The 201,714-nt window shown below is 51.6% G+C and carries 182 protein-coding genes and 2 pseudogenes; 94 read left to right on the top strand and 90 right to left on the bottom strand.

Annotated elements, in window-relative coordinates; all coding sequences use genetic code 11:
- Window positions 1-15: 15 nt before the first annotated feature.
- A protein-coding gene (locus tag OGX91_RS01240) for an IS1-like element IS1A family transposase (protein WP_103215986.1) occupies window positions 16-713 on the bottom strand; the annotation gives its coding sequence in 2 pieces (ribosomal slippage) (window positions 16-464 and window positions 464-713; 699 coding nt in all).
- Window positions 714-1,193: 480 nt separating this feature from the next.
- Here OGX91_RS01240 and OGX91_RS01235 point away from each other — a divergent pair.
- The 4 genes from OGX91_RS01235 (at window position 1,194) to OGX91_RS01220 (ending at window position 4,675) form a co-directional block, all read left to right on the top strand.
- Entirely contained in the window at window positions 1,194-3,833 is a 2,640-nt protein-coding gene (locus tag OGX91_RS01235; RefSeq protein WP_286625215.1) for a YdbH family protein, read from the top strand.
- Window positions 3,830-4,021, top strand: coding sequence for a YnbE family lipoprotein (locus tag OGX91_RS01230; protein WP_003020350.1), 192 nt, complete (start codon window positions 3,830-3,832; stop codon window positions 4,019-4,021). The genes OGX91_RS01235 and OGX91_RS01230 overlap by 4 nt, the downstream gene beginning before the upstream one ends.
- Window positions 4,022-4,028: 7 nt before the next feature.
- Window positions 4,029-4,355, top strand: a complete 327-nt coding sequence (locus tag OGX91_RS01225) for a YdbL family probable chaperone protein (RefSeq protein WP_286625213.1) — start codon at window positions 4,029-4,031, stop codon at window positions 4,353-4,355.
- Between the two features lie 128 nt (window positions 4,356-4,483).
- The gene (locus OGX91_RS01220; RefSeq protein ID WP_005126701.1) at window positions 4,484-4,675 is read left to right on the top strand and encodes a hypothetical protein; all 192 of its coding nucleotides are present in this window, start codon (window positions 4,484-4,486) and stop codon (window positions 4,673-4,675) included.
- A 34-nt stretch (window positions 4,676-4,709) separates the two neighbouring features.
- On the opposite strand, the gene azoR is transcribed toward OGX91_RS01220, so the two are convergent.
- On the bottom strand, window positions 4,710-5,315 hold the full coding sequence (azoR, locus tag OGX91_RS01215; RefSeq protein ID WP_005126702.1) for an FMN-dependent NADH-azoreductase: 606 nt from the start codon (window positions 5,313-5,315) through the stop codon (window positions 4,710-4,712).
- 201 nt (window positions 5,316-5,516) lie between these two features.
- Here azoR and hrpA point away from each other — a divergent pair, with 201 nt between their 5' ends.
- The 3 genes from hrpA (at window position 5,517) to aldA (ending at window position 11,936) form a co-directional block, all read left to right on the top strand.
- Complete coding sequence (gene hrpA, locus OGX91_RS01210; RefSeq protein ID WP_286625211.1) at window positions 5,517-9,419, top strand: ATP-dependent RNA helicase HrpA; 3,903 nt, start codon at window positions 5,517-5,519, stop codon at window positions 9,417-9,419.
- Window positions 9,420-9,499: 80 nt separating this feature from the next.
- Entirely contained in the window at window positions 9,500-10,297 is a 798-nt protein-coding gene (locus tag OGX91_RS01205) for a YdcF family protein (protein WP_040230948.1), read from the top strand.
- Between the two features lie 199 nt (window positions 10,298-10,496).
- The gene (gene aldA / locus OGX91_RS01200) at window positions 10,497-11,936 is read left to right on the top strand and encodes an aldehyde dehydrogenase (RefSeq protein WP_149692267.1); all 1,440 of its coding nucleotides are present in this window, start codon (window positions 10,497-10,499) and stop codon (window positions 11,934-11,936) included.
- Between the two features lie 46 nt (window positions 11,937-11,982).
- On the opposite strand, the gene gap is transcribed toward aldA, so the two are convergent.
- On the bottom strand, window positions 11,983-12,984 hold the full coding sequence (gene gap, locus OGX91_RS01195; protein WP_005126706.1) for a type I glyceraldehyde-3-phosphate dehydrogenase: 1,002 nt from the start codon (window positions 12,982-12,984) through the stop codon (window positions 11,983-11,985).
- A 189-nt stretch (window positions 12,985-13,173) separates the two neighbouring features.
- On the opposite strand from gap, the gene cybB reads away from it, so the two are divergent.
- From cybB to OGX91_RS01180, 3 genes are all read left to right on the top strand, one after another.
- On the top strand, window positions 13,174-13,704 hold the full coding sequence (cybB, locus tag OGX91_RS01190; protein ID WP_005126707.1) for a cytochrome b561: 531 nt from the start codon (window positions 13,174-13,176) through the stop codon (window positions 13,702-13,704).
- Window positions 13,705-13,875: 171 nt separating this feature from the next.
- Window positions 13,876-14,295, top strand: a complete 420-nt coding sequence (locus OGX91_RS01185; protein WP_005126708.1) for a translesion error-prone DNA polymerase V autoproteolytic subunit — start codon at window positions 13,876-13,878, stop codon at window positions 14,293-14,295.
- A 2-nt stretch (window positions 14,296-14,297) separates the two neighbouring features.
- Window positions 14,298-15,566, top strand: coding sequence for a Y-family DNA polymerase (locus tag OGX91_RS01180; RefSeq protein ID WP_040230951.1), 1,269 nt, complete (start codon window positions 14,298-14,300; stop codon window positions 15,564-15,566).
- A gap of 106 nt (window positions 15,567-15,672) precedes the next feature.
- Here OGX91_RS01180 and fdnI (OGX91_RS01175) read toward each other — a convergent pair whose 3' ends face one another.
- From fdnI (OGX91_RS01175) to fdnG (OGX91_RS01165), 3 genes are read right to left on the bottom strand one after another with little or no spacing between them, the layout of a single operon-like run.
- Entirely contained in the window at window positions 15,673-16,326 is a 654-nt protein-coding gene (gene fdnI, locus OGX91_RS01175; RefSeq protein ID WP_005126711.1) for a formate dehydrogenase-N subunit gamma, read from the bottom strand.
- Entirely contained in the window at window positions 16,319-17,206 is an 888-nt protein-coding gene (gene fdxH, locus OGX91_RS01170) for a formate dehydrogenase subunit beta (protein ID WP_005126712.1), read from the bottom strand. The genes fdnI (OGX91_RS01175) and fdxH overlap by 8 nt, the downstream gene beginning before the upstream one ends.
- A 12-nt stretch (window positions 17,207-17,218) precedes the next feature.
- Window positions 17,219-20,269: a formate dehydrogenase-N subunit alpha gene (gene fdnG / locus OGX91_RS01165; protein WP_286625207.1), complete on the bottom strand. Its 3,051-nt coding sequence runs from the start codon at window positions 20,267-20,269 to the stop codon at window positions 17,219-17,221.
- Window positions 20,270-20,596: 327 nt separating this feature from the next.
- Between fdnG (OGX91_RS01165) and OGX91_RS01160 the strand changes: the two genes are divergently transcribed.
- From OGX91_RS01160 to OGX91_RS01150, 3 genes are all read left to right on the top strand, one after another.
- A complete protein-coding gene (locus tag OGX91_RS01160) occupies window positions 20,597-20,872 on the top strand; it encodes a metal/formaldehyde-sensitive transcriptional repressor (protein WP_003833178.1) in 276 nt (91 codons plus the stop codon).
- Between the two features lie 32 nt (window positions 20,873-20,904).
- Complete coding sequence (locus tag OGX91_RS01155; protein WP_003020293.1) at window positions 20,905-22,023, top strand: S-(hydroxymethyl)glutathione dehydrogenase/class III alcohol dehydrogenase; 1,119 nt, start codon at window positions 20,905-20,907, stop codon at window positions 22,021-22,023.
- 169 nt (window positions 22,024-22,192) lie between these two features.
- Window positions 22,193-23,881: a methyl-accepting chemotaxis protein gene (locus OGX91_RS01150; RefSeq protein WP_040230955.1), complete on the top strand. Its 1,689-nt coding sequence runs from the start codon at window positions 22,193-22,195 to the stop codon at window positions 23,879-23,881.
- A gap of 49 nt (window positions 23,882-23,930) precedes the next feature.
- Here OGX91_RS01150 and OGX91_RS01145 read toward each other — a convergent pair whose 3' ends face one another.
- From OGX91_RS01145 to OGX91_RS01115, 7 genes are all read right to left on the bottom strand, one after another.
- On the bottom strand, window positions 23,931-25,028 hold the full coding sequence (locus tag OGX91_RS01145; RefSeq protein ID WP_286625206.1) for a fimbrial protein: 1,098 nt from the start codon (window positions 25,026-25,028) through the stop codon (window positions 23,931-23,933).
- Entirely contained in the window at window positions 25,028-25,609 is a 582-nt protein-coding gene (locus tag OGX91_RS01140; protein ID WP_005126717.1) for a fimbrial protein, read from the bottom strand. Before OGX91_RS01140 ends, OGX91_RS01145 begins: the two co-directional genes overlap by 1 nt.
- Before the next feature lie 8 nt (window positions 25,610-25,617).
- Entirely contained in the window at window positions 25,618-26,097 is a 480-nt protein-coding gene (locus tag OGX91_RS01135) for a fimbrial protein (protein ID WP_005126718.1), read from the bottom strand.
- A 66-nt stretch (window positions 26,098-26,163) separates the two neighbouring features.
- Complete coding sequence (locus tag OGX91_RS01130; RefSeq protein ID WP_286625204.1) at window positions 26,164-28,749, bottom strand: outer membrane usher protein; 2,586 nt, start codon at window positions 28,747-28,749, stop codon at window positions 26,164-26,166.
- Between the two features lie 23 nt (window positions 28,750-28,772).
- Window positions 28,773-29,495: a fimbria/pilus periplasmic chaperone gene (locus tag OGX91_RS01125; RefSeq protein WP_040230966.1), complete on the bottom strand. Its 723-nt coding sequence runs from the start codon at window positions 29,493-29,495 to the stop codon at window positions 28,773-28,775.
- Window positions 29,496-29,580: 85 nt separating this feature from the next.
- The gene (locus tag OGX91_RS01120; protein ID WP_005126723.1) at window positions 29,581-30,138 is read right to left on the bottom strand and encodes a fimbrial protein; all 558 of its coding nucleotides are present in this window, start codon (window positions 30,136-30,138) and stop codon (window positions 29,581-29,583) included.
- A gap of 388 nt (window positions 30,139-30,526) precedes the next feature.
- Window positions 30,527-31,450 carry a LysR substrate-binding domain-containing protein gene (locus OGX91_RS01115; protein WP_005126724.1) on the bottom strand — a complete coding sequence of 308 codons (924 nt, stop codon included), beginning with the start codon at window positions 31,448-31,450 and terminating at the stop codon, window positions 30,527-30,529.
- A 233-nt stretch (window positions 31,451-31,683) separates the two neighbouring features.
- Here OGX91_RS01115 and OGX91_RS01110 point away from each other — a divergent pair, with 233 nt between their 5' ends.
- The 4 genes from OGX91_RS01110 (at window position 31,684) to OGX91_RS01095 (ending at window position 36,292) form a co-directional block, all read left to right on the top strand.
- Window positions 31,684-32,586 (top strand): manganese-dependent inorganic pyrophosphatase, encoded by a 903-nt coding sequence (locus OGX91_RS01110; protein WP_005126725.1) that lies wholly within the window; start codon window positions 31,684-31,686, stop codon window positions 32,584-32,586.
- Between the two features lie 122 nt (window positions 32,587-32,708).
- Window positions 32,709-34,052 carry a 2-oxoadipate dioxygenase/decarboxylase HglS gene (gene hglS / locus OGX91_RS01105; protein WP_005126726.1) on the top strand — a complete coding sequence of 448 codons (1,344 nt, stop codon included), beginning with the start codon at window positions 32,709-32,711 and terminating at the stop codon, window positions 34,050-34,052.
- A 193-nt stretch (window positions 34,053-34,245) separates the two neighbouring features.
- On the top strand, window positions 34,246-35,901 hold the full coding sequence (locus OGX91_RS01100; protein ID WP_005126727.1) for a glucan biosynthesis protein D: 1,656 nt from the start codon (window positions 34,246-34,248) through the stop codon (window positions 35,899-35,901).
- 166 nt (window positions 35,902-36,067) lie between these two features.
- On the top strand, window positions 36,068-36,292 hold the full coding sequence (locus OGX91_RS01095) for an HP1242/YdcH family protein (protein WP_003020276.1): 225 nt from the start codon (window positions 36,068-36,070) through the stop codon (window positions 36,290-36,292).
- 66 nt (window positions 36,293-36,358) lie between these two features.
- Here OGX91_RS01095 and alr read toward each other — a convergent pair whose 3' ends face one another.
- Window positions 36,359-37,585 carry an alanine racemase gene (gene alr, locus OGX91_RS01090; RefSeq protein WP_005126728.1) on the bottom strand — a complete coding sequence of 409 codons (1,227 nt, stop codon included), beginning with the start codon at window positions 37,583-37,585 and terminating at the stop codon, window positions 36,359-36,361.
- Window positions 37,586-37,804: 219 nt separating this feature from the next.
- Between alr and rimL the strand changes: the two genes are divergently transcribed.
- On the top strand, window positions 37,805-38,350 hold the full coding sequence (gene rimL / locus OGX91_RS01085; protein ID WP_199947013.1) for a 50S ribosomal protein L7/L12-serine acetyltransferase: 546 nt from the start codon (window positions 37,805-37,807) through the stop codon (window positions 38,348-38,350).
- Here rimL and ydcK read toward each other — a convergent pair.
- On the bottom strand, window positions 38,342-39,322 hold the full coding sequence (ydcK, locus tag OGX91_RS01080) for a YdcK family protein (RefSeq protein ID WP_149692272.1): 981 nt from the start codon (window positions 39,320-39,322) through the stop codon (window positions 38,342-38,344). The genes rimL and ydcK overlap by 9 nt on opposite strands.
- A 113-nt stretch (window positions 39,323-39,435) precedes the next feature.
- On the opposite strand from ydcK, the gene tehA reads away from it, so the two are divergent.
- The 3 genes from tehA (at window position 39,436) to OGX91_RS01065 (ending at window position 41,847) form a co-directional block, all read left to right on the top strand.
- Window positions 39,436-40,437, top strand: coding sequence for a dicarboxylate transporter/tellurite-resistance protein TehA (gene tehA, locus OGX91_RS01075; protein ID WP_005126731.1), 1,002 nt, complete (start codon window positions 39,436-39,438; stop codon window positions 40,435-40,437).
- Window positions 40,437-41,033 carry a tellurite resistance methyltransferase TehB gene (tehB, locus tag OGX91_RS01070; protein ID WP_005126732.1) on the top strand — a complete coding sequence of 199 codons (597 nt, stop codon included), beginning with the start codon at window positions 40,437-40,439 and terminating at the stop codon, window positions 41,031-41,033. Before tehA ends, tehB begins: the two co-directional genes overlap by 1 nt.
- A 142-nt stretch (window positions 41,034-41,175) precedes the next feature.
- Window positions 41,176-41,847 carry a DUF3313 domain-containing protein gene (locus OGX91_RS01065; protein ID WP_149692273.1) on the top strand — a complete coding sequence of 224 codons (672 nt, stop codon included), beginning with the start codon at window positions 41,176-41,178 and terminating at the stop codon, window positions 41,845-41,847.
- A 36-nt stretch (window positions 41,848-41,883) separates the two neighbouring features.
- Here OGX91_RS01065 and OGX91_RS01060 read toward each other — a convergent pair whose 3' ends face one another.
- Window positions 41,884-42,792, bottom strand: a complete 909-nt coding sequence (locus OGX91_RS01060) for a DMT family transporter (RefSeq protein ID WP_040230977.1) — start codon at window positions 42,790-42,792, stop codon at window positions 41,884-41,886.
- Window positions 42,793-42,976: 184 nt separating this feature from the next.
- On the opposite strand from OGX91_RS01060, the gene OGX91_RS01055 reads away from it, so the two are divergent.
- Window positions 42,977-43,846, top strand: coding sequence for a helix-turn-helix domain-containing protein (locus tag OGX91_RS01055; protein WP_040230980.1), 870 nt, complete (start codon window positions 42,977-42,979; stop codon window positions 43,844-43,846).
- Here the strand turns inward: OGX91_RS01055 and OGX91_RS01050 are convergent.
- Window positions 43,829-44,995 carry a benzoate/H(+) symporter BenE family transporter gene (locus OGX91_RS01050; protein WP_005126738.1) on the bottom strand — a complete coding sequence of 389 codons (1,167 nt, stop codon included), beginning with the start codon at window positions 44,993-44,995 and terminating at the stop codon, window positions 43,829-43,831. The two genes, OGX91_RS01055 and OGX91_RS01050, sit on opposite strands and share 18 nt — an antisense overlap.
- A gap of 104 nt (window positions 44,996-45,099) precedes the next feature.
- On the opposite strand from OGX91_RS01050, the gene OGX91_RS01045 reads away from it, so the two are divergent.
- Both OGX91_RS01045 and OGX91_RS01040 read left to right on the top strand, forming a co-directional pair.
- Window positions 45,100-45,636: a helix-turn-helix domain-containing protein gene (locus OGX91_RS01045; protein ID WP_005126739.1), complete on the top strand. Its 537-nt coding sequence runs from the start codon at window positions 45,100-45,102 to the stop codon at window positions 45,634-45,636.
- 79 nt (window positions 45,637-45,715) lie between these two features.
- Entirely contained in the window at window positions 45,716-47,677 is a 1,962-nt protein-coding gene (locus OGX91_RS01040; RefSeq protein WP_155021076.1) for a peptidase U32 family protein, read from the top strand.
- On the opposite strand, the gene OGX91_RS01035 is transcribed toward OGX91_RS01040, so the two are convergent.
- From OGX91_RS01035 to OGX91_RS01020, 4 genes are all read right to left on the bottom strand, one after another.
- On the bottom strand, window positions 47,674-47,904 hold the full coding sequence (locus OGX91_RS01035) for a DUF2554 family protein (RefSeq protein WP_005126741.1): 231 nt from the start codon (window positions 47,902-47,904) through the stop codon (window positions 47,674-47,676). The genes OGX91_RS01040 and OGX91_RS01035 overlap by 4 nt on opposite strands.
- Window positions 47,905-48,093: 189 nt before the next feature.
- Window positions 48,094-48,219, bottom strand: coding sequence for a DUF2474 domain-containing protein (locus tag OGX91_RS01030; RefSeq protein ID WP_005126742.1), 126 nt, complete (start codon window positions 48,217-48,219; stop codon window positions 48,094-48,096).
- Window positions 48,219-49,229, bottom strand: a complete 1,011-nt coding sequence (cydB, locus tag OGX91_RS01025) for a cytochrome d ubiquinol oxidase subunit II (RefSeq protein ID WP_040230985.1) — start codon at window positions 49,227-49,229, stop codon at window positions 48,219-48,221. Before cydB ends, OGX91_RS01030 begins: the two co-directional genes overlap by 1 nt.
- Window positions 49,229-50,632 carry a cytochrome ubiquinol oxidase subunit I gene (locus OGX91_RS01020; protein ID WP_040230988.1) on the bottom strand — a complete coding sequence of 468 codons (1,404 nt, stop codon included), beginning with the start codon at window positions 50,630-50,632 and terminating at the stop codon, window positions 49,229-49,231. The genes cydB and OGX91_RS01020 overlap by 1 nt, the downstream gene beginning before the upstream one ends.
- Before the next feature lie 263 nt (window positions 50,633-50,895).
- Between OGX91_RS01020 and OGX91_RS01015 the strand changes: the two genes are divergently transcribed.
- The 9 genes from OGX91_RS01015 (at window position 50,896) to OGX91_RS00975 (ending at window position 59,357) form a co-directional block, all read left to right on the top strand.
- Entirely contained in the window at window positions 50,896-51,072 is a 177-nt protein-coding gene (locus OGX91_RS01015) for a type II toxin-antitoxin system HicA family toxin (protein WP_005126745.1), read from the top strand.
- A gap of 46 nt (window positions 51,073-51,118) precedes the next feature.
- Window positions 51,119-51,535, top strand: coding sequence for a type II toxin-antitoxin system HicB family antitoxin (locus OGX91_RS01010; RefSeq protein ID WP_005126746.1), 417 nt, complete (start codon window positions 51,119-51,121; stop codon window positions 51,533-51,535).
- A gap of 92 nt (window positions 51,536-51,627) precedes the next feature.
- Window positions 51,628-53,037 (top strand): aminotransferase-like domain-containing protein, encoded by a 1,410-nt coding sequence (locus OGX91_RS01005; protein WP_286625190.1) that lies wholly within the window; start codon window positions 51,628-51,630, stop codon window positions 53,035-53,037.
- 329 nt (window positions 53,038-53,366) lie between these two features.
- On the top strand, window positions 53,367-54,512 hold the full coding sequence (ydcS, locus tag OGX91_RS01000) for a putative ABC transporter substrate-binding protein YdcS (RefSeq protein WP_005126748.1): 1,146 nt from the start codon (window positions 53,367-53,369) through the stop codon (window positions 54,510-54,512).
- A 16-nt stretch (window positions 54,513-54,528) separates the two neighbouring features.
- Complete coding sequence (locus OGX91_RS00995) at window positions 54,529-55,545, top strand: ABC transporter ATP-binding protein (RefSeq protein ID WP_149692276.1); 1,017 nt, start codon at window positions 54,529-54,531, stop codon at window positions 55,543-55,545.
- On the top strand, window positions 55,546-56,490 hold the full coding sequence (locus OGX91_RS00990) for an ABC transporter permease (protein WP_005126750.1): 945 nt from the start codon (window positions 55,546-55,548) through the stop codon (window positions 56,488-56,490).
- On the top strand, window positions 56,480-57,286 hold the full coding sequence (locus OGX91_RS00985) for an ABC transporter permease (RefSeq protein WP_005126751.1): 807 nt from the start codon (window positions 56,480-56,482) through the stop codon (window positions 57,284-57,286). The genes OGX91_RS00990 and OGX91_RS00985 overlap by 11 nt, the downstream gene beginning before the upstream one ends.
- Before the next feature lie 21 nt (window positions 57,287-57,307).
- Entirely contained in the window at window positions 57,308-58,735 is a 1,428-nt protein-coding gene (patD, locus tag OGX91_RS00980; protein ID WP_286625189.1) for an aminobutyraldehyde dehydrogenase, read from the top strand.
- Window positions 58,736-59,054: 319 nt separating this feature from the next.
- Complete coding sequence (locus OGX91_RS00975; RefSeq protein WP_371414863.1) at window positions 59,055-59,357, top strand: helix-turn-helix domain-containing protein; 303 nt, start codon at window positions 59,055-59,057, stop codon at window positions 59,355-59,357.
- 121 nt (window positions 59,358-59,478) lie between these two features.
- Here OGX91_RS00975 and yncL read toward each other — a convergent pair whose 3' ends face one another.
- On the bottom strand, window positions 59,479-59,574 hold the full coding sequence (gene yncL, locus OGX91_RS00970; RefSeq protein ID WP_071828932.1) for a stress response membrane protein YncL: 96 nt from the start codon (window positions 59,572-59,574) through the stop codon (window positions 59,479-59,481).
- Between the two features lie 192 nt (window positions 59,575-59,766).
- Here yncL and OGX91_RS00965 point away from each other — a divergent pair, with 192 nt between their 5' ends.
- Window positions 59,767-59,940, top strand: coding sequence for a GhoT/OrtT family toxin (locus OGX91_RS00965; protein ID WP_072041437.1), 174 nt, complete (start codon window positions 59,767-59,769; stop codon window positions 59,938-59,940).
- 19 nt (window positions 59,941-59,959) lie between these two features.
- On the opposite strand, the gene OGX91_RS00960 is transcribed toward OGX91_RS00965, so the two are convergent.
- From OGX91_RS00960 to OGX91_RS00950, 3 genes are read right to left on the bottom strand one after another with little or no spacing between them, the layout of a single operon-like run.
- The gene (locus tag OGX91_RS00960) at window positions 59,960-62,119 is read right to left on the bottom strand and encodes a virulence factor SrfC family protein (protein WP_040230998.1); all 2,160 of its coding nucleotides are present in this window, start codon (window positions 62,117-62,119) and stop codon (window positions 59,960-59,962) included.
- Complete coding sequence (locus OGX91_RS00955) at window positions 62,116-65,094, bottom strand: virulence factor SrfB (RefSeq protein WP_005126757.1); 2,979 nt, start codon at window positions 65,092-65,094, stop codon at window positions 62,116-62,118. The genes OGX91_RS00960 and OGX91_RS00955 overlap by 4 nt, the downstream gene beginning before the upstream one ends.
- A gap of 4 nt (window positions 65,095-65,098) precedes the next feature.
- Window positions 65,099-66,409, bottom strand: coding sequence for an SrfA family protein (locus OGX91_RS00950; RefSeq protein WP_286625184.1), 1,311 nt, complete (start codon window positions 66,407-66,409; stop codon window positions 65,099-65,101).
- 282 nt (window positions 66,410-66,691) lie between these two features.
- On the opposite strand from OGX91_RS00950, the gene OGX91_RS00945 reads away from it, so the two are divergent.
- Both OGX91_RS00945 and OGX91_RS00940 read left to right on the top strand, forming a co-directional pair.
- Entirely contained in the window at window positions 66,692-68,290 is a 1,599-nt protein-coding gene (locus tag OGX91_RS00945; protein ID WP_005126759.1) for an ABC transporter substrate-binding protein, read from the top strand.
- 17 nt (window positions 68,291-68,307) lie between these two features.
- The gene (locus OGX91_RS00940; protein ID WP_005126760.1) at window positions 68,308-68,541 is read left to right on the top strand and encodes a YdcY family protein; all 234 of its coding nucleotides are present in this window, start codon (window positions 68,308-68,310) and stop codon (window positions 68,539-68,541) included.
- 77 nt (window positions 68,542-68,618) lie between these two features.
- Here OGX91_RS00940 and OGX91_RS00935 read toward each other — a convergent pair whose 3' ends face one another.
- Together OGX91_RS00935 and OGX91_RS00930 are read right to left on the bottom strand one after the other, a co-directional pair.
- Window positions 68,619-69,068 carry a DMT family transporter gene (locus OGX91_RS00935; RefSeq protein WP_005126761.1) on the bottom strand — a complete coding sequence of 150 codons (450 nt, stop codon included), beginning with the start codon at window positions 69,066-69,068 and terminating at the stop codon, window positions 68,619-68,621.
- Complete coding sequence (locus OGX91_RS00930; protein ID WP_005126762.1) at window positions 69,065-69,583, bottom strand: GNAT family N-acetyltransferase; 519 nt, start codon at window positions 69,581-69,583, stop codon at window positions 69,065-69,067. Before OGX91_RS00930 ends, OGX91_RS00935 begins: the two co-directional genes overlap by 4 nt.
- A gap of 37 nt (window positions 69,584-69,620) precedes the next feature.
- On the opposite strand from OGX91_RS00930, the gene OGX91_RS00925 reads away from it, so the two are divergent.
- From OGX91_RS00925 to OGX91_RS00910, 4 genes are all read left to right on the top strand, one after another.
- Complete coding sequence (locus OGX91_RS00925; RefSeq protein WP_005126763.1) at window positions 69,621-70,196, top strand: helix-turn-helix domain-containing protein; 576 nt, start codon at window positions 69,621-69,623, stop codon at window positions 70,194-70,196.
- A 69-nt stretch (window positions 70,197-70,265) separates the two neighbouring features.
- Window positions 70,266-71,300: an NADPH-dependent curcumin/dihydrocurcumin reductase gene (curA, locus tag OGX91_RS00920; protein ID WP_199947017.1), complete on the top strand. Its 1,035-nt coding sequence runs from the start codon at window positions 70,266-70,268 to the stop codon at window positions 71,298-71,300.
- A 324-nt stretch (window positions 71,301-71,624) separates the two neighbouring features.
- Window positions 71,625-72,686: a 7-bladed beta-propeller protein YncE gene (yncE, locus tag OGX91_RS00915; protein WP_005126765.1), complete on the top strand. Its 1,062-nt coding sequence runs from the start codon at window positions 71,625-71,627 to the stop codon at window positions 72,684-72,686.
- 136 nt (window positions 72,687-72,822) lie between these two features.
- Window positions 72,823-73,044: a YgdI/YgdR family lipoprotein gene (locus OGX91_RS00910; protein ID WP_005126766.1), complete on the top strand. Its 222-nt coding sequence runs from the start codon at window positions 72,823-72,825 to the stop codon at window positions 73,042-73,044.
- Window positions 73,045-73,088: 44 nt separating this feature from the next.
- On the opposite strand, the gene ansP is transcribed toward OGX91_RS00910, so the two are convergent.
- Together ansP and OGX91_RS00900 are read right to left on the bottom strand one after the other, a co-directional pair.
- Window positions 73,089-74,531, bottom strand: a complete 1,443-nt coding sequence (ansP, locus tag OGX91_RS00905; protein WP_040231004.1) for an L-asparagine permease — start codon at window positions 74,529-74,531, stop codon at window positions 73,089-73,091.
- A 278-nt stretch (window positions 74,532-74,809) separates the two neighbouring features.
- Window positions 74,810-76,351, bottom strand: coding sequence for a methyl-accepting chemotaxis protein (locus OGX91_RS00900; protein WP_005126769.1), 1,542 nt, complete (start codon window positions 76,349-76,351; stop codon window positions 74,810-74,812).
- A 530-nt stretch (window positions 76,352-76,881) separates the two neighbouring features.
- On the opposite strand from OGX91_RS00900, the gene OGX91_RS00895 reads away from it, so the two are divergent.
- From OGX91_RS00895 to OGX91_RS00870, 7 genes are read left to right on the top strand one after another with little or no spacing between them, the layout of a single operon-like run.
- Window positions 76,882-77,880, top strand: coding sequence for an MsnO8 family LLM class oxidoreductase (locus OGX91_RS00895; RefSeq protein WP_286625177.1), 999 nt, complete (start codon window positions 76,882-76,884; stop codon window positions 77,878-77,880).
- Window positions 77,880-79,001 (top strand): amidohydrolase, encoded by a 1,122-nt coding sequence (locus OGX91_RS00890; RefSeq protein ID WP_286625176.1) that lies wholly within the window; start codon window positions 77,880-77,882, stop codon window positions 78,999-79,001. The genes OGX91_RS00895 and OGX91_RS00890 overlap by 1 nt, the downstream gene beginning before the upstream one ends.
- A gap of 24 nt (window positions 79,002-79,025) precedes the next feature.
- Window positions 79,026-80,339 carry an LLM class flavin-dependent oxidoreductase gene (locus OGX91_RS24140; protein ID WP_199947020.1) on the top strand — a complete coding sequence of 438 codons (1,314 nt, stop codon included), beginning with the start codon at window positions 79,026-79,028 and terminating at the stop codon, window positions 80,337-80,339.
- A gap of 12 nt (window positions 80,340-80,351) precedes the next feature.
- Window positions 80,352-81,284, top strand: coding sequence for an ABC transporter substrate-binding protein (locus tag OGX91_RS24135; RefSeq protein WP_005126773.1), 933 nt, complete (start codon window positions 80,352-80,354; stop codon window positions 81,282-81,284).
- Window positions 81,285-81,293: 9 nt separating this feature from the next.
- Window positions 81,294-81,803, top strand: coding sequence for a GNAT family N-acetyltransferase (locus OGX91_RS00880; protein ID WP_005126774.1), 510 nt, complete (start codon window positions 81,294-81,296; stop codon window positions 81,801-81,803).
- 9 nt (window positions 81,804-81,812) lie between these two features.
- Complete coding sequence (locus OGX91_RS00875) at window positions 81,813-82,739, top strand: amino acid ABC transporter permease (protein WP_199947021.1); 927 nt, start codon at window positions 81,813-81,815, stop codon at window positions 82,737-82,739.
- Window positions 82,723-83,496, top strand: a complete 774-nt coding sequence (locus OGX91_RS00870; protein ID WP_005126776.1) for an amino acid ABC transporter ATP-binding protein — start codon at window positions 82,723-82,725, stop codon at window positions 83,494-83,496. Before OGX91_RS00875 ends, OGX91_RS00870 begins: the two co-directional genes overlap by 17 nt.
- A 36-nt stretch (window positions 83,497-83,532) precedes the next feature.
- On the opposite strand, the gene OGX91_RS00865 is transcribed toward OGX91_RS00870, so the two are convergent.
- Both OGX91_RS00865 and OGX91_RS00860 read right to left on the bottom strand, forming a co-directional pair.
- Window positions 83,533-84,522, bottom strand: coding sequence for a zinc-dependent alcohol dehydrogenase family protein (locus tag OGX91_RS00865; RefSeq protein ID WP_005126779.1), 990 nt, complete (start codon window positions 84,520-84,522; stop codon window positions 83,533-83,535).
- Window positions 84,523-84,611: 89 nt separating this feature from the next.
- On the bottom strand, window positions 84,612-85,541 hold the full coding sequence (locus OGX91_RS00860) for a LysR family transcriptional regulator (protein ID WP_286625172.1): 930 nt from the start codon (window positions 85,539-85,541) through the stop codon (window positions 84,612-84,614).
- 120 nt (window positions 85,542-85,661) lie between these two features.
- Between OGX91_RS00860 and OGX91_RS00855 the strand changes: the two genes are divergently transcribed.
- Complete coding sequence (locus tag OGX91_RS00855) at window positions 85,662-86,279, top strand: glutathione S-transferase family protein (RefSeq protein ID WP_286625171.1); 618 nt, start codon at window positions 85,662-85,664, stop codon at window positions 86,277-86,279.
- Window positions 86,280-86,348: 69 nt separating this feature from the next.
- Here OGX91_RS00855 and OGX91_RS00850 read toward each other — a convergent pair whose 3' ends face one another.
- Together OGX91_RS00850 and OGX91_RS00845 are read right to left on the bottom strand one after the other, a co-directional pair.
- Window positions 86,349-87,659 (bottom strand): MFS transporter, encoded by a 1,311-nt coding sequence (locus OGX91_RS00850; RefSeq protein WP_040231023.1) that lies wholly within the window; start codon window positions 87,657-87,659, stop codon window positions 86,349-86,351.
- Window positions 87,660-87,734: 75 nt separating this feature from the next.
- Window positions 87,735-88,931 carry an L-talarate/galactarate dehydratase gene (locus OGX91_RS00845; RefSeq protein ID WP_286625170.1) on the bottom strand — a complete coding sequence of 399 codons (1,197 nt, stop codon included), beginning with the start codon at window positions 88,929-88,931 and terminating at the stop codon, window positions 87,735-87,737.
- 271 nt (window positions 88,932-89,202) lie between these two features.
- Here OGX91_RS00845 and OGX91_RS00840 point away from each other — a divergent pair, with 271 nt between their 5' ends.
- Window positions 89,203-90,255 carry a LacI family DNA-binding transcriptional regulator gene (locus OGX91_RS00840; RefSeq protein WP_502873325.1) on the top strand — a complete coding sequence of 351 codons (1,053 nt, stop codon included), beginning with the start codon at window positions 89,203-89,205 and terminating at the stop codon, window positions 90,253-90,255.
- A gap of 34 nt (window positions 90,256-90,289) precedes the next feature.
- Window positions 90,290-90,517: a tautomerase PptA gene (gene pptA / locus OGX91_RS00835; protein WP_005126786.1), complete on the top strand. Its 228-nt coding sequence runs from the start codon at window positions 90,290-90,292 to the stop codon at window positions 90,515-90,517.
- A gap of 28 nt (window positions 90,518-90,545) precedes the next feature.
- Here pptA and OGX91_RS00830 read toward each other — a convergent pair whose 3' ends face one another.
- On the bottom strand, window positions 90,546-91,118 hold the full coding sequence (locus tag OGX91_RS00830; protein ID WP_005126787.1) for a flavin reductase family protein: 573 nt from the start codon (window positions 91,116-91,118) through the stop codon (window positions 90,546-90,548).
- Between the two features lie 158 nt (window positions 91,119-91,276).
- Between OGX91_RS00830 and nhoA the strand changes: the two genes are divergently transcribed.
- The gene (gene nhoA / locus OGX91_RS00825) at window positions 91,277-92,122 is read left to right on the top strand and encodes an N-hydroxyarylamine O-acetyltransferase (RefSeq protein ID WP_005126788.1); all 846 of its coding nucleotides are present in this window, start codon (window positions 91,277-91,279) and stop codon (window positions 92,120-92,122) included.
- 58 nt (window positions 92,123-92,180) lie between these two features.
- On the opposite strand, the gene OGX91_RS00820 is transcribed toward nhoA, so the two are convergent.
- The 7 genes from OGX91_RS00820 to OGX91_RS00790 form a co-directional block, all read right to left on the bottom strand.
- Window positions 92,181-93,074, bottom strand: coding sequence for a PhzF family isomerase (locus OGX91_RS00820; RefSeq protein ID WP_005126789.1), 894 nt, complete (start codon window positions 93,072-93,074; stop codon window positions 92,181-92,183).
- 98 nt (window positions 93,075-93,172) lie between these two features.
- Window positions 93,173-93,853 (bottom strand): respiratory nitrate reductase subunit gamma, encoded by a 681-nt coding sequence (gene narI, locus OGX91_RS00815; protein WP_003020109.1) that lies wholly within the window; start codon window positions 93,851-93,853, stop codon window positions 93,173-93,175.
- Window positions 93,850-94,545, bottom strand: coding sequence for a nitrate reductase molybdenum cofactor assembly chaperone (gene narW / locus OGX91_RS00810; RefSeq protein ID WP_040231033.1), 696 nt, complete (start codon window positions 94,543-94,545; stop codon window positions 93,850-93,852). The genes narI and narW overlap by 4 nt, the downstream gene beginning before the upstream one ends.
- The gene (narH, locus tag OGX91_RS00805) at window positions 94,545-96,089 is read right to left on the bottom strand and encodes a nitrate reductase subunit beta (RefSeq protein WP_151219257.1); all 1,545 of its coding nucleotides are present in this window, start codon (window positions 96,087-96,089) and stop codon (window positions 94,545-94,547) included. Before narH ends, narW begins: the two co-directional genes overlap by 1 nt.
- Complete coding sequence (locus tag OGX91_RS00800; protein WP_286625166.1) at window positions 96,086-99,826, bottom strand: nitrate reductase subunit alpha; 3,741 nt, start codon at window positions 99,824-99,826, stop codon at window positions 96,086-96,088. The genes narH and OGX91_RS00800 overlap by 4 nt, the downstream gene beginning before the upstream one ends.
- 49 nt (window positions 99,827-99,875) lie before the next feature.
- Window positions 99,876-101,261 (bottom strand): NarK family nitrate/nitrite MFS transporter, encoded by a 1,386-nt coding sequence (locus tag OGX91_RS00795; protein ID WP_149692287.1) that lies wholly within the window; start codon window positions 101,259-101,261, stop codon window positions 99,876-99,878.
- Window positions 101,262-101,473: 212 nt separating this feature from the next.
- Window positions 101,474-102,052, bottom strand: coding sequence for a TetR family transcriptional regulator (locus tag OGX91_RS00790; RefSeq protein WP_005126793.1), 579 nt, complete (start codon window positions 102,050-102,052; stop codon window positions 101,474-101,476).
- Window positions 102,053-102,168: 116 nt separating this feature from the next.
- Between OGX91_RS00790 and OGX91_RS00785 the strand changes: the two genes are divergently transcribed.
- Entirely contained in the window at window positions 102,169-103,656 is a 1,488-nt protein-coding gene (locus OGX91_RS00785) for an MFS transporter (RefSeq protein WP_005126794.1), read from the top strand.
- On the opposite strand, the gene OGX91_RS00780 is transcribed toward OGX91_RS00785, so the two are convergent.
- From OGX91_RS00780 to yddG, 3 genes are all read right to left on the bottom strand, one after another.
- Window positions 103,657-104,037, bottom strand: coding sequence for a GFA family protein (locus tag OGX91_RS00780; protein WP_086523677.1), 381 nt, complete (start codon window positions 104,035-104,037; stop codon window positions 103,657-103,659).
- Window positions 104,038-104,180: 143 nt separating this feature from the next.
- Entirely contained in the window at window positions 104,181-105,260 is a 1,080-nt protein-coding gene (gene ompD, locus OGX91_RS00775; protein WP_005126796.1) for a porin OmpD, read from the bottom strand.
- 458 nt (window positions 105,261-105,718) lie between these two features.
- A complete protein-coding gene (gene yddG, locus OGX91_RS00770) occupies window positions 105,719-106,600 on the bottom strand; it encodes an aromatic amino acid efflux DMT transporter YddG (RefSeq protein WP_149692288.1) in 882 nt (293 codons plus the stop codon).
- A 286-nt stretch (window positions 106,601-106,886) separates the two neighbouring features.
- On the opposite strand from yddG, the gene fdnG (OGX91_RS00765) reads away from it, so the two are divergent.
- From fdnG (OGX91_RS00765) to OGX91_RS00750, 4 genes are all read left to right on the top strand, one after another.
- Window positions 106,887-109,934, top strand: coding sequence for a formate dehydrogenase-N subunit alpha (fdnG, locus tag OGX91_RS00765; RefSeq protein WP_149692289.1), 3,048 nt, complete (start codon window positions 106,887-106,889; stop codon window positions 109,932-109,934).
- A gap of 12 nt (window positions 109,935-109,946) precedes the next feature.
- Window positions 109,947-110,831: a formate dehydrogenase N subunit beta gene (fdnH, locus tag OGX91_RS00760; protein ID WP_005126801.1), complete on the top strand. Its 885-nt coding sequence runs from the start codon at window positions 109,947-109,949 to the stop codon at window positions 110,829-110,831.
- A complete protein-coding gene (fdnI, locus tag OGX91_RS00755) occupies window positions 110,824-111,480 on the top strand; it encodes a formate dehydrogenase-N subunit gamma (RefSeq protein WP_048211647.1) in 657 nt (218 codons plus the stop codon). The genes fdnH and fdnI (OGX91_RS00755) overlap by 8 nt, the downstream gene beginning before the upstream one ends.
- A 129-nt stretch (window positions 111,481-111,609) precedes the next feature.
- Window positions 111,610-112,212, top strand: coding sequence for an inorganic diphosphatase (locus OGX91_RS00750; protein ID WP_286625160.1), 603 nt, complete (start codon window positions 111,610-111,612; stop codon window positions 112,210-112,212).
- Between the two features lie 79 nt (window positions 112,213-112,291).
- Here OGX91_RS00750 and OGX91_RS00745 read toward each other — a convergent pair whose 3' ends face one another.
- From OGX91_RS00745 to sra, 3 genes are all read right to left on the bottom strand, one after another.
- A complete protein-coding gene (locus OGX91_RS00745) occupies window positions 112,292-114,007 on the bottom strand; it encodes an ABC-F family ATP-binding cassette domain-containing protein (RefSeq protein ID WP_286625158.1) in 1,716 nt (571 codons plus the stop codon).
- 310 nt (window positions 114,008-114,317) lie between these two features.
- On the bottom strand, window positions 114,318-116,015 hold the full coding sequence (gene maeA, locus OGX91_RS00740; RefSeq protein WP_005126805.1) for a malate dehydrogenase: 1,698 nt from the start codon (window positions 116,013-116,015) through the stop codon (window positions 114,318-114,320).
- 178 nt (window positions 116,016-116,193) lie between these two features.
- A complete protein-coding gene (gene sra, locus OGX91_RS00735) occupies window positions 116,194-116,334 on the bottom strand; it encodes a stationary-phase-induced ribosome-associated protein (RefSeq protein WP_005126806.1) in 141 nt (46 codons plus the stop codon).
- Window positions 116,335-116,562: 228 nt separating this feature from the next.
- Between sra and OGX91_RS00730 the strand changes: the two genes are divergently transcribed.
- The gene (locus tag OGX91_RS00730) at window positions 116,563-116,994 is read left to right on the top strand and encodes an OsmC family protein (protein ID WP_005126807.1); all 432 of its coding nucleotides are present in this window, start codon (window positions 116,563-116,565) and stop codon (window positions 116,992-116,994) included.
- Between the two features lie 44 nt (window positions 116,995-117,038).
- Here OGX91_RS00730 and OGX91_RS00725 read toward each other — a convergent pair whose 3' ends face one another.
- From OGX91_RS00725 to OGX91_RS00700, 6 genes are read right to left on the bottom strand one after another with little or no spacing between them, the layout of a single operon-like run.
- Entirely contained in the window at window positions 117,039-117,809 is a 771-nt protein-coding gene (locus tag OGX91_RS00725) for a 3-hydroxybutyrate dehydrogenase (protein ID WP_040231045.1), read from the bottom strand.
- 11 nt (window positions 117,810-117,820) lie between these two features.
- Window positions 117,821-119,215, bottom strand: a complete 1,395-nt coding sequence (locus OGX91_RS00720; protein ID WP_223196021.1) for a GntP family permease — start codon at window positions 119,213-119,215, stop codon at window positions 117,821-117,823.
- A gap of 37 nt (window positions 119,216-119,252) precedes the next feature.
- The gene (locus OGX91_RS00715) at window positions 119,253-120,176 is read right to left on the bottom strand and encodes a 3-hydroxyacyl-CoA dehydrogenase family protein (RefSeq protein ID WP_286625154.1); all 924 of its coding nucleotides are present in this window, start codon (window positions 120,174-120,176) and stop codon (window positions 119,253-119,255) included.
- Window positions 120,166-121,371 carry an acetyl-CoA C-acetyltransferase gene (locus OGX91_RS00710; RefSeq protein ID WP_286625153.1) on the bottom strand — a complete coding sequence of 402 codons (1,206 nt, stop codon included), beginning with the start codon at window positions 121,369-121,371 and terminating at the stop codon, window positions 120,166-120,168. The genes OGX91_RS00715 and OGX91_RS00710 overlap by 11 nt, the downstream gene beginning before the upstream one ends.
- A gap of 10 nt (window positions 121,372-121,381) precedes the next feature.
- Window positions 121,382-122,038 carry a CoA transferase subunit B gene (locus OGX91_RS00705; protein WP_005122642.1) on the bottom strand — a complete coding sequence of 219 codons (657 nt, stop codon included), beginning with the start codon at window positions 122,036-122,038 and terminating at the stop codon, window positions 121,382-121,384.
- A gap of 2 nt (window positions 122,039-122,040) precedes the next feature.
- On the bottom strand, window positions 122,041-122,748 hold the full coding sequence (locus OGX91_RS00700; protein WP_005122644.1) for a CoA transferase subunit A: 708 nt from the start codon (window positions 122,746-122,748) through the stop codon (window positions 122,041-122,043).
- 142 nt (window positions 122,749-122,890) lie between these two features.
- On the opposite strand from OGX91_RS00700, the gene OGX91_RS00695 reads away from it, so the two are divergent.
- On the top strand, window positions 122,891-123,781 hold the full coding sequence (locus tag OGX91_RS00695) for a LysR family transcriptional regulator (RefSeq protein ID WP_149692292.1): 891 nt from the start codon (window positions 122,891-122,893) through the stop codon (window positions 123,779-123,781).
- A 10-nt stretch (window positions 123,782-123,791) separates the two neighbouring features.
- On the opposite strand, the gene OGX91_RS00690 is transcribed toward OGX91_RS00695, so the two are convergent.
- Genes OGX91_RS00690 through OGX91_RS00660 form a run of 7 tightly spaced genes read right to left on the bottom strand, consistent with a single transcriptional unit; the run spans window position 123,792 to window position 130,715 of the window.
- Window positions 123,792-124,733, bottom strand: a complete 942-nt coding sequence (locus OGX91_RS00690) for an ABC transporter ATP-binding protein (protein WP_286625148.1) — start codon at window positions 124,731-124,733, stop codon at window positions 123,792-123,794.
- Complete coding sequence (locus OGX91_RS00685) at window positions 124,726-125,712, bottom strand: ABC transporter ATP-binding protein (RefSeq protein WP_286625146.1); 987 nt, start codon at window positions 125,710-125,712, stop codon at window positions 124,726-124,728. Before OGX91_RS00685 ends, OGX91_RS00690 begins: the two co-directional genes overlap by 8 nt.
- Window positions 125,709-126,605: a D,D-dipeptide ABC transporter permease gene (gene ddpC / locus OGX91_RS00680; protein ID WP_040231054.1), complete on the bottom strand. Its 897-nt coding sequence runs from the start codon at window positions 126,603-126,605 to the stop codon at window positions 125,709-125,711. Before ddpC ends, OGX91_RS00685 begins: the two co-directional genes overlap by 4 nt.
- Window positions 126,602-127,624: an ABC transporter permease gene (locus tag OGX91_RS00675; protein ID WP_005122653.1), complete on the bottom strand. Its 1,023-nt coding sequence runs from the start codon at window positions 127,622-127,624 to the stop codon at window positions 126,602-126,604. Before OGX91_RS00675 ends, ddpC begins: the two co-directional genes overlap by 4 nt.
- A 44-nt stretch (window positions 127,625-127,668) precedes the next feature.
- Window positions 127,669-129,231, bottom strand: a complete 1,563-nt coding sequence (locus OGX91_RS00670) for an ABC transporter substrate-binding protein (protein WP_188231625.1) — start codon at window positions 129,229-129,231, stop codon at window positions 127,669-127,671.
- Between the two features lie 15 nt (window positions 129,232-129,246).
- Window positions 129,247-129,834 (bottom strand): D-alanyl-D-alanine dipeptidase, encoded by a 588-nt coding sequence (gene ddpX, locus OGX91_RS00665; RefSeq protein WP_005122656.1) that lies wholly within the window; start codon window positions 129,832-129,834, stop codon window positions 129,247-129,249.
- Between the two features lie 14 nt (window positions 129,835-129,848).
- Entirely contained in the window at window positions 129,849-130,715 is an 867-nt protein-coding gene (locus tag OGX91_RS00660) for a MurR/RpiR family transcriptional regulator (protein ID WP_005122658.1), read from the bottom strand.
- A gap of 399 nt (window positions 130,716-131,114) precedes the next feature.
- Between OGX91_RS00660 and hdeB the strand changes: the two genes are divergently transcribed.
- The 5 genes and pseudogenes from hdeB (at window position 131,115) to OGX91_RS00635 (ending at window position 135,414) form a co-directional block, all read left to right on the top strand.
- A complete protein-coding gene (gene hdeB / locus OGX91_RS00655; protein WP_005122660.1) occupies window positions 131,115-131,444 on the top strand; it encodes an acid-activated periplasmic chaperone HdeB in 330 nt (109 codons plus the stop codon).
- 155 nt (window positions 131,445-131,599) lie between these two features.
- Complete coding sequence (locus OGX91_RS00650) at window positions 131,600-133,543, top strand: methyl-accepting chemotaxis protein (protein WP_040231059.1); 1,944 nt, start codon at window positions 131,600-131,602, stop codon at window positions 133,541-133,543.
- A 179-nt stretch (window positions 133,544-133,722) separates the two neighbouring features.
- Window positions 133,723-134,037, top strand: a complete 315-nt coding sequence (locus tag OGX91_RS00645; protein WP_005122664.1) for a helix-turn-helix domain-containing protein — start codon at window positions 133,723-133,725, stop codon at window positions 134,035-134,037.
- Between the two features lie 19 nt (window positions 134,038-134,056).
- Window positions 134,057-134,841, top strand: a pseudogene (locus OGX91_RS00640) (type II toxin-antitoxin system HipA family toxin); the annotation flags it as partial.
- A 54-nt stretch (window positions 134,842-134,895) separates the two neighbouring features.
- Window positions 134,896-135,414, top strand: coding sequence for a hypothetical protein (locus OGX91_RS00635; RefSeq protein WP_040231060.1), 519 nt, complete (start codon window positions 134,896-134,898; stop codon window positions 135,412-135,414).
- Here OGX91_RS00635 and OGX91_RS00630 read toward each other — a convergent pair.
- The 5 genes from OGX91_RS00630 to OGX91_RS00610 form a co-directional block, all read right to left on the bottom strand.
- On the bottom strand, window positions 135,411-136,778 hold the full coding sequence (locus tag OGX91_RS00630) for a glycoside hydrolase family 10-like protein (RefSeq protein WP_199947033.1): 1,368 nt from the start codon (window positions 136,776-136,778) through the stop codon (window positions 135,411-135,413). The genes OGX91_RS00635 and OGX91_RS00630 overlap by 4 nt on opposite strands.
- 12 nt (window positions 136,779-136,790) lie before the next feature.
- On the bottom strand, window positions 136,791-137,078 hold the full coding sequence (locus tag OGX91_RS00625) for a VF530 family protein (protein ID WP_286625140.1): 288 nt from the start codon (window positions 137,076-137,078) through the stop codon (window positions 136,791-136,793).
- A 133-nt stretch (window positions 137,079-137,211) separates the two neighbouring features.
- Window positions 137,212-138,540 carry an HlyD family type I secretion periplasmic adaptor subunit gene (locus OGX91_RS00620; protein WP_149692296.1) on the bottom strand — a complete coding sequence of 443 codons (1,329 nt, stop codon included), beginning with the start codon at window positions 138,538-138,540 and terminating at the stop codon, window positions 137,212-137,214.
- Window positions 138,540-140,279, bottom strand: coding sequence for a type I secretion system permease/ATPase (locus OGX91_RS00615; RefSeq protein WP_286625139.1), 1,740 nt, complete (start codon window positions 140,277-140,279; stop codon window positions 138,540-138,542). The genes OGX91_RS00620 and OGX91_RS00615 overlap by 1 nt, the downstream gene beginning before the upstream one ends.
- A gap of 10 nt (window positions 140,280-140,289) precedes the next feature.
- On the bottom strand, window positions 140,290-145,620 hold the full coding sequence (locus OGX91_RS00610; protein WP_286625137.1) for a peroxidase family protein: 5,331 nt from the start codon (window positions 145,618-145,620) through the stop codon (window positions 140,290-140,292).
- 1,003 nt (window positions 145,621-146,623) lie between these two features.
- Between OGX91_RS00610 and OGX91_RS00605 the strand changes: the two genes are divergently transcribed.
- The 11 genes from OGX91_RS00605 to OGX91_RS00555 all read left to right on the top strand — a co-directional run bounded on the left by OGX91_RS00605 (window position 146,624) and on the right by OGX91_RS00555 (window position 157,111).
- Window positions 146,624-147,178 carry a fimbrial protein gene (locus OGX91_RS00605; protein ID WP_005122687.1) on the top strand — a complete coding sequence of 185 codons (555 nt, stop codon included), beginning with the start codon at window positions 146,624-146,626 and terminating at the stop codon, window positions 147,176-147,178.
- Window positions 147,179-147,192: 14 nt separating this feature from the next.
- Window positions 147,193-147,906 carry a fimbrial biogenesis chaperone gene (locus OGX91_RS00600; protein WP_223236807.1) on the top strand — a complete coding sequence of 238 codons (714 nt, stop codon included), beginning with the start codon at window positions 147,193-147,195 and terminating at the stop codon, window positions 147,904-147,906.
- Window positions 147,893-150,370 carry a fimbria/pilus outer membrane usher protein gene (locus OGX91_RS00595; RefSeq protein ID WP_286625135.1) on the top strand — a complete coding sequence of 826 codons (2,478 nt, stop codon included), beginning with the start codon at window positions 147,893-147,895 and terminating at the stop codon, window positions 150,368-150,370. Before OGX91_RS00600 ends, OGX91_RS00595 begins: the two co-directional genes overlap by 14 nt.
- The gene (locus OGX91_RS00590) at window positions 150,367-151,710 is read left to right on the top strand and encodes a fimbrial protein (RefSeq protein ID WP_286625134.1); all 1,344 of its coding nucleotides are present in this window, start codon (window positions 150,367-150,369) and stop codon (window positions 151,708-151,710) included. The genes OGX91_RS00595 and OGX91_RS00590 overlap by 4 nt, the downstream gene beginning before the upstream one ends.
- On the top strand, window positions 151,682-152,374 hold the full coding sequence (locus tag OGX91_RS00585) for a fimbrial biogenesis chaperone (protein WP_223236797.1): 693 nt from the start codon (window positions 151,682-151,684) through the stop codon (window positions 152,372-152,374). Before OGX91_RS00590 ends, OGX91_RS00585 begins: the two co-directional genes overlap by 29 nt.
- Before the next feature lie 55 nt (window positions 152,375-152,429).
- On the top strand, window positions 152,430-153,194 hold the full coding sequence (locus OGX91_RS00580; protein WP_286625133.1) for a winged helix-turn-helix domain-containing protein: 765 nt from the start codon (window positions 152,430-152,432) through the stop codon (window positions 153,192-153,194).
- Window positions 153,181-153,651, top strand: coding sequence for a YqeJ family protein (locus tag OGX91_RS00575; RefSeq protein ID WP_040231088.1), 471 nt, complete (start codon window positions 153,181-153,183; stop codon window positions 153,649-153,651). Before OGX91_RS00580 ends, OGX91_RS00575 begins: the two co-directional genes overlap by 14 nt.
- Before the next feature lie 352 nt (window positions 153,652-154,003).
- Window positions 154,004-154,396, top strand: coding sequence for a hypothetical protein (locus tag OGX91_RS00570; RefSeq protein WP_005122705.1), 393 nt, complete (start codon window positions 154,004-154,006; stop codon window positions 154,394-154,396).
- Between the two features lie 184 nt (window positions 154,397-154,580).
- Entirely contained in the window at window positions 154,581-155,756 is a 1,176-nt protein-coding gene (locus OGX91_RS00565; RefSeq protein ID WP_082031722.1) for a capsular polysaccharide export protein, LipB/KpsS family, read from the top strand.
- A gap of 68 nt (window positions 155,757-155,824) precedes the next feature.
- Entirely contained in the window at window positions 155,825-156,583 is a 759-nt protein-coding gene (gene tam, locus OGX91_RS00560) for a trans-aconitate 2-methyltransferase (RefSeq protein ID WP_040231091.1), read from the top strand.
- Between the two features lie 150 nt (window positions 156,584-156,733).
- Window positions 156,734-157,111, top strand: a complete 378-nt coding sequence (locus OGX91_RS00555) for a GFA family protein (RefSeq protein ID WP_005122708.1) — start codon at window positions 156,734-156,736, stop codon at window positions 157,109-157,111.
- An 84-nt stretch (window positions 157,112-157,195) separates the two neighbouring features.
- Here OGX91_RS00555 and OGX91_RS00550 read toward each other — a convergent pair whose 3' ends face one another.
- From OGX91_RS00550 to sad, 7 genes are all read right to left on the bottom strand, one after another.
- Window positions 157,196-158,110, bottom strand: coding sequence for a bestrophin family protein (locus OGX91_RS00550; protein ID WP_286625131.1), 915 nt, complete (start codon window positions 158,108-158,110; stop codon window positions 157,196-157,198).
- 208 nt (window positions 158,111-158,318) lie between these two features.
- Window positions 158,319-159,770, bottom strand: coding sequence for a tagaturonate reductase (locus OGX91_RS00545; RefSeq protein WP_005122710.1), 1,452 nt, complete (start codon window positions 159,768-159,770; stop codon window positions 158,319-158,321).
- Between the two features lie 106 nt (window positions 159,771-159,876).
- Window positions 159,877-160,404 (bottom strand): GNAT family N-acetyltransferase, encoded by a 528-nt coding sequence (locus OGX91_RS00540; protein WP_005122711.1) that lies wholly within the window; start codon window positions 160,402-160,404, stop codon window positions 159,877-159,879.
- An 80-nt stretch (window positions 160,405-160,484) separates the two neighbouring features.
- The gene (locus OGX91_RS00535; protein ID WP_286625130.1) at window positions 160,485-160,844 is read right to left on the bottom strand and encodes a DUF4186 domain-containing protein; all 360 of its coding nucleotides are present in this window, start codon (window positions 160,842-160,844) and stop codon (window positions 160,485-160,487) included.
- Complete coding sequence (glsB, locus tag OGX91_RS00530; protein WP_199947040.1) at window positions 160,844-161,770, bottom strand: glutaminase B; 927 nt, start codon at window positions 161,768-161,770, stop codon at window positions 160,844-160,846. The genes OGX91_RS00535 and glsB overlap by 1 nt, the downstream gene beginning before the upstream one ends.
- Before the next feature lie 62 nt (window positions 161,771-161,832).
- The gene (locus tag OGX91_RS00525; RefSeq protein ID WP_040231093.1) at window positions 161,833-163,410 is read right to left on the bottom strand and encodes a methyl-accepting chemotaxis protein; all 1,578 of its coding nucleotides are present in this window, start codon (window positions 163,408-163,410) and stop codon (window positions 161,833-161,835) included.
- 102 nt (window positions 163,411-163,512) lie between these two features.
- Complete coding sequence (gene sad / locus OGX91_RS00520) at window positions 163,513-164,901, bottom strand: succinate-semialdehyde dehydrogenase (protein WP_286625129.1); 1,389 nt, start codon at window positions 164,899-164,901, stop codon at window positions 163,513-163,515.
- Between the two features lie 102 nt (window positions 164,902-165,003).
- On the opposite strand from sad, the gene ptrR reads away from it, so the two are divergent.
- Window positions 165,004-165,879 carry a putrescine utilization regulator PtrR gene (ptrR, locus tag OGX91_RS00515; protein WP_005122720.1) on the top strand — a complete coding sequence of 292 codons (876 nt, stop codon included), beginning with the start codon at window positions 165,004-165,006 and terminating at the stop codon, window positions 165,877-165,879.
- Here the strand turns inward: ptrR and OGX91_RS00510 are convergent.
- Genes OGX91_RS00510 through dtnK form a run of 3 tightly spaced genes read right to left on the bottom strand, consistent with a single transcriptional unit; the run spans window position 165,876 to window position 168,862 of the window.
- Window positions 165,876-166,637, bottom strand: coding sequence for a DeoR/GlpR family DNA-binding transcription regulator (locus OGX91_RS00510; RefSeq protein ID WP_199947043.1), 762 nt, complete (start codon window positions 166,635-166,637; stop codon window positions 165,876-165,878). The two genes, ptrR and OGX91_RS00510, sit on opposite strands and share 4 nt — an antisense overlap.
- A 1-nt stretch (window position 166,638) precedes the next feature.
- Complete coding sequence (locus OGX91_RS00505) at window positions 166,639-167,625, bottom strand: D-threonate 4-phosphate dehydrogenase (protein WP_040231098.1); 987 nt, start codon at window positions 167,623-167,625, stop codon at window positions 166,639-166,641.
- The gene (dtnK, locus tag OGX91_RS00500) at window positions 167,618-168,862 is read right to left on the bottom strand and encodes a D-threonate kinase (RefSeq protein WP_286625127.1); all 1,245 of its coding nucleotides are present in this window, start codon (window positions 168,860-168,862) and stop codon (window positions 167,618-167,620) included. Before dtnK ends, OGX91_RS00505 begins: the two co-directional genes overlap by 8 nt.
- 171 nt (window positions 168,863-169,033) lie before the next feature.
- On the opposite strand from dtnK, the gene OGX91_RS00495 reads away from it, so the two are divergent.
- The 5 genes and pseudogenes from OGX91_RS00495 (at window position 169,034) to OGX91_RS00475 (ending at window position 174,844) form a co-directional block, all read left to right on the top strand.
- A complete protein-coding gene (locus OGX91_RS00495) occupies window positions 169,034-170,203 on the top strand; it encodes an iron-containing alcohol dehydrogenase (RefSeq protein WP_155021045.1) in 1,170 nt (389 codons plus the stop codon).
- Window positions 170,196-171,080, top strand: a pseudogene (locus OGX91_RS00490) (dihydrodipicolinate synthase family protein). Before OGX91_RS00495 ends, OGX91_RS00490 begins: the two are co-directional and overlap by 8 nt.
- A gap of 47 nt (window positions 171,081-171,127) precedes the next feature.
- Window positions 171,128-172,078 carry a phosphoglycerate dehydrogenase gene (locus OGX91_RS00485; RefSeq protein WP_005122736.1) on the top strand — a complete coding sequence of 317 codons (951 nt, stop codon included), beginning with the start codon at window positions 171,128-171,130 and terminating at the stop codon, window positions 172,076-172,078.
- Between the two features lie 65 nt (window positions 172,079-172,143).
- Window positions 172,144-173,463 carry an MFS transporter gene (locus tag OGX91_RS00480; RefSeq protein ID WP_005122737.1) on the top strand — a complete coding sequence of 440 codons (1,320 nt, stop codon included), beginning with the start codon at window positions 172,144-172,146 and terminating at the stop codon, window positions 173,461-173,463.
- A gap of 184 nt (window positions 173,464-173,647) precedes the next feature.
- A complete protein-coding gene (locus tag OGX91_RS00475; protein ID WP_040231104.1) occupies window positions 173,648-174,844 on the top strand; it encodes a sugar transporter in 1,197 nt (398 codons plus the stop codon).
- Window positions 174,845-174,878: 34 nt separating this feature from the next.
- Here the strand turns inward: OGX91_RS00475 and OGX91_RS00470 are convergent, their stop codons facing one another.
- A complete protein-coding gene (locus OGX91_RS00470; protein ID WP_040231106.1) occupies window positions 174,879-175,544 on the bottom strand; it encodes a MarC family NAAT transporter in 666 nt (221 codons plus the stop codon).
- Between the two features lie 257 nt (window positions 175,545-175,801).
- On the opposite strand from OGX91_RS00470, the gene marR reads away from it, so the two are divergent.
- The 3 genes from marR to marB are packed head-to-tail and all read left to right on the top strand — an operon-like array spanning window position 175,802 to window position 176,887.
- A complete protein-coding gene (marR, locus tag OGX91_RS00465) occupies window positions 175,802-176,236 on the top strand; it encodes a multiple antibiotic resistance transcriptional regulator MarR (protein ID WP_040231108.1) in 435 nt (144 codons plus the stop codon).
- An 18-nt stretch (window positions 176,237-176,254) separates the two neighbouring features.
- Window positions 176,255-176,638, top strand: coding sequence for an MDR efflux pump AcrAB transcriptional activator MarA (gene marA, locus OGX91_RS00460; RefSeq protein ID WP_286625217.1), 384 nt, complete (start codon window positions 176,255-176,257; stop codon window positions 176,636-176,638).
- Window positions 176,639-176,668: 30 nt separating this feature from the next.
- Window positions 176,669-176,887 (top strand): multiple antibiotic resistance protein MarB, encoded by a 219-nt coding sequence (marB, locus tag OGX91_RS00455; protein ID WP_005122747.1) that lies wholly within the window; start codon window positions 176,669-176,671, stop codon window positions 176,885-176,887.
- Between the two features lie 31 nt (window positions 176,888-176,918).
- Here marB and eamA read toward each other — a convergent pair whose 3' ends face one another.
- Window positions 176,919-177,818, bottom strand: a complete 900-nt coding sequence (eamA, locus tag OGX91_RS00450) for an O-acetylserine/cysteine exporter (protein WP_149692309.1) — start codon at window positions 177,816-177,818, stop codon at window positions 176,919-176,921.
- A 198-nt stretch (window positions 177,819-178,016) separates the two neighbouring features.
- On the opposite strand from eamA, the gene ydeE reads away from it, so the two are divergent.
- Window positions 178,017-179,204 (top strand): efflux MFS transporter YdeE, encoded by a 1,188-nt coding sequence (gene ydeE, locus OGX91_RS00445; RefSeq protein WP_040231112.1) that lies wholly within the window; start codon window positions 178,017-178,019, stop codon window positions 179,202-179,204.
- A gap of 40 nt (window positions 179,205-179,244) precedes the next feature.
- Here the strand turns inward: ydeE and urtE are convergent, their stop codons facing one another.
- From urtE to urtA, 5 genes are read right to left on the bottom strand one after another with little or no spacing between them, the layout of a single operon-like run.
- Window positions 179,245-179,943 (bottom strand): urea ABC transporter ATP-binding subunit UrtE, encoded by a 699-nt coding sequence (gene urtE / locus OGX91_RS00440; RefSeq protein ID WP_005122752.1) that lies wholly within the window; start codon window positions 179,941-179,943, stop codon window positions 179,245-179,247.
- Window positions 179,944-179,952: 9 nt separating this feature from the next.
- On the bottom strand, window positions 179,953-180,750 hold the full coding sequence (gene urtD, locus OGX91_RS00435; protein WP_040231114.1) for an urea ABC transporter ATP-binding protein UrtD: 798 nt from the start codon (window positions 180,748-180,750) through the stop codon (window positions 179,953-179,955).
- The gene (gene urtC / locus OGX91_RS00430) at window positions 180,750-181,823 is read right to left on the bottom strand and encodes an urea ABC transporter permease subunit UrtC (RefSeq protein WP_005122757.1); all 1,074 of its coding nucleotides are present in this window, start codon (window positions 181,821-181,823) and stop codon (window positions 180,750-180,752) included. The genes urtD and urtC overlap by 1 nt, the downstream gene beginning before the upstream one ends.
- Window positions 181,823-183,397: an urea ABC transporter permease subunit UrtB gene (urtB, locus tag OGX91_RS00425; protein ID WP_149692321.1), complete on the bottom strand. Its 1,575-nt coding sequence runs from the start codon at window positions 183,395-183,397 to the stop codon at window positions 181,823-181,825. Before urtB ends, urtC begins: the two co-directional genes overlap by 1 nt.
- Window positions 183,398-183,442: 45 nt before the next feature.
- Window positions 183,443-184,714: an urea ABC transporter substrate-binding protein gene (urtA, locus tag OGX91_RS00420; protein WP_149692311.1), complete on the bottom strand. Its 1,272-nt coding sequence runs from the start codon at window positions 184,712-184,714 to the stop codon at window positions 183,443-183,445.
- Window positions 184,715-185,199: 485 nt separating this feature from the next.
- Between urtA and mgtS the strand changes: the two genes are divergently transcribed.
- Both mgtS and OGX91_RS24130 read left to right on the top strand, forming a co-directional pair.
- Window positions 185,200-185,295, top strand: coding sequence for a protein MgtS (gene mgtS / locus OGX91_RS00415; RefSeq protein WP_003032406.1), 96 nt, complete (start codon window positions 185,200-185,202; stop codon window positions 185,293-185,295).
- Complete coding sequence (locus tag OGX91_RS24130) at window positions 185,295-185,339, top strand: hypothetical protein (RefSeq protein WP_420889184.1); 45 nt, start codon at window positions 185,295-185,297, stop codon at window positions 185,337-185,339. The genes mgtS and OGX91_RS24130 overlap by 1 nt, the downstream gene beginning before the upstream one ends.
- Window positions 185,340-185,578: 239 nt before the next feature.
- Here OGX91_RS24130 and OGX91_RS00410 read toward each other — a convergent pair whose 3' ends face one another.
- The 3 genes from OGX91_RS00410 to dcp form a co-directional block, all read right to left on the bottom strand.
- Entirely contained in the window at window positions 185,579-186,505 is a 927-nt protein-coding gene (locus OGX91_RS00410; RefSeq protein WP_286625124.1) for a diguanylate cyclase, read from the bottom strand.
- 286 nt (window positions 186,506-186,791) lie between these two features.
- Window positions 186,792-187,331: a hypothetical protein gene (locus OGX91_RS00405; RefSeq protein ID WP_137378524.1), complete on the bottom strand. Its 540-nt coding sequence runs from the start codon at window positions 187,329-187,331 to the stop codon at window positions 186,792-186,794.
- A gap of 84 nt (window positions 187,332-187,415) precedes the next feature.
- Window positions 187,416-189,461: a peptidyl-dipeptidase Dcp gene (gene dcp / locus OGX91_RS00400; protein WP_286625123.1), complete on the bottom strand. Its 2,046-nt coding sequence runs from the start codon at window positions 189,459-189,461 to the stop codon at window positions 187,416-187,418.
- Window positions 189,462-189,598: 137 nt separating this feature from the next.
- Between dcp and ydfG the strand changes: the two genes are divergently transcribed.
- The 3 genes from ydfG (at window position 189,599) to ydfZ (ending at window position 191,512) form a co-directional block, all read left to right on the top strand.
- Window positions 189,599-190,345 (top strand): bifunctional NADP-dependent 3-hydroxy acid dehydrogenase/3-hydroxypropionate dehydrogenase YdfG, encoded by a 747-nt coding sequence (gene ydfG / locus OGX91_RS00395; protein ID WP_005121142.1) that lies wholly within the window; start codon window positions 189,599-189,601, stop codon window positions 190,343-190,345.
- 86 nt (window positions 190,346-190,431) lie between these two features.
- Complete coding sequence (locus OGX91_RS00390) at window positions 190,432-191,118, top strand: GntR family transcriptional regulator (RefSeq protein ID WP_005121143.1); 687 nt, start codon at window positions 190,432-190,434, stop codon at window positions 191,116-191,118.
- Window positions 191,119-191,308: 190 nt separating this feature from the next.
- Window positions 191,309-191,512: a putative selenium delivery protein YdfZ gene (gene ydfZ, locus OGX91_RS00385; RefSeq protein ID WP_005121144.1), complete on the top strand. Its 204-nt coding sequence runs from the start codon at window positions 191,309-191,311 to the stop codon at window positions 191,510-191,512.
- Between the two features lie 66 nt (window positions 191,513-191,578).
- Here the strand turns inward: ydfZ and OGX91_RS00380 are convergent, their stop codons facing one another.
- From OGX91_RS00380 to OGX91_RS00365, 4 genes are all read right to left on the bottom strand, one after another.
- Window positions 191,579-193,054: a mannitol dehydrogenase family protein gene (locus OGX91_RS00380; RefSeq protein ID WP_005121145.1), complete on the bottom strand. Its 1,476-nt coding sequence runs from the start codon at window positions 193,052-193,054 to the stop codon at window positions 191,579-191,581.
- Between the two features lie 161 nt (window positions 193,055-193,215).
- Window positions 193,216-194,550, bottom strand: coding sequence for an MFS transporter (locus OGX91_RS00375; RefSeq protein WP_286625118.1), 1,335 nt, complete (start codon window positions 194,548-194,550; stop codon window positions 193,216-193,218).
- 60 nt (window positions 194,551-194,610) lie between these two features.
- Window positions 194,611-195,825, bottom strand: coding sequence for a starvation-sensing protein RspA (gene rspA, locus OGX91_RS00370; RefSeq protein WP_286625116.1), 1,215 nt, complete (start codon window positions 195,823-195,825; stop codon window positions 194,611-194,613).
- A 107-nt stretch (window positions 195,826-195,932) separates the two neighbouring features.
- Window positions 195,933-196,259, bottom strand: a complete 327-nt coding sequence (locus tag OGX91_RS00365; RefSeq protein WP_005121149.1) for a YnfA family protein — start codon at window positions 196,257-196,259, stop codon at window positions 195,933-195,935.
- Window positions 196,260-196,413: 154 nt separating this feature from the next.
- Here OGX91_RS00365 and OGX91_RS00360 point away from each other — a divergent pair, with 154 nt between their 5' ends.
- Both OGX91_RS00360 and speG read left to right on the top strand, forming a co-directional pair.
- Window positions 196,414-196,755: a DUF1283 family protein gene (locus OGX91_RS00360; protein WP_005121150.1), complete on the top strand. Its 342-nt coding sequence runs from the start codon at window positions 196,414-196,416 to the stop codon at window positions 196,753-196,755.
- Window positions 196,756-196,792: 37 nt separating this feature from the next.
- Window positions 196,793-197,353: a spermidine N1-acetyltransferase gene (gene speG, locus OGX91_RS00355; RefSeq protein ID WP_005121151.1), complete on the top strand. Its 561-nt coding sequence runs from the start codon at window positions 196,793-196,795 to the stop codon at window positions 197,351-197,353.
- A gap of 6 nt (window positions 197,354-197,359) precedes the next feature.
- On the opposite strand, the gene OGX91_RS00350 is transcribed toward speG, so the two are convergent.
- Window positions 197,360-198,070, bottom strand: a complete 711-nt coding sequence (locus tag OGX91_RS00350) for a YnfC family lipoprotein (protein ID WP_005121152.1) — start codon at window positions 198,068-198,070, stop codon at window positions 197,360-197,362.
- Window positions 198,071-198,173: 103 nt separating this feature from the next.
- Here OGX91_RS00350 and OGX91_RS00345 point away from each other — a divergent pair, with 103 nt between their 5' ends.
- The 3 genes from OGX91_RS00345 to OGX91_RS00335 all read left to right on the top strand — a co-directional run bounded on the left by OGX91_RS00345 (window position 198,174) and on the right by OGX91_RS00335 (window position 201,686).
- Window positions 198,174-198,482 (top strand): DUF1161 domain-containing protein, encoded by a 309-nt coding sequence (locus OGX91_RS00345; RefSeq protein WP_137378523.1) that lies wholly within the window; start codon window positions 198,174-198,176, stop codon window positions 198,480-198,482.
- Between the two features lie 149 nt (window positions 198,483-198,631).
- Window positions 198,632-201,058, top strand: coding sequence for a selenate/tellurate reductase subunit YnfF (ynfF, locus tag OGX91_RS00340; RefSeq protein WP_005121154.1), 2,427 nt, complete (start codon window positions 198,632-198,634; stop codon window positions 201,056-201,058).
- Window positions 201,059-201,068: 10 nt separating this feature from the next.
- Entirely contained in the window at window positions 201,069-201,686 is a 618-nt protein-coding gene (locus OGX91_RS00335) for a DMSO/selenate family reductase complex B subunit (protein WP_155021037.1), read from the top strand.
- The last annotated feature ends 28 nt before the right edge of the window (window positions 201,687-201,714 follow it).

The following is a 201,714-nucleotide window of genomic DNA, read 5'->3' as shown; positions in this document are numbered from 1 at the left end:
GGTAATGACTCCAACTTATTGATAGTGTTTTATGTTCAGATAATGCCCGATGACTTTGTCATGCAGCTCCACCGATTTTGAGAACGACAGCGACTTCCGTCCCAGCCGTGCCAGGTGCTGCCTCAGATTCAGGTTATGCCGCTCAATTCGCTGCGTATATCGCTTGCTGATTACGTGCAGCTTTCCCTTCAGGCGGGATTCATACAGCGGCCAGCCATCCGTCATCCATATCACCACGTCAAAGGGTGACAGCAGGCTCATAAGACGCCCCAGCGTCGCCATAGTGCGTTCACCGAATACGTGCGCAACAACCGTCTTCCGGAGCCTGTCATACGCGTAAAACAGCCAGCGCTGGCGCGATTTAGCCCCGACATAGCCCCACTGTTCGTCCATTTCCGCGCAGACGATGACGTCACTGCCCGGCTGTATGCGCGAGGTTACCGACTGCGGCCTGAGTTTTTTAAGTGACGTAAAATCGTGTTGAGGCCAACGCCCATAATGCGGGCGGTTGCCCGGCATCCAACACCATTCATGGCCATATCAATGATTTTCTGGTGCGTACCGGGTTGAGAAGCGGTGTAAGTGAACTGCAGTTGCCATGTTTTACGGCAGTGAGAGCAGAGATAGCGCTGATGTCCGGCAGTGCTTTTGCCGTTACGCACCACCCCGTCAGTAGCTGAACAGGAGGGACAGCTGATAGAAACAGAAGCCACTGGAGCACCTCAAAAACACCATCATACACTAAATCAGTAAGTTGGCAGCATCACCGGCTGCGTCTTCGTGGGCAGGGAAAACTGAGTGACAGTGAACTGGAGGCGTTGCTCTACGCCAGAGATCAACTGCTGCGACAATATAAAAACACGGCGGAAATTGCAGCAAGAGCTCAGGTTGAGAAGATTGCTATTTCGCTGGTTAATATTGTGCTCGACAAATTATTGGGCATTGCCTTTCACCAGAAATGAGGCACGGCATAGGGCTAATAGGGCGAAAAAATGGTCGGTTTTCTGCGCTACTGACGGATGTGGTACAGGGGTATCTCACTGAGAGACCACTATTTTTTATTACTCACAACCTATAAATATTACATATATTTCAATGGGATCTATTCTTAAGGTGGGCATGTTTAGCTAAACATGCCACAATACTGGCCTAAACCGGCTTAAATTTTCGCTAAATCAGGATATTAACTACCCATGAAGGGTAAATATAAAGCCGTTCTGGCACTTCTCTTATTATTGATTCTCGTGCCGCTGACGTTGGTCATGACGCTTGGCCTGTGGGTTCCCACGCTGGTGGGCGTCTGGTTGCCTGTCGGCACGCGCATCGCGCTGGATGAGAGCCCACGGCTGACACGGCATGGGCTGCATATCCCGGAACTTCGCTATCTGGTCGATGATTGCCCGCTAGCGCGCATTACTCAGGCAGACCTCTCTCACCCCAGCCGCTGGTTGCTTAATGTTGGGACAATTGAGCTCGACTCGGCTTGCCTGGCCAAATTGCCGCAGGCAGAACCCTCGCCGGTAGCGCCAAAAACGCTGGCTGAATGGCAATCGATGCTACCCAATACCTGGATTAACATCGACAACGTTATTCTCTCTCCATGGCAGGAGTGGCAGGGGAAACTATCGCTCTCGCTAACGCCCTCTACCCAGCAGCTGCGCTACCAGGGTGAAAAAGTTAAATTTCAGGGGCGTCTGCACGGGCAAAATCTGACGGTAAATGAGCTGGATGTTGCAGCATTTGAAGGGCAGCCGCCGGTAAAACTGGTTGGTGAATTTACTATGCCGCTGGTTCCTGATGGACTACCGGTGAGCGGGCATGCGGTTGCTACTCTGAGCTTGCCGCAGGAGCCAACGCTGGTTGACGCCGAACTTGAGTGGCAAGAAAACAGCGGACAACTGATCGTCATGGCGCGGGATAATGTCGATCCGCTACTCGATCTCCCGTGGGAAATAACCCGTCAGCAACTCACCATTAGCGACGGTCGCTGGAACTGGCCTTATCAAGGATTCCCGCTCAGCGGGCGGTTGGGTGTGAAAGTTGAGAACTGGCAGGCCGGGCTGGAAAATGCGGTGGTGAGCGGGCGTCTGAACATTCTGACGCAAGGCGATGCCGGTAAAGGAAACGCCGTATTAACGTTAGGGCCAGGTAGGCTCGGTGTGGATAGTAGCGATATGCCGTTACAGTTGATCGGCGAGGCGAAACAGGATGACCTGATCTTCTACGCGAAGTTACCCGCCAGACTTACCGGAAGCCTGACCGATCCGCAACTCGCTTTCGAGCCAGGGGCGCTGCTGCGCTCGCGTGGACGGGTGATTGACTCACTGGATATAGACGAAATTCGCTGGCCATTGGCTGGCGTTAAAGTGACACAGCGCGGTGTGGATGGGCGTCTACAGGCCATTTTACGGGCGCATGAGAATCAGATGGGTGGCTTTGAGTTGCACCTTGATGGTCTGGCAAATGATTTTCTTCCTGATGCCGGTCGTTGGCAGTGGCGGTATTGGGGCAAAGGCAGTTTTACACCGATGCATGCGCTTTGGGATGTCGCGGGCAAAGGGGAGTGGCACGACAACACCCTGAGACTTTTCGACCTCTCGACCGGATTTGACCAACTGCAATACGGCACCATGAAGGTGGAAAATCCGCGTCTGATGATGGATGAGCCGATCGTGTGGGTACGGGATGCCAGCAAACCGACATTCAGTGGTGCGCTGTCGCTGGACGCCGGGAACACCATCTTCACTGGGGGAAGCGTGTTACCGCCATCAACCCTGAAATTTAGCGTGGAAGGTACCGACCCGACGGTTTTCCAGTTCAAAGGCCAGCTTCACGCGGGGGCGATTGGGCCCGTACAGCTTAATGGCCGGTGGGACGGGATCCGTCTGCGCGGTCAGGCCTGGTGGCCAAAACAATCGCTCACCGTTTTCCAACCGCTCATCCCACCTGACTGGAAAATGAAGCTACGCGAAGGTGAACTGTATGCGCAGGTTGCGTTCTCGGCCGCCTCGGATCAGGGGTTTGAAGCGGGCGGTCATGGGGTATTAAAAGGCGGTAGCGCCTGGATGCCTGATAACCAAATCAATGGCGTCGATTTTGTGTTGCCGTTTCGATTTAGTGAAGGTGCGTGGCAACTGGGTACGCGTGGGCCTATTTCGCTGCGTATCGCGGAAGTGGTGAATCAGGTGACGGTGAAAAATATCGCCGCCGATCTGCAGGGGGCGTATCCCTGGAGTGAAGACAATCCGTTACTGTTAAGCGATGTCAGCGCCGAACTGCTGGGGGGCAAAGTCATCATGCAGCAACTGCGGATGCCGCAGCACGATCCAGCATTATTGCGGGTGCAGAATATTTCTTCCAGCGAGCTTATCAGCGCGGTTAATCCCAAACAATTCGCCATGTCTGGCCCGGTTAGCGGTGCGTTGCCGTTATGGCTGGATAACGAAAAGTGGATCATTAAAGACGGCTGGCTGACCAACCCCGGCCCCATGACGCTGCGTATTGATAAGGACACGGCGGATGCCGTCGTCAAAGATAATATGGCGGCGGGTGCGGCCATTAACTGGCTGCGTTATATGGAAATAAGTCATTCCTGGACGAAAATAAATCTGGATAACCTCGGTGTTTTAACCATGCAGGCAACGGTGACTGGCAACAGTCGGGTGGATGGTAAAGTGGGAACGGTTAATTTGAATTACACCCACGAGGAAAACGTCTTTACGCTATGGCGCAGTTTGCGTTTTGGCGACAATTTACAGGCATGGCTTGAACAAAATGCAGCGTTGCCGGAAAACCATTGCCCGGAAGGCAAGGAATGTGAGGAACAACAATGAAAACGATAGCTGCGATGCTGGGTCTATTGGCGTCATCTCTGCTGGTCGGGTGCACACCCAGAATCGAAGTGGCTGCGCCAAAAGAACCGATCACGATTAATATGAACGTCAAAATCGAACACGAGATCCATATCAAAGTCGATAAAGACGTTGAGAGCTTGTTGAAATCGCGCAGCGATCTGTTCTGAGGTTACGATGAAAAAACAGCTTGCAGTGATCCTGGTCGCTCTGAGTTTATTCAGCGGCAATGTGTGGGCGTTAACCTTGAGTGAAGCCAGAACCCAGGGGCGGGTTGGAGAAACGCTTAATGGTTATCTGGTGGCATTGAAAACCGATGCCGAAACGCAGACACTGGTGAGTGAAATTAATAAAGCGCGCAACGCCAGCTATCAGCAACTGGCTGAGAGCAATAATATTCCGGCTGATGAAGTGGCGAAAATGGCCGGACAAAAACTGGTTGCTCGCGCCAAACCCGGCGAGTATGTACAGGGCATAAATGGGAAATGGTTAAGGAAAGAATAATTCATTTCTGAGCAGGCGCTGACAAGTAGTGCATCACATGAATTATTCATCGACATCGCAATAGTTGCCACACTGCATGATATCGATGTTGATATAGTTCCCCTCCGGTAGCGTCCTGGGGTGAAATCATGTGGCTTCTCAAGTGGTATGTCTGGAATCGTTGGGTATTCAAGCTATTAAGTCGGGATGTCGCCGAGCGGGAACAATTTTTACAGCATTGCTGGGAAGAAAATCTGGCGAAGTGCAGGGATTACGCAACCATCTGGCGTGATATTAACCGCATTCACGGCAAACAGGTTCGAGTGCAGGCAAAGAAGTAAGTACCCTCCCACCGGATAGTGAGAGGGTCTATCATCAGGCAGCGACGACGCTGTCGATAGCGGCTTTCGCATCGGACTGTGCTTTTGATGCCACTTCCGGACCGTAAGCAATACCTTCCGCGAACACGACGTTCACGTCGGTGATACCGATAAAGCCCAGGAACACATTCAGATACGGGGTGATCAGATCGGTCGGCGTATCTTTATGGATACCACCACGGCTGGTCAGCACGATAGCACGTTTTCCGGTTACCAGACCTTCCGGGCCTTTCTCGGTGTAACGGAAGGTGACGCCTGCACGGGCAATCAGGTCGAAGTAGTTTTTCAGTTGCGTTGGGATGTTGAAGTTATACATCGGCGCGGCGATAACAATCACATCATGCGCTTTCAGCTCAGCGATCAGTTCATCGGACAGCGCGAGCGCTTCTTGCTGGCGTGGCGTCAGCGGCGTATCGCTCGGGCGCATCGCACCCACCAGCTCGCCATCCAGCACCGGAACAGGATTTGCAGCCAGGTCACGGACGGTGATTTCATCAGCGGAGTGCTTTTCACGCCACTGTTCAACAAAATAATCAGACAACTGACCAGACTGAGAGTACCCTGCCAGAATACTGGATTTAAGAACTAATACCTTGCTCATGGGTGTTTCCTTTTATGTGTTTGAAGGGGATGTGCCCCGTTGCTTGTTGACACTTTATTCACAATCCTGCCGCAGTGATAGCGCAATATATCGAATCCTATGTTCGAAATTATTGAACAACACATGAAAAGCGCCGATGTGGTACTCTATACCTATCATCTACAAGAGATTTAACCCGGCAGAGCACTGCCCTCTAACGCTATGACAGAACAACAAAAATTAACCTTCAACATGCTGCAGCAACAGCTGGACTCACTGATGCTGCGCGACAGACAGCGCTTTGCCCGCCGTCTGCACGGCGTGAAGAAGGTTAAAAATCCTGATGCACAACAGGCCATTTACCAGGAGATGGCAAAAGAGATTGACCAGGCAGCCGGTAAGGTTGTGCTGCGTGAAGCCGCTCGACCGACAATTACCTATCCGGAAAACCTGCCTGTTAGTCAGAAAAAGCAGGATATTCTGGACGCCATTCGCGACCATCAGGTGGTGATTGTTGCCGGGGAAACCGGTTCAGGTAAAACCACCCAGTTACCGAAGATCTGTATGGAGCTGGGGCGCGGGTTGAAAGGGCTGATCGGTCATACCCAGCCGCGTCGTCTGGCTGCGCGCACCGTGGCGAACCGTATTGCGGAAGAGTTGCAAACCGAGCCGGGCGGCTGTATCGGTTATAAAGTGCGTTTCAGCGATCATGTCAGCGATAACACCATGGTTAAGCTGATGACGGACGGTATTTTGCTGGCGGAAATCCAGCAGGATCGACTGCTGATGCAGTACGACACTATCATCATCGATGAAGCGCATGAACGCAGTCTGAATATCGATTTTCTGCTCGGCTATTTGAAAGAACTCCTGCCGCGCCGTCCGGATCTAAAAATTATTATCACTTCGGCGACCATCGACCCGGAGCGTTTTTCAAAGCATTTCAATAATGCGCCGATTATCGAAGTCTCCGGCCGAACGTACCCGGTAGAAGTACGCTATCGCCCGATTGTTGAAGATGCAGATGACACCGAGCGTGACCAACTGCAGGCGATTTTTGATGCCGTAGATGAGTTAGGCCGTGAAAGTCAGGGCGACATTCTGATCTTCATGAGCGGCGAACGTGAAATCCGTGATACCGCCGATGCACTGAATAAGCTGGATTTACGCCACACCGAAGTGTTGCCGCTGTATGCGCGTCTTTCAAACAGTGAGCAGAACCGTGTATTCCAGTCGCACAGTGGTCGCCGTATCGTGCTGGCGACCAACGTGGCGGAAACCTCGCTGACCGTGCCGGGAATCAAATACGTAATTGATCCGGGCACCGCGCGTATCAGTCGCTACAGTTACCGCACCAAAGTTCAGCGCTTGCCGATTGAACCGGTGTCGCAGGCTTCTGCCAACCAGCGTAAAGGCCGCTGCGGTCGTGTTTCGGAAGGGATCTGTATTCGTCTGTATTCCGAAGACGATTTCTTGTCGCGGCCGGAGTTTACCGACCCGGAGATCCTGCGTACCAACCTGGCATCCGTTATTTTGCAGATGACGGCGCTGGGACTGGGTGATATCGCGGCATTCCCGTTCGTTGAAGCACCGGATAAACGCAATATTCAGGACGGGGTACGCCTGCTCGAAGAGCTGGGGGCGATAACCACCGATGAACAGGCAACCGCGTATAAGTTAACGCCGTTGGGTCGTCAGCTGTCGCAACTGCCAGTGGACCCGCGTCTGGCGCGCATGGTGCTGGAAGCGCAAAAACATGGCTGCGTACGTGAGGCGATGATCATTACCTCGGCGCTGTCCATTCAGGATCCGCGCGAGCGTCCAATGGACAAGCAGCAGGCTTCCGACGAGAAGCACCGCCGTTTCCACGACAAAGAGTCTGATTTCCTCGCGTTTGTGAACCTGTGGAACTATCTCGGCGAGCAGCAAAAAGCGCTGTCGTCGAACCAGTTCCGCCGTCAGTGTAAGGTTGATTTCCTTAACTATCTGCGCGTGCGCGAATGGCAGGATATCTACACGCAACTGCGTCAGGTGGTGAAAGAGTTAGGTATTCCGGTCAACAGTGAACCTGCTGAGTATCGGGAAATCCACGTTGCGCTGCTGACCGGATTACTGTCGCATATCGGGATGAAAGATGCCGATAAACAGGAATTTACCGGCGCGCGTAACGCCCGTTTCTCGATCTTCCCCGGTTCTGGTCTGTTTAAAAAACCGCCGAAATGGACAATGGTGGCGGAGCTGGTGGAAACCAGCCGCCTGTGGGGACGTATTGCCGCGCGCATCGATCCCGAGTGGGTGGAGCCGGTTGCCCAGCATCTGATCAAACGTTCATACAGTGAACCGCACTGGGAGCGTGCCCAGGGGGCAGTGATGGCGACAGAAAAAGTCACTGTTTACGGCTTACCGATTGTAGCCGCCCGTAAGGTGAACTACAGCCAGATCGATCCTGCACTATCGCGTGAACTGTTTATTCGCCATGCGCTGGTGGAAGGTGACTGGCAGACGCGACATGCGTTTTTCCATGACAACCTCAAGCTGCGCGCGGAAGTGGAAGAGTTAGAGCACAAATCACGTCGTCGCGACATTCTGGTCGATGATGAGACGCTGTTTGAATTTTACGACCAGCGCATCAGCCATGATGTGGTTTCCGCCCGCCACTTTGATAGCTGGTGGAAGAGAGTCAGCCGCGAGACACCGGATCTGCTCAACTTTGAAAAAAGTATGCTTATCAAAGAGGGCGCGGAGAAAATCAGCAAGCTGGATTACCCAAACTTCTGGCATCAGGGCAATCTCAAACTGCGGTTAAGCTACCAGTTTGAACCCGGCGCTGATGCGGATGGCGTGACCGTGCATATTCCGCTGCCGTTACTAAACCAGGTTGAAGAGAGCGGTTTTGAATGGCAAATCCCGGGGCTGCGTCGTGAACTGGTGATCGCGCTGATTAAGTCGCTACCGAAACCGGTCCGACGCAACTTTGTGCCGGCACCGAACTATGCGGAAGCGTTTTTAGGCCGGGTGACGCCGCTGGAACTGCCGCTGCTGGATTCGCTGGAGCGTGAACTGCGCCGGATGACCGGCGTCACCGTTGACCGTGAAGACTGGCATTGGGATCAGGTGCCCGATCATCTGAAGATAACGTTCCGGGTGGTGGATGATAAGAACAAGAAGCTGCAGGAAGGACGCTCACTGCAGGATCTGAAAGATGCGCTGAAGGGCAAAGTTCAGGAAACATTGTCTGCAGTGGCGGATGACGGTATTGAACAGAGCGGTCTGCACATCTGGAGCTTTGGTCAACTGCCGGAAAGTTACGAGCAAAAACGCGGTAACTATAAAGTGAAAGCGTGGCCAGCGCTGGTGGATGAGCGTGACAGCGTTGCCATCAAACTGTTTGATAATCCGCTGGAGCAACAGCAGGCGATGTGGTGCGGTTTACGCCGTCTGTTGCTGCTGAATATTCCATCACCTATCAAATACTTACACGAGAAACTGCCCAACAAAGCCAAGCTGGGGCTGTATTTTAATCCGTATGGCAAAGTGCTGGATTTGATTGACGACTGTATTTCCTGCGGTGTGGATAGGCTTATCGACGCTAACGGCGGCCCGGTGTGGACGGAAGAGGGCTTTGCGGCGTTGCACGAAAAAGTGCGGGCTGAGCTGAATGACACGGTGGTCGATATTGCGAAGCAGGTCGAACAGATCCTGACGGCGGTATTTAACATCAACAAACGTCTGAAAGGGCGTGTGGATATGACCATGGCGCTGGGGCTTTCGGATATCAAAGCGCAAATGGGTGGGCTGGTGTACCGTGGTTTTGTCACCGGCAACGGTTTCAAACGTCTGGGCGATACGTTGCGTTATTTGCAGGCCATTGAAAAACGGCTGGAGAAACTGGCGATTGATCCGCACCGCGATCGGGCGCAGATGCTGAAAGTAGATAGCGTGCAGCAGGCCTGGCAGCAGTGGTTCAATAAACTGCCGCCCGCGCGGCGTGAAGATGATGATGTCAAAGAGATCCGCTGGATGATAGAAGAGCTGCGAGTCAGCTACTTTGCCCAGCAGCTCGGCACGCCATATCCGATCTCCGATAAACGTATTCTGCAGGCGATGGAGCAGATTTCAGGCTAACGCGTGGTGGTGCCGTAGACCGGATAAGGCATAGCCGTCATCCGGCATCTGTACCCGGTAAAGAATAAACACCAGGAGTTATGAGTATGAGTCAGTTCCCGATACTTTCCGCAGCCACCCTTGCAGCGATAAATACCGTAGGGCGATGGTTGGCGCAGAATGATTTTATGGAGAACATCACCGTTCAGTCAGACTGCGTGATTCTGGCGGGCAACGCGGTTATTCCGACCATCGACGCCGCTTGTCGGATCGCGAAAGAACAACAGGTTCCCTTATTGATTAGCGGTGGCATCGGTCATTCTACGCGCTTTCTGTATGACGCGATTGCAGAGCATCCTCGCTATAACATCATCCGCACCAGCGGACGAGCAGAAGCTGCGATCCTGGCTGATATTGCGCACCAGTTCTGGCAAATTCCGGGTGAGACGATTTGGGTGGAAGACCAGTCAACAAACTGTGGTGAGAATGCACGCTTTAGCTGTGCCTTACTGAACCAGGCGATAGAAAATATTCACACGGTCATTGTGGTGCAGGACCCTACAATGCAACGCCGCACGATGGCGACATTCCAGCGTGTAACCCGTGATGATCTGCAGGCACCGCGCTGGTTGAGTTTTCCCGGTTTTATCCCTGAGTTGACTCTACAGAACGGTGGTGTGGATTTCGCGCCGGCTGCGGAGGGGCTGTGGTCTGTGGATCGCTATCTTTCATTGATTACCGGCGAATTGCCGAGGCTGCGCGATGATGCAACCGGCTATGGCCCTCGTGGTCGTGGTTTTATCGCCCATGTTGATATTCCGCAGAATGTTGAGGATGCATGGCTGCATCTGCAAAACGATACGGCGCTGACTGACTTGCTGGCGAGCCGATCGCTGTAATCTCTGCCGCCCGTTTGTGAATGTTTTGTCGCAAACGGGCATAAATCCTGCCTGTTTTTTCTCTTCGCCATGATGTTGCCAGATGCTTTTATGAAGTGGCTCACAGAACGACTATTCCAGCAGTAATGCGTCATGCATGATTGGTATTAATTAACAATAGTTTTACTTGTTAAAAACAAATCAATCACAGGAGAGCCGCATGTCAGTACCCGTACAACATCCTATGTATATCGATGGGCAGTTTGTGACCTGGCACGATGACGCCTGGATTGATGTCGTCAATCCGGCCACGGAAGAGCTGATCTCACGTATTCCCGATGGCCGTGCCGAAGATGCGCGTAAAGCGATCGATGCCGCACAGCGAGCTCAGCCGCAATGGGAAGCCCTGCCTGCTATTGAACGCGCAAACTGGCTACGCAAAATTTCTGCGGGCATCCGTCAACGCGCCAGCGAAATTAGTACGCTGATTGTGGCGGAAGGTGGAAAAATACAGCAGCTGGCTGAGGTTGAAGTCTCATTTACCGCCGACTACATCGATTATATGGCGGAATGGGCGCGTCGCTATGAAGGCGAGATCCTGCAAAGCGATCGTCCGGGTGAGAATATCCTGCTGTTTAAGCGTGCGTTAGGTGTAACAACCGGCATTCTGCCGTGGAACTTTCCGTTTTTCCTGATTGCCCGCAAGCTGGCTCCCGCATTGCTGACGGGTAATACCATTGTCATTAAACCCAGCGAATTCACGCCGAATAATGCCATCGCTTTTGCCAAAATTGTTGATGATATCGGTTTGCCGCGCGGCGTATTTAATCTGGTGCTCGGACGCGGTGAAACCGTCGGTCAGGAGCTGGCTGGAAACCCGAAAGTGGCGATGGTGAGTATGACCGGCAGCGTCGGCGCGGGCGAGAAAATTATGGCCGCAGCGGCTAAAAATATCACTAAAGTTTGTCTGGAGTTGGGCGGAAAAGCGCCGGCAATCGTCATGGATGATGCCGATCTTGAGCTGGCCGTGAAGGCAATTGTTGACTCGCGGGTGATTAACACCGGTCAGGTGTGCAACTGTGCCGAACGCGTGTATGTCCAGAAAGGCATCTATGACCAGTTTGTGAATCGTCTGGGAGAGGCAATGAAAGCCGTCCAGTTTGGCAACCCGGCCGAGCGTAATGACATCGCGATGGGGCCGCTCATTAATGCGGCTGCGCTGGCACGTGTGGAACAGAAAGTGGCGCGCGCAGTGCAGGAGGGCGCCAGGGTGGTACTAGGCGGTAAAGCCATAGAGGGGAAAGGCTATTATTACCCACCGACGTTACTGTTAGACGTGCGCCAGGAGATGGCAATAATGCACGAAGAGACATTTGGCCCGGTGCTACCGGTAGTGTCATTTGACTCGCTGGAAGAGGCGCTGACGATGGCCAATGACAGCGACTACGGTCTGACCTCATCAATTTACACGCAGAATCTGAATACGGCGATGAAGGCGATTAAAGGGCTGAAGTTTGGCGAAACCTACATTAATCGTGAAAACTTCGAGGCGATGCAGGGCTTCCATGCGGGCTGGCGTAAGTCCGGGATTGGCGGGGCGGACGGTAAGCACGGTCTGAATGAATATCTGCAAACGCAAGTGGTTTATCTGCAGTCCTGAGTTTTTACTCTACACCTGGCGGAGGTTTCCCTCCGCCAGTACTGCGTCAGAGTTTGATAAATTTATCCAGCGTACGAATAAGCTGGGTGACAAAACCGTATTCGTTATCGTACCAGGCAACGGTTTTTACCAGTTGCAGATCGCCCACTTCGGTAATTTCGGTTTGTGTTGCATCAAATACGGAACCAAAATGCGAGCCAATGACATCTGACGAGACAATCTCCTCGTCGGTATAACCAAAGGATTCATTATCCTGTGTGGCTTTTTTCAGCGCATTGTTGACCTCTTCAGCGGTGACTTTTTTCCCCAATATCGAAACCAGTTCCGTAACGGAGCCGGTTTTCACCGGTACACGCTGAGCGTGGCCTTTTAATTTTCCGCTCAATGCCGGAATGACCAGACCAATGGCTTTGGCGGCCCCGGTGGTATGGGGAATGATATTCTCCGCCGCCGCCCGTGAGGCGCGCAGATCTTTCCCGCGAGGGCCATCAACCAGTGACTGCGTTCCGGTATAGGCATGGATGGTGGTCATGGTGCCAAGCTGAATACCAAAGCTGTCGTGCAGCGCTTTTGCCATCGGCGCCAGGCAGTTGGTGGTGCACGATGCGACAGAGATAATCCGATCGCTGGCATCCATCGTGTCGTCGTTGACGTTAAAGACAATGGTTTTCATATCGCCAGCCGGGGCGGATATCAGGACTTTTTGGGCGCCGGCATCCAGGTGAGCCTGCGATTTTTCTGTTGAGGTATAAAAACCGGTGCATTCGATGATAATTTCCGCACCTGTAGTTTTCCACGGAATATTTTTGGCCTCTTTTTCGGCGTAAACGGCAATTTTTTTACCATCGACAATCAGTGCGTCCTCGGTAAAGTCGACGCTCCAGGGAAACGGGCCGTAGTTTGAATCGTGTTTTAACAGATAGGCGAGGATTTTCGGTGAGGTAAGGTCATTGATAGCGACGACCTCCGCGCTGCTTTTGACTTCCAGTAGCCGACGCAATACCAGACGACCGATACGACCAAAACCGTTAATGCCAATTTTACTCATGGTTTTCTCCTGTCAGGATGAGGCGGTACGACATATTTTCCCTACCAGGCTTAGTCCAGACAGGCATCCTCGGCAATAGCGGTTCTTGCGGTTAAACGTAACTGACTGAAAATGGGTGAACAAAACTTAATGAATTTTTAACAAAAGCCCGTTATGTTGACGCATTATTGTTTTTATTCGGGAAGTGTTATGGGGAATAAGTATTCTGGCCTGCAAATTGGCATTCACTGGCTGGTCTTTTTGTTGGTCATTGTGGCCTACAGCGCCATGGAGTTTCGCGGATTTTTCCCGCGCAGCTATCGTCCCGGGTTCAACATGGTGCACGTCTCCTGCGGCATTGCCATTTTAACACTGATGGTGGTGCGCTTGCTGGTCAGGCTCAAATATCCAGCACCGCCGATTGTGCCAAAACCGAAACCGATGATGACCGGAATGGCGCATCTGGGGCATCTGGTTATCTATCTGTTGTTTATTGTGCTGCCGATTATTGGGCTGGTGATGATGTACAACCGGGGTAACCCGTGGATTGCATTTGGCATCGTTATGCCGCATGCGGCAGAGGCCAACTTTGATTTAGTGGATATGCTGAAGTCCTGGCACGTGACGCTGGCCAACCTGGGCTATTTTGTCATTGCTCTGCATGCTGCTGCTGCCCTGATGCATCACTATTTCTGGAAGGACAATACGTTGTTGCGCATGATGCCGCGAAAACGCTCCTGAGGTAATGCCCCGCAAATGTGGGGCATTTTTTTAGCCGCTTATTTTTCCAGACATCATAAAAGCTTATCGACAAGATGGTTAAACAACACTCAATTCGCCACATTTGATACTTGATCGCTGTCCTTATTAAAACTACTGTATATAAATACAGTTAATGAGAGGCAGATTATCATGTTGTTTTTCCAGCCTGCGGAACGCCGCGAAATTAAACACTTTCCGCTATTTAGCGATCTTGTGCCTTGCGGTTTTCCATCTCCGGCACAGGACTACGTTGAGAAACGTATTGACCTCAATGACCTGCTGGTACGGCATCCCAGCGCAACCTATTTTGTTAAATCATCTGGCGACTCCATGAGGGGCGCGGGGATCGGCGAGGGCGATTTGCTGATTGTCGACAGCGCCAGAAAGCCTGCCCATGGAGACATCGTTATTGCCGCTATTGAGGGCGAATTCACTGTTAAACGTCTGCAATTACACCCAGTTATCATGCTGAAGCCAGAGAACAGCGCCTACGCGCCGATCATGATTAGCAGCGAGGACACGCTGGATATATTTGGTGTTGTGACATTTATCGTTAAAGCCGCGGGCTGATTATGTTTGCCCTGGTGGATGTTAATTCATTTTATGCCAGCTGTGAGTCGGCATTCCGGCCCGATCTGAAGGGCAAACCCGTTGTCGTTCTTTCAAATAACGATGGCTGTGTCATTGCCTGTAGCACGGAGGCAAAAGCGCTTGGTGTTAATATGGGCGCACCGTATTTCAAACAGAAAGATCTGTTCAGGCACTATGGCGTGTTCTGTTTCAGTTCGAACTACGAATTGTATGCGGATATGAGCAGCAGGGTGATGTCGATTCTGGAGGAGTTGTCGCCGCGCGTGGAGATGTACAGTATTGATGAAGCCTTTTGCGATTTAACGGGCGTGCGAAACTGCCGGGATCTTACGGATTTTGGTCGGGAAATCAGAGCAACTATTTTACAGAAAACACGTCTCACGGTTGGGGTTGGCATTGCCCAGACCAAAACGCTGGCTAAACTGGCGAATCATGCTGCCAAAAAGTGGCAGGAGCAAACCGGTGGAGTCGTGGATCTTTCAAATATGGAACGTCAGCGTAAGCTGATGGCCGCACTTCCGGTTGATGAAGTCTGGGGTGTCGGACGCCGTATCAGCAAGAGACTGGATTCTATGGGCATTAAAACGGTTCTCGAGCTGGCGGATACCGACATTCGCTTCATTCGTAAACATTTCAACGTCGTGCTTGAGCGAACCGTCCGGGAATTGCGTGGTGAACCTTGTCTGGCGCTGGAGGAGTTTGCGCCAGATAAGCAGGAAATTATCTGCTCAAGATCGTTTGGTGAAAAACTCACGGATTACAACGCGATGAGAGAGGCAATTTGCACTTATGCTTCATGTGCCGCGGAGAAGCTGCGCAGAGAGCACCAGTACTGCCGGTTTATCTCTACGTTTATCAAAACCAGTCCGTTTGTTCTGAATGAACCTTATTACGGTAACAGCGCGTCGATAAAACTGCTGACGCCAACTCAGGATAGTCGGGAAATCATTGCAGCAGCAACGCGCAGCCTGGATGCCATCTGGCGAGCGGGACTGCGTTATCAGAAAGCGGGCGTTATGCTGGGGGATTTTTTTAGCTCTGGCGTTGCTCAACTGAATCTTTTTGATGACAACCGCCCACGGTGTAACAGCGATAAACTGATGAACGTGCTGGATACGCTTAATGCTGAAAAGGGGAAAGGAACGATCTACTTTGCCGGACAAGGGATACAGCAACCGTGGGCGATGAAGCGAGACATGCTTTCGCCGCGTTATACCACGAGATACAGTGATTTGCTGCGCGTGGGGTAGGGTTGGTTCATTATTGAATTCGCCTGATTCAGCTCTCGCAGCGCCGCTGCATATCGCTGGACAATTGAGAGAATAAGACCGCTGAATAACAGCGGTCTTATTGATTTTATTTAGACTCTAATTCCGGTGCTTTTTCTTCAGTAAGTTCAACCTCACGATACCAGCGAGGATGGTGTTTCTTCGCCCAGCGTCGACTCACTTTCCCTTCGATCATACCTTTAATTGAACCTTTTACCCAAAACGCCATGTACATATGGATCAGAATGGCGTGGATCAGCACAATGGCTGCTGTCGCGTGGATTAACAAACTCCAACGAACTATGTCAATTGAGAAATAATGGGCAAAGTAGGGTCTCCAGATAATAACGCCGGTAACCAGTAATACCAGAATCAGGCTCATGATGCTCCAGAACATCATTTTCTGCCCTGCGTTGTATTTCCCCACATCAGCAACTTTATGCTCATTGCCTTTAAGTACTTCAACGATCCCTTTAATCCAGGGGAGGTCCTGTTTATCGGGAATGTTGTGGTGTACAAAACGGACGAACATAAACATCAGCACGATGAAAATCATCACCCCGAAAAACGGATGTAGAATTCGCCCCATTTGCGGTGTACCGAAGGTTTCGGTGAGCCATTGCAACGTCGGAAAGAACAGCGCAATACCGGAAAGCGACACCAGGAAGAAGCTTATTACCACCGTCCAGTGACAAGCACGGTCGATGAATTTGGTGCGCAGAATCATTTTGCTTTTACTCATGACCGTTCTCCTCTTCATCATCATCCGTCTCTTTGTTTGGGCCGACTCCCACGTAGTGGTAAATCAGCCCGGCAAAGGTGGCGATAAATCCGGCGGCGGAGAGTGGTTTTAAAATCCCCTTCCAGAGGTTCACTGGTGCGGCGATTTTTGGCTCATCCGGCAGATTGTGGTACAGCGATGGTTGATCCGCGTGATGAAGTACATACATCACGTGGGTGCCGCCGACCCCTTGCGGGTTGTAGATGCCCGCGTTGGCATAGCCGCGTTTTTTCAACTGCGCCACGCGAGTTTCCGCGACATTGAGCATCTCCTTTTTGGTGCCAAACTGGATAGCACCGGTCGGACAAGTTTTCACGCAGGCCGGTTCCTGGCCCACGCTGACCCGGTCAACGCACAGCGTACATTTGTAGACCCGGTTATCTTCGGGATTAAGTCGCGGAATATTGAACGGGCAGCCAGCAATGCAGTAGCCACAGCCAATGCAGTGCTCGGACTGAAAGTCGACAATCCCGTTGGCATACTGAATGATTGCTCCAGCGGATGGACAGGCTTTCAAACAGCCGGGATCGGCGCAGTGCATGCAGCCGTCTTTGCGGATCAGCCATTCCAGCTTGTCGTTCTGGGTGGTTTCACTAAAGCGCATCACCGTCCAGGACTTAGCGCTGAGATCGGTCGGGTTGTCGTAGACACCGTTGCAGTAACCCACTTCATCGCGAATATCGTTCCACTCTGAGCAGGCGACCTGACAGCCTTTACAGCCAATACAGGTAGTGACATCAATTAGTTTCGCCACTTCAGCACGGAAATCCCGCGCCTGGGGCGGCGGCGTGATGCTGTTCGTCGCCGAGCGTTTAATAATATCTTGTGATTGCATAGCCATGAGTTCCCTTCCTTACGCTCGCTCGATGTTGACCAGAAACGCTTTATACTCCGGTGTTTGCGAGTTCGCGTCACCCACCGATGGCGTTAACGTATTGGCGAGGAACCCTTTGCGTGTAGCGCCTTCAAAGCCCCAGTGACAAGGGATACCGATAGTATCGATCTGCTTACCATCGATCGTCAGCGTTTGCAGACGCTTGGTGACCACCGCCTTCGCTTTGATAAAGCCGCGTTTCGACATCACTTTCACCGTATCACCTGCCGCAATGCCTTTTTTGCTCGCCAGCGCCTCACCGATTTCGATGAATTGATCGGGTTGAGCGATGGCGTTGATCAGCGCATGTTTGGTCCAGTGGCGGAACAGTTCGGTAATGGAGTAAGTTGTGGCGACGTACGGGAAGGCATCCGCTTTACCCATATTGGCGATATCGTCATGGTAGATACGCGCAACCGGGCTGGATACAACATCCGGGTGCAGCGGGTTGGTACCAATAGGCGACTCAATGGGTTCGTAATGTTCCGGGAATGGTCCGTCGTTCATTTTGTCGATGGAGAACAGACGCGCTACACCTTCCGGGTTCATGATAAACGGACCAACGTTGCTGCCCGGCGCGGCCTGGCCGTAGTCGGCTACGTCCATACCGGCCCATTTTTTGCCATCCCAATGCAGCAGGGCTCGTTTGGGATCCCACGGTTTTCCTGATGGATCGGCCGAAGCACGATTGTAGAGAATACGGCGGTTGGCAGGCCATGACCACGCCCAGCCCGGTGTGCAGCCCAGACCATACGGATCGCTGTTGTCGCGATTGGCCATCTGGTTGCCTTGTTCTGTCCAGCTTCCGCAGTAGACCCAGCAGAAACTGCTGGTCGAGCCGTCATCGCGCAACTGTGCAAAACTGCTGAGCTGCTGGCCTTTTTTGGCTATAAGCTGGCCTTTGTCATCATAAAGGTCTTCAAGCGCCTGGCCATTAGCTTCACGCGCAATCTCTTCTGGGTGTGGGTCGTATGGATCTTTATAATTCCAGGCAATATTCAACAAGGGTTGCGGATTCGCTCCCCCTTCCTGTTGATACAGCTCGCGTAGGCGCATAAACAGACGCCCAAGGATCTTCCCGTCATGTAAGGCTTCACCTGGTGGTTCTGCCGCAGCCCAGTGCCACTGCAACCAACGCCCGGAGTTAGCGATTGAACCATTTTCTTCAGCAAAGCAGGAAGAGGGCAGGCGGAAAACTTCGGTCTGAATATCTGCCGGGTTTACATCGTTCATCTCGCCATGATTCTGCCAAAAATTGGACGACTCAGTGACCAGCGGATCGATAACCACCATATATTTCAGTTTTGAAAGCGCGCGCGTTGATTTGTTTTTATCCGGAAACGCCGCCAGCGGATTGAAGCCCTGAACGATGTAACCATTAATCTTACCTTCGAGCATCAATTCGGCCTGGGTCATGACGTCATACAGGCGATCCCATTTAGGTAGCCAGTCGTAGCCCCAGTTATTTTCTACTGTTGCATTGTCGCCCCAGAAACTTTTCATCATGCTAACAAAGAACTTCGGCGTATTTTGCCAGTAATTGACCTCATTCACGCCTAGCGCAGGTGGCGTGATTTGCGAAATATAGGTCTGGTAGTCTGGCTGTTTTTCCGACGGCAGCGGCATATAGCCCGGCAGGTTCGTTGACAACAAGCCAAGATCGGTATAGCCCTGAATATTGGAGTGGCCACGTAGGGCGTTAACACCACCGCCCGCCATGCCTATATTGCCCAATAGCAACTGGAGCATAGCGGCGGCGCGAATAATCTGTGCCCCGGCGGAGTGGTGAGTCCAACCCAGCGCATACAGGATAGTGGCGGTGCGGTCCGGCACGCTGGTGCTGGCGAGAATTTCGCAGATACGATTGAAATCCGCCACGGATGTCCCACACAACCGGTTAACCATTTCCGGGGTATAGCGCTCGACGTGGTTTTTGAGCAAATTCCACACGCAGCGTGGGTGAGCCAATGTTTCATCACGCAGGGCATTACCCTGTTCGTCAAGCTGATAGAACCAGCTCGATTTATCGTACTGGCGTTTTTTGTCGTCATAGCCACTGAACAAGCCGTCGTCGAACTGATAGTCATCACGTATTATAAGGCTGGCGTTAGTGTAGTGGCGCACATAGTCGTGCTGCACCTGGTTGTTTTCCAGCAGATAACGGATTACACCGAGCAGGAATGCGGTGTCGGAACCAGCGCGTATTGGCGCATACAGATCGGCGACGGCGGCGCTACGGTTAAAGCGCGGGTCGACCACCACCACGGTGGCGTCGTTTTTAGTTTGCGCTTCGACCACCCATTTAAAGCCTACCGGATGTGCCTCAGCGGCATTGCCGCCCATAATAAGCACTACGTTGGCATTTTTAATATCGACCCAGTTGTTGGTCATCGCACCGCGCCCAAAGGTCGGAGCCAGCGCTGACACGGTTGGCCCGTGACACAGGCGTGCCTGGCAGTCGATGGCCACCATCCCGAGGCTACGGGTGAATTTACCGTCCAGAATCCCGGTTTCATTGCTTGCCGCTGAGGAACATAGCATGCCCGTAGTGGACCACCGGTTGACGGTAACGCCCTGGGCATTTTTCTCAATAAAGTTGGCATCACGATCATCTTTCATGAGTCGGGCAATACGATTGATCGCATCATCCCAGCTAATGCGCTGCCATTTATCCGAACCCGGTGCACGATATTCGGGATACTGCAGACGGGTTTCACTATGAATGTAATCCAGCACGCCAGCGCCTTTAGGGCACAACGATCCACGGCTCACCGGATGATCCGGATCGCCTTCAATATGGTAGATACTTTCTTTGACGTTTTTGGCTGTATCGCCAAGGCTGTACATCAGCATGCCGCAGCCTACTGAGCAGTACGTACAGTTATTACGTGTCTCTTTTGCTTTTAAGAGTTTGTATTGACGGGTTTCCGCGTGAACGGAAAAAGATGATAAGAATCCGAGAGATGCAACAGTTGTTCCTGCCATACCGCCCGCGCAGATTCGAAAGAACTGCCTCCGGCTGAGCTCCATTTTTTTCTCCAGCTTAAACTTAAGACATGAAAAAGTATGGTTATTGTAAGGTTAAATTGTTTTATAAACCATTAACTTTTAGTGGTTATTGACGTGAGAGAGTATTAGTGCTGTAAGCCTGGGGGTATGGATTGGTAAAAATTGATCATGTCAGGTTGGTTGCCAATACGTACGGTGAACTGAATCTTTTTGACGACAACCTCCCGCGGCGTAACAGCGATAAACTGATGGAGGTATCTGGATACGCTTAATGCTGAACAGATGTCAATTTTTTACAATTACATAAAAATTCTGATAGTATACCCCCCTATAGTATTTGGAGGGCGTATGCCGCATTCACCTGAAGATAAAAAACGCATTCTCACCCGTGTACGCCGTATCCGCGGTCAGGTTGATGCGCTTGAGCGCGCGCTGGAATCCGGCGAACCGTGTCTGGCGATCCTGCAACAAATTGCCGCCGTGCGCGGCGCATCCAATGGCCTGATGGGCGAAATGGTTGAGATCCATCTGAAAGATGAACTGGTCAGCGGGGAGACTACCCCAGACCAGCGTGCTGTGCGCATGGCTGAAATCGGCCATCTTCTGCGTGCTTATCTAAAATAACACCATCACCTCGCAATAATGGGAAGAGACAAATGAAATCACGTGCAGCAGTTGCATTTGGCCCCGGCCAACCGTTAAAAATTGTCGAAATCGACGTCGCACCGCCAAAGAAAGGTGAAGTGCTGGTTAAAATTACCCACACCGGCGTGTGCCATACTGACGCTTTTACGCTCTCTGGCGACGATCCGGAAGGGGTGTTCCCGGCGGTACTCGGTCATGAAGGCGGGGGTATTGTGGTTGAAGTGGGTGAGGGCGTCACCAGTCTGAAACCGGGCGACCATGTGATCCCGTTGTACACCGCAGAATGTGGTGAGTGTAAGTTCTGTAAGTCTGGCAAAACTAACTTGTGTCAGGCCGTACGTGCTACCCAGGGCAAAGGCCTGATGCCGGATGGCACAACACGCTTCTCGTATAACGGCGAACCCATCTATCACTATATGGGTACCAGTACCTTCAGTGAATACACCGTTTGCGCAGAGATCTCGCTGGCGAAGGTTAACCCGCAGGCTCCACTGGATAAAGTGTGTCTGCTGGGGTGTGGCGTGACCACCGGTATCGGAGCGGTCCATAACACCGCGAAAGTGAAGGAAGGCGATACCGTAGCCGTATTTGGCCTGGGCGGTATTGGCCTGGCAGTGATCCAGGGCGCGGTACAGGCGAAAGCCGGGCGTATTCTGGCCGTTGATACTAACCCGGAAAAATTCAAGCTGGCGGGTGAAATGGGTGCGACCGATTTCATCAACCCGAACGATTACGATAAACCGGTGCAGGATGTGATTGTCGAACTTACCGACGGTGGCGTGGACTTTAGCTTTGAGTGCATCGGCAACGTTAACGTGATGCGCGCGGCGCTGGAGTGCTGCCATAAAGGGTGGGGCGAAAGCATCATTATTGGCGTGGCGGGTGCCGGTCAGGAGATCAAAACACGTCCGTTCCAGTTAGTGACCGGTCGCGTGTGGCGCGGTTCCGCGTTTGGCGGCGTAAAAGGGCGTACCCAGTTGCCGGGTATGGTCGAAGAAGCAATGAGCGGAAAAATTCAGCTAGATCCGTTTATTACGCATCGCCTGCCGCTGGAGCAGATTAACGAAGCGTTCGATTTAATGCATCAGGGTAAATCCATCCGTACCGTTATCCATTTTGGTGATAACTGATTCATTGGCCAGCGGATTTCTCCGCTGGCACTTTCCTGAATTTTTTAGAATTATGTTGTGAAAGTGTGACGAATCCGGCGCTTTTCACGGTAAGTAAACTTCCCGGATTGCCGATGACTATCTAACGGGCGTGTTTTCACGCATAAACCCTACAAGAGAGTCGACGGTCATGGACAACACTACATCGATGCAAGCCCAGCATAAACTGGGCTTTCTGCATCAAATCCGGCTGGTTCCGCTGTTTTCCTCCATTCTCGGTGGCATCCTTCTGCTGTTCGCCTTAAGTTCCGGGCTGGCAGGTTATTTTCTTATGCAGGCCGATCGCGATCAGCGCGATGTAACCGATGAGATTCAGGTTCGGATGGGGTTATCTAACAGCTCTAACCACTTACGCACCGCGCGTATCAACATGATCCATGCTGGTGCGGCGAGCCGTATTGCTGAAATGGATGACATGAAAGCCAATATTGCCGAGGCAGAAAAACGTATTAAGCAATCGCAGGACGGTTTTAATACCTATATGGCGCGTGCGGTGAAAACCACTGCCGGTGAGGCGTTAGACGCTGAACTGAGTGCCAATTTCAAAGCCTATATCGACGGCTTACAGCCTATGCTGAAGTACGCTAAAAACGGCATGTTCGAGGCGATCATCAACCATGAAAATGAACAGGCCAGACCGCTGGACTCTGCTTACAACAAGGTGTTGTTAAAGGCGATCGACATTCGTACCGCCAGGGCGAACCATCTTAGTGAGCAGGCTCACCAGCGTACGCAACTCGGCATGGCCTTTATGCTGGGTGCATTTATTCTGGCGCTGGCCTTGACGCTGATGACGTTCATTGTTCTGCGCCGTACCGTTATTCATCCTCTGTTACGCGCGGCCCAGCGCATTGAGCAAATATCAGTAGGGGATCTGACGATGCCGGAGGAACCAACCGGGCGCAGCGAAATTGGTCGCCTGAGCCGTCATCTGCAAACAATGCAGCGTTCGCTGGGGAAAACGGTGGGCACGGTTCGTCAGGGGGCGGAAGAAATCTACCGCGGTACCAGTGAGATTTCTGCGGGCAATACCGATCTCTCTTCACGTACTGAACAACAGGCCGCGGCGATTGAACAAACGGCGGCCAGCATGGAAGAACTGACGGCTACGGTGAAGCAAAACGCCGACAACGCGCATCATGCGAGCACGCTGGCGGAAGATGCTTCCGGCAAGGCCAGTCGGGGCGGTCAGATGGTCTCTGGCGTGGTTAAAACCATGGGGAATATCTCAACAAGTTCGAAGAAAATCTCCGAAATTACCGCCGTTATAAACAGCATTGCCTTCCAGACCAATATCCTGGCGCTGAACGCAGCGGTCGAAGCGGCGCGGGCTGGAGAACAGGGGCGAGGGTTTGCCGTCGTAGCCAGTGAGGTGCGTACGTTGGCAAGCCGCAGCGCCCAGGCGGCAAAAGAGATAGAAGGATTGATCAGCGAATCAGTCCGACTGATTGACCAGGGATCCGGAGAAGTGGTCGCGGCAGGCAATACGATGACGGATATTGTCGATGCGGTAAAACGCGTCACCGACATTATGCTGGAAATTGCGGCGGCCTCTGATGAACAAAGCCGGGGTATCGTCCAGGTGAGCCAGGCGATTTCAGAGATGGATAAGGTCACGCAGCAAAACGCTTCGCTGGTTGAAGAAGCATCGGCCGCTGCGGCCTCTCTTGAAGAGCAGGCCGCACGCTTAACGGAAGCCGTCGGCACATTCCGTTTAACCGGGACAAGCGCAATTAAACGCGTTACACCTGCCGTTAATCCATCGGTTTCACTGCCAAAATCAAACACGGTAAATACGGATAACTGGGAAACATTCTGACAGGCCAGCCATCCGGTAATACGATCCTTTGTATTACCGGATTTACTATCTATTTGTACGTGGCACTAATCGTTCCCGCTGCGGTGAACGCACCAGGGGTGTAGTCATCGCAGGTACTGTTATTGCTGGCGGAGGTGCAGGTGAGTAATCCGGCCATAGTGATATCTTTCGCCGTTACGATGGAACCAAAGCCGATGGTCACTGAAGAATTTGTGTCATTCGCCGACAGATATTGTCGGGACGAACCTTCGTAAGAAACCGCCACTCCCCGTCCGCCCGCTGCTGAGGTGCCAGTCGTGGTATTGGCGAGAATAGACAATCCGCTATTATCATAAGCCGCTTTGGCCGACGTCAGTTTAAGGGTAACCCCTGAAGCATTAACGCAGTTGCTATTTTTCAAGGTGAAGGTTTTTCGTGGTTTGTCATTACCCACATCGCCAAAATCGATGGTGGCAGGAGAGACGGACAAATTGCAGGTTGGCGCTGCGAATTTTACGGTGAATGAAGATGCGTTTACTGTGGCGATAATCTGTTGACTACTTACATTTTCACCCCCTGCTTTAAACCTGCCTATTTCACCATTTATGACCGGATGCGCTTCACCATTACCTATTGAGGAAATCCCCCCACGTTGCCAAACTTCGATGTATAATCCAACAGGAAAATCTCCATTTGCAGCATTATCGATCTCACGTGTCCAACTCGTATTAGATGGAAGATAAGCTGTATAATTAGCATTAATAGAATTAGCTATGTAAATGTTATAATATATCCCGGGTATGCTTGTTGGAAAAAAAACTCTATTGTAGCTATATTTTGTACTACCGCTGGTACTGGTATAACTATCGGATTGCGTACCACTTGTTGTTGTGGACTTTCCATAAAAATCAGAACCATCATTACCTGTACTACAGTTTAAGTAAGCATAGTTGCCCGCACTGAGCGTCCCCAATAGCACGGGTGTTGTACGGGATGGGTTATAACTATTCACGACTAACGTTCCCGCGCTTATCGTGCTGGTATTAATGTCTTCAAAAATACACTCCACAGCCTGCACCTGATATGAATAAATTCCGCTCAACAGCAATGCCGCTAAAGAAATTGATCGTGAAATCATCGTACTCATATTAACCTGCTGTTTATCCATTATTTGTAGCTCACGCTGATTTGCACCTGACTTAATACGCCACCTGGAGTGACCGTTTTTGCTGAGTCCACTTTTTGAAAACGAGCCTGAAAGGTGATATCAGAATAGGTGGTGGTTGAGCCTTTATAGTTAACAATATTGACGGCGGAAGTATTATCTTTATTAAGCACATTAATATAAGCAGGGCTTGTCCTCCCCTCAAAGACTACTACGCCCACGTTTCCAGCCGCAGTCATCGGACCGGTATATTCATTCGGGAATATCTGGTTGCCAGTGAGTTGCGCTTTTTGCGGCTTAAAGCTCAGTACTAACGTTTTGGCGACGGAACCGGAGTCACAGCGTACGCTGACCTTCAGCGGTTGCGTCGGTACGTTGCCCACTGCGGTGGCCGATAAGTTCGCCCATGCGCCGCCAGCGGCGAATTCACTCGCCTCCACATCACCTAAATTAACGTCGGAGGCGGTGATGTCACAGCTACCGGTAACCAGCTCCGCCTTAACCGTTAATACATTGGTATTGGTACTGATTGCGGCCCAAAGCGGCGTGGATATCAGCAATAAGACTGCTGGGATAAATTTCATGGCGGCTCCTACTGATAAGTGGTAGTGAACGTCAACGAACCGTTGAAGGTGCCACTTGTCGCGGTGGTTGAGTAAGACGTCGGACGCAGAGATAAGACCAGATTCAGGGTTTTATTGGTGCGCTCAGTCGAGGTCCAGTCAAGCGGCGTACTGCTATTGAGGATCAACAGAGAATTTGGGGAGCCAGAACGATACAAAACCGCTGCGGCTCCGTTATCTCCCCCCTTGAGTTCGGTTGGATAACCGCTGTACAACGAAGAGGCCTTAATTCCCGTTTTTATCCAGGTAACCGTCTGGTTTGTACTGGAGCCAATCGTGCAGTTGCTGTACTGCAACGAAAAATTTTTCAGCGTATTAGCGCCCTGAGCCTCCAGCTCTGCGCGGGTTAATACACCAAAATCGATGGTTTGGTTCACCGCTTTGCCTGAGCCGACAACAATATTGACGGTGCAGGTCATCGCAAGCAAATTGGCCTTAAAGTTAACCACGACATCCGCTGCAAAGAGGTGCGGGCAGCATAATAGAAAAGAAAAAAACATTACCTGGCGCATAAGCTACTTCCCGGCTCCTGGCATCTGGCAAACTAACGTCTCCAGACGAATTGATTTTCCGATCATCGCGGGTGCGTCAGGGATCTGGTAGGTTACATCGCAGTAGCTTGCCGCGTCGCTCCCCCAAATAACCTTCAGGTTGCCACGTTGTTCGATACCGCGTAAAAAGGCGCGGCCCGCCTGACCCATTGCGCCAACGGATTCTCCCTGTTCATTGAGAATGTTCGCGCCCAATGGAATGAAACTGTTATCACTACGTCTGAGCGTGACGAACACTGATTGACCTTGCTGAGTAGCGAAGGTGACTTTCACCACGGCGCCATCGCGCGGAACCACGGCGGCGGAGGTGTTTTTCACTTCGACGTCCGCCTTGATGGTGCTGAGATCCAGCCCGACGGTATTCTCGGCATAAGGCGAAAGACTGGTGGCAACTGCATATCCGGCACTGTCAATCTCGCCATATCCATTGGTGGTGGTCGCGCCATCGGCACCTTGCGCTTCAATAAGGGCGATGGCGCTTTGTGCGTTGACATTACCCGGTAAGAGCGTCAATCCACCGCTGTGCAACAGCACACCGCCGTTATTGTTTAGGGAATACTGCTGGTTATGATTTTTATCGACCGTAGCGGAAACGCTGGTTGCTCCATTCGCACCGTTATAGGTGGAATATCCGCTGACGGAATAGGTGTCTTCTCCCTGACTGGCCTGGTTAGCGGTGGTGCTGAGGCTGTAGTTCCATTTATTGTTGCTACTGTTGCCGCTGGCCGTACTGGTGAAACCGTTGTTGCCGCTAAAGTCGCTATTGGCGCTGAGGTTCAGACTGGAGAAGGCTGGTTGATCGTTTTGAGCGTTGCTACCAAAAGGAATACTCAACCCAACGTACAGGCTGTCATCTTCATCGCCCCATTCGTTATAACTGCGCTGCAGCGAGATATTCCACGAGATGGAGCGGAAAGTGTTGCTGTAGCCCAGCGAATACTGAGACGTTTTGTCTGAGCTACCCCAGTAACTCGTCCAGGTGCCGCTGAGATAAAATGAACCGTAATCTTCGCCGTTAAGGTTGATAGGTTGATTGACGTTAGCCTGAAGCTCATTTTTGGAATGGCTGTAGCTGTTGCGATACGCATCGTTACGGTTAGTATCGTGATCATCGCTATAACTATCGATGCTATTTTGCAAAGAGATGACGTCATTAAGCGAGAGGTAATCTTTGGTGCTGTATCGATAGGCGCTAAAGCTGAAATTGGTCTGTGTTGCGTCCAGCACATTACTGTAGCTTACACGGTAACTCTGCCCCTGCAGAGTGCCAATATCTTCAAGTGAAGCGCGAGAGTGGATAACATCGACTGCGATAGCACCAAGACGCGTATTCATCGCCAGACCCAGCATCCCCGCCAGATAGTCTTCTTCCATTGACTGTATGCCGCCATACAGCGTGAAAATATCGCTCAATCCATAATTACCGTTAGTGGTGAGCACCCAGGGAGAATCGCTGTTGTCATCGTTGTCTAATGTCCCAACGGCAAAATCCCAGTCAACTTCACCTTTGGTCATTAACTGAGCAACAGAGGCATACGGTACGGTGAATAACCGTTTTGACCCATCAGCTTCTTCCACGGTAACGTCGAGGTCAGCGCCGTTGATTGCCACATAATAATCTTTCAGAGCAAAAGTACCTGGGGGAACGGTGGTTTCATATATGATGCGCGACTGCTGTCGTACGGTAATTTTGGCATTACTGTTAGCCACGCCGTTGATGACTGGAACGTAGCGACCGTCATGTGGATCCATGCGTTTGTCGTTATACAGATGTACGCCTTTAATGCCGATACTATCCAGGACTTCGCTGCGAGAGGTGACCTGGCCCAGTTCCATTTGTGCCCGGAGAGGGGGTAAATCGCGAGCCAAATAGAGGTCGTAGTTGTCCCAGGTCGCGCTATCGTCTTTTGCCCAGTTCAGCGCGCCGCTGGAGCGTAACCTCCATGCTCCCAGATTGAGACCATAGCCGAGCCCCAGATAACCACTGTCAGAGGCGCTACCGTCGTTTTCACTGTGGTAGCCACTGAAGCTCCAGTTCAGTATTGCAGCAGGAATACCGGCATCCCAACGTGCGGGGTTGACATAACCCGCGGGGTGGCTGACGAGAAACAGCTGCGGAATTGTGAGCATCAGGATCTGTGAATTAGGATCGTAACTCACGCTGGATGAGGGGTAATAATCCGCCAGTATATAGCATTGCGATTCACCTTCGTCCGCATCTGCCGTGGGGAGTTTGCTTACATCAACGTTTGCTTCATCGAGCACCTCACGAGTCAGGCAGGGAGACGCATTCGGGGTGTGGTTATCAATAAACTGGATCTTTGCAGTTTGCTGTTGCTCACCGTTAATCCAAACGGAGACGGTATAAATACCGGGTTTCACCGGGTTGCCGCGTGCATATTGTGACACGTCGATTGTCGATTTTTTACCTGCATTGCTGAAGATAAAGTCATCGTTGAATTCAATGTAATTATCGTCAGCAAATCCTGTCTGACAAATAACCAGCAATACCCATACCGAGGTCGCTAATCGGTGTTTTGACATCGACATAGAGCAATCCTTGCACGTGTTTTTTATTTATCCGTTACGTCAACGTTAGCCCCGTAATCATTGACTGCTGTCCATGAAACGGATTCAAGACGAGAGGTGGTGAGCGTTTTCACTTCATAGCTGGCGCTGGAAAAAGGGGCGACCATGTCGGGCTCAATTTTGTATTTTTTCCCCCGGGAAGTGATGTTAGCGCCAACAAGTGAAACAAAATAAGGAGAGTCATTTTTGGCCGTCGCCCAAATTTGCTTCCCTTGGTTAGCAAGGCTCCATTTCAGATGTTGGATTGCGTCATCCGCCGAACCTGGAAGGGATGCCGGGCGATAAAATACTTTGATGCGGGTTTTCAGCGCTATCTGCAGTTGATTCGATTTGGCGGCATCTTTATTTTTGCCGGGGATTTCAAGTGCATTAAACCAATACACGCTTTCGCGATCGGTGGGTAACGCTTGACCGTCCCAGTTTAAGCGTACGGTCAGTCCCTGTTTAGGATCGACCCGACTTACCGGGGGGGAGGCGATAAAAGGAACGTTTAAGGTTTGCGGATCAACATCTTCATGACCATCGTCTAACCAGGACTGGACTAATAAAGGTTGTTGCCCCTGATTCACCATTTTAATGAGTGCCTCTTTCGCGTCGGAAGGGTAAATGACACGCGTAGCGTTAATCACGATACTGGCGACTGACGAATAGCTAAACGAAATAGCGGCAGAAAATATAATTAATCTGAATGTGTTTTTGGGAATCATATCATTTATATCTTGGTAAATGGCTGCAACCTTGAATTAAAAGTTGCAGCAGAGTTATTAACTACTCTTGATCTTATACAACTTGTTAAGGGTAGGTTGTTACAAAAGTGGTATTCGCTTTCACTACACCAGCAGTCGGCGTACCAGAGCCTGAATAGATATAACCGACGGTGTAATTAAATTCAGCACCGTTGGTGGAACTATAAGCGGCTTCAGATTGCGGTGTGGCTGATGTAAAATCGATAATGGTACTGGTTGCGGTATCTTCTACCTGGAAACCCGCATCTTTGTCTCCTGCTGCAGTATTTAACAATGCTTTGCTGGTGCTGTTGTAATTACCGGAGGTTGAAAATTGCCCTTTTACTTTACCGCCCGCTGGTTCAGTGGCGCAGTTTTTAACGGTGATCTGAAATTTGGTTTTCATCGCAGGACTGCTGACAGCCGCTTGCATCGCAGGAACAGTGATATCTGGCAGTTTGACTTCTTTGGAAGCGGAAACACCATCAATACTGACATCGCAAGTTGATGATGTAATGTTTCCTGCAAAATCAATGTTTGCAGAGTCAGAACCAGCCGCTTGTACCTGAAAAGCAGCCCCTGCGACCAGAAGCGCTGCGGCACTTAAACAATTAACAAATTTCACGTTATTTTCCTTAATAACAAATTAAATGGTGAAAAGATTATATGACGTGAGATTATGACTGAATAGCGGGTGAAGTTGTGGTTGGTGTTTTTTAAGAGTTTGTTTAGAGGTAATAACCAATTATTTGATGTATTGTGGTATTAACTTAATTGGATTGGTTTTTTATGTCTCATTGAATTCTAAAAGAAAATTTTTAAATGTAAGCTTGAGTAGGGGATTTCATCAGCCATTATTCGATAGAGATATCATTGATAATAAGTATTGCTTAATTTGCTTGTAAGGAAAAATACAGCTTCTGGCTGTGTTCTATGACGGTTTTATCGTCCATATATTGAACATTTACATGGGTTGGGCCTGCCGGTAATAACAGACCCAATCATCAATACGATTAAACAGGTACGGTTTTGCGTATTGCGGCGATAAGTATCTGGGCGGCCTGAGAGAGTTGCACATCGACACGAGTAATAATACCGATGGGCTCACCCGCACCATGGGTGGGAATTGGCAATGACACCAGCGTTGCCTGGCGCAGATCTTCTCTAACCGCGCCTGAAGGGACAAACCACACATAGTCGTAATCAACCGTCAGTTGACGGGAGAGCGATGCTGACAGCGTTTCAATACAACCCGACGGCATTTTACAGCCCTGACTTTGCAACAATGCCTCTGCGTGCTGGCGAGGGGCGGTTCCTTTCGGCGAAACCACCACTGGCCACTCAATCACCCGGCTCAGCGTGATGGTTTCTTGCAACAATGGATGGTTAGGGCGCACGACAAGTTTGAGCGATTCCAGAAATAACAGTTCGTAGTTCAGACCGACCATCAATTCCGGATCGGCCATACGCCCAATGCCGAGATCAATTTCTCCTGACTTTAAACCCGCCAGGATCATGGGATTACTCATGGTGGCAACCTGCAGCGTGGTTTCCATTTGCTGCTTATGGAACGAGCCAATGACAGCCGGAAGAATACCCAATGCAGCTGTTGGCAAGGCACCAATACGCACGACATCATTCTGAGATTCTTCACGATGATTTAATGCCTGTCCGGCAGTGTTGAGTGCATCAAGCACTCTTACCGCATGGGTAAGAAACTGCTCGCCGGGCAATGTTAACTGTGCACCAAGGCGACCGCGTTCAAAGAGTCGGGTACCGGTTAGTTGCTCCAGTTCGTTCAGCGTTTTGGAGAGGGCTGGCTGACTCAGGTTAAGGGTTTCGGCCGCACGTCCCAACGTTCCCTGTTGGGCAACGGCGACAAAGGTATGAAGATGGCGCAAGCGAATGCGCTGATTGAACAGAACATTTTTTTCCATAAGCGATGTTAAAAACAGAGCCGTATTGGTGACAAGTGAAGTTGTTTGTTTTTGATAACTTGATAGCAAAATATTATTAACATTTAACGTGTTTTACTTACAACTGATTTATTTTGCTTATGTTTTGTACAGCATCATGGCGGGGTGGTGGGATCATGGAAGGGAATGTGTCCAGTCGATATACTTTCGTTATTGTTGGCTTTTGAACCCTTCTCTTCACAAGGCACTGATTGATGATACATGTAATAGGGCACCTTAACCCCGATAGCGATGCCATTTGTACTGCCGCCATGACGGCGCGTTGGCTTACTTTACGCGGCCAGCAGGCGACGGCATGGCGTCTGGGCGAACCGAACCGCGAAACGCAATTTATCTTTGCGCATGCAGGGCTGGCAATGCCTGAGCGGCTGACGTTTCCGCTGACCGATCTTGATGTATGGCTGGTCGATTTCACTGAGCCTGCTCAGGGGCCGGAATCGCTGTCTGAGAGCAATGTCGTCGGTATCATCGACCATCATCGACTCGGCGGATTAGTGACTCGTCTTCCTCCAGAGGTCTGGGTCAAACCTGTTGGCAGCAGTGCGACGCTGTTGTGGCAACTGATGACGGAAGATGAGCGCAGCCAGTTATCTGCCGCCGAGGCCGTTTTACTGCTGGGCGCTGCGCTGAGTGACACTGTCACGCTCCGTTCTCCGACAACGACCCCAGACGATCGCCAGGCTGTGGATGAGCTGGCCCAAAAAGCGGGTGTGGATCTGGACGCTTTTAGCCGTGATCTGTTGTCGGCCAAAACCAGCGTCGAAGGCATGAGTGCCCGTGAGCTGCTGCATAAAGACATTAAAACGTTCACCATTCATGGGCATAAAGTCTGCGTGGCGCAACTCGAGCTGTATGCACTGCGCCAGGTTGACGGTGTGCTGGACGATCTCCGCGAGGAGATGACCCGTTATGCTGAGGAAAATCAGGCTGCGCTGGTGGTACTGATGCTGACGGACATCAATCTTGGCGATACCAGCCTGTGGTTCGTTGGATCTGAGTTGTCAGAGTTACCGCAACCCTGCAAGGTCGAAGGCATGCTCAGTCGTAAAAAACAGATGCTGCCATGGCTGGAAAGTCATTTAAAACCACGTCAGTAAGCTTCAGTTCACTGCCCGGTGGGTGGGGAGAATTTATGCGGGATCACAGTTTGTAAATTCTTCCCACCGGAGTCAGCGGTGTTCTCTACACTCCAGGTAATATTCACTGGAGGCATGACATTATGGCGAACACCATCACGGCAGATGAGATTCGGGAACAATTTTCGCAGGCTATGTCAGCAATGTACCAGCAGGAAGTCCCGCAGTATGGCACGTTGCTGGAACTTGTCGCTGATGTGAATCTGGCGGTACTGGAAAATAATCCGACGCTACATGAAAAATTGGCTAATGCGGATGAACTGGCGCGGCTCAATGTTGAACGCCATGGGGCAATTCGGGTCGGTACTGCGCAGGAGTTGTCTACACTGCGGCGGATGTTTGCCATTATGGGGATGTATCCGGTCAGCTATTACGATCTCTCCCAGGCCGGCGTCCCCGTCCATTCCACGGCGTTTCGACCCATCGATGATGCCTCGCTTTCGCGCAACCCGTTTCGGGTATTTACGTCACTACTACGCCTCGAATTAATCGAGAACGTGGTGTTGCGCCAGCAGGCCGCGGAGATCCTCGCAAAGCGTGATATTTTCACGCGTCGTTGTCACGAATTGCTGGATGAGTTTGATGCGCACGGCAGTTTTACGCAGGCGCAGGCGCAAGAGTTTGTGCATGAGGCGCTGGAAACGTTCCGTTGGCATCAACACGCCACCGTAGATGAACAAACGTATCATGCCTTGCATAACGAGCATCGGCTGATTGCCGATGTGGTCTGTTTTCCCGGTTGCCATATCAATCACCTGACGCCGCGCACGCTGGATATCGATCGGGTACAGTCGATGATGCCGGAGTGCGGTATTACACCGAAAATTCTCATTGAAGGCCCACCACGGCGCGAGGTGCCCATCTTGCTGCGTCAGACCAGCTTTAAGGCGCTGGAAGAACCGGTGTTGTTTGCCGGCGAAATGCGTGGAACTCACACGGCACGTTTTGGCGAAATCGAACAGCGCGGCGTGGCGCTGACGCCAAAAGGCCGGGAGTTGTACGACGAACTGTTGAGTAAAGCGGGGACGGGGAAAGATAACCTGACGCACCAGTTGCATCTTCAGGACGTGTTTAAGGCGTTTCCGGACAGCGAGTTTCTGTTGCGCCAGCAAGGACTTGCCTGGTTTCGTTATCGTCTGACGCCGTCGGGCGAAGCGCATCGCCAGGCTATTCGCCCGGATGACGACCCGCAGCCGCTCATCGAGCGGGGCTGGCTGGTTGCTCAGCCTATCACCTACGAAGATTTCTTGCCGGTGAGCGCCGCAGGGATTTTCCAGTCTAATCTGGGTAATGAAACGCAGGCGCGCAGCCACGGTAATGCCAGCCGCGATGCCTTTGAACAGGCGCTGGGCTGCGCAGTGTATGATGAGTTTGCGTTGTATCAGGAGGCAGAAGAACGCAGTAAACGGCGGTGTGGTTTACTTTAACTGAATTTACATGGATTTCGGCCTGTTCTCATCGACATAAAATATTTTCGATTTTGTACAGATAATCGGCGACCAACAATTGGATTATTAATGAATTTTGTCTAGAGTGGGCGGTCAGAAATGTGCACTCTCTTGCCGCAGATTTTGACCGGCGCGGGACCATTTACACGACCAGAAGGACTCACTTTCAGGCATGAATCGCAGACGATTTATTAAAGGTTCAATGGCAGTGGCCGCCGTGTGCGGAACCAGTGGTATTGCATCACTCTTTTCCCGTGCTGCCTATGCGGCAGAGTCTGACATTGCAGACGGAAAAACCGTACGTTTTGATTTTTCCGTTCTGCAATCGATGGCCCATGATTTAGCACAGAAACCCTGGGGCGGCTCGCCGCGCGCATTGCCGGATACGCTGGCTAAACTAACGCCGCAGGCTTACAACAGTATTCAGTACGACGCAGAACAGTCACTGTGGAACAACGTTGAAAATCGTCAGCTTGATGCGCAGTTCTTCCATGTGGGCATGGGTTTTCGTCGCCGCGTGCGCATGTTCTCGGTTGATGACAGTACGCATATGGCGCGTGAGATCCACTTCCGCCCGGAGCTTTTCAAGTACAACGATGCCGGTGTGGATACCAAACAGCTGGAAGGGCAAACTGATCTCGGTTTCGCCGGTTTTCGCGTGTTCAAAGCGCCTGAACTGGCCCGTCGTGACGTAGTGTCCTTCCTGGGAGCCAGCTATTTTCGCGCCGTAGATGACACCTATCAGTACGGTTTGTCGGCGCGTGGTCTGGCGGTTGATACGTATACCGACAGCAAAGAAGAGTTTCCGGACTTCACCGCATTTTGGTTCGAAACGGTTAAACCGGGTGCCACTTCATTTACTGTTTATGCACTACTCGATAGCCCAAGCGTAACCGGCGCGTTTAAGTTTGTGATCCACTGTGAGAAAACGCAGGTGATCATGGATGTGCAGAATCATGTCTATGCGCGTAAAGACATCAAGCAGCTCGGCATTGCGCCGATGACCAGCATGTTCAGCTGTGGTAACAATGAACGCCGGATGTGTGACACCATTCACCCGCAAATTCATGATTCCGACCGTCTGGCTATGTGGCGAGGCAATGGCGAGTGGATCTGCCGTCCGCTGAATAACCCGCAAAAACTGCAGTTTAATGCCTATACCGATAACAACCCGCGCGGATTTGGCCTGCTGCAGTTGGATCGTGACTTCTCCCACTATCAGGACATCATGGGTTGGTACAACAAGCGCCCAAGCCTGTGGGTCGAGCCACGTAACCAGTGGGGCAAGGGAACCATTGGCTTAATGGAGATCCCGACGACCGGTGAAACGCTGGATAACGTCGTCTGCTTCTGGCAGCCGGAGAAGAAGATCAAAGCTGGCGATGAGCTGGAATTCAAATACCGTCTGTACTGGAGCGCTCAGCCGCCGGTGCGTTCGCCGCTGGCTCGCGTGATGGCGACCCGTACAGGCATGGGCGGCTTCCCGGAAGGATGGGCGCCGGGCGAGCACTACCCGGAAAAATGGGCACGACGTTTTGCCGTTGATTTCGTCGGTGGCGATTTAAAAGCCGCCGCGCCGAAAGGTATTGAACCGGTAATTACGCTTTCGAGTGGTGAAGCGAAACAGATTGAGATCCTCTACGTTGAACCTATCGATGGCTACCGGATCCAGTTTGACTGGTATCCGACATCTGACTCAACCGATCCGGTAGATATGCGTATGTTCCTGCGTTGTCAGGGCAATGCCATCAGTGAAACCTGGCTGTATCAGTATTTCCCGCCAGCGCTGGATAAACGTCAGTACGTTGACGACCGTGAAATGCGTTAATTGCTCTTCTGATGGCTCTCCTTCCGGGGAGCCATTGCTGAAACTTCTATCGTAACAATCTGTACACTATTTACTCGATCCTGTTCGCATTTTTCCCTGACCTAACCGGGTAAGCTGATCATGTGTATTTCTTATACACATTCTTTACCACTAACAGGGAGAAAGTATGTTTCCAGAATACAGAGACCTTATTTCCCGACTGAAATCCGAGAATCCTCGTTTTCTGTCCTTATTCGAAAAACACAACAGCCTTGATCATGAGATTTCCAGACTGGAAGGTTCGGATGGTCGGGGATACAGTTTGGACATTGTTCGTCTTAAGAAACAGAAACTCCACCTGAAGGAAGATTTGCTCAAAATTTTGCAAAGAGAGAGTGTCAGTGAGAGCTAAATAGTACTGTGCTCACTGTGTAAAAGGGCTTCCAGCGAGAAAAGGAAGCCCTTCCTGTTTTAGGCGTTAATCGACCATCACGCGTTTGTTTGTCGCCCCCCAGAGGATCGACATTTCAGTGAACAGCGCGCCGCTAATTTCTTCGACTTCTTCTGCGCTCACCTGCGCATTTCCCTGTTTACCGAATAACACTACTTCATCGCCGGAGGCAACCTGTGGTAGATCGGTCACATCAACAATCACGGTATTCATGGATGTTTTACCCAGCACCGGAACCCGCTGGCCGTGGATCAATACGTGCCCCACATTACTGAACACACGACGATAGCCATCAGCATAACCCGTCGGAATATTGGCAAGAACGGAATTACGTTTAAGGGTATAGGTTCTGTCATAGCCGACGGTATTTCCTTTGGGATAATGGTTTACCGACGCGATTGCGGATTTAAACGTCATGACGCGTTTGTATTCGGTGCTGGCAATGGTATCGCCATAAAAAATACCGCCAACACGCACCATGTCGAGCCAGGATTCAGGAACGGTCAGGGTGGCGAACGTATTCGCGACATGCAGGGTGACATCTTCGCGCTTAAGCCCGGTAATTTTGAGTACCTGGGCCGATTGCGTATTGAAACGGGCCAGATCGCGTTTTACCACCGCCGCATCTTCTTCCGGAAAATGCGACATGATGCCAACAATTTTCAGACCGGGTAACATGGAAATGGCGCGGGCCTCTTCCAGACCTGCCGCGGTGCTGACTTCCAGACCGTTTCGTGACATACCGCCAGAGTTCAGTGCCAGATGGATACGAATCGTTTTCCCTTTCTCGTGGGCAATTGCACTCAGACGTTTAGCCATATCCAGATTGCCAATCAGCTCTTCGGTATCAAAATCTGCCGCCTGGCGCATCTCTTTTTCCGTCGCGTTGCGAACGCGCATTAGCTGCGATGTATAGCCTGACTGACGAACAATGCTAATCTCCTCGTTGCTGGCGATGCCAATACACTGCACACCGTTTTGCATCATCACCGGCGTAACCAGTGAGAGATCGTGGCCATACGCATCGCCTTTAAGAATGGCGCACATCCGGGTTTTGTCTCCCAGCAGTTGCTGAACTTTATGAATGTTATATTCCAGCGCGCTACGGGAAATTTCCAGCGTGGTATTATCCACAACCTGTTGTTTGTTAACGGCAAAGGGGACAGGACCCGCTTGCGTGGTGGGGACGGGTTGGTGACAGGCGGTAATCAGTAAAAGCGGAATAAGTGCTAAACGACCCAAAGGTGCTGCCATGCTTGCTCCTTAGCAATAGAATGAAAGTGTTGTTGTCATCATTACGGCCTATCCAGATATGGGATAACCGGACATCCAGAGTAACGGCTTCCGCACCAGAGATTGTTTCTAAGTGATTGCTGTTACAGCATAAAAATATGACATTCTCGGTGCTAAACAGATTAATATCGGCTACTGCCAGTCAGATATCCCCCGTTTACAATCGCAAAGGAGATAAACATGTCAGAAATTATTACCGTCAGTGACACGCTGGAACTGCGGGCAGTAGAAGAACAATACGTCACGCCTTTGCATCAACTGGTGCTCAAAAATAAAGTTTGGCTCCAGCGGTCGCTGAACTGGCCGCAGCTTGTCGAATCTGAGGACGATACGCGTAAGAATGTGCAGGGGAATATGATGTTGCACCAGCGTGGCTACGCCAAAATGTTCCTTATCTTCAAACAAGATGAAGTGGTTGGCGTTATCTCATTTAACCAAATAGAACCGCTGAATAAAGCGGCTTACATTGGCTACTGGTTGGATGAAGTTCATCAGGGACAGGGCATTATGTCACGGTCGCTACAGGCATTGATTCATCATTATGCGCAACGTGGTGAGATCCGCCGGTTCATTATTAAATGCCGCGTGGATAACCAGGAAAGTAACCAGGTGGCGCTGCGCAACGGTTTTCAGCTGGAAGGGTGTTTAAAGCAGGCAGAGTTCCTCAATGGTGATTACCATGATGTGAATCTCTATGCTCGCATCATTGATAGCGATTCAGAATAAACCGGCGAGGGGGGTGCGCGTAATACGCTGTTCGCCGTTGATCACTTTTGGCCCGCGCAGATGGATTGCATCACCATCAAAGGCTTCAACGTGGGCCTGCCCGGTTATCTCAATATGATGCTCGATCAGCACTTCACCCAGAATACAGGCGTGGCCTTCAATCAGGATGTGACCATCCAGCAAGAGTGGCCCGCCGCGTAATTTTGCATGTCCCCCGACCAGCACATGGTGTTTCAGGATACAGTTACCTTCAACCACTGCATGCTCAGCCACCTGTGAGCTATAGCGCAGGGTCGGTATCGCATCTTCATCGGTACCAGCGATGATGCGGGCGTTGCCGTATACCTTCGCACAATCGCAGATCCAAACGTTATTTTCCTCATTACCCTCGATGTGAGCACAATCAAAAACTTCGGCGCGGTGTTCAATAAAAGCGTAGTCAATGGTTGCATCGCCATAGATCTGCACCTGGTGCACAATGCGTGAATGGTTTACGGTTGCGCGATCATATATTTGTAGGGGCTGGTCACTTTCACGGGTTAACCCTTTAGCGGCGATGACTTCGGAGCCTCCCAGAATACGTGCATCACCCGACAAAAAACATTCGCCACGTACAACAGAATCCTGAATGGTGACATTGTCACGTATTTGCGCGCCATGGCTAATTTCAGCCCGATCTATCCATACGGCATCGCCAATCTGAGCGCCATCTCTGATCACGCTGGCCTGCGTAATGCGGGCATTTCCAGAAATGGTTGCCCCCGCAAATGCCATCGCGTTCTCATCGTAAATCCAGCAATCACCACACTGCGCCAGTACGGCTTCATTATCAATCCAGCCACCATGCGTGCCAGCCGGAACATCATTAAAATCGAACAGTGCAATTATCTGGCGTAGTAATACGCTTCTTTTGTTGCCATTATCCTGGTAACTGAAGGAGCGAGGTTCGTCGCTCAGACGGTATTTGGTCATAGCTCATTTCCGTGTTGCGCACCTTAGTTAAACGTAGCAAAGTTTTCCGTACTGGCTAAATCAGCGTAAATTCCATAAAATGCATTTCAAATATACTTTAAAAAATAAACAAAATGAGTAAGAACAAGCAGAGTGAACAGGTCCTCAATCTTCCTGCTGGTTATTTTGGCATGGTACTGGGCATCATAGGGATGGGATTTGCGTGGCGTTATGCCAGCCAGGTGTGGTCTGTGAGCCACTGGATCGGCGACGGTCTGGTCATCCTCGCAATGGTCATTTGGGGGCTGCTGACGCTGGCCTTTTTTAGTCGCTTACTGCGTTTTCCGCATAGCGTTTTGGCGGAGATTCGTCATCCGGTGATGAGTAGCTTTGTCAGTCTGTTTCCGGCCACAACCATGCTGGTCGCGATTGGTTTTGTTCCCTGGTGTCGACCGCTGGCGCTTGGCTTGTTCAGCATTGGGGTCGTTATCCAACTGGCGTACGCGGCGTGGCAAACCGCGGGATTATGGCGCGGGGAGCACCCAGAAGAAGCCACCACGCCGGGGCTGTATCTGCCGACTGTCGCCAATAACTTTATTAGCGCAATGGCCTGTGGTGCGTTGGGTTTCAACGACGCTGGATTGGTGTTTTTGGGGGCTGGGGTATTTTCCTGGCTCAGCCTGGAGCCGGTGATCCTGCAACGTTTACGCAGTTGCGGCGAGCTGCCAACGGTATTACGTACTTCACTTGGCATTCAACTGGCGCCTGCGCTGGTCGCCTGCAGCGCCTGGCTTAGCGTCAATGGCGGCGAGGGCGATACGTTGGCGAAAATGCTGTTCGGCTATGGTCTGCTGCAACTTCTTTTTATGCTACGCCTCATGCCGTGGTATCTGTCTCAGCCCTTTAATGCGTCTTTCTGGAGCTTCTCGTTTGGCGTGTCGGCTCTGGCGACAACGGGGCTACATCTGGGACACGGCAGCGAATCAGGATTTTTTCATACGCTGTCGATCCCACTGTTTATTTTTACCAATTTTATCATTGCATTATTACTGGTACGTACGTTTGCATTGCTGATGCAGGGAAAACTACTCATCCGCACGGAGCGTGCTGCATTACTGAAATCTGAGGATAAATAATGACCCTTTGCGACGAAAACTACTTTACTGAGAAATACGATTTAACCCGTACGCATTCCGATGTCGTTGAAGCGGCGAAAATTGTTAAACCAGGTAAAACGTTAGACCTGGGCTGCGGCAATGGCCGTAACAGCCTGTACCTTGCGGCAAACGGCTATGACGTGACAGCATGGGATAAAAATCCCATGAGCATCGCTAACCTTGAGCGTATCAAAGCAGCCGAAGGGCTGACTCATCTGCAGGCGAGCGTCGCGGACCTTAATGCGTTGAGTTTTGATGGTGAATACGACTTTATCCTGTCTACCGTAGTGCTGATGTTCCTCGAAGCAAAAACTATTCCGGGGCTTATCGATAATATGCAGCGTTGCACGAAACCGGGTGGATATAACTTAATCGTTGCGGCGATGGATACCGATGATTTCCCGTGCACCGTTGGCTTCCCGTTCGCGTTTAAAGCGGGGGAATTACGCGACTATTACCGCGGATGGGAACTGCTGAAATATAACGAAGACGTGGGCGAACTGCATCGTACAGACGAAAACGGCAATCGTATTAAACTGCGTTTTGCGACCATGCTGGCCCGCAAAATCGGCTGATGGCCCACGCTCTGCGTTCAGCATTTTTTGTGCTGAGCGCAGAAATAAAATTGTGCGGCGCTTACCATTTTTCGCACATCTAAAATGATTTCCTTTTGCTACTATTTCAGATGCATATCTGCAAATACTAAGGGATCGTTCCATGCGTGCTCAAACTTTATTTAAAGTTGCAGTGCTTACGGGTTTACTGGCGTTATCAGGCTGTGCGTCAAAAATAACGCAGCCAGATAAATATTCAGGTTTTTTGAAAGATTACTCTGGTCTGAAGGAAACTAAATCGGCAACAGGACTGCCTGTGCTGCGTTGGGTTGATCCCAACTTCAATGAGTCCAAATATGACAGTATTGTGTATAACCCGATAACCTATTATCCGATTCCTAAACCAACGACTCAGGTTGGGCAACAGGTGCTGGATAAACTGTTGAGCTATACCAATACGCAAATGAAAAGCGCCATTAGTAAACGTAAACCTCTGGTGACGACCCCCGGCCCGCGTAGCCTGATATTCCGTGGCGCAATTACCGGTGTTGCAACCAGCAAGGAAGGGCTGCAGTTCTATGAAGTGGTCCCGGTTGCGTTACTCGTCGCGGGGACACAAATGGCGACAGGTCACCGTACCATGGATACTCACCTCTATTTTGAAGGTGAGTTGATCGATGCGGCAACTAATAAGCCGGTGATTAAAGTGGTACGTCAGGGTGAAGGCAAGGATCTGAACAACGAGAGTACGCCGATGGCGTTCGAAACGTTGAAGAAAGTTGTTGATGACATGGCGACAGATGCCTCCATGTTTGATGTCAACAAAAAACAGTAACGCTGAGCGCACCATCTTTTGGATGGTGCGCTTTTTTTATGCCGTCCGACGACGGTACAGTAGTTTCTCCATTAACGCCTCCGGGCGTGCAAACATCACCAGATTACCCAGCAAAATCAGCACTAATCCAGCAATTGCGTTAGCCTGCCAGACGTATCCTTCATACAGCGTTGACAGCGTGAGCGCCACCAGCGGGAAAAGCAGCGTACTGTAGGCCGCCTTACTCGGACCGATGCGTCCTACCAGCGTGAAATAGGCGCCAAAAGCAATTACCGAGCCAAAAATAGCCAGATATAACAGCGCGCTAAGATAGCTGAAAGTCCACTGCGGCGTGAAGTTGTCCCCGCGCACCAGCGCAATGACGGCGATCAGTAGCGTACCATACAGCATGGCCCAGCTGTTGGTGGTCATCACCTCAAGCCCTTTTTTCTGATGACGCAGGCTTATCATATTGCCCAGGGAAAAACCAAACGTCCCCAGAGCGCTTAAACCAATACCCAGCAGCAGCGAATGGTTGAACCCGCTGTTGAGCAAATCCTGCCAGAACAGGGTGATGATACCCGTCAACCCTAGCGCCGCGGCGAAATAAAAGCGTACCGGTGGTTTTTGCCCAAAAAAGATAAAACTATTCACCGCATTGAACAGCACGGCCATCGAGAAAATCACCGACTCCAGGCCGGTATTAATCCACGCTGCGGCGGTGTAAAAACACCAGAAATTGAAGCAAAAAACACACCCGCCCTGTAACAGACAAAACAGGTGGTCGCGTCGGGAGAGTTTACGCAATTTGCCGCTGAACAGCAGGATAAGGATCATCACCGAGCTGGCAACGGCAAAACGCCAAAAGATAGAAACTGGCGCAGAAACTGGGCCTTGCTGCAAATAAATCGCAATCCATGTTGTTCCCCAAATAACGACGACCAGACAGTACAACAGTGCGTTCATACAACTCTCTCATTTTTGTAATCAGACCCACACTGTGTCACGCCTGGCGGTAGGGGGCTTTCATCGGTTTGCGGTCGACTTGCAAAATCTTGCGCTTTTTTCTCGCAAACATGAAAAGGAGGCTGTGAACAACATGTTGCTGATATAGACTGAAAGCCTGCTAACCTGTTCTGAATGTGATGGTATGTCTCAGCCCTACGGTGCCTTTGAAAACTTACGCAAACATAATGCCGTGCTGCATGAGTCGGTTGCGTTACATTCAGGGATTCAGCTGGCGGCGTGGTCAAACAAACGCGACACCATTACCCAGTATTGCGATCACCACACGCTCAGCCTATATGTTGCGGATGGCTACGAGAGTTATCACAAGACGGCGGGGGGCTGGAAAAACGGCGGCGGCCCGGATCGCTTCTGCCTGATGCCGAAAGAGAGCGAATCCAGTTGGGATATTCGTGACGATCTCTCCTTTGTACATCTTTATTGTACCGACGCGCATCTACGGGAAGTGGGTGAGAAAGTTTGGGACAAAAGCCCTTACAGCTTCACGCTGGACGAACATACGTTCGGCAGCGATCCGGGAATCACGGCGGTTTATCGCCAGTTTTTACTGGGTAATGACTGGCAGCAGCCGGCTAATCACCTAACGCTCAGCGCGGCATCTTCGCTGTTGCTGACGCATCTGATTCAACATTACAGCAACGTTCAATGGCGGCCGCCGGTGGTAACGGGTGGGCTTGCGCCAGCCACATTGCGCAATGTGCTGGCCTATATTGACGCGCATCTGGCCTACCCAATGACCCTCAGCGATTTGGCAGGTGAAGCGGCACTGAGCGATTTCCACTTTGCCAGAATGTTTCGCCAGTCGATGAATATGGCCCCGCACCAGTATGTTATGCAGCGTCGTATGGCGCTGGCGCAGCAACTGGTCCGTTATTCTTCACGTAGCTTGTCGGATATCGCGATGGCTTGTGGATTCAGTTCAGCAAGCCATTTTAGCAACCGGTTTAAGCAGGTGACGGGCAAGACACCAACGCAATTACGTGCGTCGCGATAATCTCAGCAGGGCATAACATATCCCTCCGGCAATTAATCCCCAGAACGCAGAGCCAATCCCCAATAAGGTCAAACCACTGGCAGTAACCAGAAAGGTGACGATGGCAGCATCTCGCTCCGCTTCATGAAGCAATGCCTGATACAGACTACCGCTAATCGTTCCGAGCAAGGCGAGTCCAGCCAGCATCTGGATCCAGCTTGCCGGCAGAGCGGCCATCAATCCGGTTACCGACCCACCAAACACTCCGGCCAGAAGGTAGAAAATCCCGGCAGCAGCAGCGGCTAACCAGCGTCGCCGGGCATCCTGATGCGCATCCGGACTTTGGCAAATTGCGGCGGTGATGGCGGCAATACAGATGGAGTAGACGCCAAAGGGAGAAAACAGTAACGCCAGCAGCCCCGTGAAAATAATCAGCGGTGAAACGGGCAAGGAATAACCTGATGCTTTCATGGTGGCAATGCCCGGAGCATTTTGTGACGCCATGGTAACCAGGAAGAGCGGCAATGCGATGCTTATACTGTGTGCTAGAGAAAAGTGGGGGGCGATGAATTCAGGCATCACCGGAGATAAATTAATGTTATAAGTGACAATGTCACCTTTTAGCAGTGCGATGGCGATACCCACCAGCATGGCAGCAATGACGGCGTACCTGGGCGCGACAACTTTTAACATCAGCCACGCCAGCAGCATGCTGCCGCACAGGATAAGCTCATTATTAAGGCTATTGAATGCCTGCAAACCAAAACGCAGCAGGATCCCAGCCAGCATTGCCGATGCCAGTGAGTGTGGGATTATCTGCATCAGACGTGCAAACAACCCCGTCACACCACACAGGACTATCAGCGCGTTAGCCACAATAAAAACGCCGATAGCATCCTGAATGGTCACGCCCTGCAGACCCGTAACCAGCAGCGCAGCACCGGGCGTAGACCAGGCAGTCAGGATGGGAGCACGATACCACACTGACAATGCCAGCGTACTCACGCCCATCGCGATTCCCAGCGCGGTCATCCAGCCCGCAATCTGCCCGGTCGTTGCGCCTGCGGCTATCGCCGCTTGCCAGATGATGGCTGCCGAACTGGCATAGCCGACCAGCACGGCAACAAAACCCGATAAAACGGTGGGTAAAGGGATTAATAATGTGCGCATAGCGACTCCGCGTGCGTTATAACGGTCATTTACTGTAGCACTGTGCGTTATAGCGTACAAGTGATAAGCTGATGGGCAGAAACAGGAGATAGAGGAAGGCGACAATGGACAATTTAACCCACTATCTGGCTACCACGCTCCGGACATTACGTCATCAGCGGGAATGGAGTCTGTCGCGTCTGGCAGAAGAAACGGGGGTATCCAAAGCCATGTTGGGGCAGATAGAACGCAATGAATCCAGCCCAACAGTGGCGACGCTATGGAAAATTGCCACCGGACTGAACGTGCCGTTTTCGACATTTATTTCACCACCAGAGTCAGAAGGCACCGCGACTTTTGATCCCCAACAGCAGGCAATGATAGTGACACCGCTGTTTCCGTGGGATCCACAACTCTGCTTTGACCATTTTTCAATATTGCTGGCACCGGGGGCGTTGAGTGAATCTACACCGCATGAAACCGGTGTGGTTGAGCACGTAGTGGTGATTAGTGGCCTGCTGGATATGTGCATTGATGGGCAGTGGCGAACCATCAAATCGGGTGAGGGTGTCCGTTTTGCGGGTGATACTGCACATAGTTACCGTAACAGCAGCGAACAGACGGTTCACTTTCACTCCTTGATCCATTACCCACGTGGTTAATCGGGAAAACTATTCCGAAATGCCGCGCTTCTGACTACAATAGCCGCCATTTTTACCGCTTGTGGATGGTAACAACTGTATGCGCCAGCAACCTCATCACCTTGAATTGTTAAGCCCGGCTCGTGATACCGCCATTGCGCGCGAAGCCATTTTGCACGGCGCGGATGCCGTATACATTGGCGGCCCGGGTTTTGGTGCGCGTCACAACGCCAGTAACAGCCTGAAAGATATCGCTGAACTGGTGCCATTCGCTCATCGATATGGGGCGAAGATCTTTGTGACGTTGAACACGATTTTGCATGATGATGAACTGGAATCTGCTCAGCGGTTAATTACCGAGTTGTATCAGACCGGCGTTGATGCGCTGATTGTGCAGGATATGGGGATTATGGAACTGGATATCCCGCCGATTGAACTGCATGCCAGCACCCAGTGTGATATTCGCAGCGTCGAGAAGGCGAAGTTTCTTTCTGACGTCGGATTCACGCAGATTGTACTGGCGCGCGAACTGAGTCTTGAGCAGATTCACGCGATTCATCAGGCGACGGACGCGACTATCGAGTTTTTCATCCACGGTGCGTTATGCGTTGCTTATTCAGGCCAGTGTTATATCTCTCATGCGCAAACCGGGCGCAGCGCTAACCGCGGTGACTGTTCACAAGCCTGCCGACTACCGTATACCCTGAAAGACGATCAGGGCCGGGTGGTGTCGTATGAAAAACACCTGCTGTCGATGAAAGATAACGATCAGACCGCCAACCTCGGTGCGTTGATTGATGCCGGAGTTCGTTCCTTCAAAATTGAAGGGCGCTACAAAGACATGAGCTATGTGAAGAACATCACTGCACATTATCGGCAGAGACTGGATGCCATCATCGAAGAACGCGGCGATCTGGCACGTTCATCCGCAGGTCGCACTGAGCATTTCTTCACGCCATCTACAGAGAAAACCTTCCACCGCGGCAGCACTGACTATTTTGTAAATGCCCGTAAAGGCGACATCGGTGCATTCGACTCACCTAAATTCATTGGCTTACCAGTGGGTGAGGTACTGAAGGTGGCGAAGGATTATCTTGATGTCGAGGTGTCGGAACCACTGGCAAACGGGGATGGCCTGAACGTATTGATTAAGCGTGATGTGGTTGGATTCCGTGCCAATACTGTAGAGAAAACGGGGAATAATCGTTATCGGGTATGGCCAAATGAAATGCCAACGGACCTGCACAAAGTGCGGCCGCACCATCCGCTCAATCGCAATCTCGATCATAACTGGCAGCAGGCGCTAACTAAGACGTCCAGCGAACGCCGTGTCGCGGTTGATATTGAATTGGGCGGCTGGCAGGAACAATTGATCCTGACGCTAACCAGTGAAGATGGTGTGAGTATCACCCATACGCTGGATGGTCAGTTTGAAGAAGCGAACAATGCAGAAAAAGCGTTGAGTAACTTGCAGGATGGTCTGGCAAAACTTGGACAGACGCTGTACTACGCCCGCGACATTCAGGTGAATCTGCCGGGGGCGCTGTTTGTTCCGAATGGTCAACTCAACCAACTGCGCCGCGAAGCCATCGACATGCTGGATACCGCGCGTCTGGAAAACTACCGACGCGGCAGTCGTAAACCCGTTGCCCAGCCGGCGCCGGTCTATCCGCAGACGCATCTGAGTTTTCTGGCCAATATCTATAACCATAAAGCGCGTGAGTTTTACCACCGTTATGGCGTCCAGTTGATTGATGCAGCCTATGAAGCGCATGAAGAAAAGGGCGATGTTCCGGTGATGATTACCAAGCACTGCCTGCGTTTTGCATTCAATCTGTGTCCGAAACAGGCAAAAGGGAATATCAAAAGCTGGAAAGCCACTCCGATGCAATTGGTGAATGGCGATGAAGTGCTGACGCTGAAATTTGATTGCCGACCGTGCGAAATGCACGTTATCGGCAAGATGAAACACCACATTCTGAAAATGCCATTGCCGGGCAGCGTAGTGGCTTCTGTCAGCCCTGATGAGCTGATGAAAACATTGCCGAAGCGGAAGGGCTAACTCAGGTGTGTATCTGGCTTGCGTGATTTTTGCCAGTGATGGTGTTCGCGTAGATCGGCGGCGGATTCTTCCGCCGTCACCCTCAGCTCATCGCTGTCTGCCGTGTGGCGTAACAAATGATCGGCATCCTGTACCTGAAGATATTCATGTCCCTGATGAGTAGCGAAAAGCTGGCCGGAGAAAAGCGCGCTGGCAAGCAATAACACCGTTAACCCTTTCTTAAACATCATGCACCCTCTGGTACGTTAGCTGTGGAATCGGCAATAATTTCTCCATGTGACTATTCAATATTTTAATCGGGTTAATGGCAATCTCTGTTTTGCCAATTCGATGTTTTTTACATTTTTGTTTAGTCTGCATTAGGATTTGTAACAACCGGGAAGCGCAGCGCGACACGGTTGTTACCAGGGGTAAAATCAGGACTTAAATCCCGCCGCCGTCATCAGTAAGCGAAAGAATGAACCGACGGCCGCCAGGGCCAGCACGCTGCCGCCCCAGAGAATGACCAGCCACATCAGGCGTTTCCAGATAGATTGTTGCATCAATGATACCCCTCACCATGTTGAACTTTGCCGCGGAAAACGTAGTAGCTCCAGAAGGTGTACACCAGAATGATAGGGATAATCAGCAGCGCTCCCACCAACATAAAGCCCTGGCTTTGCGTCGGCGCCGCGGCCTGCCAAAGGGTAATAGACGGCGGAATAATATGTGGCCAGATGCTGATCCCCAACCCGCTGAAACCGAGAAAAATTAAACCCAGCGTCAATATAAATGGCGGGGCATGACTATGTTGCTGGCCCAGAGAACGCCACAGCAACAGACTGATGAGTGCGACCAGCAGCGGAACCGGCATCAGGAACCACAGATTTGGCAGGCTAAACCAACGATCGGCAATCGCACTGTGCGCAAGCGGCGTCCACAAGCTGATAATGGCAATGACAGCCAACATCGCCAGCAGCAGTTTTTTTGCCACACTGCGCATTTTATCCTGTAGCGGTTTTTCGCTTTTCATCACCAGCCATGTTGCCCCCAGCAGGGCGTAAGCCACCACCAGTCCCAGCCCGCAAAACAGCGTGAAAGGCGTTAGCCAGTCAAACGGACCGCCGCTGTAGCTGCGGCCAGTAACGGAAAATCCGTTGAGGACCGCACCCACGACCACTCCCTGGGTAAACGTGGCAAGAATTGAACCGCCCAGAAAGGCTTTATCCCAGAACGGTCGGTGTGCCGGTGTGGCTTTGAAACGAAACTCAAAGGCAACGCCGCGAAAAATCAGGCCAATCAGCATCAGGGTGAGTGGGATCGTCAGTGCATCGACAATGACCGCATAGGCCAGAGGAAATGCACCAAACAATCCTGCGCCGCCCAGTACCAGCCAGGTTTCATTCCCATCCCATACCGGTGCGACGCTGTTGACCATCACATCGCGGTCATCAGCATCCTGAATGGCGGGGAATAAGATACCGATCCCGAGATCAAAGCCGTCCATCACGATATACATCAGCGTGGCGAACACGATAATAACGAACCAGATAACTGATAAATCAATACCCATTAGCGATGTGCCTCAGCTTGAGAATCGAGGACAGCAGCAGAAAGCGGCCGTGCAGGTGTGCCAGTTGGCGGGAGGGTCGGATCATCTTCCTGTGGCCCTTTACGGATCAGGCGAATCATGTAGCTATAACCCACACCGAAGACCGAACTGTAAACCACAAAGAAGGCCAGCAGGCTGATGCTCATATGCAAATCACCATGTGCGGAAACCGCATCCGCTGTGCGTTGCAAACCGTAAACCACCCACGGCTGACGACCCACTTCAGTGGTGACCCAACCGGCCAGAATAGCGATCAGACCAGACGGCCCCATCCACAGCGCGAAACGCAGGAAGGGACGTGAGGTATACAGGCGTTGCTTGTAACGTAACCACAAGGCGAATGTACCCAACAGGATCATCAGCATGCCAAGCCCCGCCATAATGCGAAATGACCAGAACACCATGGTGGAGTTGGGCCTGTCTTCTTTAGGGAACTCTTTTAGCGCCGGGACCTGTTTATCCAGACTATGGGTCAGGATCAGACTACCCAGCGCCGGAATTTCCAGCCCATAGCGGGTGCGCTCTTGCGCCATATCCGGCCAGCCGAACAGTAGCAACGGAGTGGGTTCACCGGGCGGGTTTTCCCAGTGCCCCTCGATGGCGGCAATTTTGGCAGGTTGATGCTTCAGCGTATTCAACCCGTGCATATCACCAATCAATGCCTGCAATGGGGCGACGATTAACGTCATCCACAGCGCCATCGAAAACATGGCTCGAATAGCCGGAGTGTTATTCCCGCGTAATAAATGCCATGCCCCTGACGCTGCGACAAACAGCGCACTGCTGAGGAAAGCGGCAACGGACATATGCAACAAACGATATGGGAATGAAGGGTTGAAAATAACGGCGAACCAGTCGACGGGAACTACCTGGCCGTTAACGATTTCATAGCCTTGCGGTGTTTGCATCCAACTGTTGGAGGCCAGTATCCAGAAAGTAGAAATAATGGTACCCAGTGCAACCATACAGGTGGCGAAGAAGTGAAGTCCCGGCCCCACACGGTTCCAGCCAAACAGCATTACGCCGAGGAAGCCCGCTTCGAGGAAGAAGGCGGTTAACACTTCATAGGTCAGCAGCGGCCCGGTGATGCTTCCGGCGAACTCGGAAAAACCGCTCCAGTTGGTGCCGAACTGATAAGCCATCACCAGCCCGGACACTACGCCCATACCAAAGTTTACGGCGAATATTTTCGACCAGAAATGATACAGCGAACGCCAGGTCGGATTTTTGGTTTTCAACCAGAGACCTTCCAGCACCGCCAGATAGCTGGCGAGGCCGATGGTAATGGCCGGAAAAATGATGTGAAAGGACACCGTAAACGCGAACTGGATCCTCGCCAGGTGAAACGCGTCAAGACCGAACATGCTTAACTCCGCAGGCAAAATTGATTTGGCGCAATTCTAAGCCCCAGGCGAAATGTGGGGCAGAAACAGAACAGTTCTTTTTAACCATAACAGTTGTGCTGCTGTTATAGGTTGGCCAGACTGATATGAAATCTGGAAGCTGGATTCCTGTTATTGAATTGCGTCCTCCCCACGTGAGTTATTTTGCGATATTAGTAGCAAGGTAATTAAAAGGTAATCATAAATGTTTACTTTGTGTATATAATAGACTACAGGGAGGCGCAGTGAAGCAAAGTGAGTTCAGACGCTGGCTTGAATCTCAGGGAGTCGCTGTTACAAACGGCTCAAATCATCTGAAACTGAGATATCAGGGAAGGCGTAGCGTTATGCCCAGACATCCAGGTGATGAAATAAAAGAAGCCTTGCGAAAAGCGATTATTAAGCAGCTCGACTTACTGTAATCATCATCACTACAAGGTTGATTATATGAGGGATTTTGAAAAACCTATGCGTTATCCCGTTACTCTAACACCGGCAGTGGAAGGTGGGTTTGTGGTTTCGTTCCCGGATATTCCGGAAGCATTAACTCAGGGAAATACCCGCCATGACGCTTTGCAGGCCGCGCAGGCGGCATTGATTACCGCTTTTGAATTCTATTTCGACGACAACGAGGCGATTCCTCTCCCCTCGGCGGTTGGCGCTGAAGATGACTACGTGGAAATACCGCTGAGCGTTGCGTCTAAGGTTCTTTTGCTGAATGCCTTCCTTGAATCAAAAATCACCCAACAGGAACTGGCGAACAGGATCGGCAGACCTAAGCAGGAGATCACCCGTTTATTTGATTTAAAGCACACGACAAAAATTGATGCCGTACAGATTGCTGCGCGCGCCTTAGGCAAAGAGCTGGCGTTAACGATGTTGTAAAACTGTTAACTATAACAGTTATAAAAAACACCCTGATTATGTAAACTGATATACACAGTGATTGTCACCGACACCGGTAATCAGGACGAAAAATGAAAAAGTACCAGCGACTGGCGGAGCAAATTCGCGATCAAATCGCGTCTGGCGTATGGCAACCAGGCGATCGGTTGCCCTCTTTGCGCGAGCAGGTGGCAAGCAGCGGGATGAGTTTTATGACTGTGGGGCATGCCTACCAACTGCTGGAAAGTCAGGGGCGGATCATCGCCCGGCCGCAGTCGGGCTATTATGTTGCCGCGCGCCCCGAACGCGAAGCCGCCGTGCCGCCGGTACAGGTCATGCGTGATGAAGCCGTGGATATCAACACCTACATCTTTGACATGCTGCAGGCCAGTCGTGATGCTTCCGTGATGCCGTTTGCATCCGCTTTCCCCGATCCGCGCTTATTTCCGCTTCAGCAGCTTAATCGCTCGCTGGCTCAGGTGAGTAAAACGGCTACCGCCATGAGCGTTATCGAAAACCTGCCGCCGGGAAATGATGAACTGCGTCATGCTATTGCCCGTCGATATGCGCAACAGGGAATGACCCTTTCCCCGGATGAAATTGTGATCACCACCGGCGCACTTGAAGCGCTTAACCTGAGCCTGCAGGCGGTCACTGAGCCGGGAGACTGGGTGATTGTCGAAAACCCGTGTTTTTACGGGGCATTACAGGCTCTGGAGCGATTGCGCCTGAAGGCGTTGTCTGTTGCCACCGACGTGAAGGACGGAATCGACCTTGTCGCACTGGAACAGGCACTACAGGAGTACCCGGTCAAAGCCTGCTGGCTGATGACCAACAGCCAAAATCCGTTGGGTTTTACGCTTAGCGCACAGAAAAAAGCCCATCTGGTCGCATTACTGGAAAAATACAATGTGATGCTGATTGAAGATGATGTTTACAGCGAACTCTATTTTGGCCGGGAGAAACCACTGCCGGCTAAAGCCTGGGATCGAGGGGACAGGGTGTTGCACTGTTCATCCTTCTCGAAATGTCTGGTCCCCGGCTTTCGCATCGGCTGGGTTGCTGCCGGGAAACATGCCCGTCGTATTCAGCGACTCCAGTTGATGAGCACCTTATCCACCAGTTCCCCAATGCAGCTTGCGCTGGTGGACTACCTGTCGACCCGGCGTTATGACGCGCATTTGCGACGGCTACGTCGTCAGCTGGCGGAACGCAAACAGCAGGCCTGGCAAACGTTGCTGCGTCATCTTCCGGCGGAGGTCAAAATACACCATAACGACAGCGGCTATTTTCTGTGGCTCGAACTGCCAGAACCGCTGGATGCGGGAGAGCTCAGTACCCAGGCGCTGGCGCACCACATCAGCATCGCACCAGGCAAGATGTTTTCAACCTCGGGGACATGGTCACGTTTCTTTCGTTTTAATACCGCATGGCACTGGGGTGAACGCGAAGAACAGGCGGTTAAGCAGCTTGGAAAATTAATTCGCGAGATGATGGAATAAAACTGAATGTGCTATTCAATATAAAAGAATAGCGCATTCTTATTTTAGAAATAGTGGAGGTTAAACCCTGATGTTATTTATATCAGGTGCCACCATACGAAATATCAATAGTTCTTCCTGGTGCCACCCTGGCACCTAACTCCTTGTCTATACTCCAGAAGATTAAATCACCTTGCTATAACCCGTGGCGTAATGAGCGTTAGCTCACAACCTGATTAAATTTCCTTGCGCCAGCAGGAACGCTTTCAACACCCCGACTATTTTTAGGAAAGGACATATATTTACGGCAAGGCTGCCGCTCAATATTTTTTCGACAGGAGTAAGACGTTATGAGCAAGCAATTTGCCCTCAGTAGCTTGTGTGCACTCAGTATGACGCTGATGACAGCCCATGCAGCCGAACCCCCAACATCATTAGATAAACCGGAAGGGCGCCTGGATATTATTGCCTGGCCGGGTTATATCGAACGCGGACAAACCGATAAACAATATGACTGGGTTTCGCAGTTTGAGAAGGAAACCGGTTGTGCCGTCAATGTTAAAACAGCGGCCACATCAGACGAAATGGTGAGCCTGATGGCGAAAGGCGGCTATGACCTGGTGACGGCGTCTGGCGATGCTTCACTGCGCCTGATTATGGGCAAACGTGTCCAGCCTATAAATCCTGCGCTTATCCCAAACTGGAAAACTATCGATCCGCGTGTGGTCAAAGGGGAATGGTTTAACGTCGGTGGGAAAGTTTACGGCACTCCGTATCAATGGGGGCCCAACTTGCTGATGTATAATACCAAAACCTTCCCAACGCCGCCGGACAGCTGGAGCGTGGTATTCGCTGCACAAAATCTGCCTGACGGTAAAAGCAATAAAGGGCGAGTCCAGGCGTACGATGGCCCGATCTATATCGCCGATGCGGCGCTGTTCGTCAAAGCCACTCAGCCGCAGTTGGGTATCACCGATCCCTATCAGCTCACCGAGAAACAGTATCAGGCGGTCATCAAAGTCCTGAGCGATCAGCACGCCCTGATTCATCGCTACTGGCATGACACCACTGTGCAAATGAGTGACTTCAAAAACGAAGGTGTGGTGGCATCAAGCGCCTGGCCTTATCAGGCTAACGCCCTGAAAGCAGAAGGCCAGCCAATCGCCACTGTTTTCCCGAAAGAGGGCGTCACCGGTTGGGCTGACACCACCATGCTGCATAGCGAAGCAAAACATCCTGTCTGTGCTTACAAATGGATGAACTGGTCATTAACCCCGAAAGTTCAGGGCGATGTCGCTGCCTGGTTTGGATCTCTGCCGGTCGTCCCTGAAGGTTGTAAAGCCAGCCCGCTGCTGGGCGAAAAAGGCTGTGAAACCAACGGCTATAGCTATTTCGACAAAATTGCTTTCTGGAAAACGCCAATCGCAGAAGGTGGAAAATTCGTTCCTTACAGTCGCTGGACGCAGGATTACATCGCCATTATGGGCGGTCGCTAATTCCGCTGGGGGTTTTATGACGTACGCAGTGGAATTTCATAATGTCTCGCGTCTGTACGGGGATGTCCGTGCAGTTGATGGGGTCAGTATTGCAATTAATGATGGTGAGTTTTTCTCTATGCTGGGGCCATCCGGCTCCGGCAAAACGACCTGTCTGCGCCTGATTGCCGGTTTTGAGCAGCTTTCGGGCGGTTCAATTAAAATTTTTGGTAAGCAAGCCAGTGAATTACCGCCCTGGGAACGGGACGTCAATACGGTTTTTCAGGATTACGCGCTGTTCCCGCATATGTCGATTCTCGACAACGTTGCCTACGGGCTGATGGTCAAAGGCATTGATAAAAAGACACGCCATGCCAGGGCGCGAGAAGCGTTAGACAAGGTTGCGCTCGGCTTTGTCCATGAGCGTAAACCATCACAACTCTCTGGTGGACAGCGTCAGCGTGTAGCGATTGCCCGGGCGCTGGTTAATGAGCCACGCGTCCTGCTGTTGGATGAGCCGCTCGGGGCATTGGATCTCAAGCTACGTGAACAGATGCAGCTTGAGTTGAAGAAGTTACAGCAATCCCTGGGTATCACCTTCATTTTTGTCACTCACGATCAGGGGGAAGCCCTGTCGATGTCCGATCGGGTAGCGGTGTTTAATAACGGTCGCATTGAACAGGTGGATTCACCACGAGAACTCTACATGCGTCCACGGACACCGTTTGTGGCAAGTTTTGTGGGGACGTCAAACGTCTTTGACGAAGCGATGTCGGCAAACGTCTGTGGGTTACAGGGGATGTTCTCGCTGCGCCCGGAACACATTCGGTTAAATGATATGGCGGGCGAGGTTCAGGCTCGGGGTATCATTCAGGCGGTGCAGTACCAGGGCGCGGCGACGCGTTTTGAGCTGAAACTTGCTGGCGGTGAAAAGTTGCTGGTGAGCCAGGCGAACCTGACGGGAGAACTGCTGCCGTCGACGCTGTCGCCGGGTCAGCAGGTGATGGCCTCGTGGTCACGCGATGTCATGGTACCGCTGGTTGAGGAGAGGTGAATGGCTATGAACGTCATACATTCGCCAGCACAGCCGACAAAGCTGAACCGTATCTCAGGGTTCTTCTGGCGTAATCCAGGGCTTGGGCTGTTTTTACTGCTGCTCGGGCCGTTGATGTGGTTTGGCATCGTCTACTTTGGCTCGCTGCTGACGCTGTTGTGGCAAGGATTTTACACCTTCGACGATTTCACCATGTCGGTGACGCCAGACCTGACGCTGGCGAATCTGCAGGCGCTGTTTAATCCGGCTAATTACGACATCATTGTGCGAACATTGACAATGGCGGTGGCGGTGACGATTGCCAGCGCCATTCTGGCGTTCCCGATGGCATGGTATATGGCGCGCTATACCAGTGGCAAAATGAAAGCTTTTTTTTACATTGCCGTCATGTTGCCGATGTGGGCGAGCTATATCGTCAAAGCCTATGCGTGGACGCTGCTGTTAGCGAAAGACGGGGTGGCGCAGTGGTTTCTAACCCATCTCGGGCTGGAGCCACTGTTGACCGCTTTCCTCACCTTGCCGGCTGTCGGCGGTAATACGCTGTCAACATCGGGATTAGGGCGCTTTTTGGTTTTTGTCTACATCTGGCTTCCCTTTATGATCCTGCCGGTTCAGGCTGCTCTGGAACGGCTTCCACCCTCGCTTTTGCAGGCATCGGCTGATTTGGGCGCGCGTCCTCGTCAAACTTTCCGCTATGTGGTTTTCCCGCTGGCAATACCCGGTATAGCCGCCGGTTCAATCTTTACTTTCTCACTGACGCTGGGTGACTTTATTGTGCCGCAACTGGTGGGGCCGCCGGGATATTTCATCGGCAACATGGTGTATTCGCAACAAGGGGCTATCGGCAATATGCCAATGGCGGCGGCATTCACTCTGGTGCCCATTGTCTTAATTGCACTGTATCTGGCGTTCGTGAAGCGTCTGGGAGCTTTCGATGCACTCTGAACGCGCACCCTGGTTACTCAAACTGGCTGCATGGGGAGGAGTTCTTTTTCTGCACTTTCCCATCCTCATCATCGGCACCTATGCTTTTAATACAGAGGAGGCTGCTTTTAGTTTTCCGCCGCAGGGACTGACATTGCGTTGGTTTAGCGTGGCGGCGCAGCGTAGCGATATTCTTGAATCAGTGACGTTGTCACTTAAAATCGCCGCGTTGTCGACAGCAATCGCTTTGGTTCTGGGTACGCTGGCGGCGGCTGCGCTATGGCGCAGGGACTTTTTCGGTAAAAGCGCAATATCGCTGTTGCTGCTGTTGCCGATCGCGCTACCGGGAATTATTACCGGTCTGGCGTTGCTGACGGCATTTAAGACCATCAATCTGGAACCGGGTTTTCTCACGATCGTGGTGGGCCATGCGACGTTTTGCGTGGTGGTTGTCTTTAACAACGTCGTGGCGCGTTTTCGCCGCACCTCATGGAGTCTGGTTGAAGCGTCTATGGATCTTGGCGCCAACGGCTGGCAAACCTTTCGTTATGTCGTGCTGCCCAATCTGGCATCAGCACTGCTGGCGGGGGGCATGCTGGCGTTTGCCTTGTCGTTTGATGAAATCATCGTGACAACGTTCACCGCCGGACATGAAAGAACACTTCCTCTGTGGCTGCTCAATCAACTGGGTCGCCCACGAGATGTGCCTGTTACCAACGTTGTGGCATTGCTGGTAATGCTGGTAACAACACTGCCAATTTTAGGGGCCTGGTGGCTAACGCGTGAAGGCGACACCGTCGCCGGAAACGGTAAATAAACGACGATATGGGAAATTGCTATGCAACATCAATTACTGATTAACGGTGAGCTGGTCAGCGGTGAAGGTGAAAAGCAACCAGTTTATAACCCTGCCACTGGTGAACTTATTCTGGAGATTGCTGAGGCGTCAGCCGCGCAGGTTGATGCTGCGGTACGTGCAGCCGACAGCGCATTTGTCAGTTGGGGGCAAACTACGCCGAAAGTCCGCTCCGAGCTACTGCTGAAACTGGCGGACACTATCGCCGATAACGCGCAAACCTTCGCGGAGCTGGAATCGCTCAACTGCGGTAAACCGCTACATTGTGTGCTTAATGATGAAATTCCGGCCATCGTGGATGTTTTCCGTTTCTTCGCGGGGGCTGCGCGCACCCTGCAAGGACAGGCCGCCGGGGAATATCTGGAAGGGCATACTTCCATGATTCGTCGCGATCCGCTGGGTGTGGTGGCCTCCATCGCGCCCTGGAACTATCCGCTAATGATGGCGGCATGGAAGCTGGCTCCTGCGCTGGCCGCCGGTAACTGCGTGGTGATTAAACCTTCAGAAATTACCCCGCTGACGGCGCTTAAACTGGCGGAATATGCGAAAGATATTTACCCGGCAGGAGTGATTAACGTCCTGTTTGGCCGTGGTAAAACAGTGGGCGACCCGCTGACCGGCCATGAAAAAGTACGTATGGTTTCACTGACCGGTTCAATTGTGACCGGGGAACATATTATCCAGCATACTGCGCCTTCGATTAAACGCACGCATATGGAACTGGGCGGGAAAGCTCCGGTGATTATTTTTGACGATGCTGACCTTGATGCGGTGGTCAGTGGTGTACGGACCTTTGGGTATTACAACGCCGGACAGGATTGCACTGCTGCCTGTCGAATCTACGCGCAAAAAGGCATCTATGATGCGTTGGTCGAAAAACTCGGCGCCGCAGTTGCCAGCCTGAAAATTGGCGCACCGAATGATGAAACGACAGAACTGGGACCGTTAAGCTCACAGGCGCATCTTGACCGGGTCGCCAAAGCGGTCGATGACGCGAAAGCGCTCGGACACGTCAAGGTCATCACCGGCGGCAAAAAAGTGGAGGGTTCAGGCTACTATTTTCCGCCAACGTTGCTGGCGGGCGCGAAACAGGAAGATGCTATTGTGCAGCGTGAAGTCTTTGGTCCGGTGGTCAGTGTTACCGTCTTTGATGATGAAGATCAGGTTCTGGCGTGGGCTAATGATTCGAAGTATGGACTGGCATCGTCAGTCTGGACGCGGGATGTTGGTCGCGCGCACCGACTGAGCGCCCGCCTGCAGTATGGCTGTACCTGGGTCAACACCCACTTCACGTTGGTGAGTGAAATGCCGCATGGGGGACAAAAACAATCAGGCTATGGCAAGGACATGTCGGTCTACGGACTGGAAGATTACACGGTAATTCGCCATGTCATGATCAAGCATGAGTAATGTCATAAACCGCGGACGGTAAAAGGGGGCACGGATAGCTAAATATCGATAAACGTGTCGCTATACTATGCGCGCCACTGGCCTCGTCGCCATCGGACGGCGGTAAGTTGGAAATATCCGCGAGGTCAGGCTAATTTGCCCACCATCAGGCCCCGGCACAATGTCGGGGCCTGATTATTTAGGTGATTGTTCTAACGATGGCACAGGCTACATAGCCAGGCGATGAACGCACAGATAGTCAGAACCAGTCCCGGTTGCTGCACGATACCCGCTAACCCATCCTAACTGTCCGAAAAGAAACGGGGCCAGGCTGTAGTAGTTGAATAGCATAGTATTCAACAGGGCGTTACCGCCCCGACTGAATCAGTTGCCCCGCCTGGCCGGTGCTTGCGAACGGACAATCAGCCGCATCTTTATCAGGGATGCAGGGATGAACTATCAGACCTGGCGGCAGCAATTCAGGCTGTTAAAAGCGATGGAGATGGCGGAGGGTGACGCAATCAGCCAGGTGGCGCAACAGCTGGAATTTGTTAGCGCTAGTGCTTTCATCGTGTTTTTTCGGCAGCTAACAGGTACAACACCGACCCGCTATCACGGGGGAATAATGCCGCAGAAGGATTAGGGGTATTACATATTAAGGATAATTTACCGGGCAGTGATGGAGTGGGAAGATCGTTTACTAATGGCAGAGAGAAGATTTTCTCTCTGCCAGCAGGCGCTGCAATTCATCAAAAAGAGTCACATCAAGCAAACCAGCCGAACCTTACGGAGATCAGGCTGAAAAGTCCTACAGCAGCAAATATATTTATCAGCACCACGGTCTTACTGGAAACATTCATTTTTGCCACCTTTCGTTTTAACCCCTTTGTGTATAGTACGGCTTATAGCTATCCGCAATAGTACGAAATCTGAACATATTGAAAGTGGGCCGTTATTTAGCCGGCTTTCTTAAATAAATGAATAAAACTTGATGTAGGTCATAAAAAAGAGCATATTGCGCGCGATTTTCTCTTCTGGCCTGGATGCCCTAAATGTCTCTGTATCAAAAAATGTTGGTTTTTTATGCGGTAATGGCTGCAATTGCGGCCATTACCACCTGGTTTCTGTCGCGTGATAAAAAACGTATTCGCTTTCTGAGCGCGGTATTAGTCGGGGCGACATGGCCGATGAGCTTTCCCGTCGCACTCCTGTTTTCTCTTTTCTGATGGCGTTGTCAGTGCCGTTTCAGGGGGCCAGCAGAGCGACTAATCGCAATCTGTCGTCTTTGGTTACGTCCAGAGGATGCTGGTATCCCACGTTTTCATTCGCACGGGTGTACAACGCAACCAGCCAGTCGTAAACGTGTCGGCTTGCACCGTGCTGCGGCTGCTCATCCAATTGAGTCAGGCGCGACATCGGTTGTTGTACTGGCGCGCTGAAAATAGCCGCACCCTTGAGGATCCTGCTGGCAGGGCGTTGAGCCTCTGCAACGTTAGCGTAGCCGAGCCAGGTAATAAAATCACCGATATCGGCGTGTAACTGCGCCCCGCAGACATTCTCTCGCTGCATAATCTGCTGAAGGCGTTGAGGCATCTCCAGCCGATAGCTGGTGGTGATAAGAATGTCGGCTACCTGTCTAAGCGTTCGCGGATCAAGCCGCAATCGGCGCGCATTATTGTCATCACGACACCACTGACGCACATGGTTGATCCACATTTTGTGCGCCTGGTACCCGGTCTCTTTGCTTTCGGATGCATGCGACGGTTCCCGGACGTCGGCAAACAGGTCAATCTCTTCATTAAAGAGTCCACTGACTTGTTCTTCGCGTGGCTGCTGGATTCGCAGCAACGACTCAAAGCAGCGCATCGGTGGTAGTAACCCCTCCAGGAGTTCACCATGCTTTGCTGCCTGGGCCTGAAGCTGGCGGATCACTGTCTCGCTGGAGTCTGGCATGCTTTCGCTGTCGTTAAGCCAACTCATCAGCGCCTCACGAACACGTTGTTGATGTTGTTCATGCAGGGACGTTAATCGCGACTGGCGTTGTTGAGCGGATGTCGCTTGCGACAGCCATTCAGCAAGGCGCAACAGGCTGTGTTTATCCAGTGCCTGCAATGTCCCCCAGCGCAACCCGGGCTTGCCCATTAATTGCTGCACAGCCTCATCAAGGTTTTGCTGTGTGCTAAAACGAGCATCTTGTGGCGTAATGGCCCACACAACCCCCGGTAACGCCGCATCATGTACGGGTTGGGTATCGTTGGCCCAGCTCATCAGTTTACGCGTGATGGCCGGTGTCTGCGAGCGTGAAGACACTGCGTTGCAGATCAGCAGGACATCGGGTTGCAGATGCTGGCGGTAATGTTCCAACATCCAGCCTAATTTGGCCCGCCACAGCGGGTTGGGGTGGGCATCCGGTGCGAGGGGAATATCGAGCAGGTCAACGTTTTCCAACACCGAGTCTTCGACAGTCAGCACCAGTTCACGCGTCAGCAGCGCCAGCGATTCCAGCGACAGACTGACCGCGTTAAGCAACTGATGGTTTGCAACAGGATGAACCACCACATCGCTTTGCGCGTCGTTCCCGGTTAATGCGACCTGGGTCAGGAAGCTTTCGGCAGGCAAGCCAAAATGATCGACCAACAAACTCAGCGGTGCGGCTAGCTCGTGCGCCTGTCCGGTTTGTTGCAAAGTATGCGCTAATGCCAGCCATTGCTGCGTTAGCTCTGGTTGTTCTCCCCACAACAGCGCCCAGGCGTGAGCGCGGGTGGTCAGATCCAGCGCCGGCAGCAACGTAGCAAATTGATGCCATAGCGCATCATCAATTTGCTGCTGGTTCGCAGGAACACAAGATCGCCAGAAACGGCCGATAGCGGCTACGTCATGTGCCGTGATGCCCTGAACCGGATGACGTTGACGCAGCGTTTGCCATTTTTCTAACCGGGCTTCAATAATCGATTTTTCAACCTGGCGGCTGTCAGGCATTGCGCAAAACTGCGTGATAAACAGCTGTACCAGTTCCGCTTCACTCAGCAGGTGCAGGCGCAGAGGCCATTCGCTATCAACGGGATTGTCTTCACGCGTAAAGCGGATCGCCATATTGGTCGGCGCATGGCCCGGATTGATATGCGAAAAGTAATCAAAACTGCGATCCGGTGTAGCAATATTCAATTTCCCACTAGTGTTGCTGCACAGTGCGGACAACAGATGTGCTTTTGCTGGCTGTGAATGACCGTACAGACCCACACAGCCACGCGATGAAAACGCCGTGTTCAGCGCAGACTCAGTAACCGCGGCGATGGTGAGCTGAGCGAGCAGGGAATCCGCCTCATCATCAAGACGCGCTGCGCGCTGGCGTGTGTCATTCACCCATTCGATGGCGGCTTGTGCTGTGTTAAACATCTTACTCATTTCAGGTACACACTCCCGCTATCAATCCAGTAATGGCTGCCGCTATGGCGACGATCTGCCAGTGTATTCAGTTTTAACGTTAGGGCATTGGCGGCAACGGGCGTGCCATCCTGTAGCCAGGCATCACTGAGAACGAAAAATTCCGGCCCTGTCTCTTTGCTGCCGCCGCGCAGTTGCAGCCGTACATTTAATACACCGTCACCGGCAATCGTTTTTGCCAGCTCAGCAGAATTGATGCTCAGCGTATACAGCGGGGTGGCTGGCCAGCGGCTGTTTGCTAACTGGCGAAAGCCCAGCGTCACGTTGCCGCGCAGTGGGAAGTGCAGACGGGTATCCAGTTTTGCTCCAGGTTTATCCAGATCGATGTCGTGATACCAGATATTCTCATCGCGCAACGTATTGACCGTATTATCCAGTACACCAAGGTAGCGGACCGTCGAGTACGCGCCGATATCCGCAGCTTTAAAATTAAAGCGCGGCAGGCGTAAATCCAGCGCCAGGCTACACAGCATCGCGCCAACGGCAGCGGTAGATTTTGGATTGCCGATACGCCCTTGCTGGCTGAACGGATACCACTCATGTACGCGATAGCTGTCCATCCAGATCATGCGGTTGACCGGAACGGGTTGCAGATGGCGGATTAGCGCCTGAACCCCTGGCAAACAGGCGGGTCTGCCAGTGACTAACAAAATATCGCAACGATAGTGGGAAATCGCTTCACAAACGGCGTGCAGAGGGGATGTCAGGGTAAATTGCCCTGCCAGCAGCGCTTCTTGCAACTGTCTGAACTGCACCTGCAACGGAACGCTCAGCACATCAAAAGCCGGTGAACCAGACGGCAATGCATGATCGATAGCCTGTTGGATATAGTTCATCACATTGCGTGTCGGACGCTGAGAAAGCAGTTCGCCAAAGGTAGCATGCAACCCCGCTACGGGATCGTTAATATCGCTTTGCTCCCAGGCACTGAGCACCGCATGACCCAGTGGCATAAAGAGCTGCAACGCGGTTTGTTGTCGCAAAATAGCCTGAGTATCGATTCTCCCGGAATCACCAAACAGTGTGGCCAGCAGGGCGGCGGCATCGGTCACGCCAGCCTGTTGTAAGCGGGTTTGCAGGGCGGGCAGTATGCAGCGTTGTATGACATCCAACAACATGTCATCCCCGGCGACTTTGAAGCCTTCACGAAACAGCAGATGCGGGGTGATTTTGACATTCGCCCCAACGCCGTCATCCAGTTGATAATGGACCACGGCCATATCCGTCGTGCCGCCGCCAATATCGATGGAGGCGACGCGCAATGCTCGACCTTTAACTTCACCGGGTTCTGGCTGGCGGTCCGGACGGGCGAGGGCGTTAAAGAATGATTCTGTATGCCCGTCATAGTGTGAAATCGCTTCGTTGTACAGCCAAACCAACTGTCCGCAGCTGGCCTCATCCCACTCCATCTGGATCTCAGGTACGGGAACGACGCTCTTTTCTTGCTGTTTGCGGGTGGTAAAATCCTCGTCCTGCGGGTGCCAGCCCATTGCTTTCCAGACCAGCGCAATGGCCTCAAACATACGCAGACGGAAGATCTCGCGCTCCTGTTTTGGCATGGCTGACGGCAGAGTGAGGATCAGCGTGCGCAACTGGCGTGGAGAGGCCGGGAACCCGAGACGCAGCCGCGTCGCTACGCTGTTAATTTGCCCCAGCGCCTGGGCCAGGATCTCACACAACATATGCGTCATCAGCGTGCTGCGGCTGTATTGTGGTGAGAACACCGGCAGCCGGTCATCTTGCGGCAGGCTGAACAGCGGCTGACCGTCATCGTTCATCAGATTCATCAGCGGGAAGGCGGTAGCCAGCGGCTCGCGCTGCGTTTTACCGTTCATCTGGCTAAAGCGCCAGTCGTGTAAAACGGGGGTTTCATCCCATAAATACCGACGTGGGCTGGAGATCCCACTACTGCCTTCCGTTCCCATACGCTGCATCGCCAGCTTACGGGCTTCATCCCCAACGCGGACAATCGACGGCCAGATAAAGGCATCATCGCGGCCGCTCTCAACGGAGAAATGTTGCTTACCAAAGCGCGCCTCAGAAAACTCCAGTCGACTGGTGAACAGTGGATCGTTGAGGAACTGTGGTTCGCTTAATGAACGCACCTGCAATTCAGCCGTCTGACGCAAACCGTCATTGGCATCGCCATGATCTTCAATCAACACGCCGCAGGTGTGGGTATTGCCAATATCCAGAATGAGATCGACAGGAATAGCGGGCGTGCTGAGCGTATGGGTCACCAACTTCACTTCCGGGACGGAAAGTTGTTCGCCTAACAGGGTCAACAAATTCAGCCAGTGCGCCTGGTATTCAAAGTTTCGTAGAGCTTGTTGGATCTCCTGCTCTGAACGGTCTTCTTGCTGTGTGACGTGCTGCAAAAAGGACTCGCGTAGCCAGCCATCAATCCACGTCTGGTCGAGGAAATCTGCGATCTCATTATCGTGCCAGGCCAGCGCAAATCGCGTGCCATTCAGCAGATCGTTCTCATTTGGCGTCAATGCTGCCGGGGCTTCAGTCAACTGACTGTCCAGCGCCACCGTGACACGGTGAGTATTGCCGGCACTGTCCGGCTGCGCGAGTTTTCGCACCTGGACGCGCGCCCAGTTATCCGGGCCTTCAACAAAGGTGCGGGGCGGGTTAAAACGCAGGAACGGCAGCGGCAACCAGACACCGTCAAGTACGTCCAGAGAATAATGCAGCGTCTGCGTGCTTTCCGGTTTCACTACTTCGGGTTGGCCGCCGGTATTGCCCGGCAGGGTATAGCGTCCCGACGCAAGATCAAAATCCAGACGCAGTAGGGGACCGTTTGCCGTTTTGCGAACAAAACGACCGTGGTGCGCAGATTCCTGTGGTGTCAGCCCAAAATCCAGAAATTGCACACCGCTATTGGCGATGAGCGTTACGCTCTGTTTGTAATCACACAGATTCACCAACATAAAATCAGGCACCTATCTTTTTGATCGTCAATGGGATTTCCGCGTGTTCGTCATAACGTGCGGTACAAGCTGCGACGTCGTTTGTTCCTGCTTTACAGGTGATTTCAGGCATTGGGTAACGCGAACCGTCCGTGCAACGGGCATTCCCGCGACTCTTAATCATTAATTCGCCCGATTGATGCAGACCAGAGAAAATTTCGGCGCGGCAAACGATATTGTCGCCATGCACCACGCGCGCAGTACCCTTATTGGCCTGGATTTGATAACGCAGCGACGGGGCTTTACCGCTGATCGGATCTTTTATATCGACCAGCACACGCCAGTTGCCGTTAAGAAAACGTGTTGTACCTGCCTTCATCTGGTTGGCATCCATCACCAGCGCATCTTTCGGGATGGCGGCTATCACCACCGGTCCTTCTACGGACCTCTCTTTTTTCACTGGTGGAATAACGTCAGCCCGATGTAGCGGTAGTGAAGGTGTTAGTTCAGGCAGCGGTTTACTGTCTACCTTTGCAACGTCAATGGGGGCAACCGCAGGTGCGGGAGATTCCGTGTGTTGTTTCCACAATAGCGGCCCTGCAATGGCGGCAATCACTGCTGCAGCAACGGGTAGGCTCCACAGCGGCAGGCGACGCGTGGACTTACGCTGTACTGGCCGCGGCACGATCTCTGGCTCACTGACAATGACCGGGGGTTGTGGTTCGGGTTCAGCGGGTTTCGGTAGCTCAATAGCTGTTGTCAGCAGCGGGGTATCGGCCTCGGCGAAAGTGATTTCCGCCGGGATTTCTTCGACTTCCGGCTCCGGTTCAGGTGCCAATACAACCGGGGGAACGTCGGTATGACGCAGGCAATCGAGTACATCGTCACGGGTGTTTTCATTCAGATTGACGAAGCCCCAGAACGTAATGACGGGTTTGCCATCAACCAGGAACACGTGGTTCTCACCTGGAAACTGGATGGCTTTGTCGAGTAGTGAACCAAACAGTTGCAGAGCAGTTTTACCCGATTGCAGGCTTTTCCGACTCAGGGCCGCGGCATTCTCCAGCGTACTGGACAGATAGCGCAGAGCCCGAAAACGCGCATCTTCATCAGCGGCTTTCCACGCGACAGCCTTTCCTTCCACCGGGGAATACCAGTCCACCCGATCGCCACTGTCGTTAACTTGTGGGATTGCCAGACAATCCGCCATCGCCTGTTGTTTACGCAGACGAAGCGTTTCACGAATTTGTAGTGCTGAATCAAACACGACCTGACCACCGCCACCCACGGCCTGATAGTCATCCAAATTGCCGCTGCGCAAGAGAGTTTTTGCCACGTAATTGCCCCTTAGACTTCTTCACACATCTACTTTACGGGGAATAAAAGTAAGCAAACGTCGGAAGAGAGGCAAAAAGGGGCGAATTTTCATGGCATAGAGTATTAGGAAAAATCTTGACGTTTTGAAAAAGACTTAAGGTAAATTATTTCACCTGCGATGATGAATTAATCAGCGAAACCCGCCAGATTAGAATAACCTGATAGAGATTTGTTATTAGTGCGGCTTTGCCAGCTATGCTCTGATAGACGAGTAAATAATAAAAGAAGAAGGCTTATAACCATGATTGCAAGGAAAACGCTGCTCGCGCTGGCACTCAGCGCTGTCTTACCAACAGGCGCTGCATATGCCGCCAGTACTGATACCATCGTTTACTGTTCTGAAGCATCCCCGGAATCATTTAACCCCCAAATAGCCAGTTCAGGTCCGTCGTTTGTCGCCAGTTCACAGGTGTTGTACAACCGATTGATCAACTTCGATCCGGTCAAAAATACCCCTGTCCCGTCTCTGGCAACGGAGTGGACAATTTCCCCCGACGGCAAGACCTACACGTTTACCCTGCGTCAGGGCGTGAAGTTCAATAGTAATAAGTTCTTTAAACCTACACGTGATTTCAATGCTGATGACGTCGTTTTCTCAGTATTACGCCAGAAAGATGCCGATCATCCGTACCATAAGGTTTCACAGGGTAGCTATGAATATTTCAACGATGTTGGCCTGGACAAACTGATCAAAGAGGTTAAGAAGGTTGATGATTATCACGTTCAGTTTGTTCTGAACGAACCCAACGCTGCATTTCTTGCTGACTGGGGAATGGATTTTGCCTCTATTCTTTCGGCAGAATATGCCGACGAGATGCTGAAAAAAGGCACGCCGGAAAACGTCGATAACTGGCCGATTGGTACCGGGCCTTATGTCTTGCAACAGTACAAGCAGGATTCACAAATCCGCTATCTGGCCAACCCGAACTACTGGGATGGTGCGGTACCAACGAAACATCTGATTTTCTCCATCACACCAAACGTACAGACGCGACTGGCGAAACTGCAAACCAACGAATGCCAGATTATTCCCGCGCCAGCACCGGTGCAGTTTGAAGAAATCAAAAAGAACAAGGATCTGACGCTGCATTCGGTCGAAGCGCTGAACGTCGGTTATCTGGCGTTTAATACGGAGAAAAAGCCGTTTGATAACGTACTTGTGCGCCAGGCGCTGAACTATGCGACAGATAAAAAAGCCATTATTAACGCGGTCTTTTTAGGTTCCGGAACGGTGGCGAAATCGCCAATCCCGCCGAATATGATGGGCTTCAATAAAGATCTGAAAGATTACGCTTACGACCCGCAGAAAGCGAAAGAACTGCTGAAGAAAGCGGGGCTGGAAAACGGTTTTGAAGCGACGCTGTGGTCTATGCCGGTGCAGCGCCCATATAACCCGAACTCTCGTCGTATTGCCGAGATGATCCAAAGTGACTGGGCAAAAGTTGGTGTGAAGGCGAAAATCGTCTCCTGGGAATGGGGTGAATATCTCTCCGGGATGCGTAAAGGCGAGCACGATACTGCGTTGTTTGGCTGGATGTCAGATAACGGTGACCCGGATAACTTTGCCGATGTTCTGCTGGGTTGTGACAGCATTAAAACCGGATCAAACGCCGCGCGCTGGTGTGATAAAGAGTATAATTCGCTGGTTCAAAAGGCGAAACTGGTAAGCAAACCGCAAGAGCGCGCCGCACTTTACCAGCAGTCGCAAGAAATTTTCTATCAGCAGGCTCCGTGGATTGCGCTGGCGAATGGTAAAACCTTCTATGCCACACGCAGCAACGTCAGCGGATACAGTGTTAGCCTGATGGGCAGTGATTTTTCAAAAGCGAAATTAAATTAATGAGTTAAGGAGGGAGTATGTCGCATCTGGATGAGGTCAGCGCACGTGTTGATGCCGCCATTGAAGACAGCGTCATTACGCATATGAATGAATTGCTGATTGAACTGAGCGATGATGTTGCGCTGAGCCGGGAAGATCGTTACACCCAGCAACAACGTTTGCGTACGGCAATTGCACATCATGGGCGCCAGCATAAAGAAGATATGGAAGCGCGTCGTGAGCAGTTGACCAAAGGCGGCTCTATTCTTTGATATTTCCTTGCCGGATGGCGGTGTTCACACCTTATCCGGCGTTCTGTAGGCCTGATAAGCAAAGCGCCATCAGGCAATTAAAACGAACGTCTTGCCACCAGCCAGGCACCCACAACCAGCAATATCGCACCGCATACCGGACCCGCCAGCGCGCGAAGCGGTACACCCTGGCTACGCAGAATATCCAGCACCAGACCGCCAATAAGCTGGCTGGCGACCAGCACCGCGATGGTGGTGGCGGCGCCTACGTTTTGGTATCCGCTGATGCTGGCAAAAACAAAGAACGATCCCAGTAAACCCGGGATCAATGTCCACCAGCGCACGCTGGAAACCAGTTCGCCAAACCCCGCCGCACCTTGTTTAAACCACAGTATGCTGACAAACAGGACGATCCCGACCAGTGAGTTAAGCAACATAGCAATAAGGATTGTCGAGGACGTCTGGGTAATGCGCACCATCAAGGTATTTTGCACCACCAGACCAATACCTGCGGTAATCAGAAAGGAGAGAGTCAGCGTCTGGTTCATCTGCCGGCATCCGGTTCGCTGCGGTCGTCTAACTGCAGTTGCATAAAGGTCAGATCCAGCCAACGACCAAATTTAGTCCCGACCTGGGGCATCTGCGCGGTAATATTGAAGCCCAGCGTGCTATGCAGGTGGAGCGATGCCTGATTTTGCGACTCAATTCCTGCCACCATGACATGCTTGCCACACGCGCGCGCTTCTTCAATGAGTCTGCTGAGCAGCCTGCGCCCCAGTCCTTTTCCCTGATGTTCCGGGTGTACGTACACGGAATGTTCGACGGTATGACGGAAACCGTCAAAGTTGCGCCAGTCGCCAAAAGAGGCGTATCCCGTAACCACGCCATTCTCTTCACTTACCAGCACCGGATAGCCCATCAACTGACGGGCTTCGTACCAGGAAATCCGGTTTTCGGCATCGACCGTTTGATCGTTCCAGATAGCCGCCGTATGCAGTACCGCGTGGTTGTAGATTTCGGCAATAGCGGCACAGTCTTCTTTACTGGCAAATCGAATTGACATGTTGAACCTCAGGGCTTGTTCACTATAGTATTACAATATGAATACTATTGAAGACAGCATAAATCAACGGATCGCTGCAAGAATTCGCATTGAGCGGGAATCTCGCGGCTGGTCACTGACGGAACTTGCCGAGCGCGCGGGCGTGTCGCGGGCGATGATCCATAAAATAGAGCGCGGTGAAAGCAGTCCAACGGCCACGCTGCTGGGTAGGCTCTCCGGCGCCTTTGGTATCAGCATGTCTATGCTGATTGCCCGAGCTGAAATGCAGGAGGGCAAGCTGCTGCGCTTCGCTGATCAGCCGGTCTGGCACGATCCGCAAAGCCACTATTTACGCCGCCATGTTTCTCCGCGCAGCGATCTGCCTATCGATCTGGTGCAAATCGAATTACCGGCTGGCAGTGATATCCCGATGCCCGCCGCTTCCTACGTGCAGGCCCGACAGCTTCTCTGGTTGCAGCAGGGAGAATTGGTGTTTGTGGAAGGTGATACACGCCATGAAATGAAAGCAGGGGATTGCCTGGAGCTGGGTCCACCAAACGACTGTCGGTTTATCAATGAAACCGCGCAGTCCTGCGTTTATCTGGTTGTGCGGTTAAACCACGCTGGCAATTAATGTGAAAGCATCACAGAGATAGCACGTCTACTATTGATGGATTCATGCCAAAAGCTGAGGAGAACATCAATGGGTCAACAAATGCAACGCAATCGTCGCTGGGTTCTGGCGTCACGCCCGCATGGCGCACCGGTTCCCGGTAACTTTCGTCTTGAAGAAGAGGCCATCACGCCGCCCGGTGACGGAGAGGTATTACTGCGTAACGTCTACCTCTCACTCGATCCCTATATGCGTGGGCGTATGAGCGACGAACCGTCTTATTCGCCTCCGGTTGAGATTGGCGCAGTGATGGTGGGCGGCACGGTCAGTCGGGTCGTGGCATCGAATCATTTGGATTTTAAACCCGGTGAATGGGTGTTGAGCTATAGCGGCTGGCAGGACTTCGCCATCTCAAAGGGTTCTGATTTGGTAAAGCTAGGCGATCACCCTGAGCATCCTTCCTGGGCGCTTGGTCTGCTGGGTATGCCGGGCTTTACGGCGTATATGGGGCTGCTGGATATTGGTCAGCCCAAAGCCGGTGAGACACTGGTTGTTGCTGCGGCAACCGGACCTGTTGGCGCAACAGTGGGCCAGATCGGCAAGCTGAAGGGCTGTCGGGTCGTTGGTGTGGCTGGTGGAGCAGAGAAATGTCGCCATGCTACCGACGTGTTGGGTTTTGATATCTGCCTTGATCATCATGCCCCTGATTTCGCACTCCAACTGGCACAAGCCTGTCCGCAAGGTATCGATATCTATTATGAAAACGTCGGCGGTAAAGTTTTTGATGCCGTTTTGCCGTTACTCAACACCTCCGCGCGTATTCCGCTGTGTGGTCTGGTGAGCGGTTATAACGCCACATCACTGCCGACGGGCCCAGACCGTTTACCGCTGCTTATGGCCACGTTACTGAAAAAACGCATCCGCTTGCAGGGCTTTATCATTGGTCAGGATTATGGTCACCGTATTCATGAATTTCAGCGAGAAATGGGGCGCTGGGTTCAGGAAGGCAAGATCCACTATCGCGAGCAGGTCACAGAGGGGCTGGAAAATGCACCGGAGACCTTTATCGGTCTGCTGACCGGGAAAAACTTTGGCAAGGTCGTAATTCGCCTTGCTGAAGAGTGATGCGGCGAGGTTAAAGAGGGTAACTGCCTGATGGCGCTTCGCTTATCTGGCCTACATAGTGCTATATAGTGTGTCAAATGTAGGCCAGATTTGGCATCAACGCCGCCATACGGCAAGCGTTGTCGAGCCAATCTGTTTGAATATTGATTTCGCCGCAAGCGAGTATTCATGGAGAAAATAAGAAGGTTTTCACCGAAAGTGAATAAACACTCCACTTTGCGATAAATAATGATTACTATTCTCATTCTTAAAAGGCAAAACTATGATTTTGCTCATTGAAGCTATGTGAAGCAGTAACAAATGAATTTATCTAAGGGAGTCGTCATGTCTTTACGTCATCTGTTTTCACCGCGTCTGCGTGGTTCTTTACTGTTAGGTTCACTGCTGGTTGCATCATCATTTAGCACGCAGGCTGCGGAAGAACTGCTGCGCAAAGGCGTAGGTAAAGGCGCCTACGAAATGGCGTACAGCCAGCAGGAAAACGCACTGTGGCTGGCCACCTCGCAGAGTCGTAAGCTGGATAAAGGTGGGATAGTTTACCGTCTTGATCCGGTTACGCTTGAAGTGACTCAGGTTATTCATAACGATCTCAAACCGTTTGGCGCGACCATCAATAACGCGACGCAAACGTTGTGGTTTGGTAATACCGTGAATAGCGCGGTGACGGCGATTGATGCGAAAAGCGGTGAGGTGAAAGGGCGCCTGGTACTGGATGCGCGTAAACGTTCTGAAGACGTCCGTCCGCTGCAGCCTCGTGAACTGGTCGCTGATGACGCCACCAACAAGGTATACATCAGCGGAATTGGTAAGGAGAGCGTGATTTGGGTTGTGGACGGTGAGACGGTCAAACTTCAGGACACGATTCAAAATACCGGTAAAATGAGCACCGCGCTGGCCGTCGACAGCAAGGCTAAACGCCTGTATACCGCCAATGCCGATGGTGAATTCATTACCATCGATACCGCCACTAACAAAGTCCTCAGCCGCAAAAAGCTGCTGGACGATGGCAAAGAGCACTTCTTCATTAACCTGAGCCTGGACACGGCGGGTAACCGCGCATTTGTCACTGACTCTAAAGCGGCAGAAGTGCTGGTAGTCGACACCCGTAACGGCAACGTGCTGGCAAAAGTTGCCGCACCGGAATCTCTGGCCGTACTGTTCAACCCGACACGCAATGAAGCCTATGTAACCCACCGTCAGGCCGGTAAAGTCAGCGTGATCGACGCGAAAAGCTATAAAGTGGTTAAAACCTTCGATACCCCGACGTTCCCAAACAGCCTGGCGCTCTCTGCCGATGGCAAAACCCTGTACGTAAGTGTGAAACAGAAATCCACACGCGAGCAGGAAGCGACTCAACCGGACGATGTTATTCGTATCGCCCTGTAATTATTCGGAGGGGGCAACCCCTCCTGTCATTTCTCTATACTCCACGATACGCCTCGTTACATCCCATCGGTAGCCTGACAAACTTCAGGGACTTACACTACGCCCTCAACGGCTAACTGAATAACACGGGAATACCATGAAAAAGCCATTAATCTGTCTTTGTGCGGGCGTAATGCTGTTTACGCTGGCTGGCTGTAGCACCGATTACGTCATGACGACGAAAAGCGGACAAACGATTACCACCCAGGGTAAACCAAAACTGGATAAAGATACGGGAATGACCAGCTATACCGATCAGGACGGGAATGCGCGGGAAATTAACAGCAATGATGTTGCTCAGCTAATTGAAGCAAACTAAGTCGCTCAAACGGGTAGGCCAGAAATCTGACCTACCTTAAAGCGTTACGGCGCGGTACGGTGGATTTCCGCGACGCGTTTACGTACACCAAACCAGCCAGCGACCAGCAGAATGGCAATCAGCGGTAATGAGGCGATAGTGTAGGTCCCATTCGGATAGTCAAACGCCATCAGCACCAGCACAGCCAGTAAAAACAACAGTGTTAACCAGGACGTAAACGGCGCACCGGGCAGTTTGAAGTGAACGTCTGCCGCTTTGCCATCTTTAATGGCCCGACGCAGACGCATCTGGCACACCATAATGAAGGCCCACGATGCAATGATGCCCAGCGAGGCAAAGTTAAGCACGATCTCGAACACCTGCGAAGGCACCAGATAGTTGAGGAAAACCCCGACGACGTACACGACAAGCGTGGCAAGTATCCCGGCATAAGGTACGTGTTGACGGCTCATTTTGGCCATAAATTTTGGCGCAGAACCGCCCATCGACATTGAGCGCAAAATACGGCCAGTGCAGTACAAACCCGAGTTGAGGCTGGAAAGCGCAGCGGTAAGCACCACGATATTCATAATACTGCCAATATAGGGAACGCCGAGTTTGGAAAAGAAGGTAACAAACGGGCTTTGACCTGCCTGATAGGCATTCCACGGTAACAGCATGACCAGCAACACCACTGAACCCACATAGAACAGGCCAATTCGCCAGATAACGCTGTTAATCGCTTTTGGCACCATCGTTTGCGGATCTTTGCACTCACCCGCCGCAGTGCCTACCAGTTCAATGGAAGCAAATGCAAAGACGACGCCCTGTACCAGTACCAGCGCTGGCAGCAGGCCATGTGGGAAAAAACCACCGTTGTCGGTGATCAGATGAAAGCCCGTGGCGTTACCATCGAGCGGTTTTCCCGAGCCTAAAAAGACAGTCCCGACGACCAGGAAGATAACGATAGCCAGCACTTTGACCAGTGCAAACCAGAACTCCATCTCCGCAAACCACTTTACGCCGATCATGTTCATGGTGCCGACAATCGCCAGCGCGCCGAGGGCAAACACCCATTGCGGTACATCACCAAATGCGCCCCAGTAGTGCATATACAAGGCCACGGCTGTGATATCCACGATTCCGGTCATCGCCCAGTTGATGAAGTACATCCAGCCAGCCACATAGGCCGCTTTCTCACCTAAAAATTCGCGGGCATAAGAGACAAAGCTGCCGCTGGAAGGGCGGTGTAAAACCAGTTCACCGAGGGCCCGCAGAATGAAGAATGAAAAAATACCGCAGACCAGATAGACCAGTGCTAAAGCCGGTCCGGCCATTTGTAAACGTGCACCAGCCCCTAAAAATAACCCGGTACCAATAGCACCGCCAATGGCGATCATTTGTACCTGCCGGTTACCCATCGCTTTGTGATACCCCTCTTCGTGAGCATTCAACCAGCGTCGTTTCGCCGCGTGTTGTTCCGCGGCTTGCGTGTTGTGTGTGTTCATTACGTTTCCTGTTAACCTGACTAATTTACAAAATCCTTTTTGCCGCAGCAGCTGCAGCGAAAACAGCGTTACCCTTCATTGTGTTACCGTGGGAAAACTGTCGGCCGAGCATCCTACATTCAATTGAGAAGTGACGCAAAGCCTGGACACGGGGAAGTGGGGGGGTTCTGTGACCTGAATTGACGGGATGTGGACTCGATTCAGTAAAAATAGAGGCGGTGGGGAAATGCGAAGGAATGCGCTCATCCTGATCGTCAGCAGAATGAGCGCTATTTGCCTTATGCCGACACGCCAAAGACCTGCACGGCTTGCTGCAATCGCGATGAGCGCTGCGTTAAATCGGCAGTCGCGTCAGTGACACGCTCCACCATCTCGGCATTATTGTGCGTCATGGTACCAACACGCGAAATGGAATCATTAATCAGATCCAGCGCCTGGGTTTGCTCCCGCGTTGCCAGACTAATGTCTTTAATCATCATCGACATCTGTAATACATCGCTGATCATCCCGGTGAGATGCGTTTCTGTCTGTTCAACCATTTTTACACCGGTATTGACGTTAGCGACGTTCTTCTCAATAAGCTGTTTGATCTCTTTTGCCGCTGATGCAGAGTGTTGCGCAAGATTGCGCACCTCCGCGGCCACGACGGCAAAACCACGCCCTGACTCTCCGGCACGCGCCGCCTCAACAGCCGCGTTGAGCGCCAGAATATTTGTCTGGAAGGCGATGCTATCAATTACGCCAATAATGTCGACAATCTGACCATTATCACGAGAGATCGCCTGCATCATGGCGATAGTTTGTTTCATAATATCGCCGCCTTCAGCGGCATTGGTGCTGGTTTTATCGGCCATCGTCATGGTATGCGCCGCCGTCTCTGCAGTTTGCTGCACTGCACTACCAATTTCTTCGATGGCGGCAGCGGTTTGCTGAAGATCCGCGGATGTTTCTTCAGAACGTGTATGCAGCGCGATACCTTCTTTAGAAACGCGTTGGCTGATGGCCTGAATCCCGGATATTTGCGTACTGACGTCATCAACCAGTGAATTTAGATTAAGTCCGGACTGATTAACCAGTCGCATTAACATGCCGATTTCATCTACGCGATTTAAATGGCAGTTATCGGGTTTTCGCCCGGATACGACTTTCTTCATTTGAGTCAATAGTGTATTAACTGGCTGACAAATTTGGTACTTAAGGTAAATGGCAAATAACAGAAATAACGCCAGTAAACCGCCGGATTGAATAAAGTGATTTACGGGGGCGAAGATTAATAACAAAGAGATCAGGGTAACTACTCCCAAAGCATAATTGACGCGTTGACTAATACTCAACCATTTAAACATTGACGTCCATGCCAATATGCCACGGCGAATGATAATACCCTTAAAAAGACGGAACCCGCTAAGTTGTTGATTATTTATTTTTTCATACAACTGCTCACTCTGAGATATTTCGTCTCGCGAAGGAACAGTACGCACTGAGATGTAACCCGTTAACTTTTCATTGTGCCAAACGGGCGTGACGTTGGCGCGTACCCAGTAGTGGTCACCGTTTTGACGCCGGTTTTTCACCATTCCTGTCCAACTGTCACCCTGCTGCAACGTGTACCACATGTCAGCAAACGCAGCTGGAGGCATATCCGGATGGCGAATAATATTATGCGGTTCACCCATTAATTGACTTTCGTTAAAACCACTGGCATCGATAAACGCGGAGTTTGCATAGGTAATATGACTCTCTTTATCTGTCGTCGATAGTAGCGTCGCTTTACCGTTAAGTGTGTGCTCAATTTGTGTAACGGGCATGTTACTTTTCATAAAGGCCCCATGATGGTATGTATAATTCATACAAAGATCCCCGTAATAATACCAGGGGATATTAAAAAGCTGTTTTAAACCATTTTAATAAGAAACGCTGCATTCTCTACTAATCATCAGTTCTGTGAAAGTATTTAAAATAAAAAAATTAATGCGTGGAATCCATGTCTCTTTCATAAAAATGAAACAATTAATACAAGCGCATAACACAGGCAGGTATTTAGTCTGACTTAAATTAAATTAATTGCTGAACGCGTGCGTAAAAATAAATCAAACGAAAAGGATGTTGCCGTCTTTACAGTATCAATAAAAAACCTATTATATTTTGTAGTATGCAAATACAAGTCATTTTTTCTGCATTGTGCCGCGTTCAAAACCGGAAGTTTGATTCCTGTTGGTATGAAGGTTATCCCTGACTGCTTCGGGGTTGGTTATCTGTTTTTTAGCTGAGCAAATGTGAATTAAATGTTTCTATATGGTTATTTGATAATTTAATAATACTGACATGTTAACAAATATAGGCCTGCAACATGTCATACCGCCTGAGTATTCTGGATAAAAGCCCCATCGGGGAAGGTGAAACTGCCGCAACCGCACTGGCCCGCACGCTGCGCCTGGCACAACGCGCAGAAGAGTGGGGATATCATCGTTTTTGGATAGCTGAGCATCACAATACGCCGCAACTTGCCAGCCCATCACCGGAACTGGTGATCGCCTGGATACTGGGACAAACCCAGCGCATTCGCGTGGGTTCTGGTGGCGTCATGCTGCAACACTATAGCCCCTACAAAGTAGCGGAAAACTTTAATCTTCTGGCCTCACTGGCGCCGGGACGTGTCGATCTTGGGGTTGGCAAAGCGCCAGGCGGCTTACCGCTGTCAACGCAGGCATTGCAGTTGGGTCTTCATCAGGAAGAAAAAGGCAGTTTCGCTGATCAGCTTGCTCAGCTGAACGCCTGGCTGGCGCTGACCGGGACAGAAAGCGGGCAGACGGTATTCCCGACACCGCTCCCGCCTGCACCGCCACAAAGATTTGTGCTGGGCGCGAGCGTAGAAAGTGCACGCCTGGCGGCAGAGTCTGACTGGAACTTTATTTTCGCGGCGCACCTGAACGGCGATAAAGCGTTACTGCATGATGTCCTGAGCTTCTGGCAGGCCAACAGTTCACGTCCAACGATTGTCGCCGTGCAGGTTATTGTGGCTGACAGCAGTGATATGGCTGCGCAACTGGCGGAAGATGTACAAATCTGGGGCGTCGAGTTGGAGGATGGACAACGCGTCACCGTCGCCAGCGAAGAGCAGGCGCTGGCTTTCGCTGCGCAGGCGGGCAGCGCACCACGAACAATTGCCCGGCGTGAGCAGGCGTTACTGCAGGGTAGTGCCCAGGAGGTGGTGGCAACACTGCGTTCACTGCAGGTGCAATACGGTATTGATGAATTCATTATCGATACGCCGGTGGCCGAAGGTCAGGCGCGCCTGACATCGTTACGCCTGTTAGCGCAAGCCCATAGCACGATGGAGGTTGTCTGATGTCATTAGCCTCACAGCTTATCGACTGGCGTCGCGAGCTACATCAGCACCCGGAGCTGTCTCTCCAGGAAGTGGCGACAACAGCGCGTATTCGTGACTGGTTGCATGCTGCAGATGTCACTCTATTGCCGTTCAATCTGAAAACCGGAGTGGTTGCCGAAATCGGTCAGGGAGAAAATGTCATCGCGCTACGAGCGGATATCGATGCGTTACCGATAGAAGAAAGCGCCGATGTGCCGTTTCGCTCCCTCACGCCGGGAGTGATGCACGCCTGCGGGCACGATGTTCACACTAGCGTGATGCTCGGCGCCGCACTGTTACTTAAGCAGGAAGAAAACACACTACCGGGACGCGTGCGTATTTTGTTTCAGCCAGCTGAAGAGAGTTTCGGCGGCGCAAAAACGCTGATCCGCGCCGGAGCCCTGCAAAATGTGGCCGCGATCTTTGGCATGCACAACGAGCCCGGGTTGGAGGTAGGTGATTTTGCCACACGCGGCGGCGCATTTTATGCCAATGTCGATCGCTTCGTGCTGCGCATTAATGGCAAGGGCGCACATGCGGCGCGTCCGCATGAAGGCAAAGATGCCATCCTGCTCGCCAGTCAGCTGGTAACGGTGCTGCAAAGCGTTGCCAGTCGCGACGTTAACACGCTGGATTCAGTCGTGCTCAGCGTCACCCGCATTCAGGGCGGAAATACATGGAACGTGCTGCCTGAGTCCGTTGAGCTGGAAGGAACGCTCCGGACGCACCGTACGCAGGTGCAGCAGCAGGTTAAAAATCGGGTCAACGATATCGCAGCCGGATTTGCCCACGCCTTTGGCGCTCAAATCGACGTAATCTGGCATGCGGGACCGACCGCACTGGTGAACGACTCACGCTGGGCAGAGATTGCTACCGAAGTGGCAAAAAACTCCGGTTACACCACGCACTATGCCGACCTGCATATGGGCGGAGAAGACTTTGCCGTCTATCTGCAAAATACGCCCGGCGCATTTGTCAGTATTGGCAGCGCCAGTGAATATGGATTACATCATCCGGGATTTAATCCAGACGAACGTTTAATTGAACCTGCCGCACACTATTTTGTACATTTAGCAAAAACGGCATTCGCACACCTTTAATTTACCTGTTGGGTAGGGATTATTATGGCTGGAAATCGACAACTACGGCTCGGCACGATTCTGCATGGCGCATCGGGAAATATGTCCGCATGGCGTCATCCGAAGGCTCAGGCCGATGCCAGCATTAATTTTGATTTTGTCAAAGAGACGGCGCTTATTGCGGAAAAAGGAAAGCTGGATTTTATTTTTGTCGCCGACGGACTGTATATTAATGAAAAATCAATTCCGCATTTTTTAAATCGTTTTGAACCGCTCACGGTATTATCCGCTTTGGCGAGCATAACCAAAAATCTGGGACTGGTGGGCACGGTATCTACGTCATACAGCGAGCCATTTACGACCGCACGGCAGTTCGCCAGCCTGGACCATCTCAGCCAGGGGCGCGCCGGGTGGAATGTGGTGACAACGCCATTGGAAGGCTCGGCAAAAAACTATTCGCGGGCGCAGCACCCGGAACATGCCCAGCGTTATCGCATTGCCGATGAATATTTACAGGTGGTGAAAGGCCTGTGGGATTCCTGGGAAGACGATGCGTTTACCCGTAATAAAGCGAGCGGTGAATTCTTTAACCCCCAAAAGCTGCACACACTCAATCATCATGGTGATTATTTTCAGGTGGCCGGCCCCTTAAATATTGGCCGTACGCCGCAGGGACGACCAATTATATTTCAGGCTGGGGCATCTGAAGATGGTAAAAAATTAGCGGCGCAGCATGCTGACGCTATTTTTACTCATCAGGCGTCGCTGGCAGAGGCCAAAGCGTTTTATCAGGATGTAAAAAGCCAGCTCGAAACTAGCGGGCGACATGCCGAACAACTGCATATATTCCAGGGTGTCAGCGTTATTGTGGGCGACAGCGAACAGGACGTTGAACAGCAATATCAAACCACCTCCGCGCTGGTCTCCATCACCGACGCGCTGAATTACCTGGGACGCTATTTTGAACATCATGATTTTAGCCAGTACCCGCTGGACGCACCGTTCCCGGATCTTGGCACCCTCGGGGAAAACAGTTTTCGCAGTACCACTGACGAGATCAAGCGCAATGCGCGGGAACGGGGATTAACCCTGCGTCAGGTGGCGCAGGAAGCTGCCAGTCCACGTCCACGTTTTAGCGGAACACCGGCGCAGGTTGCTGATGGTCTGCAGCAGTGGTTCGAGGAGCAAGCCGCCGATGGTTTCATCATTCAGGGGGGCACGCCAGATACCTTCCCACGGTTTGTCGAACAGGTTATTCCCGTGCTTCAGGCGCGCGGTTTATTTCGCCACGACTATCCCGGTACGACTCTGCGCGCAAGCCTGGGATTAGCGACACCTGCAAATCAATTCACACAATAAGAGAAAAACGCTATGCAGAAAAAATCACTACTTCTTGCGCTGTCACTGGCTTTCAGCGCGACAGTCTGGGCAAATGACGTCACCATCAACGGTACCGGCGTGAGCCTGGAGGCCAATAAAACGCCGATCAACACAGCAAAAAATCCGCAGGCGATTGCACAGTTGCCCACCAACCTGCACCTTGCTGTACCGGGTAAATTCACGGTCGCTATCGCCGGGCTGAGCCAGCCGCCGCTGACCGTGTTTGCCGATGATAATAAAACGCTCATCGGCAGCGAAGCGGACATCGCACGTCTGGTGGCCGACAGCCTGGGGCTGGAGTTGAACGTGGTGCCCACCTCATGGGAGGACTGGCCGCTGGGTGTGGCTTCCGGCAAATATGATGCCGCGATCAGCAATATTACCGTCACCAAAGCGCGCAAAGAAAAATTCGATTTTGCGACGTATCGGAAAGATTCCCTTGGTTTTTACGTCAAAACCGGCAGCAAGCTGAAGAAAATAGAGCAGGCGGAAGATATTGCCGGTCTGCGTATCATCGTCGGTTCGGGGACGAACCAGGAAGCTATCCTGCTGGCGTGGAACGAAGAGAACCTGAAGAAAGGATTGCCCGCATTTACGCCGGTGTATACCAAAGATGATGCTGCTCAGACGCTGGCGCTACAGTCAGGTCGTGCCGATGCCTATTTCGGTCCTAACGTTATCGGCGCGTGGAAAGCTGCGCTCAACGGCAAAACGCAACTGGTGGGCAGCGTTGATGGCGGTTGGCCAAAAGCGGCACATATTGCCGTGACGCTGAAAAAAGACAGCGGTCTGGTTCTGCCGGTACAAACCGCGCTCAACGGTGTGATCGGCAATGGCGACTATGACAAGGTGCTGAACCGCTGGGGCGAAGGCGTGGAGCGCATTCCGCAATCTGAAATCAATCCGGCTGGTTTAGGCGACTAAGGGGGCTACGTGAGCGATCAATTCCGCGTTGTTTCGCCTGAAGCGGCAGAACTGCAGCCAATCCTTAACGGACTGTTTGGTGAGTATGCCGCCCGCTATGGTGATTATTTTTCCCGTGATGCTGAAGTGGAGCTAACCGAATGGTATCTGGCGCCGCAGGGGATCTTTGTGGTGCTGGAGCGCGGCGGCAAGATTATTGCTACCGGAGCCTACAAACCTTATGACCAGGACACGGCTGAGATTAAACGTATCTGGACCCAGAGCACCCTGCGTAAGCAGGGGCTGGCGGCACGCGTGGTACAGGAACTGGAGCGACGGGCGCTACTGGCAGGCTACAGTCGTATCTACCTGACCACCGGTTTTCGTCAGCCGGAGGCGGTTCAGCTGTACTTAAGTCAGGGCTACGATCCGCAATTTGATATTGCGCGGGATCCCGAAGAGTACAGCCAGCCACCGTTTGACGGACGGCTGCGCTTTACCAAACTGTTGACTGTCGCCGGTCAGGCGAGAATTGCCTGAGGAGAAAAGATGAAAACGACGGAAACCATCAAAGTCGTCCCGGCACGTTATCCGCTGCGCACCGTAGGGGCGATTATTGCCCTGTTTGTACTGGCGGTGATTGTCCAGTCGGTGGCGTTTAATCCGCGCTGGGAGTGGGGCGTGTTTACCCGCTGGTTCTTCGATCCGGTGATTTTGTCTGGTCTTGGACAAACGCTGCTGCTGACGCTCATCGGCACGCTGCTGAGTATCATGTTCGGTGGCCTGCTGGCACTGGCCCGGCTCTCCTCATCCTGGTTGTTGAATAGCCTGGCATGGGGATACATCTGGCTGTTTCGCTCGTTGCCGCTGATCGTGGTGCTGATCATTTTGTATAACTTCTCGTATCTGTACGACACGCTGGCGATTGGCATTCCGTTTACCAACGTTCAGTGGGGCAGTTTCGCGACCATCAATGTACTGGGTCAGTTTTCCACTGCGGTGGTAGGTCTGACGCTGGTGCAAAGTGCTTATACCGCAGAAATTATTCGCGGCGGGTTTCTTGGGGTTGATCATGGTCAGTACGAAGCCGCAGCCGCGCTGGGTCTACCGGCCTGGCGGCGTACGCTGCGCATAATCCTGCCGCAGGCGCTGCGTACCATTTTGCCTGCCGGGTTCAATGAGATTATCAGTCTGGCGAAAGGTACGGCGATGGTTTACGTGCTGGCGATGCCGGAACTGTTTTACACCATCCAGATGATCTACAACCGCACCCAGGAGGTGATCCCACTGCTGATGGTCGGAGCCGTGTGGTATCTGGTGATCACCAGCGTTTTGTCATTAATTCAGCACCTGGTTGAACGCGCGCTGGCACGCAGTGAACGACGATCCGCTATTAACACCGCCCGGGTAAGTCGCGCAGTTAAACGCGACCGTCAAATTTCGTCGCAGGAGACCGTCCATGTCCCACTCGCCTGAAGGCCATATTTCCATTACCGGCGTCAGCAAGTACTTCGGTCGCCATAAAGCGCTCGATGACGTGTCGCTGGAGATCCCTCCCGGTACGGTAACGGTGATTCTCGGGCCATCGGGGTCGGGGAAATCTACGTTATTGCGAACCATTAACCATCTTGAGCGCGTTGACGAAGGCTTTATTCAAATCGATGGCGACTATATCGGCTATCGTCGGCAGGGAGACAAGCTGTATGAGCTGAAAGAAGCTGAAATCCTGCGCCAGCGCGTCAACGTGGGCTATGTGTTTCAGAACTTTAATTTGTTCCCGCATTTGACGGTGCTGGAAAATCTGATTGAAGCGCCAATAGCCCACGGGCTGGCATCGCGTAAAGCCGCTACCGAACGGGCATTAACGCTGCTTGATGCGGTTGGGCTGCGAAATAAAGCCGATGCCTGGTCGCGTCACCTGTCCGGCGGACAGCAGCAGCGTATTGCCATCGCTCGTGCGCTGGCGTTGAATCCGCGCGTGATGCTGTTTGATGAACCGACTTCCGCACTCGATCCTGAACTGGTGGGCGAAGTCCTGGATGTCATCAAAGCGCTGGCAAAGTCCGGCACGACGCTGGTGGTGGTGACGCACGAGATTGGTTTTGCCCGGGAAGTCGCGGATCAGGTGGTGTTTATGGTTGATGGCAAAATCGTCGAACAGGGCAGCAGCGAGCAGGTGCTGAATCATCCGCGTCATACGCGCACGCAGCAGTTTTTGTCGAAAGTGTTGTGAGGGTAATTTGCGGCACAAGGCTGTGCCGCACAGGGGTTACAGGGTGACGACGATTTTGCCCACCTGACCGTTAGCTTCCATGTACTGATGCGCGTTGACAATGTCATCAAAAGCGAAGGTTTTATCAATCAGTGGCTTGAGCTGACCGGATTGCAGTCCTTCAACGATAAACCGTTTCGCACGTGACAGTTTTTCCGGATCCGTAGTGATTTCGAAAATCTCATAACCACGAAAGGTCAGATGGCGACCGAGGATCTCAATTACCGGAATCGATAAATCACGCGCATCAAGAGAGCCATACTGGAAAAAGAGTCCGCCGGCAGGCATCACCTGGGCAATTTTTGCCACGCCAGGGCCACCGACCGGGTCGAAGACCACGCGGGTGCCTTTGCCGTCAGTGATCCGGTTAATCTCCGCCACCAGATCCTGCTCCTGGCTGGCGATAACCTCTGCCGCGCCAAGTTGCAGAAGCTGGGCACGTTTCTCACTGGTACGCGTCATCGCAATCGGTTTTGCCCCGAGCATATTGGTTATCTGTATCGCTGCCAGCCCGACGCTGCTGGAAGCGGCATTGATCAACACGTTATCGCCGGGTTTAATATCACCGTATTCCACCAGCGCGCCGAATGCGGTGGTATACATCATCCAGCTCGCCGCGGCTTCCTCGAAGCTAAGATTCTCGGGATGTTTTACGACAGCGTGGGCTGGAGCATTGACGACTTCACCGTACATACCATACTCATGGAAGCTGAACGCCGGGATGACGCTGACGCTATCGCCGGGCGCAAACTCACGCACGTTGTCTCCCACGGATTCAACAACGCCGGAAGCCTCATAGCCCAGACGCGCCGGGAATTTGGGTTGGTAAATATACTGGCCGGTACGATACATAATTTCCGCCCGGTTAATGCCGATTGCGCGTACGCGTATCTGAACTTCATCCGCACGAGGAGCCGGAACCGGCATATCCTGGAGTGTCAGAACCTCAGCGTCGCCTCGTTGATTAAAAACCACGACCTTTGACATAGCAAACCTCTGTAAATTGTTCTGTATTGGGTCTGCACAATTTAACGGCTCAGATGAGGGTGAAAAACCGCCGTTGCGGAACTTAACTATTACTCAGATTGTAATAATCCCTGCAGGCGCGTTTTTTGCTCAGTAAAAAGCGCACACAACCAGTCAATAAACACCCGCACGCGTGGGGCAAGATGACGCCTGCTCGGGTAGAGCACGGAAACGGGTTTTGCTTCCCCCGCATAGTCACCCAGCACCTCAACGAGCTTGCCCGACTGGATCCAGGGAGCCAGTACCGCGTGTACACCGCGGATGATACCGAGTCCGGATAAACAGCCTGTCAAAAGGATGTCGGAGTTATCAACGCTGATGTGACCTGTGGGGATGAACGACACGGTTTCACCCTCACGGACGAAGGACCATTCCAGCGCTTCACGATGACGTTCACTGAAAAAGTTAAGTGCCTGATGTCGGGATAAATCCTCTGGCGTCTGCGGTACGCCGTGTTTTTGCAAATAGTCCGGGGATGCGCATGTCACCATTTTTACCTCGCCAAGCCGTCGTGAAACCAGAGAAGAGTCTTGTAACTCGCCAATGCGAATCATGCAGTCGATACCTTCGGCAAGCAGATCGATTCTGCGGTCGGTGGAGGTGAGGACAATCTCAATATCCGGGTAACGCGACTGGAAATCGTTCAGGGCCGGGACTAATACAGAATGCGCCAGCGACAGGGGGGCATTCACCCTGAGTTTTCCGCGCGGAGGGCGAGTGGGGGAGAAAGAGGCCATGATGTCATCAACATCACCGAGTAATATTTTTGTGCGCTGATAAAAAGCGTCGCCCTCATCCGTCAGACTCACTTTGCGGGTGGTACGGTTAAGCAGCTTTACGCCCAAATCATCTTCAAGATGTTGAATCGCTTTGGTTACAGCAGGGCGATGCAGGTGTAACACATCGGCGGCTTTGGCAAATCCCCCTTGCTCCACGACCTGCACAAAAATGCTCATGTATTCAAACATACTCGAACGCATCTCTTATTCTCCTGATGTTGGTTCTGGCACGGATATTGTTATTATGAGAGTAATAATGATGACTGCATAGATTCACGCATGCTGCTCTACACTTAGGGTTTTAACATTGAGGGTTGCAGCATGATGAAAGTCTATGGGGTGCCGGGCTGGGGATCGGCCATCAGTGAAGTGATGCTTACACTGGCGGAGATCCCTTACACGTTTATTAATGTGGACGGCTTTGACAGCGACGGGCCTTCGCGGGCATTGCTAGAAAAAATGAATCCGCTGTGCCAGGTGCCCACACTGGTACTGGAAAATGGCAATGTGATGACGGAAACGGCGGCGATCGCGCTGATGATACTCGATCGTTGTCCTGAATTTGCGCCACCCGTTGGCCGCACCGAACGCCAACAGTTTCAGCGTCTGCTGATTTGGCTGGTGGCAAATGTCTCCCCCACGTTTACCTATGCTGATTATCCCGAACGCTGGGCGCCAGATGCTCCGGCGCAGTTGAAAAAGAGCTGTATTGAGTACCGTAAATCTCTTTATATGTGGCTGAACGAGCAGTTAAGCGCCGAGCCGTACGCCTTCGGCGAGCAGCTCACGTTGCTGGACGTTTATATTGCCGTTATGCGCACCTGGGGGCCCGGACATGACTGGTTCCAGGATAATACGCCGAATATTAGCGCCATCGCGGACGCAGTTTGTCAAATCCCGCGGCTGCGTACTGTCCTGAAAAGCAATAAGATTATTTGAATAAAAAAACGCTGTTCCGCAGGAGTGCAATTCCCGGAACAGCGGGCGAACTATCGCCATAAGTTTAAATTACGCAGCAGAAGGCGTCAGCGTAATACGATCCAACGGCCCCACGATAAACAGATAAGAAATCAGGCCAATCAGCCCCATCGAACCAACGTACAGAATGGCGTAATCAAATGACTGGGTATTCGCCAGAATCACGCCGATCACCAGCGGCGTAATGATACTTGCCATGTTGCCGCACATATTGAATACGCCGCCAGCAATGCCGAGCACCTCTTTAGGTGAGGTATCGCTGAGTACGCACCATCCCAGATTGCCAAAGCCTTTGGCGAAAAACGCCAGACTCATCGCGGCGATAACCACAAATTCTGATGAAGTATAATTGGCAATAACGATGACGCAGGAAAGTAACATTCCGCAGATAACCGGCAGCTTACGGGCGACAGTCAGACTGTAGCCGCGTTTTAGTAGCCAGTCGGAGAACACGCCACCTAATAATCCACCGATAAAACCGGCAATAGCAGGAATACTGGCGACAAATCCCACTTTGAGGATCGACATGCCTTTCGCCTGATACAGATAGGTAGGAAACCAGGTCAGGAAGAACCAGGTAATTGACGTCACGCAGAACTGCCCGATATAAACGCCAATCATCATGCGATTGACGCAGACGCTCTTAATTTGCGTAAAGGTAATTTTTTGCGGCTCTTTTTTATTGCCCAGTGACGGTTCACCACCGCCTTCCCGGATATAGTCAATTTCCTGTTGGTTTACCTTTGGATGATGCATAGGATCTCTGACCTTCACCAGCCAGAAGATGCCAAGAATAACGCCAATCGCACCAATGTAATAAAAAACAAAGTGCCAACTGAGATTATGCAAAATAATCGTCATGAGCGGCGTAATAATCCCTAACGAGATATATTGCGCGGCCTGATAAACTGAGGTGACAAAACCGCGTTCGTTATTCGGAAACCACTGCACGCTTAATCGGCTGTTGGCCGGAAAGGCCGGAGCCTCAATGGCCCCCATCAGTAATCGTAAGATAATCAATACGACCAGTGGGCTGGCGTACAGATAAATTGTGCCCTGGAACATGGTCACCAGCGACCAGCCAATCAGGGCGCAACCGTAAACCAGACGAGAACCGTAACGATCAAGTAGCCAGCCGCCAGGCAACTGCATAATGACATAAGAAATACCGAAAGCGGAAAAGGCCAGCCCCATTGCTTCAGGATCAAAACCTAATTCTTTGCTCATTATCGGAGCCACCACGGATAACGTCGCGCGATCGGCGTAATTAAATACGGTGGCAAGAAACAGAAATATCAGAATGCCGTAACGCACTTTTGTGCGCTTTATTATTGTGTTCATCACCCACTCCTTTCATAAGGTTGAGAGCGTTTCTGTAGGGGAAGAGGGCGGGTGTTATTTACCCGCCAAAGTCAATTAAGGACGTTTACCAAACTCGCAGGTTAATTGCGTCCAGCGGCGCGCTTGTTCACTGATGCTGAACCCCAGACCGTGACGGTCAGATACCCACATCCGCCCGTCGCGCAGCTCAAGCTGTTCATTAAATAGCGGGTTCAGCCATTCGAAATGTTCCAGCCATGGCTCAAGCGGATAAGCGGCGGACAGATGCAGGTGAACTTCCATAGCGAAGTGGGGAGCCAGTTTGCGTCCGTGTTTTGCCGCCAGGTCCATAATTTTGAGGAACGGAGAAATCCCGCCCACACGCGGCGCATCGGGCTGCACAAAATCACTGGCATTGCCGAGGATCAGTTGTTCATGTTCGCGGAAGCTGGTCAGCATCTCACCGGTAGCAATCGGGGTATCCAGTGCGGCGGCCAGTTGAGCGTGGCCTTCTACATCGTAGGCGTCGAGCGGCTCTTCAATCCAGATCAGATTGAACTGCTCCATTTTACGTCCCATGCGGATGGCGGTTTCCCGATCCCACTGCTGATTGGCATCAACCATCAGCGGGAAGTCATCACCCAGCGCTTCACGTACCGCGGTTAAGCGGCGAATATCCTCGGCGCAGTTTGGCTGACCGACCTTGAGTTTGATGCCGCCAATACCGTTTTCACGTGAAATAACCACGTTTTTGAGCACTTGATCCAGCGGCGTATGCAGGAATCCGCCGGAGGTGTTGTAGCACTGCACGGAGTCCCGATGCGCACCCAGCAGTTTTGCCAGCGGCAACCCTGCACGCCTGGCTTTCATATCCCATAAGGCGATATCGATAGGGGAGATAGCCTGAACCGCCATGCCGCTGCGCCCTACGGAAGCCCCAGCCCACAGCAGCTTGGTATAGATCTTGTCGATATCGTTTGGATCTTCGCCTAACAGGTTATCGGCAATTTCTTTGGCATGCGCGTAGATTCCCTGGCCGCCAGCCCGCTTGGAGTAACTAAATCCAACGCCTTCGAATCCGTCGCGACTGCGGATCTCGGCGATGATAATGGCAACTTCGGTTAAGGGTTTCTGGCGACCGGTCAGCACTTTGGCATCGCTTACCGGTGTTGCCAGAGGAAGGAAAGCCAGGGACAGCTTGACCCACTCGATACGGTCGCCAGTTTCTGCCGCGGTTTTTCCATTGGCCGATTTGGCATAGGTCACGGCATCGGAATTAGCGCTTAAAGGCATAGTATTTTCTCCTGGTGATAACAAATGATTGCGCTAACATTTTTAGTGTTGGCGCAATCAGTGCGCCAGTGAATTGATTGTGATTTGAACAATTGCTCACAAATATAGAGATGAAAGGGCGGAAACTTGTAAACAGCATCACATTCCAATACTTTATGGGAAAATGCACAACGTTATATGATGGCGCTATCATTTTGTTTGGTAATAATACGCTAAGCTGCTGTTTTCTCTGTGCTATGGTGGAGGGGCGCTGGCAATAGCCGAAATCATGATGAATAATGCCAGGGTAAATCAGCGATTTTTGACAAGGGCATCGACAGTGAAAAACGCCAGACCTCCGCGAGCACCCACGCTGGAAGATGTTGCCCGTACTGCAGGATTGTCACCCATGACGGTGAGCAGGGCGCTAAATAGCCCGCAGTTGGTGCGCCCGAAAACGGTGGAAAAAGTGATGCAGGCGGTACGCGCCACGGGGTATATCCCCAACGCGCTGGCCGGGGGGTTGGCGTCGCGTCGCAGCAAGCTTATCGCCGTGGTTGTCCCGCAAATTAATAACAATATGTTTGTCGATACCATCCAGTCATTAAGCGATGAACTGGCTGAACGCGGATACCACATCTTGCTCTGCGTATCAGGTTACACGCCGCAAACTGAAGCTGAGCTGGTGGCGACGCTGCTTTCTCGCCGCCCGGATGGCGTCGTGCTCACCGGTATCCATCATACCGTCGAGTTGAAAAAGGTGATTCTTAATGCGGCCATTCCGGTGGTGGAGATCTGGGATTTAACGCCAACGCCCATCGATATGCTGGTCGGTTTTTCACATGAAAAAGTGGGTCAGGCGGTGGCAGACTATTTGCTGAAAAAAGGTTATCGCCGTCCCGGTTTGCTATGGACAGCCGATCGCCGGGCCGGCCAGCGTAAACAAGGACTGTGCGATGCGCTGAGACGTCATGGTATTGCGGCTGACGCACTGGTAGATGTCCCGCTTCCGGCTTCTCTGGCATTGGGGCGCAGCGGGTTGACGCAGCTATTGGCTGATCACACTTTTGATGTCATTGTCTGTAGCTCAGATACCTTAGCCCAGGGGGCGATTATGGAAGCCGAAAGCCGTGGTTTACGCGTGCCGCAGGAGCTAGCGGTTATCGGTTTTGGCGATCTTGATTTTGCCGCCAGTAACCGGCCTGCTATCACCACAATCAGCGTCGACCGACGGGCCATTGGACAACGCGCGGCCTCGCTGCTTGCCGATCGTATCGAACAAATCCCGCGTGAAGACGATATTATTGATGTCGGATTTCACCTGGTTGAACGAGAGTCCGCATAAGTTACCTGCATCCCAAAACATTAAGGAATCTGCTATGCCGCACGTCGATATCAAATGTTTTCCTCGCTCCCTTACCAACGAACAAAAAACCGCGCTGGCGGCGGATATTACCGAGGTCATTATTCGTCATTTGCAAAGCAAAGACAGCTCGGTCAGCGTAGCGCTCAATGAAATTGAGCCTGACGCGTGGCAGGGCGTGTGGGATGCGGAAATCGCACCGCAGATGGACACGTTGATTAAAAAACCCGGCTACAGCATGTGAACGAGAACGGGCGATTATTGCGCCCGTATTATTCAGCCGCTGTTATACGTTTCCCGCTGGTGACAAACGTTCCGGCGCCAAGGTGATGCAAGGTATTGAGTTTGCCATCATCAAACTGCCAGCGTCCTTGCACAAATACCCGCTCATCGGCAGCGGCAGAAACCACTTCGCCAAACAAGGTATCATATTTGTCCTGGGCCGCTGTGGCAGGAAGCAGGCGGCATTCCATCCAGGCGAGACACTTGGCTTCTATTAGCGGTAATCCCAATACCGGGCCGTTGACCACCGGAATGCCGTAGCAGTTGAACTTATCTTCTATTCGGCCAGAAACACTCCCGACGGCATAGGTCCAGTTTGTCGCGGCAACCCCTGGAATCACAATACCAAATTGACCGCTACGCTCGATCAGTTCGCGCGACCAGGCGGTCTTGTCGACAACAATGGCCACCCGCGGTGGGTCAAATTCCACGGGCATTGACCACGCGGCCGCCATCACATTGCGCCGTTCTGTATTCGCATCACGGCTGGTTATCAAAATGGTGGGGCCGTGATTAAGCAGTCGGCTGGCGTGTTGTAATTCAACCGGACGAAAATGACTCATAGCGACTCCTCGACAACATAAAAATGACATCACAATAAACATAGATAGTAACGGGATTAGCGATTTTGTCGCCTCGCCGGGGTGAACAACGCACAAAATCGACGGCGTAAAAGTAAAAATGCGTTATAAGTACAACATTCAACAAACAGGAATCCCGTATGACGCCTTTTTTAAACGCTTATTTTGCCCGTATTGGCTGGTCAGATGTGCCCAACGCTGACATTGAAACGTTGAGAGCGCTGCATTTACTGCATAACGGTGCCATACCCTTTGAAAATCTTGATGTGCTGCTGCCGCGCGAAATGCAGCTTGACGATTTGTCCCTTGAAGAGAAGTTGGTTACTGCCCGCCGCGGTGGCTATTGCTTTGAACAAAATGGGGTATTTGAGCGGGCGCTACGCGAAATCGGTTTTAACGTACGCAGCCTGCTCGGTCGCGTGGTGCTGGCGAATCCGTCAAGCCTGCCGCCGCGCACGCATCGTCTGTTACTGGTTGAATTGCAGGGTGAACAGTGGATCGCCGACGTTGGATTCGGCGGACAAACGCTGACGGCACCGATTCGTCTGCAGGCCGACATTGAGCAGCAAACGCCACACGGCGAATATCGCCTGGTTCAGGAGGGGGACGACTGGATCCTGCAGTTCCGCCATCACGATCACTGGCAATCAATGTACCGATTCGATCTGGTGGTGCAACATCACAGCGATTATCTGATGGGCAATTTCTGGTCCGCGCACTGGCCGCAGTCGCATTTCCGCCACCATCTGCTGATGTGTCGCCATTTACCCGACGGCGGCAAGCTGACGTTGACCAATTTCCACTTTACTCATTATCAGGATGGTCACGCGGTAGAGCAGATTAATCTGCCTGACGTCGCCAGCCTGTATACGCTGTTGCAGGAACGGTTTGGACTGGGTGTAGATGACGTGAAGCATGGGTTTACCCTGGATGAGCTGGCGACGGTTATGGCGGCGTTTGATACGCATCCGGAGGCGGGGAAATAAGGGCATCGGAAGTCATGCCGGATGCGGCGTTATCGCCTTATCCGGCCTACGTGAAGATTTAAAAATCGATCGCCCATTCGGCGTGAAACAGGATCACGGCAGAGCCGGAAATCGTCACTTTCTCTGGCTGGTTATCACGGATAGTCACCGTCACATCAACAATACCGTCGCGTCCCAACGCACGGCCCTGATGCCCCTGAACACGTAGCGTTTTCCCGTCATGCGGCATCAATCCATGTTGAACCAGCCACGCGCCCATTGGACCGTTGGCATTGCCGGTAACCGGATCTTCCACAATACCAATAGCGGGCGAGAACATGCGGCCATCGGTGGCGTTTTCGCCCTTGCGAATTTGAAAAGGGAAGAACCCGTTACAGCCAATTTGCTGGCTGATAGCGGTCAGGGCAGGCAAATCCGGGGAAAGGGCGTCGAGGTCCACCTCAGGCTTCAGCGCAATCATTACTTTAGAGTGTCCGGTGGTGGCTACCTGAATGGGTAATCCGGGCAGCATATCGTCTTCGCTCAGGTGTAGTGCATCGATTATCGCGGCACGTACAGCACCTTCCAGCGGAGCTTCGAATCCAGGTATGCCTTGTTCAAGACTGATGCGATAGTCATTGTCACTCGCTTCAATATCGACCCGATGACGACCGGCGAGTGACGTTTGCCAGACGGTCGTATCACCCAGCCCCAACACGTTGGCGCGTACATAATGTGCGGCGACGGTAGCATGCCCACAGATGGGCACTTCGACCGTTGGCGTGAAGTAGCGAATATGAACATCGCTGTCGTCACTGGTCAGTAGAAAAGCAGTTTCCGAATGACGCAGCTCACGCGCAATCAACTGCATCTGGGCGTCACTCAATCCGTCAGCATGCAATACCACTCCCGCTGAATTGCCGCGAAAGGGTACCGAGGTAAATGCATCGACGTGATAAACCTGTGGTTTCATTAGCGTTCTCCCTGGGATGGAGAAGCATCATAACGTACAAAAAGCGGGATAGCGATCCAGACCCGGTAAGCGCAAGCGCTACCGGGCAGCAGAGAAAATTAGCGGCGCGAACGCACTATCTGATAACGGCGGGTAAAGTACTCAAACGGCGCACTCCACACGTGGACCAGTCGGGTGAACGGGAACAGCAGGAAAATGGTCATCCCCAGAACCAGATGCACACGGAAAATCCACGCCACGCCATCCAGATGCGCAGACGCACCGCCCTGGAAGGTCACCACCGACTGCGCCCAACCGACCAGTTTTAGCATTTCACTGCCGTCAGGATGCTGTGCAGAGAACGGGATAGTGGTTAAACCGAGGATGCATTGAATCAGCAGAACGCAGAGGATCAGAATATCGGCGGTCGAGGAGGTTGCGCGAATGCGCGGGTTAGTCAGTCGCCGCACCAGCAGACCCGCGCCACCCACCAGCGTCAGCACGCCACAAAGTCCGCCGGCAATCATCGCCATCTGCTGTTTTACCGCAATCGGTAGAAACCAGGCATACATCCAGTGCGGCGTTAACATGCCAAACAGGTGTCCGAAAAAGATCCCCAGAATGCCGATGTGGAACAGGTTTGACCATAGCACCATGCCGCGTTTGTCCAACATCTGGCTGGAAGACGCGCGCCAGGTGTATTGCCCGTAGTCGTAGCGTAGCCAACTGCCGAGGATAAACACCGTACCGCACAGGTACGGATAGATATCGTAAAAAAAGACGTTCAGGTACTGTATCATTTCGGGCCTCCCGCGCTGACGTCGACATATTGAGGTGCCACGTCCTGGCTAAAGCGTCGTTGATAGTTTTGTAACGGTGAACTGTCACAGGCGGTGGCGTTATCTTCGATAAACTTCACCTGTTCCTCTTCCCAGACTGCATCCAGCGCCTGTCGGGTATCGTCGCGCGTTTCCGTGCCAACTTGTTTAGTGACGCTGTCACTTGAAAGAGGGCTTCCGGCAAGCAGCAACAGCGCATCAAACAGTTGATACCACGGCGTATCGCGCTGTTTTAAGCGCCCGCCAAGCAACGCCAGAATCGGTGCGACGTTCTGCAGTCCTTCTTTGGCCTCCGCTTCCGGTAACACGCTTAAGTACTCAAGATACAACGGCAGGTGATCCGGCAGTTCGCGACAGTTAAGTTGCAGCCCGACCTTTTCATACTGCGCCAACAGATCGACCATTGCCTGGCCACGATCGCGGGACTCGGCATGCACGTGTTCAAACAGCAGCAGAGAGGTGGCCCGACCCCGGTCAAAGATTTCGCACCATTCGGCTTGTTTATCCAGTAACGGCGCATTGAGCAGCGCCTGGCTAAAATCGCTCAGCATGGGTGCATCGCTGGCCACTAGCGCCAGCGCGTCGTCTTTGCACTCCCATAGCATCTCGTCGGGATATTCCATCAGCAGGCCGATAACCTTCAGGATTTGCATTATTCACCCTCCGCTTTATCGCGTACTTCGGTGATGTCGATGGCATCAATACGGCTACTGTTGAACAGGTTGAATTTGGTATCTGAGCCATGGCAGCCGTCACCGAAGGTAAAGCCGCAGCCGTTTTTCTCCGGGAAGGCATCACGCGCCATTTCGCGATGGCTGGTTGGGATCACAAAGCGGTCTTCATAGTTGGCGATGGCCAGATAGCGGTACATCTCCTCAACCTGTTCAACGCTCAGGCCCACTTCCTCAATCGCACGGGTATCCGTGACACCTTCGACGGTTTGCGAACGCATATAGTGGCGCATCGCCATCATCCGTTTTAGCGCGCGCAGTACCGGGCCGGTATCGCCCGCGCTAAGCATATTGGCGAGGTACTGAACCGGAATTCGCAGCGACTCAACCGCAGGCAAAATGTTGCCATTGTGCGGCAGTCCACCGGCGTCAGCAATTGACTGAATCGGTGACAATGGCGGCACATACCAGACCATCGGCAGGGTGCGATACTCCGGGTGCAGCGGTAGCGCCAGCTTCCAGTCCATCGCCATTTTATAGACCGGTGAACGTTGGGCCGCTTCGATAACGTTATGCGGAATCCCCTGTTTCAGCGCTTCTTCAATCACCGCTGGATCGTTCGGGTTGAGGAACACATCGCACTGGCGCTCGTAGAGATCGGTTTCATGCTCGGTGCTTGCTGCTTCCTCGATGCGGTCGGCGTCGTACAGCAATACGCCGAGATAACGGATACGCCCGACGCAGGTTTCTGAACACACCGTCGGCTGACCGGACTCAATACGCGGATAGCAGAAAATGCATTTTTCTGACTTACCGCTCTTCCAGTTAAAGTAGATTTTTTTGTATGGGCAACCGCTGATGCACAAACGCCAGCCGCGACATTTGTCCTGGTCGATCAGCACAATGCCGTCTTCTTCACGCTTATAGATAGCACCGCTTGGGCAGGTGGCGACACAGCTTGGGTTCAGACAGTGCTCGCACAGGCGCGGTAAATACATCATGAAGGTGTTTTCGAACTGACCGTACATCTCCTTTTGCATCTTCTCGAAGTTACGGTCGCGGGCACGTTTTGAAAATTCGCCGCCAAGCAGTTCTTCCCAGTTTGGACCCCAGATAATCTTGTCCATCCGTTTACCATCTATCAGCGAACGCGGACGCGCGGTGGGCTGATTCTTGCTCTCCGGCGCGCTATGCAGATGCTGATAATCGTAGGTAAACGGTTCATAGTAATCATCGATTTGCGGGATCACCGGGTTGGCGAAAATTTTGGTGATCACGCCCATCTTGCCGCCGAGGCGCGGTCTTATCTTACCGTTGACATCGCGAACCCAGCCGCCTTGCCACTCTTCCTGATCTTCCCAGTTTTTCGGGTAACCAATGCCCGGCTTGGTCTCAACGTTGTTAAACCACGCATATTCCATCCCTTCACGCCCGGTCCAGACGTTTTTACAGGTGACGGAGCAGGTGTGGCAGCCGATGCACTTATCCAGATTAAGAACCATGCCTACCTGTGAGCGTATTTTCATTTTTTCGCCTCCTGTACCTGATCGCGACCTTCATCATCCAGCCAGTTAATATTTTTCATTTTTCTAATCATGATGAACTCATCGCGGTTAGAGCCGACCGTGCCGTAATAGTTGAAGCTGTATGCCAGTTGCGCATAGCCGCCAATCATGTGCGTGGGTTTCGGGCAGACGCGGGTGACGGAGTTGTGGATCCCGCCACGCATCCCGGTGACTTCGGATCCGGGGATGTTCATGATTCGCTCCTGGGCGTGATACATCATGGTCATTCCCGGCGGCACGCGTTGGCTCACTACCGCACGCGCGGTGAGCGCGCCGTTGGCGTTGAAGGCTTCAATCCAGTCGTTATCCTCAATGCCCAGCTCTTTGGCATCGGTCTCGCTGATCCAGACAATGGGGCCGCCGCGCGACAGCGTCAGCATCAGCAGGTTTTCACTGTAGGTTGAGTGGATCCCCCATTTCTGATGCGGCGTCAGGAAGTTGAGCGCTTTTTCCGGGAAGCCGTTAGGCGGAACTTCGCGCATTTCGCTGACGCTGCGGGTATCAATAGGCGGACGATACGCCACCAGACTTTCACCAAACGCACGCATCCACGCATGATCCTGATACAGCTGCTGGCGACCGGACAGGGTGCGCCATGGGATCAGTTCGTGGACGTTGGTATAGCCTGCGTTATAGGAGACATGTTCGCTTTCCAGGCCGGACCAGGTCGGACTGGAGATAATTTTGCGCGGCTGTGCCTGGATATCGCGAAAACGAATCTTCTCGTCTTCTTTGTTCAACGCCAGATGCGTATGGTCGCGTCCGGTCATCGCGCCCAGCGCCTCCCAGGCTTTCACTGCCACCTGTCCGTTGGTTTCCGGCGCCAGGGCGAGGATCACTTCCGAGGCATCCAGCGCGGTGTCAATCAGCGGTCGGCCTTTTGCCGGGCCTTCGCGTTTGGTGTAGTTCAGCTTGCCGAGGAAATCGACTTCCGCCTGGGTATTCCACGCAATGCCTTTCCCACCGTTGCCGAGCTTATCCATGAGTGGGCCGAGCGAAGTGAAACGTTCGTAGGTGGCGGGGTAGTCACGTTCCACAACGGCAATATTCGGCGCTGTTTTCCCCGGCAGGAGATCGCATTCGCCTTTGCGCCAGTCCTGAATGTCAAACGGCTGTGCCAGTTCTGCCGGGGAGTCGTGTTGCAGCGGTTGCAATACCACATCCGTCTCTTGCCCAAGGTGCCCGACGCAAACTTCGGAGAAGACTTTGGCGATGCCTTTATAAATTTCCCAATCGCTCTTCGATTCCCACGCGGGGTCGACCGCCGCTGACAACGGATGAATAAACGGATGCATATCCGAGGTGTTCATATCGTCTTTTTCATACCAGGTGGCGGTAGGTAACACGATATCGGAGAACAGACACGTACTGGACATGCGGAAGTCGAGCGTCACCAGCAGATCGAGCTTGCCCTCAATCGCTGCAGACTGCCATTCAACCTCTTCAGGTTTAATGCCGTCGCTTGAACCGAGCGCTTCTCCCTGGATCCCGCTTTCGGTACCCAGCAAATATTTGAGCATGTATTCATGCCCTTTACCGGAGGAGCCGAGCAGGTTAGAGCGCCAGACGAAGAGGTTGCGTGGATGGTTTTTGCCGCTATCCGGCTGCTCGCAGGCAAAACGAATATCACCCGATTTCAACGCCTGCGTGGTGTATTCCACCACAGATAACCCCGCTTGTTCGGCTTTTGCCTTGACGGTCAGAGGGTTGAGGTTTAGCTGCGGCGCGGACGGCAACCAGCCCATCCTTTCGGCACGCACGTTAAAATCAATTAAATGCCCACTAAACTTCGACGCGTCGGCCAGCGGAGAGAGAAGTTCCTGAGCGGTGAGTTTTTCATAGCGCCACTGGCTGGAGTGGTTGTAAAAGAACGAGGTGCTGTTCATCTGACGCGGCGGGCGGTTCCAGTCCAGCGCAAAGGCCAGCGGTAACCAACCGGTTTGCGGCCGCAGTTTCTCCTGACCCACATAGTGTGCCCAGCCGCCGCCGCTTTGTCCGACACAGCCGCAGAACACCAGAATGTTGATCATCCCACGGTAGTTCATGTCCATGTGGTACCAGTGGTTAACGCCCGCCCCGAGGATGATCATCGAACGTCCATGCGTTTTGTGCGCGGTATCAGCAAACTCACGGGCGATTTGTTCGATATGACGGCGTGGCACGCCGGTAATTTGCTCGCCCCAGGCCGGGGTGTAGGCTTTCACTTCGCTGTAATCTTGTGCGCTATGAACATCATCCAGACCACGGTCGAGGCCGTAATTTGCCAGTACCAGATCATAGACGCTCACCACCGGGCAACGGCTGCCATCGGCGAGGGTAAGATGTTTTACCGGCAGTTGGCGAATCAGCACCGGCTCCTGCTTCACGCTGCGAAAATGTGGGTTTTCGTTGCCGCCGAAATAGGGGAATGCCACGCCGGTCACGTCATCATGCTGACCAAGCAGCGAGAGGGAAAGCTCTGTTTCCGCGCCAGCCGCCAGCGGCTCCAGGTTCCATTTCCCTTTTTCACCCCAACGAAAGCCAATCGAACCGTTCGGCACGACCAGTTCACCGTTGCTGTTAAACGCCACCGTTTTCCACTCCGGATTGTTGCTTTCGCCGAGACCATCGACAAGGTCTGAGGCGCGCATCATGCGACCAGGCACGTAGCTGCCATCTTCGCGGGCATCCAGCAGCACCAGCATTGGCATGTCGGTATAGCGGCGACAGTAATTGAGGAAGTAATCGCTGGGGTTGTCGAGGTGAAACTCTTTCAGGATGACGTGGCCCATTGCCATCGCCAGTGCGCTGTCCGTCCCTTGTTTGGGCGCCAGCCACTGGTCGCAGAGTTTGGCGACTTCAGAGTAATCCGGCGTAATGGCAATCGTCTTGGTGCCTTTGTAGCGTACTTCAGTAAAAAAGTGCGCGTCCGGGGTGCGGGTCTGCGGCACGTTAGACCCCCAGGCGATGATATAGCTGGAGTTATACCAATCGGCGGATTCCGGAACATCGGTTTGCTCGCCCCAGGTCATCGGTGATGCAGGCGGTAAGTCGCAGTACCAGTCATAGAAGCTCAGGCAGGTTCCGCCCAGTAGCGAGAGATAGCGTGTACCTGCGGCATAAGAGACCATCGACATTGCGGGGATGGGGGAGAATCCGGCCACGCGATCCGGGCCGTAGGTTTTTACCGTCCAGACGTTGGCGGCGGCAATCAGCTGATTAAGCTCTTTCCAGTTGGAACGGATAAACCCGCCGCGACCGCGTACCTGCTTGTAGCTCTGGCATTTTTGCGGGTCGTTGATAATGGATTCCCAGGCCAGCACCGGATCGGGCTGGCGGGACAGGGCGACGCGCCACAGTTCGATTAGACGTTTACGCACCAGCGGATATTTCAGGCGGTTGGCGCTGTACAGATACCAGGAGTAGCTGGCGCCGCGCGGGCAGCCGCGAGGCTCATGATTTGGCAGGTCAGGACGGGTACGCGGGTAGTCGGTTTGCTGTGTTTCCCAGGTCACCAGTCCGTTTTTGACGTAGATTTTCCAGCTGCATGAGCCGGTACAGTTAACGCCGTGGGTAGAGCGCACAATTTTGTCGAACTGCCAGCGCTGACGATAGCTGTCTTCCCAGTCCCGGTTGGTGTGCATCACTTGCCCGTGCCCCTCGGCAAATGTCTCACCCTTTTGTTTAAAGTAGCGAAAGCGATCTAACAGTTTACTCATGACATAACTCCTGCTTCGAATAACGTTGCCTGCACAGGCCAAAGGATGACTATTTTTTTTGTGATTTACGGCCGTAGACCAGCCAGGTCACCAGCACGCAGACGATGTAAAACACGAGGAATATTTTCATGGCGCCTACCGGAGAACCGGTCAGCGCCAGCGATGAACCAAACGCTTTGGGGATAAAGAAGCCCCCGACAGCGCCAATTGCAGAGATAAATCCCAGGGCGGCTGCGGTATCGGTTACCGCTTCACGCTGAGCCTGTTCTTCAGTACCACCGCGCAGCTTCACCCGGTAAATGGTGATTTTGCGAAAGATCACCGCAATCATCTGGAAGGTCGAACCGCTTCCCAGACCAGCGGTCAGGAACAAGCCCATAAACACCAGGTAGAAGGCAACAAAGTTTCCTTCGCCAGAGCCGGGGAGAGTAAGAAACAGCAAGGCACTAAACAGCGCCATAAAGATGAAGTTGATTAACGTGACCCGTACACCGCCGAACTTGTCAGAGATCACACCGCCCGCCGAACGTGCCAGTGCGCCGATGAACGGGCCGAAGAACGCCAGTTGCAGAATATTCACGTCAGGGAACTGGGTTTTCGCTAACATGGCAAAACCGGCTGAAAAGCCGATAAACGAACCGAAAGTGGCAAGGTACAACAAGCTTAACAGCCACAGATGAAAGCGTTTGAGGACCGGTAGCTGAGAGGCGATTGAGGCCTTCGAACTGGCGATGTCATTCATTCCCATGCCCGCAGCCAGCGTTGAGAGCAGCAGCAGCGGAACCCAAATCCATGCGGCGTTTGCCAGTGACAGTAAAGAGCCATCAGGCTGCGGTACGCCTTGTACCCCTAAAAAGGTAAATAGGGGCAGGAAAATGACTAACGGCGCGATTAACTGCATCACGCTGACGCCGAGGTTACCGAGACCGCCGTTAACACCTAGCGCGCTACCTTGTTTCGCTTTCGGGAAGAAAAAGCTGATATTGCCCATGCTGGAGGCAAAGTTAGCCCCCGCAAAGCCACACATCAGCGCAATAATAATAAATACGCCAAACGGAGTAGCGGTATTTTGCACGGCAAATCCGAGCCAAACGCAGGGAATGACCAGAATAATGGTGCTAAAAATGGTCCAACGGCGCCCCCCAAATATAGGTACCATAAAGGAGTAGGGGACACGCAATATTGCGCCAGAAAGAGAAGGCAGTGCGGTTAATAAAAACAGTTGGTCGGTGGTGAAATTAAAACCAATTTTATTCAGATTGACGGCCACGGCGCTGAACAACATCCAGACGCAGAACGCCAACAACAGACAACTCACTGATATCCATAGGTTTCTTCTGGCAATGTGCTTACCTTTATTTTCCCAAAAGGCAGGGTTTTCCGGTTTCCAGTCAGTTAAAAGATAACGATTATTTTTCTCATTTGATGCTGACATATTATTCTCCATGCACATGCCGTTCATGAAAAAGAAATAAACGCATACAGCGCCGCGCGGGTTCTTTTTAGAAACTATTGAAAAGTTTTGGGAATATTGACTGAAAGAATAGATAAAAAAGCGCAATAACGCGGCGTGATGAGGGAATTACACGTTGCTTAAGTGTTACCAATTGTAAATATAAAAGATGTATTGTTAATTCATCTATAACATCAATTAACTAACTCTAACGTAATCATACGATCCAAATGGCGCTCGAACGCAGGATCGGCCATTTCCTCAATGCCTAATACATAGATGCCATCCAGACCGCATACCAGGGCAATTAAACGCCAGGCCACATCGGCAGCATCCGGGCGTGAAGAAAACTCACCGGCTTTCTGTCCCTGAGCGATGATAGCGGCGGTTTCTTCGTGCCACATCCGCATGGTCAACAGGTAAGCGCTTTTGATTTCCGGATCTTTATCCGCCAGAACCTGCGCTTCACGCCACAGTTTAATATAGGGTTCGAATCCGCCGTCTTCGCTGCCCAACATGGCATGAAGCCGTTCACGAAAGCTGGCGTTTGCACTGACCTGTTCGGCATCCAGGAGGGTACGGATCAGTTGCACAAAAGCAAGGGATTTTAACTCACCGGCTGAAGTAAAGTGGTGGTGTACCTGTCCGGTGGACACCTGAGCCTCCGTTGCAATACGTCGCACTGTCATAGCGGTAAATCCTTCCTCAAGCGCCACGCGCATTGCCGCCTGCAGAATTACTTCCCGACGTTCATCCCGATTCAGATAGCTCATCGTTCCTCCCATACCCGTTTAGCACGCAGTGTAACAAAAAGTTGGACATGTGTTCAATTTTCCGTAGGATCGCTGAAGCTGGACATGTGTCCAGTTTCAGTTTTGAAGGGAATTTTATGTTTCGTCAGTGGTTAACGTTAGTGATTATTGTGCTGGTCTACATCCCTGTTGCGATTGATGCAACGGTGCTGCACGTTGCCGCGCCCACGCTGAGTATGACGCTGGGTGCCAGTGGTAACGAGCTGCTGTGGATCATTGATATCTATTCTCTGGTGATGGCCGGTATGGTGTTACCGATGGGGGCGTTGGGCGATCGCATCGGTTTTAAACGCTTGCTGATACTGGGTGGTGGGCTATTTGGTCTGGCTTCGCTGGCTGCCGCGTTTGCTCACAGTGCCGGATGGCTAATCGCGACCCGGGCCGTGCTGGCCATTGGTGCGGCGATGATCGTTCCGGCGACGCTGGCAGGTATTCGCGCCACCTTTGCTGAACAACGTCATCGCAATATGGCGCTTGGCGTCTGGGCTGCCGTCGGTTCCGGCGGTGCGGCATTTGGTCCCTTAGTCGGTGGTATGTTGCTGGAGCATTTCTACTGGGGCTCAGTGTTCTTAATCAATGTGCCCATTGTTCTGGTGGTGATGACATTGACCGCACGTTACGTGCCACGCCAGACCGGACGCCGCGAGCAGTCGTTAAATTTTGGCCATGCGATTATGTTGATCGTGGCGATTTTACTGCTGGTTTACAGTGCTAAAACGGCGCTAAAAGGGCATATGGCGACCGGGGTTATCGTATTGACGCTGTTAACCGGAGCAGTGCTGCTGTGGAAATTTGTTCGTATTCAGCTCGCGGCCTCACGTCCGATGATTGATATGCGGTTGTTCACCCATCGCATTATCTTAAGCGGCGTGGTAATGGCGATGACTGCGATGATCACCCTGGTGGGATTTGAGCTGTTGATGGCCCAGGAATTACAGTTTGTTCACGGTTTAACGCCGTATCAGGCGGGGCTGTTTATGCTCCCCGTCATGCTGGCGAGTGGCTTCAGCGGCCCGATTGCCGGTATGTTGGTTTCACGGCTGGGATTGCGCTGCGTGGCAACGGCAGGTATGGCGTTGAGTGCAGTCAGTTTCTACGGTCTGGCAATGACGGATTTCAGCACTCAGCAGATCCAGGCCTGGATATTAATGGCGTTACTGGGGTTCAGTGCCGCCAGTGCGCTACTGGCCTCAACGGCGGCCATTATGGCGGCAGCCCCGGCTGAAAAAGCCGCTGCTGCGGGGGCTATCGAAACCATGGCCTATGAACTGGGGGCCGGTCTTGGGATCGCGATTTTTGGTCTCTTGCTAAGCCGTAGTTTTTCCGCGTCGATTCTACCGCCTGCCGGCCTCAATGCGCAGGAGCTGGAACGTGCTGCATCGTCAATGGGTGAGGCGGTGCAATTAGCACATTCACTCTCGCCGTCTCTTAGCGACGCGTTGCTTGCAGCTGCCAGAGAAGCATTTACCTGGTCACACAGCGTGGCGTTGAGCAGCGCTGGCAGCATGCTTATCGTATTAGCGGTAGGGATGTGGTTCAGCCTGGCAAAAGTGAACCGTCAATAACTAGTGAGCTAAATGACAGGGGTAATCCATCGCTTCGACTTCTTTTCCACTCAGGCGAGCGTATTGCCCCGTCAACCGCCAGAACGCAGGCTGTGTTTCGGTATAGATTTCAGCCGCCAGAATCAGACGGCGACGATCCACCTCATTCAGCTCCAGCAATGTCCACGGAATAAAGTAACGATCGCTATCGGTCAGCGTAAACCACAAGGGGCATCCACAACCGGAACAGAAGAAACGTTCTCCGCGCGTTGATGAGGGAAAGTGCGAAGGTTCTGCTGAATCAGGGGAAAGTAGTGGATGACCGCTGGCTTCCAGATACATGGCGACACCACCGGACCATTTCTGGCACAGCGTGCAGTGGCAGGCATAGACATCAAGCATTTCGACGTTTACGGTAAAATGACTCTGTCCGCAAAGACAACGACCAGTGAACGTCTGCACGGCATACTCCTTATGACCGAGTCTACATCAAGAGAAAAAGCCAGCCCTGGATGGACTGGCTTTGTATTCAACTTACAACAAAATTAGAACTGGTAGTTCAGACCAACGGCTACGATGTTGTCAGTGCTAACACGTGCGTCAGAAGTGAATTTGTTGTCGTCCAGCAGGTTGATTTTGTAATCAACGAAGGTAGACATGTTTTTGTTGAAGTAGTAGGTCGCACCCAGATCGATGTATTCAACCAGATCCTGGTCGCCGTAAACACCCAGATCTTTACCTTTGGATTTCAGGTAAGCGATGGACGGACGCAGACCGAAGTCGAACTGGTACTGAGCAACAGCTTCAAAGTTCTGCGCTTTGTTAGCAATACCGTCTACTTTACCGAACTTGGTCATGTTGCGGGTTTCAGAGTAGGTAGTTGCCAGGTAGATGTTGTTCGCATCATATTTCAGGCCAGCAGCCCATACTTCTGCGTTTTTACCGGAAGCGTAGAATTCGTTGTTGCCATTACGCATCTGGTCATCAGTACGGTCAGATTTCGCATAAGTCGCACCGATGCCGAAGCCTTCGTATTCATAAGTAGAAGACAGACCGAAACCGTCACCGTTCGCTTCAACGTCGTTGCTGCGGTCGTTTTTGCCCTGATACTGAGCAGCAAAGTTCAGACCTTCAACCAGACCGAAGAAGTCAGTGTTACGGTAAGTTGCAACGCCGGTAGCACGCTGAGTCATGAAGACGTCAGTCTGGGTCCAGGTATCACCACCGAATTCTGGCAGGACGTCAGTCCATGCGCCGATGTCATAGGCTACGCCGTAGTTACGACCGTAGTCGAAAGAACCGTATTCAGCGAATTTCAGGCCAGCGAATGCCAGACGGGTTTTGTCTGCTTCGGAACCTTGATCTTCAGAACGGTTGCCTTTGAATTCATATTCCCACTGGCCGAAACCAACCAGTTGGTCGTTGATCTGAGTTTCGCCTTTGAAGCCCAGACGCGCGTAAGTTTTGTCACCATCGCTGCTGGTATCGTCAGAGAAGTAATGCTGAGCGTGAACTTTACCGTACAGATCCAGTTTGTTACCGTCTTTGTTATAAATCTCAGCTGCGTTTACCGCACCCGCTGCCAACAGGGTAGTCACTGCCACTGCAACTAATTTAAGTTTCATTATAAATAATCCTTATAATTTTTTCTTGGTGTGTTTCCTAAACCATTGCTAAACGAGGCCGTTCATCAATGACGAACTATTTTTAAATGACGATGTGGTATTAGTTCAATAATAAGTTTCATAATATTGCGGAATATTTGAATTTGTGTGATCTAGATCTACATAATACAGCTGATTATATTAATATTAATATGTGATCTTTTGGAAGAATATATTTTCGGCGGGGACTATTGTGCTGGTTATGGTTTACTAATCGTTAGTAACCCATGTAAAATATATACAACCGGAGGGTTATAGGTAAACATATAATATTTTCGGCTGTTGATTAATTACCAGTTACTTAACATTTAATTAAACAAATAAAAACATAAAACACAAGCGGAATGTACAATTATTATCCGTTAACTGACCAGAGTGTAGCCGGGTTTTATCTCTATGCCAGAAACGCGGCCTGATTTCTATACCCGACGTGTTGCCAGCCAGCACAGTAGCGAGCCAGCACAGACCATCAGCGCGCCTTGCCAGAACGAGAACGACAGCGGGGCGCTGAGCAATACAGCAGCCAGTGCAGAGGAAAGCACTGGAGTGAAATAAGACCCTACCGCCATGACAGTGACATTACCGTGTAAAATTCCGATATTCCATGCTGCATAGGCAAATCCTAGCGTTAATGCAGCCGTGAACATCTTAATGGTCACCGGTGTGCTGAAAACCATTTCTGGTTGTGGCGTCATAAAATAGTAGACCCACAAACTTGTCGCTGTCAGTAAAACAAAAACGGTGATGCCGTTAAAGCCTTTCGCAAATTTATTAGTGACGGTGCAATACGTTGCCCAGATAAAAGCACCCAAAAATGCGAGAAAATAACTCAGCGGACTACTGGCAATGTTGCTGATAATTTCACCTGGATTTAGACCGTTCTCGCCACCTAAAACCCAGCAGACTCCGGTCAAGGCGAGCATTAATCCTGGAATTATCATCCAGTTTGTTTTTTGACCATTAAATAAAATAGCAAACAAAATCGTCAGACTTGGCCAGAGATAATTGACCATTCCTACTTCTATTGCCTGGTGTCGGGTAGCGGCATAACCTAATGCCAAAGCCAGGCAAATTTCATAGCTGACAAAAAGCACGCTACCGGCGATTAAATAACGAACAGGTATTTTTCTAATATTTGGAAATCCGACGGTAAATATCAGCAGCAGGCCGCTTAGCGAGAAGATCATCGCTGCGCCCCCCGCTGGCCCGAGACCTTCGCTTACCCCACGAATCAACCCCACCATCGTGCTCCACAGCACAATGGCGATGAGCCCGATTAACGTTGCTTTTTGTTTTGTCATGCTGTTTGTCTGTCCGTCGTCCTGGCAAAAATGAAGCTGAAATTTATAGCACTTTTACGTCAGCACAGGCTAACTAATTAGCTTTTAGCTAACCCCTTGTAGGTACACAGGTTACACAAACTGCACTATTTAGTAGCGGAACCGTTTCGTTATTGATTTGACGCAAAAAAAATATGGATATAGCTGTTAGTTTCGTCGCGAAGTTGTACATGTCATCTTTCAGACTGCCGCGCTGGGGCAAGGTGAAAGATGTTTTGTACGAACCCCTGTAAAAAAGAGGAAAGCAATGGACGTCAGCCGCAGACAATTCTTTAAAATCTGCGCGGGCGGTATGGCGGGAACAACAGTGGCCGCACTGGGTTTTGCACCCAAAATGGCACTGGCTCAGGCGCGAAACTACAAACTGTTACGCGCAAAAGAGATCCGAAACACCTGCACATACTGTTCCGTAGGTTGCGGGCTATTAATGTATAGCCTTGGTGATGGAGCAAAAAACGCCAAAGAGTCGATTTATCATATCGAAGGGGATCCGGATCATCCGGTGAGCCGCGGGGCACTTTGTCCTAAGGGCGCAGGATTACTGGATTACGTGCACAGCGAAAATCGTTTACGCTACCCGGAATATCGCGCTCCCGGTTCCGACAAATGGCAACGCATCAGCTGGGATGAAGCTTTCTCCCGCATCGCAAAACTGATGAAAGCAGACCGTGACGCCAATTTTATTGAGAAGAATGAGCAGGGCGTGACGGTAAACCGCTGGCTTTCAACCGGGATGCTGTGTGCATCTGCGGCGAGTAATGAAACCGGCATGCTGACGCAAAAATTCGTGCGCTCACTCGGCATGTTGGCGGTAGATAACCAGGCACGCGTCTGACACGGACCAACGGTAGCAAGTCTTGCTCCAACATTTGGTCGCGGTGCGATGACCAACCACTGGGTTGATATCAAAAACGCTAACGTCGTAATGGTGATGGGCGGTAACGCCGCTGAAGCACATCCGGTGGGATTCCGCTGGGCGATGGAAGCTAAAAACAACAATGATGCTACGCTGATTGTTGTCGATCCCCGTTTTACCCGTACAGCGTCGGTGGCGGATATCTATGCGCCGATTCGCTCCGGCACGGACATTACGTTCCTGTCCGGTGTCTTGCTGTATCTGATTGAAAATAACAAAATCAATGCTGAATACGTTAAGCACTACACCAACGCCAGCCTGCTGGTGCGGGATGATTTTGCTTTTGAAGACGGTCTGTTCAGCGGTTACGACGCCAAAAAACGTCAATACGATAAGTCGTCCTGGAACTACCAGTTCGATGAAAATGGCTACGCAAAACGCGATGAAACCTTAAGCCATCCCCGTTGCGTGTGGAACTTGCTCAAACAGCACGTTTCCCGTTATACGCCGGATGTGGTGGAAAACATCTGCGGTACGCCGAAAGCCGACTTCCTGAAAGTGTGTGAAGTGCTGGCCTCCACCAGTACAGCCGATCGTACCACGACCTTCCTGTACGCGCTGGGCTGGACGCAGCATACCGTTGGGGCGCAGAACATCCGCACCATGGCGATGATCCAGTTGCTGCTCGGTAACATGGGGATGGCCGGTGGCGGTGTAAACGCATTACGCGGTCACTCCAACATTCAGGGCTTAACCGACTTAGGTCTGTTATCGACCAGCCTGCCCGGTTATCTGATGCTGCCGTCAGAAAAGCAGACCGATCTGCAAACCTATCTGGCTGCCAATACACCAAAAGCGACGCTGGCCTCCCAGGTGAACTACTGGGGTAACTATCCGAAGTTCTTCGTCAGTTTGATGAAATCTTTCTACGGCGATGCGGCGCAGAAAGAAAACGACTGGGGCTTTGAATGGCTGCCGAAGTGGGATCAGTCCTACGACGTCATTAAATACTTCAACATGATGGATAGCGGGAAAGTCACTGGCTACATCTGTCAGGGCTTTAACCCGGTTGCGTCCTTCCCGGACAAAAACAAAGTGGTACAGAGCCTCAGCAAACTGAAGTATCTGGTGGTTATTGATCCGCTGGTCACAGAAACGTCCACATTCTGGCAAAACCACGGCGAATCCAACGATGTCGATCCGGCGTCGATTCAGACTGAAGTTTTCCGTCTGCCATCCACCTGCTTTGCAGAAGAAGACGGCTCGATTGCTAACTCTGGCCGCTGGCTGCAGTGGCACTGGAAAGGTCAGGATGCACCTGGCGAAGCGCGTAATGACGGCGAAATTCTGGCCGGTATTTACCATCGTCTGCGCGAAATGTATCGCACTGAAGGCGGTAAAGCTGTAGAGCCGGTGCTGAAAATGAGCTGGAACTATAAGCTACCGGACGAACCGCATTCCGCGGAAGTGGCCAAAGAGAACAACGGCTATGCGCTGGAAGATCTCTATGATGCCAATGGCGTGCTGGTGGCGAAAAAAGGTCAGTTGCTCAACAGCTTTGCGCTCCTGCGTGACGACGGTACAACGTCATCCTCCTGCTGGATTTATACCGGTAGCTGGACCGAGCAGGGCAACCAAATGGCTAACCGCGATAACGCCGACCCATCAGGTCTGGGTAATACGCTGGGTTGGGCATGGGCATGGCCACTGAACCGTCGCGTACTGTACAACCGCGCTTCGGCAGACCCGCAGGGTAAACCGTGGGATCCGAAACGGATGTTGATCCAGTGGAACGGTACTAAGTGGACCGGTAACGATATCCCTGACTTCAACAACGCCGCACCGGGCAGTGGCACCAATCCGTTTATCATGCAGCCGGAAGGGCTGGGGCGTCTGTTTGCCATCGATAAGCTGGCGGAAGGGCCGTTCCCGGAACACTACGAGCCGATGGAAACGCCGCTGGGTACTAACCCGCTGCACCCGAACGTGATCTCCAACCCGGCAGCGCGTCTGTACGAGGCGGATGCATTGCGCATGGGGACGAAGCAGGACTTCCCATACGTCGGAACCACCTATCGTCTGACCGAGCATTTCCACACCTGGACCAAACACGCATTGTTGAATGCGATTGCCCAGCCAGAGCAGTTTGTGGAAATCAGCGAAACGCTGGCGTCAGCAAAAGGTATCGGCAACGGCGACTACGTGAAAGTCAGCAGCAAACGCGGATTTATTCGCGCGGTTGCGGTGGTCACCCGTCGTCTGCAAACCCTGAACGTCAACGGTCAGAAGGTTGAAACCGTAGGGATCCCGATCCACTGGGGCTTTGAAGGAGTCGCGCGGAAAGGCTTTATCGCCAACACCCTGACGCCGAACGTCGGTGATGCAAACTCGCAAACGCCGGAATACAAAGCGTTTTTAGTTAACATCGAGAAGGCGTAAGGGGGCGAATATATGTCTATGGAAACGCAGGACATCATCAAAAGGTCCGCAACAAACTCCATCACGCCGCCACCTCAGGCCCGTGATTACAAAGCCGAAGTCGCGAAACTGATCGACGTTTCCACCTGTATAGGCTGTAAAGCCTGTCAGGTGGCCTGCTCAGAGTGGAATGATATCCGCGATGAAGTGGGTCATTGCGTCGGGGTGTATGACAACCCCGCCGATCTCAGCGCTAAGTCCTGGACGGTCATGCGGTTTACCGAAACCGAACAGAACGGCAAGCTGGAGTGGTTGATTCGTAAAGACGGTTGTATGCACTGTGAAGATCCGGGCTGCCTGAAGGCATGCCCGTCTGCCGGGGCAATCATCCAGTACGCCAACGGGATTGTTGATTTCCAGTCAGAGCATTGCATTGGTTGCGGGTACTGTATTGCTGGGTGTCCATTTAATATTCCGCGCCTCAATAAAGAGGATAACCGCGTGTATAAATGTACGCTGTGTGTGGATCGCGTCAGCGTTGGGCAGGAACCTGCCTGCGTGAAGACCTGTCCAACCGGGGCAATACATTTCGGCACTAAGCAGGAAATGCTGGAAATGGGCGAGCAGCGAGTGGCAAAACTGAAAGCACGTGGTTATGAATATGCCGGTCTCTATAACCCGGAAGGTGTGGGAGGCACGCACGTCATGTACGTTCTGCATCATGCCAACCAGCCGGAGCTGTATCACGGTCTGCCGAAAGAGCCTAAGATCGATACCTCGATCAATCTGTGGAAAGGGGCGCTGAAACCGCTGGCTGCTGCCGGATTTATCGCCACCTTCGCCGGGCTGATTTACCACTACATTGGCATCGGCCCGAATAAGGAAGTGGACGACGACGAGGAGGATCATCATGAGTAAGTCGAAAATGATTGTGCGCACGAAATTTATCGACCGCGCCTGTCACTGGACGGTGGTGATCTGCTTCTTCCTGGTGGCGCTGTCGGGGATTTCGTTTTTCTTCCCGACCCTGCAATGGCTGACGCAAACTTTCGGTACGCCGCAGATGGGGCGTATTCTGCACCCCTTCTTTGGTTTGCTGATCTTCGTCGCGCTGATGTTCATGTTTGTGCGCTTTGTTCACCACAACATCCCGGATAAGAAAGATATCCCGTGGCTGAAAAACATTGTGGAAGTGCTGAAGGGCAATGAACACAAAGTGGCGGATGTGGGCAAATACAACGCCGGACAAAAAATGATGTTCTGGTCGATCATGAGCATGATTTTTGTACTGCTGGTCACGGGCGTTATTATCTGGCGTCCATACTTTGCGCAATATTTCCCGATGCAGGTAGTGCGTTACAGCCTGCTGATCCACGCTGCGGCGGGCATTATTCTGATGCACGCTATCCTCATCCATATGTATATGGCATTTTGGGTGAAAGGATCAATTAAAGGCATGGTTGAAGGGAAAGTGAGCCGTCGCTGGGCGAAGAAACACCACCCGCGCTGGTATCGCGATGTTGAAAAGCTGGAAGCAAAGAAAGAGAGTGAAGAAGGGGTTAAGTAAACCTGATGCATTCTGACAACAATGGCGCTGCGGATGTAGCGCCATTTTTTTTGCCAAAAAAACGTCATGTTTCTGTCATCTGGTAAACGTAAGGTTTTGTCTTTCCAATAAGAGAAGAGTTAAAAGACAATGCATCTGGTGAAAAAATTACTCGCAGTCAGCGTATTTCTCTGTGCGTCCGTTCAGGCGCAGAATATCCTCGAATTTCCGCAGCCGGAGAATAACCCGGAAGAGTTTTATGCCGTGACTGAAATCCCGGCAGGCGGGATCATAAAATATGAAACCGATGCGAAAACCGGCTTTATCGTCGCCGATCGCTTCCAGTCGATGCCGGTTGCCTATCCGGCAAACTACGGCTCATTGACCCAGTCCCTGGCAGGTGACGGTGACCCGCAGGATGTGGTTTTCTATACCCGGGCACCGCTGGCCCCGGGAACGCTGATCAAGTTGCGCGCGATTGGCGTGCTGAAGATGATCGATGGCGGGGAAAAGGACGATAAAATTGTCGCCGTGCCAGCCAGCAAAATTGACCCCACCTATGACGACATCAAAGAGTTGAGCGATTTGCCAAAGATCGAAGTGCAACGACTGGAGTCGTTTTTCCGCGTGTACAAAGAGTTGCCGGAAGGACGTAAGAAAGTAGAGTTAGATGGCTTTAACGATGCGGCCACAGCGAAACAAGAGATCAAGCAGGCATGGGATGCCTGGAAAGAAAAACAGCCGAAGCAGTAAATGAAATGCCGGATGGCAGGCCTACACGCGCATTTTGCTGATGTAGGCCGGATAGGCTTGCGCCATCCGGCAATAGAGATTACTCCAGTTGTGAGTTCAGCCGCTCAATCTCCTTACGCCATTGCGCCTGCAACAGCGGCTTTTGATGTTTCGGCTTGCGGGCGAGATCGTCGGCCAGACGTTGCTCCAGCTCGAGGAGTTGCTCCAGCCATCCATCGCTGTCACCGCGTATTTCGGCTCTCGCTTCGACCACCGTTTTGGGAACGCTCATCTCCTCAGACGTTTCCCGAATACGATCGTTGATCGCGTCCAGATCGTGCCATTCGCTAAGTTCGCCATTATCGATAAACCAGAACCGATTACAGCTTTGGCTGATAAGCTGACGGTCATGGCTGACCAGCAGCACGCCGCCGCTGAAACTTTGTAGCGTCTGCGCCAGCGCTTCTTTACCTTCCATATCCAGATGATTGGTTGGTTCATCGAGCATCAGCAGGCTGTAGCGCGCAAGCGTAAGCCCGACAAACAGCAGCCGGGAGCGCTCTCCGCCGCTTAATGTACTGACCCTCTGCCCATGACGAATCCACGGGAAGCCCGCGCTTATCAGCGCCATCTTGCGAACATCAGGCTGCGGAGCAAACGGTTCGAGCGTATCAAACAACGTGTCGTCATCTGAGAGCTGGTGTAGCGTCTGATCGTAATACCCCAGTGTGACGCGAGGGTGCAACACCAGTGAACGCGATGCCATTTGCGACTGATACTGCTGCCAGATAAGCCGTAGCAGTGATGATTTCCCACAGCCGTTACGCCCAACAATTGCCACCCGGTCGCCACTTTTTATCCTGATCCCGGCGATGGAAAATAGCGTCGCGGCATCAGGGGCTGGTGCGACCGACAGGTTTGTCATTTCCAGCAGACGGTCGGCACGCATGGCATCACCCTGCAATGTTAGTGTCCACTGACTTCCTGCAGTCACTTCCGTCTGAACATCCTTCAGGCGCTGCACCTGCTTTTCCATCTGCTTCGCTTTGCGGGACAAATCTTCGTTGTCGTAGACACGCCCCCAGGTTGCCAGTCGTTTGGCACTGGCGGTAACGCGATCAATCTCCTTTTGTTCCGCCTTATAGCGCAGTGCATCGCTGGCATCTCTCTCAACCAGAGCCTGACGAGCGGCGCTGCAGGGAAGATCAAAAGCGTACAGTGTGCGATCGCGCAGGATCCAGGTTCCCTGCGTGACGGCATCAAGCAGTTGTGGATCATGGGACACCACGACGAAGCTGCCAGACCAGTTCTGTAAGAACTGCTCCAGCCACAGCAATGTCGGCAAATCCAGATGGTTACCCGGTTCATCCAGCAGCAGCAGGTCAGGATTACGCATCAGCGCCCGCGCTAATAGCAAGCGTGTGTGCTGGCCACCGCTCAACGTTTGCGCTGTCAGAGATAAATTCTCTGGCGTGAAACCCATTTCGGCAAGCAGTGCTTCAACCCGCCATTGTTGAGCCGCACGCTCATGCTCAGGAAGTTGAGCGAGAACGGCTTCCTGCAGCGTAAGAGGCAGTATATCGTCAGGTAGATGTTGTTCTACACGCGCGAGATGGCAGTGATTCGCCTGTGCAATGGTGCCACTGGTGGGGGCGATTGTGCCATCAAGCAGTTTTAACAGCGTACTTTTTCCGCAGCCGTTGTAACCGATTAGCCCAATGCGGTCGCCTTTTTTCAGGGTAAAAGAGAGATCGTCGAACAGGGTGCCGACTGCCGTATCAACGTGTAAGGATTGTGCGGTTAGTAATGTGCTCATTGTTGCTTACTCAAGAGTTACAGGCGTAAAAACGCCTCGTCAAACATCGCTGACGATAACCCGGTAAGCCCGAGAGAAGGGGATTTAGACGTTAGCTTCGCTCAAGCAGAAGTTATCGCAGCACGATACCGATAACGCTTGAGCACTGGCGATCGCCAAAAGCATGTGAAACGATAAAACGTTCACAGTACAGCATGAGTATCCTCCTTTTATTTTTCCCGAATGTTAATCAATGGTGAAAGTGTAATCGCAAGTTACTGGATTGCGCAAGTGTTGAACACCCGGCGGCAGTGCACCGCCGGGCAAACCGTCAAATGGAAGTACGACGGTAGTCGCGATATTCCGCCTGCCAGAAATTCTCGTCGATTGCCTGTTGCAGCGCTTCGGCTGACGTTTTCACCGCCATGCCTTGCTGCTGGGCCATTTTACCGACGGCAAACGCAATGGCGCGGGACACGGTCTGAATGTCTTTCAGTTCCGGTAACACCAGTCCTTCTCCGTTGAGCACCAGCGGTGAATACTGTGCCAGCGTTTCACTGGCCGACATCAGCATTTCATCGGTGATGCGCGAGGCGCCAGACGCAATCACGCCGAGGCCAATACCCGGGAAGATGTACGCGTTATTACACTGGGCGATAGGGTAAGTTTTCTCTTTCCACACTACCGGTGCGAACGGACTACCGGTCGCAACCAGTGCGTTACCTTCGGTCCAGGCGATAATATCCTGCGGCGTGGCTTCTACGCGGGAAGTCGGGTTAGACAGCGGCATAACGATCGGACGCGGACAATGCTTGTGCATTTCGCGAATGATCTCTTCGGTAAACAGGCCAACCTGTCCGGAAACGCCGATCAGGATGTCCGGCTTGACGTTGCGAACAACATCGAGCAGAGACAGCACATCTTCTTGCGTATCCCAGTGCTGAAGATTTTCGCGTTTTTGCACCAGTTTGGTCTGGAAAGAGAGCAGGTTGGGCATTTTATCGGTTAACAGGCCGAAGCGATCGACCATGAACACGCGTTGACGCGCAGCTTCTTCGCTTAAACCTTCACGCTGGATTTGCGCGATGATCTGCTCGGCAATCCCGCAACCAGCGGAACCTGCCCCGAGGAAGACGATGTTCTGCTCGCTCAACTGGCTACCCGCCGCACGGCTGGCTGCAATCAACGTACCGACGGTAACCGCAGCGGTGCCCTGAATATCATCGTTGAACGAGCAAATTTCATCACGATAACGGGTCAGTAGCGGCATGGCGTTTTTCTGCGCGAAATCTTCAAACTGCAACAGTACGTCTGGCCAACGATGCTTCACGGCCTGGATGAATTCATCAACAAATTCATAGTATTCATCATCGGTGATGCGCGGATTACGCCAACCCATGTACAGCGGATCGTTCAGCAATTGCTGGTTGTTGGTCCCGACGTCAAGTACCACCGGCAAGGTGTAAGCCGGGCTAATCCCGCCACACGCGGTATACAGCGACAGTTTACCGATTGGAATACCCATCCCGCCGATCCCCTGATCGCCAAGACCCAAAATACGTTCCCCATCGGTGACGACGATGACCTTGATATTGTGGTTAGGAACGTTTTGCAGGATATCGTCCATATTGTGGCGGTTCTGATAAGAGATAAACACGCCGCGTGCGCGACGATAGATCTCAGAGAAACGCTCACAGGCCGCGCCTACCGTTGGGGTATAAATAACCGGCATCATCTCATCAAGGTGATTATGCACCAGTCGATAAAACAGGGTTTCGTTAGTGTCCTGGATGTTGCGCAGGTAAATATGTTTATCGATTTCGGTTTTGAAGCCCTGATATTGGATCCAGGCACGTTCAGCCTGTTCTTCAATCGTCTCGACCACTTCCGGCAGTAACCCCAGCAGGTTGAAGTTACGGCGTTCTTCCACACTGAAAGCGCTCCCTTTATTCAGTAGAGGGAATTCCAGCAGTACCGGGCCAGCGTAAGGGATGTAAAGGGAACGCAGTTTTTTAGTTTCGTTTTCCATGTCACTCACTCTTTTTTGAATAACCGTCCCTGGCACTCTTATGATCGTATAGGGCCTGTCCGCCAGGGAAACGGGCGAAGTATAAAGCATTGTGAATGGGTTAAGGGGTTTTATAAGCAAAAACACCACTGCGGTTGCAATGGTGTTTATCTCGTTAATCAGTATGTCGTGCGGGAAACTACTTGCTGTCAGCGCGGCGTTTTCTTCCGGTAGGATTGTTGACCACGCTGGATTTGTCGCCTTCGGTCACGACTTTACGTTGATTGGAGATTTTGTGGTCCAGTCCAAGAATATGACGGGCCTGACGGTTCGATTTCATTCTAACTCCTTAATCCTGTTACTGGTTTCAAGGGCGAGCCCGCGTAAGAACGGACGAAATACAACCTGACAAAAAGCCGATGAGTAAACTAACGGCTCTCTGGATGGTCGGTCATTTTATCTGAAAGGTCAATGCGTAAGCAGTAAATGCAGAACTTTCAATTAAGGAGCATGCATTTCCCCATGAGGCCTATACTTGTTACTCCGATGACAACACAGGAGAGCGGTAATGACTATCCATAAGAAAGGTCAGGCACACTGGGAAGGCGACATCAAACGGGGTAAAGGGACCGTGTCGACAGAAAGTGGCGTACTTAACCAGCAACCGTATGGATTTAATACACGTTTTGAAGGCGTCAAAGGCACTAACCCTGAAGAGTTGATTGGCGCGGCCCATGCAGCCTGTTTCTCGATGGCGCTTTCGCTCATGCTGGGTGAAGCAGGTTTTACGCCAGATGCCATTGATACTACAGCCGACGTTTCTCTGGATAAAGTGGATGCCGGGTTTGCTATCACCAAAGTGGCGTTGCACAGCCAGGTGAGTGTCCCGGGGATAGATGCCGCCACATTTGACGGGATCATCCAGAAAGCGAAAGCTGGTTGCCCGGTATCGCAAGTGCTGAACGCGGAAATTACACTAGATTATCAACTGAAGTCTTAATGAGTATGTGCCGGATACGACGGGGTCTTATCCGGCCAATGTCACTATTGCGCTACCCAGCCGCCATCCATATTCCACGCGACGCCGCGCACCTGCGCCGCGCCGTCTGAGCACAGAAACAGCGCCAGCTCACCTAATTGTTCCGGCGTAACGAATTCGCGCGACGGTTGCTTTTCCGCCAGCAGAGCGTCACGCGCCGCATCGGGTTCAGCCCCTTCGGCAATACGTTTGTCAATCTGCTGCTGGACCAGCGGGGTCAATACCCAGCCGGGACACAGTGCATTACAGGTGATTCCCGTCTGCGCGGTTTCCAGCGCGATAGTTTTGGTTAAACCCACCACGCCATGCTTGGCTGCCACATAAGCGGATTTGTCTTTTGACGCCACCAGGCCGTGAACAGAGGCGATATTAACGATGCGTCCCCAGTTACGCGTACGCATGCCGGGAAGCGCCAGGCGTGTGGTATGAAAAACAGAAGAGAGGTTAATGGCGATAATCGCGTTCCACTTATCAACCGGAAAAGTCTCTACAGGTGAAACATGCTGGATCCCGGCGTTGTTGACCAGAATATCCACACCACCGAATTCGCTTTCGGCATAACGCATCATGTCAGCGATTTGCGCTTCATCGCTTAGGTCAGCGCCATGATAGCCTGGCGTTTTGCCATATTGCGCAACGGCATCTTTGGCGGCATCGACATCACCAAATCCGTTGAGGATCAGCGTCGCGCCCGCCTGCGCCAGCACCTGCGCGATGCCTAATCCGATACCGCTGGTAGAGCCGGTAACCAGGGCAACTTTTCCCGTTAAGTTCATGATGATTCTCCTTAAACAATTCCGGTGGTGTAGAAAACGCCGATGACAAACAGTACGGCCAGACTTTTAATGATGGTAATGGCGAAAATCCCGCCATACGCCTGACGATGACTGAGGCCGGTAATGGCCAGCAGGGTAATTACCGCCCCGTTATGCGGCAGAGTGTCCATACCACCACTGGCCATTGATGCCACGCGGTGGAAGACTTCAAGTGGAATATTGGCGGCATGCGCGGCAGCAATAAACGTATCAGACATCGCCGCGAGCGCAATACTCATCCCGCCGGATGCCGAGCCGGTGATCCCCGCGAGCGTAGTAATGCTGATCGCTTCATTGAGTAACGGATCGGGAATGGCCGCCAGTGCTTTTGACAACACCAGGAATCCTGGCAGGGCGGCGATAACCGCGCCAAAACCGTATTCTGATGCGGTATTCATCGCTGCGAGGATAGCGCCGCCAACCGCCGTTCTGCTGCCTTCCGCCAGGCGACCTTTGATGTTGCGATAGCCGAACACCACCACCAGCAAGATCCCAGAGATCAACGCAGCTTCTACCGCCCAAATAGCCGTAATTTTCCCCACTTCAGTGGTAATCGGTTTGGCAAGACCCGGAAGCTCCAGTTGATGCGTTGCGCCATACCACTGCGGGATCCAGCGGGTAAACAGCAGGTTAAATACCCCAACCAGGATCAGCGGCGAGATGGCAATAATCGGGTTTGGCAGGTTAATGTTATCCGGCGTTTCCGGCTCATTTAACAGTTCATTGCCATAACCTTCGTTCCTGGCCTGCGCTTTACGACGCTGGCGTTCGAGATAAACCAGACCGACTACGATGATAAACACGGAACCTATCAGCCCCAGCCACGGCGCGGCCCAGGCGTTAGTTCCGAAGAAGCTGGTCGGAATAATATTCTGGATCTGCGGCGTGCCGGGTAGGGCATCCATGGTGAAAGAGAATGCCCCCAGCGCCACGGTTGCCGGGATCAAACGTTTGGGAATATTACTTTGCCGGAACAGCTCAGCCGCGAACGGATACACCGCAAACGCCACCACGAACAGTGACACGCCGCCGTAGGTCAGGAGAGCACATACCAGCACAATGACCGGGATGGCATGACGTCGCCCGAGAATATTAATGGCAGCAGCAACGATCGAGCGAGAAAAACCGGATAGTTCAATTAACTTGCCAAACACCGCTCCCAGCAAGAATACCGGGAAGTAAAGCTTCACAAAACCGACCATTTTTTCCATAAACAGGCCGGTGAAGGCAGGGCCAACGGCGCTGGGTTCGGTCAGCAATACAGCACCTAATGCCGCGATGGGGGCAAACAGGATAACGCTGTATCCGCGATAGGCTGCCAGCATCAGCAAGCCCAGCGCTGCCAGGGCGATTAATACACTCATCATGACTCCTTATTATTATAGTGGGGTACAGAAAGAGACGTTATGGCTTCAGGGCAAAGCGCAGTTGATGTTCACGGCGTTGCTGGATGTATTCCTTGCGCGAATCATCCCAGCGATAAAAGCCCTGACCACTGCGCAAGCCGGTGTCGCCGTTGGCAACCTTGTCAGCAACAAGTGACATCATGTCGCTACCGGTTGCCAGTTCCGGGAGCAGATGTCGACAAATGTCCTGCACCGTAGAAAGTCCGGTCATATCTGCCGCCTCCAGCGGACCGACCATCGCATAGCGGCGACCGAGCGAGGCACGCATGACCTGATCCACCACCTCTGCGCTGGCGATACCGCTTTTTACGATATGTAATGCTTCACGCAGCAGCGCAAATTGCAGGCGATTACCGACAAACCCTGGTGCGGCGCGGTCAAGCACGACGGCTTCAAGTTGCATCGAGAGCAGCAGCTGTTGCAGCTCTCGCAGATATTCCGCTTTGGTGGCCGTGCCGGGGACAATTTCGACCAGCGGAATAAAATGCGGCGGGTGCCAGAAATGGGCGATGAGAAGCCGCTCAGGATGGGCGAGCTTTTCTGCCAGCGCATCAGGCGGCAGGCCGCTGGTATTGCTGGCAATGACGGCCTCCGGTGCGATCAGTTCTTCCAGTTGCGCATACAACGCGTGCTTGAGCCCGAGCCGCTCCGGGATAGCTTCAATCAGTAACCCGCACGCAGCAATATCTTGTAGCGAGGTCGTGCCGTGCAGACGACTCACAACCCGTTCTTTTTCGTTTGCGGCAAACTGTTCGGTGGTAATCAGTTCATCCAGGATACCGCTGGCAACGGCGCTAATTTCAGCCATTCGTTCGCTATCGGTGTCATACAGCCAGACATCGTGACCATAACGGGCGAAGTGGGTGGCAATACCGACGCCCATTAACCCCGCGCCCAATACGCAGATATGTTTACTTTGCATCAGAGATCTCCTGCAAACGCTCTACCGCCAGCGCTACGCCCTGACCGCCGCCTACGCACAACGTAGCCAGCCCTTTGGAGACGTTGCGGCGCGCCATTTCATGCAGCAGGGTCACCAGAATGCGGCAGCCAGAGGCGCCAATCGGATGACCCAGCGCTATCGCGCCACCGTTGACGTTAACTTTGTTGCAGTCCCAGTTCAGGGATTCGCCAACCGCCAGCGCTTGTGCGGCAAAGGCTTCGTTAGCTTCGATAAGATCAACGTCATTGAGTGTCCACCCGGCGCGTTTCAGACACTGGAGCGAGGCCTCTACCGGTCCAATGCCCATAATGGCCGGGTCGACACCGGAAACGGCGTAACCCGCGACCCGGGCCAGTATCGGCAGGTTGAGCATTGCGGCTTTGGTAGCGCTCATCAGCATCACCGCCGCCGCGCCGTCGTTGATTGATGAGGCGTTCCCGGCGGTGACCGTACCATTACCTGGGCGAAACGCTGGCTTGAGCTGCGCCAGCTTCTCGGCCTGAGTATCCGGGCGAGGCTGTTCGTCATGGTTCATGACGCGCGGCGGTTTTATACCCTGCGGAACGCTGACCGGCGTGATTTCTGCCATAAACCGACCGGCTTCCATGGCGGCAGCCGCTTTTTGCTGGGAGCGCAGGGCAAAGGCATCCTGTTGTTCGCGGCTGATAACAAACTTATCTGCCAGATTTTCAGCAGTAATGCCCATGTGGTAGTCGTTAAACGCATCCCACAACCCGTCGTGTACCACGCTGTCTTTCAGACTGGCATGCCCCAGACGCAGACCCGAGCGTGCGCCGTCGAGAAAATAGGGCGCATTGCTCATGCTTTCCTGACCTCCGGCAATGACGATGTCCGCATCACCACACCGGATAGCCTGCACCGCCTGTTGCACCGCCTTCAGGCCCGAGCCGCACACCAGATTAATGGTTAACGCCGGCGTGGTTGCCGGCAGTCCTGCGCGTAACGCCGTTTGTCTGGCCGGATTCTGGCCGCAACCTGCCGTCAGAACCTGACCTAAGATCACTTCATCAATTTGCTCAGGCGCCAGGTTGGTTTTTTCCAATAGCGAACGGATCACCATCGAGCCTAACTCAACGGCGGAAAGCGGTGCCAACGCGCCATGAAAACTGCCAATCGGGGTGCGCGTTGCGGCGACAATAACAACATCCTGCATGGTCAGCTCCTCAGTTGAATTGCATTTCGGGGACGTTTCCGGGAACGATCAGCTTGCCGGCTGTTCTGGCGACAATCTCATCCACGCTGATGCCCGGCGCACGCTCACGCAGAATGAACGCGCCATCGGCGATCTCCAGTAGCGCCAGATCGGTAAGCACGCGTTTAATGCAGGCCACGCCGGTTAATGGCAGGGTGCAGGCGGGGAGCAGCTTGGACTCACCGTTTTTGGACGCATGCGTCATCACCACAATGATGTTGTCAGCCCCGGCCACCAGATCCATTGCGCCGCCCATGCCTTTGACCATCTTTCCGGGGATCATCCACGACGCAATGTTGCCATTGGTGTCCACCTCAAATGCGCCAAGCACCGTCAGATCAACGTGACCACCACGGATCATGGCGAAGGATTGCGCCGAGTCGAAAATCGCCGCGCCTTTACGTGCCGTCACGGTCTGTTTCCCGGCGTTGATCATGTCAGCATCAATTTCATCTTCCGTGGGGAACGGACCCATACCCAGCAAACCGTTTTCTGATTGCAACATGACGTCCATGCCATCTGGAATGTAGTTCGCCACCAGAGTGGGAATACCAATCCCAAGGTTGACGTAATAACCATCGCGCAGTTCGCGAGCGACACGCATTGCCATTTGTTCACGTGTTAACATGGTCAGGCTCCTTTCTGGCGCAGGGTGCGTTGTTCAATGCGTTTTTCAAACTGCCCCTGAATGATGCGGTTTACGAAAATTCCGGGGGTGTGAATTGCGGCGGGATCCAGCTCGCCGGGAGGGACAATTTCTTCGACTTCCACGACGGTAATACGTCCGGCGGCGGCCATCAGTGGATTAAAGTTCTGTGCGGTGTGGCGATAAATAACATTGCCGTACCAGTCAGCTTTCCAGCCTTTAACCAGCGCAAAATCACCGGTAATCGCCTGCTCCATAATGTAAGGACGGCCGTTAAATTCACGCACCTCTTTGCCTTCGGCGACGGGTGTACCGTATCCCGTGGCGGTGAAAAACGCCGGGATCCCTGCGCCACCGGCACGTAACTGCTCAGCCAGCGTGCCCTGTGGGGTCAGAATGGCTTCCAGTTCACCGCTCAGTACCTGCTTTTCAAACAGCGCATTTTCGCCAACATAGGACGCCACCACTTTACGTACCTGACGTGTTTCCAGCAGCACACCAAGGCCAAAACCATCCACGCCGCAGTTGTTTGAGACGACGGTCAGTCCCTGAACCTCCCGACGGCGTACTTCGGCAATCAGGTTTTCAGGAATGCCGCATAAGCCAAAACCGCCCGCCAGCAGCGTCATATTGTCGGTCAGCCCTGCCAACGCCTGTTGATACGTGGCGACCCGTTTATCCAGTCCAGCCATACACTTGTCCCTCCAGTTGTCCTTGCCGACATCATTGGGGGTGAAAAATGATTTGTTAATTTTAAATTTGTGACTCACTCATTGGGTTTTTTTATCAATTTAATGTTAATTAAAGGTATTCGATAGGTTAAGGGAATGCGAAATGGGAATGAGCATCAAACAGTTACGCGCGTTTTTAGCGGTAGCTCACACTCTGAATTTTGCTCATGCCAGTGAACGGCTGAATATGTCGCAACCCGCATTAAGCCTGGCGATTAAAGGACTGGAGGACTCGCTGGGCGGGGCGTTACTGTTGAGAACCACCCGTAAAGTGACCCTGACGCAGGAGGGCGAAACGCTGCTGAATATGGGGCGACAACTGCTGGCGGACTGGGAGAATACGGAAGAAGCGATGCGTCAGCGCTTTACACTGCAACGCGGTAAAATCTCCATTGCTGCCATGCCTTCGTTTGCGGCTAACGTCCTGCCACAGGTACTGAAAACCTTTCGGGATTGCTATTCCGGTATTAACGTGACGGTTCACGATGTCATAAACGAACAGGTCATTGAAATGGTGAGTGAAGGGCGGGTGGAGATGGGGATCGCCTTCGAGCCTGATTATTCAGGGCAACTGCACTTCACGCCGCTCGGTGTCGATCGTTTTGTGGCGATCGTCCCGCCAACGTCCAGGCTGGCGGGGCGAGAGCGTATTGCGTGGCGCGAACTGCTGACGCTGGATTTTATTACGCTGCAACGCCCATCTGCCGTGCGCCTGATGCTGGAAGAGCAATTGGTGCAAAGCGGACATTCGCTGGACGTAGCGCTGGAAAGCCATCAACTGGTGACCGTTGGTCGTATGGTGGCAAACGGATTAGGCGGCAGCGCAGTTCCCGCACTGTGTCGAACACAAATGACGGAACTTGGCGCAACCTGTATAGCGCTTGACGGTCCCGTGATCCAGCGGCGGATCGGGGTGCTGCGTTCGGCACACCATAAATTATCAACCGCGTCGGGAATGCTGGTGGATGCGCTGAAAAAGGCGTATCTCGCCTGAAAATGCGCAGTCAACAGACATCAATGGCGCGCCAACAGCGAACTTCACGTCCGGCTTCATTTTTCAGTAATGTCTGTTTTTTTTCACATCCGTGGGTTGCCAGCGGGCATCTGTCGCGGAAAAAACACCCTTGTGGTAGCGTCCTGTTGCCGGGGAGTTCGGTTTTACGCAGGACCAAATCCTCAGCCAGCGGCGTACCCGTTTTAGGCACCGAATCCAGCAACAGACGGGTGTAAGGATGCGCCGGATGCGAGAGAACCTGCTGCGCATCGCCCAGCTCGACAATTTGCCCAAGATACATCACCGCCACACGGTCGCTCATATGCCGTACGACCGATACGTTATGCGATATCAGCACAAAAGTCAGATTCCGGCGTGCCTGCAATGCAACCAGCAGATTGAGGATTTGCGCCTGTACTGAAATATCCAGTGCCGACGTCGGCTCATCAAGGACGATCACATCCGGCTCCGATGACAGCGCGCGGGCAATGGCAATACGCTGACGCTGTCCGCCGGAAAAGGCATGCGGCAGGCGATCGAGGTATTCCGGACGAATCCCTACCTGTCGAGCCAAATCCTCGGCCAGGGTGCGGCGTTCGCGTTCAGGGCTACGCTTTTGGATCCATACCGGTTCAGTGATTATTCGCCATACCGGCAAGCGCGGGTCCAGGGATGAAAGCGGGTCCTGAAAGACCATTTGCATACCGTTGTGTTGTTTGCCACCACCGCAGGAATAGTGCCCCTGGCTTGGCTTAAGCATCCCCATCAGCAGTTGTGCCAGCGTACTTTTACCACAGCCGGATTCGCCAACAATCCCCAGCGTTTCTCCCTGGCGGATTTGTAAATCCAGACCGTTGAGTGCATGCACCCGCTCTGTTACTTTGCCGAGCCAGTTTTTCCGCGCGGGGAAGTTGATATGAACATCCTGCAGATCCAGTAAAATATCAGACATGTGTCGTCTCCAGTTGTGGGTACCAGCAGGCGGATTGCTGATCCGCACCGCCCTGGCTGCATAAATCAGGTGTTTGTTCACAGCGAGGCCCCGCGGCAAAGCAGCGATCGCGGAATGCGCATCCGACAGGTAAACAGGTTAAATTCGGTACGGTACCCGGAATCGCGGGGAGCAAAGCACGCGGTTCACCGTGCTCAGGCGCACATTTCAGGAGGCCAATAGAGTAGGGATGCGTGGGATGCTGAATAACGGTTTGCGTGGAGCCGCTTTCAATCACGCTCCCGGCATACATAACGTATAACCGATCACACAATTGCGAGACGACGGCCATATCATGGCTGATAAACAACACGGCGGTACCGCTGGCCCGCGCTTTAAGCTTCAGTAGCCGCAATACCTGAAGCTGTACCGTGACATCCAGCGCGGTGGTGGGTTCATCGGCAATGATCAGGTCTGGCTCGCAGGAAAACGCGAGCGCAATCATTACGCGCTGACGCATACCACCAGAAAGCTCAAACGGGAAGCGGGACATCACTTCCGGGGCATCCGGGATTTGCATTTCTTCCAGTAACGCGATGGCTTTCTGCCGGGCATCTGTGCGGCTCAATGCCTGATGATGACGAATGACCTCCACCATTTGTTGGCCGATTCGACGTGTTGGATTCAACGCCGTCATCGGCTCCTGGAAAATCATCGCCACGCGCTGGCCTCGCCACTGGCGCATTTGTTTTTCGCTGGCAGTTAAAACATCTTCACCCAACAGCGTAACGCGCCCCTGATGGATACGATAGCTTCCTTCGGGTAACAGACGCATGGCGAGCATGGCTGTGACGGATTTCCCTGAGCCAGACTCACCAACCACGCCGACAATTTCACCCCGGTTGATATGCAGCGACACATGATTCAGCGCATGCACATCCGCTTTATAACCGGGGAAGCTCAGATGTAAATTCTCGATCTCCAGGACAGGTTGTGTCATGACTGTTTTCCTCCGGCTTTCGGATCCAGCAGATCGCGAATACCATCACCAAAGAGATTAAAGCCCACGGCGGTAATCAGAATGGCGGCACCAGGAAATGCGCAATACCACCACTGGTCAAGCACGTAGTTTCTACCAATCGCCACCATTGCACCCCATTCAGCGCTGGGTTGTTGGGCGCCGAGGCCAATAAATCCGAGCGTGGCGGCCATCAGGATCGCACTGCCAATATCCAGTGATGCCTGCACAATCAGCGGGGGAAGTGAATTGCGTAAAATATGCCAGCTGATCAGATGCCAGCGTGATGCACCATAGGTTCGCGCGGCCTGTACATAAGTAAACTGACGAACGACCAACGTTTGACCGCGCGCGAGGCGTACATAGAAAGGAATACGCACAATCGCAATCGCCAGCATGGCGTTGAACAGGCTTGGCCCTAATGCGGCGGCCAGCGCCATTGTCAGTACCAGCGAAGGAATGGACAGCATAACATCCATCATACGCATGATGATCGCATCGGCACGTCCACCCATCACGCCAGACAGGCATCCCAACAGCGAGCCCAGCCCGCCAGCGATACCCACCACCACCAGACCGGCAACAATTGACTGCTGACTTCCGACCAGGACGCGGCTGAACAGATCACGACCCACTTCATCGGTGCCAAACCAGTGGATGGCCGACGGTGGCAACAGGCGTGCAGTCAGATCGATGGCGTTAGGATCGTAAGGGGTGATCCACGGAGAGAGCACCATTAACAGTAGCATCAGTACAATAATCGCGCCGCCAATCACCGTCAGCGGGCTGCTTTTCATCATCCAGAACAGTTTGGCCCAGTCCGTGCGACGGCGGGCGCTCTGCGGGGCCGCTGGCGTTTCTTGTGTGAGCATCATTGTGCACCTCCACGTCCAATTCGAGGATCTACCCACAGATAGAGCAAATCCACCACCAGGTTAACCAGCACATAGGCGAAGGAGACCACCACGGCAAATCCCATGACTGCCGGGAAATCGAGCGCCTGAATGGAGGTCACAACCCAGGCGCCCATGCCTGGCCAGGCAAAGACCGTTTCGGTCAGTACCGCACCATAGAGCAGATCGCCCAGGGCCAGACCCAGCACGGTTATTGACGGAATCAACGCATTCGGCAGCGCATAGCACAAAATGATGTACCAACCCGGTAAACCACTGGCACGCGCGGTGCGGATATAATCTTCGCTCAGTTGTTCCAGCATGGCGGAGCGAATCTGTCGGGCGACAATGCCCAGGTGTACAAAGGCCAGCGTCAGCGACGGCAGGATCAGGTGCTGCAGCGCATTGAAAAAGACCTCGGCGTTGCCTTCCAGCAGCGCATCAACCAGATAGAAACCGGTGACGTGCGTGGGAGGATCGAGCCAGTCATCGAGCCGTCCGCCGCCGGGTAAAATCTGCAAATGGCCATAAAACAACACGATAACACCGAGACCCAACCAGAATGCCGGGGTCGAAATACCGGTGATCGCCATCAGGCGGACGAGGTGGTCGAGCCAACGGTTGCGCCAGACAGCAGACAAAATACCCAGCGGGATACCGATGATCAGCGCCAGCAGCAGAGAGCAGAAGGCCAATTCAAGAGTGGCAGGGAAGAATACGCGCAGTTCATCCAGCACCGGACGGCCTGTGCGAATGGATGTGCCTAAATCACCCTGAAAAATATCGCTGACGTAACGGAAAAACTGAATATACAGCGGCTGATTCAGTCCCAGCTGTTGGCGAATATTTTCGACAATTTCATCACTGGCGCGATCGCCGGCCAGCAGCCGTGCGGGGTCGCCCGGGATCAGGTGTGAAATAATAAAAGTGATTACACAGACACCGGCAACCACCAGGATAAGTCCCCAGCATCGCTGGCGTAAAATGCTCCAGAAGGTCATTGGCTTCCCCTTGCGGAGCCAAATCGGCTCCGCATTAATGTGGTTTATTTACTCATGGTGGCGATATTAAAGACCTGTTCCAGCATGGGGTTGAAGACAAAACCTTTGACGTCTTTATTCATCGCCAACTGATAGTTTTTCTGGAATAAATAGACGTAAGCCGCTTCATCAATGACGATGGTTTGCGCCTGCTGGTAATCATTGGTTCTGGCGACCTGGTCGGTGGTGGCCAGCGCGCTACGCAGCAACTTATCGACCTCACTGTTTTCATAGAATGAACGGTTACCCGGCAAGCCTTTCTTATCCGACTCGAACCAGTAGTTCATGAACATGTACGGGTCAGCAAAGTCCGGGCTCCAGTTACCGATGGCAATGTCATAGTCACCTTTACCGACGCGATCGCGCATGGTGGCATTCGCCAGTTTTTCCAGTTTCACCTTAATGCCTAACTTGCCGAGGCTGGCCTGAGTGGAGAGTGCAATTGGCTCCCAGTTAGGATCATTATCGGAATACAGGAAGCTCAGGGTTTCGGGTTTGTTGGCAACGTTACCTAATGCTTCTTTTGCTTTCGCTTCATCAAAGCTGTACTGCATGGCCTTGTCATCAAAACCCCACATCCCTTCAGGAATAGGACCACGCATCTGTTTGCCGTTACCGCTGAGGATCCCATTTACCATGCCTTTATAATCGGTGGCCCACGAGATGGCGCGGCGCAAATCCACCTGATTGAGCGGGGCTTTACTGTTATTCAGATACAGATAAGTCACGCGCAACGAGGGATAATCCGCCACGTTGACTTTACCTTCCTGTTTGAGAGCAGCAAGCTGGTCAACAGGGAGTGCATCGGCGATATCAATATCGCCACGGGACAGTTGCAAACGACGGGAAGCGCTTTCTCCGATGATCTTGACCGATACGCGTTTAAATGTGGGTTTAGGGCCGGAATAATGTGGGTTGGGTACCAGTACCAGTTGTTGTCCTTTTTGCCAGCTCTTCAACATGAAGGGACCAGACCCGGCCGTATTTTGTGCCAGAAATCCACGGGCATCATCAGCGGCATGCTCTTTTAAGATCGCCGGGTTGATAATTGAGGCACCGTCATTTGCCAGCGTATACAGGAACGGCGCAAACGGCTGGCTGAGGGTGAACTTCACCGTATTGTTATCGATAGCCTCAACCTTCAAATCTTTCGGAAATGCCTCAGCCGGCCCTTGACCGATCTTGAGCAGGCGCTCAAAAGATTGTTTTACCGCATCAGCGGTCACTGGCGTGCCGTCGGCGAATTTTGCGTCGCTTTTCAGGGTAAAGATCCATTCTTTTTGGTCATCAGACGCTTTCCAGCCGCTGGCCAAATCACCTTCAACTTCTGTGGAACCTTTGCCGCCCTCTGTTTTGTACTGAACCAAACGCTGATATGAGGGATAGGTCACCGTCCAGTCGTTGTTATCGATTGTTACAGCGGGGTCGAGCGTTTGTGGATCGGCGGCTTTACCGATAACCAGCATATCTTTAGGGACGGCGGCCTGCGCGGCAGGCAAAGCGACCGCCAGCGCAACAGCTAACAGAGCGGGGCGAAAAAAAGAGGTTAACGCAGGTGTAGTCTTCATAACCAGGCTCCAGAATTAAAGGGGATGTTGTGTTGTTATGGACGTGACAGTGTAACAAGCCATTTGATCGTCAAGCAGCGGGTAACGCGCGGCATTCGGCAGTTCGAAATGCCACCACTCGCTGTTGATGCCGACAAAACCGCCGCCGAACATGATGGCATTGAGCAGCAGCCGATTACGCTGCGCAGCCGGAGGTACTGAAGGGTGCCAGGCATGGGACCGGTCATGCATTTCATCAAAACCGGCTCCCATATCGAGAACATCACCGCGAGCGTCCATCAGCGTGACGTCAATGGCCGTACCCCGGCTGTGATTCGAGCCGATCGCCACATCCACCACATACTGCGGATCCGGACAGGCATTCCACAGTATCGCCTGCGCCTGCTGTGGGCGGTACGCGTCATACACCACCAATGACAAACCCGCCAGCTGCGCGATGCTGATGCTTTTGGCCAGCGCAGTGACGGCCTCGGAATGCAGCAGGCAGCGCGCTTCCTTGTAGATAGGCGCGCCGGTAATGTTATCGGCTGTAGCGTATTTCAGATCGATATGCAGTGACGGGAATATCACCGACAAATCGACCAGTTCTGGGGTATCTGACATAGCACGTTTCCTGTTTATTGTTCGAATTGACCAAATTGTTGTTGTAACTGGCGATTTGTTTGCAGGCGTCCCGCGAGGGAGTCGCCCAGTTGCGCCACCACCGCGGAGAGTAATAAATTGAACAGGCAACTCACCGGAGCAAGCGAATCCCAGAAGTGCCCGGTGTCCGTTTTCACCTGAAGTAAATCAATGGAATAGTCTCTGGCCCAGGGGCACCATACATCCGTAATTAACGCGAGAGGAATGCCGCGCTCACTGGCAACGCGGCAATATAGTCGGGATGTCGCCGAGTAAGCGCGCGTATCGGTGATCACGACATAAGGTTGATTAAATCCCGAGTTCAGCGACTCAACCCAGCTACCGGAAAGCCCTTCGGAGTAACTCACTTTCGGGCGCAGATATTCCAGATGGCTAAAAAAGGCGTTGGCGATCCCGCGGGTGGACTGGATCCCAAGGATATAAACGGCTTCTGCCTGCGCCAATTGCTGCGCAATACGTAAAAATGTCTCGCTTTGCGCCAGTTGGTAGACGTGGGTGATAGCGTCAATCTCCAGCAACAGCGACTGTTGTACGCGGTCAGGTAGATTTTGCTGCTGGTGCCAGGAGTCCAGGCGCTCGTTCATTCCCCATGGCTGATAGGGAATAGCGGGTATTTCACGCAGGCTGGCTTTCGCATCTTCCAGGTTACGAAACCCGAGTTTACGCAGGTAACGCCCGACGGTAATGCCACTGGTTCCTGCTGCTTTCGCGATGCCGTCTGCCGTTTCAAAAGGGATCTGTGCAGCGTGCGCTAACAACCAACCGGCAACGCGCTTTTCGCTGGGCGTTAGCTGGCTAAAGGTCTGTTCTATGCGGGCAAATAACTCAGGTTTTGATGTCATTACCATCTCGCTGTTAGTTGTTTGTCAGATACCGCGTCACTGTTACCGGATTAACAATGCAGGACGCGTGCCAGGTCAGCGACAGCGCTGCGTCGGGGTTCTTTGTTAAAAAATATCAATTTTCATTAACCAATGATCAACATTTGTGCAGCGTAGTTCAGTTTTGGTGCAAAGGTAGGGTAAGTGAGGGATGAATCTGCTGATTTCGTCGTAACGATCACATTGTGTGCAACATTTCTTATCAGACATCAGAATCAGTAATGTGAAATATAAATTTCAGCCATATCGATGGCCGTAATATTTATTCTTCTGACGGTGGGAGTATTATTTTTTGCGAACTACATTAACGGTTTAAAGCGCAAGTGTAGATATTATCTGGATTATAAATGGAGTACTACAATGAATAAATTCTCCCTTTCTACAGCAGGCATCCTGGTCGCAGCGCTGTTAACCAGTGTAAGCGTCAATGCAGCAACTGATAACGCTAAAACTGAAGTCACTCCGAAAGGCATGAGCTGCCAGGAGTTTATTGATTTGAACCCGCAAACTATGGCTCCGGTTGCTTTCTGGGTGCTGAATGAAGACGAAGACTTCAAAGGCGGCGATTTCGTTGACTATAACGAAACCATCACTACGGCTGTGCCTCTGACCGTTGAACTTTGCAAAAAACATCCGCAAAGTGAATTAAGTAAAATAAAAGAAGAAATCAAAAAAGAATTATCTAAATAAGATTAACCATGTATTAAAACCCAGTCAGAGTGCTGGGTTTTGCTATTTGTGACAACGTCACTTATTTATTTTGTAATACTTAAGAAAACGTTATAAAGATATAAACTCCTGTGCCGATACTGGGTAAAAGTTAGCCTTTTGCAGAAGGAGTTTGTATGGCCTGGTATCCTACTCGTATTTCAACGCGGTTAACCATTGGCGGCATCCTGCTGCTTGCGGTGACCACCCTTGTTATTGTTGCAATTATGCTCTGGCGTGGTCAGCCGCGCGTCGTTGAAATCAATACCGCCCTGATAGAAGAAACAGGGCAAGGTTTAACCCGTCAACTGAGTACTGTGCTCTCTCGTATCGAGGGCGAAACCGTCAGTCTGTCACGACTGGCCGAAGTACTACCTAATGATGAGTCTTTGTATCAAAGCGTGGTTCCACACCTGATTGGCGAAGACAGCCACTCAATTATTACCGGCGGCGGGATCTGGCCGGAGCCAAACGCGTTCACCGCGGGAGTAGAGAAACGTAGCTTTTTCTGGGCGCGCAATGCTGAGGGCAAGCTTGATTTTTCGAATGATTATAATGCCGAAGGATCTGCCGGTTATCACAATGAAAGTTGGTATCAGCATGCTAAAGGTCACTCACAGAACAGTTGCCTGTGGTCTGATGTTTATCAGGATGCCAGTTCCGGCGTGAACATGGTGACGTGCAGTATTCCGTATCAATTAGCCGGCAAGTTTGCCGGTGTAGCTACCACCGACATTCGTCTGGATAACGTTGCGACCTTTATGCAGCAGCAGGGCAACAGCACCGGTGGCTACGCATTTGTGGTTGATAAACAGGGGCAGATCCTCTATTTCCCCCAGGCCGATCAGACAAAATACAAAACCTTTAGCGATCTGGCGCAAAGCGCACACTGGCTGGCCCCGGTAGAAGCAGGGCTGAAATCGCTGCGCGCGACTGATGGCGTGAAAACCATTGCGCTGGAAAGCGACAACGTACTGAATGCCCCGTCACGCGTTATGTTGTTTCCGATGGCTGATACTGGCTGGGTCGTAGGGCTGGTGACACCGGAAACGCGCATCGTTGGCCTCGCTAAAGTCATGATGCAGGATGTGCTGGAAGTGCTGATCCCGATTATGACCGTGTTGCTGGTAGGGTCATGGCTGGTGGTTCGTCGACTAATTTCACGTCTCGATGATACTCGTCAGGCTCTTGATGACATCGCGCAGGGAGAAGGTGATCTTACCCGTCGTCTGGATGTTCGAGGTAAAGATGAGATTTCAGATATCGCGGAAGCCTTTAACCTGTTCGTCGATAAAATTTCCGCCATTCTGATCACCGTCAGAAGCAGTAGCGTGGTGGTAGCCAATAACGCCGTCAGCCTGGCCGACAGTAACATGGAGCTTTCTTCACGGGTAACTCAGCAGGCGGCCGCGCTGGAAGAAAGCTCGGCGGCGATGGAACAGTTAAATGCGACCGTGCATCAAAATGCGAGCAACACGCAACTGGCAGATGAACTTTCCGACAACACTGCGCAAACGGCGAATCGCTGTGGCGACGTGATGCAGGGGGTGATTTCGACAATGGATAACGTCAGTGCCTCGTCCGGTAGAATGGTGGAAATTGTAGCCGTCATCGACAGCATTGCATTCCAGACCAATATTCTGGCGTTGAACGCCGCCGTTGAAGCCGCCAGAGCGGGGGATGCAGGCAGAGGATTTGCGGTTGTCGCATCTGAAGTTCGTACCCTGGCACAGCGCAGTGCCACTGCAGCCCAGGAAATCAAAGCGTTGATCGATGAGTCCGTTTCACATGTTGGCAGCAGCAGCCAGCAAATCCACAATGCAGGTGAGCGCCTGGAAGAACTGGTCAACAACGTGCGTCAGGTTAGCCAACTGATGGGGGAAATCCGTGTCGCGGGTGAGGAGCAGCGTAAGGGTGTTTCCGAAGTCACGCTCGCCGTCACCGAAATGGACAGCACCGTGCAACAAAACGCATCGTTGATTGATGATGCCGCCACGCGAACCCAGGTGCTGAAAGAAGAGGCGGAGCAGTTGGCGTTGCTGGTCTCGTCATTCAGATTGCCTGAACCTTCAGTGGCCTGATAACGACACGATGTCCGGGTGCAAACATTGCACCCGGATAACTCCAGTATAATGTGGCTTAACCGTGATTTATCGATTTAACTCCTCTTTATTGTGTCTTACAACACTTTGAATCATTCCCCACTTAACTCTATAATATTGGGTGTAAGGTCGTGTTTATCCCAATAAGAGCCAATATTATGGATTTAACGCTCAATACAGCAGCCGATATCGTCAAACTACTTTGCGACAGATTGCGTAAGGAACGGCTCGCGCAGCAAATGACGCAGGCAGATGTTGCCGCGCGTTCAGGTGTCGGTGTAAATACCGTTTCGAATCTGGAAGCAGGTAAAAATGTAGGATTTGAGAATCTGGTCAAAGTCGCGATGGTGTTAGGCTATGGTGACGCGCTGGAGGGCTTATTCAAACCCAGGATCGACAGTCTGGATGATATTTTGCGTTACGAGAAGAGCGCGGTACGCCAGCGGGTGAAAAGGAAAAATCCTGATGCCTGAACAAGTCGATGTCTTTTAGCTCCAGATGGGCGGTTCACCGCAAGGGGCCAGGCCAAAAGCGTTACTTTATCGTGACGGTGTCACGTCAAAGTTCACCACTGCGCCCCTCCCAGAGAGCGAAAGCTGGTTGATTAAATTTCCTGCCAGGCATGAGCATGCTGAGGTATGTGCCATCGAAGCGGTGTATGCTGAATGTTTGCGGCAATGTGGGATCACTACGCCTGATACCGCGTATTTTAATCTGCCTGACGGGCAGGCGGCATTTGCTACCCGCCGTTTCGACCGTGACCAGTCGGTCCGTATTCCTATGCAGAGCCTGGCGGTATTTACCGGTGCAAATTACCAGATACCCGGTGCTTTAGATTACCGGGATTTTCTGCGCGCCACGCAGATTTGTACCAATGATGTCAGAGAAAAAGCGAAAGCGTTCGAACGCGTGGTTTTCAACGTGGCATTTAACAACCGCGATGACCATCCCAAAAACTTTGCCTATTTAATGTCAGCCGCAGGAAACTGGACTTTGGCTCCGGCTTATGACGTGACCTGGTGCGAAGGACCCGGCGGGTATCACCAAATGGACGTGCTGGGAGAAGCGCTGGATATCGACAGAAAGCACCTGCAGCAGCTTGGTGTACAGGAAGCTGAGCTATCAGCTGAGCATGTGAACGCTATAATCGACAAGATCTGCCACCATGCAACAGCGCTACAGCCAAAGACAAATACGCCGATCAGATAACACAAACCACGTTGGATACGATACAAAAACAGATTAATGATAATGTTCGTCGGTTAATGTCCCAGTAACGCAGATACAGCCGCTACACTTAGGGAAGAATTAAATCTGAACGAGGCAACGTTATGGCTGAATTTGTCGTGAATATGCTGAAAAACACGCCAGTTTGGGTGTATCTGCTGTTTGCCTTTCTACTGTATCGAGGGATTAAAGCCAGAACACCCGCCACTGTCACGCTGGAAAAGCTGGCGCTGATCCCCGCTATTTTTTTAGTCTGGGATATCTACGATTTAATCACTTATCGCGACCCGACCCTCATTACGTATATTCAGTGGGCGATAGGTATCATCAGCGGCGCAATCATTGGCTACATATTAATTAACCCCGGCCGTTTGAGCCGCAGTAGCGCACCACGGAGTATTCACCGTCCGGCAGATTATTCCGCATTGCCATTTATGCTGCTGGCATTCGGCGTTAAGTACGTACTTGGCGTACTTAACGCCATTTCCCCCGACGTTTTACGTCAACCCGCAATGAGCGCCCTGGCGATCATTACAGGCGGTATCTTCGCTGGCGTTTTTGTGGGGAAATTTGCCCGCTACGTGAGCGTCTGGCTCAGGCTTCCCGCTCAGAACAACCATTAACGTCCCCAACGGTTGCGAATATAAGTTACTGCTTCCTGCGTTTGCGGTTGATTAAGGTAATCTTCGCGAAACAGAATAGTGCCGTTAATGTGCGGTTCAGACTCGTTCAGATCGAGCTGTTTCTTCAACTCCGGTACGCCGCCTTTAACCGTCCAGTCTGGTTCTTTTCGCGACGGCTCGCCAACTTTGTACAGCGCCACCCCAATATACAGGCGGGTGTTGGTTGATTTCACGACATCTGCCCACCATTTTGCCAGCACATCGTACCGCGCCGCATCGCGGGCGAAGGGCCAGTACAGCTGCGGGGCGATGTAGTCCAGCAGACCCAGTTGCACCCAGCGACGGGTATCGGCGTACGATTCATCATACGCTGCCGCGCCGCGCGTGTCGGACCCCGCCGGATCGTGCGAACGGTTGCGCCATACGCCCGCAGGGCTGACGCCAAATTCGACTTCAGGCTTGAGTTTCTTGATGGTTTGTGAAACCTGGACGATCAGGCGTTGCGTGTTATCACGCCGCCAGTCTGCTTTGGAAGCGAATCCCTGGCCGTATCGTCTGAAAGTCTGGCTGTCGTTGAGCGCAGACCCGGGAGACTCGGTATAGAAGTAATCATCAAACTGCACGCCGTCAACCGGGTAATTCTCAACCACTTCAGCCACGATGCTGGTTATCCAGTCGCGCACTTCAGGAATACCGGGGTCTAATACAAAACGCTCGCCCGAAGTGCGGATCCAGTCCCGATGCAGAACATAAACGCTGGAAGGCGTCTGTGACAGCGTGTTGTTTAATTCGGTGATTGTCGAAGGTTTGGTGTTCACGGATACGCGGTAGGGGTTAAACCATGCATGAACTTTCATGCCGCGTTTATGCGCTTCATCAAGCATAAACTGGAGCGGATCGTACCCCGGATGCTGACCAATCGTTCCCGTCAGAGTATCAGACCACGGCAAGATTTTAGACTGCCATAGCGCGGTGGCATCAGGCTTCACCTGGAAAAAAACGGTGTTGATACCAAGACGTTTCAGATTGTCCAGCTTGTCAGTCAGCGCTTTTTGCTGTTGGCTGATGCGAACGGCAGGCGAACTGATGTTGACAGATGAAATCGGCGGCCAGTCCAGACGCGAAACCGTTGCCAACCAGATACCGCGCACTGGCTCTTTGCTCTGCTGTGGTTTGTTTACCGGAGGCTGTGGGGTGATCTTAGATCCCGGCGGCTGTGAAGAACAACTGCCCAGCAGCAACATACTACCTACCAGCAGCGCGAACCACTTCATGTTGGTTAGCGGCAACCTGGCGCGGGAACGGGCGAGTAAATCCGCCAGTTTTTTCTTATAATTTCCTGAAATAAAACCGGATGCAGACATCAGATTTGGCTCTTATTTCTTCTTGTTGCGGCTGTTAGCCCAGGGATCAATGGCCTGTTCAGTGGTGTTATTTGAGGCCAGGTCATCCAGAGAATCAAGGTACAGCGCTTCAACTTCTGTCCGCGCCCACGGCGTACGGCGCAGAAACTTCAGACTGGATTTAACGCTCGGTTCATTTTTAAAACAGTTGATATTAATGCGTTGCGCCAGCTCAGCCCAGCCGTAACGATCAACCAGTGCATTGACCTGCATTTCAAGCGTTACGCCATACAAAGGGTCTTTAGAAATATGAGCATTCATATGAAGTCCAGTTCAGTGGTTCCAGATTTGTCAGTAGTGCGACGGCAAGAAGGTTACAAGAAAGCAAAGCTGCCAGCAATGGCAGAAACCGGCATGGCGCGGTAAGCCGAACGCCATACCGGCAATGGAGGGTTCAATACTCTTTAAAGGCCAGTTCCAGACGGGCAATTAACGGTTTAAACAGGTAACTCATCAGGGTTCGTTCACCGGTCTTGATCGTCACGCTGGCAGGCATTCCCGCTTTAATTTTGTAATCGCCCAGCAAGCGCACGCCCTCCGCTGAGACCTGAACTTCAGCAAGGTAGTATGGCTGCTGAGTGGCCTCATCAGTTAAACGATCCGCCGAGATAGTCAAAACCCGGGCCGGAACCGACGGTAACAGCGCGTGGTTAAGGGCAGGGAACAACACATCAACGGTTAAACCAGGGGCCAGTTTATCAATGGCGTGTACCGGTATTTTGGCATCAATTTGCATCGGCTGTCCGGCGGCGACAATATCCATCAGATGTTCGCCTGGCTGAATAACGCCGCCGACGGTACTGACCTTAACATCCAGCACCACGCCGTTAATCGGCGAGCGGATCTCAGTGTTATCCAGTTCATGACGGGTAGACACCAGTTCATCCTCCAGCATCGCCACCTCTTTTTGGTTTTCGGTCAGTTCAGACTCAACTTCACGCAGATATTGATGACGCACCTGGTACGCTTTAATTTTTAATTCGTTCTGTTGGGATTTCAGTTTGGCAATGTTAAGAATGTCTTCTGAAACGCTGCCGGATATTTCTGCCGCCTCGCGCTCAAGCACCAGTAATTGCGCTTTGGGATAATAGTTTTTTTCACTCAGCGCGCGAATAGCGCCTAATTCCCGGTTAATCAGATTGAACTGGCGATCGCGATAACCTTTTATTTTATTGAGATTATCCGTTTGTCCTACCAGACCATCGAGCGTCTCCTGAATCATTGAAAGTTCGTCCTGAATGGTTTTGCGGCGCGTTTCGAAAAGTTTGGCCTGCAGATTTCTGACTTCGGCCAGTCGCTTATTGCCGGAGAACTGCTGCGTCAGCGTCGTATTAAAGCCGATCGCTTCCAGTCCATCGCGTTCTGCCAACAGGCGGTCTTCAATGCTTTTGGCTGAAATATACTGCGCATTTAACGCGCTGAAACGCATTTCGAGCTGCATTTTATCCAGCCGGACGAGAACCTGGTTTTTCTTCACAACGTCGCCTTCTTTAATAAAGATATCCGTTACCCGACCGCCGCTCAGGTGTTGGATCGTTTTTCGGTTACTCGATACGGTTACCGTACCATCAGCCACCACGCCCGCATCCAGCGGCGCTTGTACTGCCCAGAGAATGAAGCTGCCGACACCCAGCACAATAACGATCACGCCCCGGATAATCGGCGACCAGATATTGGTATCTACGTCAGCAGAGGCCACGTTGTCAGGTTTCTTTTTCATCATCAGGCCTCGCGTTGCTGTTCAGTCGTGGGTGAAGACGGCGTTGCCACCGGTTTCAATATGTTGGCCTGACGCAAATGGGCGAAAACCTGATCGCGGGTACCAAACTCCTGTATCGCGCCATCGTTAAGCAACAAGACCTTATTGACCACGCCAAGCAGCGTGGGCCGGTGCGAGATAATAACGGTGGTTTGTCCCTGCGTACGCAGGATATTGATGGCTTTTACGAGCGCAAACTCGCCTGCATCATCAAGATTGGCATTCGGTTCATCCAGCACGACAAACGCCGGGTTGTTGTATACGGCGCGGGCCAGGCCAATGCGCTGCCGCTGCCCGCCGGAGAGTTGGTATCCTCCCGCGCCCAGCAGGGTGTCGTAACCTTGCGGCAAACGCAGGATCATGTCATGCACGCCCGCCAGCAGCGCGGCAGCGACGATCAACTCACTGTCATTTTTCGTGAAGCGGGCGATGTTTTGCGCGATGGTGCCATCAAACAGTTCAACATCCTGCGGCAGGTAGCCAATTGACGGGCCCAGTAGTGCTTTATCCCACTGGCAAATATCTGCCCCGTCTAATCTGACCTTGCCGGATAACGGCTTCCAGACGCCAACCAGTACTTTTGCCAGCGATGTTTTTCCTGAGGCCGAGGGGCCGATAATCCCCAGCACTTCGCCTTGTTCCAGTTGGAATGAGATATTACGCAGCAGTGGTGAAGACTGGCCCGGCGCCGCCGCGAAAACACCTTCAACGCTGATGTTGCCGTTCGGACGAGGCAGGGTGAGAACCTCTTTCGGTGCCGGATACTCTTTCAGTAGGGCTGAAAGTTGGTGCCATGCGCCACGAAACTGCACAAACTGCTTCCAACTGCCGATAACCTGTTCCACCGGGTTGAGGACGCGGCCCAGAATAATCGACGCGGCAATCATCAGGCCCGGGGTAATATGGCCGCCGATCACCAGTAGAGCGCCAGCGCCCAGCGCAATGGATTGCATCAACACCCGCACAAAACGGCTGAGACTGCTTAATCCGGCCGTTTTGTCGGCAATTTGAGTTTGTAGCGCCAGCACGTTGTTATGCTGTTCCTGCCAGGTCGACTTCAGGGTTGAGAGCATTCCCATCGCTTCAATGGCATCGGAGTTTTGCAGCTGTTTATTCAGTTTACTGGCATTGTTAATGGTTAAGGCGTGTGCCTGCTGAATTGGACGTTTGGTTGAGATTTCAGACACCAGCGTCAGAATGAATAATAGCGTTATTCCGCCGAGTGAGAGATATCCCAGCAGAGGGTGAACAAGAAAAGCGATGAATAAATATATCGGCGTCCAGGGAATATCCAGCAAGGCGAACAGACTATTCCCGGAAAGAAACTGACGGAGCTGATCCAATTCGGCTAAAGACTGTGCCGGATTGTTATCGCCGGTGGCGATCTTTCTTTTAAATGCCGCGTTAAAAACCAACTGGCTCAGCTTGATATCCAGCCGGTTGCCAAGCCTGACCATGACCTGCGCACGGGCAAATTCAATTAGGGCAATAACAATGTACAGGCCGACAATCAATAAGGTTAACATTAGCAGCGTGGTGGTATTTTTACTGACCAGCACGCGATCGTAAACCTGTAGCATATAAATTGCCGGCGCCAGCATAAGCAGATTAATCACACAACTAAAAAACAACAGCATCAGAAAAGTGGGTTTCGTTCCTTTTAATGCATCATTCAGTTCTGTTGGCGTATGCTGGCGCGACATAGTCTTCTCCTTATACGATCAATGAACTATTGCCATTATTGCTGGCAAGGGTGGTGGGCATTTCCAGATAAAAGTCACCAATATTCACGGTGGTTGAATTGACGCCCACCAATGTGATGGTGTCGGTACCGATGGTCACAACGGTGTTGCCATTGTTTCCGGTGATAGACACGCTGCTGGCAAAATTACCCGCATTGATGCCTAACAAGACGAGATCAAGGAAGTCCTGACCGCCGTTGGGATTACTGTCAAAACCGGTGATTCGGTCCTGCCCAAAGTTAGCCCCGAAGGCGAATATATCGCTCCCGGCGCCACCATCCAGAGTGTCATTCCCCTCCTGGCCATTGAGAATATCGTCGCCGCTACCGCCGGAAAGGGTATCCGCGCCCGCCCCGCCAATCATGACGTCGTTGCCGTTTCCACCCTGCAGGTTATCAGCGCCATCTCCGCCATCGAGGAAGTCATTGCCGATCCCGCCAAACAGCTGGTCATTCCCGCCCATACCGAACAGATAGTCATTGCCGGAACCGCCCGTAATGGTGTTTGCAATGGCATTACCGGTGCCGATAAAACTGCCGCTGCCGGTAAAGACCAGTTCTTCCACGTTGTCCGTAAGGTCGTAGCTGCTGAGACTGGTGCGCACAATGTCTGTACCGCCATTCGCACCTTCGATAACCACATCGCCGAAATCATCAACAATGTAGGTGTCATCACCCGCGCCACCGGTCATGCTGTCGGCGCCAAGCCCGCCATCAAGGGTGTCATTACCCGCGTCGCCTTGCAGGATATCTTGCCCCGCCTGACCAGACAGGCTGTCGTTACCCGCACCGCCGACGAGAAGATCGTCACCGGCGCCGCCCAGCAAGGTGTCATTCCCGCCTTCACCGCGCAGAATATCGCTCCATGCTGTACCAACGAGTGTGTTAGCGCCGTTGTTCCCGACAATCAGATCACCCACTGGCTGAGTGGTGGTCGACGTCAGAACAACAGGGGGATTGCCTTCATCGTCGACGACGGTAACCACCACCTGCAGCGTCCGACCGACCATGGCCTGGCCCGGTGTATAGGTAGCAGATGTCGCGCCGTTAATGTTGACGAACCCGGTCGGGGTACTCATTCTCCATTGATACGTGAAATTACCGCCGCTCAGACCGTCGGCATCAGCAATTCCCGAAACCACCGCGGTCAGCGTCAGGCTTTCGGTCGGAGTAAGGTCATTAATCACCGGCACACCGGTGGTGGCCTGATTTCGCGGTAGGATTGACTGAGTTTGTGCCGACACCAGCGTTTCAGCGTCGCCCATGCGGTCGTTAAAACTGGCAACCACGCGCAGCGGCGCGCCCTGAATAGCGCCAGGCACTCTGAACTCCACGCCGGTCGCCTGATCCCGCCATTGACCATTGACGAATGCCTGCCAGGTCATGGTGATGGCGACATCCGCCGCCAGCCCATTACCATCCAGCAAGTTCGCCACGTTGACGCGCAGCAGGTCGCCCACCGAAGGGTTAGGATTGCTGATAGTAAGATCGCCCGTCGCTTGCTGCGCCGTCACCCACAGTTGCTGACCATCGCCAAACTCCAGTTTTTCGATGTTCAACAGGCGATCAATGCCGTCATTAAGGTTCAGCGCGGCATCAGGCGTGGCGTGATCGACGCGCAGGCTACCGTCTGCCATACGGGTAAAGGCATAGTTGCTACTGATATCGCGGTAGACTGCCACATCAGTTTCAGTGCCATCACCGTCATAAAGGATTTCTCGCACAATCGACAACTGATTGGGTTTCAGCGTGCCAGCCAGCATGTACGACTTCAGTTCGGCCATGCCTTCGGCGCTGGTGAGTCCCGCCATGCCGGTAACGGCGATACGAACGTTGAGCCAGGCATCACCATCAATGATGTCGTTCCCCGCTTTACCCATAATGCGGTCGCTACCGCCGCCGCCGAGTAAAATATCGCTACCATCATCAGGGTTCAGCAGTACCGCGTTCGGATTCGCCGAGCGTTCTACGCCGAGAATGGCTTGCAGGCCGTCAATTCTGTCAGCCCCCTCCTGGGTGAGATTGTTGGAGAGGGGAACACCCTGAACCGGTGCCGTACCGAGCGGCTGTTCCGTACCGGTTAAGATATCGTTGTGTTTCCATCCGGACAGTCCTTCAACCAGGTCGAAACGGTCACGCAGAATAAATTCCTGCTGGTTGACGAAAATCGGGATCCCGAGGTCAGAGTTCGCTGCGTTCGGGTCGCCTTTATGGATAGCCCAGTCGAAACCGGCCATGCCGTTATTGCGCTGAATACCCGCGCCCTGAACCATAATGTCATCACCGGCTTCTCCATCGTAGTCAGTGTCGTTGCCCTGACCATTCAGAACGTCGTGACCAATAATGGTACTGTTGAAAAACAGCTCTGAGTTGTCTCCGGCGAGGGTGTCAAATCCGTCGCCACCTTCCAGCCAGTCGTCTCCTTCGTTGCCCATCAGGAAATCAGCGCCCGATCCCCCAAGCGCAAAGTCGTTATCCTGCCCCGAGAAGACCTCCTGAGCATCTTCGCCGACCACCACGAAGTCGCTGCCGCTGCCGCCAAAGACCAGATCGTTCCCGTTACCGGAGAAGATGACATCGTGTCCGGCATCGCCGTGCAGGAAGTCGGCATCGCCCACGGGCGTACCGGTGTCAGTAATGATGTCGTCACCGTCGCCGCCGTGAACCACATCCGCTTCATCACCACCGTCCAGGCGATCATCACCGCCGTCGCCCCACAGGCTGTCGATGCCTTTCCCCCCGATTAACGTATCGTTGCCTGCCGTACCGCCAAGTACCACATGCCCATCGCCGGTATATTTCAGATACCCACCGTCGGCAAAGCCATCGCCATCCACATCAGCACCCGGATCGCGACGCACCAGCAGCGGCGAGAGCAGATCCTTCAGCGGATTCCCCCATTTCGGGTCGATTTCCGTTTGCAACACACGGTTCACTTCAAAAATATGGTCCGGCGTCTGGAACAGATTGGCGGGCAGGTGAGAGGAATCCGCGTCGCCGAGATCGCTGTTACGCATTACCAGCGCGGAAAACGAGTTAGCTTCCAGTTCATTGAGCATGTTCAGACCCTGAACGCGACTCAGATAGTAGAAACGGTCACCGTCCTGCAACATTTCCATTTGCGTTTCAAAAACAAAGTTGAAGGTTGACCCCAGCATGCCGCCAAATTCATTTTTGCGCTCGGCCAGCCCGCCAATCCAGAAATCGACCATATTCAGTCCGGTTTCTTTGGTTGCCCACGCACCGGTGCTGTTGAAGAAATCCATGGCATCCGCAGGTGGGGCGTTGTTGGCGTCGCCAAACAGCAGGAAGTTCACCGCCGCGCGCTTACCTTCAAGGCTGGTGGCATTGAGGATCAGCTCATGCTGACCGTAAGCGGCCATAAAATTAATGATCGAGGCCGGGTTTTTCAGGTAGGTGGTAAAGTCAGCCCAACTGGTATAGGGCCGTAGTTGGCTATCACCGCTCAAGGCAAAGAACTGCTCGCGAGCCTGGTTTAGCGTTGGCATTGCTGTATCGCGACCACGGGCAATGTTAAGCGCGCCTAAATCCAGCGGCAGGCCGATCAGGTTATTACGCAGGGCATCGGTAATAAACTCATCAATTTCGTTGCCCACCTGACGCGTCATACCACGCACAATCGCGCCGATGGCCTGATCGTCAGTAACGGTAGCACCGTTGATTTCATTGAATGCCACGGGATTCAGGAACGCGGCAATCAGGCCGAGATCGCCGCTTTGCATATCAATGTCGGTACGCGCCACGGTTTCTGTCAGCATTGAATGCCCGAAACGGTAAACCACATGCGCAAACTCGGCAAAGATCTGAGGGTTAATATCCGCTGTGTTGGAGAAGACAAACGGATCGACGGCGGGTTGTACTGTACGAGCAAATTCCTCAAACACGAGGTGCTGATACTGCATTTCCGTGGAGAAACGACCGGCCTGGAATAGGTACTCGCCGTTCCAGACCAGGGTAGAGGTATCGGCAGGTAATTCTGTGATTTGGTGATTCGGCATCAACCACTGGTTAATCAGAACGATATCACCAGTTTCCAGCAGCGTAGTTTTATACTGTTCAACCAGGCGGTTATGTTCGCTGTGAAAAACAGCATGCACCGCGGTTAAGCCAATATTCTCATTACCACGACCGTCGCCGGTAATAAAGTGACGGTCGAGCAGTTCGTTATCATAAGTTCCTGCAGGTTGTGGTCCTTCGCCGCCGATAGCACTGTCATCATCTGCCAGCAGGCCCACTTTGGGGGCGGCAGTATGTGCAATATCATCCAGAAACGCATGACCGGTGCGGAACGTCCCCGCGGGTAACAGACCGCCATTAGCCTCAACCAGCCCGGCAGTCGTAACAATCTGCACCTTGCCATTTTCACTTAAAATCAAATTACCGTAACGGTCCGTCGCCAGCAGAGGAACATTAAAAACATCCTGATCGGTAAGCTTAATGCCAAGCAGGGTTTCAGCCTGGTTTTTAACGTCAGCCCAGGTAGCCAGTCCTCCGTTAGCGCCGCCTAACAGATTCCCCGTTGGCTCAGGTTTCCCATCAATGATGGCGTATTCGCGGATGAAAATCTGATGTGAAGGATGGGAGGTGTAGGTTTGGTTTTGGTCGATGAAGGGGGTTGTAAGGTTTACCGTCTCTCGATTCTCATCAACCGTCGCCCGGGTTAATAGCATAAAGTTTGTATCCGACCCCTCCACATATAAAGGGTCATCGGGCTGGAGCGGAATGAAAACAATACCGTTGCCTCCTTTCGGAATCAGATCCAGGCCGTGGTCGAAAAACTGGCCAAAGAAGGTCATCCAGCCGTTAAAAGCAGGGGAGAGACCGATATCGGGAGACTGATTGGGAATGGATAAGCTGTCATCCCCAGTAACAGTCCCGCCGCCGGGCGCATCCTTTAATGCGTTAAAAACCTCAAGTGCGGCCGGGTTTGAGGTCGTCTGGTCTGAAATTAAATTACTAATAATTCGTGGGTCGGCATCAATAACCATGCCGCCAATCTGTATATAACTGGTCATTTGATCCGCATCTTGCCAGTTTAAAGCTGTTAACCTTGGCATGGTTTGATCGGCTGAACCGTATAACTCCTGGCCCGGTAGAAGGTTATTCCATGAACCATCTACCGTGCGAAGTCCATAGGGCAAGAGTGGACTGGAGACTAATTCCCGAAGCATTTCAGCATTAATGCTCCCGTCTGGGTTAGTTGCCGCTTCGGATATTTTGATCTGCTTAAGAATAAAAGCAAGATCGTGCAGGGTGACAGTAAAGTCATATTGTGAGGCCATAAGTTATTACCCCTATCTTTACTTGTATTAGCTATCATCATTCGTTCTCATGTTTATAAAAAACATGTGAGAATGAGTCGTATTTAGTACTTGGTTGTTATTGCTTGTACAACTCCATTTAATAAAACACTCAGATTATCAATGACGTATTTAGCGTCATCTTCGCGGATATTCACATCGCGAAATAATGTATTCGCAGGTTTAAAAATTTGCTATTGGTGTGCAAAAGACACACTTGCTCTCTTGAATTATCAGGCATATTCAAGGTCTGCTGCGTCGCAAGTTTGAGCGTAGTAAGGGTTAGATGTGTTGTTTTTTTCTCACATTACATTTCTGTGATGATCATAACTATGGTTTTTCCTTTGCCGACTTCACTCATACTTTTCTATGAATAAGATTGTATTTTCATTTCTTTACATTAGGGGGGTGGCAATTTATTTTTACACCGAAGACAACGCTGAGTAGACTGCATTGAAGCTTCAATTTATGAGGAAAATATAACGTTATCTCGGTTAAATATTCCTCTCATCTTAAAATTATGTGCTACTTTGCCAGGTTGAATTAACCCCGGCAAGTTTATGTTAACACCAGGACGAACACGGGTAATAACGAAGGTTAACTTTAAGACTAAACGGTCACAAGGTTGGCTATGGCTGCATTAACCTGTGATGAACATGGTCTTTATCGTGTTTAATTCAGGTTAAGAAAATTTTTCTTAGGGAAATTATCGCTAGCTATAAAACTCAATATAAACAATGAGTTATATCGAAAACATCGAAATTGAGATCTTATTTAAGACCGACCTAATATGATTTGAGAAAACAAAGGTTTTAATCTCTGGGATTATTCTTAAACTAGCAGTCATCGTAGGGTTAATCCTACGGAGTCATAAGACATTACTGGCGTCGCTGTATCCCTCAATAAATACTCCGCTCTCAGCAGAGAGGGGCTATTGCATTATTTATTACGATACCGATGTATTTATTAATTAAGGACAGACAATATGAAAATCAATAATCCTCATACCAGTTACATATTTGCGGTTGGTGGCCTTGCGTTATTATTTGCGCAAATAGCGTATGCTGATTCAGCAAATACCATCACCTTTAAAGGCGAAGTGACCGAACAAACTTGCGAAGTCACGGTTAACGGTGTAAATGCACGGCCGGTCGTATTACTGCCGTCTGTTGCGAAAAGCGATCTCGCGGCAGCATCATCTTCAGCAGGCCTGACAACATTCACCCTCGGCGTTACTGGTTGTACTGTTGATGCTAATGCGTTGGATATTAAAACTGTGTTTGTTGCAAATAATATGACCGAGCGCGGAAACCTGGCTAATACGGGTACAGCGCAAAATGTTGAATTACAACTGCTGACCGATAGCGCGGGCACTACGCCTATTGATTTGCGTACTGGAACTCCGGTTACAGGAATCACCGTTGCGGCCGGAAATACGTCCGGTGAGCACGACTTTGCCGTGCAGTATTTTAGCCCGAACGGTGGGGCAACCGCCGGGACTGTTGTCGGCACTGTGCAATACGCCATTTCCTATTTGTAAGCGAGATCTGCGTGATGAAAGGATTGGCTATTGGTTTAGCTGGAATGATGATGTGCTTCTGCGTGCAGGCAAGCATAGTGATGACCGGCAACCGGATAATCTATCCGGCAGACAGCCGGGAAATCAGTGTGCAATTAACTAATCGCGGCGACGTCCCTGGTGTCGTTCAGGTTTGGCTTGATGATGGCGATGCACAATCAGTACCACAAACTGCGGCCGCTCCTTTTGTCACTACGCCACCGGTCTTTCGGATGGCTGCCCACGCGGGGCAAACTGTTCGGCTGCGTTACATCGGTAAACCCGTCGTACAGGACAGGGAATCGCTATGGTGGTTTAACTTCATTCAGATCCCGCCCATAAATAAGGATGCGCAAACCGATAACCAGCTACTGGTGCTGGTGCGTAGCCGCGTAAAAGTATTGGTCAGACCCGAGGGGCTGGTGGGTTCGCCGCTGGAGATGGCGAATACCAGCCGGGTCTGGCTGCAGAATGGCAGGCTGCATTTACGTAATAACAGTGGTTTCTATCTCGCGCTTTCGTCACTTGACGTCAGCGGTGCGGGAAAAAAACAGCGCATTCAGAGCGAAACAATCGCACCGTGGGCGACGATGTCGTGGCCTGCAAAAATTTCGCAATTGAACGACGCGCAAATGCGCTGGATTAACGATCAGGGAGCCTCATTAAGCGGGCGCGTGGCGTTGGAGAAGCAGGACAATGTCCGAAACTAACCCACGCTGGTGGTGGCTTTTTTTGCCCGCTGCGATGCCTGTTTTTGCCAGCGATTACACCTTTGACGAAACATTGTTGCTTGGGAGTGGTTACGAAAAAAGCCTGGCAATGCTCAACAATCCGGATGCGGTGGTCGCGGGACGTTATAGCGTGGATATCTGGCTCAATGGACGGTATGTAGGGCGGGATGATGTGTTGTTTCGCCAGAATACAGCTGGACGTACCGAACCCTGTCTTCCGGCGAAATTCTGGGTTGAACAGGGCGTAACAGCAGCGTCGGAACAAGGGCAGGATTGCTTCGCCCCTGAAGCTCGGATCAGCGGTGGACGCTGGGATTTTGACCAGAGCTTATTGCGTCTGAATCTCAGCGTTCCTCAGGCGGCATTAAAACGTACCCCCATGGATTATGTACCGCCGTCGCAGTGGCAAAGCGGCGAGAGCGTGTTGTTCAGTAACTACAATCTGCACGCCTATCACAATAAAAATAACGGTCAGCAAAGTGATTATGGTTGGCTGGGACTGAGCAGCGGCTTCAACATGGGGAGTTGGCAATTTCGCCAACAGTCGTCTGCCAACTGGCGGCGCGATGGCAATCGAGAAAGCCAACGCTGGGATGCGCTGCAAACCTGGCTTCAACATCCTGTCGCATCTCTGGAAAGTTTACTGACGGTAGGCGAAAGCTACACCTCGGGAAATCTGCTTGGCAGTATGGCGTTTACAGGTGTCAAACTGGAAACCGATCAACGAATGTGGCCACAGTCGCGACGCGGCTATGCCCCAGAAATTCGTGGTACGGCATCTACACCTTCACGCGTTGTGGTCAAGCAGAATGGTCGAACGCTTTACGAAACCAGCGTACCACAAGGCCCTTTTGTACTTGATGATTTGCCGAATACAGCCTGGGACGGTGATTTACAAGTTGAAATCACCGGCGCCGATAACAAAAAGAGTAGCTATACCGTGCCATACGCCAGCGTACCTTTATCACTGCGTCCCGGCGTCTGGCGCTACGGTCTGGTGGCAGGTAAGACCCGGGATTACAGCGCCGCCGATGGTCTGTTTACCGATTTCACGCTGGAGCGCGGGATGACGAATCTCCTGACCGCTAATGGCGCTTTGCGGATCGGCGACGACTACCAGGCACTGCTGATGGGAGGCGTTCTGGCAACGTCGATGGGCGCTTTGGGTGTCGATGTTACCGGTTCGCGGGCCCGGATTGCTTCTCAAACCATGAGTGGCTGGCGGCTGCAAACCAACTGGAGCAAAACGTTCACTCCGACAGGAACTCACGTCGCGCTGGCGGGTTATCGCTATTCCACAGAAGGATATCGTGACTACGGTGACGTTCTGGGTGAGCGAAGCGTCAGCGGGAGCAACGCGCAGTGGCGCTCGGATACGCTGCGTCAAAAAAACCAGTTTACCGTTACGGTGAACCAAACATTGAGCAGCTACGGAAACCTATGGCTGTCGGGATCAATGATGGATTACTACAGTGACCGTGGCAGCAGCACTCAGTTGCAGGCTGGGTATAACACCACCTTTGGACGAATGACGTTAGGTATGTCATTCAGCCGACAGGACACCTGGTGGCGTAACGGTGACCGTTCACAGGTGCAAAAAGAAAACATGGCAACGCTTACCGTCTCAATGCCTTTAGGTATAGGCGAACGTGAGCATACGCTGGCGCTGTCGGCGAGTCAGGCTCAACAGGCTGGGCGCAATGCGCAGTTGGCATTGTCTGGTGCGCTTGATCAGGATGAAACCCTTAATTACGCGCTGTCCACTGGCTGGCAACAGGGGCAAGGTGGGTCAAACAGCGTGACCGACTGGGGTGGTTCACTGCAAAAAAATACGGCTTTCGGCACGCTAAACGGCAGCGTCTCACAGTCACAAAACTATCAGCAATGGTCTGCAGGGATACGCGGGGCGCTCGTTGTACATCGCCATGGCATTGTGGCCGGCCCGTGGGTTGGCGACACATTTGCTCTGGTGGAAGCGCCAGGCGCTGTGGGAGCCAGAGTAGGGGGCGGACGGGGTGCAACTGTGAACAGTGGGGGTTATGCGCTGGTTCCCTCATTGACACCTTATCGTTATAACAATGTGACTCTCGACGGTAGCGGAATGAACACCAACGCAGAGCTTCAGGAGAGCCAACGGCGCATTGCACCAATGGCAGGGGCCGCAGTAAAACTGCGTTTTGCAACGCTCTCTGGCTATCCGTTACTCATCACTGTGAAGAGTGACGTGACGTTACCGATGGGAGCGGCAGTGACCGACGGTCGAGGTCGTGTAGTCGGGATGGTTGCCCAGGCGAACCAGGTATATGCCCGCGTTGAAGACGAAGAGGGACTATTGATGCTGGAAAGCAGTGATTGTTCGTTGCCGTGGAAACTTAACCAACAACAACGTACAGAACCGTTAATTGCATTAACGGTCACTTGCGTAACAAAAGGGCGCTCATGAGACTATTTTTTCTGGTGCTGGCGCTGTTTTCTTGTCAGATACAGGCCGCCTGTGAATACATTATTTATCCATATAAATCAGGAAGTAATGGCGCACAAGGCACGCACAGGCTTAGTGCAAGTACGGACGGCATTGCCAATGACTGGCGCTCCGGCGGCGGCAACGATGCCTGGAACGGGTTATTGCCGGGATTGAGTAAGTCTGTCGATATCACCAGTAATAGCAGTTTTCAGCCGGCAGGGACGATCCTGACCTCCAGCGGCGGGATCCCTTTTACCACTTATGCTCATAAAGGCGGCGGTTACGATCCTGAGCAGGTATTTTTCCGTTGTACACCGGACACCGCCGGGCAACTCTATGAAGCCTGGTCAACTAACGGTGATGACACCGTGGCTGGCTGGTATGAAGCAACGGATGTACCTGGCGCGTATCTGACCATAATGAAAAACGTCGCATTACGCTTGACGCACGATGCAACAGGCAGCGTCTTTACCGACAGCTGGCAGCAACGCCCACTGGAAAACCTGGATCTCGACACCAATGGCAACTTCCTGATTAAGGCCAAGAACTTCTCGACGATAAGCGCCGAATTGATCAAAACGCTGGATACACGCTATTACGCCAACCAGGCGCAGTCTGCTACTTACAATAGCTATGTGAATCCCAATGCTTACGTGGTTTTTCGTGCGCCAGGTACAACTTCGTGGGGTATCAAGATAGGTCAGCCGCACCGTGGAGGAAATTGGGCTGGCTGGGCGAATGACTGGCCGTCAGTGATCAGCCTTTACAATAACGGGATCTTCGTCAAACGTGCGGCAATGTGTCAGGTCACCGATTTTACGCCGGTAGTGCATTTGCCACCAATTTCCGTGGCTCAGCTCAGGCTGGGGGAATATTCCTCAGCGCCCTTCCAGATAGGATTTGCCTGCGAATCAACGGTGGTTTCGGGTGTGGCGACCGGGAAGAGCAATGTCGCAATGGGGCTTCTTGCGCCGGAAAGCAGCGTTAACAGCGCCTGGGGTTTTAATTTGATTACCGGTAAAACCGTAACCTGGCTATTGGATACGCAATACGGTACCCCCGGTCGGGCTCGCGGCGTTGGCGTGCGTGTTTACCGGGCGGGTAGTCCAGTGAATTTTATGGCGGTATCTACTGTCGGTAGCGGCAGCGAAGGCGGCTGGATGCCGGTCATTGGCAGTAATACGCAGCAAAATGGCAGCCAGGATGGCGTCAATTACTACAGCGAAAGCTTCGAAGCTCGTCTGGCAAGTTTTGGCGCGGATACGTTAACGGCGGGGAGCTACCAGTCACATGTACAAGTTTTATTACGTATTCAGTAGCCTCTGGATGCTGGCATTTGGCGTGCAGGCAGCGGTTAACATCAGTACGACTCGGGTCATCTTCAACCACGGAGAGACTCAACGCACGGTAATGCTGGTCAACGACGGAAATTATCCGGTGGTGGTTCAAAGCTGGGTAGATGACGGCACGCCAGAGAAAGGGCCATCCCAGGCCAGCTCGCCTTTTATCGTGCTTCCCCCGGTGCTAAAAATTCTCCCCGGTGAACAACGCGAGATAAAGATCATGACAACCGGTACGGAGCTTGCCAACGATCGCGAGTCGCTATTCTGGCTCAACGTGTACCAGGTTCCAGCGGAAGCGAAAAATAGCTCAACTGGTGAAAAAGTGCGCTTAACGTTAAGAAATCAGCTAAAAGTCCTATGGAGACCGAAAAATACAGGTGTGTTGACTGAAAAAAGCATCAATCTTCTAAGTTTTCACCATGAAAGCGGGGGGATTTACGCTGTTAATCAGAGTTCCTGGAACATATCTCTGGCTAATGTAGTTTCAGGAGACTATTCCATAACTGGAATAGTGGTTTCACCGCGTTCCCGGCAGGTAATTTTTAAGTCTGCACCTCCTGAAATGCTGAATAATAAGATAAACTTTACTGTGATTAACGATGAAGGAAATCGTTGGGGGTTTTCAACTGTCGTAAATTAACGCTGGCAGTGCTCGCTCCAGCTAAATTGACAAAAATCCATATTCAGGGAACATAATGGCACACGTGTTTTTGCTTAACAGTACCGTTGTATTCTGGCCAGAGCGGAACGTACTCTACGCGAAATCAGATGAGACCAAACGTATAACATTAAGCAATCCGGCAACCCGTTGTTTACTATTATTAATTCAACAACAGGGGCAGGTTATTGAACGTAATTATTTCTTTGAGCATGTCTGGTATATTAACGGTGCGCAGGTCACCAATAATACGTTCTATCAGAATATCTCCTTGCTGCGTCGCGCATTTAAAGAACTTAGCCTGAATGAAGAACTTATCGTAACCGTACCGAAAGTCGGGATCCGCCTTGAGCCACAACTGGAAGTGCTGGAACAGAAGATAGAAGACCCGCTCAGCGATCAACCCGTAACAGCATCGTTATCGTCGGTAAAAACAGCGAAAAAATCACTGCGTATGCGCACTCTTTGCTGGCTTCTGGCGGGGTTCGTCTGTTGCTTTATAGCCGCAGTAGTTACCTGGGAGGCACAGTTTGATCCCCGACTCAGCCGTTATGTGCCTTTAAGCGTAGGGGAGGGATGTCACTGGTACGCCAACCAGGATGTGCTTAAATTTGATCAGCACCAACAGTTTATCAAAGCCGGCATGCTGGATTGTCAGAGCTATCCCTGGATTTATCTCTCGTTGTATCCTAATTTTCCGCGGATCTCCGCATTAACTTGTCGAAAGCAATTTAGCCGTTGGCATGATAATGACTGTGTTACTCATTATTATTTCATGGAGTCCAGACATGTGGGGACGTAATATAAAATGGTGTATTGGCATCATTTTAGCAGTAGCGTTGACAATTGCAGCCACGATGGCAATACAAAACTGGCAACGGTCGCATTTCGATTGTTCCGGAGTATTAATAATGGAGTATCCAGATATTCGTGGTGATATTTCAGTTAGATACGTTTTTAATGGCAACCATGGAGTGGCTATTTTACGTGGAAAAATAACTGATAAAAACGGTGAAAATCAGGCGGTAAATCAAAATGTCTGGTTTACCTTTACCCGCAAAGATAATGATTACTTTATGGAGTCTGGAAATGTCGCCTCAAGTTCCGGCGGAACTAACATTCACCCATTGTTAGCGAGAACGCTGCCAGATTTTTACCTTAAACCGAAAGAGCCGTTTTATTTCAGCATAATGCGACTCAATAACAGTACATGGCAGTTCTACACCAGCCGGTCACCGTCGGTGTTTTGTCAAGGTTAGGCCGCCGAGATTGCACTCGGTATTGGAAGGGTTAGGGGACGATCTGCTTCACGATACGGTACTGCGGTAATACGGGATAAATTCAATTTAACATAATATACATTATGCGCACTTACATAGTGATAAGTGAAACCTGGCATTTTGGGTTCATCATTGTGCTGGTCGTTGATAACGCATAACAGCGCTTGTTCCTGGATTTATGCTGTTCACCGACTACCATTCAAACCATACACTTTACGCATACGTCAAATCGTTGACGTTGTAATTGCTCATTCAGTCCTTCTCGCGTACAACCAAGGTACGACACAAACCTGTGCCCCTGGAATTTCACAGCAACGGACCTTACAGCACAATGCAAAGAACTATCCATGTTCATCAAAATAACAACACTATCTTACGCGTCGCGTTTCTATTGATTCTTTCATTCACGCTGGCTGGTTGTGCGTTGACCCGCGTCTCTGCCAGTTCACATGATAAAGACGTCGATGAGCTAAATGTTATTGGCTTGAATCTGGATGCTGCAAGGCAAAAAGCAATTGTGGATGGTTTTGTGTGCAGTAAGGATGCAAACCTCAATCTGGTACAAACCGAAAGTGGCAGTCATAAATGGTTACAAACGGAATGCAGTAAAAAAAGCCTGGAACTGTTCTGCCCACAAATGCGGTTTATAGTACTCAATGTTGCCCCTGATACAAATAAAGTTGTTGATGTGGGGAAATATATTATTCAGCATACTTGTTTCTGAATATGTCGATATGCCCTTCTGTCTCCACTTCGATTCAAAAGTACCGGATTGTATTGTTCCTCTGAAAATAATATAATGCAATATCTGCATTTTTAATGATAATCGTTACTGTTTAGCGGGCGGCCGACGACTAAATAAAGCTTAACCTGACCCAAAGTTTTATTTACATTAATCACCTGGAGTTATGATGAATGATTTAAACCGTTTTTACTTTGACTTACCACAATGGCTCGGTAAGAGTGAAGGCATTCATCGACAATTTATTGGTAATTTTATATCTTGTCTCCATGATGAACAATTACAGGTAATACTGAATCCAGCTAATTTCCCTTGTTATGGTCTTAAAAGACTGGCAATTAAAGAATCCATTACATTCTCCTTTCACTCATATAATAATGACAAAAATGTTTTCTCGATAAAAGAATCACCTATATATGGGTTGTACTCTGTAGATGAAAATGGATATTCGGGGTGGGCAGATATTTGTGTCAACTTCAGTTCATATATCGATAAAATAAATAAAATAGATCACGACAGTGCCAAAAATATCATTGCCGAGAAGCGGGATTTTTTCAGGGAGACAAAACTCTCCAAGCATCAACAGCCACATAACCACGTTGCTCTCCCCTCGGATTACCTGTTTTTCCCCATGCAGATCAACTCTGATTCGGTTACCGATCATGAGAACATCAGCGCCATGGGGGCATTAGACTATGTTGCGGCATTGGCTAAAAAGACAAATCGAACGTTGGTAATCAAACGCCATCCGATGTGTAAATCCAGAGGTATTGATGCCAAGATTGCATATCTATTAGCAACCAACGAAAATGTTTTGTCTGTTGATGCTAACATCCACGAATTAATTGAAGGGAGTTCTGCCGTTATCGCATGTAATTCTGGCACAAGCATTGAGGCCTTGATTTTAGGTAAACCAGTTTATTGCTTTGGCCGAAGCGAATGGTACGAAGCCACACATAAAATTGAAGTGTTAGAAGATTTCGATGCGATATTTTTGAATGATAAACACAGTACCATGTCTGCTTTCCAGGAGAAGTTGATAGCATACTTATTATCTGAATATTGGATTCAATTTGATGACATTGAGTCTATTAAGAAAAAAATAAAATACTGCATAAGCCTCTATGAAAGCAACTACGGTGATGACTTTATCGACAACCATAATAATGGTGAATGTTATATCAAGAGTTTTTTGAATGCCCAAAGAGAGATCGCGATCCTGAAGAGAAAGCAAAAGAAGTATAAGAAAGATTATGAATTATTATCTTTTGTAATGCGATTTGTCCTGTTTTTACCCTTTAAAGCTACACTTGCTATGTTGGGAAGGAACAAGAATCACTGATTCTGAGGGCGTAATGAAAATTGCTGGCTCAGAATCATACTATTTCATCGCACACAGGATACAAAAACATGGCTGACTGGAACCCTTCGCTCTATCTGCAATATGAAACCGAACGTTCGCGGCCCGCAGCTGAATTGCTCAGCAGAGTCGCGCTGGAGAATGTCCGTTCAGTCGTCGACCTCGGCTGCGGCCCGGGTAACAGCACCGCATTGCTACATCAACGTTGGCCATCAGCGCAAATAACAGGCGTGGATTCTTCACCGGCAATGCTGAGCGAAGCGCGCAACGCATTGCCGGGCTGTCATTTTATCGAAGCGGATATTAGCGCATTTCAGACAGAAGAGCCTGTCGATCTGCTGTATGCAAACGCATCTTTGCAATGGGTTCCCGACCACTATCAGCTGTTTCCCCACCTGGTCTCTCTGCTGGGGAAAGAAGGCGTACTGGCAGTACAAATGCCGGATAACTGGCTGGAGCCAACGCATGTTCTGATGCGTGAAGTCGCCTATGAACTGGGTTACCCCGATCGCGGCCGTGCACCTCTTCCCGGAGTGCATGCGTACTATGATATTTTGACTGACATGGGCTGCGATGTCGATATCTGGCGTACAACCTACTATCACGTTATGGATTCACACCAGTCAATTATCGACTGGGTGAGTTCTACGGGGTTGCGTCCCTGGTTGCAGGATCTGAGTGAAAGCGAACAACATCGCTATCTGGCGCGCTATCATGCATTGCTGCAGGAGCAATATCCGCTGCAAGAGAATGGGAAAATACTGCTGGCGTTTCCGCGGTTGTTTATCGTTGCCAGACACAATTCTTAATCACTGACCTCCAGGTATCAGCCTCTTTATACCAGGGGCTGATAATTGTTGTAAATTCCCCATGCGCGCCCTCGCCTTTTTACGATGAAGATCTAGTGATGCAGCCAGTCATCTGCTAGTGTCTGAGAACGTTTACTGACGGGGGTTGTCATGTCTAAAGTCTACCTTGGCGGTTGTCTGTGTGGCTCTATTCGCTTTACCGCGACGAGCCCTAATAATTCGCATACCTGCTCGTGCGATATTTGCCGCAAGCATACCGGTGCACCAACCGTCGTCTGGATTGAATTTAATGCTGAAAATGTAGAATGGACGGGAAAAGCGGGTAAACCGACTACCTGGCGTTCTTCAGAAACCTCCAGTCGCGCTTTTTGCCCTCAATGTGGAAGTTCAGTTGGTGCTATTGATGATGCTCCGGTAATAGCACTATTAGCGGGCGTTTTTGATGACCCCAATGATGAAGATCTGGCTCCCGAGTTTCATTCATTTACCGATATGCAGCCTGCGTGGTGGCAAAGAGAATTCGGCTAAAGCCGCACTAACCGGCGTATCAAGTCTTACCTACTCCTTCAGTGAAACAATAAGAGCTGGTCGTGCTACCAGCTCTACCGGATGTTATGTCAGCTGGTAATGCTTATCTGGCATATGTTTCGCCGGCACAACGGTTTCATCATTCATCTGCAGCAAATCGATTTCAATCGCGTTACAAATCGCATCGAGTGGCAGATCATTATTCTCTGTACCAAACGGATCTTCGAGTTCTTCGGCTAGCGTATCGAGCGAGATAAAGGTATAGGAAATAAGCACCGAGATGAACGGTGTCATATAGTGTAAATCCACCACTAACGCGAACGGCAACATAATGCAAAACAGATATACCGTGCGATGCAGGATTAAGGTGTAAGCAAACGGAACGGGTGTGTTCGCGATACGCTCACAACCTGCCAGCACTGCTGACATATCATTTAACCTGTTGTTTAAACTGTGAAATAATATATCAGATAGCTGCCCATTTCGTCTGCGAACGGCCAGCCATTTCCCCATCAGCAGCAGAATGCGGTTGGCCGGTGATTGAGACGCAAAAACGGTCTGTAAATCGCTCTCGCTGAGATATTTTGCCAGGGGCTCCGCCTGCGGTTGTCGACGTAAAGTCATACGCAGGCAATGGGCAAATGCGATTTGCAAACGAACGAACTGCCCCAGTTCAGCATCGTCTGGTAAGGTCGTTTTCACCTCACGCAGAAGTGAACGGGAAGCAATCATCAACTGCCCCCACAAATGTCGGGCTTCAACATAGCGCGAATAACAGGCGTTGTTACGAAAGCCTAAGAAGATTGCAATTGCGACACCAAGAATGCTGAACGGTGCCAGAGTAAATTTGATACCCAGCATCGTATACCATGGCAGCATGATGATAACAGCAATGGAGAGCAGGAAATTCAGCAGCAAGCGTGAAAAGATTTTCGATAATACTGAGCCATGCCAGACGAATATCAGGCGTAGCCAGTGTTGTTGGGGGCGAACGATCATGGTTATCTTCGGAAAATGTGAAAGCCGGGACATTAAACGTGATCGCGATCAATGTTGCAAGCTTATAGCAACATTATCTAAACATCTTTTCCTGCTGACCATAGTGTGCATTGAAGCTACAGGCATGCTCCATTTTTAGAAATTAAATTGTATGTTGTAACTAAAAATAAGGACGATAAAAAAACCCGGCCTGAACCGGGTTAACGTATTAGCACAGTGGCTTAACCGCTTCGCGCATGCCTTTCGCCAGGATAGAATCCAGGTCGGCAGAAACCTGTTCGACCAGTCCGGAAACCTGTGTCAAATCCTGTTCCCAATGCTCTTTTACGGCCAATACCGCGTTGACCAGCGCTTCGGTAGTAATCTGGCGGTCACGATGCTGAGCCCACAACACCTGGAAACGCTCCATCCAATGCGCATCATCCTGAACCGGATAAGATTCACCGTTACGCTCACCACGGTAGAAAGCAATCAAGGCTGCCAGGGCGAATGTCAGACGCGGCGGCAATTGGCCACTGGCCTTCTGCCCTGCCAACAGCTGCGGCAGAATACGGGTGCGGAATTTGGTCATGCCATTAAGCGCAATCGACAATAACTGATGCTTAATGTACGGGTTGCAGAATCGGCCGGTCACCGCACTGGCAAATGACGCCAATTCATCACGCGGCAGATCCAGCACCGGAATAATCTCTTCATAGATTGCTTTCTCAACGAAGGCGCGAATTTCAGCATCATTCATTGCTTCACCCACGGTATCAAGCCCTGCCTGCCAGGCGACCGGTACCAGGGCTGTGTGCGCACCGTTGAGAATGGCGACTTTACGCTCTTTATACGGCTTGATGTCATCAACAATCAGAACATTCAGCGGGTATTTATCGAGGCGAAGTTCAGTGGCTAATGATTTTGGCCCCTGAATAACAAACAGATAGAAGTGTTCTGCGGTATCAAGAAACGCGTCATGATAACCCAGTTCAGCTTCAAGCTTCGCAACTTCGTCACGTGGGTAACCGGTAACAATACGGTCCACCAGCGTAGAACAAAATGCGTTTGCCTGGTCCAGCCACTGTACGAATGCTTCCGGCAACGCCCATTCCTGAGCATAACGCAGAACCAGTTCATGCAGCGCTTCACCATTGTAATCAATCAGCTCGCAAGGAATGATAATCCAGCCTTTATCAAGCGCACCGTTGAAATGGCTATAGCGTTCGAACAGCAGTCGGGTCAGTTTGGCCGGATAACTCACAGCCGGCGCATCATCAAACTTATCACCCGCGTGGTAGCTGATACCCGCTTCCGTGGTGTTAGAGAAAACAAAACGCATGTCAGGATTATGCGCCAGCTTCAGGAACTCATCGTATTCGCTATAGACGCTGATTTCGCGGTTAACCGAACGAATTAAACGGGCATCGCTGACGGCCTCGCCCTTTTCATTCAAACCACGAATGATGGTGGTATAGAGACCATCCTGGGTACTCAGTGACGGCGGAAACGTACTTTCGATAGGACGAACAATGACCACACCAGAGTTCAGATCGGTATGTTCATTCAGCAGATCAACTTGCCAGTCAACAAAGGCGCGCAGGAAGTTTCCTTCACCAAACTGAATAATGCGTTCAGGATACTGAGCACCGGGGAAATCGCGACGATTTAGTGTTTGCACAATGGGTTCCCTTTATGATTAGTCATACAACCTGATTAAATTGGTCTAATAGGTTAGCAAACTTTAATACAATGAAACCCTGTTTTGATCAATGCCCGGTGACAAATTAGAGCGTTTTATAAAAAAGTGTGGTCCCGGCCAGTGTTCCATCAGGCATTTTTGCATAGCCAGGGATTACCCCTGCTTTTTGCCATCCACAATTGTGGTAGAACAACTCTGCGGCGCTGCCAGTAGACGTATCAAGAACCAGGAGGGTTTTCCCCTCATGATGTGCGCAAATTTCCAGTGTATTCATCAATTCCCGGGCGATCCCGCACCGCCGTGCGGAGGTATGAACCAGAAGTTTGGCAACGTCTGCACGATGAGGCTGGTTTTCGGGTTGATCGATAATGAGCTGAACGGTTCCAACAAGCGTCCCCTGCGCATTTTCAGCCCCCAGAACAATGCGTTCTCCACAAGAGACACTTTGTGCAACACGCGTCCAAAAAGGCCGTGACTTATCGCGGTTAAAAGGGAGCATAAAACTGACAGATGCGCCATCGTTCACGCACTGTTCAAGGACATCACTAAGCTCGTCGATTCTCGACAGGATCTGTTCCGCGCTCAGTATAAAGCAGGGGGTGTGGGTAGCCATTTAGTCTCCTTAGATTGACCCCTTCATACTGCAATTAACAATTACATAACACAAGGAGTCGAATCATAGGATTATGTTATCTATGGCTTATTCATTTGCAGCACTAACCAGTGGTAGATAACAGTGACAACGTAACGTTGCTGTTGCTCGCTCAATGGTTGCCCCTGAGGCATATCATGCCATTTGGCCAGACATCCCCTACAGCACGTCGCCGTGGCATGTTGAGCGATAAACACCGGATGTCCGCGCATCGGCGTTTGTTTTCCGTCATTGGCCGGGAACGCGGGAGCCAGTCGCTTAGCAATAAAATCGGCCGCATGTTGTTCAATGACCGGCGCACCTTTTTCCAGACAATATTGTCTTTCTTTCTGACCGAGACGAAACCGCGATCGGAAAGTCGATTTCGCCAGTCGGGCAAAAAGCGGGTCGAGTGTGTTCATCAGTAAACCGAGCGTCCTAACTGTTGAGTTAATTGTTCCAGTACCGCAATACCCGCCAGCGAGTTCCCTGCCGGATCCAGCTCCGGACTCCAGACCGCAATCGCCATCTCATGCGGCACGATCGCCACAATGCCACCACCGACACCCGATTTCGCCGGCAGACCTACCCGCCAGGCAAACTCCCCGGCATTTTGATACATACCGCTGGTCGCCATTAGCGCGTTAATCTGCCGCGCCTGCATCGGCGTGACTACCGGCTCGGTGAGATGGAAAGCGTTCCCTTGATTAGCCAGAAACACGAAGGTCCGCGCCAGTTCCACGCAACTCATTTTCAGCGCACAGTAGTGAAAGTAATTTTGCAGAACGGTCGTCACATCGTGATGAAAATTGCCAAAGGACTTCATCAGCCAGGCAATTGCCGCGTTGCGGGCGGAATGGTCAAACTCAGAGCGAGCAACCGTCGCATCATAAGCAATATCTGAAACGCCGCTTAATGCACGTACCACTTCCAGCATTCGTTGCCGTGGCGCGCTCAGGCGACCTTGCAGCATATCGCAAACCACCAATGCCCCGGCATTGATAAAGGGATTACGCGGTATACCCTGCTCCATTTCCAACTGCACCAGCGAGTTAAACGGGTGACCGGAAGGATCTTTGCCAACACGTTGCCAGATCTCGTCTTCCTCGTAATGACGCATTGCGACAACCAGGCTAAGCACCTTTGAAATCGACTGAATAGAAAAACGTTCTTGCGCCTCCCCCGCCTGATAGTGCTGACCATCAACGGTGCAAATGGCAATACCCAGTTTTGAGCCATCGACGGAGGCTAATGCAGGAATATAATCGGCAACTTTTCCCTGACCAATCAGCGGACGAACCTGCTGCACAATGGTCTCTAAAATTGAATTGTCCATGGCCCTGGCCACAACATGCTCCTTGCTCGCAGGTATGAAAGGCCTGCGAGTATAACAGAGCTAAATACACCGCGTCAGGCCGGAAGACGGAATCTGGCCACGGCCTGCATAAGCTGATGAGATTCATGGTGTAACTGTAGGGAGGAATCAGACGCGGCGTTCACCAGATCGCTGGTCTGACGGGCTTCGTTATTCAGAGCCTGAAGCTGACTGGTCAACTCGTGAATACGGGTTCCTTGATTCATCGTCGCAGCAGAAATATCATTCAATAAGGCACCAAGATTTTCCACCAGCGATATAACCTGCTGTAAGTTGTCATCCAGTCCGTTAACCGCATGAAATCCCTCGTCAATTCCCGCCAATGAATGATGAATCAGCGCCTGAATATTCTGCGTGGACTGACTGCTTTTTCTCGCCAACAAGCCAACCTCTTTTGCAACAACCGCAAATCCACGCCCTTGTTCACCAGCATGCGCAGCTTCAATCGCCGCATTTAACGCCAGAATATTGGTCTGAAACGCGATGCTGTCAATCAGTGAGATGATCCCGCGCATCTCTGATGAACGGGCAACAATCGCCTGCATCGATGCATTTACCGTTGCCATCATCCGATCGCCACCCGCAGCAATATCCCGCGCCTGCACGGCGCGTTGATTCGCCAGTTGAGCAAACCCACTGTTATCCTCAACATGTGTTTCCAGAAACGATATATGCGAAGTCACCGTATTTAGCTCATCGCTCTGTTTCGCGGATTGCTGATATAACTGTTTATTGCTTTGCGTAAGCTGAGTGATATTTCCCACCATGGAGGTCGTAGCATCATTCACCTGCTGTACCAGCATTCGAAGCCCCTGCTGCATTGCGTCGATACGTGAGCTCAGTTGTGTTACTTCACGATTAAACTGGCTCACTTGCGGTGCGGGGCGGGAAAGATCGCCAGCCGCTAACACATCAATATGATCGATCAGTCGTCTCAGCGGCGCGATTACCCAGCGGGACATACTGCGCCAGACCAGTACCGCAATCACCACCAGCACAAGAGGAATAAATAAAAAGAGGTGCTGTAAACGTTCAAGACTGGTCAACAGCTGTTCTCGCCCTTTTTCCGTCTGCTGGAAACTGTCTTGCTGAAAACGTGCATAATTTTCATTAAAGTCTGTCTGAAACGCCTGCACAGGCACGGCAAAAAACGCATCAATGCTATTGGATTGCATTAATCCATCGGCCTGCTCCTGAATACCGCTATAAAAACGCCGATAGCTCTCCATCAAGTCGGGAGGCTGATGCGGATCCATTGCAAGCCAGGCATCCCATGCCGTTTTTGACTGCGTTAACGCATGCTGAGCCTCTTCCATTAACGGGCGCCAGCTCCCTTCCGAGCCGGTAGCCGCATCCTGCATAAAGTAAACGCCAGCACGATTAAGTAAGTCGCTGGCAGATAACAACGCCACCCTTGCTTCATCGATCTTCGACTGTTGTAAAAGCACCTGCTGATTATGCTGTTCATTAATCTGCGCGTCCCTGACAGAAACTGAGAGCATAAGCGAAGATGCAATCTGCAAAACAGAGAACAGCGCAATAATACAAATGATACCGGTTAACAGACCAAATTGACGGGGAATCAGGCGACGAAAAATTTGCGTTATGTTCATATTACTCTTCTGTATCAAAGCGTTAGACGCGAGTGTACGCAGAGTAAATGACAAATTTATTGCAGAAATAAGACGGGTGCCCCTGCAGAGGCACCCGGGCTATCAGAGACGGTTTTTCCAGACGGTTTGCACATTGCAAAACTCATGCAGACCAAAGTGAGAAAGCTCACGACCAAAACCGCTTTTCTTCACGCCGCCAAAAGCAACGCGAGCATCACTGGCACTGTAACCATTAATAAACACGCCACCACACTCCAGACGGGCCGCCATATTTTGCGCCAGCGCCTCATCCGCAGTAAACAACGTGGCCGACAAGCCGAACTCGCTGTCATTAGCCAGTGCTAATGCGTGCTCAGCATCCTTCGCGACGGTAATCGCCGCAACCGGGCCAAACAGTTCCTGGCGAAATGCCGTCATTTCCGGCGTAACATCACCCAGCACCGTCACGGCATAGTAATTACCCTGACCGGCTATTTTTTCCCCGCCGAGGAGTAAGCGCGCCCCTTGAGCCAGTGAGGCTTCAACCTGCTGATGCAGTTCATCCCGCAGATCAAAACGAGCCATTGGGCCGAGATCGTTCTCTTCATTTAGCGGATCGCCCATTTTCAGTGCGCTGGCTGCCGCAACAAACCGTCGGGTGAATTCTGCGGCAATGCCCTGTTCAATAATAAAGCGTTTCGCTGCGGCACAAACCTGCCCGGTATTCTGATAACGCCCTGCCACTGCTGCTTTGACGGCTAAATCAAGGTCTGCATCATTAAGCACGATAAACGGATCGGAACCGCCTAACTCAAGCACGCATTTCTTCAGCGCAGCACCGGCCTGAGCGCCAATCGCAGCACCAGCACGAACGCTGCCCGTCACCGTTACCGCCGCGATACGCGGGTCATTGATCATCTGACTCACCCCGGCGTTATCGGCATTCACCCAGCCATATACCCCAGCCGGTATTTCCGCATCGCTAAACACCTGGGCGATAATCGCGGCACAACCGGTGACATTCGGTGCATGCTTTAACAGATAGCCATTTCCGGCCAGCAAAATCGGCACGGCACCGCGCATAACCTGCCAGAGCGGAAAGTTCCACGGCATGATCGCCAGAATAGTCCCCAGGGGACGGTACTCAATCACGGCCTGGTTATTCTCAACCTGCGTGGCCTCGGTACTGAGCATCGCTGGCCCATGTTCGGCGTACCAGTCACATAATGCCGCAGATTTTGCCACTTCCGCACGAGCCTGCCTGACGGGCTTACCCATTTCGCGCGAGATACACTGCGCCATCTCTTCGGCGCGTTCAAGCAGCGCCTGTCCGACCCGGCGCAACATCTGTGCGCGATGGGCGACGGTCGTGTGTTTCCATGCGTGGAATCCCGTCGCCGCCAGATTCAGCGCGTGGGTAATATCATCGGCGCTGGCCCACGGCATTGCCGTCAGCATTTCGCCACTGGTCGGGTCAACGGAAATAGCATGTGTTGCTGCTGTGATGGTCATAAGTGCCTCTCTTTCTCGCAAGGTATGGTTATATCATGCGCAGGTTTACTCTTTCTGAAAAATGAATAATATTAACCATTCCGTTCACGAATAGAGAAAATCATGGATCTGACGCAACTGGAAATGTTCAATGCCGTCGCAGAGACCGGCAGCATCACGCAGGCAGCGGCGAAGGTGCATCGCGTGCCGTCCAATCTCACCACGCGTATTCGCCAGCTTGAAGCTGACCTTGGCGTCGATCTGTTTATTCGTGAAAATCAACGTCTGCGGCTTTCTCCCTCCGGGCACAATTTTTTGCGTTACAGCCAGCGGATCCTGGCGCTGGTAGAAGAAGCGCGGATGGTGGTCGCTGGTGATGAACCACAGGGATTGTTCTCTCTGGGGTCGCTGGAAAGTACAGCCGCCGTGCGTATTCCGGCCACACTTGCCGAATATAATCAGCGCTACCCTAAAATCCAGTTTGCACTGGCAACAGGACCGTCCGGTACCATGCTGGACGGTGTGCTGGACGGTACGCTGAACGCCGCTTTTGCTGATGGCCCTATTACCCATCCAGGTCTTGAAGGAATGCCGGTGTACCGTGAAGAGATGATGATTGTCACCCCACACGGGCACCCACCCATCAAACGAGCCAGCGATGTGAATGGTTACAATATCTATGCCTTTCGCGCCAACTGTTCCTATCGCCGCCACTTTGAAAGCTGGTTTCACGCCGATCGCGCGATGCCCGGCACGATCCATGAAATGGAGTCCTACCACGGCATGCTGGCCTGTGTGATTGCCGGCGCAGGAATTGCGCTGATTCCACGTTCTATGCTGGAAAGCATGCCCGGCCACCATCAGGTCAATGCCTGGCCGCTAAGTGAAAACTGGCGTTGGTTAAATACGTGGCTGGTCTGGCGTCGGGGGGCGATGACGCGACAGCTGGAAGCATTTATTGAGATACTGGAACCTCAGCTGTCGCAAAATGCGGATTAACTGGCGAACGTCAGATGGCAAGGCAGTTGCTCAAGCTGCTGCCGTACCTCTTCATTGAGTCGCGCATCGGTCACGATATCCGTTAACGCATCCAGATGTGTGACGTTGAAAAGTGACCATGCACCGTATTTTGAACTGTCTGCCAGCAGTACGCGACGTTTGGCGTTTGCAATCAGGTCGCGCTTCAGACCGGCCTTTTCTTCCGTCGGTGCGGTGATCCCGCGGGTCAGGTCCCAGCCGTTACAGCTTAGAAACGCGATATCCGGCCACACATTTTGCAGCAGTTTTCGCCCGTGTTCGCCAATACAGGACTGGCTGGAGTCATCAATACGCCCGCCGATGATCGTCACTTCAATTTGCTTGAACTCAGAAAGAAATAGCGCAATGTGCAGATCGCTGGTGATGACGCGCAACGGCAAATGAGTAAGCTGGCGCGCCAGTTCAATCATCGTCGTTCCCGCATCCAGGACAATGGCGTCCCCGGCTTTCACCAGACTTGCCGCCGCGCTGGCAATAGCCTGTTTTTCCAGCAGGCTACGCTGCATTTTCTCATGCGTGGTCGGTTGCGAAGGGATAAACCGGTTAAGCGTCACACCGCCGTGAGTACGGCTGATAACACCTTCCTGATCGAGTTTAATCAGGTCGCGACGAATGGTCGCCGGAGAGGCCTGAGTCACAGCAACAAGCTGCTCAACTGTCGCCAGATTATGCCCTTTCAGATAATCCATAATCTGTTCTAACCGATTATATCCCTTCATTTTAATCCCGCGTAATTTGCATTGCTAACTGGATGGACACGGCCATGCTCTCAGACTTGGCTTTACCTGTCCAGGCAATATCAAACGCCGTACCGTGGTCCGCAGAGGTGCGAATAAACGGCAATCCGGCGGTGATATTCACCCCATCATAGAATCCCAGCAATTTTAGCGGAATATGGCCCTGATCGTGATACATCGCCACCACCATGTCATACATACCTTCGTGGCACTGCATAAATACCGTATCCGGTGGACAGGGTCCCGTAACATTCAACCCTTTCGCTTGCATTGCCTGCACCGCGGGTCCGACAATCGTTATCTCTTCCTCGCCAAACAGGCCATTTTCACCGGCATGGGGGTTGACGCCTGCGACCGCAATACGTGGATTATCAAACCCGACACGACGCAGGAAATCATCTGCGACCTGAACGACTGTTTTCACTCGCTGCTCACTGAGCGTATCAAGGAATTTACGTAGTGCAATATGCGTGGTGACATGAATCACTTTAAGCTGTTCGGTATACAGCACCATCGCGTAGTCTTGGCTGTTGGTCAGTTGCGCCAGCAGTTCGGTATGGCCGGGATAATGATGTCCTGCCATGTGCAGTGCTTCTTTATTCAGCGGCGCAGTGGCAATGGCTTTCACTTCCCCGCTGAGCGCCAGCGCGGTGGCGCGCTTAATACAGCGATAGGCCAGATCGCCCGCCTGCGCTTGCACTACGCCCGGCTGAAGAGCGGTAGGATCGGCAAGAGGTTCATCAATTACGTTGATAACACCAGGGGCAAATTGTGCCTGGGTTACGTTATCGATCACCCGGAGTTCCACAGGCGGCGTGACATTTAATGCCTGGATGCGCCTCAGCGTTTGTGCACAACCCACAACGACGACCGGCGCGCCAGACAGTTCTCCCTCCACCAACGATTTAATAATGATCTCCGGTCCAATACCTGCCGGGTCGCCCATGGTTACCGCTATCGTGTTATTCACTCATTTTCTCCTCGATGAAATTTAAAACCTGACGCAGAGTGGTTTCGTCACCGAATCCCCCTGCTTTTGTCATAACCGGGCGTTGCCAGTAGCTATCGGCAAGATGACCGTACGGCACACACTGGGCCACACGGTCGGTAATACGGAATCCTGTTGCCTCCAGCGCATCTGCGATCGCCATTGCGACATCACCGCCGGAAAGATACAGCGCTCCAGGCGAGACTTCCTGCAGCACCTGGCGGGTAAGCTGTGCAAGAAACTGGCAGATTGTTTCACCGAGCTGCGCGCGGCTCATCGCCAGGCGCGCGCACAGCATTGGAATATGATGGCGTGATTCGCTGTCGGGACAGGTATGAACGATGCAGTGTTTACCTGAGATGAGAACCCTGGCGATACGCTGCACATACTCTGTCAGGATGCCGCTGAAGATATTTTCGATATCAATGAATACAGTCTCCACCCGCGGGTCCTGACACACTGCAGCAATCTGCTGTTGAGCGATTTCACTCATTGAACCCACTACCGCCAGTAAGCACTGTGAGGATGGTGTCCGGACATGGCGGGCCAGCGCGTCACAGATCCCGGCAGACCCCACCAGCAGCGGCGGTTCCTCCTGCATCAGCGCTTCCGTAGCAATGACATCAAGATCGGTCTGCGTGCGGGCATCCACCACCCAGATTTGTGGCGTTTTCGCAGCAGGCTCTCTGAGGTGCTGCAGATAGTCGTTCAGGGACATGGCCCGACACGCAATGGCGGTTTGCGCCTGTAACACCTCACAGATATCGGCGCTATTGACCGGCGTTTTCGGATCGCTGGCAAATTCAGTCTGCGTTACGGGAATACCGTTAACGAGGCACTGCCCCTGCTCGGTGGTTCGCCCTGCTGAGGGACAAGCCAGTGCCACGATGGCCCGCTTTTTACCTGTAATCCGCATTAACGCGTCCAGTTCGGCCCCTGGGTTTCCACGCAATGTTGAATCCATTTTCTTGAGCCATTGCATCTGAGGAACTGACTGACTCGCAAGCGCCAGCTCACTTACTCTGGCGGCGGCCTGCTCTGCCTCCAGAGCACGACTATCAGTGTTGATGACCAGCACATCTGCATCATCGGCACAGGGCAATGTGAAAGCGACGTTCACCGTCATTCCCGTCAGCGCCAGACTCACTCCCGCATCATTTCCCCCCGTAAAGTCATCAGCAATGACAAGGATCTGGGGTCTTACAACATGTCTACTCATCCATGCTCCGGGTTGTTGAATATTGATAATGATTATATTCAATCACATTTGATTAAATGTGAGCAAGCTCAAGTTATTCAGTTCCGAGATAAATTATAAATTTAGCCCATGATGCAATCGTTCCTGAACCTCAGTGAGCGAATTCAATCACTCGAACAACAGGAGAATGCTGTGGCAACAATCAATAGCACCGTGATTAGCGGTTCGAATGCTATCCCCGCACTGGAGCCGTTACTGGCAGGTAAACGCCAGCTGTTACTGGTGACGGATAGCAATATCGTCAGGCTGGACGCAGTGGCGCATATCCGCGCCTTATTAAGTAACGATGGCCGCCAGGTAACACTTATTGATAACGTACCTGCCGAGCCGGGTCATCATGACGTTGCGACACTGTTAGAAAGCGTTAAAGGTCTTAACGTAGAGATGGTGATAGGTATTGGCGGTGGCAGCGTACTGGATGTGGCGAAGTTGCTCTCCGTCCTATGTCATCCCGAATCCCCTTCTCTTGACGCCATGCTGGCAGGCGAGAAACCGCTACACCGCGTAGCTTCAGTGCTGATCCCTACCACTGCGGGTACGGGTTCTGAAGCGACGCCCAATGCGATTCTGGCAATCCCGGAACAAAACACCAAGGTCGGGATCATTGCTCCGGTGCTATTACCAGATTACGTTGCCCTGTTGCCTGAACTGACTACCAGCATGCCAGCGCATATTGCGTCATCAACCGGAATTGATGCGTTATGTCATCTGATTGAGTGCTTTACCGCTACTGTGGCCAATCCGGTAAGCGATAACGCGGCGCTCATCGGGTTACAGAAATTGCTGAAGAACATCGAAACTTCGGTTAATGAACCGAACAATTTGCTGGCTAAACTGGAAATGCTGTGGGCGTCCTATTATGGCGGAGTAGCGATTAATCATGCCGGAACTCATCTTGTCCATGCACTTTCTTACCCGCTCGGGGGGCGTTATCACCTGCCTCATGGTGTAGCCAATGCGATTCTGTTAGCACCTTGCATGAAAGCTATCCGTCCTAATGTGGTAGACAAATTCGCTCAGGTCTGGGATCTGTTGCCTGATGCCGATCGCACTCTGAGTGCCGAAGAAAAATCTTTCGCGCTGGTGGAATACTTCTCCGCGCTTGTGAAACGACTGAGCCTGCCCGATAACCTGGCAACGCTTGGTGTACCGTCTACTGATATTCCCGCACTGGCCGATGCCGCGCTGAACGTAAAACGCCTGATGAATAATGCTCCCTGCGAGGTGAGCCATGAGGATATTCAGGCCATTTATCAAACTCTGTTTCCAGAACTGAATACCAAAGGAGTGAATCATGAGTAAGAAAATCTGTGGTGTACTGACGGCAATCGTCACCCCGTTCGACCACGACGGCGGGCTTAACCTTAAAGAACTGAGAAACCAGGTAAACCGCCAGTTAAATGCCGGAAACGGTATTTTCTGCGGCGGCACAAACGGTGAGTTTTTTGTGCTTAACGAGGAAGAAAAAATAGCAGTGACCCGCACCTGCGTTGAGGAAGTTGCCGGGCGGGCAAACGTAGTGGCGCATATTGGTGAAATCTCTACCAGTGAAACCATTCGTCTCGGCAAGCAAATAGAAAAACTGGGCGTCGATGCCGTATCGGTGATTACCCCGTATTTTGTTCCGCTCAAACAACAGGAACTGATAGCTCACTATACCGCGATTGCCGACGCGCTATCGGTACCGGTATTTCTCTACAACATTCCGGCACGTACGGGAAATACCATTGAACCGGAAACAGCCAGAGTGCTGGCGGCACACCCGAACATTATCGGGATCAAAGATAGTGCCGGCAGTTATGAAAGTCTTAGCGGCTTCCTGGATGCAGTTAAAGATATCGAGGGATTTGATGTGCTGAATGGTCCAGATTCACTCATTCATCAGGGATTTGTTGATGGCTGTTCAGCCTGTATTTCCGGTTTGGCGAACGTAGCGCCAAAAGAAATTAACGCTATCTGGGCGCGATTCAAGGCCGGTGATGTTGTCGGATCGCATTAAGCACAGGAAAGCGTCACAGGTTTGCGAACCGAGCTCTATAAAGTGGCGTTCTCGCCCGCCGCAGTCAAAAAAGCATTGCAAATCATGGGGCACGAGGTAGGCGCAAGCCGTTACGCCGTCACGTTTGATGCTCATCAGGAACGCCAGATTCAGCAAATTATCAATAACTATTTACGATAGACACTTTTACAGCGGCGGCAACGCCGCTTAACTAACAGGATTGTATTATGAACGTCATCTGTACATCACCTTCATTTGCCAAATACGATCAGCAACCGATCAAACTGCTTAACGACGCCGGACTTGAATTAATCATGCTTCCTGCAGATGCCGGTTTAGAAGCGCTTGCACCTCATCTGGAACAGACAGTGGCAATGATCGTCGCTTTTACCGATGTTAATGCCGGACTAATAGCTGCGGCACCGAATCTGAAAATCGTCTGCAAACACGGCGTGGGCGTCGATAATATCGACCTCAATGCCACGCGTGAAAAAGGTATTTTTGTTACCAATGTGCCGGATGCCAATAAACATGCCGTCGCAGACTTTGCGTTTTCCCTGATCCTTAACTGTGCGCGTCAGCTTCCCTACGCGATTGAACAAACCCGCGCGGGAAACTGGCCACGGATCTTCGCCTCCGATGTATATGGAAAAACGATTGGCATTATTGGGTTAGGTAACATCGGTAAACAGGTTGCACTGCGAGCCCGCGGCTTTAATATGCGCGTACTGGCTCACGACGCATGGCAGGATGCACAGTTCGCCGCAGATAATCACATTGAATACGTTTCGCTCGATGAACTAACAGAACAAAGTGATTTCATCACGTTACACACTCCGCTGACGCCAGAAACCAAAGATCTCTTCGATTTAGCACAGATGAAAAAAATGAAGAGCACTAGTTATCTCATTAACGTTTCACGCGGTGGTGTCGTTAATGAAGAGGATCTCTTTCTGGCTCTCACGCAGGGTGTCATTAAGGGTGCTGCCGCCGATGTCTTTTTACAAGAACCGTGCAATTCACACCCCTTATTTGCGCTCAATAATTTCATCCCTACGGCACATATTGCAGGATATACCGAGGGCGCGATCAGCAATATAGGCGAGCAATGCGTTTATAACATCATTGAACATGTCATTCATCAGCGTAAACCTAAAAACATCATGAACGGATTATAACATTGTGGAGATAACCCTACCCTTTCCACAATAATAAAAATGAACATCTACCATGGGCCAGATATATGAATAATTTTGCAGAAAAATCCCGAATTCGTTGGTGGATTGCGGGATTAATGTGGCTTGCTATTGCAATTAACTATATTGACCGGACGGTATTATCGGCTGCAGCACCTCACCTCATTGATGAGCTAAAACTCGATCCTGAAATGATGGGGTTTATTATGGCGGCGTTCTTCTGGTCATATTCTTTACTGCAAATACCGGCAGGATGGTTTGCAGACCGTTTTGGTCAGAAAAAAGGTCTGGGTTTTGCCGTCGCGTGGTGGTCAATCGCCACCTCAATGATGGGTTTAGCCACTGGATTTAAATCTCTACTCGCATTAAGACTCGCTCTGGGCGTCGGTGAAGCCGCCGCCTATCCAAGCAATGCAGGGATCGCTGCGCGCTGGTTCCCGGATCGGGAGCGGGCCACCGTCTCAGGATTATTTGACAGTGCCTCTAAATTTGGCGGTGCCGTTGCGATGCCGCTTATTGTCTGGATGATCTACCAGTTTGACTGGCGGATGACATTTCTGATTATTGGTGGTGTAGGCATTTTTTGGGTCATTGCCTGGTATTTTATTTATACAGAAAACCCGGAAGACCACAAAAGGATCAGTACAAGCGAAATTAAACATATTCGCGAAGGGCAAAAGCAAAAACACGGCGACAAATCCGTATTACCGATGCGTTGGTATAAACTGTTACGCTACCGTAATATTTGGGCAATGTGTATCGGTTTCTTTACCATCAACTATACATCCTATTTCTTTATTACCTGGCTACCCACTTATCTGGTAAAAGATAAAGGAATGGATTTTATCAAAATGGGGATGGTTGCCGCCCTGCCATTATTATGTGGGATGGTGATAGAAGTCTTTGCCGGCTGGGCCTCTGACCGTATGGTACATAAGCGGATCCTGTCGCTAACTGCCACAAGAAAATTATTCCTGACAATCGGTCTGTTAATGGCTTTATGTATTGGTTTTGCCCCTTTTACTGATTCCGTGTTTATGACCGTGTTTTTACTGTGTGTGGCGAAATCAGGCACCACGGTTGCCGCCTCGCAGGTCTGGGCACTACCGGGTGACGTTGCGCCTAAAAACAGCGTATCGATTGTTGCAGGGTTACAGAATACTGTCTCCAATATGGGGGGCGCGGTAGGACCAATTATTACCGGAGCCATTGTTGCAGCCACTGGCTCCTTTACCTGGGCGCTGGTGTTCTCTGCCGCACTGGTGGTTCTGGGAATTTTGAACTATCTATTTTTGATGGGTAAAGTTGAGCCAATCATCGACAATGAGCATGAAGCGTTGTGCATGAAAGAAGCGCAACTGCACTAAACTCACTCTGGTAACGGTATTCTCCGGTCAGTCAGTAGTACTGACCTGCTTTATTTTTTCTCGTAACGCACCGCATTATCATCCGCAAAGCAGCGTGATCTTAATCACGAAATGATTGTATTTTCACCAGTAAACGTTTTAAGATCGCCACCTCTCCTTTTCGCAGCTAACCCGATTTATACATATGACAACAGACACTGTTTCCCGTAAGGTCGCGTGGCTACGGGTAGTTACGCTTGCTATTGCCGGTTTTATTTTCAATACCACTGAGTTTGTCCCGGTCGGGTTGCTGTCCGACATCGCGCAAAGTTTTAATATGCAGACCGCGCAGGTTGGGATCATGTTGACGATCTACGCCTGGGTGGTGGCCCTGATGTCGCTGCCCTTCATGCTGCTCACCAGTCAGGTAGAACGCCGCAAGCTGCTGATCTGCCTGTTTGTCGTGTTTATCGCCAGCCACGTACTCTCTTTCCTGGCATGGAATTTTACCGTGCTGGTTATTAGCCGTATTGGTATTGCTTTCGCACACGCCATTTTCTGGTCGATCACTGCATCGCTGGCGATCCGCCTTGCTCCGGCCGGGAAACGCGCGCAGGCACTCAGTCTGATTGCGACCGGCACCGCGCTGGCGATGGTATTAGGCCTGCCTATCGGACGCATCGTCGGCCAGTATTTTGGCTGGCGCACCACCTTCTTTGCCATCGGTATGGGCGCGCTAATTACCCTGCTTTGCCTGATTAAGCTCCTGCCCAAATTACCCAGTGAGCATTCCGGTTCATTAAAAAGTCTGCCGGTGTTATTTCGCCGTCCGGCGTTGATGAGCCTGTATCTGCTGACGGTGATCGTGGTCACCGCGCATTATACGGCCTATAGCTATATCGAACCCTTTGTGCAGACCGTCGCCGGGCTGAGCGCAAACTTTGCCACCGTGTTACTGTTGGTTCTGGGTGGCGCGGGTATTGTCGGGAGCATCATATTCGGGAAATTGGGTAATCAACACGCCTCTGTACTGATTAGCAGCGCCATTGCCCTGCTGACGATATGCCTGGTGCTGTTACTCCCCGCCGCTGACAGCGAAATGCATCTGGCTGTCCTGAGTATTTTCTGGGGCATCGCCATTATGTTGATCGGTCTGGGAATGCAGGTGAAAGTACTGGCGCTGGCTCCGGATGCCACTGACGTCGCAATGGCGCTGTTCTCCGGTATCTTTAATATTGGTATTGGCGCGGGGGCACTGGTGGGAAATCAGGTAAGTCTGCACTGGTCGATGTCGACGATTGGTTACGTCGGTGCACTCCCTGCCGTTGCAGCGCTGATCTGGTCAGTGATTATTTTCCGCAAATGGCCGGTAACGCTGGAAGAGCAACCACAGCAGCAATAAGAAAAGAGCCCGGTAGACATACCGGGCACGTTGTTTAATGGTAGGTTTGGATGATTTCCAGCACGCCGTTAATAATAAACTGCACACCCATACACACCAGCAGGAAGCCCATCAGACGGGAAATAGCTTCGATCCCGCCTTTCCCCACCAGCCGCATAATTCCGCCAGAACTGCGCAGGCATCCCCACAAGATAACCCCGACGACAGCAAAAATAATGGGCGGTGCAACCATGATCACCCAGTCCGGGAATTCGGTGCCGTGCCGCACGGTAGAGGCCGAACTGATGATCATGGCAATCGTCCCCGGGCCGGCAGTACTCGGCATGGCCAGCGGAACAAAGGCAATATTAGCCGTCGGTTCGTCCTCCAGTTCTTCGGATTTGCTTCTCGCTTCCGGAGAATCATGCGCTTTCTGCTGAGGGAACAACATGCGAAAGCCGATAAACGCAACGATTAACCCGCCCGCAATACGCAACCCGGGAATCGAAATCCCGAACGTATTCATTACCACCTGCCCGGCGTAGTACGCGACCATCATAATGGCAAATACATAGACAGACGCCATTAATGACTGACGGTTACGCTCTGCGCTGTTCATGTTGCCAGCAAGGCCGAGAAACAGCGCCACGGTGGTTAACGGGTTTGCCAGCGGTAACAGGACTACCAGCCCCAGTCCTATTGCTTTAAACAAGTCCATCATAATGTCATCTTTCCTGTGCGTTTTTCGTCAACGGCAAGTATAAGGGCAAACTCCAGGGTTAAGCCATGTTGTCGATGTAAGGATTCATTTGTTTTCTTTACGCATAACCCCTACGGATCAGAACGTTAAAAACACGCTATGCGTAACGCGTTCCTGATGTTTTAGCAAAACGTGGCATGCGGCCACTCATTCATTTGACTTATATTTGCCTAAGCAATAATATCAGCCGTGACTATCTACTTGCCAGGGCAACCATTGTGAAAAGCACCAGTGATCTGTTCAATGAAATCATCCCACTGGGTCGTTTGATCTACATGGTTAATCAGAAAAAAGATCGTTTATTAAACGACTATTTGTCACCGCTGGATATCACGGCATCGCAGTTTAAGGTGCTCTGCTCCATCCGTTGTGCGGTGTGCATTACCCCTGTCGAATTGAAAAAAGTGCTGTCTGTCGATCTTGGCGCCCTGACGCGGATGCTGGACAGATTGGCCTGTAAAGGCTGGATAGAAAGGCTTCCGAATCCACATGACAAGCGCGGTGTGCTGGTGAAACTCACCGAGCACGGCGCAGCAATTTGCGAGCAGTGTCATCAATTAGTAGGGCAAGACCTGCACCAGGAACTAACAAAAAACTTAACGGCGGATGAAGTCACCACGCTTGAGCATTTGCTTAAGAAAGTCCTGCCGTAAACAGAAAGAGGTATGACGATGTCCAGACGCAATACTGACACAATCACTATTCATAGCATTTTGGACTGGATCGAAAATAACCTTGAATCGCCACTCTCGCTGGAAAAAGTGTCTGAGCGTTCAGGTTACTCCAAATGGCACCTGCAGCGGATGTTCAAAAAAGAAACCGGCCATTCATTAGGTCAATACATCCGTAGCCGTAAAATGACTGAAATAGCGCAAAAATTGAAAGAGAGTAACGAACCGATCCTCTATCTTGCAGAGCGTTACGGTTTTGAGTCTCAGCAAACGCTGACCCGGACATTCAAGAACTATTTTGATGTACCGCCGCATAAATATCGGATAACGAATATGCATGGCGAATCCCGGTATTTGCTACCGCTCAATCAATGCAATTGCTAATCGCCAGTTAACGACGTAACCGAGGAAATCATGAAACTTCTGTCTTATGCGATGCTGGCCCTGCTGCTTGTTGTGTCGGGCCAGAGCATGGCGGAACAAACCCCGCAACCGACAACGCAAAATAATCGCGACGCGATGATTATGCCCCCTGCGCACGATCAATCTCCGTTCGATTTTAATCATATGGGTGCCGGCAGCGATAAATCCGATGAATTAGGCGTGCCTTACTACAATATGCACAGCCTGTAATTATTTTGCCCCGTCACTGCGGGGCTTTTTTTTAACCCCTCACCTGCACAATCTTGCGCAAGCGAAAACCGAACACGTTGATATACAACCCCGCCATGATCAACAGCGCGCCAAGCAGTTGCAGCCCGGTTAACGTTTCATCCAGCAGCACGGCCGCGCTCGCCAGGCCAACTACTGGCACCAACAGCGACAGCGGTGCGACACGCCAGGTCTCATAACGTCCGAGTAAAGAACCCCAGATGCCATAACCCACGATGGTCGCCACAAACGCCAGATAAACCAGCGACAGGATGGTCGTCAAATCTATCGCCACCAAACTTTGGGTTATTTGCGTTGGGCCATCGAGAAGTAATGAGGCCAGGAAAAATGGAGCAATTGGGATCAACGCGCTCCACACCACCAGCGACATGACCGCTGGACGCGAAGTATGCTGCATAATTTTCTTGTTAAAGATATTGCCGCAGGCCCAACTCAGTGCCGCCGCCAGCGTCAGCATAAAGCCAAGCATACCGACATGTTGTCCATTGAGACTCGCCTCAATCAATACCAGCACACCGAACACTGCCAGCGCGATACCGACCAGTTGCTTCCCCTGCAAACGCTCGCCAAAGGCGAACGCGCCCAGCACGATAGTGAAAAACGCTTGCGCCTGTAAAACCAGCGATGCCAGACCGGCAGGCATCCCAAACTTGATGGCGCTAAACAGAAAAGCGAACTGACCGAAGCTGATGGTCAGGCCATAGCCAAGTAACAGCGAGAGCGGGATCTTCGGGCGGGCAACAAAAAGAATTGCGGGAAACGCCACCAGTAAAAAGCGCAAGCCTGCCAGCATCAACGGTGGCATATTGTGTAACCCCACCTTAATGACAACAAAGTTCAGCCCCCAAACTATAACAACCAGTAACGCCAGCAACCCATCTTTACGCGACATACCACCGCCCCTACAAATATTAAATTTTTGTAAACAAGTTAAGGTAACGGAAATCGTTGTACCGTAACAGATCATTAATTCAGGTAGGCCACACAGGGCATTTTCAGACAACTTATTGAGTGTACATCACACTTTTAGCATGCTATTTGTTTCTGATATCTAAAAAAAACATAACAACATGCACTGTCGGGCAGGAAAATGAATATCTCACTGAGAAGGTCCACTCTCGCGTTACTCGCGTCATCTTTGTTATTAACCATTGGACGCGGAGCTACGCTACCATTCATGACGATTTACCTCAGTCGTCAGTATGGCCTGGGTGTCGATCTGATCGGTTATGCAATGACAGTAGCACTGACTATTGGCGTCGTTTTCAGTCTTGGATTCGGCATCCTGGCCGATAAATTTGAAAAAAAACGCTTTATGCTGCTGGCGATCGCGGGCTTTGCTTGCGGCTTTATAGCGATTCCACTGGTGCATAACGTGGTGGTGGTGGTGCTGCTCTTCGCGCTGATCAACTGTGCCTACTCCGTGTTTGCAACCGTGCTGAAAGCCTGGTTTGCCGATAACCTCTCAGCCACCACCAAAACAAAGATTTTCTCACTTAACTACACCGTGCTGAACATCGGCTGGACCGTTGGCCCGCCGTTGGGCACGCTACTGGTCATGCAAAGCATTAACCTGCCGTTCTGGTTGGCGGCCATATGTTCAGCCTTCCCGCTGGTGTTTATCCAGACATGGGTAAAACGCTCCGTAATCCCCTCTGAAGGTTTGAACGCGACAGTATGGTCACCCTCGGTTTTGCTGCGCGATAAAGCATTATGCTGGTTTACGTTGTCTGCTTTTCTGGCCTCGTTTGTCGGTGGTGCATTTGCATCCTGTATTTCTCAGTACGTGATGGTGGTTGCCGATGGCGATTTTGCTGAGAAAGTGGTGGCGGTCGTCCTGCCCGTCAACGCGGCAATTGTGGTATCACTGCAATATGCTGTCGGACGCAGACTGACGTCTGCAAACATCCGCCCGCTGATGGCTGCGGGTACACTTTTTTTTGTTATCGGTCTGGTCGGTTTTACCTTCTCTGGCAACAGCCTGCTGTTCTGGGGGATTTCAGCCGCCTTTTTCACCATTGGCGAGGTCATCTACGCGCCGGGTGAATACATGCTGATCGACAACATCGCACCGGCAGGCATGAAAGCCAGTTACTTTTCCGCCCAGTCACTGGGCTGGCTTGGCGCGGCGGTAAACCCATTAGTCAGCGGGGTCATCCTGACCACACTGCCCCCATGGTCACTGTTTGTCGCACTAATGGTGGCGATTGTCCTTGCCTGGACGTTAATGATAAAAGGCATGCGCGCCAAACCCTGGAGCCAGCCGGTAGTCTGCTGAAAATTACTGCGACAGTGCCAAAACGGCACTGTCGCCTGATTCAAATGGCAACCAACCCACGCACACCTTCTGCTGCCATATTTTCACCTGATCCGCGTTGAATAATGCTTCCTCGCGACATTAACAGGTATTTGTCTGCAAGCTGTTCGGCAAAGTCATAAAACTGCTCCACCAGCAATATAGCCATATCACCACGATGGGCCAGTTGGCTGATAACCAGGCCAATCTCTTTTATCACCGAAGGCTGGATCCCCTCTGTTGGCTCATCGAGGATCAACAACTGCGGGCGACTGGCCAGCGCCCGGCCAATAGCTAACTGTTGCTGTTGCCCGCCCGACAAATCACCGCCCCGCCGGTATTTCATCTCCTGTAATACCGGAAACAACGCATAAATTTCATCCGGTACACGTTTTGCCTCTTGTGCTGAAAACCGGGAGAGTCCCAGCAACAGATTCTCTTCAACCGTCAGGCGAGGAAAAATATCGCGGCCCTGCGGCACATACGCTACCCCCGCCTGCACCCGCTGATGTGGCTTACGGAGAGTAATGTTTTTACCCTGCCAGATAACGCTGCCACTGCGGGTTGGAATCAGACCCATCAGACACTTCAGCAGTGTCGTTTTGCCAACCCCATTACGCCCCAGCAGACATGTTACTTCACCGATACGCGCCTCAAAACTCACGCCGCGCAGGATATGGCTGCCGCCATAGTATTGATTTAGTTCATTTACCTGTAGCATCAGCACTCCTTAGCGTCCGAGATACACTTCAATCACCTGCTCATTGGCCTGAACATCACGCAGGCTCCCCTCGGCCAGTACCCGCCCCTGGTGCAATACCGTGACGTGATCAGCAATACTCTCAACAAACCCCATATCGTGCTCAACCACCATCAGAGAATGTTTTCCGGCAAGCTGGCGAAACAGTTCAGCGGTGTATTCCGTCTCGGCATCCGTCATCCCGGCAGCCGGCTCATCCAGTAGCAACAAATGCGGCTCCTGCACCAGCAACATACCAATCTCCAGAAATTGTTTCTGTCCATGGGAAAGGCGTCCGGCACGACGGGCGCGTTCGTTACTCAGTCGCAACAGCGTCAACATGTCATCGATGCGATCCCGCTGTTCTCCCGATAAACACGCCCGTAAGGAACCCCAAACGGATTTATCATTTTTCATCGCCAACTCGAGGTTCTCTTCCACCGTCAACGCTTCAAAAACGGTCGGTTTCTGAAATTTGCGACCAATGCCCTGGCGAGCAATGGCGATGGCGTCGAGTGAAGTTAAATCAATGGATTGATCGTAAATCGCCCGCCCACTTTGTGGCTTCGTTTTACCGGTGATGACATCCATCAACGTGGTTTTTCCCGCGCCATTGGGTCCAATTACGCAGCGTAACTCGCCAACCCCAATATTGAGCGTCAAATCCGTTAGCGCCTGGAAACCATCAAAGTTAACGTTTATTTTTTCCAGTTGGAGCACGGGATCTGTTTGATTGCGAAAGCGATCGCCCGGCATCTGGCGGGTAAAAAGCCCTTCATCTGGCTGCATTATTTGTCTCCCTTGCGAAACAGACCAATCACGCCACGAGGCAAAAACAGCGTAACGCCAATAAAAATCAGGCCGAGAAACAGTTGCCAGTATTCAGGCATGATGACGGTAAACCAACTTTTAGCGCCATTCACCAGTACCGCGCCAAACACCGGGCCAATCAATGTACCGCGCCCACCCAGTGCGACCCAAATCGCAGCTTCAATTGAGTTGGTGGGTGACATTTCACTGGGGTTAATGATACCCACCTGCGGAACATACAGCGCCCCCGCCAGTCCGCACAGGACGGCAGAGAGCGTCCACACCAGTAGTTTGAAGCCCTTTGGGTCATACCCGCAGAACATCAACCGATTTTCAGCGTCGCGAACGGCTGTCAAAATACGGCCAAATTTACTGCGAGCCAGCGCCCACCCTAGCCACAGCGCCAGAGTCAGCAGCACAACGGTCGCCAGGAACAACGCAATACGTGTCGTGGTCGCCGTCACCGAAAATCCCAGAATGGTGGTAAAACCAGTAAATCCGTTATTACCGCCAAACCCGGTTTCGTTACGGAAGAACAACAACATACCGGCAAAGGTCAGTGCCTGCGTCATGATGGAGAAATAGACACCTTTGATTTTTGAGCGGAAGGCAAACCAGCCAAATATCAACGCCAGCAAGCCTGGCACCATAACAACCAGTACCATCGCCCAAAGGAAATGCTGCGTTCCCCACCAGAACCACGGAAGTTCAGTCCACGACAGGAACGACATAAAAGCGGGCACCCCTTCACCAGATGCCTGGCGCATCAGGTACATCCCCATCGCATAACCGCCCAGCGCAAAGAAAATACCGTGGCCCAGCGACAGCATTCCGGCATATCCCCACACCAGATCCAGGGCAACTGCCACAATGGCATAACAGAGAATTTTCCCAACCAGTGTCAGTGTCCAGACAGATATCGCCAGCGGATGATCCGTAGGCAACAGCGCGAGAAATGGCAGAATAATCAGTGCCAGCAGTAAAGTCAGTCCCAGCACACAGGTAATACGCGGCGCTTTGCGCGCCAGCGTTAATGTCATTGGCATCGTCATCAGTCAATGACCCTCCCTTTTAGCGCAAACAGCCCCTGCGGACGTTTTTGAATAAACAGAATAATCAGCACCAGAATCATAATTTTGCCGAGGACGGCCCCAACCTGCGGTTCGAGAATCTTGTTGAAAATCCCCAAACCAAACGCCGCCGCGACGCTCCCGGCAAGCTGTCCAACGCCACCCAGCACCACCACCAAAAATGAATCAATGATGTAGCTTTGCCCCAGTTCTGGTCCCACGTTGCCCAACTGCGATAGCGCCACGCCCCCAAGTCCGGCAATGCCGGAGCCTAAACCAAATGCCAACATATCCACGCGCCCCGTGGGAACGCCGCAGCAGTCAGCCATGCTGCGGTTTTGCGTCACCGCCCGCACGCGCATACCCAGACGGGTTTTATTCAGCAACAACCACGTGAAGAACAGCACCAGAATGGCAAATCCCAGCACCACAATCCGGTTCCACGGCAAAATCAAATTGGCATAGACCTGAATACCACCCGACAGCCACGCCGGGTTAGCTACCTCGAGGTTTTGCGCACCAAAGGTCATACGCACCAACTGGATCAGCATCAGACTAATCCCCCATGTTGCCAGTAGCGTTTCAAGTGGGCGTCCGTACAAATGGCGGATCACAGTGCGTTCCAGCAGCATTCCAATAGCGGCGGTCAGCAAGAAGGCAACCGGCAGCGCAATCAGCGGATAAAAGGCTAACCACTGCGGGAAAAACTGGCTCATCAGCTGTTGCACCATCCAGGTACAGTAAGCGCCAAGCATCAGCATTTCACCGTGCGCCATATTAATGACGCCGAGTAGTCCGTAGGTGATGGCCAGCCCCAGCGCCGCCAGCAATAAAATAGACCCCAGCGATAATCCCATAAACGCCTGGCCAAGCAGCTCTCCAACCTTCATTCGATGTCCGATGGTATTCAGGCTTTCGCTGGCGGCAGCGCGTACGCGCGCATCGGGTTCATGTTCCACCTGGGTGAAAGGCTGTAATCGCGCTTGTGTTTCAGGATCATTGGATGCGCCCAGCAATTCGATGGCCTGGCGCCTGATATCGGGCGAAGTGCTGTTCAGTTGCAGGTTTGCCAGAGCAACCGCGAGGGTGGATTTCACGCCAGCATCCGTCTCCTGCATTAGCCTTTGCTGCAAAAATGGCAGCATCACTGGCAGTGCTTCACGTTGTAATGTCCGGGCAGCGGCCATTCTAAAAGTGACACTGTCACTTAATAACTGATGAACAGCCAATGTGCCAGCCACCAGGTTACGCAGGCGGTTAGTCAGGCGGATTTTTTTTAATTCGCCACTGGGTGTGCTCGCCGCCCCCAGAGATTGCACACGTGAACCGTTCATCGTGAACGCATTTTTAACGTCATCGGTCAGCAGGTTTTCGCCACTCAGGGCATTAAGCAAAGGTAAACGCTGAACATCGGGGTTAATCGCCCATTGTTCCAGTAATGTCGCCTGCTGTGTCCGACTGGCCGCGGCGAAGGTATCGGCATCTGTTGCCTGCGCTATCCACGGCAAAAGCCACGTCAGCAACAACACGCCACGAATAAAGCGCATGGCTTTCATGATAGCGTTCTCCAAAATTGGGCCCTCCCACAGGAGGGCGTAAGATCAGTTGCTGGCGGTTTTGACGGGCTGCTCAGATTTCTTATCATTCCCGGCGATATACGGACTCCACGGTTGGGCACGGACCGGGGCATCCGTTTGCCATACCACGTTAAACTGACCGTTACTTTCGATTTCGCCAATCATGACGGGTTTATGCAGGTGATGATTCGTTGCATCCATTGTCAGCGTAAAGCCAGAAGGTGCCGCGAATGATTGCCCCGCCATGGCTGCGCGAACTTTATCTACATCCGTCGTTCCGGCTTTTTCAACTGCCTGCGCCCACATGTGCAGGCCAACATACGTGGCTTCCATCGGATCGTTCGTGACCACAGAATCAGCATTCGGCAATTTGTGCGCTTTCGCATAGGCGCGGTAATCAGCGATAAATTGCTTATTGGTGGCATTATCAACGGATTCAAAATAGTTCCAGGCCGCAAGATTGCCTACCAGGGGTTTGGTATCAATACCGCGCAACTCCTCTTCTCCAACAGAGAACGCAACAACCGGAACATCGGTCGCTTTCAGACCCTGGTTAGCCAGTTCTTTATAGAACGGAACGTTAGAGTCGCCATTAATGGTAGATACCACCGCCGTTTTCCCCCCTGCGGAGAATTTTTTGATGCTGGCGACGATGGTCTGGTAATCGCTGTGACCAAACGGGGTATAAACCTCTTCAATGTCTTTATCCGCAACGCCTTTTGAATGCAGCCAGGCACGGAGAATTTTATTGGTTGTTCGCGGATAGACGTAGTCGGTGCCCAGCAGGAAGAAACGTTTTGCACTACCACCGTCTTCACTCATCAGATACTCAACCGCCGGAATAGCCTGCTGGTTGGGCGCGGCGCCAGTATAGAAAACGTTAGGTGACATCTCTTCACCTTCATATTGCACGGGATAAAACAACAGGCCGTTTAACTCTTCAAATACCGGCAGTACAGATTTGCGCGAAACCGATGTCCAGCAACCAAAAACCACCGCCACTTTGTCCTGGCTTAGCAACTGACGGGCTTTTTCGGCAAACAGCGGCCAGTTTGACGCCGGATCGACCACTACCGGCTCCAGTTTTTTCCCCAGTACACCGCCTTTGGCGTTGATCTCATCAATGGTCATCAACGCCACATCCTTCAGCGGCGTTTCAGAAATAGCCATTGTCCCGGACAACGAATGCATGATGCCAACTTTAATGGTGTCGGCGGCCTGAACGCTAAAACTCATCCCCATAGCCACCACAGAGGCAGAAAGAGCAAAGGCTTTTAATAATGTACGACGCTGCATAGTTTCACTCCTGAAAGTAGATTTGCTGAAAGCTCCGGTGCAGCCGGAAAGACAAAACGGTGCAAATTAAGGGTGTTCAGAAGGGATAAGGCAAAAACAGTGCCAGATATGAAAAAATCATATAATTCAATAAATTATAAATATCACCAATAAAATACAGATAGAAAGAATGCGTCGTCATGACGGCAAGAGCGAAGAATTGAACCACCATGACACAGTGTTGCATTATAAACGTGCAACATCCTGTGTCCGGACAACCCGGTAATTGCAGCGGATTACAAGATAAAATTATGATTATTTGCCGATGGGTGCGCCTGTTTCGTCACTTTTATTTATTTTCTTCGACGAGAAAAAGCCAAAATCTTACATTTCAGACGAAATATTCACACAGTTCACTCTTTGTTTAAGTTCAAATTGCTACTATAGTCATTAACGAGGTGAAATTAAGGTAAGAGAGGAAACTCATAGATAAAGGAGCATTTACTATGCTGGGTAATATGAATATTTTTATGGCTGTTCTGGGAATTATTTTATTTTCCGGTTTCCTGGCCGCGTATTTTAGTCACAGATGGGATGATTGATGAACGGAGATAATCCTGCACCGAACCGGCCCCTTGTCGCGTAACTGCACAAGGGGCCATTTTTTTACCGGCTTCCCTTCCCTGAATCATTTCTCTGAATTACAGATAAAAAAAACCGCCGGAGAAACCAGCGGTAAATGCTTGCATGGATAGATTTGTGTTTTGCTTTATACGTTATCTGACAATTCCCTGCGAAGATAACGGATAGTCAGCTAACATATCATTGACAACCACAATGGAAGTTAAACGAAACGTAACTACAGCAGATCTACGCTGATAAAATTCACGCTCTGACGCGCGGTGTCAGTTGATCATTGGTGCCAACTAACGTGATTTCCTCTTTTTCATCCATAAACATGCAGCGATTCCTGCCGGTCTGTTTCCCTTCATACATGGCTCTGTCAGCACGTCCAAGCCCGTTGTCCAGCGTTTCACCCTGTTGAACTCTGGTAATGCCAGCCGTTACCGTTATGCCGATTTCGCCTTCTGGATAAGGGATTTTTTTCTGGCCAATCAGATGACAAAGACGCAACCCTGCCTGGCAAGCCTGCTCGTCCGTTTTGGTTCGGATGATGACAATAAACTCCTCACCACCATAGCGATAGGCAACCTCATCATATCGGGTCCATGCTAATAAATTTGACGCCAGACTGCGCAACACCCTGTCACCAACCAGATGTCCGTAGGTATCATTAACATGTTTAAAACGGTCGATATCCAGCAACAATATGTACAGGTTAAGCGGCTCAGCATCGAGTAACTGCTGGTCAAACGACTCATCAAGCATTCTTCTGCCAGGCAAACCTGTTAACACATCAATATTACTGCGGATAGTCAGTAAATATATTTTGTAGTCCATGACCGCAGACGTAAATCCCAGTAACGCATCCTGGAAACTGTCGAAATGCCATGAATGGCTACGCTCTTCCACGATTGCCAATAGCAATTCCTTGCCTAACAAATGCATTTTCTCATGTGTCGCGTGAATATTGCTGACATAACTGCATTCATCATCATCGTGCTGCGGATTGTCTTTGAGCCATTGCCCAAATTGACAAACAGCGTGAGAGTCATCGCCCGAAATATCAGGCTGAGTAACGTCTGATGACACCACACAGCGGAACATTTTCACTAGCCACTTATAATGAGCATCAATTGATTTGTTAAGTTCGATTAAAATTGCATCTATTTCCTGCGTTCTTCTGATCATCACGGTTTCCTTCCCTGTATGAACATTTAGACATGGGCATTTTAGCGCCAAAAAGGAAAACTTATGTAAATTTTTTAATAGTAATTAATATTAAAGAAAGCGAACAAAAATCACCTTGCATGATAATATATTAACCCGCAATCAAAATAACCTTGATAATCAATATGATAGAATGGATGTTATTTTTCTTGTTTTATATTTAATGAAACAAAACACCTCTGAGTTAAATCGCAAAAAACGACGATAATATTAACCGCATGAAATGTGACACTTGAAGACGATTTCCTCAATGAACGGCTTCGTGGTAAAGAATCTGCCCGCCCATACCTGAAATCAACTTATCAACCCGAATATAATCCTTATAGAAAAAAGAGGGAGCATCATCCCAGTGGCAGAGCGCGATTTCACGCTTCAGATATGTGTCATAGTAGATAACACGAGCCTTACATGACCGGGTTCTTCCTCCAGATTGAATGGGGTATTTCATCTTGAATCTGAAATTATCACTCACATGCTGATTAGCTGATGAAATCATTATTAATTCTGGAACGTTCCAAAAAGTAAAACTCAGGCACATCGTAACGGTCAGGAAAACGCCAAAAAGCCGCTTAACCCTATCTGCTACGTACTTATTTCTTAGGTACACGCGCCAGGCCATGAACACGCCTGGCAGAAAGGCGATTCCAATAATAACTGACTTATAAAGCACCCCGTCAAAAAGGTACGTGTCATGAGTGATTTTGTCTGCCCATGCACACCAAATAACCCAGGTAACAGCAAAGCAGAATGAAATCAGCTCGACCTTTGTTGGCAACCTCATCGTCATTCATCCATTTCACATTTTGGGGAAGAAAAAATCACGCTAAAAACCGGGCATCGCGCCCGGTTCAATTTTTTGGCTGACAATGCCTTAAGCGCTCAAACCACGATGTTTGAGCATTGGCTCCATTTTTGGATCTCGGCCGCTCCATTGGCAATAAAGCTCAGCTAAATCAGTGCTGTTACCACGGGACAAAATCGCTTCGCGGAATTTCTGCCCGTTTTCACGGGTCAACCCGCCCTGCTCTACAAACCACTGATAGCCGTCATCGGCCAACATTTGCGTCCATAAATAAGCGTAATATCCTGCGGCATAGCCACCACCGAAGACATGGGCAAAATAGCTGCTGCGATAACGCGGTGGTACAGCCTGCAGATCCAATCCTTCCGCAGCCAGGGCCTGCTGCTCAAACTCATCAACTGACAGCGATGACACACTCTGCTCCAGGCTGTGCCAGCGCATATCCAGCAATGCAGCACTGAGAAGCTCCGTCATATCATAGCCTTTGTTAAACAAGCTGGCCCGTTGCATCTTCTCCAGCAATGGCTGGGGCATTTTTTCACCTGTTTCAACATGGCGAGCATAACGCGCGAAAACCTGCGGATCACTCGCCCAGTGTTCGTTAATCTGCGACGGGAACTCGACGAAATCACGCGGAGTATTCGTGCCTGACAGCGTTGCATACCGTTGGCTGGCAAACAGACTATGTAACGTGTGTCCGAACTCATGGAACAATGTGATGACATCATCCCACAGCAGCAAGGCGGGTTGGCCCTGAGCAGGTTTCTGATAATTGCAGACGTTGTAAATTACCGGTCTGGTTTCATTTTGCAGAGATTGCTCAACAAAATTTCCCATCCAGGCACCACCGCTTTTTGATTCACGGGCAAAAAAATCACCATAAAATAGCGCCAGTCCTACGCCATCATGATCGAAAATCTCCCAAACCCGTACATCCGGATGATAAACAGGGATGTCAAAACGCTCGATGAATTTAATGCCAAATAGCTGGTTTGCCGTCCAGAAAACACCTTCATTCAGCACCGTATCCAGGGCAAAGTAAGGTTTAAGCAGAGCTTGATCAAGAGCATATTTTTCACGACGCACCTGCTCGGCATAATATGCCCAGTCCCAGGCCTCAACCTCGAATTGTCCCTGTTGCTGATTAATCGCTTTCTGAATTTCAGCCTGCTCATTCAGCGCGCGTTGACGTGCAGCGGGCACGATCGCCCGCATAAAAGAAAGTGCCGCTTCTGGCGTTTTCGCCATCTGATCGGCAATTTTCCAGGCTGCAAAATTCGCAAAACCCAGTAATGTTGCCTGCTCTCTGCGGATCTCCACCAGCCGTTTAATGATAGCGCGGGTATCGTTGGCATCATTTTTTTCCGCTCGCGTCCATGCCTGGGTAAACAGGTTTTCTCGTGTCTGTCGATCGCGTAACGCAGCAAGTGCCGGTTGTTGTGTGGTGTTCAATAGTGGGATAACCCAGCGAACCTCAAGTCCTTTGTCGCTGGCGGCTTGCGCCGCAACGGCAATTTCTTCTGCGCTGAGTCCGTCAAGTTGCCGGACATCATCCACGACCAGTGCCCCCGCTTTGTTCGCCGCCAGCAGACGCTGATTGAACTGGCTGGTTAACGTCGCCGACTCCGTATTTAGCGCTTTCAGACGCGCTTTGTCGGCGTCATTAAGACGCGCACCTGCCAACACAAAGCGTTGGTGAACCACCTCCAACAGACGCAATGATTCACCTTCCAGCGCCAGCGAAGAGCGTTGCTGCCAGACGGCATCTATACGCGCAAAAAGTGCGTCATTGAGATAGATATCATTGGCCAGCGCGGCCAGTTCGGCGGAGAATTCCTCGTCAAGACGCTGCAGCTTATCGTTGGTATGCGCTGCCGTCATCGCAAAGAAAACGCTGGTGACGCGCGTCAACAACGCCCCACTTTGCTCAAGCGCCAGCAACGTATTTGTGAAATCAGGAGTCTGTTGGTTTTGCACAATCGCCGCTATTTCAGCGCGTTTTTGTTTCACACCTTCATCAAACGCGGGCCGATAATGGCAATCTTCAATCTGATCAAATTGCGGTGCCTGGTAAGGTAATGTGCTGTGGTGCAAAAAAGGATTTGTTAACGACATCTTTTCCTCCTGAAAACGATTTGTTTACTAGAGTAGGCCTCCCAGGATTCGACCGCAATCTCGTTAAGCAGGAATAGCTCTGAACAGAAATGACGTGCTATGGTAGTACTACATAAAAAGCGTTGAGGAACAGTGAGATGATCGTTTTAGTAACCGGAGCAACAGCAGGTTTTGGTGAGTGCATTACGCGTCGTTTTATTGAGAGTGGGCATAAAGTTATTGCCACCGGACGCCGCCAGGAACGTCTGCAGGAACTGAAAGATGAACTGGGCAATAATCTGTATACCGCCCAGCTTGACGTACGCAATCGCGCATCCATTGAAGAGATGCTGGACGCCCTGCCTGCCGAATGGCGCAATATCGATATTCTGGTCAACAATGCCGGTCTGGCGCTGGGTCTTGAGCCAGCCCACAAAGCGAATGTCGATGACTGGGAAACCATGATCGATACCAACAACAAAGGCCTGGTTTATATGACTCGTGCCGTTCTGCCTGGCATGGTCGAGCGTAACCGCGGCCACATTATTAATATCGGCTCTACCGCCGGTAGTTGGCCGTACGCTGGCGGGAACGTGTACGGTGCAACCAAAGCGTTTGTTCGTCAGTTTAGTCTGAACCTGCGTACAGACTTACACGGCACAGCAATCCGCGTTACCGACATTGAACCCGGACTCGTTGGCGGTACCGAGTTCTCTAATGTGCGTTTCAAAGGCGACGATGATAAAGCAGGTAAAACCTACGAAAATACCACTGCACTGACTCCGCAAGATGTCACTGAAGCCGTATGGTGGGTTGCTTCGTTACCGGCTCATGTCAATATCAATACCCTTGAGATGATGCCAGTCACCCAGTCTTTTGCCGGGCTTAGCGTGCATCGAAGCTAAATGAGATACCCGGCCTTGTGCCGGGTATAGAAAGCGCTCAATAAGTGATAAAATAGCCGGGTTAACTCTTTAATAAGTAAGAATGAATGACCGTAGAAACGCAGCTCAACCCTACACAGCCGGTAAATCAGCAGATTTACCGTATTCTTCGCAGCGATATCGTGCATTGTCTGATTGCGCCCGGTACGCCATTGTCGGAGAAAGAGGTTTCCGTACGCTTTAACGTGTCTCGCCAGCCGGTACGAGAGGCATTCATCAAACTGGCAGAAAACGGTTTGATTCAGATCCGTCCACAACGTGGCAGTTACGTGAATAAGATCTCGCTGTCGCAGGTGCAAAATGGCTGTTTTGTACGTCAGGCCATTGAGTGTGCCGTGGCCCGCCGCGCCGCCTCGATGATCACCGATAACCAGTGCTATCAACTGGAACAAAACCTGCATCAGCAACGCATTGCCATTGACCGTAAACAGCTCAACGATTTCTTCCAGCTTGATGATGAATTTCATCAGAAACTGGCATTAATCGCTGATTGCCAGCTTGCCTGGGACACCGTCGAGAATATTAAAGCCACGATTGACCGTGTACGCTATATGAGTCTGGATCACGTCTCCCCACCTGAAATGCTACTTCGTCAGCACCATGATATCTTTGCGGCGCTGGTAAAGCATGATGGCGATGCCGTCGGGCATGCAATGATGCTGCATCTACAGGAAATTAGCGAATCTGTTCAGCTTATTCGTCAGGAAAATAGCGACTGGTTTAGCGAAGACTAATACGTAGCTCACCTCTCACTGAGGTGAGTTTCCCCGAAAGATCCCCTCTCCTGCATATCCCTATAAAAAAAGCTGTGATTTTGATCGAAAACAAAAAAAATCATTACCGAGAAGCGTATTTATATTGCGCCCGTTACGTGGGACTAAAAGCCCACGGGCTTTGACGGTAAGTTGGAAAGGAGAAAACACCATGAAAACATACGATCGTAACCGCAACGCAATCACCACTGGCAGCCGCGTCATGATTAGTGACAGCGGACTCACCGGCCGTATTACAGCCATTGACACCGACGGCCTGACCGCTGAGCAAATCCGCCGCGGTAAAACAGTGGAAATCGAAGGATGTGAAGGCAAATATGCCCCCCTCGAACTGATTCGTTTAGGCATGAACTAATTGGTGTGAATGCCAAAAACAATGCGCCATCTGGCTGTCGTTAAAGCCGGATGGCGACATAACGCTTTATCTTACTGACTGTAATTTCGCAGCATATTTCGCAACCGTTGCCTTCGCGCCTTCCGCCAGCAAAGTCAGGTACGCTTCTGTAACCCGCTTTTTAACCAGTTCAATTTGCGGCAGTTCATCACCAAAAATAGCGTCAATTGCCAATAGTGCCTGCACACGATCTTCACCTTCGTGACTGTTCTGTACCGCTTGCTGGATCACTGGCAGCAACGGATCGCTAATTTCAATGGCTTGTCCCTGCTCATCCACGCCCCCGACATAGCGCATCCAACCCGCCACACCGAGTGCAAGCAGATCAAAACCACTACCGTGCACGATATGCCAACGCACAGAGTCAAGCATACGTTGCGGCAGTTTCTGACTACCGTCCATGGCAATCTGCCAGGTACGGTGGCGCAACGCAGGGTTGCTATAGCGGTCAATCAGTAAGTCGGCATAATGCTGGAGATCCACCCCTTTCACTTTTAATGTTGGCGCTTGCTCCTGCAGCATCAACGCGCGGGCAGCGACACGATAGTTCTCATCACCCATGCAGTCGTTGATGTGTTGATATCCTGCCAGGTAGCCGAGGTAAGCAAGGAAAGAGTGGCTGCCGTTAAGCATGCGCAACTTCATCTCTTCGAACGGGATAACATCTGCCACCAGTTCAGCCCCGGCTTTTTCCCACTCTGGACGCCCAGCGACAAAGTTATCTTCAATGACCCACTGACGGAACGGTTCACATGCCACACCAGCCGGATCGCGTACCCCGGTAAGTTGTTCAATTTTGTCCAGCGTATCTGCGGTTACCGCCGGGACAATACGATCAACCATTGTTGACGGGAACGTCACATGTTGTTCGATCCATGCCGCCAGCTCAGCATCCACCGCCCGGGCATACGCAGTGACAACATTGCGCATCACATGGCCGTTTTCTGGCATGTTGTCGCAGGACATCACGGTAAACGCACCTAAACCTGCGGCTTTACGGCGAGCCAATGCTTCAACCACCACACCCGGCGCGGTCTTCGGCTGTTTTGGGTTTTGCAGGTCGGCGGCAATCATCGGGTTATCCAGCATCAATTGTCCGGTTGCTGGAGAATGGCAATACCCCTTCTCAGTAATGGTCAGGGAAACGATCGCCACCTGCGGTTCACACAGAGCAGCCAGTACAGCCTCCAGGCCATCAACCTGCGCATGCAACGCCTTTTTAACCACGCCAACAACTCTTGCGGTCCAGGCATCCGCAGACATTTCCGCAACGGTGTACAGGTTATCTTGCTGTTTCAAATCAGCAATCTGCTGCTCTCCGCCAATCAGGTTTACTTCGCAATATCCCCAGTCACTATTGTGATCTGCAGCCAGAATGTCAGCGTATACCCCCTGGTGTGCGCGGTGGAAAGCACCGAACCCGAGGTGAACAATACGCGGAACCAGTTTTGTACGATCGTAGCCAGGAAGTGCAGCCTTTGCCGCTAAGAGCTTGTTTTGCATTGTATTACCTACTTATCAATGAAATCAGGATTGCCTCAGAGTAACGCCTGTATGGTTGTATGTTTTGATTTGCATTAAACTTTTTATGATTGGTATGACATCATTTATTGAGTTATGTACCAAGGTCGGTGAATTTGGCGGCATACTGCCGCCAAAGGATATTAATGTTTCTGCCACTGCTGGTATTCACGCTTAAGTCTTTGCGGAGCGGTTTCCGGCATCATCAACAAACCAATAATTGAGATAACGCCAAGTACAATCACATAGGTTGCAAGTCCATAGTAATGTCCACCTGTTACTTGCAGAATTTTTACTGCAACTAAGCCAAGAATCCCACTGCCTATTAGCGACCCCAGTTGCCAAATTAATGCTATTCCGCTACAGCGAATATGAGTTGGGAAAAGCTCCGGAAAATATGAAGCCTGAGGTGCATAACACATACTATGTCCAATACTCAGCACCATAATCATTACTATTTGTGTAAGCCAAAAACTATCCTGATTAATAGCAAGGAAGAAAGGAATAATCATAACGACCTGCAGCAACGCACCGATAATATAGACTGGTTTACGTCCAATTTTATCGCATAGCGATCCCATCAACGGTATGGCAATGATTTCTATTATGACCGCAACGATCATTGTCTCCATCAAAATACTAGCATCAAGATTATTTGCCTTACCGTAAGCCAAAACAATCACAGTGAACATTGCAAATGTGCAAGCTTCAATCAGTTTCGCACAGACCCCCTTGACAACAATGCCAGGAAAATCGCGGATAACTTCAACGAGTGGACGTGATTCTTCTGCTTTTGTCTCCCTAATCTGAGCAAAGACAGGTGACTCATCAATTTTTAAGCGGATAAACAGTCCAACAATAACCAGTAACAGACTCAACAGGAACGGTATACGCCACCCGTAATCCATCATTGCTTCTGGAGAAAGTGTGGCATTTAACAACGCAAAGAGTGCTAACGGCAGAAGGAATCCAACCGGGGCACCGATCTGAACCCAACTGGAAAAAAATCCACGATGTTTGGGTTCAGAATATTCAGCAGTCATCAGTACTGCACCGGCTTGCTCTCCGCCAACCCCAAATCCCTGTAATACACGAATAAAAATAAGTAAAGCTGGAGCCCATACACCTATTTTCTCATATGTAGGTAATAACCCGATACAGAACGTTCCCAAACCAACAATTAATATGGTAATAACCAGTGCTTTTTTACGCCCAACTTTATCGCCAATATGGCCAAAGACAATTCCTCCTAATGGTCTTGCAAGGAAACCAACAGCATAGGTTGCAAAAGCAGCGAGAGTACTTATTAACGGATCGTCACTTGGGAAAAATAAATGACCAAAAAAGAGTACAGCTGCTGTCCCGTATGCAAAAAAATCATAATACTCAGCAGCAGTACCAATTGCGGATGCTGAAGCCACCCGACGAATAATGGGTTTATTATCTACGTTATTTTTAATATCGACTGAACTAACCATAAGTTTAACCTTCTGTAGGGTATTGGGTTAATCAACATCTTTCGTACGTAAAATTTACATTTACCAGTTCCACAGCGTGCCATCTTCAAGACGGGCGACCGGCAGATATGCGGGATCGTACGGATATTTCGCTGCAAGTTTTTCGTCAAACTCAATACCGAGACCGGGTTTGTCACCTGGGTGCATATAGCCGTTATCAAAGGTCCAGTTATGCGGGAACACTTCCAACATCTGTTCTGAGTACCCCATATATTCCTGCACCCCGAAGTTTGGTACCCACAGATCGAAATGCAGCGCAGCGGCCATGCAGACTGGCGACAAATCGGAAGGTCCATGAGAACCCGTGCGCACCTGATAAAGTGAGGCAAAATCAGCAATACGACGCATACCGGTGATACCGCCTGCGTGGGTAATAGTGGTGCGAATATAGTCGATCAGCTGTTCTTCAATAAGCTGCTTGCAGTCCCAGATACTGTTGAACACTTCCCCTACCGCAATCGGCGTGACCGTATGCTGGCGGATCAGGCGGAAGCACGCCTGATTTTCAGCCGGAGTAGGATCTTCCATCCAAAATAAACGGTATTGTTCAATGCTTTTGCCAAAACGGGCCGCTTCAATTGGCGTCAGGCGGTGATGCATGTCATGCAGAAGATGTTCATCAAAACCAAATTTTTTGCGGACGGCTTCAAACAATTTCGGTGTGAAATCGAGATATTTCTCCGTCGACCACAGTTGCTCTTCCGGCCACTGGCCTTTGGTCGCCGGTTCGTAGGCCAGGCCTTTACCTTTAGACATACCGTAGGTGGTCTTCATCCCCGGTACACCACACTGCACACGGATCGCTTTAAATCCCATCTCTTTATGACGCGCGTAATCCTCCAGCACATCATCAATGGAATGACCCGTTGTGTGACAGTACACCATGACGCCTTCGCGCGATGCGCCCCCCAGCAACTGGTACAACGGCATGTTCGCCGCCTTCGCTTTGATATCCCACAGAGCCATATCCACCGCAGAAATCGCCGACATCGTTACCGGGCCGCGACGCCAGTAAGCCCCCTTGTAAAAAAACTGCCAGATATCCTCAATTCGATGCGCATCACGTCCAATTAGCTGTGGACACACATGATCTTTCAGGTAGGACGCCACGGATAATTCACGCCCGTTTAGTGTGGCATCCCCTAATCCGGTGATCCCATCGTCTGTCGTGATTTTCAGCGTGACAAAATTACGTCCTGGACAGGTAACAAAAACTTCAGCCCCGACAATCTTCATTTTTTAATCCTTACATCTCTTCTTGTGATGCAGGAAATTTACCCAACTGAACTACTACCATACAAGTATGAAGATCAAAAAAGCGCTCACCGATCACAAAAAAGGCGCTATGCGCGCCCCCATCCGGCCACGATGATCAACATCCCACACAGTGCCACTAACGCGCCGGACCAGTCGTACAGGCTCAGTTTTACGCCATCGACAATGCGTAACCAGAGCAGTGCAGTCACCACGTAGACACCACCATACGCGGCATATACCCGCCCGCTCGCCGCCGGATGTAGCGTCAGCAACCAGACGAACAGCGCTAATGACACCCCAGCGGGAACCAGCAACCAGGCCGTCGCCCCACGCTTAAGCCAGAGCCAGGGTAAAAAGCAGCCAATGATTTCGCATAACGCGGTGACGAAGAAAAGTAATGTTGTCTTAAGCATTGGAGTTATTCAGTTACCTTCGGTTTAACCATAATACGACAGAATATGTCCAACGTATCCATATGCGCCCAGTGGGTATGCCCTGGCGCAGGAATAGTGTAGAATTTAACCCTGTTTTATCGTTTTTTTCCCTTTCTCATTAAAGGAATTCGCCATGAAAATTACACTGACCAAACGCCTGTGTCTGACGGCCATGCTGACGCTGGCGGCGGCCGTGTACACCTCTTCCGTATTTGCTGAAACCAGTAAACTGGTCATAGAGTCCGGGGACAGTGCGCAAAGTCGTCAACAGGCTGCAATGGAAAAGGAACAATGGAACGATACGCGTCAGTTGCGTCAGAAAGTCAACAAGCGTACAGAGAAAGAGTGGGACAAAGCCGACGCTGCTTTTGATAACCGTGATAAATGCGAACAAAGCGCGAACCTGAATGCGTATTGGGAGCCTAACACCCTGCGTTGTCTCGATCGCCGCACTGGCCGCACCGTTGCCCCATAATCATTGTGCTCACCAGAAGATATTGAAAGGATACGATATGGCAAGCGCCCTCAGTGTAAAGCTGCGCCCGCTGGAGCGTGAAGATTTACGTTTCGTCCATCAGCTTGATAACAACGCCAGCGTCATGCGCTACTGGTTTGAAGAACCTTACGAAGCGTTTGTTGAGCTGTCAGACCTGTATGACAAACACATTCACGACCAAAGTGAACGCCGTTTTGTGGTCGAGTGTGACGGTGAGAAAGCCGGGCTGGTGGAGCTGGTTGAAATAAACCATGTGCACCGCCGGGCTGAATTTCAGATCATTATTTCCCCTGATTATCAGGGCAAAGGACTGGCAACGCGCGCGGCAAAGCTGGCGATGGATTACGGTTTTACCGTACTCAACTTGTATAAGCTGTATCTGATCGTTGATAAAGAGAACGAAAAAGCTATCCACATCTACCGTAAACTCGGCTTTATGGTCGAAGGCGAGCTGATTCATGAATTCTTTATCAACGGCCAATACCGCAACACTATCCGTATGTGTATCTTCCAACAGCAATATCTGGCCGATCACAAAACACCGGGTTCCAGCCTGTTACAACCTACCGCTCAGTAAAAGCGGTTAGTAGTAATCAATGGTGTTTTCAATCGAGTAATGATGCTCAACTGCCGGCTTTACGCTTTCGTCAACGATAACCAGCTGGCAGTTGACCGGATTAGCATACGAATCATACTTACAGGTTTGTTTGACGTTACCTAAAGGGTGATCGTTCAGTATGCTTACTGCCGTGTAATCCAGTTTTTTCAATGGATCGACTGACGGTTTAGCCTCAACCTGCAGCGTATTGTCCTTACTGATGGTGGTTTTACCGAGCGGGTAGCCTTCCGCGTCATACCGGTACTGCACCTTCATCTCTTTTCCCGTGGCGGACACAACAAAACCGTTATCGTCGGTATCCCACACTACCCCCGCCGAAGGCAGTTCCGCCAGTTGGCATTTCCCTTGTAAACGGATCCGTTTTTCCAGTGTTTCGGCGTCCCGATAGAAGTTCGCATCCAGCACTAATGCCATACCCGTATTATTTTCGACATCATGCAATTCCAGCGTATCAAAACAGCCTTCCTGTGAGAGCGTACCTGTGACGCGCTTAGTCACTTCGCCTTTGTCGTTGAGCAGTGTCTGACTAAAATCTTTCACTGGGCCGCGTAGCGGATCAAAATCAAATTCATTGGAGAAGCTGGCCATTTCCGGCGTAAAGGACACCAGCCCTTTGGCGTTATCACACCCAACCAACACGATACACAGGAAACCTAACAGGGTCTGTTTCTTCACATTTTTCACCGGGATAAGAAGATAATTCTCAATCATATTAGCAAATACAGTTATTTACACCAGAAATGCTAATCTTAGTTTATGTCGATCACGAAAGGAGTTGATGATGAAATACATAACAGGAATTGCCGCGAGCTTATTACTGGTCGCTTCCCCGCAGATCCTGGCGGCGCCCGCGTCATGTGAGCGCGTGAAGAGTGATATCGAACAGCGCATTATTAATAATGGTGTCGCGGAATCCAGTTTCACGTTGAATATTGTTCCTAATGATCAGGCCGATCAGCCTGATTCACTGGTGGTCGGTCATTGTGCTAATGATACGCACAAGATCCTCTATACCCGAACCAACAGCGGTAACGCACCCGCAAACAGTAGCCCTTCTCAGGACGGTCACGTGGCTGAGCCGCAATAAATTTTACCCTCCGTTCGCGGAGGGTCACTCCTGTTTGATATGCATTAATAAGATTTACCTCTAAATAGGTAGACTCAACTTCATTGTTAGCAAGCTAGTTATTTCGTTATAAAACAATATATATAACGACAATTACAATGGAGTGGGTTATGTCTGAAGATGAGCAATATGGAGGTATTAGCCGCAGGACGTTAGTGAAATCCTCGGCTATAGGTTCACTGGCACTTGCTGCCGGTGGCCTGTCACTACCCTTTGGTATTCGTGCCGCTGCTGCTGCAGTACAGCAATCAGTGCAACCTGTTGAAGATAAGGCTGTCTGGAGTTCCTGTACGGTTAACTGCGGCAGCCGTTGCCTTTTACGTCTGCATGTGAAAGATGATGCAGTCTACTGGGTTGAATCTGACACGACCGGTGATGATACCTACGGTAACCACCAGGTTCGCGCCTGCTTGCGTGGTCGTTCGATTCGCCGTCGTATGAACCACCCTGACCGCCTCAAATACCCGATGAAACGCGTTGGTAAACGTGGTGAAGGTAAATTCGAGCGTATCAGTTGGGATGAAGCGCTGGATACCGTTGCCGGCAATCTGAAGCGTATCTTGCATGATTACGGTAATGAAGCCGTTCACGTTCTTTACGGTACCGGTGTGGATGGCGGTAATATCACGAACTCCAACGTCCCCTACCGTTTGATGAATTCCTGTGGTGGCTATCTAAGCCGTTACGGGAGTTACAGCACCGCACAAATCAGCGCCGCCATGGGATACATGTTTGGTGCTAACGACGGTAACAGCCCCGACGATATCGCCAACACAAAGCTGGTTGTGATGTTTGGTAATAATCCAGCCGAAACGCGTATGAGCGGCGGTGGCGTAACCTGGTATGTCGAGCAGGCACGTGAGCGGTCAAATGCCAGAATGATCGTTATCGATCCACGCTACAACGACACCGCCGCAGGTCGTGAAGATGAATGGCTGCCTATTCGCCCAGGGACGGATGCTGCACTGGCCGCCGCAATCGCCTGGGTGCTGATCACAGAAGATCTGATTGATAAACCTTTCCTTGATAAATACTGCGTCGGCTACGATGAAACCACTCTCCCCGCCAGCGCACCGCGTAATGCGCACTACAAGGCCTATATATTAGGTGACGGCCCGGACGCAATTGCCAAAACACCGCAATGGGCATCTCAGATTACCAGCATCCCTGCAGACAAAATCATCCAGTTAGCGCGTGAAATCGGTTCGGCAAAACCTGCTTACATCTGTCAGGGCTGGGGACCGCAACGCCATTCCAACGGTGAACAGACAGCCCGAGCAATCACCATGCTCTCTGTTTTGACAGGAAACGTGGGAATTAACGGCGGTAACTCCGGTATGCGTGAAGGGACCTGGGATCTGGGCGTTGAATGGTTCTCCATGTTAGAGAACCCGGTCAAAACACAGATATCGGTGTTCACCTGGACGGATGCTATCGATCATGGCGCAGAAATGACAGCCACCCGCGACGGTGTACGCGGCAAAGATAAACTGGATGTGCCTATCAAGTTTATCTGGTGCTATGCCAGTAATACGCTCATCAACCAGCATGGCAACATTGCTCATACTCATGACGTTTTACAGGATGACAGTAAGTGCGAAATGATTGTCGGCATTGAGCACTTTATGACCGCATCGGCGAAGTACTGCGACATCCTGCTGCCGGATCTGATGCCTACTGAACAGGAAGACCTCATTTCACATGAGTCCGCCGGGAATATGGGCTATGTGATCCTCGGACAGCCCGCTACCTCACCTAAATTTGAACGAAAACCCATCTACTGGATGTTAAGTGAAGTCGCTAAACGCCTGGGCCCGGACGTCTATCAAAAATTCACGGAAGGCCGCACCCAACACGAGTGGGTGAAATATCTGCATGCCAAAACCAAAGAACGTAACCCGGAAATGCCGGATTACGAAGAGATGAAAACGACCGGTATTTTCAAGAAAAAATGCCCGGAGGAACACTATGTCGCCTTCCGCTCATTCCGCGAAGATCCCGCGGCAAACCCATTGAAAACGCCATCAGGGAAAATTGAGATTTACTCTGAAAGACTGGCCACCATTGCCGAGACATGGGAACTCAAACAAGACGAGATTGTGCATCCGCTACCGGCTTATGCGCCAGGCTTTGACGGCTGGGACGACCCCAAACGCAAAACGTATCCGCTACAGCTCACCGGATTCCACTATAAGGCGCGAACTCACTCAAGCTACGGCAACATTGATGTTCTACAACAGGCATGCCCGCAGGAAATCTGGATTAACCCCGTCGATGCTCGTTCACGTGGCATTCATCACGGCGATACGGTACGGGTGTTTAACAGCAATGGTCAGATGCTGATCGCCGCAAAAGTCACACCGCGTATTTTGCCCGGCGTGACAGCCATCGGCCAGGGCGCATGGCTCAATGCTGATATGTTTGGTGACCAGATCGATCACGGTGGCTCTATTAACATTCTCACGTCACATCGTCCTTCTCCGTTAGCGAAGGGGAATCCATCCCACAGTAATCTCGTTCAGGTTGAAAAGGCGTAAGGTGTAATCCATGACGACTCAATACGGATTTTTTATCGACTCCGCCCGTTGCACCGGTTGTAAAACTTGCGAACTGGCCTGCAAAGACTTCAAAAATTTAACGCCGGACGTCAGTTTCCGCCGTATTTACGAATACGCAGGCGGCAACTGGCAGGAAGATAACGGTGTCTGGCACCAGAACGTTTTCGCCTACTACCTCTCCATTGCGTGTAACCACTGTGAAGACCCGGCCTGTACCAAGGTGTGTCCAAGCGGCGCGATGCACAAACGTGAAGATGGTTTTGTGGTCGTGGATGAAGACGTGTGCATTGGCTGTCGCTATTGCCACATGGCCTGCCCGTATGGCGCACCGCAATACAATGCCGCCAAAGGACACATGACCAAGTGCGATGGCTGTCATGAACGTGTTGCTGAGGGTAAGAAACCCATCTGTGTCGAATCCTGCCCGCTGCGTGCGCTGGACTTCGGCCCGATAGAGGAACTGCGTAAAAAACACGGCACCCTGGCCGCGGTTGCGCCGCTCCCTGGCGCGCACTTTACCAAACCGAGCATCGTCATCAAACCAAATGCCAATAGCCGCCCGACCGGGGATACCACGGGTTATCTGGCTAATCCGAAGGAGGTGTAAGATGGGAAGTGGATGGCATGAATGGCCG

It is taken from the genome of Citrobacter sp. Cpa228 (genome assembly GCF_030333085.1).
Lineage (GTDB): Bacteria > Pseudomonadota > Gammaproteobacteria > Enterobacterales > Enterobacteriaceae > Citrobacter > Citrobacter pasteurii.
The sequence above is the reverse complement of the archived record's forward strand: the minus strand, read 5'-3'. Positions and strand labels throughout refer to the sequence as shown.

Excerpts from the sequence above, each read along its gene's own strand:
- OGX91_RS01235 (WP_286625215.1), top strand. The coding sequence starts at position 1,194 with ATGAAGGGTAAATATAAAGCCGTTCTGGCACTTCTCTTATTATTGATT.
- OGX91_RS01230 (WP_003020350.1), top strand. The coding sequence starts at position 3,830 with ATGAAAACGATAGCTGCGATGCTGGGTCTATTGGCGTCATCTCTGCTG.
- OGX91_RS01225 (WP_286625213.1), top strand. The coding sequence starts at position 4,029 with ATGAAAAAACAGCTTGCAGTGATCCTGGTCGCTCTGAGTTTATTCAGC.
- OGX91_RS01220 (WP_005126701.1), top strand. The coding sequence starts at position 4,484 with ATGTGGCTTCTCAAGTGGTATGTCTGGAATCGTTGGGTATTCAAGCTA.
- azoR (WP_005126702.1), bottom strand. The coding sequence starts at position 5,315 with ATGAGCAAGGTATTAGTTCTTAAATCCAGTATTCTGGCAGGGTACTCT.
- hrpA (WP_286625211.1), top strand. The coding sequence starts at position 5,517 with ATGACAGAACAACAAAAATTAACCTTCAACATGCTGCAGCAACAGCTG.
- OGX91_RS01205 (WP_040230948.1), top strand. The coding sequence starts at position 9,500 with ATGAGTATGAGTCAGTTCCCGATACTTTCCGCAGCCACCCTTGCAGCG.
- aldA (WP_149692267.1), top strand. The coding sequence starts at position 10,497 with ATGTCAGTACCCGTACAACATCCTATGTATATCGATGGGCAGTTTGTG.
- gap (WP_005126706.1), bottom strand. The coding sequence starts at position 12,984 with ATGAGTAAAATTGGCATTAACGGTTTTGGTCGTATCGGTCGTCTGGTA.
- cybB (WP_005126707.1), top strand. The coding sequence starts at position 13,174 with ATGGGGAATAAGTATTCTGGCCTGCAAATTGGCATTCACTGGCTGGTC.
- OGX91_RS01185 (WP_005126708.1), top strand. The coding sequence starts at position 13,876 with ATGTTGTTTTTCCAGCCTGCGGAACGCCGCGAAATTAAACACTTTCCG.
- OGX91_RS01180 (WP_040230951.1), top strand. The coding sequence starts at position 14,298 with ATGTTTGCCCTGGTGGATGTTAATTCATTTTATGCCAGCTGTGAGTCG.
- fdnI (WP_005126711.1), bottom strand. The coding sequence starts at position 16,326 with ATGAGTAAAAGCAAAATGATTCTGCGCACCAAATTCATCGACCGTGCT.
- fdxH (WP_005126712.1), bottom strand. The coding sequence starts at position 17,206 with ATGGCTATGCAATCACAAGATATTATTAAACGCTCGGCGACGAACAGC.
- fdnG (WP_286625207.1), bottom strand. The coding sequence starts at position 20,269 with ATGGAGCTCAGCCGGAGGCAGTTCTTTCGAATCTGCGCGGGCGGTATG.
- OGX91_RS01160 (WP_003833178.1), top strand. The coding sequence starts at position 20,597 with ATGCCGCATTCACCTGAAGATAAAAAACGCATTCTCACCCGTGTACGC.
- OGX91_RS01155 (WP_003020293.1), top strand. The coding sequence starts at position 20,905 with ATGAAATCACGTGCAGCAGTTGCATTTGGCCCCGGCCAACCGTTAAAA.
- OGX91_RS01150 (WP_040230955.1), top strand. The coding sequence starts at position 22,193 with ATGGACAACACTACATCGATGCAAGCCCAGCATAAACTGGGCTTTCTG.
- OGX91_RS01145 (WP_286625206.1), bottom strand. The coding sequence starts at position 25,028 with ATGGATAAACAGCAGGTTAATATGAGTACGATGATTTCACGATCAATT.
- OGX91_RS01140 (WP_005126717.1), bottom strand. The coding sequence starts at position 25,609 with ATGAAATTTATCCCAGCAGTCTTATTGCTGATATCCACGCCGCTTTGG.
- OGX91_RS01130 (WP_286625204.1), bottom strand. The coding sequence starts at position 28,749 with ATGTCGATGTCAAAACACCGATTAGCGACCTCGGTATGGGTATTGCTG.
- OGX91_RS01125 (WP_040230966.1), bottom strand. The coding sequence starts at position 29,495 with ATGATTCCCAAAAACACATTCAGATTAATTATATTTTCTGCCGCTATT.
- OGX91_RS01115 (WP_005126724.1), bottom strand. The coding sequence starts at position 31,450 with ATGGAAAAAAATGTTCTGTTCAATCAGCGCATTCGCTTGCGCCATCTT.
- OGX91_RS01110 (WP_005126725.1), top strand. The coding sequence starts at position 31,684 with ATGATACATGTAATAGGGCACCTTAACCCCGATAGCGATGCCATTTGT.
- hglS (WP_005126726.1), top strand. The coding sequence starts at position 32,709 with ATGGCGAACACCATCACGGCAGATGAGATTCGGGAACAATTTTCGCAG.
- OGX91_RS01100 (WP_005126727.1), top strand. The coding sequence starts at position 34,246 with ATGAATCGCAGACGATTTATTAAAGGTTCAATGGCAGTGGCCGCCGTG.
- OGX91_RS01095 (WP_003020276.1), top strand. The coding sequence starts at position 36,068 with ATGTTTCCAGAATACAGAGACCTTATTTCCCGACTGAAATCCGAGAAT.
- alr (WP_005126728.1), bottom strand. The coding sequence starts at position 37,585 with ATGGCAGCACCTTTGGGTCGTTTAGCACTTATTCCGCTTTTACTGATT.
- rimL (WP_199947013.1), top strand. The coding sequence starts at position 37,805 with ATGTCAGAAATTATTACCGTCAGTGACACGCTGGAACTGCGGGCAGTA.
- ydcK (WP_149692272.1), bottom strand. The coding sequence starts at position 39,322 with ATGACCAAATACCGTCTGAGCGACGAACCTCGCTCCTTCAGTTACCAG.
- tehA (WP_005126731.1), top strand. The coding sequence starts at position 39,436 with ATGAGTAAGAACAAGCAGAGTGAACAGGTCCTCAATCTTCCTGCTGGT.
- tehB (WP_005126732.1), top strand. The coding sequence starts at position 40,437 with ATGACCCTTTGCGACGAAAACTACTTTACTGAGAAATACGATTTAACC.
- OGX91_RS01065 (WP_149692273.1), top strand. The coding sequence starts at position 41,176 with ATGCGTGCTCAAACTTTATTTAAAGTTGCAGTGCTTACGGGTTTACTG.
- OGX91_RS01060 (WP_040230977.1), bottom strand. The coding sequence starts at position 42,792 with ATGAACGCACTGTTGTACTGTCTGGTCGTCGTTATTTGGGGAACAACA.
- OGX91_RS01055 (WP_040230980.1), top strand. The coding sequence starts at position 42,977 with ATGTCTCAGCCCTACGGTGCCTTTGAAAACTTACGCAAACATAATGCC.
- OGX91_RS01050 (WP_005126738.1), bottom strand. The coding sequence starts at position 44,995 with ATGCGCACATTATTAATCCCTTTACCCACCGTTTTATCGGGTTTTGTT.
- OGX91_RS01045 (WP_005126739.1), top strand. The coding sequence starts at position 45,100 with ATGGACAATTTAACCCACTATCTGGCTACCACGCTCCGGACATTACGT.
- OGX91_RS01040 (WP_155021076.1), top strand. The coding sequence starts at position 45,716 with ATGCGCCAGCAACCTCATCACCTTGAATTGTTAAGCCCGGCTCGTGAT.
- OGX91_RS01035 (WP_005126741.1), bottom strand. The coding sequence starts at position 47,904 with ATGTTTAAGAAAGGGTTAACGGTGTTATTGCTTGCCAGCGCGCTTTTC.
- OGX91_RS01030 (WP_005126742.1), bottom strand. The coding sequence starts at position 48,219 with ATGCAACAATCTATCTGGAAACGCCTGATGTGGCTGGTCATTCTCTGG.
- cydB (WP_040230985.1), bottom strand. The coding sequence starts at position 49,229 with ATGGGTATTGATTTATCAGTTATCTGGTTCGTTATTATCGTGTTCGCC.
- OGX91_RS01020 (WP_040230988.1), bottom strand. The coding sequence starts at position 50,632 with ATGTTCGGTCTTGACGCGTTTCACCTGGCGAGGATCCAGTTCGCGTTT.
- OGX91_RS01010 (WP_005126746.1), top strand. The coding sequence starts at position 51,119 with ATGCGTTATCCCGTTACTCTAACACCGGCAGTGGAAGGTGGGTTTGTG.
- OGX91_RS01005 (WP_286625190.1), top strand. The coding sequence starts at position 51,628 with ATGAAAAAGTACCAGCGACTGGCGGAGCAAATTCGCGATCAAATCGCG.
- ydcS (WP_005126748.1), top strand. The coding sequence starts at position 53,367 with ATGAGCAAGCAATTTGCCCTCAGTAGCTTGTGTGCACTCAGTATGACG.
- OGX91_RS00995 (WP_149692276.1), top strand. The coding sequence starts at position 54,529 with ATGACGTACGCAGTGGAATTTCATAATGTCTCGCGTCTGTACGGGGAT.
- OGX91_RS00990 (WP_005126750.1), top strand. The coding sequence starts at position 55,546 with ATGGCTATGAACGTCATACATTCGCCAGCACAGCCGACAAAGCTGAAC.
- OGX91_RS00985 (WP_005126751.1), top strand. The coding sequence starts at position 56,480 with ATGCACTCTGAACGCGCACCCTGGTTACTCAAACTGGCTGCATGGGGA.
- patD (WP_286625189.1), top strand. The coding sequence starts at position 57,308 with ATGCAACATCAATTACTGATTAACGGTGAGCTGGTCAGCGGTGAAGGT.
- yncL (WP_071828932.1), bottom strand. The coding sequence starts at position 59,574 with ATGAATGTTTCCAGTAAGACCGTGGTGCTGATAAATATATTTGCTGCT.
- OGX91_RS00965 (WP_072041437.1), top strand. The coding sequence starts at position 59,767 with ATGTCTCTGTATCAAAAAATGTTGGTTTTTTATGCGGTAATGGCTGCA.
- OGX91_RS00960 (WP_040230998.1), bottom strand. The coding sequence starts at position 62,119 with ATGAGTAAGATGTTTAACACAGCACAAGCCGCCATCGAATGGGTGAAT.
- OGX91_RS00955 (WP_005126757.1), bottom strand. The coding sequence starts at position 65,094 with ATGTTGGTGAATCTGTGTGATTACAAACAGAGCGTAACGCTCATCGCC.
- OGX91_RS00945 (WP_005126759.1), top strand. The coding sequence starts at position 66,692 with ATGATTGCAAGGAAAACGCTGCTCGCGCTGGCACTCAGCGCTGTCTTA.
- OGX91_RS00940 (WP_005126760.1), top strand. The coding sequence starts at position 68,308 with ATGTCGCATCTGGATGAGGTCAGCGCACGTGTTGATGCCGCCATTGAA.
- OGX91_RS00935 (WP_005126761.1), bottom strand. The coding sequence starts at position 69,068 with ATGAACCAGACGCTGACTCTCTCCTTTCTGATTACCGCAGGTATTGGT.
- OGX91_RS00930 (WP_005126762.1), bottom strand. The coding sequence starts at position 69,583 with ATGTCAATTCGATTTGCCAGTAAAGAAGACTGTGCCGCTATTGCCGAA.
- OGX91_RS00925 (WP_005126763.1), top strand. The coding sequence starts at position 69,621 with ATGAATACTATTGAAGACAGCATAAATCAACGGATCGCTGCAAGAATT.
- curA (WP_199947017.1), top strand. The coding sequence starts at position 70,266 with ATGGGTCAACAAATGCAACGCAATCGTCGCTGGGTTCTGGCGTCACGC.
- yncE (WP_005126765.1), top strand. The coding sequence starts at position 71,625 with ATGTCTTTACGTCATCTGTTTTCACCGCGTCTGCGTGGTTCTTTACTG.
- OGX91_RS00910 (WP_005126766.1), top strand. The coding sequence starts at position 72,823 with ATGAAAAAGCCATTAATCTGTCTTTGTGCGGGCGTAATGCTGTTTACG.
- ansP (WP_040231004.1), bottom strand. The coding sequence starts at position 74,531 with ATGAACACACACAACACGCAAGCCGCGGAACAACACGCGGCGAAACGA.
- OGX91_RS00900 (WP_005126769.1), bottom strand. The coding sequence starts at position 76,351 with ATGAAAAGTAACATGCCCGTTACACAAATTGAGCACACACTTAACGGT.
- OGX91_RS00895 (WP_286625177.1), top strand. The coding sequence starts at position 76,882 with ATGTCATACCGCCTGAGTATTCTGGATAAAAGCCCCATCGGGGAAGGT.
- OGX91_RS00890 (WP_286625176.1), top strand. The coding sequence starts at position 77,880 with ATGTCATTAGCCTCACAGCTTATCGACTGGCGTCGCGAGCTACATCAG.
- OGX91_RS24140 (WP_199947020.1), top strand. The coding sequence starts at position 79,026 with ATGGCTGGAAATCGACAACTACGGCTCGGCACGATTCTGCATGGCGCA.
- OGX91_RS24135 (WP_005126773.1), top strand. The coding sequence starts at position 80,352 with ATGCAGAAAAAATCACTACTTCTTGCGCTGTCACTGGCTTTCAGCGCG.
- OGX91_RS00875 (WP_199947021.1), top strand. The coding sequence starts at position 81,813 with ATGAAAACGACGGAAACCATCAAAGTCGTCCCGGCACGTTATCCGCTG.
- OGX91_RS00870 (WP_005126776.1), top strand. The coding sequence starts at position 82,723 with ATGTCCCACTCGCCTGAAGGCCATATTTCCATTACCGGCGTCAGCAAG.
- OGX91_RS00865 (WP_005126779.1), bottom strand. The coding sequence starts at position 84,522 with ATGTCAAAGGTCGTGGTTTTTAATCAACGAGGCGACGCTGAGGTTCTG.
- OGX91_RS00860 (WP_286625172.1), bottom strand. The coding sequence starts at position 85,541 with ATGCGTTCGAGTATGTTTGAATACATGAGCATTTTTGTGCAGGTCGTG.
- OGX91_RS00855 (WP_286625171.1), top strand. The coding sequence starts at position 85,662 with ATGATGAAAGTCTATGGGGTGCCGGGCTGGGGATCGGCCATCAGTGAA.
- OGX91_RS00850 (WP_040231023.1), bottom strand. The coding sequence starts at position 87,659 with ATGAACACAATAATAAAGCGCACAAAAGTGCGTTACGGCATTCTGATA.
- OGX91_RS00845 (WP_286625170.1), bottom strand. The coding sequence starts at position 88,931 with ATGCCTTTAAGCGCTAATTCCGATGCCGTGACCTATGCCAAATCGGCC.
- OGX91_RS00840 (WP_502873325.1), top strand. The coding sequence starts at position 89,203 with ATGAATAATGCCAGGGTAAATCAGCGATTTTTGACAAGGGCATCGACA.
- pptA (WP_005126786.1), top strand. The coding sequence starts at position 90,290 with ATGCCGCACGTCGATATCAAATGTTTTCCTCGCTCCCTTACCAACGAA.
- OGX91_RS00830 (WP_005126787.1), bottom strand. The coding sequence starts at position 91,118 with ATGAGTCATTTTCGTCCGGTTGAATTACAACACGCCAGCCGACTGCTT.
- nhoA (WP_005126788.1), top strand. The coding sequence starts at position 91,277 with ATGACGCCTTTTTTAAACGCTTATTTTGCCCGTATTGGCTGGTCAGAT.
- OGX91_RS00820 (WP_005126789.1), bottom strand. The coding sequence starts at position 93,074 with ATGAAACCACAGGTTTATCACGTCGATGCATTTACCTCGGTACCCTTT.
- narI (WP_003020109.1), bottom strand. The coding sequence starts at position 93,853 with ATGATACAGTACCTGAACGTCTTTTTTTACGATATCTATCCGTACCTG.
- narW (WP_040231033.1), bottom strand. The coding sequence starts at position 94,545 with ATGCAAATCCTGAAGGTTATCGGCCTGCTGATGGAATATCCCGACGAG.
- narH (WP_151219257.1), bottom strand. The coding sequence starts at position 96,089 with ATGAAAATACGCTCACAGGTAGGCATGGTTCTTAATCTGGATAAGTGC.
- OGX91_RS00800 (WP_286625166.1), bottom strand. The coding sequence starts at position 99,826 with ATGAGTAAACTGTTAGATCGCTTTCGCTACTTTAAACAAAAGGGTGAG.
- OGX91_RS00795 (WP_149692287.1), bottom strand. The coding sequence starts at position 101,261 with ATGTCAGCATCAAATGAGAAAAATAATCGTTATCTTTTAACTGACTGG.
- OGX91_RS00790 (WP_005126793.1), bottom strand. The coding sequence starts at position 102,052 with ATGAGCTATCTGAATCGGGATGAACGTCGGGAAGTAATTCTGCAGGCG.
- OGX91_RS00785 (WP_005126794.1), top strand. The coding sequence starts at position 102,169 with ATGTTTCGTCAGTGGTTAACGTTAGTGATTATTGTGCTGGTCTACATC.
- OGX91_RS00780 (WP_086523677.1), bottom strand. The coding sequence starts at position 104,037 with ATGCTTGATGTCTATGCCTGCCACTGCACGCTGTGCCAGAAATGGTCC.
- ompD (WP_005126796.1), bottom strand. The coding sequence starts at position 105,260 with ATGAAACTTAAATTAGTTGCAGTGGCAGTGACTACCCTGTTGGCAGCG.
- yddG (WP_149692288.1), bottom strand. The coding sequence starts at position 106,600 with ATGACAAAACAAAAAGCAACGTTAATCGGGCTCATCGCCATTGTGCTG.
- fdnH (WP_005126801.1), top strand. The coding sequence starts at position 109,947 with ATGTCTATGGAAACGCAGGACATCATCAAAAGGTCCGCAACAAACTCC.
- fdnI (WP_048211647.1), top strand. The coding sequence starts at position 110,824 with ATGAGTAAGTCGAAAATGATTGTGCGCACGAAATTTATCGACCGCGCC.
- OGX91_RS00750 (WP_286625160.1), top strand. The coding sequence starts at position 111,610 with ATGCATCTGGTGAAAAAATTACTCGCAGTCAGCGTATTTCTCTGTGCG.
- OGX91_RS00745 (WP_286625158.1), bottom strand. The coding sequence starts at position 114,007 with ATGAGCACATTACTAACCGCACAATCCTTACACGTTGATACGGCAGTC.
- maeA (WP_005126805.1), bottom strand. The coding sequence starts at position 116,015 with ATGGAAAACGAAACTAAAAAACTGCGTTCCCTTTACATCCCTTACGCT.
- sra (WP_005126806.1), bottom strand. The coding sequence starts at position 116,334 with ATGAAATCGAACCGTCAGGCCCGTCATATTCTTGGACTGGACCACAAA.
- OGX91_RS00730 (WP_005126807.1), top strand. The coding sequence starts at position 116,563 with ATGACTATCCATAAGAAAGGTCAGGCACACTGGGAAGGCGACATCAAA.
- OGX91_RS00725 (WP_040231045.1), bottom strand. The coding sequence starts at position 117,809 with ATGAACTTAACGGGAAAAGTTGCCCTGGTTACCGGCTCTACCAGCGGT.
- OGX91_RS00720 (WP_223196021.1), bottom strand. The coding sequence starts at position 119,215 with ATGATGAGTGTATTAATCGCCCTGGCAGCGCTGGGCTTGCTGATGCTG.
- OGX91_RS00715 (WP_286625154.1), bottom strand. The coding sequence starts at position 120,176 with ATGCAAAGTAAACATATCTGCGTATTGGGCGCGGGGTTAATGGGCGTC.
- OGX91_RS00710 (WP_286625153.1), bottom strand. The coding sequence starts at position 121,371 with ATGCAGGATGTTGTTATTGTCGCCGCAACGCGCACCCCGATTGGCAGT.
- OGX91_RS00705 (WP_005122642.1), bottom strand. The coding sequence starts at position 122,038 with ATGTTAACACGTGAACAAATGGCAATGCGTGTCGCTCGCGAACTGCGC.
- OGX91_RS00700 (WP_005122644.1), bottom strand. The coding sequence starts at position 122,748 with ATGGCTGGACTGGATAAACGGGTCGCCACGTATCAACAGGCGTTGGCA.
- OGX91_RS00695 (WP_149692292.1), top strand. The coding sequence starts at position 122,891 with ATGGGAATGAGCATCAAACAGTTACGCGCGTTTTTAGCGGTAGCTCAC.
- OGX91_RS00690 (WP_286625148.1), bottom strand. The coding sequence starts at position 124,733 with ATGTCTGATATTTTACTGGATCTGCAGGATGTTCATATCAACTTCCCC.
- OGX91_RS00685 (WP_286625146.1), bottom strand. The coding sequence starts at position 125,712 with ATGACACAACCTGTCCTGGAGATCGAGAATTTACATCTGAGCTTCCCC.
- ddpC (WP_040231054.1), bottom strand. The coding sequence starts at position 126,605 with ATGATGCTCACACAAGAAACGCCAGCGGCCCCGCAGAGCGCCCGCCGT.
- OGX91_RS00675 (WP_005122653.1), bottom strand. The coding sequence starts at position 127,624 with ATGACCTTCTGGAGCATTTTACGCCAGCGATGCTGGGGACTTATCCTG.
- OGX91_RS00670 (WP_188231625.1), bottom strand. The coding sequence starts at position 129,231 with ATGAAGACTACACCTGCGTTAACCTCTTTTTTTCGCCCCGCTCTGTTA.
- ddpX (WP_005122656.1), bottom strand. The coding sequence starts at position 129,834 with ATGTCAGATACCCCAGAACTGGTCGATTTGTCGGTGATATTCCCGTCA.
- OGX91_RS00660 (WP_005122658.1), bottom strand. The coding sequence starts at position 130,715 with ATGACATCAAAACCTGAGTTATTTGCCCGCATAGAACAGACCTTTAGC.
- hdeB (WP_005122660.1), top strand. The coding sequence starts at position 131,115 with ATGAATAAATTCTCCCTTTCTACAGCAGGCATCCTGGTCGCAGCGCTG.
- OGX91_RS00650 (WP_040231059.1), top strand. The coding sequence starts at position 131,600 with ATGGCCTGGTATCCTACTCGTATTTCAACGCGGTTAACCATTGGCGGC.
- OGX91_RS00645 (WP_005122664.1), top strand. The coding sequence starts at position 133,723 with ATGGATTTAACGCTCAATACAGCAGCCGATATCGTCAAACTACTTTGC.
- OGX91_RS00635 (WP_040231060.1), top strand. The coding sequence starts at position 134,896 with ATGGCTGAATTTGTCGTGAATATGCTGAAAAACACGCCAGTTTGGGTG.
- OGX91_RS00630 (WP_199947033.1), bottom strand. The coding sequence starts at position 136,778 with ATGTCTGCATCCGGTTTTATTTCAGGAAATTATAAGAAAAAACTGGCG.
- OGX91_RS00625 (WP_286625140.1), bottom strand. The coding sequence starts at position 137,078 with ATGAATGCTCATATTTCTAAAGACCCTTTGTATGGCGTAACGCTTGAA.
- OGX91_RS00620 (WP_149692296.1), bottom strand. The coding sequence starts at position 138,540 with ATGATGAAAAAGAAACCTGACAACGTGGCCTCTGCTGACGTAGATACC.
- OGX91_RS00615 (WP_286625139.1), bottom strand. The coding sequence starts at position 140,279 with ATGTCGCGCCAGCATACGCCAACAGAACTGAATGATGCATTAAAAGGA.
- OGX91_RS00610 (WP_286625137.1), bottom strand. The coding sequence starts at position 145,620 with ATGGCCTCACAATATGACTTTACTGTCACCCTGCACGATCTTGCTTTT.
- OGX91_RS00605 (WP_005122687.1), top strand. The coding sequence starts at position 146,624 with ATGAAAATCAATAATCCTCATACCAGTTACATATTTGCGGTTGGTGGC.
- OGX91_RS00600 (WP_223236807.1), top strand. The coding sequence starts at position 147,193 with ATGAAAGGATTGGCTATTGGTTTAGCTGGAATGATGATGTGCTTCTGC.
- OGX91_RS00595 (WP_286625135.1), top strand. The coding sequence starts at position 147,893 with ATGTCCGAAACTAACCCACGCTGGTGGTGGCTTTTTTTGCCCGCTGCG.
- OGX91_RS00590 (WP_286625134.1), top strand. The coding sequence starts at position 150,367 with ATGAGACTATTTTTTCTGGTGCTGGCGCTGTTTTCTTGTCAGATACAG.
- OGX91_RS00585 (WP_223236797.1), top strand. The coding sequence starts at position 151,682 with ATGTACAAGTTTTATTACGTATTCAGTAGCCTCTGGATGCTGGCATTT.
- OGX91_RS00580 (WP_286625133.1), top strand. The coding sequence starts at position 152,430 with ATGGCACACGTGTTTTTGCTTAACAGTACCGTTGTATTCTGGCCAGAG.
- OGX91_RS00575 (WP_040231088.1), top strand. The coding sequence starts at position 153,181 with ATGTGGGGACGTAATATAAAATGGTGTATTGGCATCATTTTAGCAGTA.
- OGX91_RS00570 (WP_005122705.1), top strand. The coding sequence starts at position 154,004 with ATGCAAAGAACTATCCATGTTCATCAAAATAACAACACTATCTTACGC.
- OGX91_RS00565 (WP_082031722.1), top strand. The coding sequence starts at position 154,581 with ATGATGAATGATTTAAACCGTTTTTACTTTGACTTACCACAATGGCTC.
- tam (WP_040231091.1), top strand. The coding sequence starts at position 155,825 with ATGGCTGACTGGAACCCTTCGCTCTATCTGCAATATGAAACCGAACGT.
- OGX91_RS00555 (WP_005122708.1), top strand. The coding sequence starts at position 156,734 with ATGTCTAAAGTCTACCTTGGCGGTTGTCTGTGTGGCTCTATTCGCTTT.
- OGX91_RS00550 (WP_286625131.1), bottom strand. The coding sequence starts at position 158,110 with ATGATCGTTCGCCCCCAACAACACTGGCTACGCCTGATATTCGTCTGG.
- OGX91_RS00540 (WP_005122711.1), bottom strand. The coding sequence starts at position 160,404 with ATGGCTACCCACACCCCCTGCTTTATACTGAGCGCGGAACAGATCCTG.
- OGX91_RS00535 (WP_286625130.1), bottom strand. The coding sequence starts at position 160,844 with ATGAACACACTCGACCCGCTTTTTGCCCGACTGGCGAAATCGACTTTC.
- OGX91_RS00525 (WP_040231093.1), bottom strand. The coding sequence starts at position 163,410 with ATGAACATAACGCAAATTTTTCGTCGCCTGATTCCCCGTCAATTTGGT.
- sad (WP_286625129.1), bottom strand. The coding sequence starts at position 164,901 with ATGACCATCACAGCAGCAACACATGCTATTTCCGTTGACCCGACCAGT.
- ptrR (WP_005122720.1), top strand. The coding sequence starts at position 165,004 with ATGGATCTGACGCAACTGGAAATGTTCAATGCCGTCGCAGAGACCGGC.
- OGX91_RS00510 (WP_199947043.1), bottom strand. The coding sequence starts at position 166,637 with ATGAAGGGATATAATCGGTTAGAACAGATTATGGATTATCTGAAAGGG.
- dtnK (WP_286625127.1), bottom strand. The coding sequence starts at position 168,862 with ATGAGTAGACATGTTGTAAGACCCCAGATCCTTGTCATTGCTGATGAC.
- OGX91_RS00485 (WP_005122736.1), top strand. The coding sequence starts at position 171,128 with ATGAACGTCATCTGTACATCACCTTCATTTGCCAAATACGATCAGCAA.
- OGX91_RS00480 (WP_005122737.1), top strand. The coding sequence starts at position 172,144 with ATGAATAATTTTGCAGAAAAATCCCGAATTCGTTGGTGGATTGCGGGA.
- OGX91_RS00475 (WP_040231104.1), top strand. The coding sequence starts at position 173,648 with ATGACAACAGACACTGTTTCCCGTAAGGTCGCGTGGCTACGGGTAGTT.
- OGX91_RS00470 (WP_040231106.1), bottom strand. The coding sequence starts at position 175,544 with ATGATGGACTTGTTTAAAGCAATAGGACTGGGGCTGGTAGTCCTGTTA.
- marA (WP_286625217.1), top strand. The coding sequence starts at position 176,255 with ATGTCCAGACGCAATACTGACACAATCACTATTCATAGCATTTTGGAC.
- marB (WP_005122747.1), top strand. The coding sequence starts at position 176,669 with ATGAAACTTCTGTCTTATGCGATGCTGGCCCTGCTGCTTGTTGTGTCG.
- eamA (WP_149692309.1), bottom strand. The coding sequence starts at position 177,818 with ATGTCGCGTAAAGATGGGTTGCTGGCGTTACTGGTTGTTATAGTTTGG.
- ydeE (WP_040231112.1), top strand. The coding sequence starts at position 178,017 with ATGAATATCTCACTGAGAAGGTCCACTCTCGCGTTACTCGCGTCATCT.
- urtE (WP_005122752.1), bottom strand. The coding sequence starts at position 179,943 with ATGCTACAGGTAAATGAACTAAATCAATACTATGGCGGCAGCCATATC.
- urtD (WP_040231114.1), bottom strand. The coding sequence starts at position 180,750 with ATGCAGCCAGATGAAGGGCTTTTTACCCGCCAGATGCCGGGCGATCGC.
- urtC (WP_005122757.1), bottom strand. The coding sequence starts at position 181,823 with ATGACGATGCCAATGACATTAACGCTGGCGCGCAAAGCGCCGCGTATT.
- urtB (WP_149692321.1), bottom strand. The coding sequence starts at position 183,397 with ATGAAAGCCATGCGCTTTATTCGTGGCGTGTTGTTGCTGACGTGGCTT.
- urtA (WP_149692311.1), bottom strand. The coding sequence starts at position 184,714 with ATGCAGCGTCGTACATTATTAAAAGCCTTTGCTCTTTCTGCCTCTGTG.
- mgtS (WP_003032406.1), top strand. The coding sequence starts at position 185,200 with ATGCTGGGTAATATGAATATTTTTATGGCTGTTCTGGGAATTATTTTA.
- OGX91_RS00410 (WP_286625124.1), bottom strand. The coding sequence starts at position 186,505 with ATGATCAGAAGAACGCAGGAAATAGATGCAATTTTAATCGAACTTAAC.
- OGX91_RS00405 (WP_137378524.1), bottom strand. The coding sequence starts at position 187,331 with ATGACGATGAGGTTGCCAACAAAGGTCGAGCTGATTTCATTCTGCTTT.
- dcp (WP_286625123.1), bottom strand. The coding sequence starts at position 189,461 with ATGTCGTTAACAAATCCTTTTTTGCACCACAGCACATTACCTTACCAG.
- ydfG (WP_005121142.1), top strand. The coding sequence starts at position 189,599 with ATGATCGTTTTAGTAACCGGAGCAACAGCAGGTTTTGGTGAGTGCATT.
- OGX91_RS00390 (WP_005121143.1), top strand. The coding sequence starts at position 190,432 with ATGACCGTAGAAACGCAGCTCAACCCTACACAGCCGGTAAATCAGCAG.
- ydfZ (WP_005121144.1), top strand. The coding sequence starts at position 191,309 with ATGAAAACATACGATCGTAACCGCAACGCAATCACCACTGGCAGCCGC.
- OGX91_RS00380 (WP_005121145.1), bottom strand. The coding sequence starts at position 193,054 with ATGCAAAACAAGCTCTTAGCGGCAAAGGCTGCACTTCCTGGCTACGAT.
- OGX91_RS00375 (WP_286625118.1), bottom strand. The coding sequence starts at position 194,550 with ATGGTTAGTTCAGTCGATATTAAAAATAACGTAGATAATAAACCCATT.
- rspA (WP_286625116.1), bottom strand. The coding sequence starts at position 195,825 with ATGAAGATTGTCGGGGCTGAAGTTTTTGTTACCTGTCCAGGACGTAAT.
- OGX91_RS00365 (WP_005121149.1), bottom strand. The coding sequence starts at position 196,259 with ATGCTTAAGACAACATTACTTTTCTTCGTCACCGCGTTATGCGAAATC.
- OGX91_RS00360 (WP_005121150.1), top strand. The coding sequence starts at position 196,414 with ATGAAAATTACACTGACCAAACGCCTGTGTCTGACGGCCATGCTGACG.
- speG (WP_005121151.1), top strand. The coding sequence starts at position 196,793 with ATGGCAAGCGCCCTCAGTGTAAAGCTGCGCCCGCTGGAGCGTGAAGAT.
- OGX91_RS00345 (WP_137378523.1), top strand. The coding sequence starts at position 198,174 with ATGATGAAATACATAACAGGAATTGCCGCGAGCTTATTACTGGTCGCT.
- ynfF (WP_005121154.1), top strand. The coding sequence starts at position 198,632 with ATGTCTGAAGATGAGCAATATGGAGGTATTAGCCGCAGGACGTTAGTG.
- OGX91_RS00335 (WP_155021037.1), top strand. The coding sequence starts at position 201,069 with ATGACGACTCAATACGGATTTTTTATCGACTCCGCCCGTTGCACCGGT.